The organism is Aminobacterium mobile DSM 12262, assembly GCF_000526395.1.
Taxonomy (GTDB): Bacteria; Synergistota; Synergistia; order Synergistales; family Aminobacteriaceae; genus Aminobacterium; species Aminobacterium mobile.
The window spans coordinates 1,037,696-1,268,381 of record NZ_JAFZ01000001.1 but is presented as its reverse complement, the minus strand read 5'-3'; the positions used below and the strand labels follow the sequence as shown (position 1 = coordinate 1,268,381).

Genomic DNA, 230,686 nt, shown 5'->3' with positions numbered 1-230,686 from the left:
CCTGAGCTTTAAGAGATTCTAAAGGCCAAGCCGGGTTTGTTTCCATTTTGAGGACTCCTCTCACATAGTCTTCCACATCGAGCACGTTGACTATGCTAAAAGAGTTGCCATTCCCCTCTATTTTGATATATCCACGATATCGGACTTTATTATAAGCGAGCGGATTGGAACTCGTTAAAATTAAGGGGAGTTTTAAAGAATGTTTCCCTATGGCTACGCGGTTATTTCCAGCCCATCTAATAGTAATTGCTTTATTAGCTCGATATTTTTTCCCGGAAGCTTCTTTCAAAATAATGGGAGAGCCTGAGGAAATAACTGCCTGCGAGAGGCCTATCCCTACTCCGATTCGAATAGGTTGTGAAGCAGCTTCCACTGGAGCCATCCAGTTTAAAGGCCATCCTATGAGGTTGAAAAGGAATAGCACAGTAAATACTATACGTTTTATCGGGGTCAAAAGCTTCATTACGGATAGGAACCTCCTCTTTTTTTGGGTTCTTCTAAATATTATATTATTTTATCCAGCGATTTATAATGTTAAGCACGAGCGTCAAGACAATGCTGATTATAAGCATTGTTGTTATGGGGGCAAAAATTGTTACATTTTTCTTAGTATATGTTATGTCGCCAGGCAAACGCCCTAGAGGAAGATTAAGTTTGCTAAAGAGCAAGAAAGCAATGCCAGCTATCACTAGAACTATACCGATAAAGATAAAAATTTTTCCGATGTCTTGCATTTAGTTCCCTTCCTCCTCGCCATAAAATTTCAACTGATTTATTTTATCGTCGGGAGGAGTTTCTCCAAGATAAAGGTATCCGTTGCGCGTGGCTTTCCTCCCTCGAGGAGTTCGTTCAATAAGCCCTTTTTGTATCAAATAAGGTTCATAAATATCTTCGATGGTTTGGCTCTCCTCATTTAGTGCAGCAGCCACGGTAGAGAGCCCTACTGGCCCTCCATCAAAAAGGTCCACAATGACTCTGAGGATCCGCCGGTCTCCGTCATCAAGACCAAGGGAATCGAGGCCGAGCATATTTAAGGCGGCAGCAGCCAACGCATTTGTTATGAAAGATGATTGTCGGACTTCAGCCACATCCCTTACGCGCTTTAGTAGCCTGATAGCAACCCGAGGTGTGCCTCTGGAACGCCGGGCGATCTCCAAAGCAGCTTCCGGCTCTATCGAGACACCCAAAACCTTCGCTCCCCGCTCCACTATATCGGCAATCTCGTTTTCGTTATAAAGAGTGAGTTGTTCGACAATACCAAAACGAGCTCGAAGAGGCGACGTAAGAAGTCCTAATCGAGTAGTAGCTCCCACCAGAGTAAACGGAGGAAGAGAAAGGCATATATTATTAGCAAGAGGTCCTTTCCCCACTATAATATGGAGGTTATAGTCCTCCATCCCTGGATATAATATCTCTTCCACGCTTGCAGGCAGACGATGGATTTCATCAATGAAAAGCACGTCATATGGCTCAAGATTAGAGAGTATAGCAGCCAAATCCCCAGCTTTTTCCAAAGCAGGACCGGTTGTAACTCGAAGTTGTCCTCCCATTTCGCGAGCAATAATACCTGCAAGTGTTGTTTTACCCAACCCGGGGGGACCGTAAAAGAGGATATGGTCCAGAGCTTCTTTCCGCTGTAGCGCAGCTTGTATGTAAATGGATAACTTTTCTTTGAGTTTTTGTTGGCCTACAAAGTCTTTCAAATTAGATGGACGAAGAGTCAATTCATCTGTGGTTTCATCTTGTTGCAGATCATAAAAACTCGTTCTTTCTTCTTCTGAAAATGGCACGCGATTCACCTCAGTTCCGCTTTAATTCACGAAGAGCTCCCTTAAGCAATATCTCTTCCGTAGCAGCGTCAAAATCTGCGCCCATTTGTCTTTTTAGACGATTCATTGCGCCATAGACTTCGTTTTGTGAGAATCCAAGGGAGCGAAGGGCTGCAGCCACTGTATTCCGAACCTCCACGACAGGTAGATCAATATCTTCAAAATCTGCTAGCATGTCTTCAGTAATATGACGTTTAAGTTCGAAACAAAGGCGTTCTGCTGTTTTCTTTCCCACTCCTGGTACCTGCAAAAAAGTGTCGAGATCTGATGTCGCAACAGCTCTTATTACTTGGCTGGGATTTAGAGAACGAAGGATAGCTAACCCCACACGTCCTCCTACCCCCTTTACAGTAATGAGCTTTAAGAATATATTTCGTTCCTGTTCACAGGAAAAGCCGAAGAGAGAAGCTCCATTATCTGTTATTTGCAGGTAGGTAGTGAGACGGACTACCTCTTTCTCCTCACATAACCGTAAGGCACTGCCAGAGCATAGAATATCGAAGCCCAACCCATTTACATCAAGAATGACGCCTTCTTCTCCAAGATGCAACACTTTCCCTTCTATACTTCTTAGCACAGTCGATCACCAACCCCAGTCCTTTGAGCATAAGAATGCAGCGCAAAACCTGTAATAGCAATTGCTAATGCGTCTGCTGTATCGTCAGGTTTTGGTTTTTCTTTGAGGTTCAATAATCGTTGAACCATCCTTTGTACCTGTTTTTTATCTGCAGATCCCGAACCGCATACTGCCATCTTAATCTGCGCTGGTTTGGGCTCATAGAGAGGTAATTGATATTGAGATGCCAACAACAAGACTATGCCTCGAGCTTGCCATACATTCCCAGCCGTGGTGGTATTTCTTCCAAAAAACAAGCTTTCGACTGACATAAAATCAGGGGAGCAGCAACGGATCCGCTCCCCAAGTTTGTCATATATCATTTCGAGCCTTTGCGAAACATCTGTTCGGGGCGGAGTTTCTATACACCCATATTCTACAGCAGTAAAGGAATGCCCTTCTTTAAGGATAAAGGCAAATCCTACTCGCCCTAGTCCTGGATCTACCCCCAGACAAACGGCAGGTGAACTCTTATTCTGCTTCAATTTGTGCCATAAGTTCATCCGGAATGTCGAAATTGGCATATACATTCTGGACGTCATCATGTTCTTCCAGATTATCCATGAGTCTCAGAATTTTTACAGCCTGTTCTTTTGCTTCTATAGCTATAGTACTATTGGGAATCATATCAGTTTCAGCTCGAGTAACTGCATACCCTGCTTTTTTTAGAGCTTCCTGAACATCGTTCACAGCGCTGGAGTCAGTGTAAATAATATACCCATCTTCTTGGGTTTCCATATCTTCCGCGCCAGCATCCAGGCAAGCCATTAATAGAGCTTCTTCGTCAAGATTTTCCCCTTTTACCTCTACTATCCCTTTTCTCTCGAACATCCAGGCTACACATCCTGATTCCCCAAGAGAACCACCGCCGCGGGATAAAATAGCTCTCATATCAGCAGCTGTTCTATTTCTATTGTCGGTAAGAGCTTCTATCATAAGAGCTATACCATTAGAGCCGTACCCCTCATATGTAATTTCTTCATAGTTAGCGCCCTCTATTTCTCCAGTACCGCGTTTTATAGCTCTATCTATGTTGTCGTTAGGAACGCTCGCAGCACGGGCTCTATCGATAGCCGTTTTCAGCTGAATATTCATAGAGGGATCTCCCCCTCCATTTTTAGCAGCGACGATAATGGCTCGTACTAACTTTTGGAACAAATTCCCTCTCTTAGCATCTTGAGCAGCTTTTCTGTGTTTTATATTAGCCCACTTTGAATGTCCAGACATGAACAATCACCTCTTAATAATTATAAAATATGTCTTTTTATTCCGAAATCAAACAGATTGGAGGCATGTTTCGCTTATGTTGAGATCTGCGAATTCGCTTTTCAATCTGTAGTTGAATGTCAGATCCCACTTTTCCTGTAGCTATATATTGATCTATATCGATGTAATTGAGACCCATTTCTTTCTCATCAGTTTGCCCTTTCCACAATCCTGCCGATGGAGGTTTCTGGATGATTTTTTCAGGGATGCCAATGTACGCTGCAGTATGGCGAACTTCTTCTTTGAGCAGATCGCCTATAGGGAGAAGGTCTGTGCCGGAGTCACCATGCTTAGTAAAATACCCAATAGTTAACTCGGCTTTGTTGCTTGCTCCACAGACAAGGTAGCCTTTAGATTGGGCAAGAGCGTATAGAGTTGTCATTCGCAACCGTGGCTTTATATTAGATAAGGCTAGAGGTTCTATGTTCTCCTCCACTTGACGTAATGCTCTTACCAATCTGTCATATGTCGGCGTTAGATCTACGACAGCTGAGGGTAATTTAAAGATGTCGATAAGTTCTTCCGCATCCTCTCTATCTTTGGGAATGCTGTGGCATGGCATGATAACAGCGAGCATCTGATTATAAAAAACTTTTTTCAAGAGAACGGCAACTACGGCTGAGTCAATACCACCACTTAGACCTACGATTCCTCCGTAGGCCCCAGCTTCTTGAACTCGTTCTGCCAACCACTTTTCGATGGTAGCGACAATTTTTTGTGGAGAACGAATATATGTCTCTGCCATATAAATACCTTCCCTTTCTTAAATTCTAGCATATCAGATAAACTCTGTTGTTTATATACTGATCCTGCTAACTAGCGGCTATTAATTGTAACACGAAAGGCCATTTTTTCAGTAATATTTTCTTCGCTGATGAAGATCAAAGAAACTGTTTGAAGAGAAGAAAATAATACTATGGAACACGTTTCCCCTTCGCTCGTATTCTCGATAAATAAAATATAATGGTGTTAATATAATAAGAGTCCATTTATAATTTGGTATGTGCAAATAGCGCTTATATGTGCTAAAGGAGGCTGTGTAGAGGTGGAAAAGTTAGTTCGCTTTGGAGTGGCTGTACCAGAATCCCTTTTAGAGGAATTCGACAAGTGGATTCAGCGATCTGGAATTCCTAACCGCTCTAATGCCTTACGTCAGCTGATTCGTCAATCTATTTCAAGAAATAGATGGGAGGAAGGGGAAGGAAAAGTTTCTGGAACACTGACTATTTTATATGATCACCATTCTTATGACACATCAGCAGAGCTGACCCAGCTACAACATGACTTTGGAGATATTATCGTGTGCTCTACTCACGTACATCTCGATCATTCTCACTGTCTAGAGGCCATAGTGTTACGAGGTCCCGCGAAAAAAATCCGTAGTTTTGTAACTGCTATTTCTTCTATCAAAGGCATTAATAGCGCTGATGCAGCTATTACTACAACAGTTTAAAGGGCGGCAACTGCCGCCCTTATCTTTAAACACCTCAACCTGATGAACAAGAAGTACATGAGCCTCCGCACCCTTTTTTCCCAAGAGATTCTCCCTCTAACAAAATGAGTACTTTCCCCCGGCATTGCGGGCACTTTATAGGCGACATACCTTTTGGTTGTTCAAAAATAGTTCCGCAGGATGCGCATCGAAAAATTCTTTTATTCTCTGCCATATCCATCCCTCCATGTCATAATCGGGAATATCATACCCCCACGAGGTGTATGAATCAAGAGAGATTAAAGATTACCGATGGTGGCTACCATAACAGCCTTGATAGTGTGAAGACGATTTTCAGCCTCATCAAAAACCTTAGAAGCCCTAGATTCAAAGACTTCTTCTGTCACTTCCTTGCCTTTATAGGCTGGAAGGCAATGAAGAAAGATAGTTTGCGGGTTTCCTGTCGCTTCCATAAGTTCTGTATTGATTTGGTAAGGACGCAGCAATGCTTCTCTTGCCTCTTGCTGGGCTTCCTCTCCCATAGAGGCCCACACATCTGTATAAAGAGCATGAGCTCCCTTAACAGCCTCTTTAGGATCCTGCTTTAAAGATATGGCCCCACCAGTTTTGCTTGCCAAAGCTAAACATTCTTGATAGAGGCGTTCTTCAGGGAAGAGAGAAGATGGGGCACAAATGGTGAAGTGAAGACCTAGTTTAGCCGATCCGATCATGAGAGAATTTGCCATATTGTTACGACCGTCTCCTATATAGACAAGTCGTATCCCCTCTAGATTTGTACCGAAATTCTCTTGAAGCGTCAGGAAATCTGCCAGTATTTGTGTAGGGTGATATGTATCTGTAAGGCCATTCCATACAGGAACACCCGCATATTGAGCTAACTCTTCTACCACTGATTGTTTATACCCTCGAAATTCGATTCCGTCGAACATCCTGCCCAGAACGCGTGCTGTATCTTTTACATCTTCTTTGCCGCCAAGATGGATGTCGTTTTTCCCGAGATATTCAGCATGTCCACCTTCATCAATACAGGCTACTGTAAAAGCACAGCGAGTTCGAGTAGAAGCCTTCTCGAAGAGTAATGCTATATTCTTTCCCGCAAGCAAATCTCCCCGTATCCCTGCCCTTTTCTTAGCTTTCAATTTTGAAGCTAAGTCCAGAAGATAATAGATCTCTTGTTCTGTAAAATCTTTCAGAGTTAAAAAATGTCTTCCCTTGAGACTGATAGGCATGAGTGTTTCCCCTCTCCTTTAAGCTTTTTTTCTTTTTTTATTTCTTCTATAAGAGCAACTAATTTAATAGGAAGGTCCTCTATTGTACATTCCCCTACTATTCGTCCTTGTGTAAAAAGGATCATCCCCCGAGGAGAGCCAGCTACTCCTATGTCTGCAGATTTAGCTTCTCGTGGTCCATTGACTTCGCACCCCATAACAGCTACGGTGATTCCGTTGGGTACCTGCGTGAGTAGCGGCTTAATTTTTTCAACTATAGAAGCTACATCAATTCGTTTCCGTCCGCATGTAGGGCATGAAATAAGGTGAACTCCTTTTTCTCTCAAGCCAAGGGAGCGGAGAATTTCGTAGCCAGCTTCTACTTCTAAAAGAGAATCTGCTGTAAGACTGACACGCAACGTATTTCCTATCCCTTGGGCAAGCAAAAGGGATAGACCAGCTGCACTTCGAACAAGTCCTCGTGCGCCAGGGCCTGCTTCAGTTATGCCAATATGAATAGGGAAGGTTGAATATTTCTGGACAAGGTACATGTTCGCTTGCACTGTTTCAGCTATATTAGTAGATTTAGCTGAAAGTATAATTTGCTCAAACCCGTAACGTTGTAAAATGGTGAGCTGTTCTTCTACTGCGAAAGCGAGGGCTTTCCCTCGATCTCCATTGGTTTTTTGTAATTGTCGAGTATTAATGGAACCGCTATTAGCTCCTATACGAATGACAGTTCCAGACTCTTGCGCTTTCCGTATAACTCCTTCCAGTTTATTGGGAGGCATATTCCCGGGATTAATACGAATGGAGGGGCAACCAGCTTCCATAGCTAAAATAGCTAGCTCTGGATCGAAATGGATATCGGCCATAATTGGAATATTGCTTTCTTTGTTTAGGCGACATAGAGAACGATATAAAGAGTTTTCTGGAAAAGCTACGCGAAGAAGCTCACAACCAGATTCCTGTAATAAATTACATTGGCGAAGGCACATATCATAATCTGACAAAGGAAATTTCAGCATACTTTCGACACGTATGGGGGCTTGTCCTCCTATAGTTAAACCGCCAATAGATACAATGTTCGTAGTCATACCAGCTATCTCCCCTTTTTATAGGCTAAATATGCGACTGATGTCTTTCCATGTAATGAAGAGGATCAGGGAAATAAGAAGCACGAAGCCTACAAAATGGATATAATTTTCAACTCGTTCCGGCAATCTTTTCCGTGTAGCAATTTCTCCTAATATAAATACAAGCCGTCCACCATCAAGAGCAGGGAAAGGGAACAGGTTAATAAGCCCAAGATTCAGATTGATGAGAGCCAAAAATGAGATAAACGTCCATATCCCTTGTTTCGCCGCTTCTCCAGCCATAGTTGCTATGCCAATAGGGCCTGTAACTTCGACATCTTGTGCGCGAAGAGCCCAGCGAATGATCCCTTGTATCATTTCGATACTCATAGATACAGTATAAGAAAAAGCATTCTTTAACGCGGTAAAAGCTCCGTATTGAACGAAAGGAGGTCGTACCCCGAGAAGAGCTGCACCATATGTGGAATTAAACGGAATGGAAATGGTTTTCTGAAAGCGAGTACCCTCTCGTTCGATTTCTAGCGTAACAGGTCCTGTAGAAGCTGCTTCTCGAATAGAACGAGCCATCTCTACCCAATTAGAAACAGATTCCCCATTGACAGATAAAATTAAATCTCCTGCTTGTAACCCCTCAGCCTGAGCAGGAAGATTTTCCATAATTGATCCTACAGCAGTAGAAGTCATATTTACTACGCCGTGGCCAGAAAGGAAGAAAGCAGTGAGTATTATGGCTAAAAAAACATTAACAAGAGGACCGTTAAAAAGGATAAGAAACCTCTGCCACGCTTTTTTATCATTGAACCCCTTGCCAGGGATTACATTTTCTTCCGGCTGTTCTTCTTCCATACCAGCTAGCCGGACAAATCCGCCGATGGGGAAAGCACGAACAGACCATAGTGTCCTTTCTATTTTGTGTTTCCAGAGGACTGGACCCATCCCAAAAGAAAATTCATGAACCTGAACACTACAGGCTTTAGCCGTAATATAGTGCCCAAATTCATGAGATATAACACATATTCCTATGACTACTATAAATGACAATATACTGATCATATGTACTATTCTCCTTATTTACCCCCTGTTATTTCTTGAACAGAGTGTTGCGCCCATTGGGAAATCTCAATACATTCATCTAGAGATGTTGGGGTTCCTCCATTATACAGCGCCATTGCCTTCTCTATCACTAAGGGAATTTGCGTAAAAGTAATTTTATTTTTTACAAAAGCTTCTATAGCTCCTTCATCAGCGCCTATAAGCAATGCGGGGTAGGGGCCAAGCCTTCGAGCGGCTTCTTTGGCTAGAGCTAAACATGGGAAGAGCTTTTCATTCGGGGGATAAAAATTGATAGCGAGTTCTTTTAAAGAAAGCTCCGGAACAAAAGACATGGCTCTCAGTCGCTCTGGGTAGCCGAGAGCGGAAGCGGCAGATAGGCGCATGTCAGGTGTAGAAGCAAGCATTTTCATAGATCCATCAATAAATTGGACGACGCCGTGAACAACAGAACCAGGAGAGATCACAGCATCTACTTGCTTGCTCTGTAATCGAAACAAAAACATAGCTTCTATTAATTCTATTCCTTTGTTCATAAGCGTGGCGCTGTCTATACTCAATTTATGCCCCATGCTCCATACAGGATGGGCTATAGCCATGGAAGGAGTAACAGATTCCAATTCTTTGTGCGTAAACGTTCGAAAAGGCCCACCAGAAGCCGTGAGGTAAATTTTTGAGACCTCGCGTTCCATCTCTCCTCTCAAACATTGCCAAATAGCATTATGTTCGCTATCTAAAGGGCGGAGTTGAGAATCTCTTTTTACGAGAGGCATTACCCACGGCCCTCCCACAACAATACTCTCTTTATTGGCGAGAGATACTTCTTTCCCTTCTTTGAGGGCACCCTGGAGGGCTTTAATAGCGGCTGTCCCTGAAGAAGCAAAAACTACGTGATCAACATGGGGATGAGTAGCCATGGTATATAGAGCTTCATCCCCTGAAAAAACAGGAATAGAACACCCCTTCCCCTTAAATAGGGATGCTGCATGAGGGTTAGTTAAAACAACAGCTTCCGGATGGAAATCTTGTGCGATATTTATCATTTTGTTCACAGCGCTATGAGCTGCTAAAAATACAACCTCAAAGGAGTCTGGAAATGCACGACAAACATCTAACACAGCACTTCCTACACTCCCTGTAGCGCCTATGACAGCAAGCTTTATACGTCTATTTTTCAAGAAAGGATCACTCCAAACAAGAAGAATGTCAATGTTCCATTAATTAAAATACTATCAAAACGGTCAAGAAACCCCCCATGTCCAGGGATGAGGTGTCCGCTGTCTTTTACCTCCGCTTCTCTCTTGATTAAGGATTCTACCAAGTCACCAAGCTGGCCTGCGATACCGCATATAGCGCCAATACCTAACAGCGGGATAGGGGGTAACGAACAATGGTATGCCACTGCCGCTGAAATGAGGATGCTTGCACCAGCTCCCCCTGCAAAACCTTCCCATGTTTTTTTAGGGCTAACAGCTTCGCAGAACTTATTGCGACCCCATCGCGTCCCTACGAGATATGCGGCTATGTCGCAACTCCATGTACAGAGGAACAGGGAGAAAAGGAGAGTTTGACCAATAGGATGAGCTCGTAAAAGCACCATATAACTCCACGGCAAAATAATATAAATGAGCCCAGATAAAGTTCCGCCTACGTTCCAAATAGCGTAACTAACCTGAGAAAATTGGCGACGTAATATTTCTATCATAAATAGTACAAAAGAAGTAAGGGTAAAAATAATTAAAATAGATGCAGGACGAAGGTATTCCGCTGAAGCCAAAAGGACCAAAATACCGGCGAGAAACCCTATTCCCTTGGATACTCTAAATTTCTTCGAAAGAAGTTGATAATATTCCCACAGAGAGATGAGGCTAATTATAGAGGCTAAAAGAAACCATGTTCGTCCACCGTAATAAATAGCAGACAGAATGAGGGCTCCTATAATAAAGCCGCTAAAAGCTCGCAGAGCAAGTTCTTGGGACTTAGCTTTGAATGCCACCATAACGTCGATCCCTCTTTTCAAATGAATCTATGGCGTCTTTTAAGGTTTTTTCTGTGAAATCAGGCCATAACACTGATGTGAAATATAGTTCACTGTAGGCTCCCTGCCAAAGCCAAAAGTTGCTAAGACGTTGTTCTCCGCTGGTTCGTATTATAAGATCTGGGTCGGGAACATCTGGGAGGTAGAGATACTTCCTGAAAGTTTCATCTGTAATGTCCGTGCCATCGCTTTCTCTGACGATATGTTGGATGGCATCTAGGATTTCCTGTCTGCCCCCGTAATTTAAACAGACAATCAGTTGTAAGCGTTCTCCATCCTTAGTAATATTTTCTGCTTGGTACATGATTTCACGAATATCATCAGGAACGCCTTGTATTCTTCCTGCAAAACGAAGACGTACCCCTTCTTCTCGAAGTTCATCGATTTTTTTACGGATATAAAATTTAAAAAGCGACATAAGCCCTTTCACTTCTGTTTGTGGCCGCTTCCAATTTTCTGTGGAAAAAGCGTAAAGTGATAAATAGGGAATATGATAAGAGGTTGTTGCTCGTACTATCCTCTCTACGGCTTTAACCCCAGCTCGATGCCCTAAAAGACGTGGAAGATGGCGACGTTGAGCCCATCTTCCATTCCCGTCCATAATAATGGCTATATGTTGAAGAGAAGAGAAGATCTCTTCTCTTGGAGAATCAGACATTCTCTATATGTCCTCCATTCCGTTTTTCTAATAATTCGTCGAGATGCTGTTTTACAACCCGAATATCTCTCCATGTAAGATCTTTGGGACTTCCTTTTCTTCTTGAATCATTTCTAAGAAGGTAACTAGGATGAAAAAGAGGCATGAGATCTATTCCACGCCATTGAAACCATTGCCCACGTAGAGAGGTAATGCCTTCAGAAGTTTTTAAAAACCATTTTGTGGGAGTATTCCCAAGACATACAATAATCGCAGGTTGAATAAGTGCGATTTGAGCTTCCAGATACTTGTTACAAACCATCATTTCTTCTATAGTTGGGACTCTATTCTCGGGAGGTCTGCACTTTACCACATTTGTAATGTAAACATCCTTTCGAGAAATATCAGCTGCTTTTAATATTTTAGTGAGAAGCTGTCCGGCTTTTCCTACGAAAGGGCGCCCCTGTTCATCTTCATCAAAGCCAGGTCCTTCCCCTACAAACATTAATAAACTTTTTACAGCCCCTTCTCCTGGAACCACATGTTTCCGAGTTTTACATAGAGCGCATTTTTCACACGTTGTAATATTTTCTAATAATTTACCCCAAGCTTTCTCTCTTGTTTTCTCTATAGATGTTAACGTAGGGGTATACCTTTTTTCTTCCATCATTTTATAAACACTCCATTGACGAGAATGTTGACTTTTTGAATATCCATACCGGTGAAATATCGGATAGCTCGTGCACTTTTCCACCGGATTTTATTTCCTATATCAAAAAAAGTATGTTCTCCCGTAGTAAGAGATACTATGATGACTATCTCTACGGCTTCATCTGCTGGACGCACTTTAATATCTAGTACTTTGTAGACTTGAACGGTTCGTTTCGTAAGATATTGTATTATATCTACTATGGCTTGGGGACTGATACTTAACTCTCCGTAAAAATTAAAAGGCGGACGAACGATGGTCCGTTCCCCTTCTTCACGATCAGTGGTTTTAAAAAGATCCCGTAAATGCCCTACGAGTTTTCCAGCAAAGTTACGGCGAATTTGAGCGCGAGATACGGGGATAACATGTTGTCCCTTGGTCCGTCTTTCTTTTCGAGCATTTTTTATATCTTCCGGAGAAGCCACATCACTGATGTGAATAAAATTCTCAGGACGAGGAAGCTGTAATCTGCGAACAATTTTGTCTGCCATGGCAGATGATGTAGCTATAATCATCACTTTACAAGGGGAGTGTTGGCGTAAGAAGCCCATAACCTCTTCCCGGTGATCTGGAAATTCAAAGAGAGCTCTGCGTATGGCTCTGACAAGATTTTTCTCAGATTTTGCGCTCTTTCCGGCCATAATACGACCTCGGGAGATAACAAGACCATCGTCAATAATGTAATCGACGTTATTTTCTTTAGCGACAAATTGTGCCCTCTGACTTTTACCAGTGCCAGCTGGCCCTACAAAAGCAATTATTTGGATTCCTTGCTCTTGGTTCTTTTTGTGTAGAGTTGAATCCATATCATCACCTTGCCTATGTCCATTTTACTGAAAAAAAGAAGAGAGGGGGTAACATAAATGTTTTGTACGTTAGCGTTCTTTCCCCCTCTCCTATTTTTTTTGTTGTTTATGCTTCTTCTTTTCGTACAGCCCCATTAACTTTTGTGCTCAAGGGCTCTGTAGGAATAACTTCAACTCGACCACCAAGTTGCTGAAGCTTTAGATCCATGTCTTCGTAACCGCGCCATACATGGCCAATATGGAACACCGATGTCTCGTCTTTAGCTGCTAAGCCAGCGAGTATAAGAGCGGCACCTGCCCGCAAATCAGTAGCATTGACGTCAGCCCCTATAAGTTGTTCTACTCCTGTTACAACAGCGGTATTCCCCTGCAACTCTATCTTTGCCCCCATTTTATTCAGTTCACTTACGTGGAGGAACCGCGATTGGAAAACGCCTTCCTGAATAACACTTGCCCCTTCAGCTAAAGCAAGGGTTGCCATAACCTGAGGTTGCAAGTCGGTTGGAAATCCTGGATAAGGCAATGTCTTCAGGGAGACAGCTTTCAGCCGTTTGACAGGATGAACTAAAACTCTATCTTGTTCCACTGTGAAGTTGGCCCCAGCTTCTTCCAGTTTAGCCAGAAGAGAGTCTATATGTTGGGGAATAATATTCGTTATCTCCACTTCCCCACCAGTAATAATAGCTGCGAGAATATAAGTGCATGCTTCTATGCGATCAGGAATGACAGTTATTTCTTCCCCGTGTAGTTCGTCAACTCCTTGAATTCTAATGACACCAGTCCCATCCTCTTCAATAATGGCTCCCATGGCTTTGAGTGTTTGTACCAGATTTGTAATTTCCGGTTCACGTGCTGTATTTTCAAGCACCGTCTCCCCTTGGGCAAATACGGCGGCCATGAGAAGATTTTCTGTGGCTCCTACTGAAGGAAAGTCGAGATAGATGCGACAACCTTTAAGACCGTTGGCAGTCGCGTGAACGGCACCATGAACAAGATCTATCGTAGCACCCATGCGGGAGAGCCCCTTAAGGTGCAGGTCGATGGGACGACTTCCGATGGAACAGCCGCCTGGCAGGGGCAATATGGCTCGTCCACAACGAGCTAATAATGGCCCAAGAACGAGGGAAGAGGCGCGCATTTTCCGAACTAGATTCGCAGGCGTTTCCCACGATAGCTCTTCAGGTATAGAGATAGACATTTCACCTTTTTCATAAAATATATCGGCGCCAAGATCCCGAAGAAGATCAGCCATGGTTATAACATCATGAAGGCGGGGGACCTTATGAATCCGAAGCGTGGCATCTTTTAATAGAAGAGAAGCAGCCATAACAGGCAAAGCGGCATTTTTAGCTCCTTGTGCTTCTATTTTTCCATGGAGCGGAATTCCGCCAGCAATTTTCATTTTATAGTCCATCATAATCACTCCTGATCTCAATGTAAGAGCTTTATAATATAGCTGAAAAACAGAGCTTTTTGAAAAGTTTATAAAGGATATTTTAAACTATATTTCCTCTTTTTTAAAAAAATTGTCAATGTATTTGAGAATTCTCTGAGAAGCTTTCCCATCTCCAAAAGGATTATTACTTTTCCCAACAAGCTTATCATAGTCTTCGCGACTCGATAAAAGACGAAGAGTTTCAGTTACTATTCGGTCTTTATTAGTTCCTACGAGAATTCCAGTACCTGAATGTATCGCTTCTGGTCTTTCCGAGAGGTTTCTCATGATGAGTACTGGCTTGCGTAAGAAAGAAGCTTCTTCTTGTACTCCCCCACTATCACTAAGGATAATATAGCTTCGATTCATGACCTGTACAAAATCAGGATACTCAAGAGGCTCTGTAAAAATAACTCGTTTATGCTGCCCGAGATGTTTTCGTATAACGTCCCGGACAGTCGGATTTTTGTGCAGGGGAATGAGCACATAGATTTCTGGTACAGAAGCCAATATTTCAGATAGAGCCTCACATATATTTACTAAAGGCTGCCCCCACGATTCCCTTCGATGGGCGGTGACCAGAATGAGAGGTGCTTCTTGCTGAAGGCCAGAAAGCTCTTCAGGAAGAGATCCCTTATGTTGTTCTACTGTTCGAGATAGGGAGTCTATCACCGTATTACCTGTAACAAAAATGCGATTCTCGTCTGCACCTTCCTGAAGCAAGTTTTGTTTTGCTCCTTGTGTCGGGGCAAACCAGAGAGTTGATAAGCGATCTGTGATAACTCGATTTGCTTCTTCAGGGAAAGGCTGGTCTAGATTCCAGCTCCGTAAACCGGCTTCTATGTGTCCTACAGGGATTTTTCGATAAAAAGCAGATAAAGTTGCTCCCAATGTTGTAGTGGTATCGCCATGTACAAGAACCATATCGGGATGTTCCTTATCAAAAACTTTTCCTGTTCCTGTCAGAACAAGAGATGTGATGTGATCGAGTGTTTGGCGATCTTTCATAATATGAAGATTTACATCTGCTTTTATATCGAAGAAAGAGAGGGCTTGGTCAAGCATGTCTGAATGCTGCCCTGTTGCTAATACCAAAGTATTGTATTCCTTATTGTTTCTTAATTCTAAAATAACAGGGGCCATTTTTATAGCTTCAGGCCGAGTTCCAACAACACAAACAATCTTTCGAGACATTTCGTCCCTCCTTCATTTCATTGAATGAATCGGGTGAAAAAGTAAAGACCCAGCTCAAGTAAAGCTCCATGAAGGAGCACTAAGATCCCTAATGTTTGCACAGGAGAAAAGCCCTTATCAATCAATCTATAATGGAGATGACCGCGATCAGGTAAGAAAGGAGAACATCGGTGACACAATCTGCGAATAATAGAAGCTACTGTATCTAATACAGGGACCCCGCCCCACAAGAGAAGGAATATTATGAGTTTCCAGATAGAGAATAATTGTGGCGTATTTCCTACATAATTTGTATAGATAGAGAAAGTTAATTGTGAAGCGAAAAGGTACCCCAGCAGCGTGCTACCGCCATCTCCTAAAAAAGTTCGGGCTCGCGGGAAATTCCAATGTAAAACTCCTAAAGCTGCGCTCCCTATCGGTAACCAGAAAGAAGGAGCGCTTAATCTGGAGGCCATTAAAGTTGCCACGATAAACATACTTAAACATAGTCCATTGAGACCATCAATTATATTATAAGCACTGGTGGTGCCGGCTATCCACAAAAGCATCAAAATGCGGTGAGTCCACGGAAGCTCTATTGGTATGAGCACCAAAAAAGCTGCGAATATGTGTAATACCAAACGTACAATGGGATTGAGAGGACGAATATCATCCCAATAACCACACAGGAAAACAATAGTTGCTCCTGTTGCACTTAATTTGAGGAAAAAAGATCCTGAGGCGCCTAGTAAAACCCATAAGAGATACCCCATCCATAAAACTATACCAGCTCCTCGGGGGACATTTCCTAAATGATGTTTTCTTCCTCCAGGAACATCAAGGATGCGATAGTGATGAGATAACTTGATGGAGAGGGGGATCATTCCTGCTCCCCACCCCATCATTAGTATGCATATAAATAATAAGCGCCACATGATATTTCCCAATTATTTGGTCCCAAAAAGCCGATCTCCGGCATCCCCAAGTCCGGGAACAATATAGCCCTGTTCGTTCAAGTGGCTGTCAAGGGCAGCTGCGTAAATATCTACGTCCGGATGGGTTTCATGTACCTTTTTTACGCCCTCTGGAGCGGCTATGAGACAGACCAGAGACACTTTCCGAGCCCCTTTCTCTTTGACGAGGCTAATAGCAGCAGTAGCGGATCCTCCTGTAGCGAGCATCGGGTCAAGAACAAATATGTCTCGCTCATTAATATCGCTAGGTAGCTTACAATAGTACTCTACAGGCTCAAGTGTTTCAGGATCTCGATAGAGTCCTATATGACCAACTTTAGCGTTGGGAATGATTTGAAGAATGCCGTCCACCATGCCCAATCCAGCCCGTAGTACTGGGACTATAGCCAATTTTTTCCCCTCTAAGGTGTATCCAGTAGTTTTCTGGATTGGAGTTTCTATCTCAATTTTTACAAGGGGAAGGTTTCGAGTGATTTCGTAAACCATAAGGCCGGCTATTTCTTGAACGAGTTCTCTAAATTCTTTGACAGAGGTATTTTTGTCCCTAATAATGCTTACCTTATGTTGAACGAGGGGATGATCAAAAATTACAATACGTCCTTCTCCATTATTTGTTAGATATGAAGGAGCGATCTTTTCTTCATAACTACGTATTTTTGCTATTCGGCGTTGGTGCCTGTCTCCTTCAAAGGTTCCCTTAAGCCACACATCAACTATTTCAGTTGCCTGTTGCTCTGAAATGAGACGACCTCCCATGGCCAATATATTGGCATTGTTGTGGCGTCGGCTAAGTTTGGCTAACTCTGTGGTATTGCATAGAGCAGCGTAAGCTCCTGGAACTTTGTTAGCCGCTATTGACATCCCTATCCCGCTTCCACAGATGAGAATACCTCGTTCTGCTTCGCCATTAGCTACAGCTTTCCCAACTGACAGAGCTACGTCAGGGTAATCACTGGAAATATCCGGAGTATCTGCCCCGTGGTCAGAAACTTCGTGTCCTTCTTCCTGCAGATGGCGTAAAATAACGGTTTTAACAGAATAACCTGCATGGTCAGATCCTATAGCTATTTTCATTCTTCCTTGACCTCCCGGAGAGCCAGTTTATTTAGATCCGCAATATAATAACACGTAAAAAGAAGTCTTTCCCGATATTGAAAAAGGAAAGACTTCTTTTACTTTTTATTTACGTACGCAACTCAGATAGGTTTGTCATTGTTACCCGAGCAGAGTCAGCATCACAGCGGCAGCGACAGCGGTTCCAATGACGCCAGCCACGTTGGGGCCCATGGCATGCATGAGGAGGAAGTTTCCCGGGTTCTCCTGCTGACAGATTCGCTGCACCACTCTGGCGGCCATGGGTACTGCCGATACTCCTGCCGCCCCGATCATAGGGTTGACTTTTCCTCCGCTCATGACCTTCATGACCTGGCCGAAAAGCACTCCTCCGGCCGTACTGAAGATGAAGGCGACGAGGCCAAGGATAATGATTTTAATGGTCCCTATGGTGAGAAACTGCTGGGCGCTCATAGTGGCTCCCACTGACAGGCCCAGGAAGATGGTGGTGGCATTGAGAATCTCGTTTTGAGCTGCCTGGCTCAGCCGCTCTGTCACGCCGCACTCACGGATCAGGTTCCCGAACATAAGGGTCCCGATCAGGGGCACGGAGGAAGGCAGTAGGAGTCCTGAAGCCACAGTGCAGACGATGGGGAACAACACTCGTTCCAGCTTCGATACGGGACGAAGCTGATCCATGCGGATCGCCCGGTCCGCCTTGGTGGTGAGGAGACGGATCACCGGCGGCTGGATGAGCGGCACGAGAGACATGTAGCTATAGGCCGCCACTGCCACCGCCCCCAGGATCTGCGGCGCCAATTTCACGGTGAGGTAAATGCTTGTAGGACCGTCCGCTCCGCCGATAATAGCGATGGAGGCCGCTTCTTTCACGTTGAAACCCAACAGCAACGCTCCGAAAAGGGCTATGAAGACGCCCAGCTGAGCTGCCGCTCCCAGCAGGAAGGTGATGGGGTTGGCCAGAAGGGGGGCGAAGTCGGTGAGGGCTCCGATTCCCATAAAGATAATGACAGGGTAGATCTCATGTTCTGTCCCGAAAAAAACATACCTCAAAAAGCCTCCGTCATCCATAATGCCAGACAGGGGAAGGTTCACGAGCAGACAGCCAAAACCGATGGGGACCAGAAGCAGCGGCTCGAAACCTTTCACTATGGCCAGGTAGAGCATGATGAAAGACACGCAGAGCATGACGATATTGCCCCACGTGAGGCCAAAGAACCCCGAGGCATGAATGATTGTTGTTACTGAGTCTAAATAGATTCCCATAATGGGTCCTCTCACCCCGGCTTAGCCGAGGATCACCAAGGTATCTCCCGTATTCACGCTGTCCCCTTCCCGTGCCCGGATCTCCTGAACAGTTCCTGCCGATGATGCAATGATCTCATTTTCCATCTTCATGGCTTCCAGGATGAGGAGCACGTCTCCAGCCTGGACTGACGCTCCTGTCGCTACGTTGACCTTGAGGATCTTCCCAGGCATGGGAGCTGCGACGATAGTCCCTCCCGCCGGTGCTGGTGCCGGGGCTGGAGTTGCCGCTACTGGCGCTGGGGCTGGAGCTACCACTACTGGCGTCGGTGCGGGTGCTGGCAATGGAGCTGGTGTTGGCGTTGCTACCGGCGCTGCTGCCGAAACCGCGGTCTCGCCAAGATCTTCCACTTCCACTACATAACTCGTTCCATCTACTGTTACTCTATAGGTTTTGCTCATTGGTCTTTTTCCCCTCCACATGGTGTAATGTCATGTCTTCCATTCAGGCCTGCCGGATGCTACCGCCCAGACCAGGTCTGATTGTTGAGGCTGTCCAGCCCTTCCATGATGGCGCTGGTCCTCCACAAGCTCGGTGATGGACGCCGTATCCCTCGCTCTGCCCTGATGGATGTAATGCGGCACGCCCCTTCTCCTGACGCTAGCAATGCCCCTGTAATGGCCGCTATGAGGTGGCCGCGAGGATGCTCCGATACTGGCGCCGGAGCTGATGTCGGCGCTGGCGACGCCGCCACCGGCTGTGTCGGCCCTGGCGGCGGCGTGGGTGCTTTCGGCGACTTCTTCGCTCCACCCATATATTTTATGGCGTAGATGATGGCGGTCAAACCGCCAAGAACCAGAAATACCGCCGAAAAGGCGATGAGAGCCAAGGTGATGGGACCTTTGATCCCTGTCTCAAAATATGTATGCAGATCCACGTCTCTCCATCCTCCCGTCTTAGTGAGGCATTACGCCGTGTTTCCGTCTCGGACGAAGTTCTCGCTTGTTCGCCGTCCCCTGAAGAGCCAGGTAGATTTCTCGCCGCGTCTCTTCCGGCAGAATCACTCGGTCTACATAGCCACGCTCCGCCGCTACGTAGGGGTTCGCAAAGGCCTCGCGGTATTCCTCAATCTTACGGTTCCGCTCCGCCATCTGGTCTTCAGACCCTTCTATCTCTTTGCGGAAGACTATGTTCGCTGCCCCTTCTGCTCCCATAACCGCTATCTCAGCCTGAGGCCATGCTAGAACCATGTCGGCTCCCAAGGCTTTCGAGCACATGCCCAGGTAGGCGCCCCCATAGGCCTTCCGGAGAACTACTGTGACCATGGGAACCGTAGCTTCACTGTAGGCATACAGCAGTTTCGCACCGTGGCGAATGATGCCTCCCCATTCCTGTTCCGTTCCGGGAAGGTAGCCGGGGACATCGACAAAGGTGACCATGGGAATGTTGAAGGCGTCGCAGTGGCGAATGAACCGGCTCGCCTTGTCTGACGCGTTTATGTCGAGACAGCCTGCCATGTTGGCTGCCTGGTTCGCTATGATCCCTATCACCTGACCGCCAATTCGACCGTATCCCACGACCATGTTCGGAGCCCAAAGCGGCTGGACTTCAAAAAAATCGCCATCGTCAACAACCTGTCCGATCACGTCGTGGACCCGATACCCTTTGTTCGGGTTCGTGGGAACTACGGTGCGAAGGTCTGGAACCAGGCGAAGAGGATCGTCTCCCGTCTCTTTCCACGGCGCTTCCTCCACGTTGTTGCTCGGAAGGTAGCTCAGCAGCTTCCGAACCTGGGCAAAGCATTCCTCTTCGCTCGACGCCGTGAAGTGGGCATTCCCGCTCTTGGCGTTGTGAGCCAGTGAGCCGCCAAGCTCTTCGCTCGTCACTTCCTCGCCTGTGACAGCCTTGATGACAGCTGGCCCTGTGATGTGCATGATGCCTGTCTTCTCTACCATGAAAATATAGTCGGTCAGAGCGGGGCTGTAAACGGCTCCTCCGGCTGTGGGACCCATGATCACAGAAAGCTGGGGTATGACTCCGCTAGAGATGGTGTTCCGGTAAAAAATCTTCCCGTAGCCGTTCAGGGCATCTACTGCTTCCTGAATTCGAGCGCCGCCGCTGTCGTTGATCCCTATGCATGGAGATCCACTCTTCAATGCCAGGTCCATGACCTTGCAGATCTTTTCAGCATGCATTTCGCCAAGACTGCCACCTAGAACGGTGAAGTCCTGGCTGAACACGTAAACACGGCGCCCCTCTATCTCCCCATACCCTGTCACCACGCCGTCACCCAGAGTCTGTTTCTCCTCAAGACCAAAACGATGGCAACGGTGTGTCACAAATTCGTCAAGCTCAACAAAGGTGCCCGGATCCAGAAGAGCCGAGAGACGCTCTCGCGCTATACCCTTCCCCTTCTCGCGCTGCTTCCCTATGGCTTTCGGACCGCCTCCTAGTGAGGCCTCCTTGCGCTTCGCTTCAAGTAATGAACACAATTCATCTATGCTGCGATTCGTCATCGCTCACTTGCCCCCTCCCTCAGTTTATTTTCCGATATTATGTTTTTTAATATAGAATGAGCGACTGTATAGGGGTCCATTTCTTTTTTAAATACAGCCTTTACGTGAACATCTGCGCCATGGTTTTCCCATGAATGTTCAATTTTTTTAGCTATTTCGCGGCTCATAATATCTTTTATTTCCTGGATTACTTTGTCCTTCATTCTCTTTTCCCCATGAGAACTTTGTTTCAGGAATTTTCTATGCTCTTCCATCCCTTCCACGAGCTCCGTAACCCCATCTCCTTTTTCTGCTACCGTAGTGTAGATAGGAGGGCGCCAATCCGGTGTCCCTATGAGGTCTAACATGAGCTTTATTTCAGTTACAACTTTTTCAACTCCGGGACGATCTGCTTTATTAACTACGAAAAGGTCAGCTATTTCCATAATCCCGGCTTTCATTATTTGGATGTCATCTCCCATTCCTGGAACGAGAACGAGACAAACTGTATCAGCTAGCTTAACAATATCTATCTCTGATTGTCCGACTCCAACTGTTTCTATAATAACTACATCTTTGCCACATGCATCTAATATTTCCACAGCTTCTCGAGTGCTTCGGCTAACTCCTCCCAAGGAACCTCGAGTTCCCATACTACGAATGAAGACTTCTGGATCGTTAGCATGTCTTTGCATTCGAATTCTGTCTGCAAGTATGGCGCCGCCACTAAAAGGACTGGATGGATCTACGGCTATGACACCCACAGTACGCCCTTTTTTCCTGAATTCAGCGACGATTTTGTCTACAAGAGTGCTTTTGCCGGCGCCAGGGCTTCCAGTGATGCCTATAATGAGAGCACGACCTGTATGAGGATAGAGATGTTTTATAATCTCTTCTCCCTCGGGCTCTTCATTTTCTACAAGAGAAATAATGCGAGCCAAAGCTCTAACGTCACCTCGTAAAGCTCTTTCAGCAAGGACGCTCACTGTTAAACAGTCTCTTTCGCACGTTTTTCCGCTACTGCTTTTTCTAACCATTCAGCGCATACAGTGGTAGGAGTTCCGGGGCCAAAAATAGCTCCAGCTCCCATTTCCAAGAGGGCGGGTATATCAGCGTCTGGAATAACCCCTCCTCCGAAAACAATAATATCTTCTGCATGACGCTCTTTAAGCAACCCAATAATTTTAGAGAAATAATAAGCATGAGCACCAGACAATATACTGATACCTATAGCGTCAGCATCTTCCTGTATTGCTGTATCCACTATTTGCTCAGGTGTCTGACGAAGACCAGTATAAATAACCTCCATACCTGCATCGCGGAGAGCTCGTGCTACTACTTTAGCTCCCCGATCATGTCCATCAAGACCGGGTTTGGCAATAACGACTCGAATTTTCTTTTCGGCCATAGCTCATTCCTCCAATTACAGAATAATATTCTCTGTATATTCACCGAATTCTTCTCGTAGTACTCCGCAAATCTCACCCTCTGTTCCGTAATTACGCACTGCTTCCAATATGAGAGGCATAAGATTTACAGATTCATCTCGAGCAGCTTTTCTTATATTTTCTAAGGTGTTTTTAACCTTTAAATTATCTCGTTTTTCTCGAAGTTCTTTTAATTTTTGAACTTGCCTTTCTCCTACAGACTCATCCACCTTTAGCAGATTCATATCTGCATGATCTTCTTTTATCTGGAACTTGTTGACCCCAACTACAATTGCGTCTCCGCTTTCCACAGCTCTTTGATAAGAATAAGCAGAATCTTGAATGTGTTTCTGTACATATCCTTTTTCTATGGCTATTAACATGCCGCCCATGTTATCAATTTGAGAAATATATTCTTCTGCTCTCTCTTGGATTTTATTGGTAAGAGACTCGATAACATAACTCCCAGCGAGTGGATCAATAGTATCGGCTACCCCTGATTCATATGCAATAATCTGCTGCGTTTTTAAAGCAATGCCGACACTTTTCTCTGAAGGAAGAGCAAGGGCTTCGTCCATACTATTAGTATGGAGAGACTGTGTTCCGCCTAAAACAGCAGCTAAAGCCTGCATAGTTACTCTGACAATATTGTTTTCTGGCTGTTGTGCGGTAAGAGTAGAACCTCCGGTTTGCGTATGGAATCGCAACATCTGAGCTTTACGGCCTGTTACGCCAAAACGCTCCTTCATAATCTTGCCCCACATCCTTCTCGCTGCTCGGAACTTAGCCACTTCTTCCAAAAAGTCATTATGAGCATTGAAGAAGAAAGAAAGGCGTTGGCCGAACACGTTGGGATCAAGGCCTTTCTTCTGTGCTGCTTCCACATAAGCTATCCCATCTGCTAATGTAAAGGCTACTTCCTGAGCAGCTGTGCTTCCAGCCTCTCGAATGTGATAGCCAGAAATAGAGATAGTGTTCCATTTAGGAACATTATTGCTGCAGAATTCAAATATGTCGGTAATGAGACGCATAGAAGGTTTAGGCGGGAAAATATAAGTGCCTCTGGCGATATATTCTTTAAGAATATCGTTCTGTATAGTTCCTGAGAGTTTGTCCATAGACACTCCCTGCTTTTCACCCACACAAATATACATGGCAAGCAAAACACTCGCAGGAGCGTTAATAGTCATTGAGGTGGAAACTTTATCGAGAGGAATCTTGTCAAAAAGAATCTCCATATCAGCAAGACTATCGATGGCTACTCCTACTTTTCCGCATTCCCCTTGGGCCATTGGGTGATCAGAGTCGTATCCAATCTGCGTGGGGAGATCAAAGGCTACAGAGAGCCCTGTTTGTCCCTGAGAAAGTAAGTAACGGTACCTTTCGTTCGATTCTTCTGCCGTTCCAAAACCTGCGTACTGACGCATCGTCCAAAGTCGCCCGCGATACATTGTCGGTTGTACGCCGCGTGTGTAGGGGTAACGGCCCGGATACCCGAGATCTCTGGCATAATTAAACCCTTCCAAGTCTGTGGGATCATAGACGCGATTGAGAGGAATATTTCCTCCCGTTCGGAATTCTTTCCGACGTTCAGGGCGTTTTTCCATAGTTTTAGCTACTTGGGCTTCATATGCTTGTTTCAATTCTAGAATTTCTGGGATATTTTCTTTTTTAGACATACATCCTCGCCTCCCATTATAAAAAGCTGCGTAAAATACCACTGTTTTTTAATAGGTTCCTACCATTTCTGGCCATAAAGGCAACCAATTTCGCATTTGTAATAGCCCTAAGTCTATATAAAGAGACAACATGGATTGTTCCGAATAGCCCGATACCCCTTTTACTGCAGGGAGGGACATTTCTATTGAGAGAATCTTGTTTTTTACTTGGGAAGCGGCTGCTAACTCTGGCGTGGGTGCTACAGTTCCACCAGTCAAAGCAGCGGCTCGCTCCATCCACATACAAGCACCGCCATCAGATACAGAAAAAGAGAGGGCTATGCCATTATGAATACAAAAAGAAACAAGCGACGCAAGTTCCTCTGGTTCTAAAATAGAAGCTTCAGAAAGAACAATGTGCCGAAGGGTTTCTTTTTGTTGCCCCCATATCTGTCGGATACGATCTATAAGGGGAACAGCTTTTTCTGCGGTAATTTCTATGAAAGCAATCTGGCTATATTGAATAGGGGGTAAAAGTGATACTGTAGGCTTCATGTTTTGTCCTCCCCAAACAGCAGATGCGACAAAAGGGTTCTGGTTGCTATACGCATAATACGGAGCAGAAAAAGCGCCTTTCAAGCGAAGATAATCGGAGCCGTCTTTGTTTCTTTGAAGAGTAGGTTCATATGCAAAGAAAAAACCTTGTGACAGAGTTGGGTCTGGAAGAGGCCATATTTCCCAAAGATATAGACCTCGAGTGTCCACTCCCCAAATAATGTCTCTATCCCGCAATAGAGACCAACAACCCGACATATCCACAGAGAGAATAGAGGTTTTACTTTCATTTTGAGAAAAACAATTTTTTACTTGCATAAGGCTTCCTTTATCCGAGACAATGAACAAAGATCCATCTATTCCCCACTCTATATCCCGTGGCTGCGAGATACAAATATTTTTAATCTCACGAGTAACTTTATTAAGAAGAAAGACAGTGTCATTATTGCGGTCAGCAATAGCTATCCATGGACCATAAGACGCAAGAGCCGAAGGTTCAAAAGGTTTTTTTGTTGACTCTGGAACCCATGTATTTTTAATCTGAAGGTCGGGATAGGAAACAAAAAGAAGATTACGGCCACTTATATTCGCCACAATAAATTCTGAATCTGATTGCCATACTATGTCTGATACAGTGCAAGAAAGAGCTCCCAGCTCTTCTACTTGAGGTGCAGTGGCATTATCTGACAAAGAGAGACGATACACTTCCCCCCTTCTTCCCATGACAAGGAGGATTCGCTCATTCATAAATACTGCTGACACAGGTTCTTTTACAGGTGAAGAAATGACAGAACCGGTTTCAGGTGAAAAAAGCCAAAGAATATCGCCTATTTGATCAGGAAGTGCCCATAATCCATTTGAAATTACCCCCTTACCTAAACCTTGTATATTAATAGGCTTAAAAAGAGATGTGTTTGCTGTCTGTTTTAGTTTTTTTTGTAAGATTTCCCACTGAAAAGAAGAGTCTATATTTTTGAAAAGACAAGTATTGATATAGTCTTTTTCCGTAGTTAAATCTCCAAGTAAACGTTGAGCTGAACTATCGTTGGGGCGCACTTCCATATAATATCTTAAGGTACGTTTAGCTTCATCCAACTGACCTATAGATTGTAAGTTAAGGGCCTTAAGCAGATAATAGTCAACCATATACGTATTTAAATCTAACGCCTGATTCAAGTAATCACAAGATCCCCAGTAATCGCGAGAGAGAAAAGCAGTATAAGCCTTAAGAAAATATTTTTCGGCCTCTTGACGTTGAGCTGGAGGCAATTCTAACGCATGTATTTGAGAAGAGAAACATATTAGTATAGTACTTACAAAAAAAATGGAAAGGAAGATAATTATAAATTTTTTCATAATGTCAATCCACTCCTGCAAAAGAATAAAGACCTAATATAATAGCACCAGCAATAAGGAATCCTAAAAGCATGCGGAGATAAAAAACCCATATTTTACCTCCAGGCAAATCTCCTTTTCTGATTTTTATTACTAATTTAGCAACAAAAAGGGCACCTAAAAACATTCCTATAGCAGTAAGAGCATTAGAATTTTGTACGGGCATATTTAATCCCTCTTTGTAAGATATTTTATCAAAATCAATGTAAGCATAACGCATATAAAACTATAAAACTACTCAAAAAGTATATGGTGAATTATATAACTATAAGATAATAATGATAAAAATAGAAAATACAGAAAGCCGGAATATATTCTTCCGGCTTGGAAAGGTTTTATTGGGAGGAAGCTTCTTTGACGTCGTTTTGACCGTCAAGATGTATTTGTTTTAACACAGAGATAGCTACTTCAAGAGCTCGTTTCCCATCCATAATTCCTACAAGCGGTTGTTTCCCTTCCCTTACACAGGTGACAAAATGCTGTAATTCTAATTTAAGAGGTTCGCTTTTGGGAAATACAGGATGTTCTATAACTTCTACAAGACTTCCATTTTCATGTCTTACGCAACGGTTGATAGATACATCTTGTGTTTCATAGTTGATAGCTAGATACCGTTCAGGTTCCATTATTTCAAGTTGCCGAAGCCTCCGCTCAGAGACTCGGCTTACGAGGATATGAGCCATAACTCCATTTTTAAAAGTTATTTGAGCTGAAGCTATATCCTCATGATCAGTTCGTATACATCGTCCCGTGGCTGAAAGGTTTTCTATCTCCGAATGAACCAAAGATAGGATGATATCAATGTCATGGATCATGAGATCCAGCACAACACCAACATCACTAATACGAGGAGAAAAGGGACCTAGACGTCGAGACTGAAGAAATAAAGGTTCCTTTACTACTTTCGATGTGTATTGCACTGCACTATTGAATCTTTCAATATGACCTACCTGTAAAACAAGATCTTCTTCAGCAGCTACCCGCAGAAGCTCTTCTGCCTCTTGTACAGTTGTCGTTACCGGCTTTTCTATTAAAACATGAATCCCATTCAAAAGGGCTTTTTTAGCAATTTCGAAATGAAGGCTTGTTGGTACAACTACACTGACTGCATCTGGCCGTGCCTTTCGAATAAATTCATCCATGTCGGTAAAAAAGGGAACGCCTAAATTTTCTCCTATCGCAGCTGCTCTGGCCTCGTTCTGGTCTACTACTCCTACTAATTGAGTTCCAAGCAACTCGGTATAAACTCTGGCGTGGTGCTGTCCCAGGTGCCCCACACCTATGACACCCACTCGTTGCAGATCCATTTGGGGATCACTCCTTGCGACTTTGTCGGTAATACTCTATGAGTCTTCCTCTTTATATATTCTCACAGTTATATATTTAAAAGTGGCATAATTATAGTGAGGCAAGAAAAAACATTCGAGAGTGCAGGTCCCCTCGCCTATAAGAATAACAAAAATTTTCGTCTTTATATGTGCAAATTGGTATAGAGTTAATGTTTTTTCCCTGAAGCCCCTCGACCTGAAGTTGCTCTCTTATGGCTCCAAGTAAGTTGAAATAAATTCGTTTCCCCTCTTTTCGATAAAAAAGGGAGGATAAATTTTTAATCCCTTGGCGGGACCATTCATCACCTTCGTCCCTCCAATATGTTTCCTTTCCTATGCCAGGACCGACCCAAGCGTAAACTCGGTTGAAATCTTGTTCTTTTATATGAGAGCGTACAACAGCCATGCCAGAACTCACTATGTTGCGCACAGTTCCTTTATATCCTGAGTGCAACATAAGTACCCATGGTGACGGTACAGGAGATGCTATAAGTACTGGCATACAATCAGCATAGCGTAAACTCCCTTCATAGTCTGTACCTGATAAAAAAATACCGTCAGCATGAGGTCGTTCAGGTAGTACGTTATTTTGAGATGGTAAAAGAATATCTACCCCATGTACTTGGTGAGGGGCTATGGTTTGTCCTGAACCCTTTCCTATAAAATCTATATTTGCCTCAATAAGCTGACGAGAAAGAAATGGATCTCCCTTTGCCCTTTCCATGAGGGGCCCCTTCATAAAAACATGGGCTCGGAAAAAAGGCTTTTCTTCCGGACAAAGATAGGTTAATACATGCTGTCTATCAATATATGAAAGATTATAGGCGCGTCTCATGATAAAAAGGGTAACAATGGTCTCTCTCCATAAGACGTGTTCTTACATAGCCTATAAGATAAAGACTCCCGCAACAGACAACTATATCGCTCGCTTCTCCAGCTTTTTTTATGGCTTCTATAGGATCAGAAATACTCTCTGGGGTAAAAGTCCATTCATAATGACTAGCTTCAGCGCAAAGAGATTCAGCTAGAGCAGATCGCTCCATCCCCGGGACCTCTGTGCATATTAATCGAGGTCTTAGATGACTCAATCTTTCGAGTGCCTTGTTATGCTCTTTATCTTTCATGGAACCATAAACAATGGTTAGTTTTTTTTCGGGTCTATAGATACCGAGAAAAGAAAGACTTTCTACAAGCCGGGCGATACCATCATCGTTATGTGCTCCGTCAAGCAATAAGGGAGGATCATACGGGACTAGCTCCATTCGACCTGCCCATTGTGTGTGAGTAAGTCCGTCGTAAAGTGCTTGTTCCGAAATTTGAGGGAAGACAGAGCGTAAAATAGAGAGACTTGCTATGGCCAAAGATGCATTTTGTATCTGATATAAGCCAATGAGAGGGGTATGGATATGAGGATAACATTTCCCTTCATTCTCTTTGTTTTTTAGAGAAAAGGTGGAGCCTTTTAAAGAAGATTCTTCCTGTTGCCACTCATAAGATTTAGAGACAACTACTCCCTTAGAATGTTTTTTATCTGCTTCTTTTTCAAAAAGAGATATGAGAGAGGAAGGTTCTCCTGTAAATATCGCCGGGGTTTGTTCACGTATAACGGCGAATTTCTCCATGGCTATGGCTTCTAACGTTGTCCCTAGAAAATCCATGTGATCCATGGAAATAGAGGTAATTGCTGTAAGGAGGACTTTCCCTAACGTATTGGTAGCATCTAATCGTCCTCCCATTCCCGCTTCTATAACAGCGATATCTACATGAGCCTCTGCGATGAGGACAAAGGCGACAGCAGTAAAGACTTCGAAGTACGTGGGAGGATCTTGTGATAAGACTTTGTCATTGCAAATAGTATTTATAACCTTTTCAGCGCCACTCTGCCATTCTTCCGATGTAAGCATACTCCCGTTTATTAAGAGGCGCTCTCCCATATGAATGAGATGTGGACTTGTGTACATGGCCGTTTTAAGCTCAGCATGGCGAAGGACCGACTCCATGTACGCGGAAGTAGACCCTTTCCCGTTAGTCCCTACCACGTGTATAGCGGGGAAACTATTTTCTGGATGGCCTAACAGAGCAAGCAAACGTGATATACGCTCCAAGCCCGGGTGAATACCCGGGCTTGCATAAAGAGCCAATTCTTTTTCTATATTTTCGTACTTATAATAGTTGTTCATTATCCTCAGGACCTTTTTAGACTGCTAATATTGTCACGTATTCTTTGATAGCGGTTCTGGTTATCAGCTAATCGGATGCGCTCTTTTTCCACTACTTCTTCTGGTGCTTTTGAGATAAAGTTTTCGTTTGCGAGTTTTTTATTCATTTTTTCTATATCTTTCGCGAGACCTTGAAGCTCTTGTTTAAGGCGCTCTATCTCAGCTTCGATATCAAGGAGCCCGCCTACTTCAAGGCTAATTTCTCCATTTGCGACAACAGAAGCCAAGCAACCGTGAGGTTTTTCATCGCTGTCTCCTATAATTTCAACAGCTTTTACTTTAGCGAGAAGTGAGATCATATCCATGTTTTTGTGAACAATATCTCTTAGTTTTTCGTCGTCTGTTTGTAAAATGACTCGATCTATCTTCTGTTGAGGGGCTACTCGAGCTTCGGCTCTCAAGTTACGAGTAATTCTAATGAACTCCTGTAATGTGCTCATTAGACCATCGTCTTCTGCTGAAAGCAACTCGGCAGAAGAGACAGGCCACGAAGTTCTCTCAATAGAGTCTTCGCTGAATCCAAAGATGTGCCATAATTCCTCTGTGAGGAAAGGTATAAAAGGATGCATCAACTGGAGCACTGTCCTGAAAACATATTCTACAACTGCCTGAGTGTCTTGTCTGCGTTTTGCCCCTCCATCGCCTTTCAATGCGGGTTTCGACATTTCCAGGTACCAATCGCAGAGATCCCTCCAAATGAAGTCATAGAGCAACCGAGCCGCTTCCCCGATAAAATATCCATCTAGAAGTTTTGTTACTTCGTTTATGACATACTGGGTTCGAGAGAGAATCCAGCGGTCATGAAGTCTCATGGACTCTTTTTGTGGGAGAGGTTTTATTGAACAGTCTTCTTCGAGATTCATCAGAGCGAAACGACTGGCGTTCCATAGTTTATTCATGAAAAGTCTGTACGTTTCTATTTTATTAGCACTGAGCAAAACATCTCTTCCTTGAACTGTAAGAGCTGCCAATGTCATGCGAAGAGAATCGGCCCCGTATTTCTCGATCATAGTAAGAGGATCGATAACGTTCCCTTTTGACTTGCTCATTTTTTGCCCGTCTTCGTCTCGAATCAACGCATGAATGTACACTTCTTTGAAGGGTTCCTCATCCATGAACTCAAGTCCCATCATGATCATTCGAGCGACCCAAAAGAAGATAATATCAAAAGCTGTAACGAGTAAAGATGTAGGGTAAAAATATTTCAGCTCCTTTGTTTCATCTGGCCAGCCAAGAGTAGAAAAAGGCCATAAAGCACTACTAAACCACGTATCAAGAACATCTTCATCTTGATGTATGTGAGAGCTTCCGCACTTTTCACATGTGGTGGGATCTTCTTCAGAAACTGTGATGTGCCCGCAGTCATCGCACGTCCAGGCAGGAATCCTATGTCCCCACCATAGTTGGCGAGAGATACACCAATCTCTAATATTCTCCATCCACTGATAATAAATTTTTTGCCACTGCTCAGGGATCCATGTTATTTTTCCTTCTTCTACCGCTTTTATTCCTGCGTCAGCAAGTGGTTTAGCTTTAACAAACCACTGTTCAGAAAGATACGGCTCAACCATGGTATGGCATCGATAACAATGCCCTACTGAATGTTGTATTTCTTCAATTTTTTCTATAAGATTTTGTTTTTTCAAGTCCTCTATCGTATGTTCCCGAGCTTCCATAACAGAGAGCCCCTTGTAAGATAGGGCGTTTTCGTTCATAAAGCCATCGGCATCTATCACCTGGATTTGCTCGAGGTTGTGACGTTGTCCCACAAGAAAGTCGTTCGGGTCATGAGCTGGGGTGATTTTTACGCAACCTGTCCCAAATTCAGGATCCACCATAATGTCTTCAATAATAGGAATCTCTCTATTTGTTAGAGGAACCCGAACTTTTTTCCCAATAAGATGTTTATACTGCTCAGCTCGAGGATGAACAGCTATTGCCACGTCGCCAAGAATGGTTTCTGGGCGGGTTGTTGCAACGATAAGAGCCCCTTCTCCATCTACAAAGGGGTACTTCACATAGTAGAGATGACCTGCTACGTCTTCATGTTCCACTTCTATGTCAGATAAAGCAGTATGGCAGCGGGGACACCAGTTAATAATATAGCGCCCCTTATAAATAAGCCCTTTCTTGTAGAGTCGTACAAAAACAGTACGAACAGCTTTGGAAAGACCTTCGTCGAGAGTAAATCGCTCTCTATCCCAATCACAGGAGTTGCCAAGTTTTTTCATCTGCTCAATAATGCGGTTACCATACTCTTCTTTCCATTCCCAGACTTTTTTTACAAACTCTTCCCGTCCCAGATCATGCCTAGAGATACCCTCTTTTGCCAGAGAGCGCTCTACCACATTTTGAGTTGCTATACCAGCATGATCTGTGCCTGGCAGCCAAAGAACGTTATATCCTGCCATCCGTTTGTATCGACAAATAATGTCTTGAAAAGTATTGTTGAAAGCATGGCCTATATGAAGAGAGCCTGTTACATTCGGAGGAGGTATCACTATAGAAAATGCTTCCTTTGATGGATCTACTTCAGCATGGAAAAGCCCTGTTTTCAGCCACCACGAATACCATTTATCCTCAATGGGTGTAGGATCGTAGTTTTTTTCTATTTCTCTAATACGTGTAGCCATTGAAAGTCCCCCTCCATAATCTATTTCTTAATTCTTCACTGGGAATTTACAGTATTTACTCTCCGTCAAGGTAATTTGTCAAGAATTGCCTAAGTTCGACAATTCCCGTTTTATCTTGGGCAGAAACAATAAATGGGACTTCTATAGATTTTAGTCCGTCTTTAATATAGGCATGAAGGAGCCCTTTACGGCGTCCTTTCGCTATTTTGTCGGCTTTTGTAAAAACAACAAGCACAGGGACATCTATTTGAGCTGTCCACTCTTGTAATTCTCTGTCTTTGGGCAGTAATCCGTGACGGAAGTCCACAAGATGAATAAGTAATCTAAGTGTTTGACGCCGAAGGATGTAGTCTTCTATAAGATGGGCCCATATGCCTCTCTCTTGGTGACTCCTTGCAGCAAAACCATAACCAGGAAGATCTACAAGTATAAAATCTTTTGCAGCCGTTATCTTATAAAAATTAACGCTACGAGTTTTACCTGGAGTAGCTCCTATATGAGCAAGCTTGCTGTCTGTTAAAGCGTTAAGCAACATAGATTTACCTACGTTGGAACGCCCGGCAAAGGCAATCTCTGAAAGAGATTCCCCTGGGAATTGGTCTTGTTTAAAAGCTGTTGCAAGAAGTTTGGCATTCCAACTATAAGACATAAAATATTAGTCCTCCATTGAAAACTTAAAAACGTCAGGAATGGTATCCACAAAATGGAATTCAAGCCCTTGTGTCATCCAATCTTCCATTTCTTCTACATCTATTTTATTGGCGCTGGGCAAAATGATCTTTTTTACTTTTTGTCTCTTTGCCGCAAGGACTTTTTCCCGTATCCCCCCTACAGGGAGGACTCTTCCCTGTAAAGTTATTTCTCCTGTCATAGCTACCCCGGGCAGTACTTTCCTGTTGCTTAATGCGGAAAGCATGGTTACTGCCATTGTAATCCCTGCTGAAGGACCATCTTTGGGAATAGCGCCTTCCGGTACGTGTAAGTGAATATCTATGTTTTTCCAGTTGATATGGTCGATTCCCAAAACTTCAGCGTGAGCTCTAAGATAGCCAAGAGCTGTTTGTGCTGATTCTTGCATTATATTACCCAAGTTACCTGTAAGTATAATGTCCCCTTTTCCTCGCATAGAAACGGCTTCTATAACAAGAACATCTCCCCCGCTTTCTGTCCAGGCTAACCCTACGACTGTGCCAGTTTGTTTAGTTCGAGGCAGATGAACATCGTAAAGATGAGGAGCTCCAAGATAATTCTTTAAGTCATTAACTCCTACCTTTACTTTTTCTTCTACTATTTTTTCTCTCATTCCTTCTTCAACTATATGACGAGAAACTTTCCTGCATATGGTAGCCAGGTTCCTCTTCAGATTACGCACGCCAGCTTCACGAGTATAATCTGTAATTACTTTTTCCAATGCTTTAGGCGTTAGTTGTAAATTCTCCGTCGATAAACCATGTTCTATCAAAAGTTGAGGCAGAAGATGTTTTTTAGCGATGTGGATTTTTTCTTCTGCAACGTAGCCAGGTAAACGAATCACTTCCATTCGATCAAGAAGTGGTGCTGGAATTGTATGGGTTACATTGGCAGTTGTAATAAAAATAACATCGCTTAAATCAAAGGCAGCCTCAATATAGTGATCGGTAAATTCTTGATTTTGTGAGGGATCAAGAACTTCCAGAAGAGCTGCAGCAGGATCCCCTCGAAAATCTTGGCCAATTTTATCAATTTCATCCATAAGCATAACAGGATTTTTGGTTCCTGCTTGGCGAATCTTTTGTATGATACGCCCTGGTCGAGCCCCTACATATGTACGCCTGTGTCCTCGTATCTCTGCTTCGTCCCTTACTCCCCCTAAAGAGAAGTTTACAAAACGTCGTCCTAGAGCCCTTGCTATAGATTGGGCGAGAGATGTTTTCCCCACTCCAGGAGGGCCTACGAAACAAAGGACTTGCCCTTTCGCCTGTTTTCCTGCTAAAAGACGTACGGCTAAAAACTCAAGAATGCGTTCTTTTACCTTTGAGAGTCCGTAGTGGTCCTCATCTAAAAATTTCATTGCTCTTTTCAGGTCAAGGTTTTCTTCGGTGTTCTTTTCCCACGGCAAAGCTAGAATCCAATCTAGATATGTGACTAATACACTTGCCTCTGAGGATATAGATGGCATTTTAGAGAGGCGATTTGCTTCTCCAAGTGCTTTTTTTCGAACATCTTCAGGCATAGGTGTCTCTTCTATTTTTTTTATGTATCCCTGGGAATCGGAGAAAGGGTCTTCATCCCCTAATTCCCCCTGTATAATCTTGAGCTGCTCTCGAAGATAGTACTCGCGATGACCTTGCTCCATTTTCTGCCGAACTTGTTCCTGTATAGATTGTTCCAATTCGAGCAGGTCAATTTCTTCCATAAGCGTCTTTATGAGTTGTTTCATATATCGTTCTGGCTCAGTTATTTCTAGAAGCGCTTGTTTCTCCTCTGTTTTTATTCGAAGATGAGATGCAACTATATCTGCAAGTTCGCAAGGGTTTTCTATGTTCATTACAGCAATTACAATTTCCTTGGGTATCTTGGTATGAAGAGAAACATACCGCTCGAACAGTTCATAAATGCTTCTTTTGAGAGCCTCATAATTTTCTGTTTGATTCTTTTCCCAAAGGACAGCTTCTACCTCTCCTTCAGTGCTTTCAGCACCTTTAATATATTCGCAAAGATGCCCTCTTTGTTGACCCTCTACAAGAACCTTGACACTCCCGTCCGGGATGCGGATCATTTGAAGAATACGGCAGGCAGTTCCTGACGTATATAAATCCTGAAAATCGGGATCTTCTATGCTTAAATCCTTTTGAGTTACGATAAAAAGAGGTTTTTCCTCTAGTTTCGCTTTTTCAACTGTTTTGAGAGAGCGTTCCCTACCAACATAAAGAGGCACTATGACGCCTGGAAATATTACTATGTCTCGTACAGGTAGAACATAATATCGTTCCGCCTTTTGTGAAACGATAGACATTGATTAGGCTACCTCCTCTTTCCCTTTTAGTTTGATAATAGGAGATATGCCTTTTTCCACGGCATCTTTCGTTATGATTATTTTTTCTACTTCTTCCGATCGGGAAGGAATTTCGTACATGAGATCAAGCATGATAGATTCCATAATCGATCGCAGCCCTCGAGCACCTGTATTTTTTTTACGCGCCAGAGTTGCTATCGCTTTAATAGCGTCATCTTCAAAAGCTAAATTCACGCCCTCTATTTCGAAAGTTTTTTGATACTGTCGTACCAATGCATTTTTCGGCTCTACAAGAATACGTGCCAATGCTTCCTCGTCTAATTCTTCCAACGGTACTATAACGGGGAGTCGGCCAATCAACTCTGGAATAAAACCGAAAGACATGAGGTCTTCTGGTTGAACTTGTTTCATAAGCTCATATTTACGTCGATCTTGAGCGCTAAGAACTTCTCCTCCGAACCCGATCATTTTTTTGTTAACTCTTCGCCCAATAATATCTTCTACCCCATCAAAAGCTCCTCCGCAAATAAAGAGGATATTAGTGGTATCGATTTGAATAAAGTCTTGATAGGGATGCTTGCGTCCACCTTTTGGCGGCACATTAGAAAGAGTTCCTTCAAGAATCTTAAGCAGGGCTTGCTGAACCCCTTCGCCAGAAACATCTCTGGTAATAGATGGCGATTCAGATTTACGAGTTATTTTATCAATTTCATCAATATAAATAATGCCTTTTTCTGCAGCAGCAACGTCATAATCAGCAGCTTGCAGGAGTCTGACGAGAATATTCTCTACATCCTCCCCCACATATCCAGCCTCGGTTAAAGTTGTGGCATCTGCCATAGCAAAAGGAACATTCAACTTTCTGGCAAGGCTCTGAGCTAAAAGAGTTTTGCCAGATCCTGTAGGGCCAAGAAGAAGGACATTGCTTTTTTGTAGTTCCACATCATTTTCATCTCGCGGAGCGCTAATTCGCTTGAAATGATTGTAAACAGCCACAGAAAGCGTTTTTTTTGCATCTTCTTGACCAATAACGTATTGATCTAAAAAAGTTTTTACCTCAACTGGTTTGGGTATTTCTTTTAGAGAAAGAGTAAATTCTGGACTCTCTTTTACAACTCCCTCATTTGTCTCTTCGTTGAGGATCAGGTTGCACAGATGGATGCACTCGTCACATATATAAACTCCAGGTCCAGCTATGAGTTTACGTACTTCCTCTTGTCCTTTTCCACAAAAGGAACATCGTAAAACATCTTTGTTGCCGTCTTTCCCTTTATTGTCAAAAGTAACCATTCTTCTAACCTCCTTAAAGCTGGGGGCATCAAACAGAAACAAGGGAGCACCGCATGAGGGCTCCCTTTCTAAAATCTATAGGCCGCTATTACGGGAAAGGCTTATACTCTGGACTGTATAACTTTATCGATGATCCCGTAGGCAACCGCTTCATCTGCTGACATAAAAAAGTCTCTTTCAGTATCGGCCTTAATTTTTCTTCGAGTTTGCCCCGTATGTTTAATCAGTATATCATTGAGACGCTCACGCAGCTTCAATATTTCTTTGGCATGTATTTCTATATCTGTTGCCTGCCCCTGCGTTCCGCCAAGAGGCTGATGTATCATGATTCTGGCATTGGGAAGAGCTATTCGCTTCCCTGCCTCTCCGCCAGTAAGAAGAACCGCTGCCATACTTGCAGCTTGACCGATACAAATGGTTGACACAGGGCACTTGATATATTGCATCGTATCATAAATTGCCAACCCTGCTGAGACCACGCCCCCGGGGCTATTTATATATAAATTAATGTCTTTATCTGGATCCTCACTTTCTAGAAACAATAGCTGTGCTACAACTGTATTGGCTATATTATCATCGACAGCATCACCTAAAAAAATGATTCTGTCTTTTAAGAGGCGACTATATATGTCATAAGCTCTTTCGCCTCGTCCGGTTTGTTCAATCACCATTGGTATGAGCATATCTTCACCACCTACTCTATTTATTCCAAACGCTCACCTCGGTGCGTGTTTTTTATGATTATTCAGCCTGTCCTTCCTCTTCAGTAGGAGAAAGCTTTTCCACATCCCTTACTATAACTCGGTTTAACAGCTCTTTTACTGTTTTCCTATATCGAATCCTGTTGCCCATCTCCATGATTCTATTTTGGTCTTTAAAAACAGCGCGGAGTAAATTATCCGTACTAAGCTTATATGCAGTTGCTAAGGGAGCCAGTTCTTCTTCAAAATCCGACTTCTCCACAGAAATATCAAAATCTCTTGCTAAAGCATCAAGAACAAGATATTGAAGAACAACTACTTCCGCCTGTTTTCGAATCTTCTCTTCATATTCTTCTGGGCTCATTCCAGATGCTTGTAATACATCACTCATACTTTTCTGAAATCGCTTCTGAGTTTCTTCTGCATCCTTCTTTTTCGTACCTTCCATCTGGCGACGGATGAGCGTTTCAGGTAACTCCACCTGAGCTGTTTCCGAAACTTTTGCTATAGCCATATTTTCTGCCATAGTATCGCTTTCCTGCATCATCCGATTCTCTAGATGTTTTCGAACTTCTCTGTGGAAAGCGGCCTCATCTGCCACAGGTTCCCCGAGCATCTTTTCAAAAAAAGCTTCGTTAAGTTCCGGCTCTTTTTTCTCTTTTATTTCTTTGATTGCCATGTCATAGCGAACTTCTTTTCCGGCTATGCTTTTGTCGGAATAGTCCTCTTCTACTTTTACAGTAGCAGAGACTTTTTCTCCCGTTTCGCAACCAATCAAAGCGTCTTTAATCTCTATTCGCAGTTCGTTTAATTCTAAGTCTACGTTAGCGTCAGCCTCTTCGTGGCTTTTTTCTACATTGCCTTCAGCATCAAGAACGCTCGTAACATATCCAATAGTCACTACGTCACTTTGCTGAGCAGGTCGCTGAACAGTTTCGAGCTCTGCATTTTGCTTTCGCATAGTCTCTATAGACTCTTCCACCATTGCATCGGTAACGTTTACTTTCAACTTCTCTATCTCTATCTCCTCAAGATTGGGCAATTCCACTTCAGGAGTAACTTCAAATTTTAAAGTAATGGAAACATTGCTGCCCTCTTCTATCTTATCGACGTTGAGTTCCGGCTCTGCAATAAGATCCAAATCGTAGTCTTGCACAATCTGGTCAATAGCTTCAGGAACCAAAGACTCCAAAGCTTCTGCATAAATTCCCTCTTTCCCCAATCTCATTTCAAGAATGTTACGAGGAACTCTTCCCCTTCGGAATCCAGGGACGTTCATTTTCTGGGAAAGTTCCCTAACAGCTTTATTGACGCTTTCCTGGAACTCCTTCGCGTCGAATTCTGCCTTTATGGTGACAAAATTTTTTTCTTGAGATAATAATTCGGACCTCATATTCTAGCAACCCCTTTCAACTTACGGACAGCATTCCGTAGTATAGCACACCAAGATCTATCTATAATACACAAAAGGACAGACCTATCGAAATAGAAGGTCTGCCTATAGAAACTGTTACGCATTGTACACGTTTATTTCCCTTATTGTAAAGGTTTATAAAAAAGAAAAAGGCAGCACTTTTTTGGCGCTGCCTTTTATTGACTTCAAGTTTGAGGAATAGATTTTACTAAAGCTTTACGACATTAGCGGCTTGTTCGCCTTTTGCTCCCTCTACTATGTCAAAAGACACCCGCTGGCCTTCATCAAGAGTCTTGAAACCGTCTCCCTGGATTGCACTGAAATGAACAAAGATATCTTTCCCATCGTCGGTGGTGATGAAGCCATAGCCTTTCGCCGCGTTAAACCACTTGACTGTTCCCTGAGTTGTCAAAATGTTGCCTCCTAGAATCTTTTACATGTATTACTGATGGCGCCTATCAGCAAAATTACAATAAAGTATTTATAAATAGCTGTCAAGTGACGATAAACACGGTTTTTAGGGTGAATTGATTTTTTTCAGAAACCTTTCTAGCAGATGCCGCGTTCCTTGTTTCCGGGAAGCTATGGGTGGGAAACTTAATAATATCAGACGTAACCTTGTCTTCAAGAAGAGAATACAATACATCTTGTCTCTCTAGCAATGGCCACCATAATATTGGCTCCGGTACCACATTGGGGGCAACTCCACACATTCTCCTTTCTATTTCGACCATGGGAAAGACTCCTTTCTGCTTTCTCTTATAAAGCGGTTATGAAGGCGAGAGGCTGCTTGTTTTGCCTTCTGGAAAATTTCTTCCTGGTCTAGCAGAAAGAACTTTCCATCTTTCCAAAGAATTTTACCGTCACAAACAGAAAGAAAAGCTTTCCCTTGTTCTGCGCCATAGATAAGATGTGCGATGATGTTGTTTTTGTTTATAGTTGTTACAGGCCGATAATCAAGCACTGCTACATCGGCTGGTTCCCCAATTGCGAAGACACCTTGAAATCCCCAATATCTTTCTCTGACCAATCGGGGCCATTTCCATATGAGAGCTTCTATTTTTTCGAAGGGCTCGGGACTATGAGTAGCGGTAATGACGTAATTTCGGTAAGAAGATAAAATGTCGTCTGATAAACCATCTGTCCCAATAAGAAATTTACTGATCTTCTGGCGATCCATATTCCCTACTCTATTATTAGCGTTAGATTCGGGAGTTGTAATAACCCATGGCGAGAAGTCTTTTAATATGGCATAGTCGTAATCTGAAAGATGAAGGCAATGGACAAGAAAAGAATCACAGGATAACAGACCCAGGGCTGCCAATCGATGGATGGGCCCTTCATAACCGAGATTTTGACAAAAGAGAAGATCGTCTTGGGACTCTCCACAATGTATATGAATAGGTAGATATGAAGGTTTTTCTTTTTTCACAAGATGTAACGTCTCTTCTGAAAGTGTGAAGTTAGCGTGGAGTCCGAGCATTCCCTGAAGTTTCGTATCTTTCTTATGCTCTCTCCAGAAGGAAAGATTTTCATCAAGCTGTTTCATTATAAAATCTCTACCTCCGCGTTCTGTCATTTCATAGCATAAAACACCTCGAATTCCACTTTCTCGAAAGGCCGCAGAGATAGTATTTAAACTCCCTTTTACATGTCCTAAGGAAGAGTGATGATCGAAAATAGAGGTTACTCCAGCTTGGATAGACCTCATAATTCCATATAGAGCAGAATAATAAATAGACTCTTCATCAAGAACAAAATCCAACGGCCACCAAAGATTTTGTAAAATCCCAGTAAATGTGGATGTTTCCCCTAAAGGTTGTAACCCTGTAGCCAGAGAGGAATAAAGGTGATGATGAAAGTTTGTGAATCCCGGAACAATAAGGCGTCCTGCTACATCTATAACTGGGGTGTCAGGCCATTTTTTTCGAAGAGGTTCATAAGACCCCATATCTATAATGACTCTGTTTTCGATGAGTAGGGCTCCGCATGTATAGAAAATATCACCGTCTGTAAGAGGACCATTAGCGACAATATAGCGATGAAATTTCATGTCTCTATCCCCTCTTTGGGCTCGCCTTTCTCCAAGAAATGGGCCGTCTCTTTAAGAAAATGAGTATCCACAGATGTCCTCCTTACAATCCCTTCACGATTTCTAAAAGGTTACGGCCAGTAATTTTTTCTATTTCTTCTTGAACCTCCATTGCTTTTTGTAAACGTTGTAAGGCTTTTTGGGAAGCTTCTCCACATCTCCCTCTGTCAAGGTGCTCTCTCATTCGTTTTTCGAGAGGCACTACAGAGAAGTTTTTTACAAGTTTGTCAGAAATGTATAGGATTTTAGCTTCCCATGAATTTGTCTCTCCCAAGAGGTCCGTATGGCTTCCTACTAGTTCTCCTATTTGACTAAATCCCCATTTAGACAAAAAAAGTCTACCAACATCTGCATGGCGAAAACTCTTTCGACAAATATCGTGAAGAAGGGCGGCTTTTAGCACTAATTGAAGATCACATGGAACAAAATGGGGAAGTTCTGATGCTATGCGTAGAGCGACTTTCTCTACAACAATGCAATGATCCCTAATTTTTTTAGGGGTTCCTGCTAAAGCGAAGAGCTCGGTACATTCTCCTTGGGAAGGAATATGTCGTGTTCCATAAAGCTCAGAGAAAGCTGAGAAGTCAGAGGAAGTATTTACATCATACAATATAAACTGATCAGGGACAAAACATTCTTGGGCAGCCTCTCCTTTTAAAAGATCAGCGAGGCTGTTTCCTCTATTCCGCTTAAGAATTTTAGAAATCATTCCAGAGGAAATTAACGAAGGATGCCCTCGCTTAGATTGAAAAACGGGGTAAAGAAGGAAGCTCGTGTCTTCCCAGAGAGTGAGCATATGGTGAAGTGTAGATGAACGCACTAAGGGAGTATCTGAAGAATGAAGAAAAAATGCTTTTACATCTGAAGGAATAGCTTTAATACCTTCTATGACAGAGGCAAATATGCCTCGATGACAGTTTTTATTAAAAAGGGACATACGCTTTAGAAACCGGTACCCGTTCTCAATCAGTTCTCCTTGGGGCCCAGTTACAACAAAAAGACGGAATATACCTGCATCTCGATAGGCTGTTACGATACAATGGATGAAGTTTTGCTTACTTAGCGAAAGCAAGGGGTTGCATGTCCCCATGCGACTTGAAGAACCATCAGCTAAAATAATTGCAGCAAAGTGGCCTTCCGTATCTGCCATGCCTTCCCTCCAGGGTGCAGATATTTGTTAGTATTATACGAAGCGTCAGAAAGGAGCGCAATAGAAAAATGGTGCGAGAGAGGGGACTCGAACCCCTACGGAGAAATCCACTGGATCCTAAGTCCAGCGCGTATACCAGTTCCGCCACTCTCGCACGAAAAGAAAGACATAAAAATGGTGGACCGTACAGGAATCGAACCTGTAACCCCCTGATTAAGAGTCAGGTGCTCTGCCAATTGAGCTAACGATCCTTATCATATTGCTAAGGAGGCTATAACGGGGGAATAATACCATTAAAAACATGAGATGTGAAGAGGGGGCAGGGAATAGTCTGCTCAGTAAAAGGCGCCTACATGAAGCTATAATAAACAAATATTAAAGGGAGGGGGAGGACTATTGCGTTTATCTCTCAAGTCTCTTGTTATGGTATTTCTAATGGCTATTATCATTTTCTCCATTCCATGGGTATGGGTTAATATCGAATCTATTGCTGTGAAAACTGCAGCTGGCGATATAGCCTTTTTTCACACGGCATTGAAGCTTTGTAAACTCTTATGGGCTTTGTTTAAGGAGTATATCCCCTATATTTTTACTCTTTACATTATTACAGCAGCAGGTGTTATTTTTTTGGAAGAACGAAACCCTGACCGAACAATAGCCTGGCTCTTAGCTTTAGGTCTTCTACCAGGTATAGGCTTTATTTTCTATTTTTTGTTTGGCCCTGATCCCAAGCGAAGAGCGGTTTTTAAAAAATATAAGAAAAAACGGTTCTACCAGTCCACCTTTTCAGAACAACTTCCAGAGAAAGAAATTTATACGAATGATATTGTCCCCAGCAAACTTGTTTGTCTACTAGAACAAACGGCTCACTCGAGGCTCTCTCATTGGAATTCTCTTGATATGCTCCTTAACGGAGAGAATGTCTTCCCCGCTATAGAAGAAGCCTTAGAGAGGGCGCAACGATATATTCATTTGGAATATTTTTCTATAGCTAAAGATGAGACTGGCCTTAAGCTTTTCGAGATACTTAAAAAGAAAGTTCGAGAAGGGGTTCCTGTACGGGTTATTTATGATAGCGTGGGCAGTTGGCGTTTAGGAAGAAAATTTATGGCAACGTTGCGGAATGAGGGAATCGATATTCAACCTTTCTTACCTGTTTCTTTCCCTATGATACGGCGAGATCTCAATTTTAGAAATCATAGGAAAATTGTTGTAGTAGATGGAGAGGTTGCATTTACGGGTGGTCTCAATGTTGGTGATATGTATTTGGGGCGTAATCGCCATATGGGGTTTTGGAGGGATACTCATGTGCGCATAAAAGGAGAAGCTGTGGCAGCCATCCATGAAATTTTCTTAAATGATTGGTTTTTTTGTACGGGACAGACATTGTCCGAAAAAGAAACATTCTGGGATAGCAAAGGTATACCCGATACCCCTCTCCCCATGCAGATAGCTGCAAGCGGTCCAGACTCGAACTGGCGAGCTATTCTACAAGGTTACTTCCATCTTTTCACTATGGCTCAGAAACGCATTTGGATAACAACTCCTTATCTTGTACCAGATGAAAGCTTGAAAATGGCTCTGACAACGTCAGCATTGAGTGGGGTGGATGTTCGTATTATAATCCCGTCTCGTGCCGATCATCGAATGGTTTTTTGGGCAACTCGATCTAATATTGACGATCTTTTAGCGGCAGGAGTCCGTATCTTTGCCTATCAAAACGGATTTATTCACTCTAAATTAGTCATGGCAGATGGGAAATGGCTTTCTGTAGGAACAACTAATCTCGATAATAGGAGTTTGGATATTAATTTTGAAGTTCAGGTTTTTGTTTACAACGAGAAGAAAACTAGAGAGTTTGAAAAACAATTTTTGCTGGATATGGATCAATGTTGGGAGTTTAACTTGCGTCACCGCATGGAACGACCAATTTGGGATCGCATTCGGGAATCCTTGGGAAGACTCTGGTCCGCTTTGTTATAAGTTTTGTTTATAAAAAAGGAGACAGGTATTATTGATAAAGATTAAACGTTCAGAGGGTGGGTTTATAGGGGCATATATTACTCTCTACGTGGTATTGTTCCTATTTTTTTATCATTATTTTCGTTTTAAAGGTATACCTCCTCTCTCATGGAACACTCTCTTTTGTATATGGAGCAGCGGTGCCTTGCTTATGATGGCTCCCATAATTCCTCCTCGGTGGCGCTTCTCTTCCCTTCGTTATATACATACAGCTTTGGCGTGGGTCGGAACTATAGGATTAGCCTTCGGGCTTTATTTCGTCCTCGCTTCTCTTGTCATAGACACAACTGCTTATATCTTTTCTTTATCATGGGAGCCGCCTTTACCCCGGTGGGATCTCTGGCTGGCTTTTTGTACGGCATTTTTTATTTGTCTCTATGGGTATAAAGAAAGCATGGCCGTTCGAGTAGTAAGTATTCAGATTCCCACAGAAAAGTTGCCTAAAGAATTCTCTCGTTTCCGTATTCTCCAAATCTCCGATTTACATCTGGGAATTCTTATTAATAAAAAGATGTTACGACAAATTATGAAGCAGATACAAGAAGAAAACCCTGATGTAATAGTTTCCACGGGGGATCTATTGGATGGCGAAATAGAAGATGTAGAGACTATATCTCAGATGATGCTCCACTATCATCCTCCATATGGGAAATTCGCTGTAACTGGGAATCATGAATTTTATGCCGGAATTGAGCACGCCCTATACTTTACCGGCAAAGCCGGTTTTCATGTGTTACGAGGAAAAATTGTGGAGGCAGGTCCAATATATATAGTGGGAGTAGACGACCCAGGTGGACGTTTCCTTAAAGGGCAGCCAGAAGTTGAAGAAGATCAGCTGTTAAAAAATATCTCTGATCGTCGCTTTACTCTGTTATTAAAACACCGCCCACTCCCCCATAGAGGCGCAGTAGGGATGTTTGACTTACAACTTTCCGGGCATGTTCATCGAGGGCAATTATTTCCATTCATGGCCTTTACTTGGTTTTTCTACCGTCATACAAAGGGTTTATTAGATTTAGGGAAAGGATCGTTGCTTTATGTAAGTCATGGAACAGGGACGTGGGGGCCCCCAGTTCGTGTTCTGGCATACCCCGAACTGACAGTTATCGATCTCGTTTCTAGATCGAGCAAAGAAGGTAAATAAAAATAAAGGCAGCCTCTATTTCAGAGACTGCCAGTTTATTTCTTTATGGTGGACCGTACAGGAATCGAACCTGTAACCCCCTGATTAAGAGTCAGGTGCTCTGCCTATTGAGCTAACGGTCCCTTTTCTTAAATGGCGCGCCCGGCAGGAGTCGAACCCGCGACCTACGGATCCGAAGTCCGTCGCTCTATCCAGCTGAGCTACGGGCGCGTGCAACTTTATTTTAAATGGGGTGAGCGAGGGGACTTGAACCCCCAACCACTGGAGCCACAGTCCAGCACTCTAACCAATTGAGCTACGCTCACCGTTTCAAGTGGCGCGCCCGGCAGGATTCGAACCCGCGACCCACGGCTTAGAAGGCCGTTGCTCTGTCCAACTGAGCTACAGGCGCTTTTATTACTAGGACTAAATGGAGCGGGAAACGGGATTCGAACCCGCGACCTACGGCTTGGAAGGCCATCGCTCTAGCCAGCTGAGCTATTCCCGCTCGTTGCAACGAAGTTGTCTTCGTTCAGCACGGGAAATACTACCATATGACCGGCATTCCTGCAACCTTTTTTTGAGCCTTTTTTTTAAAGAAATAAGGCGTAGGCCGTCGCTGTAGAATTCTCCAGACCCCATCTTACGTTGAGATGTTAGGCGAATCTACATCTGACATGAATAATAATGATTGAGGTAGAATTAAGATAATACGTTGCAGTTACAAGGCCGTCTAAATTCCCGCTCTAAACTCCTGCGATGAGAGAAAGTATTTTAGCCACAAAAAGACCTCCCCACGTGCCCACAACATATCCCATAAGAGCCATAAGGACTCCTATGGGAACTAAAGTTTCCTTGTATGCCGCTGCAATAATGGGAGCTGCTGCAACTGCTCCAATATTGGCTAAACTTGCTACAGCACACGTAAAAAGATCAAGCTTGATAATTTTAGCTATGATAGCCATAAGCAATGCATGGATTCCTAGAATAACAAAACCGGCTGCTAAGTAGTAAGGGGCATCAGTGAGTTCTTTAAAAGAAGCTCGGGAAGCAATGAGGCAAATAATAATGTAGAGCATGGTTAGAGACACAGGAGATGAACCAGGGATGCTGTTCATGGGCGTCATGGCACATAAGATGCCGAGGAAAGTTGCTACGATGATAGTAACCGTACTTACCGATAGGAAATCGCTCTTCCCAAAAACGTTAATAAGCATAGGCGATATAACTGAAGCAACATGACTTGATATGGCAGAAACAAAAAGGCCGGAACCTACTAATAGGGCTAAGTCTGCTGTTTCCATTTTCGTGCGAGTATTTTCTTTGATTTCAGAAAGCATTGTGCCAACAGAATCAATAAGGGAAGTATCAGTTTTCGTCCATTTGTTGAAATTTTTTGCATAGGGGACAGTAGCAAGGAGAAGAATAACCCAGATAGAATAGTTTACATTATCTACGAGAAGTGTATATCCCATAGCAGAGTCGCTGATGCCCAAGGCCCCCTGAATGGCCACCATATTGGCTGTCCCTCCTATCCAACTTCCAGCCAAAGCTCCCCATGTTTTCCACGATTCTGGAGGGAATCCATTTTTCATAAGGAGAAACATCACCACGAACCCGACCATAATGGTGATAGTTGCAGAGAAAAAACCGATGAGCATCCGAGGGCCCAGTTTGAGGATCTTCCTTATATCACATCGCAGCAACATAACGAAAATCATCGCAGGAATAAGATTGCCCCTTACTACTCGATAAGTAGCCTTAATGCTGTCATTATTTTCCCATAGCCCGACTGTAGCAAAAATCATACATGAAAGGTAAAGAATAACAGGAGGTGGCACATACTTGAAAAACGTGGAGTCCCTAAATTTCATTTCTAAAGCTGAGACAATTCCAGCAAAACAAACCAAGAACGCAAAATATGTGAAACCATTGGTGATCACTATAAACCCCTCCTTATAACGAAATATTGAGACTGCTTTTGGAGTTGAAACTTCAACAAAAAAATCCACCAGTTGCCGGCATCTACACGCCAGTAACCGCTGGATTTTATCCCCTGATATCCGTGAGCCAAACTCAAACGAACGTTAAGGACAAAGCAGCTCGATCTTTATTATGTTTTTCGTGGAGCAGTGACCTCTTTATACTTCTTTATTGCGTCTCGGTATGCTGCGATAATGGCTTTTTGAGAAGATCCAAAATATCGTGCCTGCACATCAGAAACAATAATCTCTTCATCTTGTACCAAACGACGTCCTAAAAAAATACCCTGGACAAAACTTTCCGTTACTTTAAGGGTCATAGAAACACCACAATCAAGAATCTCTTCTGTATCCTTCAACAAGATGAAAGAGATAAAAAACGCACCAAATTGTTGATTAATCGGATTTAAACTAGTCGTTTGAGAGTTCCCTACTATGAGAATAGAGTTCTCCGGATATTTTGTATTATTCGACATAATGAAATTTTACCATGCCCTAATCGTTTCTGTCTACTTTGCTAGGTTTCTAAAGACGGATCTCGAATCATTATGTTATAAATTCAACTGTCAATTGAACTGAATGCAAATCCCCTCTTCTTTGAGGTAAAATAAATAAAAAGTTTTTTGATTTTTTAAGCGAAGGGGGAATATTAATGGTAGTGTTGCTTGTAATTCTTGCCTTTATAGTCCTCATAGTTCTTGGGGCCATTTCTATTTATAATAGACTTGTTCGTCTGGACAATCTGAAAAATGAAGCTTGGAGCGGTATTGATGTGCAGCTTAAACGACGCTTTGATCTTATTCCCAATCTTGTGGAAACGGTAAAAGGATACGCTACTCATGAACAAGAAGTTTTTGAGCGGGTCACAGAAGCACGAGCGTCTATAACTAGAGCCTATACAGTTAGGGAAAGGGCGGAATCAGAAAATATGCTTTCTGGAGCGCTCAAATCTCTTTTTGCGGTGGCAGAAAATTACCCCACCTTGAAAGCAAATACAAATTTCCTTCAACTACAAGAACAACTTTCTTCTCTGGAGAATGATATCCAGATGTCTCGTAGATACTATAATGGTACAGCTCGAGACTACAATATTGCTATCTCTACATTTCCTGCAGTGCTCATAGCACGAAACTTTGGCTACGGGAAAGCTGATTACTTTGAAGCAGCAGAAGAGACACGAACAACACCCCAAGTATCATTTTGATATTCTCAGTATGAAGAGAGGGCTTTTTGTAAAAGGGCTTTATAAAGCTGTCCTTTCTTTCTTTTTGTTTGTCTTTCTGGCATTTCCAGTGAGAGCAGAAGAAAAGATTCTTTTGTTTTCTTCTGCTGCCGCAGTAAAATCTGATTCCTCTCTTGAAGTGAGAGAAAATATTACAGTAGCTGTGGAAGGCAAAAGTATTCGACGGGGGATATTTCGCGATTTCCCTACTATACATAAGGGAGCGTCAGGGCGAACTGTGCGCGTAGATTTTTGGGTGAAAGAGGCGTTACTTAATGGTAAAGAGGTTCCTTATAGAACTGAACCTCGTCCCAATGGAGTTCGCATCTATTTGGGCGATCCTGATAAGCTTGCACCTTTAGGGACGCAAACCTATTCTCTTTCTTATGTAACAACAGGTCAAATTGGTTTTTGGGGAGAGTACGATGAACTTTACTGGAATGTTACGGGCAACGATTGGGCATTTCCCATAGAAAAGGTAATTTTTTCTGTTACCCTTCCCGAAAAGGTCTCTTTTCTATCGGTAGATATTTATACTGGCTTCCTAGGCGAGAGAGGAAAAGATGCTAGGCTTCTTCCTGACGGATCAGTAGAAACAACAAGGCGTCTTTTGCCAAATGAAGGTCTCACGGTGGCTTACTCATGGGCTAAAGGCATAGTTTTTCCTCCAAAGCAGCCCCTTCGATATACTTTCTTTGATAAATTCGGCATCTGGTTTTTTTTAGTCACACCTCTCCTCCTCTTAACTTATTATGTGATAGTGTGGCGACGATGGGGGAAAGATCCCCTTCGGAAACCGGTAATCCCCCTCTTCTATCCTCCCGAGGAGTTAGGCCCAGGATTTTTAAGATATGTAAAGCAAATGGGAATGGATAATGTTTGTTTCACAGCCGAAATTCTTAATCTTGCTGTAAAAGGCTTTATTGTCATAGAGGAATTAACTTTAGAGGAAGCAATGGAACGTTTGAGACAAGTAGGAGAGAACGGTGTTCTCAAGGGAATCGTAGCTCTTTCTTCTAAATTGGCTGGAAAACGATATTCATTAAGACTTGTAAAGGAACGAGCTCTTTTTGAAAATTTTTCCTCAGAAGAAAAAATACTTCTCTCTAGCCTCTTTGGTAACGGGAGGAAGGAATTATTGCTTCGGCAAAGTAATTATAAAATTTTAGAAGAATCTCGCGAGAGGTTGGAGCAATATTACAGACAGTCTGCAAAGCCTCTTTTCTCAAAGAATACTCTCCTGTGGGTCGGAGGTTTTTTTATTCCCCTCTCTTCCTTTCTACTTCTCAGATGGGGTGGACAAATTCAACTTGCAGCTTTCTTAATGGGAGGGACAGGAGCACTTATGGTCATTGGTTCTGTTATTTTATCTGCTTGGAGAGGATTTCATAGAAAAAGGCGATTTATACCCCAAATTATTACTATAATCATGCTTTTATTGTTTTTTTCTAGCCTTGCGGGGAGTTTCTTGTTTACACTGAGTAGTGCAAAAAAATCTATGCTTTTACTTCCTCTAGCCATTGCGGCTATAGCTCTTGTTTTTCGAAAGTTAATAACAGTTCGGACAGAGAGAGGCAATGATATCCTTGGTGTAGCTGAGGGACTTACCATGTACATAAATACAGCAGAGCGGCACCGACTAGAAATGTTCAATCCTCCGGAGGAAACACCGGAAGTTTTTGAGCGCCTGCTTCCCTACGCTTTTGCCCTCGATGGAGCAAAAACATGGGCAAATCGATTTAATGAGTTACTTCGGAAAAAGGAATATCATCCCCCATGGTATGTGGGGAAAGACGCTTCTATTTTTTATACCGGAGAAGGAATATCTGATATCACATCATCTGTGGCTAATTCCATCGCCTCGTCTTCTGTAGTGCCGGGCTCTTCTAGCGGAAGGGGTGGCGGCGGTTTCGCCGGGGGCGGTGGTGGCGGGGGCGGTGGTGGTGGCTGGTAGGTCCCTCCCTTTTTTCTGGCAATAGCAGTTAAAGGGGCTCTAAAAAGTACAAACAATTGAATTGACAATACCTCTGAAGAAAGATATATTCCTCATTAAATACAGGAGGAAGTAAAACAATTGGGATTTATTGTTACTTTCTTCAAATCTAAAAGGGAGGGTCTTAATTGAAAAAGTTCATCGTTTTCTGCCTTGCCTTATTCTGTATGCTTACGGCTTCAATGGCTGCTGCTGATTCTCCGTCTCAGCTTCGTTTTATGGCGGGACCTCCGGGAGGCAACTGGTTTGCTCTAGGTGGTGCCCTAGCTGATCTCTGGTCCCATGACACAATCCCTACGACGAGTATCACAGGTGGTGCTGTTGCCAATATTATCAATGCTGATAAGGGCAAAGGCGATCTGGGTTTCTCTAATACGTCCATGGTTGCCGTAGCCCAGAAAGGCGCTGGTGCTCCTTTCGAAACTCCCGTTGACAATGCGACGATCTTAGCAAACCTATACACTCAATATACCTATTTTATTGCTCGCAAAGATTTTGTAGAAAAACATAACATAAAATCCTTGGATGATCTGGTAGCTCGGAAAATCCCAACTCGTTTTGCTACGTTGAAGACTGGTACAGGATCTGAGTTCATCGTCAATGGCATTTTTAAGTCTGGCTTTGGGCTTGACTACCGCGAAGCTCTTAAAGAATGGGGTGGCTCTGTAGAGTATGCTTCTTACTCTGGTGGAGCAGATCTCATTGCCGATAATCATCTAGATGTATTTGCCTTCTCAGTGGGCAAAATTGCTTCTATTGTTATGCAAATTGAGAGCCAGACCGATATCGTTATATTGGGAATGGAACAAGAAACTCTCGATAAGGTGGGATCAGTCTACGGTACTGTAACATTTACGGTAGATCCTGGTATCTATAAGTCAGTTACCGATACGCCTATTAAGGTGGTAGGAGACTACACCTGCATCGTGGTACGTAACGACTTGGATGAAAAAATTGTTTATGATCTCTGCAAAACAATGTATGAAAACCAAGAAACTCTATCTAAGGCTGTTGTAGATATGAAGGAGTTAAATCCTGCGACAGCAATTCCTGCAGCTCCTATTAAAAGTCATTCCGGAGCTATGAAATACTGGGCAGAGGTCGCTGCGAAATAAAATTAGGGGATGTTGCACATTCTTGACAACTAAAGGCGGGCTTCAAGCCCGCCTTTATCGTTCATGTTTTGTTGGAGAGGAGGTTGTTTTTTAATGAGAAAACTTGATGGCATTGTGGCAAAGGTTCTATATGTCTACATTCTAGCTATGGGATTTTTTCATCTCTACACAGCTGTTTTTGGATCTTTTGAGGCCTACCTCCAACGGGCAATTCACCTCACTTGGGTGTTGCCTATGGCTTTCGTGATCTATCCCTTCAAATCTTTAAAAAAAGGCCAGCTTCCTGAAATAAAAGTCCCTTGGTACGATTGGATATTAGCTGTAGCCTCAGCTATTCCGGGTTTGTATATTATAATGAACTATGAACAAATCATGATGCGCATGCAGGGTGTTGACGATCTCACTGCTGTCCAATTAGTCCTTGGTACGTTACTGATCATATTGTTATTGGAAGCAACGCGCCGTATTGTAGGGCTGCCTCTTGTGATTGTAGCAGTGATTTTTACAGTCTATACCTACGTATGTGACGCTAGTTTTCTCCCCACAGCACTTCGTGGTGTCCCCACAGAATTTGATAGGATTATTGAAGGGATGTTTCTCACAGATGAGGGGATTTTCTCGTCATCTTTGGGAGTATCAGCAACTTTCGTCATGATCTTCCTCATTTTTGGAGGGTTCCTTGAAAAGAGTGGCGTTGGCGAATATTTTATGGAGTTTGCACAAGCCTTTACGGGAACAGCAGCTGGAGGCCCTGCGAAAATAGCAGTGCTCAGTTCTGCCTTATTTGGGTCTATTTCTGGTTCTGCTGTGGCTAATGTCTATGCTACAGGTTCTTTTACAATTCCTTTGATGAAACGTATTGGCTATAAACCCCATTTTGCAGCGGCTGTGGAAGCTGTTGCCAGCTCTGGAGGACAGCTTATGCCCCCAATTATGGGCGCAGGGGCATTTGTTATGGCTGCCCTTTTAGGTGTTCCGTTCAACAAAATCATGGTTGCTGCTATCCTTCCCTCTTTATTCTATTATGGAGCAGTCCTCTTAATGGTTCACCTCGCTGCCGTGAGAGATGGGCTTAAGGGACTTCCTGCAAAAGAGCTCCCCTCTAAAAAAGCTGTACTCAAAAAGCTTTACATGATGTCACCAATTGTTCTCTTAGTTTATATGCTTTTAGCGGGATATACCCCAATGTATGGGGCTATTTCGGGTATTGTTTTGGCATGGGGCATGTCTCTTCTCGACCCCGCCAAACGCATGGGGCCTAAACAAGTTATAGAGGCTATTCACGATGGGGCCAAGAATATCCCTATTATTTGTACAGCATGTGCCTCTGCAGGGTTAGTAGTTGGTTCCGTGGCTTTATCGGGCATTGGTTTTAAGTTTGTAGGAGCTGTTATTGGAATTGCTCGTGGAAATTCTTTCCTAGCATTGATCCTTATCGCCTTGGTTTCTCTAATTCTTGGCATGGGGTTGCCTACTACTAGCGCATATATTCTTGGAGCAGCGTTAGGTGTACCGGCCCTTGTGAAAATGGGCTTTCTGCCCTTAGCAGCACATCTATTCGTATTCTATTACGCTATTGTATCCAACATAACTCCACCAGTGGCTCTTGCCGCTTATGCTGCTGCATCTATCGCAGATTCGTCACCTAATAAGACAGGTTTCACAGCCTGTAGATTAGGTATCCTGGCTTTCATTGTACCTTTTGCCTTTTGCTACGATCCAGGTCTTATTCTTCAGGGTTCTTTGATGGAGAACCTCATGTCTGTACTTAGTGGCGTAGGGACACTTACTGGAATAGGATTTGCTTTGACAGGTTATGCTCGTGGACCTCTACCTTTATGGCATAGAACCGCTTTTGCCGTTTCTGCTCTCGCAGCCCTTTATCGACAACCTTTAGTCTCTATAGTTAGTGTGATACTCACGTTAGTTTTATTTTTATTTTCTAGGCCTAAACCTATTGAAGTTTCGAATTAATATGTCCTGTAAGTAAATAAGGATGCAGGAGGATGGCGTAAAAAAAACACTTCCTGCATCCTTATTTTGTGTTAATAGTTTTTTATACTGGCAAAGCCATGACATCCAGCGGATTTATACGAAGCCCTACACTGTTCCCTTCAAAAAATATAGGGGTGTCTCTGGAATAAGGTTCAAAAGCATGAATGAGGCTACCCGGCTCTATTTCTATAGCATATTCCATTTTATCTCCAACAAAGCCCCTGCTCAGCACTTGTCCTTTTAGTATAGAGCTCTCAGGAGGGCCTAAACGAACGGACTCGGGCCGCACTACAAGAGCCACTTCTTCCCCTTCTTCAAAGCGTTTTCCTTTGTCGTTATGAATAGTTATTACATGCCCGTAAATAAAAACATCCATTTCTTTATCTCGAAAAAACTTGACCTGCCCCTTAAATATGTTGGCCTGTCCGATAAAGTCAGCAACAAAAAGGGTTGCAGGGTTTGCATAGAGTTCAAAAGGAGTGTCAACTTGTTCCACTTTCCCCTTATTGAGGACTACAATTCTATCAGCTATAGAGAGGGCTTCTTTTTGGTCGTGAGTAACGTAGATACACGTAATACCCAGTTTCTTTTGCAACTGACGAATTTCAGCACGCATATATATTCGTAGTTTCGCGTCGAGGTTGGATAGAGGTTCATCCATTAACAAAACTTTAGGATCAGTAACAAAAACTCGAGCCAATGCTACTCGTTGCTGTTCTCCACCTGAAAGTTGGTTAGGGAAACGATTCTCCACTTCTTCAAGTTCTACCATATGAAGGACTTGAGCTACAAGTTTTTTTCGCTCTTCTCGAGAAACGCCTCGAATTTTCAGCCCATAAGCCACATTATCGAAAATATTCATATGGGGGAAAAGAGCGTAATTTTGGAAAACGAACCCGATCTTTCGTTTGTTCACTGCCATTTCGGTGATATCTTCCCCATCGATCAAGATGCGTCCTTCAGTAGGTCTCTCAAAACCAGCTATCATTCGCAAGATCGTTGTTTTTCCACAACCAGAGGGGCCTAATAGTGTAACAAGTTCTCCAGATTTGACATAAAGATTAACGTTATCTACTGCTTTAAAAGCTTCTTTCCCTCTGTGAAAAATTTTTGATAAATTATGGAGAGAAATAGAGAGAGACATTTCTTACAGCCTCCTCAACTGACGGTAATAGTTTGGGTAGATGATATGAAACAAAACTGCGATAGCCCCTATAGCGAAAAAGACAATAAGTACTAGAACTACTGAAAAGGCTGCTGCCTGAGCGAAGAGAAGTTCAGTAATACATTCAAGAATACGGATGGTCAGCAAGCTCCAACGTACCGATACTAAAAATATTGTGGCACTGACGGCTGTCATAGAAACCACGAAAAGATAACGCATACCTGTAGTAACTGCAGGCATAATCAACGGCAGTGTTACCCTGAAAAAAGTTGTAAATCGAGAGGCTCCAAGGCTTAGAGAAGCTTCCTCTATAGAAGGATCTATTTGCTGCAACGATGCTATTGTAGCTCTTATCCCCGTAGCATCATAACGAGAAACACAGAGAGCAACAATAATAGACATGGTACCTGTGAGCACTATGGGGCCTGAGTTAAAGGCTACGGCGTAAGCAATACCTACAACTGTTCCTGGTAAGACGTAGTTTAGAAGGGACATAAACTCTAATGTTTTTCTCCAAGGAAGATCTTTACGATTTATCAAGTAGCCGGTAGTTACTCCTATGGCACTACCTATGAAGGTCGATATAATAGCTATAAGAACTGTATCTTTTACAGCTTCCCACCCTACAGTGAAAACATAGACATAGTTTTCTAGGGTAAAGCTGTTGTCTATTCCCCACACTTTCATTAAAGATCCTAAAAAGATAATGGAATAGAGGAATATTATAAATAACGTTATAGCTGAAATAATTGTCAATATAAGTGCCTCTGCAAAAAATCTCCCTCCCTTGACAACAGAAGGGGCTCCAGCTTTACCTGTAATTGTTACATAACTACGTTGCTCCACCCAGTAGTGTTGCAGCAAATATACTAAAAGAGCGGGGACCAACAGTATAAAAGAAATGGTGGCTCCACCCTGGATATCGTACATGCCCGTAATCTGCAAGTAGGCTTGAGTAGTTAGTACTGGAAAGGAATGACCTGCCATTACTAGCGGTGTGGAAAAATCTGCCAGAGAGCTTCCAAATAGGAGCAGGAAAGCATTAGCAAGCCCTGGTATGCTCAGTGGTAATGTTACAGTTCGGAAAGTTCCCCATGAAGTATTGCCCATGCTCATGGCAGCATCTTCTAAGTTAGGGTCAATGGCTTTGAGCACTGCGGTAAGGGTCAAAAATGCCACGGGGAAATATGTGAGAGTTTCAGCTATCCACGTTCCCCAAAAGCCGTATATATTAAAATCTGGCGCGTGAAGTAATTTCAATAACAAACCATTAGGCCCTAACACCATAGTGAGAGCAATGCTGCTCGTAAAGGGTGGTGAAACAAAAGGAAGCACAACAACAGCTCCCAAAAACCACTTGACAGGTTGGGGCAAGGGTATCCTCGTTACTGCGAAAGCAAAGAGAAATCCTATAAAGGTTCCTGTAGTGGACACAGCAGTAGCTAGTGCGAGGCTATTAAAAAAAGCTTTACGATTGTACCAGCTCATAAGTACCTTTATCAGGTTTATTAAGCTTACTCCGCCATCAGTGGTAAAGACTATATAGATCAACCGCACTAATGGGTAGAGTACGAAGAGCCCTAAAAACCCCCATAACCCTACCCAAAGTGGTACGAGTGCGGGATCAAGTCTTGTAGATTTATCGAAGGACCTCATTTATCCAGCGCTCAACGAGGCGATCGCGGTTATCTCCAGCCCACTTAATATCTAGGGGGAGCACATTAACCGTCGACATATCCAGCCCCGGATTAGAAATTTTCACATCGGGATTGCTGGGAATCAGATTGATTTGGCTTCCCTCATAAATTCTCTGCATCCGTTCTGTGGAGGCCCAATCCAGAAATTTTTTTGCAAGGTCTGGACTTTTAGCTCCCTTTACAAGAGCCATAGCCTCTATCCCAGCTACAACACCTTCCTTGGGATAGCTAATAGTCACATCGTAGCCTTTCTGTTGCATTTCAAGGGCATCTACAAGGAAGAAGATGCCACCTGCAGCCTGTCCTCTTGCTATAGGCAATGCACCACCGGCACCGCTTTTAGTATAGATTTGAACGTTGTCGTTGAGTTTCTTCTGGTATACGTAAGCTTTATCTTCGCCCATAGCTTCGATAATACTAAGAATACGATACATAGCAGTTCCAGATGTTCTGGCATCAGCCATCTGAAGCTGGCTCTTGTATTCTGGGCGGAGCAGATCTTGCCAAGATGTGGGGGCTCCCACATTGTGATCTTTTAAAAATCTGGTATTGAACATAAAACAGATAGGATCTATTGCAACACCAGTCCAATATCCATCAGTATCTTTAAATGCGTCTGGAATACGTTCGGCCCCTTGTGGCTTATAAGGCTCAAATAGCCCCTTAGGAATGCCATTGACGAAAGCTTCAGCCATATTCCCAAAAACAACATCGACTTGAGGATTTTTCCGCTCTGCTTCCAGCCTGGCTTGCACTTCTCCAGAAGAAAATCTCATCCAATTCACTTTAATGCCTGTATCTTTTGTAAAAGCACTGAATATTGCTTGAGCATATCGCTCAGACCATATGGTATACGCATTGAGTTCTGGTTGCGCTGCTGTAGCAATGCTCGATAAGAGAATAGTTCCTAAAATAGCGAGGGTAACTACTTTACCCATAACACCGTTTTTTTTCATGTTGCACACTCTCCTCTTTGTCCATTGTTTCTATATATTTAATATAGCGGTTAACCCTCTTACTCTCTATATCCAGATATAGGCTAAAAAACAAGGAATGTGGCTCTATCAAGGTATGCTATCAAAAAGGTTTTTTAAAAAGTTTGTCTCTCTTCTTCTGAAAGGTAATCAACTCCTGCTAGGGATTCTATATGGTGACGAAGTTCATGAATAATAGTATCCTCTATTTCCTTTACCCATTCTTCTAAAGAAGCACCCTCTAATGTGTCGACAAAAGATCCGTAATAAAGAAGGATGGTCTTCCCCATAAAGGGATCCTCCACATATTCCCCCATTATCAGACTTTCAGCCTCTTCTTTTTTCTCGTCAAGAACAATGATTCCTCCATTAAGCTGCTTAAAAAGCTCTCTTGGCAATCCTTCCACGATCTCATTTGCCGTTTCACGAAACTTATTAATATTCATGTCTGAATGCCTCCAGAAGGATAAGGATTTTTTAAAATTATATCCTATCCCCTCGTTAATCTTGACAATACCACTTTAAGAGAATAATGTTGTCAGTAATATTCTACAAATTAAACATTGCATGAAGGGCAGATATTACTTTTTCAGGGAAGGGGGCCTCTGCTCTGAAGAAGCTAACCAAAAGGGGGAGATGCAACCGTATGTTTAAAGAAATGAGACGTAAAGACCGGGAACTTTCTAATAAAGAGGCTCTGGCACTGCTTGAATTGGGAAACTATATGGTGCTTTCTACCCTTTCACAGGACGGATATAGTTATGGAGTTCCTCTCCATTATGTTTTCATAAACGACACCGTATATTTTCACTGCGCCATGGAAGGGCACAAACTTGAAAATGTCGTCTACAACGATAAAGTGTCAATTTGTGTGATCGGAAAAGTTGAAGTAGTGCCGGAAAAGTTCGCTACAAACTACGAGAGTGTCATAGCCTTCGGAAAGGCTAAAGAAATACTCGGCGAAGAAAAAAAATGGGCTTTGAACGCCCTCATCGCGAAATATTCACCGGAGCATATCTCTGAAGGGAGAGAATATATAAAACGAGCTTCCGACAAAACAAAAGTTCTAGGCATTACTCTTGAAAGGATTACCGGAAAGGCTAGAAAGGGCTAAAAGTTAATATCTTTAAAGGGCTTTAGTTTTTTAGTCGGATGTTGTAGGTTACGGGGGCTATCCCTTTTTGTGAAAGGTGTTTCAGCAGGCAATCACGACAAGCGCCGCTCCGCACTGTGGGGTATCTTTTGAAAAAAGCCTAACATTTTCGACGTATCCCTTAATTGTATAAGGGGCGGCTTGTTCAGCCCTTCGTAAGGCTATGAAACGCCGTATGGTAAATCCCCAAGTTTGAGGCGCAACCGACTTAATGTTAACCACGGTGGCAGATTTCATGCTACCATTCTCCTCTTCAATGCAAGGTTTTGACATGGAAAATCCGCTTGTTTTTGACCCCCTGCCAGGGGTTTTCCCGAGTCTTTTTGGGGAAAGTCAGGGAAAGGTTAAAAGACATGAAAAATGGGTACTGTCTATATTCAGTACCCATTATCTATTCTTGGTCGGGGCGAAAGGATTCGAACCTTCGACCCCCTGCTCCCAAAGCAGGTGCGCTAACCAGACTGCGCTACGCCCCGACATCCTATACCTATTATATGGTGGAGCTGGGGGGATTTGAACCCCCGGCCTCTTCCGTGCGAAGGAAGCGCGCTCCCCCTGCGCTACAGCCCCATATGGCCAACGGCGATTATTGTAATGATGGGGAGAGATATTGTCAAGGTGCTCTCTACCAAAAGAAGCCCCCTCTTGCTCATTATACCCTTATTCCTTAGAATGAACCTTCTAGAACGTAGAAAAGAAGGGGAAATCATGACGTACGGTCCAGAATTAGTTTATGCATGGTGTAGAGAACTTCTTAAAAAAACAATCAATCAACAAATTACCAAGGCAGAAGGAGCTGGAAATTGGGTTACATTGCGTTTCTCACAGCTTCCTACTCCTTTTTTCGTAACGTGGGACCCTCGGTACTATGGATGTGGGTGGATTACAAATGAAGATATAGGTATTTTAGGCCATTTTTCTACGGGAAAATCCCGTTTTGTTGAGGCTTTGAAGAGCCATCTCCTGCGTTGCGAACTTATAGATGTGAAACAACTTGATTTCGATCGAGTTCTGGTGCTTTCCTTTTCCAGAACTGTAGGAGCAGGATTCCATGTCCAGAAAAGATTAATTATAGAGTTTATGGAAAGAAATAGCAATATGATTCTTCTTGATGAAAATAACGTTATTATTGACTGCGCAAAACATATACATCCAGACGTTAACCGTTATAGAACTATCGCCCCTTCGTATTCTTACGTTTCTCCTCCTCCCCTTCAAGGGAGAACCATAACAGAACTTTCTGCTTCGACAATAACACCAGAGGTTGTTTCTGAGATAAAAGGCTTAGGAAAAAGACTTCGACAGTATATTAGTGAGCATTGGGCTATAAAATTACCCTCTGAATGGATGCAGATTCTCAATTCTATTTATGACGTGGCGCCAAGAGAAAGTCCCGTTATGCAATATTTAAATTCATACCTCACCATCTTTCCTTTCTTGCTGCCAGGAGCTACTCCCGTAGTAACACAAGAGGCTCTTCATGCGGGGAGGTTGTGTATGTTCTATCCTCTGCTAAAAGAGAAAAGCGAGAATCTTAAAAGGGGAACGTTGAAACTCTTAAAAAAAGAAACCCGTTCTTTAAAACGTCATTTACAAGGTGTGGAAAAGCAAAAACGAGAGGCGGGAAAAGCTGATTGGTATAAAAATTGTGGAGATTTGATTCTAGCCAATATCAGGGCTATTCCGTATAGAGCAAGTATGGTTCGCCTTTCCGGATGGTCTGAAGAGGGGGAAATTTCTTTGGAAATACCATTGGATCCTGATAAAAACCCCTCTGATAATGCTGCATGGTTTTTTAAAAAATATAAAAAAGCAAAAGGGAATCTTCTTGAAATAGAAAAGAACATTTTGAAGTTGAAAGATAAAATAGAGGACTTAGAAGAACAAATCGATGTTCTCTCAGACCTTGAAATTCCAACAGTCATTGATTCAGTATGTAGAGATATCCAAGGAGGGGTTCTCCCTACTCAGAAAAAGGCTAAAAAGGGGAAAAAGGAAGCTCCTAAACCCCCTCATTTAAGGATTGAATATGAAGATGCTCAGATACTGGTAGGGCTCAATGCGAAAGGGAATCGCCATGTTACCTTCAGAGAGGCTGGATCTGGAGATATTTGGCTACACGTGCATGAAATTCCAGGTTCTCATGTGATTATAAAAGGTTTTACCGGAACGAAAGAGGACCTTGAAGGATCCTTTCTTCTTCTTTTGGCAGCCTCACTAGCGGCTTATTTCAGTAAAGCTAGACATACATCAAAAGTACAAATAGATTATACAGAGAGAAAACATGTGCGACATATACCAGGGGGGGCTCCAGCACATGTTACCTATACTCATCCTTTTACTGTTATGGCAAATCCAATGGACTGGAAAGAGTTTTTTGAAGAAAAAGGCGTAATTCTTGAGGAAGAGTGACTCTAAAAAAAAGCTTTTCCCCCGAAGATGGATGGGCAAAGGCTAATTTCCATGCGTGAAGAAAAATGCGTTCTGCTTTACGTTTCAGGCTTTGTTTCGTTCCATATAAAGTGTCTCCCACTAAAGGACAGCCTATAGCTTTCAAGTGAACTCGAATTTGGTGAGTTCGTCCTGTGAGGAGGTGACATTGAATGAGACTTAGGCCTTTATGGGTCCACAGTACCTTATATTCCGTTATGGCAGGACGTCCGTTTGAGATAATAGCCATTTTTGTACGATTACGAACGCTACGCCCTATGGGCGCATTGATAAAACCAGAAATAGAAGAAGGCTTCCCTATAGCAAGGGCTAAATATACCTTCTTAACTTCTCTCGAATGGAATTGATGCTGAAGATTCAAAAGAGCTTTCTCATTTCTAGCAACTACAATAAGTCCTGAAGTGCCTTCATCGAGACGATGAACAATGCCTGGGCGAGTTGTGTCTCCAAATTTTCCTATATCAGGATACTTATATAAAAGCCCGTGTACTAAAGTTCCGTGCCAATTGCCTGGAGCTGGGTGGACTATCACACCTGAAGGTTTGTTGATAACTAAAATATCTTTATCTTCATAGATGGTATCAAAAGAGACAGGTTCTGGCTCCACTTCAAGTTTTTCAACGGGAGGCAAACAGACTGAGATCTCTATATCTCCAGAGAGCTTTAACGCGGGTTTTACTTTTCGTGGGGAATCTGTTATTCGAATGTTTCCGGAAGATATAAGCTTTTGTGCGTAATTTCGTGTGATTCCTAACTCTGAAGCAAGAAAAACATCCAAGCGCATCTCTAGTTTCGCTTCGCTGGGATTTAGAACTATAAGTTGTTCATGGTTGTTTTCTTCCAGAAAATCCTCATTCTCATAGTTTGTTTCTTGCATAAGAATCGCTCCTGTAAAAATACCAGAGGCGGAGCTCGTTCCGCCTCTGGTAGGTAACTCTATCATGTTTTGTACTTTTTTATTCCCCTACCACTTCAGTGCAACGAGGGCACAAACCATTTTCATTATGCTTTTCCGAGAATTTCCAGCACCTTGGGCACTTTTCTCCTAAAGCTTTGTCTACACCTATAACTAGACCTGTCTCCTCATCTTCCCATACTATGGCACAAGACGAAACAGTTTCAACCCATTTAAAGTCAGAAACGATGGCAAACATTGCCCAGTCCTCTGAAGAAAAGGCCGCATCAGTATATTCTTTTTTCTTCTGTACCTCTACTCTTGCTTCGAGAGCATGTCCAATAATACCAGACGTTCTTGTTGTTTCGAGAGCTCTACTAACGGCTCCTCTCACAACGAGAACCTGCTGCCACTTTTCTTCCAAAGAAGGATCTATTTGAGTAGAATTGATTTCCGGCCAATCTGAGAGAAAAACACTCTTCGGCAGAGTGCTATCAATTTTTCTCATCTCCTGCCAGATTTCTTCAGCAGTGAAACTGAGGATTGGGGCAAGCATGCGAGTCATGACATTAAGTATTTGCCACATGGCCGTCTGACAACCACGGCGAGAAACAGAATCAGTAGCATCTGCATAAAGCCGGTCTTTGCTTACGTCTAAAAAGAAAGAACTCAGCTCGTTTACGCAGAACTGATGGATCACAAAAGTGGGAATATGAAATTCGTAGTTCTCAAATCCCTGCGTGGAACGATCGATCACTCCGTTAAGAACAGAAAGCACCCACTTATCTATTTCCAGCAAGTCATTATAAGCCACGGTATCTTTTGCAGGATCAAAGTCTGTTAAGTTCCCAAGTAGATAACGAGCCGTATTCCGGATACGTCTGTAAGATTCTGTCAAATTATTGATGATTCCCTGAGAGATCCGAATATCGTTTCGATAGTCGGTAGAAGCGACCCATAGTCGTAGAATATCAGCTCCGTATTTATCGATAACTTCCTGAGGCCGGATGATATTCCCTATAGATTTCGACATTTTTTTGCCTTCCCCATCTACGATGAACCCATGGGTCAAAACACTCTTATAGGGGGCCTTATCGCGAATAGCAACAGACGTTAACAACGAGGTTTGGAACCAGCCACGATGCTGATCACTGCCCTCTAGGTAGAGATCAGCAGGCCATCGCAACTCGGGGCGAGTCTCAAGCACTGCAAAGTGACTGACTCCAGAGTCAAACCATACGTCCATAATATTTTTATCTTTAGAGAGGTTATGGCTTCCGCAATGAGGACAGACAGCGAGATCTCCTAACAGCTCTTGGGCAGAAAGTTCCCACCAAATATTCGTTCCTCCCGTTCTCACCTTGTCCTGAATTACACGAATAAGTTCCGGTTTCAGAATAAGCTCGCCACAATCATCACAATAAAACGCCGGGATAGGAACGCCCCAGACTCGCTGCCGGCTAATGCACCAGTCAGATCGGTCTCGTACCATGTTGTAAATTCTGTCTTTTCCCCAGTCGGGGATCCAATTCACGTTGTTTTGAATAATTTTAAGAGCTTCATCTCTAAAGTCCGCTACAGATATGAACCACTGTTCAGTGGATCGGAAGATAACAGGTTTCTTACATCTCCAACAATGCGGATAGGAGTGTACTATCTTCCCCTGTCCAAGTAGTCTCCCATTTTCAGTTAAGACACCGAGGACTTTTTTAGCTCCTTCATCTAGAGAGAGACCACCAACAAGAGGGGTATCTTTAAAGAAGTGTCCACTCTCATCTACTGGATTGTATATGTCTATACTGTACCGAACCCCAGTCTCATAGTCTTCCACTCCGTGGCCAGGTGCAGTATGTACGCATCCGGTACCTGTGTCGAGAAGAACATAATCAGCCAGCACAATGGGTGTTTTCCTTTCAACGTAAAAGGGGTGAACTGCTAATTCGTTCTCTAATTCTCTTCCTTTACACGTGTATAAAACACGACCAAACTCCAGACCTGTTTCTTTTGACACAGATTCAAGAAGCTCTTGGGCTAATAAGTATACTTTATCGCCACTTTCCACAAAAACATAGTCATATCCAGGACCGATAGCGACAGCCATGCTAGCAGGAAGGGTCCAAGGTGTTGTTGTCCACACTACTACATTAACATCTCGGCCCTGTAGCACCTCTATTTTCTTTCCAATCTCAGGCATAGAGTAGGCTATGAAGACAGAAGGAGATGTTTCATCCCAATATTCAATTTCAGCTGCTGCCAGAGCTGTCTGACAATCAATGCACCAATATACCGGCTTGTGTCCTTTATATACCAACCCTTTTTCTACGAGGTCTGCAAAAGCCCCTAGTTGCGCTGCCTCGTACCCCGGCTTCAAAGTGATATAAGGATTTTCCCAGTCGCCAAGAGCTCCTAGGCGGATAAAATCATTCCGCTGAATATCCAGAAACTCATGAGCATATTTTTCGCATTTTTTTCTCAATTCCAAAGGATCAACAGTATCCTTTGATAGGCCATGAGTTCTAAGAACGTGAAGCTCTATAGGAAGACCATGAGTATCCCATCCAGGAACATAGGGAGCAAAATATCCCTTCATCATCTTATATTTGGGAATAAAATCTTTTAATATTTTGTTAAAAGCCGTTCCTATATGTATATTCCCATTGGCATAAGGGGGTCCATCATGAAGAATGAAGGACTCTTTCCCTTCCTGTTTTTTTAACATCTCGTGGTAAACATCAATATCTTTCCAGAACCTCAAAAATTCGGGCTCGCGTTTCGCCAAATTGGCCCTCATAGGGAAAGATGTCTGAGGGAGTTTGAGAGTATCCTTGTAGTCTGTTGCCAAAATATATACCTCCTTTCAAATAGGAAAACGCCGTCTCCGTAAAGCAGAGACGGCAATTTTATAACTTGTAGATTCTAACACAACTTTGATTCTTATGAAATGCTATCCTGCCGGCTCAATCTCTTTTCCTGCCTTTTTTACCTGGATAAAGTGGGTAATTATCAAAATAACCAACCCTAACATGTCACTTTGCCATCCAGGTATCAACAACCCAAGAGCTCCTCCTAAAGCGATGATTCGCAACCACCAAGCCATTTTTGTTTTGTAGAATCCTATAGTACTCATACCAAGGAGGAATACACCCAGTATAGCTGTAATAATGGCTAAGGTAAATGGCCATGGTTTGAAGTCGACAAGAACAAGCATTGGATTATATACATAAATAAATGGGACAAGAAAACCTGCAAGCGCCAACTTAACAGCTGTAACTCCTGTGCGCATAGGGTCAGCCCCAGCTATTCCAGCTCCTGCATACGCTGCTAAGGCCACAGGGGGGCTCAAATCAGCTGCTATACCGAAATAAAGAACAAACATATAGGCTGCCATAGGTGGAACATTGAGCTGAAAAAGCGCTGGCGCCGCGATAGTGCTTGTGACAATAAAATTAGCTGTTGTTGGAAGACCTGCGCCAAGCAATATACAGGCTATCATGGTTAATACTAATGTAAATAAAAGGTTGCCGCCTGCAATAGTGACAATAGCACTCGCTATTCGTAACCCCAACCCCGTAAGAGTGGCCGTTCCTACTACGATACCTACTGTAGCACAAGCACAGGCCACCCCTAGCGCGCCTTTTGCTCCACTTTCCAACGCCATTTTTAGCTTAGGTAGCGTTAAGCGAGTTTCTTTGTTGAGAAAAGAAATTAGGACAGTTGCTATAATTCCATTGTAAGCTGCTTTTAAGGGAGTGTACCCAGCGAGGAGGAAATAGATGATCACGACGAGCGGGATAAGCAAATGTCCCTTGCTTCTCAATAATTTGAAAAGGTTAGGAAGTTTTTCTCGAGGTAATCCTCGTAACCCAAGTCTCGTTGCTTCAAAATGAACCTGCACCATAACTGCAAAATAGTACAGGAGCGCAGGAACGATAGCGGCTAGGGCAACTTCAATATAAGGTACACCCATAAATTGAGCCATAATAAAAGCGGCAGCTCCCATAACAGGAGGCATAATCTGCCCCCCTGTCGAGGCTACTGCTTCTACAGCCCCGGCAAAATAAGGTTTGTATCCCACACTCTTCATGAGAGGGATAGTGAACATGCCTGTAGTACATACATTGGCCACAGAAGATCCTGAAACAGATCCCATCAAGCCTGAGCTTAGCACTGCTACTTTGGCTGGTCCCCCTGTAGCTCCACCAGCCAGGGCCATCGCAAGATCAATAATAAAACGCCCCATTCCAGTTTGTTCCAATACGGATCCGAACAAAATAAACATAAACACAAAGGTAGCTGATACACCTAGAGGAATACCAAAAACTCCTTCTGTGCCTAAATACATATGGTTGATAATTCGAGTGATATTAAATCCTCGATGTTGAAAAATTTGAGGAAAAGATCTACCAAAGTAGCAATAAATGAGGAAGAAAATAGCAATACATGGCAATACCGGACTTGATACTCTTCGTGTCGCTTCGAGAAGAAGAGCTATGCCGATAAAGCCTACAGCAATATCCATACTTGTAGGAAGCCCTGCTCTATTCACCATTTCTTCGAATTCTATGACAAGATAAAGCGTAGCAAAGGCTGCGAGAACAGCGAAAATAAAATCATACCATGGGACACTGTTTTTACTGCTCTTTGCTGTTGCAGGATAAAGCAGAAAAACAAGTACGAGTACAAAGGCAAGATGCGTAGCTCCCTGCTTCATGGCTAAAAGCAAGCCAAAACCTGCAGTGTAGAGATGGAAAAGAGACATTCCAACGGCCAAAACGGTAACAAATACTGCTTGCCATCCAGAAAGATCACGATATCTTGCTTCTGTGTCAAATTGGCGCCGAAGTTCATCAAGGTCGATAGCAGAGACTGGTTCAGTTACAAGGTCTGGATTAATATTGTTGTTTTTTTCATCCAAAAATCTCCACCTCCAGTCTTTTTCGTTCCTCTAGGTTAGTCTATACATTCAGAGCAAAGAAAATTCTTTCCTAAAAAACAAAGGAGATTGTGTGATTTTCAAATAAAGGACTCTGTCTGGTACAATCTCAAACAGATTCACTTTTCCAGTGCTCTCTGAAGAAATCCAATTACGACCTAACTCTTTATTCCCTATACGAACTGCTAATTGTTCCCAACGATATGTACTTCCTCGTATTATCATCCAATCTTTTTCCATAAAAAAATGACTACGCAAAGGAGCTTCTGTTGGTAACCCTGCATTATGTGATCGGAACCGTTCTTCCCATAACCATAACTGTGGCCCTGAAACAACATAAATATCTTCCACAGGAGTTTGCTCTACTGAATGTACATAGCCCATGGAAAATCTTGTTCCGGATGATATTACTGCCGAAAATATCTCACGGTCTTTTGTGTATAGAGAAAGCCTGTAAACAGGGGCAAAAGTTATAAAAAGGATCGAAGAGACAAGAGTTAAAATTAGAATTTTTAGAATTCGGCAATTTTTCGTCAATTGCCCCCCCTTCCGATTTTTCAGTCTTTTCAACAGGCCACAAAAAGGATTATACTCGCATTACATATTGTTTGACAACTGAAATACGGAATCAAACGAAGAATAGGCCTAAAAGCCCGATGTCTGAAAGTTATATGGCGGACCTGAGGCGATTCGAACGCCTGACCTACGGCTTAGGAGGCCGTCGCTCTATCCACTGAGCTACAGGCCCGCTCGGGACGGCGATTATGTTATCACGAAACAAAAGGAAACACAACTAGAAACCTAGTCGCTATACGGCTTCACACTCTTTTATTATTCCCACTTCCCCTCCCTCTACGTCGGGATACCCGCCCCACTCAAACCTACCTAGACCGTCGCTCTAGGATCGCACTACACTTTTAAGCCTAAAAGAGCCACCCTGACATTTTCAAGGAAATCTCTTTTAATGGGAGGGATTCTGCATGTCCGGAAACGTGGCAAGGCTTTTTCACACCGAGGAAACATGGCAACAAACGGTAGAACGATATATTCTGACAAGGAAGGCTGACGGACTAGCCCCCCGAACCATTCGAGATTACCGATACCATCTGACACGGTTCTTTGCCGCCCATCCTGACGGACTGAACCCGGACAAGGCTAAACGTTGCGTTCTTGAGTATATGTCCATTGAACGTAGCCCGGGGTATCACAATATAGTGCTGAAGCACCTCAAATGTTTCTTCCGATGGATTGTCAATGAAGGAATTTTATACACCAGCCCCTGTGATGGGATAAGGAGTCGCAAGGCTCAACCTCGGATAGCCCAACATAGCCCCGACGTTGTGAAGGCTCTTCTCGCACTCCCCGACCAAAGCACATATACGGGCTTAAGAAATTACGCCCTGCTCCTGCTCTCGCTTGATACGGGGATACGCCCCCGGGAAGCTCTTTCCCTTCGTGTTGAAGATGTTTCCATTCCCGCCCGGGTCGTTGTCGTTCGTGCTGAAACAGCCAAGACAAGGGTACAGCGAACCTTGCCCATATCTGACCAGACAGCACAAGCCATCATGAAGCTTGTTTCCATACGCCCCAAGGAATGGAGAAACGCCCCTCTTTTCTGCTCACGGGACGGGCAACCCCTCCGTGTCAATTCGTGGTATCACACTGTCAAAGGGTATGGAGAAAAGATAGGGGCTGACATTACGCCTTACAGCTTGCGTCACCTGTTCGCCCTCTACTTCTTGAGGAACAACGGCAACACCTTTGCCCTACAGCGAATCATGGGGCATAGCGATCTTAGCACGACTAAAATATATGTTGCCCTTGCCCGATCAGACCTTAAAGAGCAACACGACCTCGCAAGCCCCGTTTCCAACCTTCTACCACGCCGCAAACGCCTAACTCGCTTATGAGCCCCCTAGCCACCGCCACGCTTAAAAGGCTTGCGCTAAACGACTGTTCATACCAAAGAAGAAAGTTAGGCATGCTGTGAGCCATTCTGGTGGGTCGGTTTTAGGGGAAAGGGATAAAAATTGAATGGAGGGTTTAAAAATGAACACGTACGAAATCTGCAACAGAAATTCTGCTCATTCCTTTGGGTTTTTCCAATCAGGTTCGGAAAAAGAGGCTCTCGAGCAACTCGCAAGGCAGGCAGGATATACTTCTTACGAAGAAGCCTGCGCCGTCGTTGGATCCGCCGACGAATTGATCGTTAGTCTCGTCGAGACCGCCCGCAATTTTGTTGAGAAATATTTCGACGGAGACTTGGAGCGTGGACTTTTTCTGCTCACCCAGTTCACAGAGAGTCAGGTCGATTATTCGCAATTTCCCGACGTGATTATTGGCGACACCGAGCCAGCGGATTTTCAAGAATTCTGTGACGCTTGTAAAGAATAGATTGGAGGGGGAAAAATGATCTGTACAAAAAGTAAAGTTGACGGCTTGGATGTTTTGAGTATTCAATATTCCGACGATTCTTTCGTAACCTTTTTTGAGGATGGAAAAGTAGAGCTTAATTTGCCATGTCGAAATTTATTTAACCCAAATTACGGAAAACCTTTTTTGGCGGAAAAGAAAATGATTTCTATTTGCGACGGAAAAAGAAAACTCACGCCACGTTGCCGGAATATGTTTTTTGAGTAGAAAGAAGAAGGGAGCCGGGATAGCCCCGGCTCTTTTTATTTCCTCACTTGAGCCGCCCGAAGAGCGGCTCCCAGATTGTCCCAAAATACATCGCTAACCCGCAGCGTATCGTATTTGTCTTCCTTTGGAGTCACAATAATGCCGTTATTCATAAGCATTGCAAAATCACGCCATGCCAACGAATGACCAAGATTCCCTTTCGGAGCGACGGGTTTCGCTTCGCCATCACGATAGAAAATTATAGTCGACCCGTCGCAATAAAAAAAGCTAAGCCCCAGCACTACGCCACCTCACTTTCGCCCATCCAAAAACAGCCCAATCTTTTTTGAATGGAGAAAAGATTTTTTAGCACGTCGGTCTTGTCCTTTTTTAGCGTCCGTGAAATTTCCCAAGGATCTTTTTTTTGCCGATAATGAAGGTCAACCAGCGCCCGCTCGTCATCGTTCAGACCGTCCAGAAACGCTTCCACTCGCTCGATGTTGCGAACCAGGGCTTGATAGCCCTCGTGTTCTTCCTTTATCTCCAGGAGCCGTTCTTGCGGCGTTATGTGATCGCCGCCTTGGACACGATCTGCCTTTAGAAGAGGCGAATTTAAAACTACGTCCTCAAGGTATCGGTCGATTCGCTTTTTTTCTGGTAGCCAATCGTGAAAATATGTTTTTATAAGAGCGTTGCCCAGACCTCGCAAACTTTGCGCCATTTCTCGGTTCATGTAAAAACTCCTTTCTGGTTTTTTCGGTTGAGTATATTTTTGAATGGAGAAAGAAAATCCCCATCGCCGCCCCCGAGAGTTATAATTTTTTTCCGCCAATCCGACCGCCTCGACGGATCCGATTTGAGATTGAGTTGATATATTTTTGCCGCTCTTCTTCAAAAGAAAATTCCTCTTTGAGTTCTCGGAAAATTTCGTCAATAATTTTTTTGCTATCTTTTTTCATGGCGACCGAAAAGCCTTTTCAGAATTTTTAAGAAATAGCCGTCAATTAAGTCAACAATTTCCATAGAAAGCCCCCTTTACCATGCTAAATATACCCATACCCCCTTTATGTCCAGTTTCGCAATCACTCACGCCGAAATCGCCTCGGGGTTCGTTATTACAAGCCCCCAGACTTTTTATAGCCCCCCGGGGTATGGGTAGGAGGGTTGATACCCTCCCGCCCTATGCCGCTTCTTCCTTGAGCTTTTGTTGGAGATCCCAGCTTCTTTCGAAAGCCTTTTGTCGTGCATTTTCCTCTGTGAGAAAAACCTTGAGCCGATTAAAAACTTCGTCGTATTTTTCCTTGACCGCAGGCTCGGAGGATTCGAGCCACGCCCGCCAATCGGTTGGCGGTGATTTTGGGATGGAGGGTTGGGAAAGTTTTTGTTCAGGCTTCCACGGTTCCAACTTTTTAGGTTGAGAATTTTCCATACGGTCATCTCCTTTTTTTTCTTGGATGGTCGAAAGAAATTTATCGAGACTGGTACATTTTCTACTTTTGAATCCGTCCGGGAAAATTTCCAGAAGATTACCGACGCTAGGTACAACCGGTGCAACCGGCGCAACCCGTGCAACCGTACCTTGTAAGCCCTTGCTATCACTAGGGTTGATAGGGTTGCATTCCCTAGAACCAAACGCAACCGGTGCAACCGGGTTGTTGGGTTGCATGGGTTGCGTTTCTTCAACGCAACCGTAACTATCGCTTGTCAACGGGAGAAAATATCTTCCTTGAGAAGAACAGTTTAAAATCCCGTCTTTTAGCATTCTTCTTAAAAGCGGCTTTATCGTTCCAATTTTTTTACCGCTCATTTCAGATATCATCGTTGGCGTTGCCGGTTCTCCGATTTCTTTTATAGCGGCAACTATTTCTTTTCTCGATTCGCTCAATAGAACTTCCCTTGCGTCGCCGGCAAACCTCCATCCCGGAGCCGTCCACTCAAGACCTATGTCGTCGTCTTCCTCGAGGTTTCGCCCAGTTCGTTTGAGAATTCCTTGCTGGGCTCCACGATCTCGATAAAGACTTAGTAACCCATCGACGGTCGCCGCCAAGCCCATTGAACCGCTCAAGCTTTCTAGCCAATCGCTTTCTTTCCCGCCACCTTTTTTGAGATGGTGAACTAATAAAATTGAAGTTGAGTAACGGTCAGCTAGCTTTTTTATCGGCGACACAAGCTCAACGTCTGACTCATAGGCATTCTTCTGCCTGTTCCCATTCGGCTTGGTTTTCCCCCACGTGTCGATGATTACCAGTCTTGCGTCGTTGTGGGTCGCTAGCCACTGGTCGAGCAAGAGTAACCCTTGAGCGTCAAGTTGAGGAAGCTCGTTTGTTAAAAATAGGTTGTTTGGAATTTTTCTGTGATCTTCAAGAAAATATGAAAGTCTTTTTTGTAGGCTATATGGTGAATCTTCCAAACTAATATAGAGAACGCTTCCTTTTTCCGTTCGATGGTCAAGGAACGGCTGACCCGTCGCCACGGCTAGCGCAAGCTGTAAGCAAAAGAAGGATTTTCCAACTTTTGGTGGCGACGCTAAAACGCTCAAGCCGGCGGGAATCATGTTTTGAACCGCCCATTCTGGAGCGGGAATTACCATCTTCATCAAGTCGCTTGCGCTGATTGCCGAAATAATTTTATCGGCTGGCTTTTCTCGGAGAAATTCAACCCAGCTTTTATTAATAGTTTCTTCTATTAAAAAGGTCGTTTCGCCGTCGAGTTGAAGATTGACAAGTTCGGCTCGGATCGTTTCCCGTGCTAATTCGAGACCGAAACCTTCGTCGAAAAGCTCCTTGCACTTTTTTTGAACGCTCTCTTGAATGGACGACGGGTTGGTTTCAATTTGTGTTTGAAGTTCGGTTTGTAGTGGTTCCTCGTCCCATTCCTCGCACCGCCCGACCAGCTCCAGAAGTTCTTCCTTGCCGTGTCCTTTTTTCAGCCAATCGAAAACATCCTCTTTTTGTTGAAGGTTGGGCAAGTTTAGAATTTTCACGTTGCACCCACGCTTTTGTAAGTCCTGAGCAACCTCAAGGGCATGCTTTCGCCCGGGCTCGTCATTATCTGGAATGATAATAACGCTTATTCCTTTCTGGAAATACTGACCGCAATCGTTCCATTTCCCAGCACCGCCACTATTTGTGGTAGCGACCAAACCCAGTGCTCGCAAGGCTTCAACGCACTTTTCGCCCTCGACGACGAAGATTGTTTGGTTGCCGGCTTGAGCCTTGAGAATTTCGGGAAGATGGAAAGGAACCCGCTTGACGCCTTTCATGGAGTTTCTTTTTTCTCCATTCGGGAGAATCGCTCTTTGGAAGATTTTCTTGCCGCTTGGGTCGTCAGTTCGGACGACCTCGTAAATTAGTTTTCCGCTTGCGTCGTGATATGGGTACACAGTTTCTTTTGATGGCGTTTTTCCTTTTCCATGCCATGGCGCCTGAACGCCGCACAGCTCACAAAGTTTTTTTATTGAGCCGGAATCGCCGGTTGAATGGCAATACCAACAGCCATCGGCAATATTGAGGCTGAACGAAGGGGTTTTATCGCCATTTTTGTGGTTGTGGCTTTGGATTGGACAGCTACAATAAATTTGATCGCCGTCGACTTTTACGTTCTTGGGATGGATTTCACGCTCGAACCAAGCTCGGATGTCATCGGCGCTCAAGCCGATTTCACGCAAACTTAACATTATGCCGCCGCCTTTCGAGCGAGATACCAAGGTTCGGGGTCGCCGCCATCCTCGCTTGTTTTGTGATCACTTTTTCCCATTCGACGTTTTTTGTAGCCATTTTTGCGAGTCGGAAAAGCTTCCTGCATGGTTACCAGGGCTGGCTTTTCCTCATCTTGGAGCTGGCTAAAGAAGAATTTTTCAACGTGGTATTCCGTTGTCTTCCTTTCAAAAAGTTTCCAGCGATCCAATCCTTTTTGAAAAGCCGCCAGCACTTCTTTTTTATTTGTAGCCTTTCTTCTGGCGCAAGACAAAAATAACGCCAGCCTGTGCCCATTGCCCGCAACCGGTCTTTTCGATTGGAGGCTTTCACGAATTCCTGTTTTTATGGCTACGTAATTTTCAATCATGCTCGTTTTTTGCTCCTTTCCAATCGTAATTTTTCCCTTTGAAGTTCTGCGAATTCCTGCCACAAAGAGGCTAAAAAGCCTCTTTGTAGCGCCGCCACTTCGAGCCGCTGATGAATGGACGCCAAGTCACTATTCATCAACAACCGCCGCCATTCCTTGGTCGTCCACGAGGCTTTCCGGCTCCACGTTGAAAAATGCCGCTAAAGCTTTTTTATATTTCGGGAAAACAGGCATTTTCCATTTGAGAAAGACAGCAGGACGGGATTTTTACATCGAAGCTTAGTTTGTATTGCGAAATCCCAGCCCTTTCACGCAAGGAGCGAAGTTTTGTTTTTTTCACGATTGTACCTCCTTCTTTTTTTTAAATATTTGTAAAACACTTTTTTTACAAAAAAATGGACGGGGAAAATATTCCCGTCCATGCACAAAAAAGCATGAGCCTGTTGCCTGCTCACGCTTGTGGATATTCTATTATTTTTTTATACAGTTATTGCGTAAAATGAGGATGGAGTTGCCGTTACTAATCAGTAATCCAATCACGGTCAAGCTCTCACAAGAGGTCGTCGCCATTCTTGGGCTCGCTCCTCAAGCTGTTTGAATGGAAGAAAAAATGTCCGTGGTTGCTTGCGTTTTTCTGCTCATCCACGCAAGAAAGCCGCTATCGGTCAAGGTTCGGAGTTATCTAAGATAGATTATATAACATTTCTTCTGACCCCTCAAATTGCAAAAAGCACCTATATAGCGTCATTTATCACGATATGAGCCTATCTGTAGTGTTTTTCTACTTTAATCTCTTTTTAGGGCTGTTTCTGAATGGGGTAAAAGATGTTCCTCCAACCCATTCAAAGATATTGTCCTAAACTCGACACAATCCTTACATTTTCTGCAAGGACATGCTATAATTATTAAAGAGGAAAAACGAACCTTAAAAATGTCAGAAGACCGACGCTCCAAAAAGGCATAAAAAAACGGGAACCCTTGGTATGACTGGATTCCCGATACATTCTATTTCCCTACGGCTTAGGAGGCCGTCGCTCTATCCACTGAGCTACAGGCCCGCTCGGGACGGCGATTATGTTATCACGAGGCTGGGAAGAGTGCAACTATCACTATGAGCGGCAGTATTTTGCAAAATGTAGGTATAGATCGTGCTCTTTTGCAAAATTTTTCTCAAAGAGCTTTACTGAAAGTTCCGTATCGGAAGCTAGTTGGGTTGATAAAGCTTGGCGATTAGGGAAACGTCGCTCACCCCGTAAATATTCTTCTACAAATACCAGAATTTTTTTATAATAAAGATCTCCATAAAAGCCTGCGATATGAACTTCTATGCGGAGGCTTTTTACGTCTGGAAATGTGGGATTTGAACCAATATTTAGGGCCCCTGGATAACATTTCCCATCCACGATAACCGTAGCAGCATAGACTCCGGAAGGAGGAATTATTTTGTGTGAGGGAACATTCATGTTCGCTGTGGGGAAACCGAGTTCTCGACCTCGGCGATGACCTGGAATAATCTCCTGATACATAAAAAACGGATATCCTAGAAGATATTTTGCCATCTGCATACGACCAGATAGCACTTCCCCCCTAACGACTGTACTACTTACTGCTAAGCCATCTATTTCAAGAGTAGGTACGGGAGAGAAAAAAAGTCTATTATTATGGCAATACTCTCTAAGAAGTGAAATATTGCCCTTTCTTCCTGCACCAAAACGGAAATTTTCGCCTACAACAATGCCTGTTAAGTGGACTTTGCTTTCAAGAAAATCAAGAAACTCAAAAGGGGATAAGGAAGCAAAACGCTCATCAAATGGAACCCACAGAATGTGAGGAATATCGAGTGCCGATACTATGATTTTTTTCTCTTCTTCTGAAAACAGCAAGAAAAGCCGTCTGGGATTAAAAATAAACTGAGGATGAGGAGAGAATGTAACTACGCCCCATTGGTCATTTTGTTCTCTTGACAGACGCGCCGCTTCTTTAAGAAGTAATTGATGCCCTTTATGAAAACCGTCAAAAGCTCCTATTACTTGGATCATCAAATTATCCCTCTAAAAAATATTTGTCCGAGGACGAAAGAAAGTGTTAGTTTCAATTAATTCTAAAGTTCCTAGGGAAAAAAGTTTTTTCCCTAGGACACATATAGCAATGTTCGTTGGGACAGGACCTCTCGAGATAGGAAGCATCTCCTTAATTCTTATTTTTAACCCATTTTTTATATTTTCTTCTTGTATCGTATTTGCTTCATAAATAGTGAAGTGTGCAGCAAAGTCTTGAAGAGATAAGGTCTTGTTCAAGACTTCCTCCCAATTATATTGTTCTGCTTCCTGGTAAGAAAGAGCGCTTTCTAACTTCATGGTTCCTGTAGAAAGTCGTATCAGCTCCGTAACTGTGGCTCCACATCCCAGTTTTTCTCCGAGATCTCGCACGATACTCCGAATATACGTACCTTTATGACACCGAACAAACAGAGAGATTTCCCCTTCTTTCGATATATTCGATATACGCCGAATAAAGGAGACGGTAACTGGACGAGGGGCTAGGATTGGCGAGCACCCACCACGTTTGAGATCAGAAGCTCTTTTCCCTTGAATTTTAATGGCAGAAACTGTGGGAGGCAGTTGCATTCGCATTCCTTGAAAAGCAGGTAATATGGCATCTATTTTTTCGGAAGTTATGTGAGAGAAAAAGGATTGACTCACTATTTCTCCTGAATAATCAAGAGTTGATGTAGATACCCCCAATTTTAAGGTCACTTTATACTCTTTAGGCAGCATCATGACATAATCGGAGAGACGAGTGGCATTTCCCAACAAAATAACGAGAAGGCCAGAAGCCGTAGAGTCTAGAGTTCCACCATGTCCGACCTTTACCCTTTTAGGGAACTTAGTTCGAAGGAGGTGAACGCAAGAAGCACTTCGGATTCCCGTAGGTTTATTCAATAGCAAAATCGAACTAACCATCCATATCCTCCGTAATAACACGGATGATATGTTTTTTGGCCTCTTCCAGCGAAAGGGAAAGTTGACAACCAGCGGCTTGTTTATGCCCTCCTCCGCCAAAGCGATGAGCTATTTTTTGCGCAGAAATTTCTCCACGGGAACGAAGGCTTATTCGAATTCGATCTTTTTCTTCCACAAGAAGTACTGCAAAAACCACGTCTTTTACCTTAAGTAGCTCGTTGACCAAGCCTTCAGTATCGGCTGGGTCGGAGTTGAGGCATGAAAAATCTTCAAGAGTTATCCAAGAAAGGCAGGCTTTTCTTACATTTCCAAATAAACACGTTCTTTCGAAAACTCTTCCCCATAAATGAAGGCTTTGCAGAGGTTGATTATAAAATATCTTTTGACTCATTTCTGCGGGGGGAACACCTCTCCTGATAAGATCTGCCGCTGCCTCATGAGTACGGGGAGACGTGGATGAAAAAGAAAAATTTCCACTATCTGTAACGATAGCGGTATAAAGCCCTAGAGCTGATTGGAAACTATATCCTGTCGAAGAGATTAAGAAAAGGCTCCATAAAATTTCTCCAAGGGAAGAAGATGTTTCATCTACGTAATAGTAGTCACCAAATAAAGTATTATCACCGTGGTGATCTATATTTATGAAAGTACACATATTTTGCAGTTCCTGGATATTAGATACAGATCGTTCTATGTTGCTCGTGTCTAAAAATATGATGGAAGTTTTTCCTTCCACTGGCGGCAAATGATTATCAAAAACCTGGTATTCGTCCCCAAAAGGGAGAAACGCATACGTATCAGGCAGAGGATCAGGACCTCCCCAAATAACACGTTTCCCCCTCTCTTTTCCATGAACTACAAGAGCCGACGCTGAACCGAGAGCATCGCCGTCTGGCTTTTGGTGGGTTAGTATCACCCAAGAGGATGATGCATTTAAAATGGAATATAAATCCCCAAGGCTTATATTACTCCTCACGTTTATTCACTCCGTTAGTGTCAGAAGAAGGATTAGTCTCTTCTTTTAAACTGTCCAAAAGAGCATCAATCCGCCGTCCATAATCTACAGAAGGATCAATAGTGAAGCGAATTTCAGGAATTTTCCGAAGACGTAACTTCTTCCCCAACATGCTGCGCAAGGGACCTGCTATACTCTCTAGAGCCTTAAATACTACCTTACGCTGTTTCGGCTCAAGAGTAATAAAATAAACTACTGCAAATTCGAGATCTTTAGAACATTCGACCTCGGTTATGATAGCTTCTTTAGCTGTTTCATTTTTAATTTTATACTCCAGAAGCATGCTTATCTCTCGCTGGAGTTGTTTGTTAATTCTCTGCATTCGGTAATTCGTCATACTTATCGACCTCTTGCCAATAATGAACAATTACGAAAGTCGACATATCCTCTTCTTTTTGTAGAAAATTCCAAATTGCATCTATGCGTTCTTCACACATAGTATATGTAGTTCCTACAAGAGAAAAGGCTAAAAAAGCTTGATCCCATCGACCTTCAGGACCTATATCGACAACGGATACATTCCATCGTCGGCGAATCCTATCTATTAACGACCGAACTACTTGCCGCCGTTCTTTTATGCTTCGACACCCAGGTATGTCTATTTCTACCTGGAACACCCCTACATAGGGGTATAACTCATTCTGTTTCATATCAAAGTAAAAGGATTGTGCCATCCCTAATCGAGATGGCGTCGCTCCTCTATAAGTTCAAAGGCTTCTATTACATCTCCTTCTCTAAAATCTTGGAAGCCAGCAAAATTAATGCCACACTCATACCCTGCGTTTACTTCTCGAGCTTCATCTTTAAATCGCTTCAGATTTGATAAACTGCCTGTCCATACAACAACTCCATCTCGGATCACTCTAGCCCGCGCACTCCGCTTAATGGTGCCTTCCGTTACATAACAACCAGCAATCTTACCAGCTTTAGGAACCTTGAAAACCTGACGGATTTCTGCCTGTCCTAAGGGTTCTTCTCGAATAGTGGGAGTTAACATACCTTCAAGAGCGACTTTTACGTCATCGATAACGTCATAGATAACGTCATAGAGTCGAATCTGTATACCTTCAACTTCCGCTATCTTTTGAGCATTTTTGTCTGGCCGAACATTAAAGCCGATAATAACAGCATTAGAGGCGGAGGCTAACATAATATCAGATTCTGCAATGCGACCTACTCCACGATGGATTATATTAATACCTACTTCAGATGTTCCCATTTTTTCAAGAGCGGCACATAAAGCTTCACATGTGCCTTGAACATCGCATTTTACCAAGAGATTCAGCTGAGGAATTTCTCCCTCTTTCATTTGAGAGTAGAGCTCCTCCAGAGTCATTCTCTTGGAAGTTACGGTTTCAGCCTCTCGTTTGATTTGTTCCCATTTTGCAGTTTTGTCTCTAGCTTCTCGCTCATTTTCTACCAAAATGAAACGTTCACCAGGTTGAGGCACGGACGTTAGGCCTAGAACTTCCACAGGTGTGCTGGGACCAGCTTTTGACACCTGACGCCCTCTGGAATCAAGCATGGCTCTGATCTTTCCCCATGTAGAATCAAGGAGAATAATGTCTCCACGGTGTAAGGTCCCTTGCTGGACGATAACAGTAGCCACAGGCCCCTTTCCTTTATCAAGTTTTGCTTCAATAACAATTCCTTCTGGGGTAACAGTCGGATCAGCCTTTAATTCTTCCATTTCTGCGACGAGGAGGACCATCTCCAAAAGTTGGGGAATTCCTTGCCCTGTTTTTGCAGATACATCTACCATTATGGTATCGCCACCCCACTCTTCGGGAACAAGGCCAATATCTGATAGTTGTTGTCTGACCCTGTCGGGACGAGCAGCAGGTTTGTCTATCTTATTTACAGCTACAACAATAGGTACTCCGGCTGCTTTCGCATGGTTAATAGCTTCCCGAGTTTGAGGCATGAGCCCGTCATCCGCTGCAACTACAAGAATAGCGACATCAGTAGCCTGTGCTCCTCTTGCCCTCATTGCAGTGAAAGCCTCGTGTCCTGGTGTGTCGAGGAAAATTATCTTTTTCCCTTCATGATCAACAGTGGAAGCTCCTATGTGCTGGGTAATTCCACCTGCTTCTCTGGCAGATATATTAGTTTTTCTAATATAATCCAAAAGTGTTGTTTTCCCATGATCAACATGTCCCATTACTGTTACGATCGGAGATCTTGGTTCCATGTGGTCTCCATGAAATACGGGCCTTCCCGCAGAAAGAGTTTTTCCCTCTTCCTTTGGTGCAGATCCCTCTTCTTCAAACTGAAACTCTATGTTATAGGCTTCGCCTAGCGCGAGAAGAATAGCTTCATCAATGCTAGTCCCTGCTGGAGCCATAATTTCAGCATCAACAAGAGTTTTAACTGTTTCTGCCACAGGGACATCAATAAGTCTGGCTACTTCTTTCACCGTGGCAGTCTTACGAACACGTACGCATTGTTTTTCCTTCACCATTGTTTCCTCTTTCTGCATTTGAGGTGTATGTTTGCCCTCCTCGCTTTTAACAGTTTCTTCAATGAGCTGGGCTACTTCCGTATCGATAGAACTCATATGAGTTTTAACTTCAACACCAAGATCTTCCAACATGCTCAATAAATCTTTATTACTTTTTCCTAACATCTTGGCTAGTTCATAAACTCTTATTTTACTCAAATATATTTCCCCCTTCCGCTAGCATGGCTTGTATTTTCACAGCAAAGCCACTGCGTGACGGCAAAGCCACAATTTGTGTATTTGTGGTTCCGATAGCTTTCGATAATTCCTCTCCCGTGAGGGGGATTGTTTCTATTTTGCATTGTTTCCGCTCTTCATATCCAAGAAATTTACGTCTAGTGCTTTCAGAAGCATCCTCAGAGAGAAGAACAACTAACCCCTCGTTTTTTATAAAAGCTTTTTTTATCTGGTCCTGCCCAACAAGAAGTTGCCCCGAACGACGTGCCAAGCCTAAATAGGTAAATAAAAGATCCTTACTCAATTAAGGAATCGCCCCCCTTCTCCTTTTGTTCAAGAAGGGATAGTAGCTCTATATACACTCTCTCATCCACGTTGCATTTAAATACTTTCGAAAGAGCTTTCCTTTTTTTGGTCTCCTCAATACACTCTCTGTTCAGGCAAACATATGCGCCTCGCCCAGACATCTTACCTGTAGGATCTATAGCTATTGAGCCGTCAGGCGTACGAACAACCCGTATAAGATCCTTTTTAGGACTTTCTCTGTGACAACCGACGCATGTTCGTGGCCGCTTCCGCTTTATATGCACCACTAATAAGGCACCTCTTAATCTATAATGTCCTGAAAAATGTCTTGAAGCGTTGGCATCCGATCTGGCTCCAAGGCTTTAATGTCTATCTTCCACCCTGTTAGCCTTGCTGCTAGTCGAACATTCTGACCAGCCTTACCTATAGCAAGAGATAACTGATCAGGGCGAGCATAGACAGTCACAGCCTTGTCCTGCTCCAAAACAGGCTCTATTTTGACTATTTTGGCTGGAGATAAAGCATTACGAATAAAAGTTAAAGGATCACTGCTCCATATAATAACATCAATTTTTTCATTCGAAAGTTCCTGGCTAATAGACTTGATTCTAGCCCCGCCATTCCCTACGCAAGCGCCTACTGGATCCACATTACTATCCAAGGTCTGAACAGCTACCTTTGCTCTTGTCCCAGCTTCTCGTACAATCCCTTTTATTTCAATAATTCCTTCCTGAATTTCAGGAACCTCAAGTTCCATCAGCTTCCGAAGTAATCCCGGGTGAGTCCTGGATACAACTATTCGAGGTCCTCGGGTAGTTTGACGCACATCAAGAAGGTAAAATTTTAATCGTTCTCCAGGGACATAAGCTTCACTAATAATTCGTTCTTCCCTAGGTAATATAGCCTCTGTTCGATCATTAAGCCGCACTAAAACTTGATCGTTTTCAGCTTTAAAAATAACCCCATTCACCAAGTCTCCCACTCGACCAGAAAATTCTTCAAAAATTATTTGTCGCTCTGCATCTTTCAGTTTCTGTATAATAACTTGACGTGCTGTTTGCGCTGCTATACGTCCAAAATCTTCAGGGTTTACTTCAATTCGAATGTACTCGTTGATCAATACATCCGTGTAGCCCATTTTCTGCACATCATCAAGACTAATCTCTATATCTGGCTGTTTTACATCCTCTACAACAAGTTTCACTTCACAAATAGAAACATTCCCACTCTCTAAATCTATATGCACTTCTACGTTTTGGTTTCCACCCTGATATTTTTTATATGCGGAGATTAGTGCCGCTTCTAGACTCGATGCGATCACTTCCGGTGTCAGGCCACGCTCTGCTGTGAGCTGTTTCAGTGCACGGATGAAATCACGTCCAAGCTGCATATTTCTCATCCTCCTCCAAAATTTCCACAATAATAAGTTTAATCGCCCTCGTAAACTAAGTTGCTCTTCTGTATAGAGGCCCACGGGATATCGACTTCTTGTGTGGTCTCTTCCAGGCTTAGGCGAATAGAGCCAGTATCTTTGTTGACCCCGAGTATTTCTCCTTTAAATCTTTTACGTCCCTCCACTGGCGCTTGGCACCGAACTTTAGCCTTGCGTCCAATAAATTTCTCGAAATCCTCTATAGAGAAAAGAGGACGATCAAGACCAGGGGATCCTACTTCTAAAAAATATCGCTGAGGAATGGATTCGTCATGAGCATCAAGATATCGACTCACACTCTTCGAAACAATCTCGCAATCTTTCACAGTAATGCCACCAAGCGTATCTATATAAACCCTGATATAAAAGTTATGCGCTTCTCTAGCAAAAATAACTCCCACACATTCATAACCATTTTTTTCCACTATATCGCAAATGGAAGTCCTGATATTTTCTTTATCAAAGGTTGCTGTCATTATAAGACCTCCTCTACGTGGGATGATGATATACACAAAAAACAAAGAGTGGGGAAACCCACTCTTTGGGAAATAACCAGATCCTCTCACCTATCACTCATACAGAATGAGTATAACATGTTCTTGCATTTTCTTACAACTATCATAAATAGCTATCAACAATAAAAGAACTCCACCAATCTATAAGAGATGTTTCAAACTCTCGGGAAGTATTAAATCCTATTGTCGTTTTATCTGCAAGAACTTCTTCAATCAAGACTGGAAGTTCCAGAATTCCTCGCCAATATTTTGACTCTGTTCCTACATCTCGAGTAAATATCCTGGAAACTTTCATGAATTACACCTTCTATTCAATCCAATAGTTAGGAGCCTCCTTAGTTACTACTACGTCATGGGGGTGATTTTCTTTAACAGATGCTGGTGTGATCTTTACAAAACGGGACTTGGAGTGAAGCTCTTCTATATTTGAAGCTCCAACATAGCCCATTCCTGCCCGCAATCCCCCTAAAAGTTGGTATACTACCGCAGATAAAGGCCCTTTATGCGGAGCCAGCCCTTCTATCCCTTCAGGAACAAGTTTATCACTACTTGCTGATTCTTGGAAATAGCGGTCTTTGCTGCATCCTTCCCGCATGGCGCCAAGAGACCCCATTCCTCTATAACTCTTAAAGGAGCGCCCTCGATAGATTACTACTTCTCCAGGACTTTCTTCCGTTCCGGCAAAAAGAGAGCCGATCATCACACTATCAGCTCCACCTGCAATAGCTTTTACAATATCTCCCGAGTATCGAATTCCCCCATCAGCGATGACTTTCCTTCCGCGAGCGTGTACCACCTTAGCGACGTTAAAAACAGCGGACAGCTGAGGAACGCCAATCCCAGCTATAATTCTTGTTGTACAGATAGATCCTGGCCCTACCCCTACTTTAACAGCATCCACTCCTGCATCAATGAGGGCCTCCGCAGCATCAGAAGTAGCAATATTCCCCCCAATTAAAGGAATGTCAGGATACTGTTTTCGTATTTCCTTCACGGTTTGAAGAACTTTTACTGAGTGTCCGTGTGCCGTATCCACAACTATAATGTCAACCCCGCTTTTTACCAACATTGCAACTCTATCGTACACATCAGTCCCTACGCCTACTGCAGCTCCTACTCGTAAACGACCATGAGAGTCCTTGCATGCATTAGGGAAGTCTCTGACTTTTTGTATATCTTTAATAGTAATAAGACCTTTTAACTTCCCTTCTTTATCAACGAGAGGCAATTTTTCTATTTTATGTTTCATTAAAATATTTTTCGCTTCATCTAAAGTAGTTCCTTCTGAAGCAGTTACAAGCCGTTCATGTGTCATAATGGCAGAAATATCCTGTTCAAAATCAGTAACAAAGCGAAGATCCCGGTTAGTAATAATCCCAACTAGTTTCTGTTCATGGTTCACAATAGGAACCCCTGATATATGATAGTGCTCCATCAGATCCACAGCCTGCTGCACCTTATCCTCAGGATGAAGAAAGAAAGGGTCCACTATAACGCCAGCTTCAGAGCGCTTCACTTTATCGACTTCTTTAACTTGTCTTGCTATAGGCATATTTCGATGAACGATTCCTACTCCTCCTTCTCGAGCTAAGGCGATAGCAAGCCGTCCATCTGTAACAGTATCCATGGCGGCACTGCATATAGGAGAGTTCATCTCTATGTCAGGGGTTAAATAAGTACTTACGTCTACTTGAGAGGGGAGCACCTCACTATACCCTGGCACTAACAGAACATCGTCAAAAGTGAACCCCTCATAAGGAACAAATTTACTCTCGATCGTCATTTATGTGACCTCCTCATTCCACTTCTCTACCTTCTAGCCAACCGCAGAAGGGTCTCCGTTTTTCCCAAAGCTGCCATTTCTAATGGTAGTGCCGGACCTTGCTCTTCTCCGGTGAGTAAGAGCCGCAACGGATGATAAAATTCTCTGCCTTTTAACCCTTTTTCTTTTTGGTACGTCCGAAGTGTTTTGTTAATGATTTCAGACTCCCAAGTATCATTAATATTTTCAAGTACACGAACCACTTCAGGTATCCATTCTGGAATTGGAACAGACAATGCTGAAGGGCTAAAAAACCATTTGAGAGATTTTAAAACGTCTGAAGGTGTAAGGCAAGCCCCCGAAATGTCTTCAAGCAATAAAAAAAGAGGTTTTCTATCTTTTTCTCGAAAAAAAGTCTCTTTATCCGGTGCTAAGTGGCAAAGTTCGTCAAAAAGCCAGCTTGTCCCTCTATGAGCCATGGCCTTCTTTTGCCAAAATTCAAGATGAGCCTCATCGTGGACGGGAGAAGATGTTGCAATCCTGCTAAGAGAAAATTCCTCTATTAATTCATCCTTGGAAAGTAGATTCAATGGATTTTCAGGCGTCCAACTTAATGTAGATAAATAAGCTCGTAGAGATTCAGGCAAAAAGCCTCTTTCTCTATACTCCCGAACAGATTGTGCGCCTGTTCGTTTGCTCAGTTTTTGGCGATCCATCCCGACAATCATAGGCACATGACCATAGCGAGGCGAGGGTAAATCCAATGCTTCCTGTATAAGAGTTTGAAGCACGGAATTTATGAGATGTTCATCACCGCGAATAACATGTGATATTTCCATAAGGGCATCATCAAGGGCTGCCGAAAGAAGGTATGTAGGCCAACCATCAGAGCGTTGTACTATAAAATCTCCTATTTCTTCATAGTTGTACTCGATCTTCCCATGAACAAGATCGTCTAATATAAATACTCCTTTTTCGGGTACTGCAAAGCGCCAGCAAGGTTTCTCCCCACTTAGAATTTTTTCCTGAATTTCCTTTTCAGAAAGGCAACGGCATCGCCCCGAATAGCGAGGAGGAAGCCCCTGTTCTAGTTGAAAATGCCTGTCTTCTCTAAGCTGTTTCGGAGAACAAAAACACGGGTAAATAGCTTCTTTATCTTTTAGAATTTGAAGATAACGGGAGTAAATATCCATACGATGGCTTTGAGTGTAGGGACCATATGAGCCACCCTTTGCGGGGTTTTCATCAGTATCAAGTTCCAGCCATTCCATATCTTCATAAAGCATGCGGGCATAAGATTCTTGAGAGCGTTCTTGATCTGTATCTTCTATTCGCAGAACAAACTGCCCACTATGTTTTTTGGCAAAAAGCCAGTTGAAAAGAGCAGTGCGAGCTCCTCCTATATGAAGGAAGCCTGTAGGTGATGGGGCAAAACGAGTTCGTATCATAAAATTCACCTTCTCCATCGAGAGAGTGTCGCTACAGCGGTGCACTTCATGCACTCAGCTCTTCCTACAGCACCTATGCGCTCTCCCGATTTAACTTTTATGTTGATTTTCTCAGATTCCATTTCAAAAGCAAAAAGACGTTTGCCTAAATTCTCTTCCATTTGTTTCGTGAAAGAACCAAGCCGAGGAAGTTGGGCTTGTAATGTAACATCAACCCAAAGGATGTCCCATCTACCTTCCTTCAAAAGGGAGGCTACACGAGAAAGAAGGTCAAGGGAAGAAATATTTTTATATTGAGGATCAGACGCTGGAAAAAGTTTTCCTATATCAGGAAGGCCAGCGGCCCCTAATAGAGCATCCATAACAGCGTGAGCAAGTACATCTGCGTCAGAATGCCCATCCAAGCCTAAAGGAGATTCTATTTCTACTCCTCCAAGAATCAATGGTCTGGAAGGCACAAGAGGATGGATGTCAAATCCATTTCCAACCCGATATTCCCTATTATTACTCGCTATTTGATGAGCTAGTATAAAATCTTCCTGATAAGTAATTTTCATATTGCGTCTTGCTCCTGGTATCGTAACAATTTTTTTCCCTAAAGCGATCCAAGCTTCCGCTTCATCTTTAAAAAGTAAATCTTTATCTGTGTCGAGAGCCTCTAGTAATTGCAAACGGGGGAAACATTGTGGGGTTTGTGTAGTATAAAGATGCTCTCTAGAAGTTGAAGAAACACGCTCTTCCCCTTCAACAATTTCTATCTTTTTCAGTGCATCGGATATTGGGACTACCGGAATAACGCCCAAATTGGGATTCACATGATCCATTATAGTTATGCAAAGTTCTTTATCTACAAAAGGTCTGGCTCCGTCATGAATTAAGACATAATCAGAGGATGCCATTGCTACTCCGTTTCGAACCGATTGAGAACGAGTTGTGCCTCCTGCTACAACAAGAAAAGACGTTTTCTCTGATAACGTTGATAACGTTTTTTTTATGCTGGTTATACTATCAGAAGGGACAACTAAAATGATCTCCTGAATTTTCCCCAGAGCGAGGAGTTCTTCAGCTACGTGGAAACTCCATTGCCAAAGAGGGGTACCACCAAGAAGCCTAAATTGTTTAGGAGAGCCTCCTATGCGCTCTCCTAAACCGGCTGCCGCTATTATAAAAGAGAAAGTCTTCACGGCCTGACCTCTCTACGGATACGACCGAAAACCATTCGTCCCGCAGATGTCTGAAGCATGGAGGTCACTACCACTTCTACTCGTTTCCCTATGTAATTCTCCCCATCTTCTACCACCAGCATCGTGCCGTCATCTAAATATCCAACACCCTGATGAGGCTCTTTCCCTTCCCGGATTACATCTACGATGATAGACTCTCCGGGAAGAAGCATTGGTTTCATCGCATTCGCTAAATCATTGACATTCAAAACAGTAATTCCCTGGATTTGCGCTATTTTGTTAAGGTTATAATCTGTGGTAAGAATTTCTCCTCCAATTTGCTGCGCTAATGCCACAAGGCCGCTGTCAACTGTCTCTACTTTCAGTTGTTTAAGGGTAACTTCCATAATTTCTACATCAAGAGAGGAGAGCTTTTGAAGCTCATTCACTACATCAAGGCCTCTTCGTCCACGCGTTCGGCGAGCTGGATCCGTAGAATCTGCTACTGCCTGAAGCTCTAATAAGACGAAGCGGGGAAGAACTAATACACCTTCCATAAATCCGGTCCGGGCAATGTCGAGAATTCGACCATCGATAATGACGCTCGTGTCAAGAATTTTACGGGGTGGGCAAAGATCCTCCTCTCCTTCAATATCTTCGTGAATGACGCGTCCTTTTTTAGTTTTTCGGGTAGCTAGACGCTCCTTAAGAGCTCCTAAATTAAAAACACCACGAATGTCTTGCTGACGCTTCCAAAAAATTCGCGCGCCTAGGTAACCCAGAACTATATTGAGTACAATTGCAATGTAGTTCCCAACAGGGAGATCGGAAAAAGGAACTGCGATAAGATTTGCAATAAGAAGACCGACAATCAGTCCTAAAGTAGCAGAGGATATATCCTGCCAACTAAGAGTTTTTAGATGATATTCAAATAAGGCCCCAATAAAGCCAAGTCCTTTGAGAAGCAATGGCGTAATTGCCCAACCTATAAGAGCAAAAATCCCCATACAAGCGAAAGTATAAAAAACCTGTTTTGCTAACCATGCAGGGAGCCATACTCGCACTGATTCTGAGACAGGTGCCGGAATATAGGGAACAAAAAGAGACGCTAATTGGTACCCTGCAATTCCAAAAAATATCATCATCAAAATTCGACATACCCGTCGCAACACATTGCCAAAACCATCAGCCATACCCCTCACCTCCTATTTTCTCATATTCTTTTTGACTTCAATTCGGGATTCAAAGGCTGCATGCAATGTAATTCTGTCGGCAAATTCTATACTTCCCCCCACAGGGAGTCCATAGGCTAGACGACTGATTTTCACCTGTAGATCATCTAATTCTGACAATAACGAATAAAACGTCAGGTCTCCTTCCACTCGAGGATTGGTAGCAATAATAACCTCTTTGGCTTCTGTTTCAAGAATACGGTGCCGAAGATGCTCTACCTCGGTAGAAGATAAATCCTCCCCATCGAGAGGAGAAACTCTGCCTCTTAATATGTAATACAACCCATTATATATTCCTGCTTGCTCCATGCTTAAAAGATCTTCTGGCGACTCTACAACACACAACAGGCGTCTATCTCGTAGAGGATCGGCACATATGGAACAAGGATCAACATCTGTAATATTACCGCAAAGAGGGCACTCATGAAGACGCTCCTTTAATCCTTTGAGTAAAGAGGCAAGTTCTTTTGAATATGCATCTGGCTGCTGTATGATAAAAAAGGCCATCCTGCGGGCACTTTTTTCGCCCACGCCGGGGAATCGTTTTAAAAGAGATATTAGCTGTTGTAGAGGTTCCGGAAGAGACACGTTACATTAACCCCAATGCTCCAAGAGCTCCGGAAACCTGCCCCATTTTTGCGTTGGCAATATCCCTGCTGTTTTTAAGAGCTTCTGAGACTGCAGCAAGAACCATATCTTCCAGCATTTCAACATCGTTAGGATTCACAACTTCTTTCTCTATCTTTATAGATAAAATATCTCCTTGACCATTGGCAACGACTTTAACCATACCTCCCCCAGCATTTCCTTCCACTCTCTCTTGTGCCAAATCTTCCTGAATCCTCATCATTTGGGCTTGCATTTTCTGGGCCTGTTTCATAATTTTGTCCATTTTCATAACATCCTACTCTCCTTTATAAAATAATTAATGATGATATGCCATTCCTTCGTGTATTGCTATAGCTCGATAAAGTTGTTCTGAAAGAAAGAGAAGACATAACTCATGAGGAAAAGTCATTTCCGATAGAGAAATTAATTCTCCACTCTCTTTTTTTATCTTGTCTGAAAGACCATATGCTCCTCCAATAACAAAAACCAGCCTCCCATGTACCTCTTCAATATGGCGATAAAGCCATTGAGAGAACTCCCGGCTGGTAAAATGTTGCCCTCTTTCGTCTAAAAGAACGAGAAAATCCCGTTCTTTTACTTTCTTCAGCAAAGCCTCGGATTCCCGTTCTACAACCTTCTCCGGACTGGAAGCCCTTCTTCCTTCAGGAACGTAGTCTATTTCTATAGGAAGATAAGGCTGACAACGCTTCAAATATTCGGAGACCATGTTTCTAAGAGCACGGTCCCGAGGTTGCCCTATAGTTATTATAACAATTTTCATCACTCTTACTCCGGGAAATAAGAAAAACCTTGCAACTTTTTCTTTTTGGAAAGTTTTTTAACCGCATATCGTTCTTGACGTTCCCGCTCAGATAGGATATCACGAATTCGACTCTCTTCCTTATGAAGAGTAGGAATTAAAATATATTGTAGAGTATTAATTTTAAGCATTGTTTTAGAAAGCTCCTTTTCGAGAGCGGATAGTTTAGCTTTCAAGTTGATAAAAAGCCATACTTTCTCCTCTATTTTTTTCATTTCGTTGAGTAAATCATCTACATATAACGATGCCATCGCCGGGTCATAGGCAAGCCCTGAGAGAGAAAATACTTGTTCTTTTAACGGTTTGAACTGGGAATAACGGCATCCCATAAGGGTATGTCGTTCCACATCTACTTGAGTATGTTCTCTTTCTGGCTTTATGAATTGTAAGACCGATTGCCCTTCATACATTCGAATAAGAGCATATATAAAAGAGATATGGCGCATCTGTTCTCTAAAGAAAGATTCCAACTTCTTGAAATTTCGTCGATCCTCTTCTAACGTCCTTAAAAGAGCATCTCGTTTTTTTTCGAGAAGCTCTTTTCCATATTGAACTGTGGCCATTTGACGACGGACATCAATAAGTTGTTCCCTGGTCGGTGGTTTAAGGTTCTCGTTCATTGTGAATGAGTCCCAAGTTTCTCTGTAATATAATGCTCCGGTAAACGGTAGAGCTCTCTCGCAGGAAGTTCTGCTAAACATTGCCAAGCTATTTCTACTGTTTCATGAAGGGAGCGATATATATTACCTTGGTTGACAAATTTTTTTTCGAATTTTTCCCCGAACTTAAGGAAAAGATGTTCGGTTTCTGTAAGTCCATCATCACCCACAATTAATCGCAATCTCGCAAGTTCCTGAGCACGAGCATAAGATGCATAGAGTTGGTCAGCCAAAGCTCTATGATAATCAAAAGTTCTCTTTTTTCCAATCCCTTTATTCATGAGACGACTTAAGCTAGGCAAAACATTAATGGGTGGAAAGGCTCCGCGATCGTGAATGCTTCGGTCTAAAACAATTTGTCCCTCTGTTATGTAACCAGAAAGATCCACTACAGGGTGAGTCATGTCATCATCAGGCATAGTAATAATAGGTATCTGAGTAACGCTTCCAGAGCAATCTTTCACGCAGCCTGCACGCTCATAAATCTCCGCTAAATCTGAATACATATAGCCTGGATACCCTCGTCGCCCTGGAACTTCTTCTCGAGCGGCACTGATTTCTCGTAATGCTTCGCAGTAATAGAGCATATCAGTCATAACGACCAAAACGTCGTAACCTTTTTCAAAAGCAAAATATTCTGCAGTAGTAAGAGCCATACGTGGAGTTAAGAGTCGCTCTACAGCAGAATCGCTGGCAAGATTTAAAAAAAACACTCCGTTATTGATAGCTCCTGTACGTTGGAATGTATCGATAAAATAGCGAGCCTCCCTGCGGGTAATTCCCATAGCTGCAAATACGACAAGAAACTCCGCTTCTCTTCCAGGAACTCGAGCTTGCTGTACTATCTGGGCAGCTATCTCATTAGCTGGAAGTCCTGAACCTGAGAAAACTGGCAGTTTTTGCCCCCGCACCAGAGTATTCATAAGATCAATAGTAGATATGCCAGTCTCAACGTATGCATTAGGGCTCATCCTCTGCACAGGATTGATGGGCATTCCTGTTATAGGCAAATCCTTATCAATAAAAGATAAGCGGCCACCGTCAAGAGGCTGCCCACGACCGCTAAGAATTTGGCCTATAAGAGCATCTCCCACTGGCATCCTTACCACATCTCTCTCAAACCACACAGTCGTGTTTTTTATGTTGAGGCCAATCGTTCCATCAAAAACTTGAATAACACAGAGATCTCCCTGTATCTGAAGGATCTGGCCTGTCCGTATCCCTGTAGGTGTTTCTATGCGCACAAGCTCTCCATATCCTGCTTTTCTAATGCCAGACACAAAGAGAAGAGGTCCTGATATGCCTGATACAGATCGATAACCTTCTAAGAAAAGTTTCATTCGGGAACCACCACCAGATCGTTGAGCTTCTCTGAAAAACGGAGAAGCCATGTTGTCCCTCGTTCCTCTAATTCCTCTTCTGCAGCCTCTCGCAGACGTAAGAGCTCTACGCGCAAGGGATAGTTAGCTATTTGATCGTACAAGAGCCCTTCCTCTATTTGTTGTTGAACAAGCGTATCAAGACGTCGTAATATATGAAGCAATGCAAACTGTTTTTTCATGGAACAGCTTGCGTCTGCTTCACTAAAAGCATTTTGTTGCAAGTAAATAACTTTTATAGTATCAGCATGAGTTAAAAGCCATTTATCTTTTTCAGAAAGACCGTCTCTTCCCACAAGTTGAACGAGGTCCATAAGTACTTTCTCTCGGTCTAGCATCTCTTTTAGATAATTTTTAAGTTCTTTCCATTGAGGGCCGAATTTTTTCTCGAAGATAGGAGCTAAACTTTCTTCATATAAAGTGTAGCTTTGACGCCAGTTTATAGCTGGGAAATGCCGCTGCTGAGCCAGACGCTTATCTAACCCCCAAAATGCGCCAGAAAGACGCAGGCTGGCTTGTGTAACAGGTTCGGAAAAATCCCCTCCCGGGGGAGAAACAGCATTAATAACTGTTACAGATCCTTCTCGTTCAGGCACACCTAACACGACTGTTCTTCCTGCTCTTTCATAGTATTGAGCCAATCGGGTTCCTAGATAGGCTGGATATCCTTCCTCGCCTGGCATTTCTTCCAGACGCCCTCCAATTTCTCTAAGAGCTTCCGCCCATCTTGAAGTGGAATCTGCCATAATAGCGACGTTGTATCCCATATCTCTAAAATACTCGGCTAAAGTCATTCCTAAATATATGCTAGCCTCTCGGGCCGCAACAGGCATGTTAGAAGTGTTAGCAATCAAAACCATCCGCTCCATAAGAGGAGCAGCATGGAATGGATCATTAAGTTCTGGAAATTCTTCAAGAACTTCAGTCATTTCGTTTCCTCGCTCACCGCAACCGATATAAATAATAATATCGGCATTACACCATTTTGCTAAAGACTGTTGAGTTACCGTCTTCCCAGTACCAAACCCTCCCGGCAAAACTGCCGCTCCACCAAGAGCGATAGGGAACAGGGTATCGAGGATACGTTGCCCCGTGAGGAGCGGAGCATCGAAAGGAAGACGATTTCCTACTGGACGGGAACGTCTTACTTCCCATCGTTGTTTCATACAAAGCTCTTCTCCACTTTCTAGGCAACACAGGGGGGTTCCTACGGAATAGTCTCCTTCTGGAGCCACCCATACTGCAACAGCTGTTGAAATCTCTGGAGGAACCATAATATAGTGCCTCAAATAAGAACCTTCTATTACATAGCCTAGAATTGTTCCAGAGCTTATGGAAGTTTCTGGTTGCAGGAGAGGTGTAAAATGCCATATTTTGTTTCTATCTATAGAGTTAAGATGTATACCCCGTTTGAGATAAATACCCTCCTCACCTAAAACTCTTAGAGGGCGACCAATTCCATCAAGGACGCTACCCAAAATTCCAGGGCCTAAATCTACTGCTAAAAGCTCCCCCGAAAATTCTATAGGCTCTCCGTTAGTAACTCCTGATGTATCTTCGTATACCTGTATATCTACAGAGTTCCCTTCTATTCGAATCACTTCTCCTAGAAGCTTGTTATCTCCAACGTAAGCAACCTCAAACATTTTTACAGGAGAAAGAGTAAAGCCACGCACAACTGGCCCGGATATTCCCGTTATTTTCCCTGAAGACACTGCTATGGCCTCCTCTCTCAGTCCCTTCCCAGAAGTAATGAAGGGAAAGGGATCCACACTGGTCTTTGCATCTTCTCAAACCGTTTACGATAGGTATCGGGAAGTTCATTAAACCATTGTTCTTCCACGATAATAAAAGCAATTGATTCTTCCAGTAACTCACGATATGTACCAGCAATATCCGAAGGATTCTCACACACAATCCCTTCAAAGCCTTCCAGACTCCATAGATCTACAAACAATTGTTTTCCTAAAACTACAGCTCGTTTTTCTTGAGATGCCATAATCTATTGCCCTCCAGCTAAAAGCTTACAGGAATAAGCTTGGATAAAAGATTTTCTTTCTGCAAATCTATGGAAAGCCCTACTGCCAAGAGATTTAAATTATGCCACTCGATAAAATATTTACCCATAAAACCTAAGCTCACTTCAATCCCAAGAGGATCCCCTCTAAATAAGTTCGCTTGCCACTTCATAAATTCTACAAATAAACTTCTCTGATAATCATGAGGAGATTGTTTCCCTTCCATTTCTAACGTCTTCTGCCAAGGGGTCAAATATACAAGTTCTTTAAGGGAGCTGTTTTTTGATAAGCGCTCTCGAGAAAGCCATTTACCATTCGGTATGTACATACCTACGGCTTCATTCTTTTGAATATACTCGTTTTGCCATCGAAGCCAGATTCCTAAATTCCACATATCTATAGATCGCCCTAAGTATTCTGATAGCATCCGGCTGTTTTTTGAATGAAACGAGGCAATAGTTTGCCAGCCAAAATCCAGCATATGTTGCAATAGGAATCGTTCGGCCTTAACAATGTCTCTGGAATGATCCATCTCGGAAATAGCTCGGGCTAAAATAAGGGCGAAAGGGTGACCATTAGCTCGACACTTCCCAATAATATCTGAGGATGTTATCTGGTTCCCCCATAGTTCCCCATAAAACTCTTCCGGCAAAGCCCCATAATTATGCCACTGGGGTTCTCCCCCCCCACGGTTCCCACTAAAGGAAGCTCTCAGGATCAATCTTCCATTTAGCAGGTCTGAGCGAGCCAATGCTATTTCTAATAGTTTCTGAGCCTCACCTTCCGCCTTTTCTCTAAGGAAACGCATTTGTCGACTAACATGATGGGCTATAGCAGCTTCTATACGACGAAGAATCCCTTTATGGGACATTACTAACTGGAAACGAAAGCTCTCGGAATAAGGGCTTTCGAGGAGGTATTGTTCAAAGGTTTCTAAATTCCCCTCTGCTATTCTCTGATAATCTCCATCTGTAAGGAAATTAGAAATACGAGCCCGAATACGAGCATTAAGATATCCGTAATTCTCGCATGAACTCCGTATCTTGAAGAATTGTTCGAGCTTCCCTAGAAATCTTTCTAATAATGGCTGGCTCAAGTCTTTGCCACCTCGTTTTAAAGGTATTATCTATAATAAAGATATTATCTTCCGAAGTTACAATACATCCTCCCCACAGCTCTTCAGATAGATTCTCTTTTACGCTTAATATCTCTTCTCTATCTGGAACAAAAGAACTATCTCCTGGGAGGACCTTTACACGACAAGGCCCCGTACATAAATTCATAGCTTCTAATACCAAACGTGCCATAATATCTTCGTAACGAGATGAAGTTTGACGCAATCTCTTGAGGTGAGACTGAGCTTCTATCTCTATTTCTTTTACAAAATAATCATATTCGTCTAAAAATCTTTTACGAAATTGGCTATGTGCCAACGTTACATTGTGACGGAACAAAGCATCAGCCCTGTTTTCTTGATCAGCCCGCATAGTAACTATACGTTTCTCAACAGCCATCCTTTGGGTTGCAATTGCTTCCGCTACCTCCCATTCTGTTTTTTTCCTAAGGTCGTTTAAATTAAGCTCATGCTCCCTCCTCAGAGATTCTATGAACTGTAAAAGATCCTGAGAGTTTGTGCGTTCAGACACGTTCAATCACCTAGGCAAATTGAAGAATTAGCATAATGGCAACAACAAAACCAAGGATGACCATAGTTTCAGGAATTGCTTCAAGAATAATCATGACTCCGGCTGTTTCTGGCTTTTCTGCAACAGTTCCAGCCCCAGCGCTTCCAATTTTTGCTTGAGCCAACGCTGTAGCAAAAGCTGGGATACCTACCGCTAAAGCCGCCGCCAATGCAATTATCCCCTTCTCCATCTAAATTCCCTCCCCCGAGAAAATGGTTTATAGTCTTTACCACCACCAGAATAGAATTTACCCATAAATTCTACATAGTGGAGACGCGCTGAGTGGATACTAGCTCCTCCAATGGCTAGTACAAAATTAAGTAAATGAACACTTAGAGCAAGAAATATCCCTAAAAGAGACAGCCCAAAAACATCAATAAACTTTGAAGCCACAAGAGCTAAGATAGCTGAAGAAAGACCTATAGCCGCAATTCGAACGTAGCTTAAGATGTTCCCTATAGCCCCCATTGACTCTACTAGCCCACCAATACCTCCTCCAGCTATGAGAAGGATTAACCCTATTATGAGGCTCGACAGGGCAATGGTGAATACCTCTTGAGGCAACCATCCTTTAAGAGTTACGAGAGCCCCTATGAGTGCGAACAAAACACATAAATTACCTGTTTTCTCCATCCACACATGGCGTCTTTTCGTTTTTATTCCTTCATAAAGACCTATAAAAAGCCCTAAGATTATGTGAGCTGCTCCCATTACGATAGTTAGAATCATAACTGGCATAACTGCATGGGAACGCTCTACCCAAAGAGGTTCCATTCCAAAAAGACGATGTCCAACATCACCAAAAAGCTCTCCGTAAGCAACTCCCCAGGCAATGCTCCATATAGCCATGAATATTACAATGACGCCTAAATCATTACATATTCTATTTTGAGATCTTTTGCGAAGGGAAAAACCAAGTAGAAAAACAAGGAGCCCGTATCCGACATCTCCTATCATGCACCCTCCAAATAGGGGAAAGAATAAAGCTATAGCAGATGTAGGATCAGTTGTTTTATAACGAGGTGGTTGTAGTAGCTTTAAAAAAAGCTCGAACGGACGAGATAGAGTGGAATTGGAAAGAGAAATCGGGACGTCATTCCATTCTGCAGCAGAGGGATAACGCCATTGAATGAAAATATCAGAACCATAATTTTTCTTAAGGGAAGATAATACTTTTTCAAGTTCATCTGCAGGGACCCATCCTTCTATCAAAAAAGCATCTCCTAAAGAATGGGCCATTTTCCCTAAGAAAATTTCCTCTAACTTTTCATCAGCCAATATATAGATAGCTGCAAGTTTGGGCCCCCATATTTGAGCTGTATTTTTTAAATCACTTTCAAGCTCTTTCCGCTTTTGGGGCAGTAAATCAAGGCCTTCCTCAATGGCATCACTAGTCTCAAGGATATTTCCCCTTTCATATTCGCTCGGAGCCTTCCAAAGAGCACCATTACAAGATTCCATAATTCGAGATGCCATCTCAGAAAATTGTTCGTTCACAGCAACAGCGACTAGCATTTCTCCGTCAGGTTGAATATAAGGATGATAACGCATATATTCTCCCGTTTTTATTGGAGCTATACGAGATATTTCATTTCGAATCAGCGTAAGTGCTTCTGCCATGTCTGTTTTGTTCATCCACCATAAGGAGACATAATAACCTTCAGAAATATCTTTCCTTAAGAAAGAGTGGAAATGAAGCAATATTTCATGAGCATTTTTTAACTTTACGTAAAGATCTTGTAAATCTTTACGTTCGTTCAACGAACACCCTAACCTATTGGAAAATTGATCAAGGCTATGACTAATTTCACTCACTATATCATCGAAGGGCAAATTTAAACTGTAGCGAGCATGAGAAATATCGCTTTCTTTAAGAGTTGCCCAACCTGTCCATTCCAATGCCTCTAGAACGCCAAGCAACTTCCCGCGAAGAAGCTTTAGCCTATCGAGTTGTGGGGATGTTATGTCTAGAGATTTTGGGGGATCTAAATGCAATATGCCTAAATCATGGAGGGTTGCAATAATATCAGATTTACGCCTTGTTACCCCCCATATGGCGAGTCTTAACATATCTCGAATCAATTAAATAAGCATCTCCTTTCCCCCTACCCTCCTCCAGCCTTTGCTTATGGCACTATTTCTTCCACTATTTCTTCCACTATTCGGGCAACGCGACCAGATGTCTTTAACGTCTTCATAACTTCATTTAATTGGCTATGCAACTGTTTTTCGCGCTCAGAGACCCTCATCTTTATAGCAAGCTCTTTTTCATACCATTCCTGTTCAACCTTTTCAATGGAATTTTTCTCCATCAAATTTAAACGGTTGAAAGCCTCTCCTTTTTCTTTTAACAACCTTTTTTTTTCATTTTCAAGCTCTTCTTCTAATTTTTGACGGTAGGTTTCTATGGTTTTTTCTACGAAATCAAGAGGCGTGTTGTTTTCGAGGGGATTATTCGCTTTCGTCACTTTCATGCTCCTCCATAACAAACTCACAGAAAGCATCTCTGTTAATAATTCCAATAAGCTTGTTGTTTTCAACGACAGGGAGCCTTTTTATTTTTTTCCGCAGCATTAAGTCAGCAACAGTCATGAGGCTTGCCGACGAATCTACGAAGACAGGAGATTTTGTCATAAAATCTTTAACTGTTTTTTTGCCGAGGTTTTTAAAACGGTCTACAAGGCGAATTTCTCCGTTGTCAAGAAAGGAACTTTGGGCTAAAACTTCCAAATAGGTGGGAACTGCTGCTTTTAAAATATCTGTTTCTGAAATATAGCCTATAAGTTCCCAGTCTTCTCGCACCACTGGGATACCTGATATATTATGGCTATATAAAATACGAACTACATCTAGGATAGAGTCTTCCTCCATTACTGCTGCGAGGTCCTTATGCATTAATTCACGCGCAAAGGTGTTCACTCAAATATTACCTCCTGATAATACCAATTTTAGTGAGCAAAACGCGCCAGACAAAAGTAAAAAGCTCCAGATCTCTTTTCCACCGCCATGGCTCTTGAATAAGACGATACAACCATTCTAAGCCCATTTTTTGTATAAGCATAGGGGCGCGAGATAGAGATCCGGAAATTACGTCAAAGGAACCTCCTATACCGATAGCAACAACGTTACCAAGAGATTTCATATTCTTATATATCCATTTTTCCTGTCGAGGAATACCTAACCCTACAAACAATAACTGGGTTCCAGACTCACAAATAGACTTTATGACCTTTTCTTCTTCCTTCTCAGTAAAATAGCCGTGCTGAACACCTGCTATAACCAATCCGGGATATTGTTCTTTTAAATTCTCTGCCGCTTTCTGTGCTACCCCAGGTTTGCTGCCCAGAAAATAGACCGGCCACCCCTCTACACTGGCGGTACGACATAGCTGACAGAGGAAATCTATGCCAGTAATACGTTCTTGAACAGGTTTACCTAAGAAACGTAAAGCCCATATAAGCCCTGTTCCATCCGCTAAAGTGAGTGCCGATTGGGCCACAATTTTCCTATACTCCTCATCTTTTAATGCTGTTTGAACGGCAAGGGAATTAACGGTGGAAATAAGGACTCCCCCCTCTTTTTGACTGAGAAGAGAATACACTTTAGTAATAGCATAGTTCATAGAAACATTATCTATAGTCACTCCCCAAAGGTCAGGCTTCTCTCCTTTCACAGACCTGTTTTTCATAAGGCGAGCAAAAACAGGGACGAGGGTTACACCAGCAAAAATAATAATGCCGCTCACAAAGAAAACTAAGGCTTTTCCTTCAGAGAGTTGGAACATGGCTATAATTGCACCTGTTAAAGCACAAATCGAAGTAATAAACTTCACAGCACTAGGATGATCAAGCCCTCTCCCTATAAGGCTACGATAAATAACCATCGCCCCTTTGGGATTTGCAGAGAGTAAAGAGCTGGCAAAATGCAACGATGTTTCCATAAGAGGGATAGCAAATAATCCTAACGGCAAAACCATTAATGTACTGAATGTAATTCCCTTGCTAACGCCGAGCAGAGACGTACCAGCCACAAGAACTCCCCAAAAAGCGGAAAGGGATTCGCCAAGACGACGATACATATGTCCGTGCCGGCTCCAAAAAACGCCAAGCAATAAAAGCCCCGTCATACTGGTAAACAAGGCATCGGGTAGATATTGTCCTGAAAGAGCCGTTGCTATTAACAATATAGAAAAAGAAACAGCTAGCAAATGTCCTGCCATCCCTGGAATATTATCGAGCTCTTGGATGAGAATGGGAAAAACAGCAAGCCATAGGCCCGTTAAAAATACAGCGATAAAATCTGATAAATAGAAGTATTCTCCATGAGGTAGTCCTAAAAAGGAGATTCTTGGGCCAACAGCAGCAAATAAAACACCTAAACCAAGGAAAAGGAAACGTATTTTTTTTTGGGGATAAACGTGTTGATACATTCCTATCACAGCAGCAACAACGGAAGCCCCAATAATAAGGGTCACTTCCGGATCGCCCGACCAAATTCCGCTTACCATCCATGCCCCGATGAGAAGAATATCTCGAAGATAATTGTATTGACTGTTATCGAGAGAACGCCTGCATAGTCTCTGGAAAAGAAAACATGTAATGACGAGAATGCCAATAAAGGCAAAAAGATTCATATCGGGGATTAGCGAATTAAAGCTGACTATGACAAGCCCCACCTTTCAACTAAAGTTTAAAAAAATCAAGCAAAAACACTCACTGTGATATTTTATCAATTTTACAAGGCTTTTGCACTCTTTACCATAGGAAAAGGATAAAGATCGCTATTTTTATAGCGATCTTTATCAAAATAGTATAATTTTCAAAAAGGCCTAAGCTAAAGGCAAAGAAATCTCTCGAACTCCTCCCATATAGGGAACAAGAACTTCTGGAATTTCCACAGATCCATCTTCTCTTTGATAATTTTCCAAAACAGCAATAAGAGTACGCCCTATGGCAATTCCGGAGCCGTTCAACGTATGTACGTAACGTGGTTTCCCTCCATCTGTGGGTTTATATCTCGTACCCATTCTACGTGCCTGGAAATCTTCACAGTTACTACAAGAGCTAATTTCTCGATATTTATCCTGGAAAGGAAGCCAAACTTCTATGTCATAGGTTTTACTTGCTCCGAACCCCATGTCTCCTGTACATAAGCATATAACCCTATAAGGGATCTCTAATTTTTGAAGAACTTCTTCGGCGTTATTTGTTAATTTCTCAAGCTCGTTATAACTATTTTCCGGTTTGCAAAGTTTTACCATTTCAACTTTGTCAAACTGATGCTGTCGCATCATACCTCGTACGTCGCGTCCATAGCTTCCTGCTTCTTTACGGAAACAAGGGGTATAAGCCGTGTAATAGAGAGGAAGCTGCTCCTCTGGAATAATTTCCCCTGCATGAAGATTTGTCAAGGGCACTTCAGCAGTAGGGATAAGCCATAAATCTTCATTTTCACATTTATAAAGATCTTCAGCAAATTTAGGAAGCTGTCCTGTCCCGAGCATGGTCTGAGAGTTGACCATAAAGGGCGGCTGAATTTCTCTGTAGCCATGATGCATAGTATGAAGATCTAACATAAAATTGATAAGGGCTCTTTCCAACCTGGCTCCTAACCCCCGTAGTACAGTGAAACGACTTTGGGACAAACTTACTCCTCTTCCAAAATCGAGTATCCCTAATTTTTCGCCTATATCCCAATGAGCTTGGGGATCAAAATCAAATTTTTTTGGAGTTCCCCATTTGCGAATTTCAACATTATCATTTTCATCCTTACCTACAGGGACAGAATCATGTGGCCTGTTAGGAACTTGAAGCAAAAGGGCCTGAAGCTCTTCGTCCAGTTTCCCTACAGCAGCATCTATATCTTTAACCCGTTGGCCCAGCTCCCGAAGTTCTTCCATAAGATCAGTGGCATCTTTGCCTGTGGCTTTAGCTTCTGCAACTTTCCGAGAACCTTCATTTCTTTGGGCTTTTAAGTTTTCTGTTTCAGCCAAAAGTTTTCTTTTTTCTTCATCAAGAGCTACTATACGATCCACATCAAAATCGTTATACCGATTTTTCAGGAACGTCTTCACTTCATCTAAATTGTTTCGAATCCATTTTATTTCAAGCATTATCTGTCTGCTCCTTTCCTGCGCGAAGACCTTTCAAAAGGTTTGCCATTTCAATAGCAGCCAATGCTGCTTCTGCTCCTTTATTACCGGCTTTACTTCCAGCACGAAGCAAAGCCTGCTCTAATGTGTCGCACGTCAAGACGCCGAAAGAGACGGGCACTCTCTGCTCCATTGCTACATACGCAAGTCCTTTTGACATTTCTGCAGATACATAATCAAAGTGAGGCGTATCGCCACGAATAACAGCCCCCAGAGCTATAATTCCGTCATAACGGCCAGAAAGAGCCGCTTCTTTCGCTAAAAGAGGAAGCTCCCAAGCCCCAGGAACCCATATAATATCTATATTTTGATAAGAAACATCATGACGAGAAAGAGTGTCTTTGGCACCTTCGATAAGTTTTGATGAAATGAGTTCATTGAAACGCGAAGCTATAAGACAAAAACGCAAGCCACTACCAATAAGTTTCCCTTCTGATACTTTCATGGAGATGTTCCCCCTTTCTATATCTAACGAAGTATATCTTTAAGATGGAGCATATGACCGAGCTTTTTTTCTTTGGTGCTGAGATATCTTTCGTTGTACTTATTCGGTTCGATGATAAGTGGCACCCGCTCAGTAATTTTCAGTCCATACCCTTCCAATCCTACAACCTTTTTGGGGTTATTCGTCATTAGGCGAATAGAGCTCAACCCCAAGTCCATTAAAATTTGAGCTCCTACACCGTAATCTCTCAGATCAGGAGCGTAACCAAGAGCAACATTCGCCTCCACTGTATCAAGGCCTTTCTCTTGCAGCTGATAGGCTTTGAGCTTATTTACAATGCCTATTCCTCGCCCCTCCTGGCGCATATAAAGGACGACCCCTCGCCCTTCTTCTTCTATTTGAGCCATAGCAGCGTGCAGCTGTGGCCCGCAATCGCAACGAAGAGAACCAAAAACATCTCCGGTTAAACATTCTGAGTGAACTCGAACCAAGACATTTTCCTGACCAGATACTTCACCCTTTACCAAGGCGATGTGGACTCGATCTTGATCCTCATCAAGAATGTTATGGTAGGCACAGGCCGTAAAAGATCCGTAAGCAGTGGGAAGTTTTACTTCTGCTACTCGTTCCACTAGCTTTTCTCGACGACTTCGGTATCGGATGAGCTCTTCTATAGAAATAATGGGAATTTCATGCCTTTGGGAAAAAATCACCAGATCATCCAAGCGAGCCATAGTCCCGTCAGGATTCATTATTTCGCAGATAACTCCCGCTGGAAAAAGTCCTGCCAATTGAGCCAAATCCACCGCCGCTTCTGTATGTCCAGCTCTTTTCAAAACCCCGCCCTTGCGAGCTGCAAGAGGGAACATATGCCCTGGCTTAAGAAAATCTCCAGCACATGAACGGGGATCAGCTAATAAACGAGCGGTTAAAGCTCTCTCATGAGCCGAAATACCTGTAGTCGTCCCTTCCTGGGCATCTACACTAATTAAAAAAGCTGTACCATGACGATCGGAACTATTCGGTGCCATGGGGTTTAGCTGTAGTTCATGAGCCCTCTCTTGTGTAATGGGAACACAAACTAATCCCCTTGCTTCCTGAGCCATAAAATTGATGGCTTCATGGGTTGCTTTTTCGGCGGCAATCACTAAGTCTCCTTCATTCTCGCGATTGTCGTCATCTACTACTATTACCATTTTCCCATCACGTATATTCTCTATCGCTTCTTCTATAGAACTAAAAAGTCGTTCCTGCTCGCTATTCATCCATTCTCGGTCCTTTCTATCTGAAATCACTGCATCCATCCCATCTCACGAAGGCGATCTATCGTAAGACCGTTGGGAGAATCTGATATTTTTTTCTCTCTTCCAAAACTCATAAATTTTAAAACATATTTTCCTAAAATATCAGTTTCTATATTGACAATCTCCCCTATTCTGGCTTGTCCAAGAGTGCAATCTTTCATCGTTGTTGGAATTAAGCCTACCGAGAACCAGTTGCGAGAAACTTCAATAATAGTCAAACTGACACCATCAAGGGCAACAGACCCTTTTTCAACAATCGTCTCTGTAATACTCTCCTCTGTCTCTATGCAAAGCTGCCGAGTAAGCCCTTCATTTTTTATTTCAGCGATCTTCCCTATCCCGTCGATATGTCCACTGACAATATGCCCATCAAGCCTGTTCCCAACCTGAAGAGCCCTTTCTAAATTAAGAAGAGCACCTGGACGTAAATACTTAAATTTCGTTCTTTTTTGTGTTTCTGGCATCAAATCTGCTGTAAAAGAAGAAGTATCATAGGCCACCACACTTACGCATGCTCCTGAAACGGCTACAGACTGTCCTAAGTAAAGGGATGAAGCTATTGATGGGGCTTCTATCGTTATCTTATACACTTCGTTAAAAGGTGTCATAGATACGAGCTTCCCTATGTTTTCTATAAGGCCGGTGAACATGCCAGGACCCCCTCCACCCACAAATCTCCACTTACATTCGTTACTGACCTCAGTTTTACATGAATAAGCTCTTGAAGAGAAGGAATTATAAATTTTTCGAAAGCAGAAATACCTTGTCCCATGAAAGAAGGGGCTATAAAAAGAGATATTTCATCTGCTAGGGCTTCCGCTAAGAGAGAGGAAGTTAACGTAGCTCCACCCTCGACAAGAACCATATTAACCCCAAGATCGGTTAAGGCACACATGACTTTTTGTAAATCTACCTTGCCAGCTTTCTCCGGAAGGAAAAGAACATTCTTCCCTCTTCTTCCCATCTCTTTGGCTTTCTTCGATTCTTTTGACGAGAAACCTGCAATAATAACGGTTCCTTCTCCGTTGAGGATTTGCGCATCTAAGGGGGTTCGCAAATGGGTATCTAAAATAATACGAAGCGGCGATTTTCCAGATGTATACCGAACAGTAAGGGACGGGTTATCATGAAGCACCGTTCCTACCCCTATCATAATAGCATCGTGCTCTCCTCGTAGGAGGTGTGCCATAGTTCGTGCAGATTCACCTGTAATCCACTGACTCTCTCCGTTCTGCATAGCTACGCGCCCATCAAGCGTCGAAGCTGTTTTTAAAGTGACCCACGGCCGCCCATCGCGGACTCTTCGAATGAAGCCTCTATTAAGCCACTTACACTCTTCTTCTAGTATCCCCCATTCCACAGGTACGCCGGTATCTTGTAAAATTCTAATGCCACGCCCATTTACTACGTCATGAGGGTCTTTCATTCCTATTACAACTCTCTTTAAACCAGCTTTTACTAATTGAGGAGCACATGGAGGCGTTTTCCCCAAATGAGAACAGGGCTCAAGGGTTACATATGCAGTGGCCCCTTGAGCAGAAGAACCGGCTTTACGGAGGGCCTCTACTTCTGCGTGATGAGAACCATAACATTGGTGATACCCTTCTGCTACAATATGCCCTTCTTTAACCAAAACACAGCCAACCCTGGGGTTGGGGCTCACATGCCCAGTACCACGCCAGGCCAAGCTGATAGCTCTTTGCATGAAGTACTCGTCTTCACGCCTCTGTTTCAGGCTCATGCTCTTCACCTCTAAAAAAAGAAACTATTTTTTTTGCCAACACAGGACCAATCCCTTTTACAGTAGTAAGCTCTTCGGGGGATAATGTCGCTATTTTTTTCATGCTGCCAAAATGAGAAAGGAGCAACGCCGCTGTATGCTTACCTACACCAGGAATATCTTCTAACCTAGAGCGGGTCAACCTCACTCCCCGTCCTCGGCGATGACTTTTTATAGCGAAACGGTGAGATTCATCTCGTACCCTCTGCAAAAGCTGTAAAACAGGATCTGCCCAATCCAGCCGAATTGGCAATTCTTTCTCGCTATGGTATATCAGCTCTTCTCTTTTTGCCAGAGAAATAACAGGAATAGTTACAAGGGCAAGATCAGACAGAGCCTTCTTCGCAAATTCCAGCTGTACTGGCCCACCATCTATAAGAATAAGTTGTGGTAAGGGCTCATTGTTTTCTAGCACCTTCTGGTATCGACGATGAACGGTTTCTTCCATGGAACGGAAATCGTCTATGCCTTCCACCGTGCGGATTTTAAAACGGCGGTATAAAGAAGGATTGGCTACACCCTGTTCAAAAACCACAACAACGCCATATGTTTCCCGTCCAGACATATGGGAAATATCAAAACCATCAATTCTCCAGGGTAACGTATCCATTTTCAGTATCTCTTGTAGCTGGTTTAGCGTATCCCATGTTTCTGCATTCAGATCTTCCTGAAGACTTGTAGGAACTCTCTGTCTCGATAAGCGCCAGATAGCACGAATAGTATCTCGATACCGTGCGGCCTTTTCGAAATCCAGATCAGATGCCGATAATTCCATCCTTTTCCGCATTCGTTCTACAAGTTCAGAAGAACGTCCTTGAAGTAATAAAACGATATCGTCCACTCTTTCTCTATATTCCGTTTCACCGCATAACCCCGCACATGGAGCCAAGCATCGACCTAAAGCATAGTTAAGACAAGGACGCCGTCTTTTATCAGGTCGTACTTCGGCTTTACAAGAACGCAAAGGGAAATATCTCTCTATGAGACGCAACAACACTCTTACGTCTTTCGCGCTGATATAGGGGCCTAAATAAATAGAGCCATCATCCTCTTTGTTTCGTGTAATGACGAGGCGAGGAAATCGTTCATTAGTAATTTTTATATAAGGATATCGTTCGTTCATCTTCAAATCTATGTTAAAGAAGGGCTTATACTTCTTTATAAGTCTCGATTCTACAATTAAAGCTTCAGCTTCTGTTTCTGTGCGAATAGTTGAAATGTCTGCTATAGTTTCAACAAGCTTACGAAGCCGCGGAGAAGCAAAACCCTGATGTCTAAAATATGAAGAAACCCGTTTCCGAAGAGATTTAGCCTTTCCTACATAGATGACATTCCCTTCTTCATCGCGCATAATATACACGCCAGGCCGAAGAGGAAGATTTTTTACTATGTTTTTTATTTTTGGGTTTACCATTAAAGAATCATCGTTGTGCATTCTTTTTTATCACCCTATATCCTTACTTGACGTTCATGGAATATAACACCATATTATAATGTATTCTAGCAATTGGAGGTGGATAGAGTGAGTCTTGTTCTATACAATGATCTAACACGAAAAAAAGAGCCCTTTGTTCCTCTCAAGGAAGGGGAAGTTGGCTTTTACAGCTGTGGACCGACAGTCTATGATTATTTCCATATTGGTAACGCTCGCCCTTTCATAGTTTTTGATGTTTTTAGACGGTATTTGGAAAAATTAGGGTACTCCGTAGTTTTCGTACAGAATTTTACCGATATTGACGACAAGATGATAAAAAGAGCTAATGAAGAAGGTATCTCTGTTGCAGAGCTCGCTAATCGCTTTATCGATGAATATTTTGAAGATGCGGATGCTCTCGGTGTCCATCGCGCCACCATTCATCCCCGAGCTACAGAACATATGGAAGACATTGTAAAAACGGTAAAAACCTTAGTAGATAAAGGACATGCCTATGTAGTCGATGGAGATGTATTTTTTAGTGTAGAAAGTTTCCCTGAGTATGGAAAGCTTTCCAAACAAAGTATTGAAGAGCTACAATCAGGAGCAAGAATCGATATTAACGAACAGAAACACCACCCTCTCGATTTCGTCCTTTGGAAAAAGCAGAAGCCCGGGGAACCAGCATGGGAAAGTCCGTGGGGATTGGGACGCCCTGGATGGCATATCGAATGCAGCGCTATGTCTACGAGATATTTAGGGGACAGTTTTGACATCCACTCAGGTGGAAGTGATCTTATCTTCCCTCACCATGAAAACGAGATCGCTCAAGCAGAAGCAGCGACGGGACAACAATTCGTGAAATACTGGCTTCACAACGGTTATCTGCTTATCGATAAAGAAAAAATGTCTAAGTCCTTAGGGAACTTTCTTACAGTAAGAAAAGCTCGAGAGAAATATTCCCCTTTAGCTATCAGATACTTCATGTTAAGTGCTCACTACCGTTCCCCTATTAACTTTTCCGAAGAGGGACTTAACCAGGCAACTGGTGCAGTAGAGCGGCTAAGAAACTGCTGGTCCGACCTACAGTACGCTAAAGAGACTAGAGCACAAGAAGAAAAAGAAGGTACGCGGGCTTTCGTTGAGGAAATTCGCCAAGCTGACTCTAAATTCCACGAAGAAATGAACGATGATTTCAATACAGCAGGTGCGCTTGGCTCCGTTTTTGAGGTCGTACGCCTCGCCAATACATACTTGAAAGAAAATAATACCCTAGACCCCGAGGCTTGCAGTGCTATAGAAACATTTTTTAAAAAAGTTGACTCTATCATGGGTATTATCAATCTAGAATCTGAGGGCTCAAGCGGGGACATAGATATAGCAGAAATAGAACGTCTTATTCAGGAAAGAGCCAATGCCCGGAAAGCAAAAGACTTTGCTAAATCCGATGCTATTCGAGATAAATTAGCTCTTAAAGGTATTATTCTAGAGGACACTCCAGAAGGAACGAAGTGGAAAAAAGAACTTTAATAAGTGGTATAAAAAAGCGCAGGGGAGGGATTTAATCTTTCCCCTCGCGCTTTAATACTTTCCTTTCAAGGAAGATAACCAACGGAATGCCGAGGAACCCGCATGCTATTATTTCTCCCAATCCTACATACAGGGCCGTGTACGTAAAAGGCATTTTTGCGAGAACAGATAAATATCCCCCTACGATAAGGCTATTGAACACCACAGGAGGGACTGCTGCCATGTAGGGATTGGGCATACGACTGGTAACAACAGCAGCGGCAAGAGTCGCAATGCTTCCAAAAACAACATCTATTAAACCGAACCCCCCGACAAAATTAGAAATGAGGCAACCTATAAAAAGCCCCGGAATTGCCTCTACCCAAAGATATGGTAAAAGAGTAAGGGCCTCAGATACCCTGACTTGTATAGGGCCATAAGAGATGGGAGCCAGAAGGATCGTCAATGTTGCATAAATTGCTGCTATTAAACTCGAAATAACTATAGTTTTAACGTTAAAAAACTGCTTCACTTTTCTATTCATCATTGTTTCCTCCAACAAAAGTTACCCAGGAATCGTTAAAGTATATATCCCCTCATTAAATACCTATACTATTGCCTTGGCTATTTTCATCACTGTTCCTAAAACAACATCTACACCTTTCTTGAGTTGCTCATAATCCGTCCACTCCTCTGGACAATGGCTACGTCCATCTTTGCTTGGAACAAAAATAAGACCTACTTCTGTAAGATCCGCCATAATCATGGCATCATGGCCAGCACCACTTACCATAGAACGATAACGTATTCCCCGCTTTTTCGCTTCTTCTATAAAATAGGTCTGGATTTCTCGCGAAAGACGCACGGGAGGAATAAGAAGTTTCTGCTCTATTTGAATGGTAAATCCCTCACTTTTCTCTATTCTATTAAGAGTATCTTTCATTCGAGAAACCACATTCTCTATGTTTTTCTGCTCCGTAGAGCGTATATCTACAGTGAAAAGCACTTTGCCCGGTACAATATTAGATCCACCTGGATAAACAACCAGTTTCCCGACAGTTCCCACCGTTCCCTCCCCTTTTTCAGAAGCTGCATGGTGAACGTCACGTGCCACTTCCAAAGCTGCCAAAAGAGCGTCTTTTCTCATATGCATGGGTGTGGTCCCCGCATGATCGGCACGACCTGTAATTTCTATGTCATACCGTGTAATACCAACAATAGTATTTACTATACCTACCTCCATAGATTCAGTTTCTAATACGGGTCCCTGCTCTATGTGAAGTTCAATAAATGCTTTTAAATCTTCAGGTTGCCTTATCGCTTCTTTAAAACGAGAAGGAGTTAAACCAAACTCTTGCAATGCTTCTTGAAGGGGAACCCCTTCCTCATCATAAAAGCCATCCAGCTCTTCTTGAGACACTTGACCAGCCATAGCTCGACTTCCATAAAGTCCAGCGCCAAAGCGAGATCCTTCCTCTTCTATCATGGCTACAAATTCTATAGGGTATTGAGTTTGGATATTGTGCTCATGTAAAATCCGCGCTATTTCCAATCCTGTCACAACGCCTGCCAGGCCATCAAACATGCCGCCATTACGAACTGAATCGAAATGAGACCCTACCATAACTATTGGGCCTTGGCCTATTAAACCCTCTCTTCTACCAAAAAGATTTCCTGCGGCATCGGTATATACATGCAAACCTGCTTCTTTCATTTTAGAGCAGATAAAATCTCTTGCTTTTCGATCTTCATCCGTAAAAGAGAAACGAGTAATTCCGTTGCCAGGTGTAGCTGTAAACGTCGATATGGTCTCCAAATCTTGCTGTATTCTACGGACATTAGCTTCAAACATAATCTACTCCCCAATTCTTATAATTATTTTCAAGAAATTATGCCATACTAAAGGTCGTTTTATAAGAGTACGAAAATTGAGCACGAAGTAACTTTTGCATAAGGAACAATTAAAAGTATTATACCCCCTCACCACACCTAGACTTTTTTGCTTTTCCCATTTACAATTATCAATTGTTCTGTGGAGGCGAATGGTTCCTGGTGGGGCCCCCGGACTTCAAATCCGGCCGAGAGGCGGCGTTGGCTGTCTTTGGTGAGTTCGATTCTCACACGCCTCCGCCATTTTTTTATGGAGCCTTGATATTACAGACTTTTCAGAAGCCGATTACTGGAATTTGTACCCTTAAAGCCTTATAAACACTTTGCTACACACATTGCTACACACACTTACCACAGTGTAGTTAAGTTGTGATTAAAAAGGTGAAGAAAGGAGGGTAAAAATTCATATGGTAGTCGGCTTTTCTTTATCATCACTCCCGCTCTATGACAAGCGAAAACGGGCTATGGACTGGACACAGTATAAACTGTGGACACTAAAAGTTTGTCTTTGGCTTTTATATGCAACATTATCGATATGTTATTCATTTTACTGTTGCTATTAACCCTATGGTGTCAAAATATTGGTTATTTTCAGCTTTCATCATTTCTATATCTCTTTTCGCGTGTGGATTGTCACATTCTAACCAATCTTCCCATGCTTTTTCATGGCAAGACAAAGATAGGCTCTGCTCTATTTTCACCTTCTCAGACTCTTCCCATAAAGAATGCCACCAACTTCTTGAATAAAAATTCATGTCTTCTTGCCAATAAGGTCTCAATACTTCAGGAACATCATTAAAAAAATCCTTTTGCAATCCAGGAACGGCAATTGCTATAATGCCACCTTTTTTAGTTAAGGGGACTATATATTCGTCTAAGAAGCTTCTTTTAGCACCAAAATAGTGATATGCATCTATACTAATAATCGCATCAAAAAAACCTTTAGCATAGGGCAATTCGTGAGCATCTGCATGAATTGGAATAGTTTTATGGTCAAGTTGAACAAGCTTGAACCGTTCATAATTTTCTGTCGCATCAATCCATAGGTCTGTAGCAAATACTTCAACATCATATACCCCTGCTAGAAAAATTGATGTTAGTCCTCTGCCGCAACCCAAATCTAAGACACGCATCCCCGAATGTAATTCTACTGAAGTTAAAAGCTCATCAAGAATTCTGATACAATTAGGTCCCATCATGTTTTGAAGTAAGAATTCCCGAGTAAATAAATCTTCTCTTTTGGTTTTCATTTTTTACATTCCTCTCTTATTTGTAGGGTTGTTTCCTCCTTTTTTCAAAACAGAACAGAAAGGCTCGACTGACTCTTTCACCTCGTCTGACTGATACCTTCTAAATCTAGCGAACACCATATATTAAATTCAACGAGCATAAAATATCTTGCATCGACCATTCTTGAGCAAATAATATTTTTTGAATGTATTGTAATGTAATAATATATTAAAATACACTTCTTATCTAAAACAGGATTAATCTATTTATAAACCTACCTTGACAATGCATTTATCATCATTCCATAACGTTTTTCGAATAGAAAAAGTAGAATCAGGTTTTATACTCCTAATCATAGCCTCTATTGGGGAGAGGCAAAAGAGTTGACACGGACTATTTGTTCCCATCTTTTTACACATAGAACACAACGTACAACTCATATTCACTGCAAAAAAACCATCTGCAACATCTTCACAATTCCAACTGGCACAACCAAACAAACTTTGTACATTTACAAATGCTCGTTTAGGATCCTGGACACCAAATTTTCCAGCTAACATCGCTCCATTTTCCATTTGTTCATTGCGCTTCTGTTCCGTTATTTTCTCTAATATCCCCTCGTTACTATATCGTAAGGTTGAATCAGCAAGAGCAGCAACATAACACAACTGTAACATCTTTAATTTTTCTTCTAGATTCATAATAGAGCCTCCATATTTGTTTTTTATTTTTTACAAATGATCTTATTGTAGCAATATAAAATTTAGTCAATTAAAGGAAGGGGAATTAATGTGAATAATAACCAGTCAGAAGTAAATGTAAAACTAACAAATCAAAAAGTTCAATTTAATGGCGTATCAAAAACTAATCCTGACCATCCGATTATTTTTGATTACCTGCCCCCTTTAGGTGATGGACGAGGTTATAAAGGTCTCGAATTATTACTAATGGGTTTTGCAGGATGCGTAAGTACAACGATTGTGTATTTATTGAGGAAAATGGGGAGAAATGTCTCGGGATTCAGGATGAATGCAATAGGCATAAATAGAACTCAACCTTTATCGCTCCAAAGGATCGATTTTGAAGCTATTTTAGAATCTAGTGACGCTAGTGAATTAGATCTTCAAAATACAATATTGCAAGCAGAAAAAATATCTCCTGTATGGATAACATTAAAAAAAGTATTGAGATTAGTACAAAATCCAGAGTTATAAAGGTATAAAGTTATGCTAAAACTAAATCGTTTTTTCTAACAGCTAGCAGCCTTGGTACAAAAAATACATACGAAGTACGCTACTCATCCACTAAGTGTTGCAAATTTAGTAGATGCAACATTTCTAAAAGGTCTTTCACATGCTGTTGCCATTTTCCCCCTTCACTCTTCTATGGTATTCTTATAATGTTAAGTTAAGTCTAGTTGAGAGAGGGAGTATATCCCTCTCTCTTATCGTTTTTTTATGGAGGTTATTCTATATGGATGTAGAAAAAATACAAAAACGCTTGCGATTTTTCACCGCAGAACGAGATTGGGAGCAATTCCACTCCCCTAAAAATTTGGTGATGGCTCTAGCTGGTGAAACAGGCGAATTGGTAGAACTGTTCCAGTGGCTCTCAGAAGAAGAATCTTACGAAATAGCCAAAAAAGAAGATAAGATATTCGTTGAGGAAGAAGTTGCTGATATAGCCATTTATCTCCTCCGTATTTGTGACAAGCTTTCTATTGACTTAGAGAAGGCTGTAAACAATAAAATAGAAAAAAATGGGATAAAATACCCCGTCGCTCTTTCAAAAGGTAAAGCCACGAAATACAACCGACTTTAAGAAGCGATACAGTTAAAGGGATATATTTTTGCTCCCCTTTTCTCCCAAAATTTTTTTAATTCGGTCTCGCTGATCTCCTTGAACTACTATGAGGTCATTTTCTACTGTGCTACCACATCCAAGGCTTCTGCGCAAACAACGGGCCAAAACTTTTTTTTCTTCAAGAGTCCCTGAACGGGTTTCTACAATCGTAACCGTCTTCCCAGAACGTCCTTTTTTCTCAATTCTAAGAACTATTTTCCCCTTTAAAATCTCCCCGAGAGAAACATCCTGACGAGAGAGAAAATTTTCCTCAACTTCGTCATTGTGCTTCTTTTCTTCTAAAGACAACTCCGATTCACCTAAAAGAGAACGGAAAGGATTATTATATAAAGGTTCGTTATCTAGCTTGTATTCATTATTTTTTTTCCTCGCCATATGTTTCGCCTCTTTAAATATCTTTTAAGTAGTCTAGGGTCGACCGTATAATTTCTCCATTCTTTAAAGTTACAATCTGCCCCTCAAACGGTTTTCCCTTTCTCGCAAATACAAAGGGGGCTATTTGTAAATAGTGAAGGTTTGTATCTTTAAGAGAGAAACTCGCATCTATATCGTACCATTCCACTCTCCCCTCTTCTCCACTCCGAAGTTCTCCCGAAAAAGAATGGCAAGTAAAATAGAATGTTAACGTTTCATGCCCCTCGCCCTCTTGATAGTTATGAACAACTCCTGCCAGTTCTAAAGCACATGGGACAAATCCGGTCTCTTCTCGTACCTCTCGGATACACGCTTGAGATATACTTTCACCTCGTTCTTTCTTTCCGCCTGGCACTGTTAAAGTTCCTTTGTAGGGATCTTGCTCTCGATGGATAAGCAACAGCCTATTCCCTTCGATAATGAAACAAAACACTACTATAGAATTATAGGCATAGTCGCACATGTTCATACAAAAGCCTCCCTGCCCTCTATTCTAAAAAATATTTTTGATTCCGAGAAATAATTGATTCTTGATCCAATAAAAAGAGAGGTGCTGGATCTACTAATTGCCCTTGAAGGGATAGAGAAAAGTGAAGATGAGGCCCAGTTATTCGCCCTGTTTGCCCACTCTCGCCTATGACGTCCCCTTTTTTAACGAAATCTCCATTTTTTACATACGGCCTGGATAGATGTCCGTATATAGAAATAACACCAGAACCAGAGTCTATAAAAACAGTACGTCCGCTAAAATAATGATCAGCCACTAACACTACTTCACCACCAAGAGCAGCTTTTATTTTAGTTCCTTGTGCTGCTCTAAAATCCACGCCAGCATGAGGACTTGAAGGCCTCCCGTTAAGAACTCTTCTCTTACCATATACGCTGGTAACTGCGCCATCTACTGGTTTGAAGAGAGGTAACTCCCAGTGAGATTCCTTGTTAATGTGAAGGAGCACTTTACGGGTCTCTGCTCGCTCTTTCGCTATTCTCTGCAATGCTGCTTTTGGAGGCGTTACCATATGGTTAGGGAGAGTAAGATGTTCTTCTGGATAGGTTTTCGCCTTTATTATCAAGGGGAACTCCAAGTGTTTCTGCTCCCCTTCTGCCACTACTTTTACAATCAAAGTAGCTTTCCCAGGGTAAGCCGTTCTTACATTTGTTCCTAAAAGGAAATCCTTCCTCTGTTCTGATAAAGAAGGCAAGAGTTCGAAGGGGATAATTTGGTCGCACCACACAACTTCTCCTGAAACAGAGCCTTCCAGAGCTGTAATAGAGAGAAGGAAAGGGACTCCAATTTCTACATCAAGTGGGCACGAAACGGTTATTTCTCGCCCTTGGGCAATGGAAACCGATCCAAATAACAAACAAAAAGATAGAGCTAACACTTTAACGATAGATATGTATAAAGAATGAAAGAAGTTGGATTTCATGCGTTAACAATCTCCATTATAAGTTTTTGTGGCACAGGTTTCTTTTGAGATATAGAAACTACCTGTTGAAAAAAAGGTAAAGCCTGCTCTAGTTTCCCTTCCTCAGAGTAATATATTTTAAGTAAAGAAGTTCCTTTTTTTGCAAAATCTCCTATTTTTCCACATATTTCTATAGCTATAGATAGATCTATAATATCTTCCTTTGTCGCCCTTCCGCCACCAAGACGTTTAATTCCTTCCCCCACCTGCCGAGCATCTATAGAGTTGAGGTACCCATCGCGATCTGCAGCAATAACATACTCGAATGGGGCTCGTTTCAAGAAAAGCTCAGGGGTATCACATACCGCTGCTTCTCCACCTTGAGCCTGAATAAGTTCTTTGAACTTCTGCAAGGCTGCTCCATTTTTCAATACTTTTTTACATTGACAAAGCCCCTCTGCAAAAGTTTCTGCTCCTCCCCCCAAATAAAGCATAGCTCCGGCGAGATGCAAACAAAGGGTTTCAGTATCAGCGGGGCCGCATCCGCGTAAGGTTTCTATGGCTTCCAATACCTCCATACTATTCCCTACCCATCGCCCTAAAGGTTGATCCATTGCCGTGATCAATGCCATACTTTCCCGACGAAGAGATTTTGAGAGAGAGACAAGCATTTGCGCTAAAGCTCTGGCCTCTTCAAGATCTGTCATAAAAGCTCCCTTACCACACTTTACATCAAAAACAAACCGAGAGGCTCCTCCCGCTAATTTCTTACTCACGATGCTGCTGGCAATAAGAGGAAGAGACGGCACAGTGGCCGTTACATCTCGAAGAGCGTAAAAAAGCCCCTCTGCTGGTGCAAGTTCTAGAGAGTGACCTGAAATAGCGCATCCAATATGGTGTATTTGTTCTATAAAGTTTTCGAGAGAGAGATGCACATTCATGCCAGGTATAGCTTCCAGCTTATCTACTGTCCCACCTGTAAAGCTTAATCCTCGTCCTGAAAGCTTAGCCACTGAAACGCCAGCAGCGGCAACAAGTGGAACTACTACAAGGGTGGTCTTATCCCCCACGCCACCTGTACTATGTTTATCTACAATTTTAATATCAGAAGGGAACTCTACTTTATGACCAGAAGAAGCCAAAACCTCAGTAAAGGACCTCAGCTCGCTTTGGGAGAGTCCTTGATGAAACACTGCCATAAGCCAAGCACTTACTTGATAGTCTGGAATACTTCCCTGATAAAATTTTTCTACAAAAGTCTTAAGTTCTTCTGGAGAATGAGCTCTGCCATCTCTTTTATCTTCAAGAAATCGCAAAATATCAAACATTTCCCACTCCGATTTTAGCAAGAAGGCCACGAAGAAGAGTGGTCAACGCACCTGTAGCTTTACCCATTTCTCTAATAACTTCCTCTTCCGATAGTTTTTGCGCTGTAATACCTGCCGCATAATTAGCTATACAAGACAGCGCGAAAACTTTCATTCCCATAGCATGAGCAACTATGGTTTCAGGTACAGTAGACATCCCTACAGCATCTGCCCCAAGAGTTCTACACATGCGCACTTCTGCTGGGGTTTCATAGGATGGGCCTGAAAAAGCAATGTAAACGCCGCGTCTTACAGTTATACCCTCTTCTCTCGCCACTGCCTCTCCTATATCCAACAGGTCTCTATCATAAACATAAGACATATCTGGGAACCGCTCTTCTTTCTCTGAGAAAACTGGACCTACGAGTGGGTTAACTCCCATAAAATTAATATGATCATAGAGCATGACTAAATCGCCAGGGACATATCCAAGGTTGATCCCTCCAGAAGCGTTGCTGGCGATAAAATAAGGGATCCCCCACTCACCTAAAACACGTACAGGGAAAACAATGTCTTGCATAGAGTAACCTTCATAAAAATGCACCCGCCCCTGCATAACAGCAACATAGACGTTGCCGAGGAAGCCACACACAAGGCGACCTGCATGACCAGGAGCAGTGGAAATAGGCCAACCAGGAATTTCTTTATACGGTATGATGACTGGGTGCTGGATAGAGTCAGCAAGTCCTCCCAATCCAGAACCAAGAACAAGTGCTGCCTGAGGCTGTGTTGTCACTCTTTTTTTGATGCATGTTAAGGCTTCAAGAACTTTTCTCTTATAATCCATTTCAGCACCTCCTAAAAATTAAGCTCTTGGATGAGCCTTATCATATATGTCTCTGAGTTCCAGGTCAAAATGAACATATTTTTCTGTTGTAGCAATAGAGGCATGCCCCAATATCTCCTGCAAGGTTCTCAAATCCATTCCTCTTCGTAGCAAATGGGTAGCAAAGGAATGCCTGAGGATATGGGGATAAAGACGACTGGAAGGAATACCTGCAGTTTTCCCTCTCTTTTTAATTATCCGCCATATATCCACTCGTTGAAGAGGTTTCCCGTTTACAGAGAGAAAAAGCTCTGGCACAAAGATAGATTTATGGAATGCATCTACATATAGTTGCACTCTTCGGCTCACTTCTCCCAGAAAAGGGATCACTCTTTCTTTGTTCCCTTTGCCCAAGACACGAAGAGTTTTACTAGAAAAATCTAAGTCTTTTATTTGCAAAGAGCACAGTTCGCTCGCCCTCAATCCACATCCATACGCAGTCTCCAAAAGTGCTCTGTCTCGTACTTCAAGAAATGTATCTCCTGCACAAGCATGAAGAATTCTTTCCACTTCTCCTTCGCTCAAGATGCGAGGCAAATTTTTCCCCTTAAAGGGAAGAGCGGGAAGTTCAATCTCTTCATCAATTAATTCTTCCATTTCCAAATATTTGAACCACGAACGAAGAGCTGCTATAGATCGCTGTTGTGTGGAACGTTTTTTACCCTCTAAAGCTAGTTTCTTTTGATACCCTTCTAATGCGCTGGGAGTGGGTGGGAAGGGGGAAAGTCTTTTTTCTTCGCAGAAACTCACCCATGCAGTAATATCACGCTGATAAGCTAAGATTGTATTTTCGCTACAACCTCTTTCGAGGAACAAATAATCGAGAAAATCATTTAGTAATTGGACATAATTATTATTCATTGATATCACTCATATAAATATAAACAAGTAGGGGCTGGATCTACCAGCCCCTACATTCTTAGGCCTCTATATTTCTCTCCGGCTATGTTTATAAAGAAGCCATGAGAGCCCGGCAAATGTTTTACAGTCCTTAATCTTTCCGCTACCTAAAAGTTCTGGCACGTCATTGAGAGGAACAGATTCGACTTCAATGCACTCGTCTTCATCTCCATCAAGAATAGATGGAACTAGTTTCCTAGCTACAAAAACAACGATCACTTCATCGCTAAAACCTGGAGATGTATAGAACTTGCCAACTTCTACAAGGTCATTAGGACGATATCCCACCTCTTCCTGCAATTCTCGTTCCGCAGTGTCTCGAAAGGTTTCACCTTCTTCAACAATACCTGCAGGAATTTCAAGGATATCCTCTCCAAGAGGATGACGATATTGCCGTACGAGAAGCACTTCATTCTTTTCCGTGAGAGGAATGATAGCTACTGCAGGCTCATGCTCCACTACCTCTCGGATTGTTTTCCGACCAGATTGAAGTTGAACATTGTCTATACGAAGGTCTATAATTTTCCCACGATAGATAAGATTTCGTGATAGAACTTTTTCGATAGCACCCATTTACTTTCCAAGGACCTTTCTGACTATTTCCCTTCCCTTTTCAAAGGCTTCGAGATTCATGGGAAGGAACTTAGGTTTTCTCTTCCCCAGTTTTTCTTTAATCGTCTCTATGCATACAAGAGGGTTAACTATAGAAGTAGCCTCTACGAGGGCACCTAGCGCTACAATATTCGCTACTTTATCGCTCCCGAGTTCTATTGCTACTGAATTTGCAGGAACTGGAATGACAGTGATATCTTTTCGAGGAGCAGCGTATGTAACAAGATCGCTATTATAAAGAAGGACACCGCCTTTTCTAACAAATTTTTCAAATTTTGTTAGAGAAGGCTGGTTCATAATAACGACAGCATCAGCTTCTGCTACCACAGGGGAGGCTATTTCCTCGCTGCTCAGCACCACGCCACAGTTAGCTGTCCCACCCCTCATTTCAGGCCCGTAGGAAGGGATCCATGTCACATGCATTCCTTCTTCTATCCCAGTATACGCAACAAGCTGGCCGAGAACCATAACCCCCTGCCCTCCAAAACCAGCGGCTATAAGACTTTTATCGATCTTTGTCATTCATCCCGCCCCCTACTCGTAATCTTTAAATAAACCGAGAGGATAGTATGGCATCATACTGTTAATAGTCCACTCAAAAGCTTCCACTGGGCGCATCCCCCAGTTTGTGGGGCAAGAAGAGAGAATTTCTACAAAAGAGAAGCCCTTGCCATCTAATTGGTACTGGAAGGCCTTTTTTATAGCCTGTTTAGCTTTAATAATGTATTTAGGCTGAGCTACTGTGACACGCTCTATATAGCCAGGTGCCGCCAATGCGTTTAGCAGCTCACAGACTCTAATGGGATATCCGTTTACCTTGGGATCTCTCCCCAATGGACACGTTGTAGCTTTCTGTCCAATAAGAGTTGTAGGTGCCATTTGTCCACCGGTCATGCCGTAGATGGCGTTATTTATGAATATCACTGTGATATTCTCAGACCGATTTGCAGCATGTACTATTTCAGCTGTACCGATAGAGGCTAAATCCCCATCTCCCTGATAGGTAAAAACTGTTTTATCGGGACGCACTCGTTTCAATCCTGTAGCGACTGCTGGTGCACGACCGTGGGCTGCCTCACAAAAATCAGTATCAAAGTAATCGTACATCATGGCAGCACAGCCTACTGGCGCTACTCCAATAACATCCTGCTGAATACCAAGTTCATCTATAACCTCACATATAAGACGGTGAGCTATTCCATGTCCGCAGCCAGGGCAATAGTGAGTATGAACCTCAGGCATCCATGTTTTGGGGCGTTCATACACTTTAACTTCTTTCATTACATATCCCTCCCTACTCCAGACCGAGTAATTTCCTGCACTGAGTCTCAATTTCCTTAACAGAGGGCGACATGCCACCTGTTCGACCATAGAAAGACACAGGTATTTTACTCTCTGTTGCGACTTTGACATCATCTATCATCTGACCGCAGTTCATTTCTGTTACCAAAATGTGCTTGACAGATCCAGGCAGTTTTTTAAACTCTGCGTAGGGATATGGCCAAAGGGTAATAGGACGAATCAGTCCTACTTTATGCCCCTCTTGACGAAGATTATTAATAACAGAGCGAGAAATACGGGCAGTAGTTCCATAGGCAGCTATAACAAGTTCGGCGTCTTCTGTTAGGTAAGATTCACAACGAACTTCTCGTTCTTTGATGAGTGCATATTTTTTCTGAAGATTGATGTTGTGATCTTCCAGAGCCTCAGGAGAGAGATATAAACTCTTCAGGGCACTTTTTTGCCCTTTTCGCTCCTCCATATATCCGAGAGCCCATGTAGTATTGTCAGGAATATCCTTATCTGTATAAGGCTTTATTTCCACAGCTTCCATCATCTGCCCCATGAAGCCGTCGGCAAGCATCATAACAGGATTCCTGTATCTCTGTGATAGCTCAAAAGCTAATTGGGTCAAGTTTACTGCTTCCTGCAACGTGCTGGGAGCTAGAACGATCAAATTATAGTCTCCATTACCCCCGCCCTTTGTGGCCTGAAGATAGTCTGCTTGAGAAGGAAGGATTCCGCCCAAGCCAGGCCCACCACGCATAACATTCACTATAACAGCCGGAATCTCACAACCAGCCATATATGTTAGCCCTTCAGACATAAGGGAGATACCAGGGCTAGAAGAGGTCGTCATCACTTTATGTCCCGTAGCACCGCCACCCATGATCATGTAAATAGCTGCTACTTCGCTCTCTGCCTGAACAAAAGTCCCGCCAACTTCCGGAAGATGAGCAGACATATATTCGGGAATCTCATTTTGCGGCGTGATGGGATATCCAAAGAAGAACTTACAGCCAGCCTGAATAGCGGCTTCCGCTATGGCTTCAGTTCCTTTCATTAGCACTCGTCCCATAAGTTTTCCACCTCCAGAAAAACGTTAGCCTTCAACGATCTTATAAACTTCGATCGCGGCATCAGGGCATGTAGTTGCACACATAGCGCATCCAATGCACCCTTCTTTGAACTGCTCCACCGGTCTGTGCCCTTTACTATTGATCTTCTCCGATATTCGGAGAACTTTGACGGGACAGGCAGCTACGCAAAGCCCACAGCTTTTGCAATACTCTTCAAGAACCTGAATTCGTCCCTTTGCCATTACGAGACACACCCCTTCCACTTTTTAATACGTTTGGTTTTCTACGAATGGGATTTATCCTCATTTAACTTTCTACTTGACCACATATAGCCATCCTCCCACGGGAGAAGCATATATCTGGAAAGAGGCCATATGGGAACAGAGATAGAAAGATCATCCAACTTTTTCTCCACTGCCGAAGCAAGGGTAGAATCCACACCTGCGTATAGAACGGGAAGTTCCAAAGCTTGACCAGCCTCAATTACCGTTTGAATACCCTCTACAGCATCTGCTACTGTCGTTTCCTTCATAAGGTGAGAATTACAAATGAGGGCATTAACTTCAAGGCCACAAATATTTTCCATTTTTTCCATCATTTTCTTTATGCGAAAAATTGTAGAGGTCTGAGGACGAAAAGAATTTACTACAAGAATTAAACGATAGCCTACTTTTTTTATGATAGGCTCGAATTGTTTTAGAGCTAAAGCACCTTCAGCATCTCCGCCTATATCCATAAGCAAACGGCTTGTTTCATCATGAAGGGCCCAATCAACTTTAGGAGTGACAAGAGACATATCTAACCATTTTCCCTGATCAGGGATAGTAATTACAGAAAGGCCTTTACTTTCGAGAGTTTCAGACACTTGGCGGATACAAAAATACGGATTAATGATGTCAATGTCGGCAATCGTGACTTTATCTCCAGCAGCCTGAAGTCCCACCGCTAAATTAAGTACCCACTCTGTTTTTCCAGAACCAAGGGCTCCTGTCACAGCTACCGCTTTTGGCCAATCGTAGCGCTCAACAAGACGTGCTAGAACCTCTTCGTGACTAGCCATCTAAATAGTCCCCTTTCTTGAGATGGATACCCCTACTCCACTCTGCTCCTGACTGGACACGTCGCCCTTCCGGTTGGACTTCAAGAAGAAGAACAGAACCCTCGTTCACCCCTATCTCTGGGAACTCATCATGGAAGCCAACCACTTCCCCAGGGGAACCAGAGAAAGTATCGCCTAAAGCTGTCTTCCATATTTTGAGCCGCCGCCCTTTAACAAGCACATATGCACCAGGCTGGGGATTTAAGGCTCGGACTAGGTTATGAAAATGTGCTGCTTTTTGATTCCAATCAAGATAAGTCTCTCTTTTCTCTATTTTCGGTGCATAGGAGGCTAATTTAGAATTTTGTTCTCTTACCTCACTATTCCCATCGATACATGATTTTACAACTACTTTCAGTAAATTGCCACCTTCTTTGGCTAAAATCTGGAAAAGCTCCCCAGATGTTATATGAGAATCGATAGGAATACGTTTTTGTCCCAAGATTGGACCGGCGTCCATTTCCTCGACAAGTCTAAAGACCGAAACCCCTGTTTCTTGACATCCATCCATAATTGCACGTTGAACTGGAGCGGCACCTCTATATTGAGGCAACAAGGAAGGATGAATATTTAAACAACCCCAACGAGGAACACTAAGGAAAGGATCAAGAACTTTCTGCCCAAAATCAACTACCACAATTATATCTGGCATAGATGTGAGCAAAGCTTCCTTTAAGCCGTTATCTTGCGATAATTTTCCTGTTCTACAGACTGGAAATCCTAGTTCCTTGGCTACCTCTTCCACAAGAGATGGTCTTTCTTTCATTCCTCGTCCTCCCCGTGTTGGCTCACTTGTAATAATCTTATCGAAAGCCATACCATAGTCTGTAGTTAAATGACGAAGACAAAGAGCTGCGAAAGAACCGGCCCCAATAAACCAAGAGATCATCGTTGCCTTTCATCCCTTTCCAGTTGTCGCATTCTTTTACGAATAATATTTTTTTTAAGAGGGGAAAAGTGATCAATGAGAAGCTTTCCTTCTAGATGATCCATCTCATGAAGAAAAGCTCTCGCTAAAAATCCGTCCGCTTCTAACGTGCGCTTAATGCCCTTCTCGTCATGGGCTTCGACCACAACATTGCGTGGGCGCACCACATTTCCATATATGCCAGGGAAGCTGAGACATCCTTCTTCTCCTGCTTGTTCGCCCTCACTAGAAATAAGAACAGGGTTAATCAAAACATAGAGCGTACCCTCGTAAAAAACAACAGCTATTTTTTTGGGAAGCCCCACCTGTGGACCGGCTAGGCCGACCCCATCCTCTTCTAACATAATAGTTTTCATTTCGTTTATAAGTTCTACTAAATCTGGCCCATACTCTTCTACAGGTTCAGTCTCACGCCGAAGAATTGGGTCAGGGTATTTTCTAATTTGCAGCGTTCCCATAAATTTCGCCCCTCTTATTTATGTTTATGCATTCTTATGAAAAGGGGCTGCATGAAGAGCAGCCCCTGAACTTCTTATTTGTTGAGAATATCTTTAAGTACATCCCCTATCGTAATGGAGGGTTCTTCTTCATGGAAGGTTTGCTGTTTGTGTTTGTGCTCTTCTTCTTTCTGAGATTGTTTCTTCTTCCTTTCCTCTTCTCGCTGCTTGCGGATCTCTTCTTCGTAAAGAGCGCTGATGCTTAATCTCATTCGTCGCTCTGCGGGGTTAATTTCAATGACCCTAGCGAGAATTTCTTCTCCCTCAGATAAAACATCTTCAGGCTTGTCTACTCGTTTTGTGCTGAGTTGGGAGATATGAATAAGTCCCTCTACTCCCTCTTCAACCTCAACAAAAGCCCCGAAATCTGCAAGCCGTACAACTTTAACAGTAAGATCCTGTCCTTTAGAATAGCGGTCTTCTATTCCAGCCCAAGGGTCATGGAGCTGCTTGTATCCAAGGCTCATGCGTTTCTTCTCAGCATCAACCTCTAGGACTATAACTTCTACTTCCTGCCCTTTTTTCAGAACTTCTCTCGGATGCTTAATGCGAGCCCAACTCAGATCGCCAATATGAATGAGACCCTCTATGCCAGGCTCTACTTCTACGAAAACGCCGAAGTTCGTAACATTGGTTACAAGACCTTTAGCCCTATCTCCTGACTTCCAGTTCTCCTCAACAAGAGTCCAAGGGTCTGGCTGAGTTTGTTTGATACTGAGAGAAATGCGATTGTTTTCTTTATCTATGCCAATGACTTTGGCCTTCACTGTGTCTCCTTTTTTAGCTACTTCTTTGGGCTTTATATTCCGCTTCCAAGAAAGCTCACTAATATGTACGAGACCGTCGATAGGGCCAAGATTGACAAATACGCCGAAAGAAGTAATACTACTTACTTTCCCTTCCAGGATGTCCCCTTCTGCTACTGAAGCATAGAACTTCTCTCTTTCTTCTTCTACTTCTTTTTCCACAAGAAGACGTCTGGAAAGGACGAGTCTCCGTTTACGGCGATCTTTTTCCAGCAATTTCACATCAAAAACTTCACCAACAAAACGGCCGGGATTTACGCCTCGACCTTCTTCAGCAAGGTGAGAGATAGGAATAAAGCCCTCAAGGTTAAAGCAATTTACCATAAGGCCACCTTTAACCTTGCGGAGCCCTCTCACTGTAATGAGTTCATGGGAGGAAAGGTAGTTCTCCAATTCTGCCCATCTGCTGTCGAACTCACAGCGCCATCTACTTACTAGAAGCTGTGCATCTTCGCCGTGGCGAACGTTAATGACCTGCACCTGTACTTCATCATTTACAGAAGGCTCATCTTCTTCTTCCACCAAAATTTTATGTGACCATTCTCTTCTGGGAAGAAAACCTTCACATTTATATCCTACATCCACAAGCCACCCATCATCCGTGGCTCCCACAATAGTTCCGGTTACGACCTTACCTTTGTGGATTTCCTCAACTTCATAATTTTTAAGCATGGTCTCCATGCTCTCAAGATTTTCAGTTCCTTCAAACTCATTATTAATCATTTCTTCTACCATAACCTTCCATCCCCCTTGACTCCTACGTGATCGCCATAGTTTGTTTCAGTTGATGAATTAGCCAATCCGGAGTACTGGCTCCAGCAGCTATTCCTATTCGGGCCTTTCCCGATAACCACCCCCTATCCAACTCTTGGGCGTGCTCTATCCAGACGACGTCAACCCCCGTAGATTTGGCAATATCGTAAAGTTTACCAGTATTGGCACTATTTCTTCCACCAATTACAATAATACCTTCCACTACTTTTGCTAGTTCCCGTGTTGCATTCTGTCGAGCCCGCGTGGCATTACAAATCGTATTATATATTCGCATGTCTTTTGTATGAAGTGTTAGCTCTGCCACTATAGAGGAAAAATCTTTTTCATCTTGTGTCGTTTGTGATATTACCCCTAATTTAGAAATTTTACCAATATCTTTTGCCTGGTTTATATTTCGAACAACAATCGCATGCCCTCCTACCGTTCCTAGCAAGGCCTTTACTTCCGGATGACTCGCATCTCCGACAATACAGACCAAATAGCCACTTTCTGCCAAATGTTTGGCGCGTTCCTGGGCTTTTTTTACAAAAGGGCATGTTCCGTCAATAACGCATGTACTCCGCTGTTTTAGAACCGAAAAAAGGGTAGGAGATATACCGTGAGCTCTAACGAAAACTTGAGACGAGGGTGGAACTAACTCAGGAGAATCAACAACGACAAGCCCCTTTCGGACTAAACGGTCTACTTCTTGGGGATTATGTATGGGCATACCAATACAGTATACTAAGCCTCTTTTTGTTAGAATGTCTTCCAATGCTTCTATAGCCCTTCGTACACCAAAACAAAACCCCGTCGGGTTTGCTATAATAACACGACTCAGATTTCGTTGCCCCTTTCAAGATGCCTTAAGCAAGCATCATAAACCTCGCTTGATAGAGATTCTATGTTTCTATCTGAGATATCATACCACAGAGTTGGGGAAAACTTCTTGAACCATGTCATCTGCCTTCTGGAAAATTTTTTAGTGGCGCTAATGTCTCCCTCTATTGCCTCTTCCTTCGTAATGGAACCTCTAAGATATTCAACAATTTCTTTATAACCAAAACCTTGCATAGATGGGAAACGTTCATCAAAACCATGAGCAAGCAGCCATTCTACCTCTTCGACAAATCCAGTAGAAAATTGTTCACGAACACGTTTTTCTATTGTCTGAAACAATAAAGGCCTAGGCCTATTCAATCCGATATAGAGGGGGCAAAATTGAGCGCCTCGTTCCTTCCCCTGAGAGTACCACCATGTAGCAGTTTTTCCTGTAAGAGTATAAATTTCAAGAGCTCTGCTTACCCTACGCACATCATTTTCATGAAGCTGTGACGCTCTGACCGGGTCTACATCGGCTAACTTAGCATGGAGAGCGCTATTGCCTTGCTGCTGCGCAAACATCTCAAGCTCATCAGTCACGTCTCTATCACGAGGAAGATCCTGCGTTAACACTCCCTCGAAAAGTGCCTGATAATAGAAAGGGGTCCCCCCTACAAATAAAGGCACGTGCCCTCTTGTTGCGATACGTTTTATGCAAGACATGCTTCTTTCAACAAAATCAGCTGCCGAAAAAATTTCGTCAGGATCTACCACATTTAAAAGATGATGTAAGATGTGACGTTGAATTTCAGGAGATACCTTGTCAGTTCCAACATCCATATAACGATAAACTTGCCTTGAGTCTACAGAGATAATTTCAGCATTAAGCCTCTCCGCCAAATAGAGACTCAGTTGAGTTTTTCCTACTGCAGTAGGGCCTATAATAGCAATAAGCTGATGGGGGATATTCATTATTTTTCCCTCCCAAAATATTGTTCGATCTGTAGTTCTTCTAGCGTTAAAGTAGTAGGGCGACCATGAGGACACACAGCTGGATTTGAACATAAATGAAGAGATGCCCAAAGATGAAGTGCTTCTTGGGGCGAGCATCGGGTTGTAATTTTAACTGCTTTTTTACAGGCTGCCGTAGCCCATTTCCTCCAAAGAACGTCATCAATCGATCGAGATCCTGTCTCTTGCCACATCAATATAGCTGTTCTCAAAAGAAATAAAGGGCCGCTTCCTCCTTCTATTTGGAGATCGGGAGCTGATGAAAGTAAAAGCTGTCCATTCTCCGTCTCAAAAGAAAAACCTGCTTCTCTCAATTTATCTAAATACTCTGTTGCATCTGTAGCAAGAGAGGGAGGGATAGGGAGAGAAGGTGCCAATTTTTGAGAAACAACTCCATGCTCTGCTATCTGGCGTACTATTTCCTCATATTTCACTCGTTCATGAGCTGCATGGGGGTCCATAAGAGTTAAAGCCCCGTTATGCTCAAAAAGAAGATATCCTGATGCCATTTGAGATATAAATCGAACCTGCGATCTGGAAGAAAAATCGTCAAGAAATTTTCTTTCCGTTTCCACATCGTCACTACTTAAAGAAGAAATAGAGGAATCGCTTCCTGTTTTTATTTTTAGAATGTCACCTGGAGAAGAAACTCGTGTAAAAAAATTATCAGGCGCTAACATACAGGGAGTGTAAGAGTGCGGCAAAGGAACGTCTCTTTTATTGTCTTCCCCTAGCATGGCTGGATGATCAGGGAACACAAAAAGTTTTGTAGCTCTGCTTTGCAAATCCTGACCAGCGGCCTTTACCACTTCAAAAATCTCGGAAGGATACCGGAACCGTATCTCTGCTTTGGCAGGGTGAATATTCACATCCACTAAATCGGCTGGCAGAGAAAAAAAGAGCATCCAGTTCCCTGATAAGTCCTTGCAAGCTACTGAAGCTGCTCCTTTGATAAGGGGGTCAGAAACACTTCTTCCGTTGACAAAGGTAGTAATGGAATTACGCTGCCGACCTGGAGTTGGTTGCCACCAACACTCCAGAGAAACAGAACCACATTGCACTACAGTAGACCGTATCTCGGGAGCTAGCCCCCAAAGAGATTGTAAAACTTTAATACGCTCGCCATTTCCCAGAGATTCAAATGTTTTATTTCCTTTATGGTAAAGTGAAAAGGAAACGCTAGGATACGCGACAGCATAATCTCGCACCACCGTGGAGATTCTCTTAAGTTCCGCCAAACTGCTCCGCAGAAACTTCTTACGGGCAGGAAAGTTAAAGAAAAGGTTCTCGACTTGAACCCGCGTTCCTTCTTTCCATGGGAGCTGATCCAAGCATGTAATAGTACCCCCTTCTGCCTGAAGAAGCCCACCAATTTCAGCGCCCCTTACCTTGCTCCGAATATCTATACAACTGACGGAAGCAATACTTGCCAAAGCTTCACCTCTGTATCCTAAGGTACCTATATGAGAGAGATCCTCAAGGGAGGAGATTTTACTTGTCGCATATCGAGTAAGGAGCAAAGGCATGTCTTCCCAGGTAATTCCTACCCCATCGTCTTCTACTACGATAGATGTTTTTCCACCTTCCATAAGAGTTATAAGAATGCGGGAGGCCTCAGCATCCAAAGAGTTTTCTATAGCTTCTTTTACAACAGATACTGGGCGCTCTACAACCTCTCCCGCAGCTATTTTGAGAGCTATCTCTTTTGAGAGTTTACAAATCCCCATTTTTTCGAAGCTCCTCTCGACAGCGATCTGTAATCTTATATAAGAGCTCTAAAGCTCTGAAAGGCGTCGTTTTATCTGGATTAATCGTAGCTAGTTCTTCAATTATAGCCTGACTGGTTACAGGAAAAAGGCTTATCTGATGACTCGGTTCATTCACCAGAGGAAGAGGTTTCATCTCTTCCGTCTTTTCAAAAGTTTCGAGGAGATGGAAAGCCCTCTTTAAAACTGTAGAAGGGATACCTGCCAAGCGAGCCACTTCTATCCCATAGGAACGATCAGCTGGTCCCTCAACTATTTTATGGAGGAAAGTAATCCCTTCCCCTCCTTCATGAACTGCCATACTATAGTTTTTCAACCCAGATAGTTTTTTCTCCAAATCCACTAACTCATGATAATGTGTAGCAAAAAAAACTTTTGGGCGTGCATTACAATCATTGTGAAGATATTCAAGAACAGCCCATGCAATACTCATTCCATCGTAAGTAGATGTGCCTCGCCCAACCTCATCAAGCACCACTAAGCTTCTATCTGTTACGTTATGGAGAATATTAGCTGTCTCGATCATTTCCACCATAAAAGTACTGTTTCCGCGAGCCAACTCATCTCGAGCTCCGATCCGAGTAAAAACTCGGTCTACAACTCCCACTTTTGCAGAGGATGCAGGAATAAAAGATCCCATTTGAGCCATAATAACAAGAAGAGCTGCCATACGAAGATATGTGGATTTCCCCGCCATGTTAGGCCCTGTAATAAGAGCGATCCGAATGCCCTCTCCATCAAGGTCTACATCATTAGGCACGAAAGGCTGATCCAAAAAAGTAGCTTCTATAACGGGGTGACGCCCTCCTGCTATATGTATCTCAAGACTTTCGTCAAGATCTGGACGAATATAATTTCGCTCCCAAGCAACCTGAGCCAACGATGCTAAAACGTCGAGTTGCGCTATCATGGCGGCGGCATCTTGTATTTCCATGATATGAGTTAAAGTCTTTTTCACGAGTTCCTTATAAAGGACACCCTCTATATCTACTATTTTCTGCTCGGAAACCACCATTTTTTCCTCAAATTCTTTGAGTTCTGTAGTTATAAAACGCTCAGCAGAAACAAGAGTTTGTTTGCGTATATAGTTTTCAGGGACTTTGTCTGCGTTACTTCGAGTTACTTCCAGATAATAACCAAAAACCTTGTTGCTTCCTACTTTTAGTTTCGGAATGCCTGTCTTTTCTCTTTCTCTCTCCACATATTTTCCTAACCATTCATCAGCATGATCTTTCACGTCCCGCCAAGAATCAAGCTCCTCATTATATCCGTAACGAATGACGCCACCGCTTTGAAGGCTTCGTGGCAACTCGTCGTTAAGAGAGGAGGACAAAAGAGTCCTGAGTGTTAATAACTGTTCATTCTTTTCAACATATGACGAAAGAGATCCGCTCATACACAGCTCAAGTATTTCTGGTAAAAGCTGAAGTGTGTCTCGGATAGCTCCAAGATCTCGAGGCCCTCCCGTTCCAAGACTTAATCGAGAGGACGCTCGCTCTATATCTCGGCACAAACTTAGTGTCTTCTGAAGATTAATACGCAATGTGGCATTTTGTAAAAGTTCCTCTACCCCTTCTTGCCGCTTATGAATCTCTGTGACATCAAGTAATGGGCGAAGAATCCACTGCCTCAACAAACGGCGCCCCATAGGGTTTTTACATTTGTTGAGCACCGAGTATAACGTAGGGCCATCACTGTCCACCAACTCCAAGTTACGTTGAGATGTGGTGTCAAGATAAAGATATGCTTGCTCTCTTAAAGGGAAAAGACGCGTAATATGATGAATAGCTCCGAATTGGGTCTCTTCCAAGTAACGCAACACAGCAGCAGCGCAACCACATTCTGAAGAGCCATCATCAACCCCAAAGGCACTCAGAGAAGGAACATTCAACATTTGACATAACCATCGAGTAGAACTTTCTGGTACGAAATGTTCACGAGAACGCTTCAGTAAAAAGAATTCCTGAAGCTCTGGTGGGAGGGCATCCTTCTGTGTCGTATCTTCTATAAGCACTTCTCCTGGATTAAAGGCGGTAAGGACAGAAAGAGCCTCTTCTGTAGCGAGGGTCCCCATTTCAAGACGCCCTGTATCTACTAAAAGCATGGCCAGAGCCACTCTGTCATCATTTATGATGGAAAGAGCTGCGAGTCGTCCTTCCTCTCCCGCATCTTCTGGAACATATGTTCCGGGAGTAACGATGCGAATCACTTCGCGCTCGACAAGGGTTTTCCCATCTGGCTCGCTCATCTGTTCGCAAATGGCCACCTTATATCCAGCTTTAATAAGCCGTCCCAAATAATTATGCACTGCATGGTAGGGAACTCCTGCCATAGGAATGCTCTTTTCAGGGTCTCGACTGGTCAATGTAATATCCAGAACCTCTGAGGCTATATGAGCATCATCAAAAAACATCTCATAAAAATCTCCCATTCGGAAAAAAAGGAGGCAATCTGGATATTTTCCTTTCCATTTCACATATTGGGAAAGCATCGGTGTCATTTTTACGTTAGGAGGAAGTTTCAAATATTACACACCTCTCCTGTAATCAAGATAATTCTGAAGAATAAGTACCGCTGCCAGTTGATCTACTTTTTCCCGTCTTTTACTGCGGGAGACATCTCCTTCCAACAAGGCCTGCTGAGCTAGTGTGGTTGTGAAACGCTCATCCCAAAGCTGAATTGAAATATTAGCATATCTATCAGCAATTTCTTTGGCTATGCATTGAATCTTTTCTGCCTCTGGGCCGCAACGTCCATTGGTACGCAATGGCAAACCTATTAAAATAACAGTTGGGTTAAAGTGAGCTACGTGTCGATCGAGATCTTCCAGCCATTCTTTTTTTGCTGGAATATAACCGATCCCCTGAGCAAACATTCCCAGGGGATCGGATACAGCAACACCTATCCTTTTGGTTCCAATATCAAGAGCCAAAATGCGCTCCATTATCAAGCTTCCAACTGTTTCTTCACTAGAGATTTAACAGCATCAATAGCTTCGGCAATTTTTTCCGGGTTTTTCCCTCCTGCTTGAGCCATAGAGGGTTTTCCACCGCCACCGCCACCAAGAATTCCAGCAGCTTCTCGTACAATCTTCCCAGAGTGTATGCCTCCAGCCACAGCTTCATTATCAGCCATAGCTATAAGCTGTATACTGCCCTCTCCTGTTTTTGTAAAGAGAACAATAACAACTTTCTTCGTTTTAGCTTTAATACGATCCCCTAACTCCCGTAGCATATCTATGGGAACATTCTTAAAACTCCCTGTAGAAAGAGTGGTCCCGTCAGGATATTTCTCGGAACGAACAGATGTATCCATAGTTGCAGCCAAATTGTTCAATTGAAGTTCTTCTATCTTCCGTGTAAGGTTTCGAATGTCATTTTGCATCCCATCTATCCGCTCCACCAATAAGGAAGAATCTGTAAGGGCCAACATATTTGAAAGGCTATCCAAGACTTTAAAATTCTGTTGATATTTCTTCAGCGCTTCCATCCCTGTTATGGCTGTAATGCGTCGAGTCCCAGCTCCAATTCCTTCCTCTCGAACAATTTTGAACAACCCAATATCACCAGTAGCATCTACATGGAGGCCACCACACAGTTCCATCGAAAAATCTGGGATACGTACAACCCGTACAACATCTCCATATTTCTCATCAAAAAGAGCCTTCGCACCCATAGTTCTCGCTTCTTCCAAACTACTTTCCAGAAACTCAAGGGGGATATTATCGAGAATTCGCTTATTTACAATTTCTTCTACCTCATCTATTTGTTCCCTTGACAACTGTTCGAAATGAGTAAAGTCGAAACGCAAAAAATGTTCGTTGACTAAGGAGCCTGCCTGACGAACATGATTTCCTAATACCCTTGAGAGAGCCTCGTGTAGGAGATGGGTGGCCGTGTGATTCCTGCGAATTGCATCTCTGCGCTCTTTATTGACTGACGCTTTAACTATAGCTCCTTTTGATAAAGCCCCTTCAAGAACAGACACAGAGTGAACGATGAGATTAGCGGTTTGGACAGTCGTATCAAGAACATGAGCTTTCATTCCAGGAGCAATCAAAAAACCCTGATCTCCTATTTGTCCTCCTCGTTCTGCATAAAAGGGAGTGGCTTTCAAAACAACTTCGCCACGTTCTCCAGCAGAAAGAGTATGTATCTGTTGCCCGTCTTTAATTAAGGCCTGAACCTCTGTCTCCTGTTCAGATAGAGTGTATCCTTCAAAAGCTGTAAGCCCTATATCCGCTGCTATGAGAGAATAAACATCTCCCTTCATTTCACTGCTTATTTGCTTGCTAGAGGCACGTGCACGTTCTCTCTGCTTCTCCATCTCTTCCTGGAAACCCTTCTCATCAATATCAACATCGTTCTCTGCACAGATTTCCTTTGTCAATTCGAGAGGGAAACCATACGTATCATACAGTTCAAAGGCCACCGCACCAGAAAGCTCGTGCCCTCTTTGGCCTTTCAAAGAAGAAATTTCCTGATCTATCAACTCAGTACCTTGCTGTAAAGTTTTCCCGAAACGTTTTTCTTCCATAGCTACAATTTGTTCAATCATTGGACGGTTGTCCACAAGTTCTCTATACGGATCCGCCATGAGCTGAAGGACATCTGGCAGGAAATCAAGTAAAAAGGGACGATCCAAGCCGAGAAGTTTCCCGTAACGAGCTGCTCTGCGTATCAAGCGGCGCAAAACATATCCACGCCCCTCGTTAGAGGGCAATATTCCATCAGCGATCATAAATGCAACGGAACGTACATGATCCGCTATGACTCTCACTGCAAGATCATCAGAACGAGAAGCCCCATATGTAACGCCGGTCATGGAACAGGCATGATCAATTAAAGGTTTAAATAAATCTGTTTCAAAGTCAGTTCTCACTCTTTGAACGACAGACGTGAGTCGCTCTAAGCCCATCCCTGTGTCTATGTTTTTCTTAGGTAGTGGTTTGAGGCTTCCGTCTTCCTGAAGATCAAACTGGGTGAAGACAAGATTCCATATCTCCAAATATCTATCGCAGCTGCATCCCACAGCACAAGTAGGTTTTCCGCAAGAGAAGTCCGGCCCCTGATCGTAAATAATCTCAGAACAAGGACCACACGGCCCAACATTGCCCATAAACCAGAAATTTTCATCTTTATCGAAGCGATAGATTCTCTCGTTTGGAAGTCCGACCTCATTCCTCCAGACAGAGTAAGCTTCCTCATCATCTTTGTAGATGGTAGCGTAAAGACGCTCAGGTTCAAGGCCTATAACATCAGTGAGGAATTCCCACGCCCACGTAATCGCTTCCCTCTTAAAATAATCTCCCCAACTAAAATTCCCCAACATTTCAAAGAACGTATGATGTCGTGCTGTACGTCCTACATTTTCTATATCATTTGTTCGAACACACTTCTGAGAAGTTACTGCTCGCGTAAAATCTGGCTGCTCAATCCCTAAATAGTAAGGCTTAAATGGGACCATACCAGCTATTGTAAAAAGCAATGTAGGATCATTCGGTATTAATGAAAAGCTAGGGCAATGTTTGCTCCCTTTCGATATCCAGAAGTCAACAAATAGAGAGCGTATTTCTTTCCCTGTTCTCCAGTGCATTTATTCTCCCCTTCTTTCACATTACTTACGAATCAAATTTTTACGGGCCTCTGCAGCCTGAGATAATATTTCTTCCCTGTCAACTGAGGGGAATTCTCCATTAAAATATATCCATCGCCCCTTCACCATGGTCGCCTCCACATCGGCTGAAGATCCCGCATAGACAATATATACGGGAAGATTCTCCTCGTCAAAGCCAAGGTAGTGAGGGGTATCGAGATCAATTAAAACAAGATCCGCATCCCAGCCTTCCCGAATCAATCCTGTTTTTCCAAACCCAAGGCTCTGAGCACCCCAAAGGGTTGCCATGTTTAAAAGTTCCTTGGCTTTGACGATGGTAGGATCTTTATGTACTCCTTTATGGATCAAAGCGGCATGGCGCATTTCTTCCCAAATATCAAGCCTATTGTTGCTGGCAGCCCCATCTGTCCCTAAAGAAACATGAAGCCCTGCATTGAGCATTTGGGGAAGAGGCATAATTCCGCTACCAAGCTTTAAATTGCTATTTGGATTATGACTGATAGTCACATTTGTGCCAATAAGAGACGAAATGTCTTCTACTGGGAACCACACGCCGTGAGCAAGTATCGTTCCAGGGGTTTCAAGCAAACCAACTTTCTCTAAATAATCAACAGGATGACAATGAAGCTCGTCTTCAAGATATGATAACTCCCACTCCGTTTCCAGGAAGTGTGTATGAACTCGAACGTTCCGTTCTATTGCCAAAGATGCAATAGTCTTCATGGCGGCCATAGGAACAGTGTAAGGAGAATGAGGGCCAAGTTGAACCGTTATAAGTCCGTTTTTCCCATGCCATTCATCGATAAGGATTAGATTCTCCTCAATTCGTTTCGGGTCATCACCAATAAGCCCTCTGGAAAGACCGCATTTCATCCCCATCATCTCTGCCGCCTGAGCTACTTGATCCATTTCAAAATACATATCGGCAAAACAAGTAACCCCACACGAGGCCATCTCCAAAAGGGCAATAGCTGTCCCCCAATAGATTCGCTCTGGAGTCAATTTGGCTTCAATAGGCCAAATCTGCTCTTTAAGCCATGTCATCAAAGGCGTTTCTTCCCCTAACCCTCGAAGAAGAGTCATTGCAGCATGAGTATGCCCATTCACAAAACCTGGGAGTAGTGCTTTTTTGCCATCACAATCTATAAGAGAAAAGTGTTCCTCTGCTATTCTTCCCGCTCCTTCTATTCGAGAGATATAGCCTTTTTCTACGAGTACATCACAGAGATAGGCATGAGACATTTGTCCGTCATAGGCGTAAACATTTTTAAAGAGACAGGCCATGTATTATTCCTCCCAGCTCTTCATATATTTTTCCTGTTCAGGAGTAAGGCTCTCCAACGAAATATTCATTGACGCAAGTTTAACTTCCATAACGCGACGATCAAGAGCCAGAGGTATTCCATAAACACCTGGCTTCATACTATTCGTAGCCAGGTACAGAGCAGCTTCCAACTGCAATGCGAAACTCAAATCCATAATTTCAATAGGATGACCGTCAGCACAGGCTAAATTTACAAGCCGTCCCTCGCCAAGAAGATGAACGTTCCGACCATCGTGGAAAGTAAAAGTCTCGATATTATCTCGTGTCGACTCTACAGAACAAGCTAGAGATAATAGATCTTCCTTACAGATTTCCACATCGAAGTGCCCGGCATTTGCTAAAATCACGCCACTCTTCATGAGCTCAAAATGTTCACGTCGAATCACACGAGTATTTCCTGTCAAAGTTAAGAAAATATCCCCCAAAGGAGCTGCCTGCTTCATATCCATTACTTGATGCCCATCCATGAGAGCTTCAAAGGCTCTGTGAGGATCTGTCTCCACAACAATCACAGTGGCTCCCATGCTGCGAGCTCGCATGGCCACACCTCGACCACACCATCCATACCCCGCAACTACCACTTTTTTCCCAGCAATAAGCATGTTCGTAGTTCGCATAAGGCCATCGAGCACCGATTGTCCAGTGCCGTAGCGATTATCGAAAAGGAATTTGCTATATGCGTCATTTACAGCAAGAAAAGGGATCTTTAAAAGGCCTTCCCTTTCCATGGCTTTAAGTCTTTTGACCCCTGTGGTAGTTTCCTCTGCTCCTCCTCGAACGCTTGATACAAGATGAGAAAATTCCGCGTGAAGGATAGCAGTTAGATCCGCACCATCATCGATAAGAATTTGAGGGCGAGACGTAAGAACATCTCTTAAATTTTCTGTATATTCTTTCTCCGTCATTCCATGATGGCTAAAAACATGGATCCCTTCAGAAACTAAGGCGGCACAAATATCGTCTTGAGTGGAAAGAGGATTACTTCCAGCAGTCCATACTTCAGCTCCAAGTTTTTTAAGGGTAAGGAGCAAACATGCCGTTTTGGCTTCAAGATGTAAGCACGCAGCAAGAGTCATCCCCTGAAAAGGCTGAGTAGAAGAAAATTCCTCCGATAAAGCATTGAGAACCGGCATAAAATGCCACGCCCACCGGATTTTTTTATAGCCACTTGGAGCCAATGATATGTTCGCAATGCGATCCTTCATAAGAATACTCCTCCTTGGATAAGAACTGATTGTTATAGCTTCGCCAAATTTTCAATAAAAGGCGGGAATACCACGCCTTTTTCAGTGATAATAGCGCAAATGAGCTGCGAAGGGGTTATATCGAAAGCGGGATTCCAAACAGGAAAAGAATCTGGAATAAGGGGACTCCCCAAAGAAGTTCGAACTTCAGTACCATCCCTCTCCTCTATACAAATATGAGAGCCAGCCTTCGCAGAGTAATCAATGGTTGTTGTAGGAGCTGCAACATAAAAAGGGATTTGATGGTAATGGGCTAAAATAGCAAGACTATAGGTACCTATTTTGTTCGCTGTGTCTCCATTGGCAGCAATCCGGTCGGCCCCCACAATAACAGAAGTAATGGCGTTTTTTTGCATTAATGCCCCCGCCATATTATCGCAAATTACAGTAACATCGAAACCATCTTGAAGGAGCTCCCACGCTGTTAGCCTGGCTCCCTGAAAAACTGGCCGAGTTTCGTCTACAAAAACCTTGATCTCTTTCCCATGTTCCCGAGCAGCTCGCAGAACTCCAAGTGCAGTGCCATATCCAGCAGTTGCTAAAGCCCCAGCGTTACAATGGGTTAAAACTATAGATTTTTGAGGGAATAAGGTTTGCCCCAATTCGCCCATCTGTCGATTCGCCTTTAAATCCTCTTCTAAAATTTTATGGGCTTCTTCTAGAAGTCCTGTAAACAAAACCTTGCTACCTAACGTTGCCGCTCGTTTTTTCATTCTATGAAGTGCCCCAAAAAGGTTAACAGCCGTAGGCCTGGTGGAAGCAAGTCTTTTCAACGCCAAATCTACGCTTTTTTTCTCCCCATGTAGGGCAGACAGGGCCACTCCATATGCAGCTGTAACTCCTATAGCCGGCGCTCCACGAACAGCTAAAGTCTCTATGGCTTCGGCGACATCTAGATACGAACTACAAAAGAGAAAAGACACCTTCCATGGAAGCTGTCTTTGATCTAGAATTTTGAGCCTGTTTTTCTCTGCATCCCAAGAAACTGGTGAAGGCAACGCCATCTACCTCTCCTCCTATGAACTTTGCACTTCTTCGATTCGAACCAGTGCTCGCCCATCAATAAAAGAAAGAGCCAACTTGTCCTCAGGGTGTAAAAGTTTCACCGAACTGACCACTGTGCCATCTTCTCTCGTACAGCTAATAAAACCGCGCGAAAGGATAGAGAGAGGTGAAAGGGCATTAAGAGCCCCTATCGCTGCTATTAAGGCTTTCTTGTTTTCCTGAAAACGGGCGGAAACGAGTCGAAGCATGTCTTTCCGAATATCAAAGAGCTCTTTTTCATTCTTTCGAACTAATGTGTGCATAATTCCCGTGAGCGCATCTTGAGAAAGATTCAGGTTTCTTTGTGAATTTCTAACATCGTTTCTCACGGCACCAAGCAACGAAGAAGAAAGATATTCTACTCTACGGAGAAGGTCTATTTTATCAGGAAAAAGTCGCTCTGCAGCTGCAGATGGCGTAGAAGCAGCTACATCAGCGGCAAGATCCGACAATGTCATATCGATCTCATGCCCCACTCCTGTTACAACAGGGAAGGGACAGCTTCGAATGGCCCGCACAACCCTCTCGTCATCAAAAGGATTAAGATCCTCTCGACTCCCTCCACCGCGTACAAGCATCACTGCATCTATGGAATTAAGAGTGCGGACTCGGCTGAAAGCCGTACAAATGTCTACAGGAGCATCGTATCCTTGAACAAGGCAGGGTAAAATTATAATGTCACACTGAGGGAAACGATTATGTGATACTTTTAATACATCTCGGATAGCAGCCCCTGTAGCTGAAGTTATAACCGCTACTTTCTTTGGAATGTCAGGCAGTTTCCTCTTCAGCCGCAGGTCAAAGAGACCTTCCTTTTCTAAGCGTAAACGAAGCTCTTCTTTAGCTCGAGCAGCAGCTCCTACCCCAAGAGGTGTTAAACGACGCACATAAAGTTGATATGTTCCACGGGGCGGATACAAACCGATACGACCTTCAGCTAAGACTTCATCCCCTTTTTTAGGCCATGACGGGACACGAGCAGCATCAGATTTGAATAAAACACATGAAAGACGCCCTTCATCCCCAGTGAGAGTGAAGTATACATGGCCACTCGTATGTCTTGTAATCTCAGCTATTTCACCTACTACTACAAGATTTTGAAGAACTGCATCAGCATAAAAAAGGGCCTGTATGCGAGAAGTAAGTTCGTCAACTGTGAGAGTGGGGAGAGTCATCCCCGACATGATTTTCATCCTTTTCTGCTAGAGAAAGTGCTCGAACGATTCTTCCTAAGACTCCGTTTACAAATCGTCCAGATTCTTCTGTTCCAAAAGCTTTCGCCAATTCTACAGCTTCGGAGATAGCCACGGGGATAGGTATCATCTGCTTTATAATGCCCTCGAAAATGGCTAGACGAAGAGCAGCCCTATCAACAGCCACCATACGTTCAGGCCGCCAACCTACCACATGTTCTCTGATAAGAGTGTCGATTTCAAAACGAGAATCCCAGACTCCTTTTACTAAAACAGTTGCATAAGATACTACATCCGGTTCCTCATCGTCCCCGGGATAAAAATCAAGAATCTGATCTACTGAGTCACAATTACGAATATCAAGAGCATATAAAACCTGCAGAGCGATCTCTCGCGATCTGCGCCTTTTTTGGGGAAGGATGTTTCTACTCAACATTTACCTCCTGATGATCTCTCGAATATATTGTATAAAACCACGTATCGCTTTTTGACCATTATTAGAAAGGGCATATTGAGCCACTAAATAAGTAAGGATACCAACTGCGGCCGTCCAGAGGATGCCTCGAATACGCAAATGGACAAGAGCCGTTACTCCTGCGGCGCAAGCAGCCCAAAACCAAGGTTTCTGAAGTTGAACGGGAAGCTCTTTTCGAACAGCCTCTTTCTTTTCTTCTGTCCATGAAATATGGACACCTAACCCCATAGCAGAGAGAGCGTCTGAAAGCTTATCTTCCAGCATTTTAACTTCAAGAACATTATGGGGATGAGGCATGGATAATACAATATAAAGAGAACTTTCGCTTCTGGAAAGAGCCACTTCTTTGCACGTATAAGAAGGCAAAAGCATTGCATTAATAAAAGCAGAAACCCCCTCCTTGGAAAAATTGATACTTCCAAGAGTTGTATTTTTCCAGTAAAGATACACGTCTCACCACCCCCAGGATACGACAGGCCGGCTTTTTAGCCGGCCTGTCGTACATATATGCTATCAAGCTTATTTCAAATCAGCTTCTTCGCCAGGCTCGGTTTTAACCTCATGACCTTCGACAGTATGTTCAAGATCAGGAGATATTTGCCCGGGCTGATTTTGTTGAGAGGTACGGTCGTCAAAAAAAACTCCCTGCACATTAATATTAACAGCTTTCACAAAATATCCCGTATATTGCTCAAGATTGTTTTTAATAGACTCCTGTACATCCCACGCTACATCTGGAATGCGAAGACCATATTTCACTAAAACAAAAACATCCACAGTAATTGTTGGTGGCGTAACGTTTTCTTCTACCGACACCTTGACCCCATCCATGGATTTTCGCCCTACTAAACCAAGTTTTGAAACAAGGCCGGGGCTTGCCGGTTGCACACCTGGGATGATAGTTAAAGTCTTTTTTGCAAGTTCAGTAATAACCTCTTCCGAGATGTGAACATTCCCCTGAACAGTTCGTTCCTCTACCATTCCTTGTTCTTCCATTGGAATTTCTTCCTGTTCAGTATTCCTCTCCTGAGATTCAAAATCCAGGTCTTCACGAATGTTATCCATCCCGTAACCCCCTATCCGGTTTTATTCTTCTGCCGGTAAAGCAAAAGACTCCCCACAGTTTGGACACTGAAGGGGCTCGTCTTCTTCATACATTTCTGGTTGGTAGTAAAAAACATGGCCGCATTTAGGGCAAGACACCGATTCATACGTTTCATCGAAATCGCTTTCTTCCTCTTCCTCGCTACCTTCAAAGTCTTCCCCTACAAGCTCCGCAAAAGAGCGCTCTAGTTTATCAAGATCTTCATCGAGCAGGGCCCAATCATCAGCAAGCTCTTCATATAAATCCTGCTGCTCTTCAATAAGATCTCCATGCTCTTCTATTTCCTCAGCTAGAGCATCTAAAGCCTCCGTCACAGCTTGAAAAGCTTTCACTGTTGTCTCATCTTTCATATTGAGACCAGCCAACAACCCTTTCAGAAATGCTATTTTCTCTTTAGCACTCATGGCCCGCCCTCCCCTATTTTCTATTTTTTAGCCCGCTCAAGATATTCGCCACTGCGGGTATCGACAACAACTGTATCTCCTACTTCCACAAAAATAGGAACTGTAACAGTGATGCCTGTCTCAAGAGTTGCCGGTTTGCCTCCTCCAGAAACAGTGTCACCTTTAAATCCAGGGGGAGTATCTATGACTTTCAGCTCTACGCTCTTAGGCAACTCCACACCCATAATTCGTCCTTCAAACATCTCAAGCTGCGCCTCAAGATTGTCAGTGAGGTAATTGGCCACATCTCCAAGTACATCTTTAGGGATATAAAGCTGATCATAAGAAGCCATATCCATAAAAACGTAATTGTCCCCTTCTTGATATAGGAACTGAGCTGGCTTTTCGTCATAGATAATTCTTTCAAATTTTTCTCCGGAACGGAAAGTAGTGTCAACGATGGAGCCTGTCTCGACATTCTTAAGCTTGGTTCGGACCACAGCCCCTCCACGCCCCATCTTATGGTGCTGATACTCTACTACTTCCCAAATGCCATCTTGCCACCTTACTTTTATTCCAGAATAAAAATCACTTGTATCAATTACCTGACTCATTCATTTCGTACCTCCTAAAAGTTCAGAGCTTGTTAACGGATCAGAGTAAGGATACCGCATATTAGTCTAGGATGCAAAGAGCAGTCAAAGTTCGTTTTCCGTTACCCTGTATATTTTTCATAGATGTATCCTTTCCGAGGTGCAATAACAACCTTATCGGATAAATTTTCTATTGGTTTCTTGATAACGTCAGTACATACTTTTCGAATGAATAAAGAAGGGACACGTTCTAAATCAAGAACCTTTCCTTCCTTTGAAGATGCCCCTTCCTCTTCAGAAATATACACTCGAGGTTGTAAAATATTCCGGAAACGGGTTTCAATAACCACAGCTTTTCTATGATCAGAGAGCTCTACTACACTTCCTGGCGGATAAAGTCCTAGCGTAGATAAGAGAACCTGCACTATAAAAGGATCAAAACGAACTCCAGCATTCGTTATCACGAAAGAGAGCCGCTGTGAGCTGGTAGTAATATTTTGTTGGGATAGGGAATCAAAAGAGTTAGCTACAGCAACAATCCTTCCCATTAAAGGAATTTCTTCCTCTTTTAGTCCGCAAGAGCCCCTTCCATCCCACCTCTCATGGTGATAACGTACTCCTTCTAAAATATCCTCGTCCTCAACTCCTCCCTCTCTTATCAGGGCTTCTCCAAGGACTGTATGTTTTTCTTGTTCTTCTGAGGGAAGCGCTAATAAAGTTTTTCCAATATCATGCAATAAGCCAGCAATAATAGCCTTCTTGATAGTGTCCTTCCAGTGAGGAAATAGTTGCTTCACTATAAAACCGCTCAATAAAGCTACATTAATAGAGTGTATAAAATATTTTTTCTCTTCTTTATCATCGCTTTGGAAAAGGGAGAGAGGAATGGAAGAAGCCTGACAAACTTCATCTTGTAATAGATTCCCTGCATATAAGAAAGAGCGGATGCCTTCGCGACGAACCCGCTTATTCTGTATGTTTTTACAAAAAACTTCAAATTGATAGGATATAACTTCTGCAAATCGTGGACTGATGACTAGCAATGGAGGATCTAATTCGGGAAATATATGAGAAAAAGACTCAAAAGCAACGCCCTCCAATAAATGTTGAGGACGAATCCACACCCATTCTATATGATGCCGTTTAAGATCTCTGATAATATCTGAATGCTTGACAAAAAGAGATTGCACGTCAGTTCCCTGTGGGATAAGAATTGCCTTATCCCGGCTCATTACATCTTCGACAATTATTCCTCTCCACTTCTCTAAATCTTTAATAGATACCTTAATAGTCTCCTCCACTGTCTCCCTCCGCAGTATATTTATTCGATTCTTTGTAATGTAATATGGATCTATATTACACTAAAACAAAAAAAACATGTACTCTCTTTTATGCTTTGTATTAACGGATAGGGAAACATACTATTTCTCCCCCCCAAACAAATTTATAGCTGTTTTGCCACAACTTTCTTTTATTCCAGTTGACAGCTTTTACAGTGAATGATAGACTGCATTTATTAATTTTCATTCTTTAATTAGCTGAAGTCCCGAAGGGGAAAGGAGATTTTTATGTTTCGTATTGAGGACATGGTTCGTCTGGATAAAAATGAAAACCCATTTTTGTTGCCCTCTTCTATCAAAGAAAATGTTCTTTCCGCGCTTCGTGAAGTGGAGTGGAATCGCTATCCAGATTCTGGATATAAAGATATAAAGGATGCACTAAGTTCATTACTTCATTTCCCGAACAAATTCTTTGTTTTAGGGAACGGTGGAGATGAAGTTTTATGCCTTCTTTTCACCGCATATGTACAGCCAGGTGCTACAGTCCTTACTTTCTCACCGTCTTTTTCCGAATATGCCCATCTTTGTAAGGTTTTTCATGCTCGGCATATAACAATTCCTATAGATATGGCTGATGGGTTGTGTTCTTTTAATGAAAACCTTTTCTTTGACACTATGCAAAGAGAAAAACCGAGCCTCGTTCTTATTGATTCGCCTAATAATCCTACAGGGAAGCAAATGCCTCTCCAATTTATACAAAAAGTAGTTTACGAGAACAGTGCTATAACGGTCATAGACGAAGCATACGGAGAATTCGCTCCTTCTACCTATCTCGAAACATTGAGAGAACAAGATTTCCCCAAAAGGATGGTGGCACTTAAGACACTTTCAAAAGCATGGGGACTTGCTGGAATCCGCTTTGGCTATGGAGTTTGTCACCCTGATGTCACTCATAAGCTTAACAGTATTAAGAGCCCTTTTAATATTAATGTCTTAACAGCTGAAACTGTTAAGATACTCTTAAGAGAACCTCATCTACTTATAGAGAAAACGCGGCAAATCTGCAATCTCAGAGATAGTTTTATAAAAAAATGCCAGCTTATTCCTCGCATACAAGCATATCCAAGTAACAGCAATTTTGTTTTTATTCATGTACCGGAAGAAGAACGCCAAATAAAGAAAACCTTTAAGGAAGCTGGCATCGCAGTAAAATTCTTTTGTATTTCAGGCAAGAGCGGGTCTTGGATTCGTGTTTCTGTTGGTGTAGAGACAGATCTTAACAGAGTGCTGCACTGCCTTTCCCAAATAGTTTTAACGAGGAGGTAATAGTAATGGCCGAGAAGTGGAAGGATCAACTGACCGATCAATTGTGCAAAGCTTTCTTATCCTTGAACACTGAAGAGGAAGTATATAGCTTCTTGGAGGATGTTGCCACTATTGGAGAAATCCGAGCTTTAGCACAACGCCTTGAAGTAGCGAGATTGCTGGATGAAAGCTATACATATCCTCAAATAGCGCAACGAACTGGGGCAAGCACAGCTACTATTAGCAGAGTAAAGAAATTCTTAGAGTATGGTGCTGATGGGTATCGACTTGTGCTTAACAATCTCAAAGGGCAAGAAGAACAAGACGAAGCTTAATAAAATATTTTCAAATAAATGGCTGCCATATAAATAATATGACAGCCATTTCTTATAAACGCTAAAAAATACTTGAAGAAAAAACCTACTTGTTATCCTTTAGCTTGCCTGCAAACACACAAAGATCCGCTACGGAACACTGGGAACAACGAGGGGTACGAGCCAAACAAACATTCCTACCATGAGTAATAATATTCACATGCCCCCCTAAATAACGATTCTCTGGAACAACTTGCTCCATAACAGCCCCTATTTCCTCAGGCTTGCAACGTTCTTTAACCCATCCCACTCTTTTCGAAAACCGCGAAATATGGGTATCTACAGGAAAAGATGGGAACCCTAAGTCAAAAAGCAGGACACATGCTGTGGTTTTGGCCCCCACTCCTGGTAGATGCAGAAGAAAAAATTTCGCTTCTTCCGAGCTCTTTTCTCGCAAGCTCTTCAAAGAATACGCCCCGAAGGCCTTATAAATTTGTTCTAATATCTCAAGAATACGCTTCGATTTAACATCAGAAAGACCTGCGACCCGAATAGCTTCTCGAATATCTTCAGAAGAAGCTGTTGCTACGGACTCCCACGAGGGAAACAACTTCCTGAGGTTCACATATCCCCTATCGCGATTCTTATCATTTGTGTTCTGCGAAAGGACTGTCAAAATTAAACCATCCAAAGGCTCCTCGTGCCGCAAATGTGGAGGGTTCTCTTCCATGTGCCAACATTTTTCCAATCGATCAAGAACCGCTAAAACATGGCCAGGGTTAGGAAGTTCTGTACATGATGATTTCAGCAACGCACATTCACCAGCCTATTCTTCTGTCTTCTCTGATTCCTTTTCTCCATCAATTCCAAATTCCTTTTTAAGTCGTGCAGCTTCTTTCATCCAAGAAACAAGTTGTTTTTTAACGAGGCCATGAATAGAATCTTCAGGATATACCCCTTGCTCATCAGGAGCTCCCGCTGGTTTTCCCGTAAGGATCTCTATTCCCTGATCTATAGTGTCCACTGCCCAGATATGGAATTTCCCCTCCGAAACAGCATCAAGGACTTCCTGACTTAACATTAGATGAATTACGTTGCGTTTAGGTATCATAACGCCTTGTCTCCCAGAAAGCCCCTTCGAATTACAATATCGGAAAAATCCTTCTATCTTCTCGTTAGCGCCGCCAATAGGTTGTACATTTCCAAACTGATCCACAGATCCCGTTACAGCAATTTCCTGCCGGAGAGGAACATTAGCAAGAGCCGAAAGCAAACAGTAGAGTTCGGTAGAAGAGGCGCTATCTCCTTCGATTTCACTATATGTTTGCTCAAAAGCAATACGGGCCGAAAGTGAAAGAGGCATATTCTGAGCATATTTCCTTCCAAGATAACTAGTAAGGATAAGGAGCCCTTTATTATGTATAGGGCCTGTAAGTTTAACCTCGCGCTCTATGTTCACTACCCCTTCTTGCCCCATATATACATTAGCTGTAATTCTTGAAGGATGACCAAAGGCGTAATCTCTCAAATCAATAACAGAAAGACCATTAATCTGCCCCACAGCAGCTCCTTCTGTTTGTATATGAATAACTCCCTCTTCAAAGGCTCTTTGTATCCGTTCCTGAATTAAATTGCTTCTAAATCTCTTTTCTTCTATGGCTTTGTGAACATGTTTAGCTTCTACAAGCTTTGCATTCTCAGCAACAGCCCACGCCGTAGATTCCACTATTATTTCGATAATTTTATTAAATTCCGTGGTAATACGATCTTGGTGATCAGCTAAACGACTGGCCCATTCAATAACTTCAGCCACAGCGTCAACAGTAAAGGGAATTTTCCCCTCTCTTCTTACAAAACCGCAGATGAATTGAGCCATTTGCTGCTCTGTTTCCAAATTTCGCGGCATGTCGCTATCAAAATCTGCTTTTATTTTAAACATCTTTAAGAACTCAGGATCATAATACTGAAGCAGTGCATATAAGTACGGAGTACCAACCATTACAACCTTCATTTTGATGGGGATCGGCTGAGGGCGCAAAGAAGAAACTGGTATAGCTCCATATTGTTCTCCCAAGTTTTCTATATTGGCTTCTCCCGTTCGGAGGGCACGTTTTAAAGCTTCCCATGACATAAAATTCAAGAGAACTTTTTCTGCGTCAAGGATCAAATACCCTCCATTTGCTTTTTGGAAAGCGCCAGGAACAATTTTATGGAAGTCTGTGTAAAGATACCCCTGTCTGCTTTCGTATTCTACTTTCCCTGTAAGATTGTAATATGTAGGATTTGTCTCCCAAATAACAGGCGCCCCATTCTCGGGGTCATTGGCCACAAAAACATTAATGGTATATCGACTAAAGTCTATCTCCGCAGATTCATCTTTTGCTGCAGCCACAAAAATATTAAAATTACTGATAATGTCTTCCGTTAAGTTGTCTATCCATTTACATAATATCTCTGTTGTACCATACTTATCTTTAATATCTTGCAGATATGGAGTAATTGCTGAGCGGCAAATTTCAGCCTCCAATTTGTTAATTTCCTCTTTTAACGCTTTCTCTAGATCTCGAATTTTTCTCAATGTATCAAGAGTTTTTTGAGAAATTTCCTCCGATTTGACCTGGAGCTCTTTCTGCTTTTCCTCTGGAAGAGATTCAAACTCGTCCTGTTGTAGCTCCCGCCGTGAAGTTTCTCCAGATTCACTGACTTCTTCAGTGAGAGGAATATTGACAAATCCTTGAGGCGTCCTTTTTAAAGCAAAACCTTTTTCTCCCGCCCAGGCCCGTACCTCTTCCATTAAAGAGTTAACCTGTTCCTGAAACTTTTTTACCAGTTGAGCCTTGGCATCTTCATACTGACTCTTTTCAAAGGCTTTGCTTATGGCAATTTTCAGCTCCTCAAGGAGATCTTCGAAAGCTGCTCCCATCTCTTTACCTTTTCCAGCAGAGAGATTGATAGCCAGGGGACGACTCGGATCATCAAAGTTATAAACATAAATCCAGTCGTCAGGCGCCTTTCTTTCAAGGGCCGTTTCACGAAGCCGCTCCAGAGAATAGGTTGTACGTCCACTTCCTGGATTCCCTAGGACAAAAATATTGTATCCTTTACTCTCTACAGCAAGTCCAAAAGAAAAGGCTTTTACAGCTCGCTCTTGCCCAATAAATTTTTCAAGGCATGGAAGTTCTTCAGTCGTTTGAAAGTTAAGAGCATTTATATCTGCTCGTTTTCTGAGCTTCTCTAAAGGTAATTTACATTCTTCCGTTATGTTAGGCACGGGAACACCTCCTCAGATGAAATTATAATGCCTCCTCCACAGACAACATCCCTATTGTACAAAACTAACGATTGCCCCGGTGCTACCATAGGACTTTCAGATACAACCTGAACGCGAAGAGAATCCTCTCCTATCGATACTACTTTTACGGGGAAAGGAGTGGTTCTATACCGATGCTGGGCCATATATATCTCTCCTAGCTTTAACAAAGGAGAAATGACCGGGTGAACACACTGAATAAAGCCAGGATGGTGTTCTCTGGTATTGCTGACATACAAAATATTATGCGCCAGGTTTTTCCCCACAACAAACCATGGCCCCCCAGAAAGCCCCAAACCTTTCCTTTGCCCTATAGTATAGCGCCAAAGTCCCTGATGTTTCCCTAGAACGTGTCCATCTCCATCAACTATAGACCCAGGAAGAGAAGTTTCCTCCCGTATATACTTTCGCAAGAAGAGCATCAATCCCTGGGGGGCGAAGCAAACATCTTGGCTTTCCTCTTTTTTTACAACCCACAGTGGAAGCTTTGATGAAGCTATTTCTCTCACTTCAGCTTTCGTCATATTTCCTAAAGGGAAACGAATACTACGAAGCCATTCCATGGGAAGACGATATAACATGTAGCTTTGATCTTTTTTTATATCCCTTCCTCTAGCTAAAACAAAATCGTCATTATTAGAGAGGATACGAGCATAGTGGCCTGTAGCTACAAGAGGTATATTTTTTTCTTCTGCAACTTTGAAGAGAAGCCTGAACTTGACGGCAGGATTACATAGAATACAGGGGTTTGGCGTCAACCCTCTGGCATATTCAGAAACCACCAAAGATAGCACTCGCTGGGTAAAAATATCTCGCCCGTCAAGAGTAATAAAAGGGATATGGAGTTTTTGAGCAAGCTCGCAAGCTTGCTGCTGAGCTAAGCTATTTTCGGGGCCTGAGAGATGGAGGTAAAGCCCATATACATCATACCCGTCTCTTTTAAGCAGGAGGGCTGTCGCCGCACTATCAACTCCTCCACTCATGCCCACTAAAATTTTTTTCTCCACGAATAAAACCACCTAAAGACCAAACAATATTTTTCTCAACTGAGCAAGTCCTGTAGGAAGCAAGGCGGATCCTACTACAACTCCCCATTCTAGCGCTCCAAGAGGAACTATATCCAAAACATTCTGGAATACAGGAATATACGTAATGACAACTTGCAATAAGACAGAAACCCCTATACCCAACAAAAGCCACGGGTTCTCCCAGAACCGCTCTGGATGACTTAAAAGACTATTTTTACGCACGTTTAACACAAAGAAAAGCTGAGCTAACACAAGTGTATGAAAACTCAATTCCGTAGCTCGCAAGAAATCTCCCTTATGATACCAGAGAGACCAATAATATGCGGCAAAAACTCCACTCGTGATAGCTGCTCCATAGAAAAATATAAGCAGTTTATGGGACCTCGTAACAATATTTTCGTCTCTCCTTTTAGGACTACAAAGCATTACATCAGGTTCTGCCGGGTCAAGAGACAACGCGAGTGCAGGCAATACGTCTGTAACCAAATTGATCCACAGAATTTGCAAAGGGATAAGGATCGTAGGCAACTTGAGAAGTATCCCTAAAAAAACAGTGAGGATTTCGCTCAGATTACAACATAAAAGGAATAATACTGCTTTACGAATATTATCAAAAATTCGCCGGCCTTCCCGCACAGCTTCAACGATAGTACTGAAACGATCATCTTGAAGAATAATGTCTGAAGCTTCTTTACTAACCTCAGTACCCTGTATACCCATAGCTATCCCTACATCGGCCTGTTTTAAAGCTACGGCATCATTAACTCCGTCACCAGTCATAGCTACGACTTCCCCAGCTTTTTGAAGGCCTTTTACAATTCTCATTTTATGCTCTGGAGCCACTCTGGCTACTACAGATAGTTTTTTCGCTCGTGCAACTACATCTTCCTCTGACAAAGATTCAAGTTCTGAACCCATCATAGATAGAGAATAAGGTTCTTTGTATATACCAACCTCCTTGGCAATTGCCTCAGCTGTCACTAAGTGATCGCCAGTAACCATAATCACATGTATTCCTGCTTTATGACAAAGAGTTACAGACTCGTTAACCTCAGGTCTCGGGGGATCGTCTATGCCAGCCACTCCTAAAAACATAAGGCTTTCAAGGGAATCACCCCAAGCTAAAGCTATAGTTCGCATGCCTCTTTGAGCCAAGACTTGTACGTTCTTATGCCACGCTATCTTGGTTTCCTCTAAAAAAGGGGCCGGCCCCTGCGACGTGAGTATAAATGGGCAATCATGGAAAACCCTTTCTGGGGCCCCTTTCATTGCCACGCCTTCATTGTGCCATGTAACCATTCGCATCGTTTGTGAGTCGAAAGGCTCTTCTGCAATACGAGGAAATTTGTTTCGCAAAGATAGTTTGTTTTCCCCAGCATAACGAAGAAGCGCTACTTCCATAGGATCCCCCACCGATTTCGTGTCGTTTATAGTTGCATCATTACAGAGAACAGCAACACGAATAAAAAGTTCTTCCGCCTCAGATTGAGATAAATGAACTGTACGAACAGTCATATCGTTCATTGTCAGAGTTCCTGTTTTATCAGTACAAATAACAGTTGTAGACCCCAACGTTTCAACAGAGGCCAAATTACGCACTAGGGCATTTATTTTTGCCATCCTGTGAACTCCAAGAGCCAACGTCATAGTAGCCACAAAAGGTAGCCCTTCTGGAACAGCAGCTACAGCGAGGGCTATGCCTGTACTAAGCATCATTAAAAGACCGCGTCCTTGAAAAATTCCTGCCCCAATAACAATTCCCGCAATAGCTATTGTTGCCCATATAAGGAACTGGCTAAATTTAGCTAAACGTTCTTCCAGAGGCGTTTCCTGAGAAGAGACCTGTTGAAGCATTCGACCTATTCGTCCAATCTCCGTCTCCATTCCCGTAGCAAAAACTATAGCCCTTGCTGTCCCCTTAACCATATTCGTACCTGCATAAACACAATTAACGCGGTCAGGCAATAGTGTCTCAAGGGGGAGAGACTCTATGATTTTCTCTACTGGCAAAGATTCTCCTGTTAAAGAAGCCTCATTTACCATGCAATTTGCTTCTTTGAAAAGACGCCCATCAGCTGGAATCACATCTCCAGCTTCCAGTACCATAATATCCCCTGGGACCACATCCGCAGAAGAGATTAGGGATATGTTCCCATTCCGTAAGACTCGACAATGGGGAGAGGTCATGGATTTCAACGCCTGTAGAGCCTTTTCTGCTCGAAATTCTGTAAAAAATCCAATAAGGCTGTTCATAAAAATAACAACCAAAATAGCGATACTATCGAGAAGTTCTCCCATCATAAAACTTATAAGAGCGGCTACAAAGAGAAGGTAAACCATGGGGGAAGCAAACTGTCTGAGAAAAAAACGCCACCAAGGAAGAAATTCCTCTTGAGAAAGAACGTTGCCCCCATATTCCTTCCTTGCAGCCTCTACTGCTTCATCACCGAGCCCCTGTTCAATATCCACGCCCATACGTTCCAAGAAATCTTCGGCAGCTAAAGCGTAAGGAGCGGAGGTTTTCCCGTTAGACAGTTTCTCTTGGCTTTTCAATTAATACTCGACCCCCTTACGGCCATAGATCCCTTTCTGGAAAGGGTGACGGATCTCTTTCATCTCCGTAACGAGATCAGCATAGTCTATAAGTATTTGAGGCGGATTTCGTCCCGTAAGAACAACTTCTACATGAGAGGTGCGTTTCTTCAAAAGAGCAAGAAGTCTCTCCGCTTTCAAGAGCCCATAATCAAGAGCAACATTGATCTCATCCAATATTACTATATTGAACTGCCCTCCCATAATCCATTTTTCCGCAATCTCCAAACCTCGCTGGGCTTCAAGAAAATCCACCTGGAGAGGAGCGGTCTTGTCAACAAAATCAGGACGACCAGTCTGGATAATTTTAATTTCAGGGATACGTGATAAACTTACAAGTTCCCCGTAGTGCGGCCATCCTTTCATAAATTGAACAATCCCTACTGTAAAGCCCCATCCTGCTGCTCGTAGAGCGAGACCAAGAGCCGCAGTAGTTTTTCCTTTCCCATCTCCCATATAAATCTGAACTAAACCTAGCTCTTCGGAGTGTTCTCTCGTCATATAGGGATTCCTCATTTCTTCTTTATTTTTATTCTTGAGTCTCTGCCCATCTTGATTTAAAATGCCCAGAGAATGGAGGTTTGTCAATGCTCAAGATCACAACTTTTTTAGTGACAGGCATTGTACAAGGGGTAGGTTTTAGGCCTTTCTGCGCCCGATTAGCTCAAGAAATGGCTTTAGGGGGAAGTGTTAAAAACACTTCCGATGGTGTGCTTATCACCTTGCGAGGAACTTCAGAAACCATCGAAAGCTATCTTCAGCGCTTACAAGACGAAAAACCCGGCCCTTCGTATATAGCGTCTATAGAATTCCTCTCAGATAAGACATGTTCAGAAGAGGATAATGGGAATTTTACTATAGAAAAAAGCCTTCGCCTTGAACATCAGCGGGTCCTCATCCCACCAGATATAGCAACTTGCGATGACTGTTTGCGGGAAATGAACGACCCATCAAACCGACGATATCATTACCCTTTCATTAATTGCACGAATTGCGGCCCTCGATATACTATTATTCAAGATCTTCCATATGATCGCCCACTCACGACAATGAGCAGTTTTACTATGTGCGAAGAGTGTCAGAGAGAATATGACACCCCACTTAACCGACGTTATCATGCCCAACCTAATGCGTGTTCTCTGTGTGGCCCCTCATTATGGCTTACAAATAATAAAGGGAATATAATAGCTAGAGGTAAAGAAGCGCTTTCTCTCTGTTGTAAAAGACTTCAACAAGGGGATACTGCCGCCATTAAGGGACTTGGAGGGTTTCATCTCGCTTGTGATCCTTTTCAACACGAAGCCGTTAAAAAACTGAGAGAATCGAAACATCGAAAGGATAAGCCGTTCGCCCTCATGGTTCCTGATCTCAAACAAGCGCAACAACTTGTGTATATCACGAATACCGCAGCTAAAATTCTCTCATCGACCAAGAGACCTGTTGTCATTTGTCCTATGAGACAAGACACAATGCTCTCTCCACTCGTAGCGCCAGGACAAAATTCTTTAGGTATTATGCTTCCTTACACGCCACTTCATCACCTGCTGTTACAAAATTTTGACGCTCTCGTTATGACTAGTGCTAATATGAGCGATGCGCCCATTATCTCTAACAACAAAGATGCATTGATTTCTCTTGCGCCTCTTGCTCAAGTTTTTTTAATGCATAATAGAGACATACATATGGCTATAGATGACTCTGTTATAGCCGCTCAGGGACGAGAGTATGTGGTTATACGAAGAGCAAGAGGATTTGTTCCCCTTCCCTTAGCATCTCCTCGGAAAGGCCCGGTAATTCTTGCTGCTGGAGCTGAAATGAAATCCACTTTTACACTCACACAAGATCGAACTATCTTCCCTGGCCAATATCTTGGCGACTTAAAACAGATAGGGACCATAGAGTATTACAGAAAGGCTCTCCGTCATTTCTTGAAGTTATACAACCTTCATCCTGAATACCTTGTTTATGATCGTCATCCTCAATATATTTCTCGGTCTGTAGCACAGGAAATCTCTGGAATAAGCTCTTCTCGCTCTATGGCTGTACAACACCATCATGCCCATATGGCAGCCTGTCTTCTTGAGAACCGTTTTAATGGTACAGCCATAGGTGCTATTTTTGATGGGACTGGATATGGTGCCGACGGAACAATTTGGGGCGGAGAATTTCTTGTAGGAAATACTCGTGATTTCCAGCGTCAAGGTTCTTTTCTTCCATGCCCTCTTCCCGGAGGAGAACGAGCCGTTTTAGAGCCCTGGCGTTACGCTTTTGCCATGCTTCTCTCTGTATACGGAGAAGAAGCTTGCCATATAGCACAAAATCTCTGGCCTTGGGCTGCCCGTTATTTAGACTCCCTTAAGGCTATTATGAAACACTCTCCCATCACCACTTCATGTGGCCGTTTCTTTGATGGCGTTTCCGCTTTATTAGGGATATGCCCTATCATTTCCTACGATGGACAAGCCGCTATGGAGTTAGAAGGATGTGCAAAAGGATCCGCTCTCGCCCCCTTCTCCATAATGGAAAAAGGACACCAGTTCTTTCTCGATTGGCGCCCCACTATACAGTGGCTTGTGGAAAGGAGCGCTTCCTTCTCTGTTGAAGAGAAAGCTGCTGCAATCCACGGAGGATTGGCTGCGGCTACAGCTGAAATATGCCGCTCCATTGCTGACAACAATGGGGTTAAATATGTAGCTCTATCCGGAGGGGTATGGCAAAACAGGCGCCTTCTCGTGCTCACCCTCTCTCAATTACGCCGAAGAGGGTTACTGCCCCTTACTCATCACCTTTTATCTCCTAATGATGAAAGCGTTTCAGTTGGACAAGCTGCGATAGGGCTAGAATATTGGGGTGAGGGCCCTTCTCAGTAGAGAAAGGCCCTTCTATAAAACATAAAATATTAATTTATCTATCGACACTCTCGGGAGCGTAGTCGATACCGCTGATTTTACATAGTTTCTTGGGGTGATGGATGGCTTCTACGTAACGAACAGTGCCGCTCTTCGAACGCATAACCATGGAAAATGTTCGTATCCGCCGCCCTTCGTACCGAACACCCTTAAGGAAGTCTCCGTCTGTTACGCCAGTAGCAGCAAAGAAAACATTATCTCCCGTAACAAGATCCTCAAGAGTTAACACCTGGTTGAGATCAAGCCCTCTGGCCCGGCTCTCTTCCGCTTCTGCCTCATTTCTAGGCCAAAGCTTGCACTGCATATTCCCACCTAAACATTTAATAGCACACGCCGTAATTACCGCTTCGGGGGAACCTCCAATACCTACGAGGAGATCGGCACCCCCCTGCTCTTTACATGTCAAAAGAGCACCAGCTACATCTCCGTCAGGGATTAATTTAATCCGAGCCCCTACTTCTCGTATCTGCTCTTTAACTTCGTCATGGCGAGGGCGATCAAGCACTACAACTGTAATATCTCCTGCGGATTTCGACTTTTTTGCAGCAACCCTCTTGATATTTTCTCCGATAGGAGCGTCTATATCAATAACATCTGCCGCATCAGGGCCAGTTGCCAATTTGTTCATATAAAAAATATTTTTAGGATTAAACATCGTTCCCTTTTCCGATAAAGCCACAACACTTATAGCCCCTGGTAAGCCCAAAGCGGTAAGCCGAGTTCCATCAATAGGATCTACAGCGATGTCCACCTCAGGAGATACTCCTGTTCCTAAGCGCTCCCCATTAAATAACATGGGAGCTTCGTCTTTCTCCCCTTCGCCAATCACTACAACGCCGTTCATCGCAATGGTATTGAGCATATATCGCATAGCCGTTACCGCTGCACCATCGGCGGCATTTTTATCTCCTCTCCCCATCCAGCGACCAGCTGCCATAGCTGCAGCTTCTGTTCCACGGACAAGCTCGAGAGCCAAGTTACGTTCCGGCACTGACATTATGGCCCCTCCTATTCAGAAAATCTTAAAAATATTTCATCTATTGCCTTAAAATAGTAATCAATATCAAACAGCTTGTCGAGTTCATCTCTGGAAAGATAGCGATTCACCCGTGAGTCCGACCAAAGGAGGTCGGCAAAAGATCCTTCTCCGTGCCAACATTTCATAGCGTTCTCTTGCACCACTGCATATGCATCTTCTCTGCTAAGCTTGAACTTTTCTACGAGTTCAAGCAAAACTCTCTGACTAAAGACAAGACCTTGAGTCAGATACAGATTTTTTTCCATATTCTCCGGACTGATATCCATGCCTTCTACTATTTGAGACATTTTCTTCAGCATATACGTCACGAGATGGAACGCATCAGGCCAAATAATTCGTTCCACAGAAGAATGGCTTATATCTCGCTCATGCCAAAGTGCCACATTCTCCATAGCTGTAGAAGCATATCCTCTTAAAAGACGAGCCATCCCTGTTAGACGTTCACAAAGAATGGGGTTTCTTTTATGAGGCATAGCCGAGGATCCCTTTTGTTTCTTCCCAAAAGGCTCCATGGCTTCAAGGACCTCCGTTTTTTGAAGGTGTCGAATCTCCACTGCCATTCTCTCTATGCCGGCTCCGAGAAGTGCCAGAACATTCATGATATGAGCATGACGATCACGCTGCAAGATTTGAGTGGAGACCGCAGCTGGATGAAGACCAAGGAGTTCACACACCCGTTTTTCTATTTTAGTAGGGCAATGAGCGTATGTTCCCACCGCTCCAGATATTTTCCCATAATTAATTTGTTCTCGCGCCTGAAGAATTCGCTCTCGATCTCGAATAAGCTCGTAATACCAGTTGAGAAGTTTGAGCCCGAAGGTCATGGGTTCTGCGTGAATACCATGAGTGCGTCCAACACAGGGGGTATACTTATATTCTTTCGCTTTTTCCCATATAAGACCAGCAAGCTTATTGACCTTTTCCAAAACTACGTCGAGAGATTTTCGTAACATAAGGGAAGAAGCTGTATCGAGCACATCACTGCTTGTTAAGCCAAGATGGATATATCGCCCATTGGCCCCCACCTTTTCAGCTACAGCAGACACAAAAGCAATGACATCATGATGTACCTGGCTCTCTATTTCGTAGATCCTCTCTATATCAAAATCAGCTTTCTCTTCAATATCTTTCAAAGCCTCTTCTGGAATAAGCCCCTCTTCTGTCCAAGCCTTGCACACTGCCAGCTCGACTTGAAGCCACGTCTGATACTTGTTGTGGTCGCTCCACATACGTTTCATTTCTTCTGTTTCGTATCTTTCTATCATTCCTCATGCCTCCTCATAGCCATATCTCTATGCCAATCCTCCCGCACTGCCGATAGGAAGGGATTATACCTGCTACTAGCAAAATCGGGGAAAGTGTAATCAAACGCAACCCATTGCTTGAAACGATAGCGCATTGTTACTTCCGCGAAAATACCTTCTGTCAGGTATATCCGATGGGCATGATCTTTAGTTGAAGCCAGAACTAATCGAGCCCCATTAATATATCCTGGATCAATATTTACGGCTCGTATGTCTCTTTCTTCTCGAGCGAGGCTACTCCGCTGTTCTACGAGGCCACTCTCCTTTTTCCAACGAACCAATTCATCCCCATTACGAAGACCTGGGAAGGAAATAAAGCGCCGATACAAGACAGGTGCAATATCATGATAATAGTCTGTTTTATCGAAGGGGAAGGCATCGCTAATTCGCTCAGGCTCTCCCCAAATAGGGGATAACGCCTGCAAAACCCACTGCCACCACCATTCATCTGGATAAAGAACTCCTGTAATCAATTTCACAGGATATATCATTCTGAAGACTCCTTTTCCTTTCTGAGACATAAGTGCCCTACTACCTTACCATCCCATATACACGTCATATATTCATCGGCGCCAAGAAGATCAAGGGGAGACGGCTCTTTTATTTCTTCATCGACGCGAAGAATTCGATACCCTGCTCTACGTTTCTTCTGAGCCCACGCCTGACCAACTGCGGCCCACCAAATCATATTTTCAGCAGTATCCAAATCGCAAGTGACATCATCAAGCATAAAAACATGGGGAGCTATTTCTATGGGGCATATGACCATTCTCCCCTCTGCGTTATCTATAGCCAACATGGGTTCCTCAGACTGCAACGCAGATTCTACTTCATCATAAGAAAAAGTGTACCCCTTTAAATGAGAACAAGCTTTTTCATTGAGAATCACTTTCTTTTTCTGAATGGCTAATAAAGGGATAGGAACACTCCACCATTCAGGAAGATCCCCTGTTTGGGAAGTAACCATTAGTTTAAGCTCCCCTACAGTAGAGATAGACGCTCCTCCCTCTGCTGATAAAAACAACACTGTTTCTTTATTGGGCAATGTATAAAAAGGAGTGTGAGATGGATCCTCTTCTTTTTCAAAGCTACGAAATAAGCTGGAAACGTGACTATCCTTTCCCGTCTTATGTAAAAATGCAACGAGATCCTCTTGCAGAAAATATTTATAGCGATTTTTCTTATGCAGCACTATTCTTGTAAGAGAGAAGCAAAAGAGTGCCCTCAAAACGATGGAAAGAGGAGACGAAAAAGAGAGACTATTAAGAAGCTGCTCTTCCTCAGTTTTCATCACTATTTCTCTCCAGCAAAGCAGATACAAAAAGCTTAGGCTCAAAACGACGTAGATCATCAACTCCTTCGCCCAGTCCCACGTACCGAATTGGAAGGCCTAAGTGATGGGCTATAGCTAGAATAATGCCTCCCTTTGCCGTGTTATCATATTTAGATAAGATGACGCCAGTTAAGTGAAGGGCTTCATGGAAAGCCTGTGCTTGTGCAAAGCCATTCTGTCCCATAACTGCGTCCAAGACGAGAAGAATCTCTATATTTTCTTGATCCACTTCCCGGGCTAAAACTCGTATAACTTTAGATAGTTCCTCCATAAGATTATGCTTCGAATGAAGACGACCAGCTGTATCCACTATCAGGAGATCTGACGAGGATGCCCGAGCTGCCAGTAACGCATCATACGCTACTGCAGCAGAATCACTCCCTTGTTGTTGGGCTATAACTCGACTTCCTGTTCGCTCTCCCCAAATTTTCAGCTGTTCTATAGCGCCTGCTCTAAAGGTATCTGCTGCTCCCAACACTACCTTTTTCTCTTGGCGCCGAAATTGTTCTGCTAATTTAGCAGCTGTCGTGGTCTTGCCACTTCCGTTTACGCCAACAAGCACTACTACTTTAGGCTTTACATCAAGAACAATTTCCTTCCCCATGCCTTCTATTTTTTCAAGATGGCTTGTAAGCATATCTATAAAATAATCTATTAATTGATCCGATGTCTTGAGCCCTTCTTTTTTTACTACTTTTTGAAGAGACTCTATGAGCTCTTCCGTCAAATCTAAACCTACATCCCCGGAAATGAGAAGTTCTTCCATTTGCTCCCAAAACTCATCATCGATAGAGGTTCCAGAAAAGAGAGAAATGAGCCCCCCACTCCAACGATTTTTTACTCCTTTAAGCCCATTCTTAAGTTTATCCCAAAGAAACATGATATCCCCCCTATCCTAAGCTATTCACCGTTGGGCCCTTCTTTTTCGCTAGAAGAGCTCTCGTTTTTGGAGTTTTTTCCCCTTCGAAAAGGACGCCGTCCTTTCTTCCGCACAGGCCTATTTCGTTTAGCTACGCTATTTTCAGTGCTCTGTTCCTCCGATCTTGTTCCTTCACGATCTGGAGTCGCTAACTTATTATTTTGGGGTTTCTTTTTACGTCGCCGCCGACGTTTTATTCCTCCTGATTTAGAAACAGCTCCCGTTCCCTTCCTATTGTCGCCTTTCTTTTCTTCCGATTCACGATAAGGCGGGCATGGAACATCTTCCAAATTTTCTAAGACAGAATGATCATTTTCTCCTTCAACTTTCAATATCCCAATTGACGAGACATCCGTTATGACTGTTGCCACAACATCGTTCTCAGAGAAAACAAGGGACTCGCCAGATTCGTCCTCTCCCAAGACAGGAAGGGCCGGTATACCGCTCTCACCAATGGTACTATCCCATACTTCCCCTCTCATTACCGTCTCTTTAAAAGCTTCAAAATTTCGGGCTAGAACTAGTATTTCCGTCCCCTCAGGAGTCTTAGCCCGAAAAGCCTCATGCTGCAAATCAACGCCAAGAATAACGTAGTTACCAGTAGGGGTCTTAATTTTCGAGCCTGGGTTTGGAAGGTCTTTCCAAATAGAACCATACGTCTCATGCTCATAGGCCATACAGCACATAAGACGCCCACAAATCCCTGATATTTTTGTAGGGTTCAGAGCTAAATTCTGTTCCTTTACCATTTTGATACAAATAGGATCAAATTTATGGAGCCAGTATCCACAGCAACATTCTTTACCACAGGGACCAAGCCCTCTTACTGTTTTGGCTTCGTCACGTACTCCTATCTGACGCAATTCGATTCTTGTTTTGAATTCACGGGCAAGATCTCGAACATAGGCCCTGAAATCTACTCGCTGCTCAGACGTAAAATAAAAGAAAAGTTTCTTTCGATCAAGAAGGTACTCGACATCTACAAGCTTCATAGGAAGATCGTGTTGCGAAAGAATCTCTCTGGCTTTTATAAGCACGAGCTCTTCCTCAACCCTCTGGTTCCGATCTATTTCTAAATCTTCAACTGTAACCATACGGACAAAAGTTATATTCTGAAGCATAGGCTCTCCGCCCTTAGGCTGGCCCTCTGAAGTATCTTCCGTACACGTGTTCCTATAACGATCTTCTTGTTCCAATGAGAGCGGCCCTCCAACAACGGCCAACTCAAGCCCTCGCATGGTTTCGGCAACTATACGGGATCCTCTTTCGGGAGAAGGGGTCTCAATCTCTACAAGTCCTAAATATCTAGGCTTACCGAAAATCGTCAAATATATGCTCAAACGCAAAACCCTCCTTGAGTACTAATACTATATAATCCAAAAGCATGGACTGAGAAAGACGCCCTGTCTGGCTTAAAAGACGAAGACGTTCAATAGGTTCTATAAGATGAAAATGCCCCTCTGCCAAAGCCCAAGAACCCCACCGACCAAGTTGCATTTCTAACTCTTCTACCGAAATTTTCCCGCTATTTCGAACCCAGGCAAACCAAGACTCTTCAGAGTTTGGCATGACTTCTTGTTCAGGCACTGATTCATGTATAGTTGAAAGGTTCCAGCACCGGCTTTTGAGTGTGGGTAGCAGCCCTTCTCCTTCATGTATAAAAAGAATGACAGCATAACTCGGAGGCTCCTCTACCACTTTTAACAAGCTGTTAGCTGCACCTAACGGAAGGGTATCAGCAGCAAAAACAACAGCTAAACGACGGGGGGAAGCCACGGGACGAAGGGTAAGCTCCTCTGTCAATTGCCGACAAGCCTCAATGCGAGGCGCTTTATCCGTTGTCCCAGCCAAAAGAAGGTCTGGATGGACGCCTTCATGCCAAGCTAAACATGCATCACATACTCCACAGTTACATCTCTTCTCACATAAAATCAAATGGGCAAGTTCGGTCGCCACCGTAAAATGATACTGTTGGGGTACACGTAAAGCCAAACTTTGAGGGAATCGGTTTGCCTCAAGAGCCCTTGATAGTTCTGCCCACATAATACTTGATATTATAAAAAAAGGGAGATGAGACATCCTTTAATCTCCTCCACTAATCGTAAAGCTCTCATACGATTTCCCTCTCTGCTTAAAACCGCAGAGAGCTCCTGTAAATCTGTTTCTGTTTTTTCCATCAAAACAAAAATATTTTTATCATATCGTCTCCAGCGAAGATCTTTCTTCAATCGTAGTCGACCAGTAGCCCGGCGAAGCAGTTCTTTAACAACAGTTCTGTAGGTGCTTAATAGCCTTTCCGCAGGGAAACGAGATAGCTGTTCCCCCAGCTTCTCTAAACGATCAAAAAGTTCCTGAATTTCTGCGTCTTCTAAAGATTCGTCAAAGCAAGGGAAAACTTCATCTACCCGCCGTTCCACCTTATAGTGGCCTGTCAAAGATTTATCTATCCCTGTATCTAATTTCCTATCAGAACTCCTTCGTACTTTCACTGGTTCAGAAACACCTCCAGAGAGTTCCAAATCTGATTGGCAACATTTTCTAACGATTGCGTTCCATCAATGCGAACAATTCTTTTAGGATAGCGAAGAGCCAATTCTTCGTACCCACGGCATACACGCTCTAAAAAACTTTTTGTCCCTGACTCTATGCGATCAAGAGAACTTCTAGAAGACTCTATCCTAGCAAAAGCCATTTCCAGAGGAACATCCATCCATAACGTTAGGTCTGGCTCAGGAAATTCACACCAAGAAAAAAGAGTTTCTACTTTTTCTTCCGGAATACCTCTTCCCCAAATTTGATAAGCTCGCGTTGAATCTGAGTAACGCTCACATACGACTATATCTCCCCGTGAAAGAGCCGGTACTATTTCCTGCCTCACATGCTCGCAGCGGTCAATTACGAAAAGAAATAATTCGCTCAAGGGGTGATAAAGATCCTCTTCGAGTAAAAGAGAACGAATAAGCCCTCCTTGTGCCCATCCGCCAGGCTCTCGGGTCCAAAAAACATTTTTCCCCGTAGACGCTGCTATTTTCTCGTTCAAAATGGCGGCTTGAGTGCTTTTGCCACACCCATCGATGCCTTCCAGGGTAATAAACATTTCTAACCTTCTTCCTTTTCTACAGCCACTTCTTGTCCATCAGAAGGTTGAACCTGTATTATTTTCCTTAAAAGCCCTTCCACCACAGAATCAGTCTTAAAAATACGCATTGTTCCTTCATTAAGGCGCCTCTCCTTAACCTGGCTCAAAAGCTCCGTGTCTTCCTTGGTGGGTATCATATCCTCAGGACTATCAGGAATTTTTGCATAGTTTAGTTCTACTATAACCTCATTATTTGTTTCCAAAGAGCTCATTTCTTTCAACATTTGATCAAAATTATCTATAGTTTTCCAGCCCTGTACAATAGCATCCTCTTCAAGAGCCATTATATTTCCCCCTCGAACAACTATTTCTACGGGCCCAGAAGCATCTTGGGGTACTGTAAGCTCTAATTTCTTCTTCGACTGCTTACCTCGGTACGGCCTGAGGGTAACTTCTACAGGTACTTTCTGGCCGGGAACAAAGATTTCTCCATCTATTTTCAATCCCTCTATAAAAATAAGCTTCGGTTGGCGGGTAATTTCCACAGATAAATGGATTCCCATCGGAGAAATTTCCATAAAGGGATTCATGGCTATGTTTTTCATTAAATCTCTCACTTCTTGCAAGGCTTCATCAGCTACGTCAGTTTCGGAGAAATACATATTACTTCTCGTCCAGCCCTTATAAATTTCTTTCCCTTCTACCTGGAGAGAAATTCGGGCCGTCCCCTCCCCTACTCGCCCCCATAACCTGTCAATAAGTCCTGTGAAAAGGGTACTGGCAAGATCCATGCCAAGGAAAGGATCTTGTACGACATGGAAGCGTTTCATATCTCTTTCATTTCTATCTATATCTTTAAAGCGTAGGGATGCTTCAATGGACGGAGCAAAATATCCTAAGCGCCCCCCTATGGCCTCGGCACGATCTTGGGTTACTGTTCCGACAATATGAGAAAAACTCCCCACTTTAAAGGGAGACTCTAAGCTGGGTACTACATTATGGACTTTCACCTTCACAGCAGGGAACGCCACAGCCCCTCTCCCCAGAAAAGGGTGCCCAAAAGCAAGAAATCGACCATCCTTATCAACAGATGTGATGGTGCCAATGGAACCTATGGTAACATCGCCCCACGCTAACAAAACTCCTATGGCCTCTCCAGGCGCAAAGGTCCCTTTATAATCCACCAATTGCTCATTCCCGTTGAGGCCACCTGTCAAAAACACTTTTTCCCCCAGACGTTCCCCTACCCGATTCGCTATCCTCTGGCTTACTCCTCCTACCTGGAGAGGAAGAGCTCGTTTTTCACTACCTGAAGATAAATTCGTATTTTCTGCGTTTCCTTCTGTAGTTTCTTCCGTATTTTCATTTTCAACACTATTCTCTTCCGCAGTTTCCTCGTTGTTTTCTGCTTCCTCCTCTTCAACCCCTTTTTCTGCATCTTTTCCATCTTCCTTCAAAGATAGAGGCTGAGGAAAAGAGGGGGGGTCCTCCGGCCACGCCCAGATAGACTCCATATCTTTAATAGGAGTCACATATCCTATGTTGTGCTCACTAAAATTAAACCCGTAACCAATAGCTCCTATCAATTTTCCATTAATATAAACCGGACTTCCACTCATACCTGCGGCTATGCCACCTGTCTTCTCTATGACGTTACCGCTGACCCGAACCATAATAAGGTGGCGAGGCCGACTTTCCATTTGGGGGACAATGCTAACAATCTCCACGGGAAAAGAAACTACTTCTTCCCCACGTACAACCGTCAACGCTGTACCCTTCATACCCGGACGAAGTTCTTGTAAAGGAAGAATGGGAATTTTTGGAGAAAAAGGAGCCGAAGCGGCTATCCCCGCAGTTGCATAAAAAACAATTAAAAAGGTTAGGATAGGAACGTATAAAATGTGCCAACTATATTTTCTCTCCATCGGAACCATCCTCCTCTTACTTATTTGCGGCTTTGTTTCTTCCAGCGTAGATAGGCCATAATGAAGTCTTCCAACTCCCCATCTAAAACTGCCTGGACATTTCCAGTCTCGCAGCCAGTTCTATGATCTTTAACTAATGTATATGGATGGAGCACATATGACCGAATTTGGCTTCCCCAGCTAATTTCCTTCTTTTCTCCTCCTATGGTTTCTAATTCATTGTGGCGTTCTTCAAGAGCCCGCTGATAAAGCCTGCTTTTTAAAATTTGCATGGCTACTGCTCGATTCATATGTTGAGAACGCTCATTTTGACAGCTGACCACAATTCCAGATGGGAAGTGAGTTATTCGCACTGCAGAATCGGTCATATTCACATATTGCCCACCAGCCCCGCTAGATCTGAATGTATCGATACGAATATCCTCAGGGCGAATCTCTATATCCACATCCTCTGGAAGCTCCGGAACCACATCTACTGAAGCAAAACTTGTATGTCGTCTCCCCGCCGAATCAAAAGGAGATATACGGACTAAACGATGTACCCCTTTTTCTGATTTTAAATACCCATAGGCATAGTTCCCTTCCACAAGCAGTGTAACGCTATTAATTCCAGCCTCCGCATCTTTCAACAAATCCAAGATTTTTATGTGGAAGTCCTTTTGTTCTATCCATCGAACATACATTCTATAAAGCATGTCGGCCCAATCCTGAGAATCAAGCCCTCCTGAACCAGCATGAATCGAAAGAATGGCATTACCATGGTCATAATCTTCGTTAAGAAGCTCCAAAAGTTGCATCCTTTCTATTTCTTTCTTCAAAGCCACCGACCGACTATCAAATTCACTCTGGAGTTCCTTGTCATCTCCCTCTCGTAACATCTCTTCCAATGTTTCTAAATCCTGAAACTCAGAGACGACCTGACTCCATGAGCCTAGTTTGTCTCGTATCCAAGACAATTGCTGGGTTATGCCTCGTGCCTCTCCACTCCCCCAAAAAGAAGGAGCAACTGTCTTTTTTTCAAGCTCTTGCAAACGAGATTCCAAAAAAACGAGGTCAAAGGCTTTCCTGCAGTTCTTCTTTAAGGGAACGCAGTTCCTCCAATACTGTAGAGTTCGGGATATTAACCATAAATAATGAGCCTCCTCATCAATATACAACCTTCAGTTTCTTATTCAAGTGTTTCATTATATCATCCAGAGCCCTTCTCTCATCGACCTAATAAGGGAAAACACAAATAATTCCGCTGTAAATTATTTGTGGTATCTCATAGCTTCATCGAATAATTTCGATTGAAATTTGTTATAATTTCTTTCGAAGGAAAGGAGGATTGACCATGCGATTAACTGAACTATCAAGAACAAGTGGGTGAGCTGCTAAAATAGGTCCGGCGGACCTGGAAAAAATACTACGAAATCTTCCTCCAGTTCATGATGAAAGGATCATTTCTACTTGGGCTTCTGGTGAAGATGCTGCTCTCTGGATTATAGATGAAAAACGACTCGGTATTCTCACTTTGGATTTTATCACGCCAATCGTAGATAATCCGAGAAAGTGGGGAGAAATAGCTGCATGTAACTCTATCAGTGATGTTTTTGCTATGGGAGGACATCCAATAGTAGCTTTGAACATAGTAGGATTCCCTGTAAAAAAACTCGATATAGAAATATTAAGGGAAATCTTAGAAGGTGGGTATTCTAAAGTAAGAGAAGCCGGTGCTTTTCTAGTGGGAGGACACAGCGTAGAAGACGAAGAACCTAAATATGGGCTCGCTGTATATGGAGAAGTGGCACGAGAGCACCCATGGCAAGTTGTAGGAGCTCAGCTTGGAGATCTTCTTATTCTTACAAAACCTGTTGGGACAGGAATTATAGCTACTGGCATTAAAGCTGACATGATTGAAGATCCTCAAGGCCCGTCAGAGGCCATTCGATGGATGTCAACCCTTAACAATGTTCCTATGATTCTTTCAGAAGACCAAAAAATAGCTATCCATGCCTGTACCGACGTCACAGGCTTTGGTCTGATCGGACATGCATTGGATATGCTTTCCCTGAAGAATCTTAATTTAGTTCTTGGACTTCACAATGTTCCTTTACTTCCAGGTGTAATAGAGCTGGCAGAGAGCGGGTTGATTCCAGCAGGAACATACAATAACCGCATTCAATACGAAGATATGGTTCATGGAATGCAGGCTTTCCCCGATGAGGAAGTAGATATCCTCTATGACGCTCAGACATCTGGTGGGTTTTTGTTGGCTGTGAGCCCTGACAAGGCAGAAGGGATAATACAATCTTTAAAAAATGCTGGTTTTGAAAGAAGTATATGTATAGGTAGATTCAAACCGGGAGAAGGTATGATTGAAATCGTTGATAATATTTAGTACAATAAAGTTATCCAAAGATCCCCTCACATATGCGAGGGGATCTTTTGAAGGGGCAACTCATGACAAATTCTCAAACATCTCATAATTATATTCTGTTAACACTTTCTCTTTCTCTCTTTTGCGCCATGCTTGGCGTAGGCGTCATTAGTCCTATTTTACCTATATATGCTTCCAAACTTGGCGCCAGTGGTATTGTTCTTGGCTTTGTTTTTGGAACCTTTTCTTTTGCCCGAACCGGAGGGATGCTCATCTCTGGTGAGTTAGCTGAGCGCTTTGATCGAAAACTCCTTCTTGGTGCAGGCCTATTGGTCTACTCTTTAGCATCTCTCGCTTACGTAAGAGCCGACAATACAGTAGCATTAGTAGCCATAAGGTTCTTTCACGGCTTAGGTTCCGCTTTTGTTATACCAATAGCTATGGCTATTGGCGCCGACATTGCTGAAGAGGGAAATGAAGGTCGTCTTTTTGGGACTTTGCAAGGAGCTCATTTTTTAGGAGTAGGCTTTGGTCCTCTCATCAGCGGCATACTCACCGATCGATGGGGATGGCAACTCCCTTTTTACTTCATGACAGTCCTAACAAGTCTTGCTCTGTTTATGGTTATACGGAAACTTCCTCACCGGATACCTACTCGAGCCCAAGCTACTGGTCAAACGATGTTCCCTGCTATAAAAGGAATGCTACGAAATTGGGCACTCCGAATTTGTTTTTACTATCAATTCTGTTTTGCCATGTGCCGGGGAACCATCCTTATGCTTATTCCTCTTCTAGCTCAAGGATACTCTCTATCTTTTTCCCAAATTGGGATAATACTTTCTCTTAACTCCATAGCAACTGGAGCTCTGCAGCGGTTTTTCGGCCCTCTTTCCGATACCATAGAACGACATCGTCTGATTGTATTTGGTGGCATTTTATCTGGAGTTGTTTTCCTGGTTATACCCTATTTCCGCAGCTTTTTAGGGCTTACAGTAGCCAGTATCATTTTCGGGGTCGGACACGCTCTTTCCTCTCCTTCTTTAGCTGCCATCACAGCAGAAAACAGCGCTGAATTCGGAAGTGGGAGAACTATGAGTATTTTTAATATTTTCTTTAGTCTGGGAATGATGACTGGCCCAATTCTTGACGGATTTGTAGTAGAGTCTGGGCTAAAAGTTAGTCCCTTTCATATTTTAAGTTTTATGATCTTTTCTGCTACAATTCCATTCCTCTTTTTCCCTAAAAAGACAGCTAGCGGTAAAGAATCTGCTGTTAACTAGAAATCCTGTGAGATAAAAGGAACAGACAGTCGAGACGGTGTAAAGAATCCGCTGTTAAGAGCTAATTAGATGTAGCGGAAGAAGCTGCTATATTCCATATAGACAGATATTGGTCATATAAAGAAATAATAAGATCTTCCTCTATAGTAGGTCGCTTAAGGAGAATAATTTGAGAAGATTTGATCTTTAGCAACGTATCTTGCATACATCGAGGTGTTTGTGCATCGTAAACTACTGGTATACCTTGTTTTATAATTTCCTCTACTTTTTGTTTGAAGCTATCCAAAGACTCTCCATTTTTCCAAAGAGTTACATTCTCCCCCGAAGGACGCAATATTTCACATCGGGCTGCCCGTAAAAGCTCCCCATATGAAGCTGAGAGGTCGTAGACTTTTTTACCTTGCAGTAATTGTCTCCCTAGAAGGACTGTGCTCTCTAAACGCCCCTGAAACTCCGCTAGTCGCCGTTGGTAGAAAAAATAATGCTCTGTGTCGAGGCTGGAAAAAACATTCAAAATTCGTTGAGCAATAAAGGGAAGCACTGAGGGATCGGCAAAATAGCTATCTAACTTCTCTCTAGGGAAAGGAAGATTTCGATAAAGAACATACAGATTCTTCCTTTTTTCAGATATTCCATATTTTTGAGCGTCTGAATAATCTAATACCAGTAAGGGGAGATCTTCTGACATTTTTTTTGGCGCCACTCTTTTTTCCAATCCATCTTCAGACCACACTACCATAGGATGGACTGTTACATATACGCCCCCCATAAAATTGGACATAACAGACAACCATGGAGATGATACGCACAAGTCCATAGCTAAAGCTCTGCAAGGGACGAGGAACAATAGGAGCAAAAAGGCAAAAAACAACCTCACTTTTCTCGTGGGGGAGAATTTTTCATTCACTTTGTTTTTCGCAAATAACCACATCATCTACGCCGTCAAGCTCTTCCACTCTTACTTCCACAATTTCATCAGAGGAAGTTGGAACCTTTTTACCACAAAAATCCGGGTGTATTGGCAGCTCACGATGTCCTCGATCTATTAATACTGCAAGTTGCACAGAGGAAGGACGCCCAAGATCCATAAGAGCATCCAAAGCCGCCCGCACAGTCCGTCCCGTATAGATCACATCGTCTACTAAAATAAGATTCATGCCACTGACATCGAAAGGAATGGAAGTGCTATGGACCATAGGTTGCTCGTGAAGCAACGTTAAATCATCTCTATACAAGGTTATATCAAGTTCTCCTGTGGGAATTTTTACTTTTTCTTGCTGGAGTAACACATCCTGAAGTCGCTTAGCTAAATACACTCCGCGCCTTTGTATTCCGAGTAATGCTATCCCTTCTGTTCCCCTGTTCCACTCTATGATCTCATTGCCAATCCTCTTTAACACTCTTTTTATATCATCTTTGGTCATTATAATTGCTTTTTGCATAAGATCCATGGCCAATCTCCTTTTCCTCCCCCCCCTCTATACCCTCTCTTTTGAGGAGGGATATTTTGCCCAACCCCTGGGCAGCTGCTTGAATCTCCGCTAGTTTTCGCGAGTGCCCCGTTCCACATCCAAAGATAACTCCATCTATTTTTAAATGTACGATGAACTTAGGTAAATGCGAAGGCCCTTCAGAGGAGGCCACTACATAGTCAGGATGTCCCATTCCTCTTTTTTGAGTTTCAACTTGCAGAAGAGATTTAGGATCCTGATTTTCTTCATAAGGATTAACAGTAGACTGGAAAAAAAGATATCTGCGTATTACTTTTTGTGCTACCTGAAATCCACCATCATAAAAAACAGCACCAAACACTGCCTCAACTGCATCAGCAATAATAGAAGAGTTAATGCCTTGATGTTCTATTCCTTTCCCCACCCGAATAAGTCGGGGTAATTCCATACTTTTTCCCCATATAAAAAGAGCTTTTTTTCGAACAAGATTTGAGCGAAATTGAGTTAACTTCCCCTCGTCAAGATCAGGATACTCACCATAGAGTTCTGCTGAAACCACAAGCTCTAACACAGCGTCTCCTAAAAATTCAAGACGCTCATTATAATAAGGGAGGCCCTCTTCATAAGCATAAGAAGCATGGGTGAGGGCCTCTTCTAAAAGTTCTCTTCTTAAAAAAGAGTATCCTAATTTTTCCTGAAAAGAGAGAAGACTCTGATTCCACCATTGTTCTTTTTCAGGACTATTCTTCACAGGACCTCTTACCTCTCGTACTTCTGGACAGCAACAACAGCATTGTGCCCACCAAAACCAAAACTGTTGACGAGCACTCGAGAAACTGGTTTATGCACCGCTTGAGGCCCTACCACATGAATATCACATTCCGGATCTGGCGTTTCATAGTTAACAGTAGGATGGACAACGTTCTCTACAATAGATTGAATTGCAGCTATCGTCTCAAGAGCTCCAGCGGCACCGAGACAGTGTCCAATCATAGATTTTGTAGAGTTAACCAAAATCTTGGGTGTATATTCTCCAAAGACAGTACGAATCGCCATAGATTCCATTTTATCGTTTAGACCGGTAGAGGTTCCATGAGCGTTAATATATTCCACATCTTCTGGAAGCCATTTTGCCTGACTTATTGCTTGGCGCATCGCTCGTACGGCCCCTTCGCCTTTTGGATCTGGCGCTGTAATGTGGCTAGCGTCACATGTAGATCCATATCCCACAACTTCGCCATATATATGGGCTCCACGACGAAGAGCATGGTCCAGTTCTTCCAGCACGAGAACGCCCGCACCCTCGCCCATTACGAAGCCATCTCGGTCCAGATCGAAAGGACGAGATGCTCGCTGAGGCTCATCATTGCGGGTCGAAAGAGCTTTCATAGCAGCAAAGCCAGCTATGCTGATAGAACGAAGAGCAGCTTCCGTGCCCCCAGCTAAAATAACATCTGCGTCATCTCGCTGTATGGCGTAATAAGCTTCTCCTATACTATTGGTTCCTGTAGCACATGCTGTGACAACGCATAGATTGGGCCCCTTTGCGCCGTACCGAATAGCTACGTAAGCCGTAGACATATTGCTGATCATCATAGGAATGAAAAAGGGGCTTACTCGCCTTGGGCCCTTTTCAATAAGGGTCTGAAAATTATTAAAAGTCGTCTCTATGCCGCCTTGTCCAGTTCCAATATAAACACCAAATTTATTAGAATCCAGGCTTTTTACATCCAGATGGGCATCCTCAAGAGCCATATCTGAAGCAGCTACAGCAAAATGGATCACCCGATCGGAGCGTTTTACCTCTTTATTGTCAAGCCAATGAGTTGGGTCAAAGTCTCTGACCTCAGCTCCGAAAGTTACAGGAAGGTCAGAGGCATCAAAGGTCGTTAAAGGACCGACGCCATTTCGTCCTTCTTCAAGAGCTTTCCAGAAATCTACTCTTCCATTCGCGATTGGGCTCACTACTCCAAGCCCTGTAATAACTACCCTTCTCAAATCACGTCACTCCTCACCGTTCAGGGATAGGGCACCGCGATGTTGCAATAGGCCGGGGGATCTATATTCCTCCGGCCCAGAAATGCCTTTATTCCAAATTACTCTTCTACTCCAAGCTTTTCGAGGGTATACTTCATAGCTTCCCCTACGGAAGTGAGCTTCTCAGCATCCTCGTCAGGTATTTCAATATCAAATTCTTCTTCAATACCCATAATGAGCTCAACGATGTCAAGAGAATCAGCACCAAGATCCTCCACGAAGGAAGCCTCGAGAACAATCTGGCCATCTTCAACATCAAGTCTGTCCATAATAATTTCTTTTAAGCGAGCAACAACTTCTTCTTTCTTCATTCTCCTTCACCCCCTTCCACTACTCTTCTTAACACATGGTCATTCCGCCATCTACGGCAATAACTTGACCAGTTACATATGCAGAATCATCTGAAGCTAGAAAAGCCGCAACTCTGGCCACATCATCAGGAGTCCCTGCCCGACCAAGAGGAATCTGAGCCAGCATAGACTGTTTAATCTCATCTTTCAAGACCGAAGTCATATCAGATTCAATAAATCCAGGAGCAATGGCATTTGCAGTGATCCCTCTAGCGCCATACTCTCTGGCAACAGCTTTCGTGAAACCTACAATACCCGCTTTAGAAGCACAGTAATTAGACTGTCCTGGATTGCCAATGAGCCCCACCACTGATGAGATGTTAATAATCCTTCCCCATCGTGCTTTTACCATCTTCTTAATAGCTTGCTTTGTACAATAAAAAACTGATGTCAGGTTAGCAGCTATAACGTCTTGCCATTCTTCATCTTTCATTCTCATGAGGAGGTTGTCTCGAGTAATACCTGCATTATTAACCAAAATGTCTACCGCCCCGAGATTCCCCTCTATCTGCACAAACATCTCTGCTACCTGCTCCGGATTCGTTACATCACATTGTACAGCGAAAGCATCTACTCCCAAATGTTGCATCATATCGCACACATCCATAGCACTTGTGCCGCTCTTGTTATAGCTAATAGCCACATGATATCCGCGGGCAGCAAGTTCCAGCGCAATATGTTTGCCTATTCCTCTCCCCCCACCAGTGACGAGAGCAACTCGACCCATACCCATCACTCTACCACCTCCTTAAAAAGAGAAGTGATGGTCTTTATATCTTCTTCTGTAGCTACAGAATAGGTTTTAGACCCTTTTTGGCAGCGCTTGATAAGACCGGCTAGAACCGTTCCCGGTCCGAGTTCGAAATAAGTATCAACTCCTTGAGATGCCATATATTCAACAGATTTTGCCCATAAAACAGGCATATATGTCTGATGGAACAATGCATTCTGCACTTCCCGCACAGTGGAAACAGGTTGTGCGGAAACATTAGCCACAACAGGCCACTGGGGGGCTTCCCATTGGCAGCCGTTAAAAGCCTCTTTCAATTTATTTGCCACTGGCCTCATCATTTTGCTGTGGAAAGGAGCACTCACTTTCAACATCACTGCCTTACGAGCACCTCTTTCCTTCGCTTCCTCAACCGCTTTTTCCACAAAGGCCGTTGCTCCAGAAATAACAACCTGCCCTGGGGAATTATAATTTGCAGCCTGGCATTCTCCATGAGGAGCGATAGTTTTACACAGATCTTCTACTATATCTGACTCTAAACCAAGCAAGGCAGCCATCGCTCCTTCTCCCTCCGGAACCGCCTCTTGCATAAGAGAACCTCGGAGATGGACAAGACGAACTCCATCCTCTAAAGATAGAGCTCCTGCCACAACAAGAGCTGTATACTCTCCCAAACTATGGCCCGCTATATAGGCTGGAGAAAAGTGCAACCCAAATTCTTGAGAAAGAATCTCATAGACTGCCACACTTACTGTCAAAATAGCTGGCTGAGTATAAGCTGTCAGTGTCAACTTCTCTTCAGGTCCGTTAAATATCAACTGGCTTAAATGAAATCCCAAAGAACTATCAGCCCTTTGAAAGATTTCTCTTGCTATTGGGAACATATCGAAAAGGGATTTCCCCATACCAACTTCCTGCGCTCCCTGACCTGGGAAAACCAATGCATATTTCAATATACGGTCACCTCGACTCTCTAGCTCTCAAAACGGGGTAATCGAGTAATAACATCAGCTGCCTCTGCGAACATATTCTGCAAAATTTCGGCAGCTGGCCTCACATCATGAATAAGGGCTGAACTTTGGCCAGCCATCAGAGATCCCCACTCTATATCTCCATCTACCACTGCGGCGCGAAGTCGCCCTGTTCCCAGCTTTTCTATATCTTCAACCGAAGCTCCGCTTGTTTCTAGTTCTTCAAACCGAGCTGTCAATTTATTGCGCAAGCAACGAACTGGATGTCCCGTGCTACGTCCGGTAACCACATTGCTACGATCTCTTGCATTGATAATTGCTTGTTTGTAGTTTTGATGGACCGTACACTCAGTGCAACACACCATACGAGTCCCTATCTGAATTCCTTCTGCTCCAAGACAAAAAGCCGCACCTATCCCTCTCCCGTCTGCAATTCCACCAGCCGCAATAACGGGAAGTTGCACAGCATCCACAATTTGTGGGACAAGCACCATAGTCGTTAAATCACCAATATGGCCACCTGCCTCTGTCCCTTCTGCCACTACAGCATCTGCACCTTGCTTTTCTACCCTTTTAGCCTGAGCTACTGAAGCAATAACCGGTATAATTACAGTTCCCATGGGTTTAAGCTTTTCTATTACCTTACCTGGACTTCCAGCCCCTGTAGTGACTATAGGAACCTTATGTTTAGCTGCTAATTCTACTGCGTCATCAGCCGTAGGAGACATCAGCATAATATTAAGGCCGAAAGGCTTATCAGTTAACGTCTTTATTCTCTGGAGCTCTTGATCTAGTATCTCAGGAGGCATATTGGCTGCCCCTATAAGTCCCAAGCCACCAGCATTACTCACCGCTGCGGCAAGGGTAGAATTTGCAACCCATGCCATTCCCCCCTGAATAAGAGGATATTTGGTGCCGAGAAGTTGAGTTACTCTGTTATTCCAAACCAAAATATGTTCACCTCACATCTCGTACAAAATCGCTCCGTAAGTCATGCCTGCCCCGAAGCTCGATAAAACTAATTTTTGGCCTTTTACCAAATTTACACTATCAAAAAGCTCCGCCAATGCTAAAAATATAGATGCTGCTGATGTATTTCCATAACGATCAAGGTTAACGAAAGCTTTATCCATGTCCACATCCAGACGTCGCAAAACGCCCTCTACAATTCGGAGGTTCGCTTGATGGAAAAGCCACCAATCAATTTGATCGGACTGATAACCAGCAGTCTGTACCATTTTCTTCAAAAAAGAAGGGAGCAGTCTGTTCACGAACTTAAAGACGTCATTCCCCTTCATATGAACATAATGAAGCCCTTCACGGAGAGTCTCTTCTGAGGCAGGATGTTCTATCAGACCTCCTGGAAGAGTTATAAGATCCGACCTCGCACCATCAGAACGGAGTTCTGCTGATATAAAATGCCCCTGCCCCGATAAAGAAGGGCCTAAGACAAGAGCTCCTGCTCCATCCCCAAAAAGAACACAGGTATTGCGATCCTGCCAGTTTATAATACGGGATAACACCTCTGCTCCTACCACAAGGACTTTGTTCCAAAGTCCACATGCTATCCCGGAAACCGCCACCGTTATGGCATAAATACATCCGGTACATCCCGACTGCACGTCAAAAGCGCCGGCCCGAGATGCTTTAAGTTTTCCCTGCAATTTAGGAGCTACTCCAGGGAAAAGAGTATCAGGAGTATTGGTAGCTACAATAACCATATCTAGTTCTGATGGAAGGACGCCACTGTCCTTTAACGCCACCAGGGAGGCATTATATGCCAGATCGCTTGTTAGTTCATCGTCTCTTGCTATACGACGCTCCCGAATGCCAGTTCTTTCTCGTATCCACTCGTCACTCGTTTCCACCATTTTCGACAGATCGTCGTTAGTCATAATACGCTCTGGGACATACATGCCTGTCCCCAAAATTGAAACCTCACGTCCACTAAACAGGCCCATTTGTTATACCTCCCTGTTAAGCTCGTTAGATATCAGATCAACGCCTTTCTGAAGCACAAAGTTACGTGCAACTCGTATAGCACTGGCCACAGCCGGAGCTTTTGATCGTCCATGGGCTTTCACTACAACTCCATTTACGCCTAGAAGGGGTGTCCCTCCATGCTTTTCATAATCAAAACGACTCCAGAGATCTTTTAACATCGGAACCATAAAAAGAAGTCCTATTTTAGGCAACATCCTCCGATCGATCTCATCTTTAGCGATGGAATACACTGCCTGGATAACACCTTCAGCAAATTTCAAGACAACATTTCCAGAAAACCCATCGCAAACAACTACATCAGCCTTACTAAAGGGAATTTCGTCTCCTTCTATATAGCCGGTAAAATTCAAAGCGCTCGCTCTTAATATTTCTCTTGCGCTCGCTATAACCTCATCGCCCTTTATATCTTCTGATCCGTTAGAGAGAAGCGCCACTTCTGGAGAAGTAACACCCAGAATACATTTTGAATAAATATCTCCCATGAGAGCAAATTGAAAAAGATTTACTGGTTTTGCCCGCACTGTGGCGCCTACATCAAGCAAAAAGGTATATTTATTTAGAGTGGGAAGAGCAACACCCAAAGCAGGCCTATCAATTCCAGAAATACGTCCTACTACAAGAACACCGCCAGCCACTATGGCTCCTGTATTTCCTGCAGAAACACAGCCATCCACTTCGCCACTTCTCGTCATTTCCATGGCAAGACGCAAACTAGAATGCCTCTTCTTGCGAATACTTTGACTAGGGTGATCATCCATAGCAATATACTCTTCAGTATGAACAATAGATACTCTTTTCCGTACCGAATTTTCAGCGTTAGTAACGTAGGGTTCAATTTGGCGTTGATTCCCCACCAGAATAATCTCAAGATCCTCAAATTCTTTACAGGCTAACAAAGCACCTTTACAAAGCTCACGAGGAGCGTTGTCGCCCCCCATTGCATCGAGAGCTAGCAACATTATAAAAAGTCCTCCCCTCTAATCTTGTGGCTCGAGGGAGTCGATGGCAACAGCAATAAAACGGCCGACAAAAATTTCCTGATCGCCAACCCGAGTTCTTACGCTCACTATATATTTATTGTCTTTATGAACACCGACTTTTGCCCGAGCAATTAACACATCGCCCACTTTGGCATGCCTCTTATACTCGCCTCTCATAGAGTCGATTATAACCATGTCTGCTTCCACTACAGCTATAGCTATAGAGCTGGCTTGAGAGTAGACATAGTGGTCGCAAACATAATCCGTGTGACGGAACGCCATTTCTTTTTTCGTCTGAAGAACAGATAGAGCCCATTTATTAGGTTCGAGCTCGAGGAGATCGCCTACAACCTCACTCTGTTTTAAAGAACGGAGCTTACTTGTTGCCCGCTGCGCCATATGCTTGGTCCTCTCTCGCAACTCTGGAACGCCAAGCAATGCCCGGTCAAGGCGAATAGTGCTGACACTAGCCTTTAAGGCTTGTGCCAGTTCTTTGTCTGTATAAAGCGGATTTTGTTCAAGGAGTTTCAATAGTTTTTCCTGCCTGAGTTTCTTTTTTTTTGAACGGATAACAAACTCCCTCCAGTTTTAAGACCAGGTATCAACATCTGATCTGATGACTGGGTCAGTATAATATTTTTCTTCCTGCCGGTCAAGAAGATTTTCGCCTATAGAGGGCAGAAAAGGACAAAGCGAAAGCTCGCAGTTAGCGTGCATATACCTCACCATGAGCAACTATCAAGGACAGAAAAAGAATAAAGCGGAAGGCTTACACTATAAATGCCTTCCGCCATCATTTTTGCTTTTATATTCGTTACTGTAGCAAACTTATGCTTCTTCCGTTACTTCTTCAGATGTAGAGACAACCTTGCGGCCACGATAATATCCGCACTCGGGGCAAGCACGATAGTTCATAATCATCTCCCCACAATGAGGACATGTGGTAAGCCCTGGAGCAGTAGCAGAACCAAGCCAAACAGCCTTCCGTTTATGTGTACGCGCATGTGATACTTTTCTTTTAGGTGTTGCCATGTCAGTTCCCTCCTTTACTTTAAACTTCAGAATCTTCGTCTTTAAACTTCAGCAAGTCCGCGAGACGTGGATCGATATTGTTTTGGCGACAACCGCAATCGCCCTTGTTCAGAGAAGCTCCGCAAATAGGACAAAGTCCTCGACAGTCCTCTTTGCACAAAGGATTAGTGGGGAGACTTAAAATCAAGCTTTCCCACACTTGTTGCATAATATCCAATTGCTTCTCCAGCATATCAACCCTTACAAGATGCTCGTCATCTTTTCCAGCAGCAGTTTCTTTATCTCGCAAAGAGTAAAGATACATGAAATGTGTCTTCAATGCAATATCTGTCATCTCAAGACATCGAATACAGGGAACTGAAATAGTCGAATCTAAATATATATCCACCATCAACGACTCATCAGCCCAACGAGACTCGGCGTGTACATGAAGGGGCGTTTTAAAAGAATAAAGCTCCCCCACATAAGAGATTGTATCTCGAATAGCCACGTCCCAATCCATTTCTGTGGTACCGAGATGCACATCCTGCTCTGGAATTTGCATTCGCAGCGACCAGTCAGATGGCAGATCACTAATAGGCACAGCAAACCCTCCTCATACAGCCCCTAAAATACTCCTTATTTAAGTGTTTCTACGATGCTTTGAGTATCTCGGGCGATAACCAACTCTTCGTTCGTAGGAATAATAAGCACTTTGACCCGAGAGTCATCGGTGCTGATAAGAGTTTCTTTCCCTCGAACATTATTCTTTTCCGGGTCAATAGAAATACCCAAAAAGTCCAAGCCACTACAAACCTTTTCTCGGGCTGCTGCGCTATTTTCACCAATTCCAGCAGTAAATACAAGTACATCTATACCGCCCATAGCTGCTGCATAGGCACCAACATATTTCTTAATGCCATAGTAAAGCATGGACTCTGCAAGCTCTGCCCTCTTATTTCCCTTAGAAGCTTCTTCTTCAATATCACGAAGATCACTGCTCACTCCAGAGATGCCAAGAAGGCCGCTTTCCTTGTTGAGAATATGGCTCATTGCCTTAGGATCAATATTTTCCTGTTCGGCAAGGAACGTCAAGAGAAGAGGATCAACGTCTCCAGCTCGTGTTCCCATTATAACTCCAGGAAGAGGGCTAAAGCCCATACTTGTATCGATAGATTTACCTTTATCTACTGCCGCAATAGAGCTCCCGTTACCTAAATGACAGGTAACTATTTTAAGATCTTCCACTTTCTTCCCAAGGAACTCAGCAGCTCTGCGAGAAACGTAATAGTGGCTCGTACCGTGGAAACCATATCTGCGAACTCTATATTTTTCATAGTAATGATAGGGGACACCATACATATAGGCATAGCCAGGCATCGTCTGATGGAAGGCCGTATCAAATACCCCCACCTGAGGCGTGTTGGGGAGTACTTCCTGCATCGCTTCAATTCCCATAAGGTTAGCCGGGTTGTGAAGAGGCGCAAGAGGCACGCATTCCTGCAACGCATCAACAACAGCCTTATCGATCAAGACAGAACTTGCAAATTTTTCACCACCATGTACCACTCTATGGCCTACGGCTCCAAGCTCGTCAAGGCTCTTGAGCACACCATGTTTCTCATCGAGAAGGGCATCGAGAACTAACTTTATACCAACCTTGTGGTTGGGAATATCTACGTTCTGAACGATGGGATCCATGCCAACTTTCGTATGTTTAATACGAGATCCCTCTATCCCTATACGCTCTACAAGCCCCTTAGCCAGTACGTCCTCTGTCTCCATATCAAAAAGTTGGTACTTCAACGAAGAACTGCCGCAGTTAATAACTAAGACTTTCATTATTTCTAGATTCCTCCCTCTTCTTGACCTGATAGTATTCTACAAGGTATCTTAAATGGATCATAATCAAAGAAAGCGTGATGACGTATGAATCCCAAAATTGTGGGAATCATCGCTGAATATAATCCGTTCCATAATGGACACTTCTACCATTTAAAAGAAGCCGTGAAGCGAACAGAAGCTTCAGGGGTTGTCGTTGTTCTCTCCTCTCATTTCACACAACGAGGAGAACCGGCTTTCATCGATAAGTGGCAAAGAGCTGCTTCTGCTCTTGAAGCCGGAGCTGATGTCGTTATAGAACTTCCAGTTTTCTTTTCGTGCCATAATGCCGGCATTTTTGCAGCAGGAGCTGTAGACATTCTCGCTGCTTGCAAGTGCGTAACTCACCTTGCTTTTGGTATGGAAAACAGCAACTGCCATATCTCCACAATCCTTGACATTCTAATTCACGAACCCGAACCTTTCAAGAGAGAACTCCGCAACCTCATGGATGAAGGATATTCTTATGTCCAGGCTAGAGCTATGGCTCTGGATAGCATTGTAGCCGGAGGCGGACAATTCATTTCTCTACCTAATAATTCTCTAGCTCTGGCCTATCTCCGCCGCATTAAAACCCAAAAATACCCTTTATATCCTCTCGCCATAGAACGGGTGGGGTATGGTTATCATGATCCCCATTCAGGAACATGGGCCAGCGCAACAGCTATCAGAAAAGCTTACTGGAGCGGTAACTACAAACAGGGAGAGAAAGGAATTCCAGAATTCTCCAGAAAGATCATTAATACGTCTCTTAAAAGCGGCCGGTGTCTTCTTTCTTTCGAAAACCTATGGCGTTTTCTTCAAGTATCCCTTATTAGATCTACCCCTAAGGAAATAGCGAAATACGCAGAGATGCGGGAAGGGCTGGAAAATCTCTTCTACAAACTGGCCTTCACTAGTTCCTCTTGGGATGATTTTTTCTCAAGGGCAACATCTCGACGTTACACAAGAAGTACTCTGCAACGCTTAGCCATTCATTTCCTTCTTGGACTGACTCATTGGGAAAATCGAGCTTTTCAACGTTTGGGGCCACAATATATCAGAATATTAGGATTCTCAGATCGTGGACAGGATATACTACGAGAAATAAAGAAACACGGCTCCATCCCTCTTATAACGAGGGGACATATGCCTTCATCCAAAGGGCCAGCAGCCCAACTCCTCCAGATAGAAAATAAAGCTTCGATTTTATGGGAAAACCTAGTTCCCAACTCTATAGTTAACCACGAAATCAAAGCCACCCCTTTACGCTTTTAGGGTATCCTTTTTACCTCTGACTTTGGATGGGACGAGGAAACCGCTCTCGAAGCCTCCTGTAAACTCCAGGTGGAACCATCTCCTGTACTGGCCCCCCAAAATTGAAAATCTCTTTCACGGCACTGCTTGAAAGATAAGAATATTTAGCGTCAGTAACAATAAAGAGCGTTTCTATATCCGGGGCTAGCTGACGATTCATTAAAGCAAGTTGGAATTCATACTCAAAATCAGAAAGGGCACGAAGTCCCCGAATAATAATGCGGCTCCGCTCCTGACGCAAAAAATCAACAAGCAGCCCATTAAAAGAGCTTATCTTCACGTTGGGGAGATGACTCAAAGCTTCACGAGCCATTGCTTGGCGCTCTTCCACCGTAAAAGCAGACTGTTTCTGAGGATTCAACAAAACACTGACTACCAACTCATCAAAAAGGGCTGCCGCTCTCTCTGCGATATAAATATGCCCGTTAGTAATTGGATCAAAAGACCCTGGGTATACAGCCCTAATAGGGCGCCTCATCGGGAGTCCTCCTTCCTCTCCTTTTTTAAAAATGTCAGGACAGTATCTCCGTACGTACGACGGTCATCAAGCACAAATAAATGTAATGGCACTTCAACACACTCTCTTACTGAGTGCTCTATAATTAACACTCCATCGTCCTTCAATAATCTTTCGTATTCGGTCATAAGTTCGATAATTTTAGAGGGCCACCCCTCCTCATAAGGTGGATCCGCAAAAACAATATCAAAAGAAAACTCTCTTCTCGCTAACCACCCAAGCGCTCGACGGATGTCCATAGAAAGAACAATAAAATCTGTATCCTCTCCTCGAAACATTTGTCTAATAGCAGTTGCTCTTTTTCTCAGCAATTCTACTTCTACAACAGGTCTGGCACCTTTTTCATAAGCATAAAGCCCTACGCGGCCAGATCCAGCAAATAAGTCAAGAAAAGCCTTTCCATTAAGGGAGTCAAGGATATTAAACAACGCTTGGAGCACCTTTGAAGATGTGGGCCGTACATCTTTCATTATCCCCTTCCTCCATATAGAGCAAAAGGCTTAATGTCGAGTACCGGCGTTCCATCTATAGCATCAAGGCCAGAGACGTGAAGACAACACCCCTCTTTGCGCTTTAAAACACATCGACTGACACCAAGGAAATTAGGCCGTCGAGGCGAACACGTGGCAAAAACCCCTTTTAAGGGACGCGCCAGATCTCCTTTGGGATGAACGTGGAAGTGGAAAGACGAAGATCTATGAAAACGAAAAACTATTATGATCTCCTGTCCCTCCCTAAGGTCATCTAATCCCAGCTCATAAAAAGGTTTAATCTCGATCTTAGCCTCTACATCTTTCAAAAGATCAGGGTGAACCGGGTCTTTCACTGGCGAATGAACAACCCCTATAGGGTAAAAAGTACACCCCTTCACTGTCTCAACCCCTCACGACGCAATCGTTCGGCAAGGTAAAATATAGATTTCTTGACTGCTGGCGTACGATACACCAAGCAGCTTCCATCAAGCTTAATAAGAGTTTCTTTCTCTTCTTTCACTATTTTCAAAAAGAATTTTTGCTCAAAATTTCCGTCCGTAGCAATTGTTTCGAGTAAAATAACTCCTTCGGGAGAAAAATAGGAATTTCGATATGTCCAATGACACTCGTTTTCACTCTCGCTCTCTCCTTTTATTGTTTGAAAAAAAGAGCGACTCCAATCTATAACATCAACTTTAGTATGCATCCTCTCACCTTCTTTTACCAGGCGCTCCATTAAAAATGTTTCTTTCTTGCGAATCTGTATCCTATAAATATCTTTCCCCTGCGCCAACCATTTTCGTTCGTATTTTGTAGTAACAGGCCGGACAGGATTTTTAACATAAGAATAAAGAACCAATGCTGGGTGAACAGATAAAACATCCCGTACTTCCAAAGCATACCACTCTTCATCGGTAACAAGCTCAAAAATTCCATTAGGAGCCAAGACTCCTGCAAGCACATCAGAAAAGCCCGGAGCAGTAACCCTTCGCTTAGAGTGGCGAGACTTCGGCCACGGGCAAGGGAAATTCATATATATTTTATGGATAGATCCATTCTCAAAACATTCCCTCATAAGAAATCGGGCATCTCCACACATAAGATATACATTCTCAAGTCCTAACTGTCGTACACGCTTTGCCGCTTTCAAAACGCATGTTTGGGAAACCTCAATACCAAAAAACGTATCGTCCGGATATGTCCGAGCCATATGGACAGGAAATTCTCCATTCCCAAAACCTATTTCAACAACATTTTGCCCTTTCCCAAAAGAGGAAAGATCAAAAGGGATGCTCATTATTTCTGGACGCAATATAACGCTCTCCAAAGGCAAGGAAATCACTAAAACGCCTCCTCCTCTTACATCTCTCTTCGCCGTGAAAAATAAAGCAGATAGATTATAACAGCCTTTCATAATCCCTTGGGAATTAGTTATTATAACAATGATAAACCACGAATAGAATGTTAATATAATAACATTGACAGCTCCTTTCGTTGTGATAATATGACCCCAAAGAAGGGAGCCTTTATCTCTCTATTTAGAAAAAATTGATTAGAGTAAAAAATGCAAAAACAATGCACTTGTGTGAAAAATGTCCATCTCTTGTCAAAATTTTTCCTTTATCAATACCTATTTCTTTTTTAGCACTTAATTATTATTATATTTCAATAGAAGGGCTTATACTTATTGGTTGGACCAGTAGTGAAAAAGCTCATGATTGAAAATACTTAGAGGGGGTACATGAATGGCTAAGCAGTGGAAAACAATGGATGGAAACACAGCAGCTGCACACGTTTCCTATGCGTTCACAGAAGTTGCTGCAATTTATCCGATCACGCCTTCTTCACCTATGGCAGAGGTTATCGATGAATGGGCAGCTCATGGAAGGAAAAACATCTTCGGACAAACTGTCGATGTAGTTGAGCTCCAGTCAGAAGCCGGAGCATCGGGAGCAGTTCACGGCTCTCTTTCTGCAGGCTCTTTTACTACAACCTTTACTGCATCTCAGGGGCTTTTATTAATGCTCCCCAATATGTACAAAATAGCAGGAGAGCTGTTGCCCGGTGTTTTTGATGTATCTGCACGAGCTGTTGCCGGACATGCCTTGTCCATTTTCGGAGACCACAGTGACGTAACAGCTTGCAGAGCAACTGGATTTGCTTTCCTTGCTTCTGGAAGTGTTCAGGAAGTAATGGACCTTAGCGGAGTGGCTCACCTTGCAGCTATTAAATCAAGCATCCCGTTTGTTAACTTCTTCGACGGATTCAGAACTTCTCATGAAATCCAGAAAATAGAGGTTATGGAGTATGAAGATCTCGCTAAATTAGTAGATTGGGATGCTGTAAAACGATTTAAAGCCCGCGGCTTAAACCCCGAGCGGCCTTATCAGAAAGGTACGGCACAAAACCCTGATATTTATTTCCAGGCAAAAGAAGCAGCGAACAAATTTTACACTGATCTTCCTGACATGGTGGAAGAATATATGCAGGAAATCACAAAAGTCACTGGTCGAAAGTACCATCCCTTCAACTATTATGGAGCTCCCGATGCTGATCGCGTCATAGTCATTATGGGTTCGGCCTGTCAGGCGGCAGAAGAGGTTGTAGACTATCTCAATGCCAAGGGAGAGAAGGTAGGCGTCATTGAAGTTCACCTTTATCGTCCTTTCTCCGCTAAATACTTCTTTAAGGCCCTGCCCGCTTCTGTAAAGAAAATAGCTGTTCTTGACCGTACTAAAGAACAAGGTGCTCTTGGTGAGCCTCTCTATGAAGATGTAAGAACACTCTTCTACGATAGAGACCATCAACCGATTATTGTCGGTGGCCGATATGGTCTTGGTTCTAAAGATACCACTCCTTCCCAGATTAAAGCTGTATTCGATAATCTTAAGAATGAGGAACCTAAAAATCATTTCACTATTGGCATAGTAGACGATGTAACTCACACTTCTCTTGAGGTAAAAGAGAACATTAGTACAGCTCCAGAAGGAACCATTCGTTGCAAGTTCTGGGGGCTTGGATCTGATGGTACTGTTGGCGCTAATAAAAACTCCATTAAGATCATTGGAGACAACACAGATATGTACGCTCAGGGATATTTTGCCTATGACTCGAAAAAGTCTGGTGGAGTCACCATCTCCCACCTACGATTCGGGAAAAAACCCATCCGCTCTACATATCTCATAGATGAAGCTGACTTTATTGCTTGCCATAAGCAGGAGTACGTACATCTCTATGACATCTTGGCGGGTTTGAAAAAAGGAGGCACCTTCCTTCTGAACACCCAGTGGACTACTATAGATGAGCTGGAGAAAAATTTACCTGGAAATGTAAAGAGATTCCTTGCTCAGAATGATATTAAGTTCTACATTATCAATGGAGTTGATCTTGGCGTAGAAATAGGGTTGGGTAACAGAATCAATATGATTATGCAGTCCGCATTCTTTACGCTCGCTAATGTCATTCCTATTGATGACGCAGTAAAATATATGAAGGATGCTATCAAGAAAACCTACGGTCTAAAGGGAGAAAAAATTGTCCAGATGAACAATAAAGCCGTAGATGCGGGTAAGGACTCTCTTATAAAAATCGATATCCCTGCAAGCTGGAAAGATGCGGAAGATGAGTGTTGCTGCTGTGGCGAAGAGAGACCCGACTTCATTAAAAATGTCTGCGATGTCATTAACAAACAGGAAGGAGATAAACTTCCTGTAAGTGCATTCGTTGGCAGAGAAGACGGCAGCTTCCCCTCCGGCACAGCTGCTTATGAAAAACGAGGAGTGGCCATCAACGTTCCTGAATGGCTGAAAGATAAATGTATTCAGTGCAACCAGTGCTCCATGGTTTGTCCTCATGCTGCCATTCGTCCCGTGCTTCTTGACGAAGCAGAAGCAACAAAAGCTCCCAAGACTTTCGTCACAGTAGACGCTAAAGGGAAAGAGTTTGCCGGGCTGAAGTTCCGTATGCAGGTCAACTCCCTTGACTGTTTAGGATGCGGGAACTGTGCAGATATCTGCCCTGTAAGCGCTCTTGAGATGAAACCTATCGCTTCTCAGACTGAAGCAGAGGTCCCTAATTGGGATTTTGCCATAACAGTATCTGACAAATCCCATCTCACAAACAAAAACACGGTGAAAGGCAGCCAGTTTGCTCAGCCTCTTCTTGAGTTCTCTGGTGCTTGTGCTGGCTGTGGAGAAACACCTTACGCAAAATTAATAACCCAGCTTTACGGAGACAGAATGCTCATTTCTAATGCTACAGGCTGTTCTTCCATTTGGGGAGGCTCTGCTCCAAGCATGCCATACACCACCAATGCGAAAGGCCAGGGGCCAGCTTGGGCTAACTCGCTTTTCGAAGATAATGCTGAGCATGGTTTTGGAATGTATCTCTCTGTGAAAAATACAGTAAAGCAGCTGACAGCGGTTGTACGAGAGCTTCTCGCTCTGGATATTCCTACTAATATAAAGGCTATTTTTGAAGAGTGGCTAATTTCCAAAGACGACGGAGAGAAATCTAAAGTGGCTGCTGGGAAAATATATTCCATCCTCAATAAGGATCTTGGCAGCAAAGAAGCAAATGAGCTTCTCGCCAAAGTAGCTGAAAAGAAAGACTATCTTGTGAAAAAGTCTGTCTGGATCTTCGGCGGAGACGGTTGGGCATATGATATTGGTTTCGGTGGCCTTGACCATGTGTTGGCTTCTGGAGAAGACGTGAATGTCTTTGTGTTCGATACAGAAGTTTACTCCAATACTGGTGGGCAGTCATCTAAGTCCACACCTACAGCTGCTGTAGCGAAGTTTGCTGCATCCGGCAAGAGAGTTAAGAAGAAGGATCTTGGCCGTATTGCCATGACCTATGGTTACGTTTATGTAGCCCAGGTAGCAATGGGTGCTGATAAGAACCAGCTTATGAAAGCTGTAACTGAAGCTGAAGCTTATAAAGGACCTTCTCTGATCATTGCCTATGCTCCATGTATCAACCACGGAATTAAAGTAGGAATGGGCAAATCTCAGGCTCAGGAGAAGAAAGCTGTAGAAGCTGGTTACTGGCATCTCTATCGCTATAATCCTCTTCTTGCTGAGGAGGGTAAGAACCCCTTTATCCTCGACTCTAAAGAACCTAAGGCCGATTTCAAAGAGTTCTTGATGAGCGAGGTCAGATACTCTTCTTTGATGAAATCCTTCCCCGACATTGCCGACCAGCTCTTTGACAAAGCAGCCAAAGAAGCAAGAGAGAGGTATGAAACCTACAAGCAGTTAGCTGAAATGGGTAAGGAAACAATAAAAACTGAAGCGTAAATAGCTTCACGTAAATGAAACGTGAGAGGCAGTCTTCTTAAGAGACTGCCTCTTTTTTATCCTCCAGAACACGTGGACAATTTCTAATAGAAAGACCTTCTCAACTCTTGACCACGAGAGGAAGATTAGGTACAATACCCAAGTCATCGGGACGTAGCGCAGCCTGGCTAGCGCACCTGCATGGGGTGCAGGTGGTCGGAGGTTCGAATCCTCTCGTCCCGACCATGAATATACAAGGGGCGCTAAATCTAGTAGGCGTCCCTTTTTTGTGTCTTTTAACCATTCTCTAGTTTTTTCTCTCCAAGGGCTAAAAAGCCCCCAGCAGGGGGTCAAAAACAAGCGGATTTTCAATGTCAAAGCCTTACATTCAAGGGGGTTGATGACATGGGATATGCCACTGTGGGTAACATTAAGTCATTTCCGCCTAAAACTTGGCGGAATGCATACAATGTCCGTTTAAAGATCTTACGCTTTTTTTTCATACTGTGTCTCATAAGGCGGGGGAAAGTCCCATTTCGCTGAAGCTCAACATTACGCCATATCCCCAAGGGTAACGCGATCATTTGTATCTCCGTCTTTGCTTGTTTGCGCTTACTTTTGATCGCTTGCCTTCCCATCCACCCCCAAACAAGACACAAATCTTACATTTTCTGCAAGAAGGTGCTATGATCGTTTGAACAATATTGACAATTATGTTATTTGCTCGATAGTAATACACCTCGTTGTTGGGTGGTCAACGTTGGGAGAAAAAACAAGGTGCGTTTACTATAGACTTCCTATCACAAAAAAGCGCTCAATGCGAAAACTCGGATTACGTGCACACCTGATCGTAGCGCCCCCGAATTAATGGACAGTATAAAGAGACGATATACTGGAGATCAGAGAGGTGCCGCAGAAGATGGGCAAATATTACACACCGGATTTCAAACTTGAAGCAGTAAAACGTGTGAAAGGGAGGAAACATTAATGAGAACCCGTAAAGCGTTGCCTGTTCTTATGAGTCTTCCGTGTGTTATATTAATTTTTATCATCTTCATCCTGCCGTGTTCTGGCAATGTCGCTAATTACCCGAACACAGTTTCGGCCGCAAGAGAAATAATATGGGAAACTATTATCTCTGGAGGGGGAAACTCCGCATCGGTAGCAGTGATGGACAGGGGCAATATAGTGTATTCGGAGGGATTTGGACCGGCAGACCGCTCACTTAACCGTCTCGTGGACAAAGACACTCGGTTCAATATAGGCTCAACGAGCAAAATGTTCGCTGCCGTGGCAATTCTGCTGCTGGCAGATGAGGGTAAATTAAGCCTCGAAGACCCTGTGGTAAAGCATATACCTGAATTCGTAATGAAAGATCCCCGATACCGGGACATTACAGTGCGGATGCTTTTCAATCATTCTTCAGGCCTGCCTGGCTCCACATTTGTTTTTGGGTACAAGGCTGACAAGGATCACCGGACCCTATTGCTTGAAACACTGAAGAATGCGGATCTCAAGCACACCCCAGGTGAAATGAGTATTTACTGCAATGACGGTTTCACCCTGGCCGAGATGATCGTTGAGCGGGTTTCAGGGAAGTCATTCGCCTCGTTTGTCACCGAAAGAATATTTACTCCCCTTGAGATGTGGAACTCGAGTGAAAGTGTCGGCGTTACTGGAGGAAAGATTGCCGAATTCTACGATGAAGAGGGGAATAAATATCCCCCCGAGGTAGTAACGGTGCTGGGCGCAGGCGGACTCTCCTCCACTCCGGAGGACCTCTGCCGGTTTGGGGACAGTTTTGCCCCCGGCGGAAAGAACATTCTTTCAGATTCCTCGCTAAAGGATGTTTTGAAGGGACAGCCTACCCCCTTTTCTTCTTTACTGAAGGGGGATGCCCTTTTGGACGCCTTTGGGTGGGATTATGCACTCCTTCCGGCCTATCGGGAGAATGGGTACCAGGTTCTGGGTAAAAGCGGCGGGACCTTGTTCTATTCAACCAATCTCCAGATTCTTCCACAGGAACGGATGGCGGTTGCAGTGATTTACTCCGGACAAGCTAGCGCCGCGGAAGCTACGTTCCGTATTATGGAGGCGCTCATGAAAGACAGGGGGCTCCTCGAACCGAAACCGGTTTTTCCCGTCAAACCTCAAAAGCCAGAGCCTATTCCCGATGAGTTTTTGAAACTCGAAGGATTCTATGTAAACACACAACAAGCTGTTCGCATGGTCTTTGACAATGAGAGTCATACGCTGAACGTCTACTCCCTCGCTTCTCCTTCGGAAGACGAAGAGTCGAAAGAGAATAAACAAAAGCCGATTCTTTCACTGGTTCACAACGGAGGCTTATTTCATGATTTTGCAACTGGTTACCGATATTACTTTCTAACGAAAGAGAAGACAGTTTATCTTGTCGCGGAAAAAATCCCGCGGTACGGGGCAGATATTCCCATGTTCCAGAAGATCGATCCAGTAGAAAAAACAAAAAGTCTGTCAGTGGAAATGGACGGCAGGTTTTGGCTGATACGCAACGCTTCTCAGTATGTGCAACTTCCTGATGTTTTGCTGGTAAAATCCGAAGTATACGGCGATCTTCCCGGGTATGTGAAATTCTTTGGAGTGAACAGGGCGGAAACCCCCGACTTTGGGGCAATTGCCGCAACAGGCTTCCGCGATCAGTGCAATATCCAGCTCTATAAGAAAGACGAAGCTATCCGTTTGAAGGCAATCCAGTTCGTTTATTCAAGCGAGGATATCGCAGGAACGCTAGTACCGGGGGAAAATACCATAATGATCGGATCTGAAGGCGAAAACGAATGGAGGAAGGTCGAACAGGGAGGTATTATGTCCATCGAAAAGCCTGCAAATGGCAGAGTGATCGTTTTTCCCGGACGGCAGGTGGAGAAAGTTTACGACAGCATTATAGACAGCAGCGAGCTCTTCGTACCTGGGGGAAGCCTAGTGTTCCTGGCAGGAGAACCAGGAGATCTGTTTTCGATAATAGTGCGGTAAAATTTTCCGTTTTTTCCCGTTACCAATAAAAACGGCGATAATAAATTCGACAGGCAAAGTATACTTCTGAGGACCCTTTTTCAGGAGGATGCAGATGGCGTCTACTATATTTCCTACTTCTTTGTTCTAAGAATGTTTGCGCTCTCTATAATTTATGGCATAATACGAAATCGGTTGATGAATAAGGAAAATAGATGCGGAGGAAAAATGAAAGACCAAACGTTTAAACATAAATCAAGCTTAGGACAAAATTTCCTACAAGACAAAAACATTCTGGCTCAGATTGTCAAGTGGGCCTCTATTGAGGAGACAGATATTATATTGGAGGTTGGAGCTGGACAAGGCGTCTTAACCCAACAATTAGCGTTGTCCCCTTGTGCGTTTGTTTTTGCTCTGGAAATAGATAAAACACTTCATGAATATCTCGACCCACTTGAAGAACAATATAAACCTCGCCTTTCCATATTTTGGGCGGACGCCATAACATTCGATTACGAAAAAAATCTGCCGGCTATTCCTAATAAGGTTGTCGCAAATATCCCCTATCACATTACTACTCCACTTATATGGCGTCTTCTTGAGGCTTTTTCAGGCAAGGGGTTACAGTCTATGCTTTTTATGGTTCAAAAAGAAGCTGCTTTACGTTTAATTGCTCCTCCTAAAACTAAAGATAGATATCCGCTAGGTATTACCTTAGAATTGATGGGGGTACAAAAAATATTGCGAAAAGTACCGCCTCAGGTATTTTTCCCTCAACCTAATGTGGAATCTGCCGTTATAAATATAAAAGTTGAGAAAAATTTTGATTTACCCAGGCAAGAAAGTTGGAGAAATCTTCTCCGCGCCTCTTTTGCACAAAGAAGAAAGACATTGATAAATTCAGCAGCTCGAAATGGCATTGATAAAGAAAGTCTCATAGAAAGTTTCTCCACTCTTCATTTCCCACCTACTTTAAGAGCTGAGGATTTAACAGGAGAAGAATGGCTTGCTCTTTGGAAATCTCTTTATAAAAAAATAACATAAATAAATGGAGCCCTTTCTCTGTAGAAAGGGCTCCATTTTTACGAAAAAAATTTAAAAATTCCTACTCCACTTTTTCTTTAAGAGCCTTACCCGGTCTAAAAACAGGAACCTTCTTTGCAGGAATCTTAATAATCTTTTTGGGGTCCTGAGGGTTTCGTCCCTCTCTGGCAGCTCTCTCTCGCACTTCAAAGGTTCCAAAACCAACAAGTTGAACTTTATCGCCCTTGGCAAGAGAATTCTCAATAGCCTCCAATACTGCCCCCACGGCGGCACCAGCTTCCCGCTTATTCAAACCTGTTGCTTTGGCAACCGCATTAACAAGATCTGTCTTTGTCACCCTAAACTACCTCCTTTTCTTTTGATTTAATATAAAGTCTTGTTACAGACACGCTTTGCGACGATTTATTATTACCAGTAACATGGCATATGGTCAAGTCCGAATTTCATTTTATTGCCTTATACGCCAAAAAAGTCGCAGTGGGGATCCATCAAAAGTAGACATTTCTCTTATTTTGTTTTCTATATGTCTCTTAAAAGATAGAGGAACTATTTCTGGATCATTTACAAAGAAAACAAATGTTGGAGGTTCTATTTCTATTTGGGTGCAATAATAAATTTTAAGGGCCCGTCCACGCTTATTGGTAGGAAGCGATTGAAAGGCCAAAACATCTCTCATAAGGCGATTCAATTCTGTAGTACCTATGCGACGCTTACGATTCCCGTGGACAGTAACAACAGCTTCTAAAAGTTTGTGAAGACCACGTTTAGTCAATGCTGAAACAAAAAGAATAGGTGCATATGTTAAAAATGGCATCTCTTCATATATTTTTTTCTTCATTTCATCCCCAAGTTTAGGTGACACTTTAAGGGTATCCCACTTATTAACTACAAGAATAATTCCCTTCCCCTTTTCTATCACCTGGGCTGCCATTTTTTTATCTTGATCAGTAGCCGGTTCGGAAGCATCCATAATAAGCAAAGCTACATCACTACGATCTACCGCCTGAAGAGTTCTTACAAAAGAATAATATTCAAGATCGCTATCAAAACGGCTCTTTTTACGAAGCCCTGCCGTATCTATAAGACGAAAGTCTCCCTTCTCTGTCTCTATAACAGTATCTGTGGCATCTCGAGTCGTTCCCGGGATATCACTGACCAGAACACGTTCGCCTCCAGCTAGAGCGTTAATAATACTCGATTTCCCTACATTGGGCCTCCCAACAATAGAAACGCGAATTTCGTCAGGGTTCACTATTTCTTTTTCTTCCGCTGGTAAAAAAGAGGCAACCATATCGAGAAGATCATCTATATACCGTTTATGAAGAGCGCTGATCCCTATTACATGTTCAAAGCCAAAGGTATAGGCATCATAAACACGATCTTCATGCACTCCATCATCGAGCTTATTAGCCACTACAACAACAGGTTTGCCAGACTGACGAAGAATCTGCGCCACATCTTCATCCATCCACGTTGGCCCTTCCATCCCATCAATAACAAAAAGTATAACCTGGCTTTCCTGGATGGCTAAAGTCACCTGTTTACGAATTCCATCCACTAGTGGATGGTCATCACGAATAAGGAGACCACCCGTATCAACTATATAAAAATTTTTTCCTTTCCACTCTACTTCTCCATAAATTCGATCCCGAGTCACCCCGGGCATATCGTCAACAATAGCTTCTCGACGTCCAAGAATTCTATTGAAAAGCGATGATTTCCCTACATTAGGGCGACCCACAATAGCAACAATGGGCATAGTCTCGCTCCTCCTTTAAAAATATCCTAGTCAATCCAAAGAGCCACGCTAGGAAAGCCCTCTTTAGATCGAGAAATATGAAACCAAGGTTTCAGTATGTCCATCAACGCGTTAGGGTGACGGACAAAAACCCAGAGAGAAGGATCTTTATCCCCTGGGTCCATAACTTGTACTTCGTGGTTTTGCATGTATTCTAACAATGGCTTTTTCATAGCCAAAGAAGTTGTTATCTCAGCCATCATGCTATAAGGGGGGAAATCAAAATCCTTTCTTTCTTTCAATTCCCTGTGCCAAAACATATCCCATCCCCTCATAAGCCCTCGCTGCCAACCTTTACCAGGTCGGCGCGACTGAACAATAACCTTACGATCATCGGCTCCTATGCCCCTCCAACAAGATTCCCATATAAGCCGAAAAGCATCAAAACGGGACCGGTACGTTACTTTTCGTGATTCGCTATCTGCATCAATCCAGCCTATTAAACCTACCATTACTTCATCACTTAAAGAAAGAGCAAGCCTTGAACCGACAACGATACCACCTTTTTTTAATTTTAAAAGCGTTTCGCGAAGAGCCTTTTTGCTTACATTCTTATCTGAATGCCATTCTAACACGGGGATATGGGCGCCAACTAGGGCTTTAGCAATAGGCGTTATGGTCTCAAGCCCAGGACGCCGACCTATAAGCAGCAGGCTTCCACAACGAGGACATCGCTCGGGCACTGCCGCAGAATACCCACACAAGGGACACACAAGACGAGAGGCTTTCTCTTCAGCACGAAGAAGGACTCCACAGTGATGACATGTCAGTGTTCCTCCGCACTCCTCACAGGAAATTTCCCCTGCATATCCTTTGCGGTCAAGGATCCAAAGGGCCGTATGTCCCTCTGAAACACAGTTTAACGTTCCCTTCACCAAAGATTCACTTAGAGGTATCGAATGAGAAATACCCGGAATTTCCGCTTGCCCGGAACATTTCATATCAACAAAAGTAAGTCTGGATTTTGGCGAGTAGCTATTCCTCCCCAGCTTTTTGTAAAGATACACTTTAGATGAGGGCAAACGACCTCCAAGAAATATAGAGCATTGAGCGATACGAGCTCTCTGCATAGCCACAGCACGACTATGAAGATGAGGGTAAGCTTGCATGCGATAAACAGGGCTGCTCTCTTCATCCACTAGAATAGTATTTAACTGGGGTAAGGGAGCAAAAACAGCGCCAGGACCCCCAACCACTGTATTAACTTCACCGCTACGAACCAACTGCCATGCTTCCCACTGTTTTTTCCCTCCACTAGAGGGCCAAAAAACGACGTTCGAGAATCCCTCAGCCTCCATACGAGCACAAAAAAGCTCGGCTACTCTTCCTTCAGGGAAAAGGAGAAGGGCTGGACCGGGGTTTTCCTTGAGGTGAGATATATATTTTTTATAACGCCCCTCATCTTCCGGAAAATAACAATACTCTTCTGCATAACGTTTTACAGGTCTTATGCCCCCCCCATTCGCGAGAATCTTACTGTCTATACAATCACCTTTAAGGAGAAAAGATGGAGACATTACTTTAAGAGCAGTTCCTCTCCCACAAAAAAAATAAGCCCCAATCCACTCACTTAGAAGCCAAAGATCTTGGGGGAAAGGAGAAACCGAATCTATCACTGAATGGAGAGGACGAATACGATACGTCTTAGAAGAATTCTTTTGTTCCGAAGCAACGCCTAACGAAAAACCGATACGTTTTGAGGGTCCCATGGGAACAGAAACACGGACTCCTTCTGGAAGCACATTCTCACTGCTATAAGTAAGGCTGTTCCACCATGGACCAGGAACTGATACCTCCACTAAGGTCAATGGCTCAGTCTCCCCTGCCGAAGATCCGCCACTATGTTCCAGATATGCCATGCCACTTCTTCTTTCGAGCCTTCAAAATCCGTAATGTCGCCCTCTCTAGTAATGATTTTTACTCGATTGGTATCCGCGGCAAAACCGGCATCTGTAGCGGTAATATCATTAGCTATGATGAGGTCCAAATTCTTTCTTTCCATTTTTCCTCTGGCATGTTCTACTAAATGACCACTCTCTGCCGCAAAGCCCACAAGAATCTGATGTGGCCCTTTACGCTTCCCCACCTCTGCAGCAATATCGGGATTTTGAACTAACTCCAAACTGAGAGTATCCTTCCCCTCCCTTTTTATCTTTTCTTCAGAGGTATGAGCTGTTCTGTAATCGCTTACAGCAGCTGCTTTAACGATTACATCCATATTCTCCATCTCTTCTATTACAGCATTACGCATTTCAAGAGCAGTCGTCACTGATCGAAAAGATATTCCGTGAGGGTGTGGAAGGGAAACAGGACCAGAAACAAGTTGTACATGTGCTCCTCTATACCAAGCTGTCCGAGCAAGAGCAAACCCCATTTTCCCACTGCTCGGATTACTGATGAAGCGAACAGGATCCAAAAACTCCCATGTCGGACCAGCTGTGATGAGAGTAGAAACTCCATCGTAATCACGGAGGGGAGAAAGGGCACGCCATGCTTCTTCAACTATAACCGATGTGTCAGGCAGCCGCCCCTGCCCCTCATAACCACAGGCTAACGTTCCTGATTCCGGATCTATAACTTTGTAGCCTAATTCTGCCGCTCGTTTTACATTATTTTTCGTAGCCGGATGTTCTAACATGTGCACATTCATGGCGGGAAAAAGAAGAATTGGAGCTTTTGAGGCCAAAACGAGAGCATCAAGAAGCATTTCACCCTTACCCTCTATAAGACGTGCCAAGGTTTCGGCTGTACAGGGGGCGACAATAACGACTTCAGCCCAATCAGCAAGATGGATATGGGGGATCTTCCAACCATTTTCATCTGAAAGGAAATCCCTTTGTCTCCATACTCGTCTTCCTGCCAAGGTTGAAAGCACCATAGGGCTTACAAAAGCTTCTGCGCTTTCTGTCAAAACAACTTCTACCTCACAGCCAGCTTTTACTAAGGCTCGAAGAATCTCTGGCGCTTTATATGCAGCTATACCTCCTGTAACTCCTAATACTATCCGTCGCTTATCCTTCCATTTGAGCATTGGAACCACCTGAAAGAAACCCCTCAGAGCGCGATTCAGGGAGATGAATTTTGATGTTAGCTTTTTCAAAATCTCGAATTGCATGAGAAAGATACTGCTCAGAGTTTTCTTCAAGTACACGGCTCTTCTGTTCGCTTACTCGGCGAGCCCAATTTGCTACAAGGACTGTTAAGAGGTACTTGTTACTTACTCCAACTTTTTTCTCTAAGTCATCTATGTCATAAAATTTCATAGAGGAACCTCCTTTTAACGATTAATTCTGTAATTTAAAATTATTTCTCGAATTTCCATAACTGCCCGCTCTACTTCATCATTTACAACTACATAATCGTACTTCTCAGACATCTTCATCTCTTCTACTGCGTTATGCAACCGTAATTCTACTGCCGAATCCTCTTCCGTCCCTCTCTTTTTAAGTCGACGCTCCAGTTCCGCTATAGATGGGGGCATAATAAAGATAAGGACACACTCAGGACATGCGGACCGAACCTGAAGAGCTCCCTGCACATCTATTTCAAGGACGACATCTCTTCCTTGGGACAGCTCTTTATCCACATCTGATTTCAGAGTTCCATAACGATGATCATGGACATGAGCCCATTCAAGAAAAAGACCTTGATCCACTAGACTTTTGAAATATCCCTCGCTTATGAACCGATAATCCGCCCCATCCACCTCACCTGGCCGAGGATCTCGTGTTGTGCATGAAATGGAAAAAATAAGGTCCGGCATTGATTCAAACAACCTCTTGCGGACTGTCCCCTTTCCTGCTCCACTTGGCCCTGACAGGACGAAGAGCCTTCCTCGCTTATTCTGTTGCCTCATCGTCTGGCTCTTCTTCAAAACGGTTAACGATCGTCTCCGGCTGTATAGCGGAGAGGACCACGTGGTTGCTATCCGTTACGAGAATAGCCCGAGTTTTTCGGCCTTGAGTAGCATCTATAAGGCGCCCTTCATCTTTGGCCTCTTCTTTTAGACGTTTTATAGGAGCTGAACTCGGATGAATAATCGCAACGATCCTTTCAGCGACAATCATGTTTCCGAACCCAATATGAACTAATCGATAGGACATGGCCATCACTCCACATTCTGTACTTGCTCTCGAATCCTTTCAAGAGCTGTTTTTGCTTCTACTACTAGCCAACGAATATCCGAATCCGTTACTTTAGAGCCTATAGTGTTAATTTCTCTATTCATCTCCTGGATAAGAAAATCCATCTTCCGTCCCTCAGATTCTGAAGATTTCAGTATAGATTGAAATTTTTTTATATGGCTCTCTGCTCGAGTAAGCTCTTCAGATATATCCCACTTATCCGCCATAAGAGCAATTTCTTGAGCTATGCGACCTTCATCCAAATCTGGGCCGTTTTCTTCTAAGATTTTTTTGATACGCTCTCGAGTTTCTACCATAGCCTCATCTCGCGCATTTATCCATCTGTTTTGAATATTATTTAGAAATCCATGAAAGGAAGAAAGGTGCGTATTTATATCCTCTTCCAGATGCGCTCCTTCTTTTTCACGCATAACTTGCAGTGATGACACAGCCTTCCTCACTATGTCTTCAAGGGCTTGCTCTACTTCTTTCTCCATATCTTGTCTGTTCGATGGAGAATCTGTAACTCCAGGAAGATGAAGCAAAGAAACAATGTTTATTGGATCAGATATGTGGAGATCTTCTTGAATCTTTTGAATTTGATAATAATAATTTTTCAAGATATCAGAATTTACGGTCACGGCCAACAGATCAGAGGGCCATGTGACATCTACAGACAAACGAACTTTCCCACGTCTGAGGGAACTTCTTACTTGATCGTTAATAGAAGGCTCACAAAAAGATAATTCTCGGGGAAGACGAATAGAAACATCCAAGTACCGATGATTAATTGAGGATATCTCTACAGAGAGCGTCCCCCACTTAAAACTTTCACTTTCTCTACTGAACCCTGTCATGCTTAAGAGCACGATGAATCCCCCTTCATTTTCTGCCTTTTTAGTTCGTATCAAACAACAAACGCTCTACCTCTTCAAGCAAAAGAGGAAGCCCCTCCCCTTTCAAAGCACTAATAGGAACCACTGGGGTGGAGCTTCGTGCCTGGATCTGAGCCAGAAGATATGGAATTATATCTGTATCCATCTTGTCTACTTTATTAAGCACTATAAGTCGAGGGATATCTCCCGACTGTATCTCAGCAAGAGTGGCCTCAACTACATCAAGAGTTTCCATTATATCTGGAGCGCTTCCATCAAGAACAAGAAGAATCAACGCCGAGGCAGATATTTCCTCAAGAGTTGTCCTGAACGCTGCCACTAAGTCTGGAGGGAGCTCTCGAATAAAACCAACTGTATCTGAAAAAAGTATTTGATGGCCTTGAGGGAGCCACACTTTGCGAACATACGTGTCCAGTGTAGAAAAAAGCTGATCCGCTACAAAAAGGTCCCGACTCGAACTTAGCTGCCGCAAAAGGGTAGATTTACCACTATTTGTGTACCCAGCCAGCGCTACAGTAGGGAACCCAGCCTTTTGCCTCCGATCCCGTTGGAACGTTCGTCTTTTACGCACACGTTCCAATCTCTCATTAATACCTCGAACACGCCTTTCGAGCTTCCGTCGATGCCGTTCAAACTCTGTTTCTCCAGGCCCTCGAGTTCCAATCCCCCCGCCCAGTCGGGACATTTGACGGCCCAACCCCTTCAAATGTGGAATTTCATATTCACAAAGAGCAAGTTCCACCTGTAAACGAGCTTCTGTAGTACGAGCTCTTTTCTCAAAAATTTTCATGATAACAAAAGGCCGGTCCCAAACATCCAGCCCTAGAATTTTCTGAACATTAAAACGTTGTCCTGGAGTCAGCCGCTCATTACACACAAAGAGATCGGCCTGTACTTCTTTGCAAAATAAAGCCGCAGCCTCAATCTTCCCCTTCCCCAGCATATAAGCTGGATCCGGTTTCTCTTTTTTTTGAACAATCTCTCCTACAACAATTACCCCAAGGTTCTTAAGAAGCATAGCAAGTTCATCAAGTAAAGTTCGATAATCAAAAGGGGCTCCAGGAGAATCGAGAGCTGCCACAACAGCTCGCTTGTAACTTTGATTCTTCTGAGTATCAATTAGTTTCTTCAAGTTTTTTCAGCGCCTCTTCAACATCCTCTAATAACTTGAGTCGGCCCTCTTTGGAAGAGAGTCCTATTGTCCTCTCCGCTGGAACTATAGCTGGCCCAAACGTTACTTTAATTCGAGTAGGTCGAACGAAACGGGCGCCAGGAGGCATGGATTGAAAACTCCCCTGGATATATGCTGGTATGATAGGAGCACCGCTCTTCATAGCTATCAAGGCGACACCACCCTCTAAGGGTTGAAGCCCCCCATCTCGGGAACGAGCCCCCTCTGGGAAAAGAAGAACATTTTCCCCTTGTTCTAAGAGCTCTAAAAAAGCCTTTAATGCCGCACCGGCACTTTGACTATTCTGTTTTACAACTGGAATGGCTCCTAATATCCGAATAAGTAGGCTTAAACCTGGGATTGTAAAAAGCTCGGATTTAGCCAAATACCTCAGCCGCCTCGGGAAAACAGCCCCGATAATCACAGGGTCTAGATTACTGCAATGGTTCGCCGCCACTATTACTGGCGAAGTAGATATAAGAGATTTTTTCCAGATAACAGTAAGTCTATTATATATTTTTAACACTAAGAAGCAAAACAGTTTTGCCAGCTTGTAGAATAAATGGTTCATAAAGCCACCTGTTGAGTATGTTCTTTCACGATATGAATGATTTTAGCAACAACATCTTCAATAGTCATATAAGACGTATCGATAACCACAGCGTCTGGAGCTTTGCGAAGGGGAGCCGTTGCACGATTCGTATCAAATTCATCACGACATCGAATCTGGCGAAGAACTTCTTCGAAGGTAACTGTCTCTCCTCGTTCGACAAGTTGCTGATAGCGTCGCTCTGCCCGAACTACGTCACTTGCCGTTAAAAATATCTTTACAGCAGCATCGGGAAAAACAACTGTTCCCATATCCCTGCCATCAGCTACGAGTCCTGTCTCTTCGGCTTGTTCTCGTTGCGTGGCAAGTAAACAGTCCCTCACTGCGGGAAGTGCCGCATACCCCGATACTATGCTATCTACCCATGGTGACCGAATATGTTCTGTCACGTCGGCACCATTAATATAGACACAGCCATCTCCTAAAGAAACCTTAATTTTAGAAAGCACGATGGCTAATTCTGCACCTTCCGTTGGCTCAAACCCCATAGTATTCAAGTAAAAAGCAAGAGCCCTGTAAATAGCGCCCGTATCAAGATAATCCAGCCCAAGATCCTCCGCTACCCGTCTGGCTACAGTGCTTTTGCCAGCCCCCGCTGGCCCATCAATGGCAACAACCAGATTTTTCATTCTCATCGATTACAAATCTCCCATCTCTTCCAGCTCTTGCGTTGCAACCGTCACAAAATCAACTATCTCTGAAAGTAATGCTTCGTAATCAGAAATACCAAGCCGATCAAAAACATCCGGATAGAGAGGATACTGAAGGCCTTCTGCTCCAATACCAACCCCTAACATAAGGCATAAAGAATTGGCAAGATGTACAGTATCTATAAGGGGTTGATGTTGCTTGACTTCATCAGGAAGGCGATCCGGCGTATGATGGCAGGCTGCAACGTACTGATATTGTTCAGGCAATCCCCACTTCTCTACCAAGAGCGAACCTACAAGAGCGTGGTCAAAACCTAACACCTGAATTTCAGCGTCAAGAAACGATATTTTTTCTTCGTCTATAAGTTTCATGATAAGGCTATATCCAAAGCGAACGTAATCGTTTAAAACCACCTTTCCTATATCATGAAGTAAACCGCCGACATACGCTTCTTCTGGTGTGGTTTTTCCTGCCCTTTGGGCCAAATATCGAGACGCATAAGCTACAGTAAGGGAGTGCCGCCACAATTCCCCCCGATTAAGAGCATAACCGTTAAGACTTTTATCCATAAAAGAGTATACTGAAGCAGCAAGTACAATATTACTTATATTTTTATACCCTAGAAGAGAAATAGCTTCCGCAACACTGCTTATCCTTCGAGACATACCGTAAGCTGCTGAGTTCGCTAAACGCAAAGTACGCACTACAAGCCCTTCATCACGAGCCAGACTTGTCGCTACATCTTTGGCGTTGCTTTCAGGGTCATTCAATAATCTGAGGGTCTCTATAACAAACTGAGGGAATGATTTTATTTCTTTAACACGATTGACTATTCGCGATTTGATCAATTCCCTGGACCGATCGTCCATATAGGTCATAATTCCACCCTCCGTATCTATGTGAAAGAGCTTAAACAAAACCACCTTGTTGTATCTTTTTTAATAATACATCTTGCGACAGCTTAACTATGTGCCCTGTTTTAAGGTTTCTTAGTTCCATTCTACCAATTCTTCGACGAATAAGCACCCTTACCCTGAATCCGAGTTTTTCGGCCATTAATCGGATCTCTCGTTTCAATCCTTCCCCGATCTGGATAAAAAGCCACATCCCCAACGGTTCTCGTTTTAAAACTTTCACGAGAAGCGGGCGAACAAAACCACCCTCAATGGTGACCCCTTTTCTCCAAGATACAAGATCTCTTTCAGAAACCTTCTTATTCAAAAAAATCTCATAACTTTTAGGTATATTCGACGAAGGGTGCATTAGGAAATGAGCAAAATCCCCATCATTTGACAATACTAAAAGCCCTTCACTCTCTTTGTCGAGACGCCCTACAGGAAAGATCCTCACCTCTTCATATTCTTTCGGCAACAATTCTATAACAGTTCTATCGAAGGGGTCTTCTACCGCACAAACAACCCCTCGTGGCTTATTCATAACAATATATACTTTTTTCTCTGGCACAACTTGAGTACCATCTACACAAACAACGTCATTCTCATTGACGATTATGGAAAACTCACAAACAATTTCACCATTAATAGACACTCGCCCTGAACGAATAAGATTCTCGGCCTTGCGGCGAGATGTCAGCCCACACGCTGCAAGATAACGATTTAACCGCATTATTATTCATTCCCCTTCATCCTTTTGCGGGGCAAATTCTTCCACTTCTTCTAGCGTAGGAAGTTCTGATATAGCCGATAGGCCAAAATGCTCTAGAAAAGCGTCTGTCGTCCTGTACAAGAGAGGAGAGCCCGTTCCTTTTCGTCTCCCGGCAATACGAATAACCCCACAAGAAAGAAGAGTTTCTAGTACTCTTTCACAGCGCACTCCCCGAATCTCTTCTATCTCCGCTCGCGTTACAGGCTGATTGTAAGCGACAATCGCCAAACACTCCACTGCTGCACGGCTCAAACGAACCTTCTGATGAGAAACTATCTCTCGAAAATCAGAAACTATACCGGCCAGATCTGGAGCTGTACATATCTCCCAGCCTTCCGCCACTCTGCACAGAACGAGGCCATGACCATCAGAATAATGAAATGAAAGCTCCTGTAACGCGCCCTCTACTTCTCCTCGTTCTCTACGTGTAAAGCAAGCCAGTTCTTCAGAAGAGACAGGGGTCGTCGCTACAAATAAAAGAGCTTCAATTTGTTTGGCAAGAGATGACAACATCTCCAAACAGCTCCTTTTGAAACAGGTCGATTTTCCCTGTCCTAGACATTTCCAGAAGAGCCAACAACGTTACTACCACCACTGACACGGAAGAAGTTTTTTCCAAAACCACTGAAAGAGAGAGGCTCGCATGATCCCTCAAATACGTAGAAAGTTCCTCTATTTTTTTATCTATCTGTACCTCTTCCGGCACAGCCGAAGGGATCCCCTGCCAACCTTCAACGATTCTTCCCCGTAAAGCAGCCTGCAATGACTCCTCTTTTTGATGAGAAGCGAGCATTTCCCACCACAAACGACACAAGCTATAGAGATCACCTACATCATATACTGGAGCTTCTTCAAGCAACATTCTCCTAAAAAAACGATCCCTATACTCTTTTCTTTCCATAAGCCAAAAAGATACTCGTCTGTAAGGGCGATATCGAGATAGCTGTTGCAAAAGCTCTTCCTCTGATAGAGGCTCTTCTTCCGATTCACTGCACGACAAAGAGTCATCCTGCTCCTGTTCCGGAAGGAGAGCCAAAACTTTCTCTAACACAAGCCCTGCAGCAAGGGAAAGAAACTCCGCAATAACGTACAAAGAAGTCTTTTGTGAGCGAGCCAAGTAACTACCATAGATCCGCACTAAATCTGAAACTCGAATCTGGGTCGCTTGAAATTGACGGCTCTCCACCAAGTAGCATAACAAATCTAAGGGCCCTGAAAACCCCTCTACTTCTACCTGGAGAGGAAAGGTTCCTTTCCCTACCATATACGTTCTCTACTTTCTCGGAACAAACCCGATAGCTTCTACTATTTCATCAATAGTCTGCTGAGCAATTACCTTAGCCTTTTCAGCACCAGATAAAACAATATCTCGAAGGTTTTCTGCATGAGATTCATAGTAACGTCGACGCTCATGGATAGGAGCCATAATTTCCTTAATATGCGCCATAAGCATTTTCTTGCATTGTATGCAACCAATCCCTGCAGTTTTACATCCTTTTATAATCTCCTGACGCTGTTCCATATCGTTGTTAAACACTTTATGAATATCCCAAACGGGGCATTTTTCAGGATCGCCTGGGTCCGTACGTCTCTGTCGTGCGGGATCGGTTATCATGGTACGAATTTTCTCCCACATTTCCTCTGCAGTATCTGAAATATTAATGGCATTCCCATAAGACTTGCTCATCTTACGACCATCAACTCCAGGAACCTTTGGGGTTGGGGTCAGAAGTGTTTGTGGCTCTGGGAAAATGTTGCCATAGAAATTATTGAAACGCCGTGCCATTTCTCGGCTAAGCTCAAGATGGGCATTTTGATCTTCACCTACTGGAACCATTTCTGCTTTATAAAGCAGAATATCGGCTGCCATAAGCACTGGATAGCCTAAGAAGGCATACGTGCTTAAATCTTTATTCTGTATATTTAAAATTTGCTCTTTATAGGTCGGATTTCTCTGAAGCCATCCGAGAGGTGCCACCATGGACAGGGCTAGATGAAGCTCTGCATGCTGAGGGACATGAGATTGTACAAAAATAATGCTTTTCTCTGGATCAAGGCCCGCCGCAAGCCAGTCTAGAAGGGCTTCCTTACTGTTATCCCTTATTTTGCTACTATCTGCATAATCTGACATAAGAGCATGCCAATCTACAATGCTATAAAGACATTCATATTCATTCTGTAGCCGAACCCAATTAGTAAGAGCCCCGGCTAAATGTCCCAAATGAAGCTTTCCTGTAGGGCGCATGCCACTAAAAACTCTTTTAGCCATGTTTTCTCCACCTCATTTATTTATAAAAAATCTCTTTTACTATTCGCTTACAATCCTTAACGGCCCTTTATCCTCCAATTCAAAAACAACTATTTCAGGAGTCCTCAATAATGCTGCAAGGGAGGCCAAAGAGAAACGTTCCATTTCTCCATGATCAACTATACACAAAGATAGACCTGCTGAACAAGCATCCAATATCTGATGATATTTCATATCAGCTGTAATAAAGACCTGAGCTCCCTTGTCCATCGCCTCTTTCCAAAGATCTCCACCAGATCCTCCACAGAGAGCACCATGACACAAAGGTTTATTCTCATCTCCATATCCAACTACCCAAGAGAGATTCCACAAAGAACGAAGACTTGCCATGAGATCCCTCAAACATAGGGGGTGGATCAATTCTCCTACTGCACCAAGACCCCACGTTTTTTCTTCAGGAACTAAGGGAAGGAAACCATCTTTAAAAAGAACTCTGCCTAATTGTACATTAACTCCCTCCGGCGCTTTGTCCCAGTTTGTATGAAGACTTATAATAGCCAGATGATTTTCAAGGGCCCAAAGAATTGCTTGGCAGAGAGGTTCCTTAAGGTCTATTTTCTGAAGGGGAGAAAAGATCAGGGGATGGTGGACTACTAAAAGGTCACATCCTTTTTGGACCCCCTCCTCTACCGCTGACAGAGAGGGATCTAAGGCTACGCCTATTTTTGTTACAGACCATTGAGTGTCTCCTGCCATGAGACCTACATTGTCCCAAGACTCCGCTTTCTCTAAAGGAGCAAACGACTCGATCCTCAGAAGCACTTCCTCAACATTCATAATAGACCCCCAGCTGCATATAAAAAAATGCCGCCTCCTGCTGGGAAACGGCATTTATCTTCAATGGTGGGCCTACCTGGACTCGAACCAGGAACCTTCCGGTTATGAGCCGGTGGCTCTAGCCACTTGAGCTATAGGCCCAAAAAAGAACGCTGCCAATTATACGCCTCTTTCCCCCTTTATGACAAGCCCCTAATTCTTTATTTATAACATTATTGAGAAAAGGTGGGGGGAAATCTGTATCTAATAATCTATTCCTCTACAGAAATACAGCCGACTGGACAGCTGTCTGCCGCATCACGCACACACTCGGCACCTTCCGGCTTCATCACTTTCGCTACCCCGGCATCTTCGTCGAGAGAAAACACCTCGGGACAAATCTGAGCACATACGCCACAACCGATGCACTCATTTCGGTCTAAAGTCACATGCATGAAGACCGGTCACCTCCTCCTGAAACAGGATTTTATCTCAGGTAAGGGAGGGAGTCAAACTCTCTGCGAAAAATCACTCCCAAATACACACTTCAGGAGAAGACTTCCCCATCCCCTTAAGCCTCAATAAGGCTGTATAATTCGACACTGCCTTCTCTTCCGGTTCTGCCGCTGCAAGAAAAACACCAATGCCACAAACTTCAGCACCAAACTCTTTTGCTACGAGCAGCATTCCTGCGGCAGTACTGCCTCCCCTCATAAAATCGTCCACAACAAGAACCTGGCTTCCGCGTTTTAGTTGTTTGGTACCCATGTACATAGGCCGAACCTCTCCAGTTTTAGTGGGGAAATGCACAGCCACAGCAGATCCATCGCTAGGTCGATTGCGGAAACGACAAACGGCCAATGGAACACCTAAAGAATATGCGGTAAAGAGCCCAAGAGGGATACCTTTCACTTCTGACGTCATGACAATATCTGGTTTCGCATTCTGAAAAAGAGTAGCCATAGCAAGCCCTAAACGAGAAGCATAGTATGGATTGAAAATAATATCGCTATAGTAGATGAGACCGCCAGGTAAAATCCGATCCTCGTGAGAAAGTAAGGCTACTATTTCTTCAAAAAACTGCTTCTTCATCTCATCTGACATGGCTGGGACAAAAGAAGCTCCTCCAGTCCGCCCCCGGTCAACTTGAATTCCACCAAGCCCCTCCTGAGTTAAAGCTGCGTCAATCATAACTACGTCATCACTGATAACAGTTTTTGAAACCCCAAAATCTCCAGAGAGAGCTGTGAGTGAAATTTGCCGTGATGGTGCTACCAAAAAACGGGATACTGTCCGAATAAGACGTTCCGTTCTCTGTCCTTTCAACGATCATCACTCCATAATAGAATTTGTTCAACCCAATTAAAATTTTCAAATCGGGAAAGCCGTACTTGCAATTTTACTGGATCAAAAAGAGCGAAAACACTACTTCCACTCCCTGAAAAGCCATAAGCTAACGCTTTCTGTTCCTCGCTAAACCTAAAAAAATCTTCATACTCAGGGTGCCGTTTTAATAGCCATGGAGAGAAATCATTGGGCAGGAACCCCACTCTCTTCTTTTGTGCAAGTTTCTCATATATGCCGTGAATTTCATCCAGACACTCTGAGGTATTAAGAGGGAATCCCCCCTGTTTTTCATAAAAGGAATCTAGCCCTGCATATGCTTCCGCCGTAGCCACTCTCCATTTAGGTATGGCTGTAACAACCAGAAAAGAAGGCAACGCCGGCCAAAGTGTACATTGATCTCCTATCCCCTGAACAAGAGCAAGAGAAGAAGCGCTTAGAAGGAACGGAACATCTGCTCCTATCTGAGAGGCCAAACCTGTAGATATTTTTATACCATAATACTTCTCGACCCAAGAAAGAAATGCCGCCGCATTCCCACTTCCTCCCCCTAAGCCAGTTCCTGGAGGAAGGTTTTTTTTCACTTCAATTTTGAAAGGGGATAGACACATTTTTTCTCTTCGCAAGACACGAAGAGCCTTTTCTAAAATATTTTCCCCTTCTATCTGCATATTTCGAGTCGTTACAATATCCTTAACATTATCTTCTTCCAGAGTTGAAATTGTCAATAACTCAGCCGATGGAAGACGTAAAAACAGAGAGACCAACGAATGATACCCACTCGGCAGAACCCCTGTTATTCGAAGGGTCAGATTTATTTTCGCGTCTGATTGCACGGAATATGTTACCAAAGCCCTACCCTCCTCTATGTATATTGCCTCGACATACATACGAAATGCCCTGGCGTTTCGTACGCCAGGGCATTCAAAGCTGCATTACAAGGCTATTTATTATGGTTTCCGGACAATGGCACGAGCTCTACTTCTTTTGTCAAAAGCTCTGCATAACTAAAGGAGACTTTGCTATCCTGCGACTCCACATATAAAGTAAAGAGATTCGGATAAGTCTCAAGGACAATCCCTTGTTTTTCCTCTACTTTGCGACGTCCTTTGGATGTCCGGTATTTCACACGTAGACCCTTGTACAATGCTACTTTCTCCCGAATTGAGGCAAGGTTTCCAGCCATCCAGGGTCACCCCTAATATTAAGTTTTATGAATTATAACACAAAATCGCATAAAACACAAACTATGAGGCTAGAACCTTGCTAAATTGTTACCTTATCATTGACTTTTTTTCTCTAAGCGCTGCAAGAGTAGAATTCTTTTCTCTCCAACTCGGCGAGTAAAGCCCTTAGCATCCATATATTCCAAAAGAGGAAGTATATACTTACGACTGCTCCCCGTAATGTCACGTACCGTGCCTATCGTCATGTTATCTTTTATTTCCTTAAGGATATGAAGAAGCTTGTTCTCTACCCGCTGTGACAGTACATATTTCCCTCCCACAAGAGATGCCTCTCCTCGCTCCCGTATATCCTTGAGAAAACGAGAAAAATCTTTCTCCTTCATACCTAGCCCTTCCTGAACTTCTTCTATCATTGGGAGCTGAAACTCTTTTTCGTCACAAAAGGCATTGAAACGATCCAGATCCTTAAAAAAAGCAGAATCATCTTGAGGTGCGAAATCTGGAAGCCTTACTACATTCTTGTTTGCTATCACTAACACGCCATCAGCTTGCAAGTGATCAAGAAAGGTACGAGCCAATCTGCGCTCTACAGTTTTCAAAGGCCCGGTCAACAAGTCATCTATAATGGCTCCTTCCTGATGAGGACGCTCTTTATGGAAGGAGTGCAAGAATGATACTGTCCTCTCTAATAGATCACTGTACTCGCTCCACGAGACATAATAATCGGCCCCAGCTGAAAGAATAACTATTTTTTTTCTTTTTTCCAAACTTTGGGCCAGTTTATCCAAATCTTCCGGTAATTCCTGAAGGGCAAGCACTCCATCACTTTTTTTAAGGATTCCGTGTGAATGAACTTGAATTTCCAATCTTTTCTCAGAATCCTCAGCTTCCAAGAAATGGTTAAGGCCATCCATATAATCTTCCTTGGCGCCTTTCCCTTTCGGCTTGTGCCCATAGGGAGACAGTATTTTGCCTCCACCAATAGTGACAAGGGGACTGTAAAACCTGATAACAAATCGTTGATCTATGGAAGCTACAATATCTTCTTCCATTACGAGCTGCGCTACCGTTTTTTCTCCAGGCAAAAGTTTTGTCTTGTCAAAAAGAGATACCCTGGCAAGCACATCTGCTGTACCTACATGAAGCCTTACCCGCTGCCAATGGGAGAGAGGTTCCGGCGATGACGATAAAAGAGAAAGCTCCACATCACAACATCGAGTGGGGCGGAATATTTCTTTGGCGCAAACAATATCCCCTCTGCTCAACTCTTCAAGAGATACACCCGACAGGCTAATGGCCACTCGTTGTCCGGCCCAGGCCACATCTACGGAGCTCCCATGAACCTGCACACTTCGAACTCGAACGTCTCGGTTCAATGGCAAAATAGACACATCCATCCCCGGAGAAATCTGACCTCGGTAGGCCGTTCCCGTTACAACGGTTCCAAAACCAGAGATAGGGAAAGATCTGTCGATAGGCATAAAGAAAGGGCCTTGGCGAGTTCTGACTTTCACTCTATCCACAAGAGCACTCAACTCTTCCATAAGCTTAGGGATATTCTTTCCCGTCACGGAAGAAACTGGTACTATAGCCTTTCCTTCCAAGAACGTCCCTCGTACAAAGTCTGCCACATCCTCTATAGCAAGATCTAATAGCTCTTCATCTACTAAATCCGCTTTAGAGATGGCAATAAGACCATCTGAGACACCAAGCAAGTTAAGAATGGCAAGATGCTCTCTCGTCTGCGGCATAACGCCTTCATCTGCAGCAACAACAAGCATAACAGCATCTACACCAGAAGCTCCTGCCACCATCTGTCGAATAAATTTTTCATGACCTGGTACATCCACCAAACTTACAATACGCCCATCTGAAAGTTTAAGGGGAGCAAAACCCAGCTCAATTGTAATACCTCGTTTTTTCTCATCATTGAGCCGATCACAATCCACCCCTGTAAGAGCTTTAACAAGGGTAGTTTTTCCATGGTCAATGTGTCCTGCCGTGCCCAAAACTAAAGAAATTTCGCGGTTATTCACAAATTCCCACCTCCCCAATAGAAGAGAGAGATTCCACGATCCGACTCTCATCGCCCTCCATTAATGTACGGCAATGAAGTATCAAACAATCCTCTGACGCTCCTGCCACCACTGGCATGGCTGCATTACGCAAAAGGGCTTGGAGGCTTCCAGCACTACCTAATGCAGGGATCTGCAACGCCACCCCATAGCCTTTTATGATTGTGGTTGGGAAAGCTCCGCCACCTACTGCATCTTGGGTTTCCACCACCGTCGCAATTATATGCGGGAATCTTCTTTTCAGCATGCCCCTAAGACGCCGAGCTCTCTTTTTTAAAGTTTCCAACTCCAACGTAAGCATCTTTAATGTGGGAACCTCTTGCCACCGATCCTGAAGGTACATTCTGAGAATAACTTCAAAGGCTGCCAATGTCATTTTATCTACGCGCAATGCTCGTAGAAGGGGGTACGTTCGCAATGTATCCACAAGCTCTTTTTTCCCTACAATAGCTCCGATTTGAGGGCCACCTAACATCTTATCGCCGGAAAAAGTTACAAGGTCTACTCCCGCCTTAATACAATCTCGAACAGTAGGCTCTCCCACCAACCCCCAAGGAGAGAGATCCACAAGAACACCACTCCCCAAATCTTCCATGAAAATGAGGCCATTTTCTTTTGCAAAACAGCTCAATTCTTCTCTATCGACTATGGCGGTAAAACCCTCTATCTTAAAATTGGATGGGTGAACTTTCAGAACCATGGCGGTATTATCAGAAAGGCCTCGATGGTAGTCACGAAGGTGCGTCCTATTTGTCGCTCCTACCTCTACAAGACGGGCTCCTGAGAAAGCCATAATATCCGGTATTCTGAAAGAGCCCCCTATTTCTACCAACTCCCCCCGAGAGACAATCACTTCTTTTTCCCGAGCCAGCGCAGCAAGACATAAAAGAACGGCACCTGCGTTATTGTTAACGACAATGGCAGCCTCAGCCCCTGTTACTTGGCAAAGCAGCCACTCTACGTGAGCATTCCGCTGTCCTCGTTTCCCCTCTAGCAAGTTAAACTCAAGTGTATTGTACCGAGCTGCAACGTGACTTACAGCCTCTACCGCTTCCTGGGGAAGACAGGAACGGCCCAGATTAGTATGAACAACCACCCCAGTAGCATTCACTACAGCTTGCAGGCCTGGCGTGGTTCGTCTCTGTAAAATGGCCTCAGCTTTCGTGTTCACTCCTTCTAGAGAAGCGTCTACTGGCACGTCTTCTAACACTGCTTTTCGGACTTCTGAAAGAATCTGTGAGAAAACACCTTTTACCATTTCCCTGCCAAGCTGTCTTTCGTATAAGAAAACCCAGGGTTGGTTTAACAACCCGTCCATAGCGGGAAGTTTTTTTAAGATTTCATTTTTCTTTGCGTCCATATGCACTCCCTGCCTTCCTGTGCCTCATCCCTTCCCATAGCACCTTCCTATGAAAATGTGCCCGGCGTCACCGTCTCAATCAAATCCAACATTTCGAGCTCCTCACAACACCTTTCTATGAAGAAGTGCTGGAAAAAGAGAGAGGGATGAGATACATTTATAATTGTTATTCCCAAACAAGGGTATTATAAATTACGAGTCTTTATCATTGTACTCGCAAGACAGGCAGATATACAGACCTGTTATATTTCTTAAAATAGAGATCGGAGGATATGATAATGAAAACTGAAATTGACGCTCGGGGGAAAGCATGCCCACAGCCGGTTATAATGACCAAAGCCGCAGTTGAAAAAGGAGAAAAAGAACTTTCCGTCTTAGTAGACAATGACGTAGCGGCTTCCAATGTTCAACGGTTCTTGACCAAAGAAGGCTTTTCCGTATCCCCTCATAGGGAGGGGGACACTATTGTCATTGAAGCTCTTGCGGGAGAAAACACTCATGCTCGACCCCAAGAGAAATCTGCCCCTTCTTACCCTTCAAAAGGGAACAAAGAAGAAGTGGCTATATTTATTACAAGAAACATTCTCGGAGGTCACGACAAAGAATTGGGAGAAGTCCTCATTAAAGGGTTCCTCGGCACTTTGGCTCAAATGGACTGCCCTCCCCGTTTTATAGCCTTTATGAACGAGGGTGTACTCCTCGCATTGAAAGGGACATCTACGTGCGACCATCTTCTAGAAATGACGGAGAAGGGGACAACTATTCTCGTGTGTGGAACATGCACAAATCACTTTGGAGTAACCGAGCAAGTTGGAGTGGGAACTATTTCTAACATGTTTGAAATTACTGATACATTGCTCAAGGCAACAAAAGTTATTTCGATATAAAATCGACGAGGTTCCGGAACGGAAGAGAACTAAAGACGGCATTCATTAAAAATGATGCCACTTCTTCCGTTCCCTTCTCTGGCTTTATTTCATCTAAAAGGTCTTCAGGAACTGGAACATAAATTGCCCCAATGTTATCGTCAAGTTCATCGCGACACGCCATAGCAACCCCTTCGTCGAACAAAACAATCCATCTAGGGAATGTGATCCCCAAAATAGTCCATTCCATATCAGGGATATCAGACGATATTCCCAGACTCATAGCGCTATCCTGGACTTTTTTCTCTTTCTCCAACCATACCCCCAATTTGTCCACTTCCTGCCCTACAAACATAACAAAGGTTTCGTTATTCTGCCCTGCAGCATAAATACGAACCATCGTATGAAGAGGGAAAAACAGCGTAGCTTCCTCCCTCGCCATATAGCTAAGGGCACCTTGAAGGTTCTCGCTTACCCGAACTCCATAACTTTGAGGGTACAGGGATTCTTGAAAATAAAAACGAGGAATGCGCAAAAGGATATGTTCAAAAAAATTTTCATCGCCAGAATAGGTTTTTAAAAGCCAATACATTCCCTCACTTCCTCACTCTTTATATGATGAGAGACCATATAGAGTTAGCAACTCGCATTCCCTTTTGGGAGAGTGCCAATGTTTCGCCGCTGAAAGCAAGACATTCTGGTGGCACATTTTCCAAATTATTTAAAATATCCTGGAGTAACACCTCTCCATATTCCTCGCAAAAAGACGGTAGATGGATTCCATAACGGGTTCGCAATGCCAAAACAGCTGCCTCTCTTCCCCGCTTCTCCCTCCTCAAGCGTTCTTCTCCTGCTAAGGGAGAGATGCCAGATGATATGCGTTTCAAATATTCCTCTAGCGTTCTCACGTTCCAAAAACGAGTCCCTCGAAAATATCCCCATGCAGAAGGCCCAAGAGGCAATACATCTCGCTCGAACCAATAGGCTTGGTTATGACGACACTCTTTCCCCTTTCTAGCGAAACTCGCTATCTCATACTGAAGAAGCCCCTTCTGTTCAAGATACCACTGAGCCCATCGATAGTGAACATACCCATTCTGAACACCTGTTGGAGGAGTCCGCCCCCAGAGGGATCCTTCCTCAATGGACAACTGATAAATAGAGAGATGAGGTATCTCCAAATGGACAAGGCAAGAAAGAGACTCATGCCACTTTCTCAACGTCTGATTTGCTAGTCCAAACATCAGATCGGCGCTTACATCAAAACCTTTTTCTTGTAAAAGGTCTAAGGCGCGCAAAGCCTGCAAGGCCGAATGGGGTCTCCCCAGCCAACGTAGCTCATCGTCATGGAGACTCTGGACACCAAGACTTACCCGTTTCACTCCCCACTCTCTCCATATGTAGCAATGTTCTCCCGTTAAAGAATCTGGGTTCCCTTCCACGGAAATTTCCACATCTGGGGAGAAAACGATATGTTTCTTCAATATCTCAATAAGACGCTCCCACTGCTTCGAAGATAAAAGCGTAGGGGTTCCACCACCAATATAAAGTGTCGATACGTTCAGGGGGCCCCCCAGCTTCTCTTGCCACCCTCGTAACTCTACGTCAAGAGCACTTATAAAATCTTCTTTCTCTCCTTCGTTGCCCCATATACTATAAAATGCGCAATAAGGGCACTTCCGTACACAGAAAGGCACGTGCACATACACAGATAAAGATGTTATTGTTCATCCTCCTCATCCACTTTAAGGAAGGCTAGAAATGCCTCTTGAGGAATGGATACTCTTCCTATCTGCTTCATCTTCTTTTTTCCTTCCTTCTGCTTCTCAAGTAATTTCCTCTTTCGGGAAATATCTCCTCCGTAGCACTTGGCCAACACGTCTTTACGAAGGGCTTTTACGTTTTGACGAACAATGACTCTCCTGCCTATGGACGCCTGGATGGGGATCTCAAAAAGTTGACGTGGAATGAGCTCCTTAAGCTTTCGAACCACTGCCTGCCCTCGATGATAGGCTGCATCCTTATGACATATAAAAGAGAAGGCATCTGCCGCTTCGTTGTTGATCAACACATCTACCCTCACCAAGTCAGCTGCTTTAAAACCACGATATTCATAATCCAGCGAGGCGAACCCACGAGTCTGAGATTTGAGCTTGTCATGAAAATCAAGAATAAATTCAGCCAGAGGCAGATCGTACACTAACCGTACCCGCTCTGGAGAGAGATAGTCCATAGAGATAAAGGTACCTCGCTTATCTTGGCAGAGCTGCATAACTTTCCCAACATATTCTGAAGGAAGAAAGCTCGTTAAGCGAATGATAGGCTCTCTCACCTCTTCTATCTCAGAAACATCCGGGAAATCCGAGGGACGATGGGCTTCTATTGGCTCTCCTTTTTGGGGCGTAATCTCATAGACAACGTTGGGAGCTGTAGCGACGAGTTCCACTCCAAATTCTCTGCGCAGCCGTTCCTTGGCTACATCCATATGCAAAAGGCCCAGGAATCCGCACCGAAACCCGAACCCCAATGCGACAGAGGTTTCTGGATCGAAGGTAATTGAAGAATCGTTGAGGGTTAATTTTTCCAGCGCATCTCGAAGCTGAGGATAATCGTCTCGCTCTACCGGATAGAAACCGCAAAAAACAACAGGTTTAACTTTTTTATACCCTGGGAGAGCCATTGCACATGGATTATTCCCATCTGTAATTGTATCTCCTACATGGGCTTCTGCTACTGTTTTTATATTAGCAACTACGTAACCTACCTCTCCAGCAGAAAGACTCTCTACAGGCTCAAGAAGTGGTTTGAATACCCCAACTTCCTCTATTTGATACATAGACCCCGTAGCCATAAACTTCACCATCTGCCCGGCTTCCAGCGTACCGTTCATCACTCGAACGTAACAAATGACCCCACGATAGTTATCGTAAACAGAGTCGAAAATCAGGGCTTGAAGAACCCCATCTACATCCCCAGTGGGAGCTGGAACTAATGCTACTATCCGTTCAAGAATATCCTGAATGCCAATTCCTTCTTTCGCACTGGCCAGGATAGCATCTTCAGCATCAATGCCCACTACCTCTTCTATTTCGCCTTTCACTGTTTCTGGATGAGCCGATGGAAGATCTATCTTGTTTATTACAGGAATGATCTCGAGATTATGATCTACAGCCATGTAGGCATTAGCCACCGTCTGTGCTTCCACACCTTGAGAGGCATCTACAACCAAAAGAGCTCCCTCACAGGAAGCAATTGAACGAGAAACTTCATATGTAAAGTCTACATGTCCGGGAGTATCAATGAGATTTAAAACATACTCCTGGCCATCTAACGCGCGATAGTTCATACGTACCGGGACCAGTTTTATAGTAATGCCGCGTTCTCGCTCCAGATCAAGGGAGTCGAGAAGCTGCGACCGCATTTTACGCCCTTCGACTGTTCCCGTATATTCAAGGAGCCTATCGGCCAATGTAGACTTACCATGATCGATGTGGGCGATAATACAAAAGTTTCGAATTTTTGAAAGATCCATATTAGGAAAATTCCCTCCGCTTCTTCTTTTTCGAAGACTCAAGATTCTCTATAAAAAAACTCAATCCAACGGGCCATCTATTGAAAAAAGATCACTTACAGCTCAGGATAATTGATCTCAGGCATGTCACACCTCGAAAAAACATCCCTCATCAATATAGATTTATCCAGTAACCAATCCACCCAATGGACCCAACCTAAGAAGTACGTCAGCTATAACTACAGCTTCATACTGAGAAATTATACCTGAAAAGGCGAAACACACATATTCATATCGTTTTGACGAAAATACAACTACTGCGGGTTGAAAACCCGAACCAAGGCGAACAATACTCCTTGTCAATAAGGTGGCACATACATAGAGGCAAAACTTTGCTATCCCCATACGAACGCCAGCCCTACCCTCAAAAATGAGCGCAGTGGATAGCATATATTCCTCCATCTCTTTTAACATAGTATCATTCCCTTCTTCATTCCGGGGGAAATTTTATATTGACATTTAAACAAACTATCACGATAATGTAAGCATAACAATTTTGCCGGAGGTGCTTTCTATGGAAAAAAGAGAGCTATTATATGAAGGTAAAGCAAAAAAAATGTTTACCACATCCGATTCTGACACGCTTATAATCGAGTATAAGAATGATCTCACAGCTTTTAACGCTCAAAAAAGGGGCTCTATTGAAGGGAAAGGGTCTCTCAATAATTCCATCAGTGCCGCTCTCTTTGAATATATGAATAAAAATGGCATTCCCAACCATTTTATAAAAAAAATAGACGATGTGCATCAGCTCGTAAAAAAAGTACGAATCCTTCCCGTGGAAGTTGTCGTCCGAAATATAACAACTGGAACACTCTGTAAAAGACTCGGTGTACCTGAAAATGTAAAGCTCCCCCGTCCTCTAGTGGAGTTTTATTATAAAAGCGATCAGCTTGGCGACCCCCTCATCACAGAAGATCATGCTGAACTTTTTGGATGGGCCTCTAAGGAACAAATTACATTCATGAAAGAGACCAGCATCAAAGTAAACGCTCTCATGAGCGCTTATTTTGATGCCATAGGCATTATTCTTGTAGATTTTAAGCTTGAGTTTGGAGTGGATTCCAATGGCATTTTGTTCCTCGCTGATGAAATGTCTCCAGATACCTGCCGATTCTGGGACAAAACAACCATGCAGAAACTAGACAAAGATAGATTCCGCAAAGATCTTGGCGATGTTCTTGGGGCATATCAGGAAATATGGCGACGAATTTCTGAAAAGGAGGGGCACTAATGATATTTCATGTAAAAATTCTAATTTATCTAAAAGATGGAGTGTTGGACAGTCAGGGTAAAGCCGTAGCTGGCTCCCTGGCTTCTATGGGGTATAAAAATCTGAGGGATGTTCGCATAGGACGTTATATTCAACTTTCCATCAATGCTCAGAGTGTAGAAGAGGCCCGAAAGCAAGCAGAATCCATGTGCGACGATCTTTTAGTCAACTCACTCATTGAAGATTTTTCAATTACAGTGGAGGAATAGTCGTGAAAGCAAGTGTGGTTATTTTCCCTGGAAGCAACTGTGATCATGACGTCATTTATGCCTTGGAGCACGTGATTAAAGCCCATGTTCAAAAAGTGTGGCATAGAGAAAAAAATCTTCCGGAAAAAACGGATCTCGTTGTATTACCTGGTGGTTTTTCTTACGGAGACTATTTACGAACTGGTGCTATGGCAGCTCGTTCCCCTATTATGGGGTCAATAAAAGAATTTGCAGAAGATGGAGGGCTCGTACTCGGAATTTGTAACGGGTTCCAAATTCTGACAGAAGCGGGGCTTCTCCCCGGGACCTTACTCGCAAATAAAAACTTGAGATTTATTTGCAAACCATGTTATCTCAAAGTAGAACGTACAGATCTCCCCTTTACCAACCTTTATAAGCAAGCACAGGTGGTCCAATTTCCCATAGCTCATCATGAAGGCCTTTATTATCTTCCCAGCAAAGAGTTAGAAGAGCTTGAAAAAAATAATCAAGTTGTTTTTCGTTACGTTTCTCCTGAGGGGAAATGCGGGGAAGAATACAATCCGAACGGCTCTCTTCATGACATTGCGGGTATTACAAACTTAAAAGGAAATGTTCTTGGTTTAATGCCCCACCCGGAACGGGCCAGCGAAGAAATACTTGGTGGTACAGATGGAATTCTTACATGGCAATCTATCGAAGCCTGGATTGCAAAGGAAGGTGTCTGATATGGATTATCGCGCAGCTGGTCTTAGACGAGAAGAATACGAAGAACTCAAGAAGGTTCTTGGCCGTGAGCCCAATGAAACAGAATTGAGAATTATGGGGGTCATGTGGTCAGAACATTGCAGCTATAAATCTACAAAACATCTGCTTCGCAATTTCCCTATAAAAGGAGAGTTTGTAGTACTAGGACCTGGCGAGAATGCCGGGGTCGTAAATATTGGCGAGGGATGGGGCGTTGCATTTAAAGCAGAAAGTCATAATCACCCATCTGCCGTTGCTCCCTACCAAGGAGCAGCTACTGGCGTCGGCGGAATTATTCGCGATATTCTGGCTCTTGGAGCAAGACCGGTAGCTTCTATGGACGGGCTCTTCTTTGGTGCTCCCGACAATCCCAGAACGCGGACTTTAGCCAATGGAATTGTGGAAGGGATCGGGGGGTATGGAAATGCAGTAGGAGTTCCAACTGTAGGCGGGAAGACCCTTTATGATTCCTGTTACACTGACAACCCCCTCGTCAATGCATTTAACCTCGGACTTGTACGCCTAGACAGCCTCGTAAGCTCTCAAACAGCCAAACCTGGTCTTCGGGTTCTCATCCTCGGCTCTAAAACGGGACGAGATGGTATAGCGGGCGCAGCTTTCGCCTCTGCAGAACTATCTGACGATACGAAATCTAGTCGTCCATCCATCCAAATAGGTGACCCTTTCGCCGAGAAGCTGCTGATCGAAGCTTGTCTTGAGCTTCGAGACAAAGGACTTATTGTAAGCATGCAGGATATGGGAGCTGCTGGCATCACGTCTTCATCAAGCGAAATCGCTGCAAAAAGCGGTGTCGGAATGATTCTACACTTTGATAAAGTTCTCCTTCGAGAAGAAGGTATGACTCCGTGGGAAATAGCCCTTTCAGAGTCTCAGGAACGGATGCTCCTCATCGTTGAACCTAAGGATAAGGAAGAAGTAGAAGTTATTGCTAAGAAGTGGGAACTCGACTGCACTGATATTGGAGAAACGGTACTGGGAGATCAATATACGATTATGTGGGGCTCAGAGATCGTTGCAGAAATGCCAGCCTCTCTTATAGGAGAGCGTTGCCCTTCAATATCCTGGCCTTCCCGACGCCCTGAAAATCTGGAGAATAGATGGGAGTTCCATATAGAAGAGCTTCCCCTGCCGAATAACTTCAATACAGCCATCCTTGATCTTTTAGGCACTCCATCTTTAGGGGATAAAAAATGGATCTATCAACAATATGATCAGATGGTTCAAACCAACACAGTCCAAGGGCCAGGAGCCCCAGTGAGCGTAATACGAGTAAAAGGGACGGAACGTCTTGTAGCCATGGCTATGGATTCAGATCCGTGGAAATGCTATCTCGACCCCTATCGCGGGGGTGCTGAGAGTGTGGCCAAAACAATCCGAGCCTTGACAGTGGCAGGAGCCTTGCCTCTAGGACTTACAGATTGCCTCAATTTCCCGTCCCCCGAAGTACCTGAACAGTACTGGGAGCTCGAACAAGTTATAAAAGGGATGGCAGACTGCTGTCGGGAGTTGGAATGTCCTGTAGTGTCTGGAAATGTAAGCCTTTACAATGAGAGTTCTTCTCAGCGGATTTATCCGACGCCAGTAATAGGGACAGTAGGAGTCATAGATTCTTATTCCTCATATCTTCCAAGCGGACAATGGCAGGAAGGGGACATACTCTTCCTTGTAGGTGCAATGAACCCTCCTCTTTCAGGGAGCCAATATGTACTTCAAACCACTGGTAAAGTATCTGGACGTCCTCTTCCATTTGTACCAGAAGCTGAAAAAGATTTTTGCGACAGAGCTTTACAAACAGCTAGAGAGGGACTTGCGCGAAGTGGACGAGCCATTGCCGGTGGAGGTCTGGCTATAGCCTTGGCCAAAGAGGCGATTGAATCAGGGATAGGAGCAACCATTGCCTGTTCATACCCAACACGAGGCGATGTGTTTTTGTTTGGGGAAGGATCACCACGAGCTATTTATGCCGTGCCCTCATCAAAAGTAGACCAGTTCCTTTCCACGTGGAAAGGATTCCCTCTAATGGAACTAGGGGCTGTGGGAGGGAAAGACTTGACATGCAAAAATCTTTTCCATATCTCTGTTTCTGCTCTTCGCCAAAGGTGGGAGGGGAAATAAATGTGCGGTGTCTTTGGGGCTTTTTCTCATAATGGGCACTCCGTTCTAGAAGACGTCTATCTCGGCCTCTATGCCTTGCAACATCGGGGGCAGGAATCGGCTGGCATTACATGGATCAACAGTGATAATACCATGCATTCCCAACGTGGGAACGGTCTCGTACACCTTGCGCTCGATCAAAGCGAATTGGCAAAGATCAATACGAACTGCGCTATTGGCCACGTTCGTTACTCTACTGCAGGAGGCTCGGACATTAATAATGCCCAGCCTCTTACTGCCAGTAATTCGAAGGGATCTGTGGCAGTAGCCCATAATGGGAATATCACCAATGCTGAAGCCCTAAAACAGTATCTTGAGAATAGAGGGGCTATTTTCCATTCTCAAACTGACACAGAGGTCTTGCTGCATCTTATGGCCCATCAACCTCATAAACCCTTTATCGACGCTCTCATAGATTCGTTGCGACGACTGAGAGGGGCTTATTCTCTCGCCATCATCCTTAACGGCACACTCGTAGCGGCAAGAGACCCTTGGGGGTTCCGACCTCTCGTTCTCGGTCAGCGAGAGGATATTACGTACATCTCGTCAGAGACCTGCGCCCTTGATCTGGTGGGAGCTCAAGTTATTCGAGAAGTTTCTCCCGGTGAAGTAGTGGTTATAGACAAAGAAGGACTTCACTCTATAAAAATACCAGTCCAGGTAAAACGACACTATCAGTGTTCTTTTGAGTATGTTTATTTTGCCAGGCCTGATAGCGTTTTAGCAGGGAAATCTGTTTATGCTGTACGAAAAGCTCTGGGGCACTGTCTTGCCCATCGCGCACCGTGTCCAGGTGCTCATATGGTTACGGGAATGCCAGACAGCGGAACTATAGCCTCTATGGGCTTTGCGGAAGGCAGCGGCCTCCCCTACGAAAAAGCCATTGTCAGAAATCGTTATGTAGGACGAACATTCATTGATCCTACCCAACGAGTTCGCGAATTAGGGGTCAGGATAAAACTAAATCCCATTACGGAACTTACTAAGGACCGAAAAATAGTCGTTATCGACGATTCTATTGTTCGAGGTACTACCAGTCAGAGAATTATAGCGATGATCAGATCTTGTGGCGCCCAAGAGATTCACGTGCGAATATCGTCGCCTCCTGTATGCTTCCCTTGTTACTACGGAATCGATACACCAAGCCGAGTCGAGCTGGCTGCGGCTCGAATGGATATAAAGGAATTGCAAAAGAAAATCGGAGCCGATTCATTGCAATATATTACTGAAGAAGATCTTATAACCGCCATTGGGCTTCCTAAGAGCGAACTATGTACCGCCTGCTTTACTGGGGAATATATGGAAGGAGAAGAGCCGGATGATTTGGAGTTATAAAGAAGCTGGAGTAGATATTAATAGCGGGAATGCATGGGTAAAGACAATTGGACGCATTGTCAATTCCCAACCTCGAGACCCTAACGTTGTGGGGGGAATTGGGGGATTCAGCGGACTCTACCGCATTACAGAAGACCTCCTCTTAGCTGGATGCTGTGACGGGGTGGGGACGAAGCTTGAAGTAGCCAAGGCTGCTTCCGACTACAAGGGACTTGGACAAGACCTCGTAGCCATGAACGTAAACGACCTCATTACATGCGGCGCTCGCCCTCTATTTTTCCTCGACTATATTGCCTGTGGCTATCTTGATCAACACGTACTGGAACCTATTGTTCAGGGTGTGGCCGAAGCATGCACAGAAAGCGGCTGTGCACTCCTTGGAGGAGAAACAGCAGAAATGCCAGGCGTCTATCCAAAAACAGGCTTCGATGTAGCTGGCTTTGCCGTGGGCATGGTCTCTTCTCGATCAGTTATAAATGGAAGTCATATTACCAAAGGAGATATACTTGTGGGGCTACCGAGCTCCGGAGTTCACAGCAACGGTTTTTCCCTTGTACGAAAAGCGTTGCTAGAGGGGCCAAAAGCTCTGCCTCTCCACGAAGTCCTTCCAGAACTCGAAGAATCTTTGGCAAAAAACCTACTACGCCCAACTCGCCTCTATCCTCGTATTGTCATGAAAGCACTCGAAAACCATGAGATACGGGGAATGGCTCACATTACAGGCGGTGGGTTAGAAGAGAATATCCAGAGGGCTCTTCCTTCAGGACTGACTTTACGCCTAGATTTTTCTGCATGGGAAAGGCCGGCTATTTTTAACCTTATAGCCAATGCCGGCGTAGAAGAGAAAGAAATGCGGCATGTATTCAACCTCGGCATCGGTTTTTGTTTTATTGTTTCACCTCAAGATAAAGATTCTCTTGTCACCTTTCTCAAAAAAGAAGGGGAATCTCCCATTGTATTTGGAGAGGTAGTCTCGGCATGACGGCATCAGTTGCCATTTTAATTTCCGGCAAAGGGACAAATATGAAAGCCCTGTTAGACCGGAAGGAGTCAGGAGACCTCTCCTGTGAAATCCCCTTCATTGCCAGCGATACATCAAAAGCGGAAGGGCTGCTCCTGGCACAAGCCATGGGAATAAAGACAGAAATTCTTCCTTACAAAGAGAAGGGGAAGGAAGAAGCTGAAAGGGTGCTTGACGAAATGTGTCGTTCTCATCATGTCCAATGGATTGTTCTGGCAGGTTTTATGAGAATTCTCTCTCCATGGTTTGTAAACAGATGGGAAGGAAAGATACTTAATATCCACCCTGCTCTTCTCCCCTCTTTCCCTGGGAACAGAGCTATTTTGGATGCATGGGAATACGGCGTTAAAGTAACAGGGATAACAATTCATCTTGTAGATCGAGGCATGGATTCCGGCATTATTCTTGCCCAGAAAGCCATAGTCATCAAAGAGGAGGACACGCTAGACAGCCTCACAACGAAGATTCATGAGACTGAACATGATCTTTATTGGAAGACCCTCAAAAAGGCAATAGAAGGTCAATATTCTTTTGACGGGAGGAGAGCCATTAATGACAGCTACTAAAAGAGCCCTCATTTCGGTTTTTGATAAAAAGGGCATTGTGGATTTTGCAAAAAATCTTATAGAGCGGGGATGGCAAATAGTATCAAGTTCTGGTACAGCCACAAAGCTCCGGGAAGCAGGAGTTGAGGTTCTGGAGGTTTCAGACCTCACTGGTTTCCCCCATATTCTTGGAGGGCGAGTTAAGACTCTACATCCCCTCATTTCCGGAGGCATTCTTGCACGCCGCCAGCTTCAAGAAGACATAAAAGATGTTGAACAATACAACATCCCCCTTATTTCCATGGTCGTTTGCAACCTGTATCCCTTCGAAGAAGTCGCTAAAAAAAGGGCCCATATAGATGAACTTTTAGAGAACATAGACATAGGCGGAGTAACTCTTATTCGAGCCGGGGCTAAAAATTATCCTCACGTTATTATACTCACAGACCCGGAAGACTACTCTCGTGTGCTGGAAGAACTGGACGCTGAAAGTGACGTAACTCTTCCTACCCGGCAAAATCTGGCATTGAAGGCTTTTGCTCACACTGCTGCCTATGATGGTGCTATTTTCGATGGTCTCTCCCAAGAACTGGGAGCTACCACAGAATTTCGCAAAGAACTATCCATACCCTTAAAAGAAGTACAGACCTTACGTTACGGGGAAAATCCCCATCAAGAAGCGGCTCTTTATCTTCCCCGCCTGGAAGAGCTGCCATGGGAACAGCTTGCAGGAAAGCCTCTCTCGTATAACAACATTCTCGATCTTGATTGTGCCATGAGAGGAGCCGCCCTTCTCCAGGACGCTCCTGGAGCCTTAGTTATCAAACACACCACCCCCTGTGGCATGGCTTACGGGAAAACATCGAAAGAAGCCTACGAAAAAGCCTTCCGCTGCGACCCTCTTTCGGCATTTGGCGGTGTTGTAGGATTTTCACGCCCTCTTGATATGAATACGGCGCGCTCTATCGCTCAACACTTTACGGAAGTAATTCTTACTCCAGATATTTCTCAAGAGGCCCTCGCTTTCTTAAAACAAGAGAAACCTTCTCTTCGCATCTTGAAATGGCAAGGAGGCCGTGTGTTCCCCTGGCAAGTAACCAGCACTTGGAGTGGATTCCTTGTACAAAAAGACATGCTTCCACCTATTCCGAATCCTGATAAAGGCACATGGATTGGACCGAAACGCGAAGACCTTTGGGATGATCTCCTTCTCGCCTGGAAAGTAGCATATCTGTCAAAAAGCAACGCAGTGGCTATAGTAAAAGACGGCGAAGCCGTAGGAATAGGCATGGGATTCTGTAGTCGCGTTTTTGCAGTAGACTTCGCGACCCATCAGGCCCAAGAGAGAGCTAAAGAAGCTGTAATGGCCAGTGACGCATTCTTTCCCTTCCCTGACGGAGTAGAATCTGCAGCAAAGGCTGGAATAACGGCCATTATACAGCCTGGCGGATCTGTTCGAGACGATGAGGTTTTCGCGAAAGCCCAAGAACTTGGAATCTCCATGTTCATTAGTGGCTGGCGAACATTTCGTCATTAAAGGAGGGAATAGCCCATGAAAGTCCTTGTTATAGGCGGAGGTGGGCGAGAACATGCTCTGGTATGGGCCCTCTCAAAATCTAAACTCGTAGAGGAAATTCATGTGGCTCCAGGCAACGCTGGTATGCGAGGAGTTGCATTTCTTCACTCTGTCCATAGTGAGGGAACAGAAGAAATTCTCGATCTCGCTACACAAATAGACCCTGACCTTATCATTATTGGTCCAGAGGCCCCCCTTGTAAAAGGAGCCGCCGATTCTCTGCGAAACAATGGATTTACAGTGTTTGGCCCCGGGAAAACCGGAGCAGCCCTGGAGGGAAGCAAGGCTTTTGCTAAACAGTTTATGAGCCGATGGAACATTCCCACCGCTCCTTTTCACTTGTGTACAACTTTGGAAGAAGGGATGGAGGCCCTGAAAAAGCGTCACGCACCGTACGTTATAAAAGCCGACGGCCTCGCTGCAGGAAAAGGAGCTTTTGTAGTCGACAATTTAGAAGACGCTCAAAGCATAATTTCAGATCTCCTCGTAAAAAAGACATTAGGTGCTGCTGGAGAAAAGATAATAGTGGAAGACTATATGCCTGGCCTTGAGCTCACTGTCCTTTGTGTCAGTGATGGGAAAGAGTATCGCATCTTGCCTCCAAGCCAGGATCATAAAAGGGTCTATGATAATGACAAGGGGCCCAATACTGGAGGAATGGGGGCATATTGTCCTGTTCCCTGGGCTGGATCCTCCCTAATGGAACGAATTGAGAAGGAGGTTATTTCTCCAACATTTGAAGGACTCAAGAAGGAAGGGATACCATATTGTGGCGTCCTTTATTTTGGGCTCATGATCGACTCTCACTATAAGCCCCGCGTCGTAGAATATAATGTGCGTTTCGGAGACCCTGAAGCCCAGGTTATTCTCCCGGTCCTTAACGTAGACTTCGCTCAATTAGCTATGTCTGCCAGTACAGGCGCACTTTCTACTCTTCCCCCTATAGTAGCAAATGGATGGGCCGTAGACGTAGTTATATCGTCTGAAGGATACCCTGGCCCTTACAAAAAAGGGCTTCCCATCTCAGGGCTTCATGAAGCAGCCGCGTTAAGGAATGTCCTTCTTTTCCATAGCGGTACATCTTTAAATCAAGGAGGAGAAACAGTTACGAATGGCGGAAGAGTTTTGAATATAGTAGGACTTGGCCTTTCATTAGAGGATGCTTTGGCACGATCTTATGAGGGAGTAAAATATATCCACTTTGAAGGTGCACACTATCGGCGGGATATTGCCGCAAAAGCCCGAATATAAGGAGGAAGAGAAAAGCTTATGGACACAAACAAACAGACACCAGTTGTAGGTCTGGTCTTAGGTTCTAAATCAGACTTGCCTGCCGCGCATAAAGCAGCAGAGATATTAGAACAATTTCACGTTCCCTTTGAAATAACCATAGCTTCAGCTCATAGAACCCCTGAAGATGCGGCGCTATATGGGCAAAACGCCGAAAAACGAGGATTGTGCGTTATTATAGCCTTGGCAGGCCTATCTGCAGCCCTCCCGGGAGTCTTGGCTGCTCACACATTACTTCCCGTTATCGGCGTTCCTATTTCTGCGGGATCCTTAGGCGGCTTGGATGCCCTTCTTTCTATTGCACAAATGCCTCCTGGCGTTCCTGTAGCTGCCGGAGGCATAGACAGCGCAAAAAACGCAGCTCTTCTCGCATTGAGAATTCTTGCCATCAATAATAAAGAGCTTCGTGAAAATCTGGCTCAATACACTGCCTCAGAAGCCGAAAAAGTACGCAATGCTCGACAAACAATAGTCGACCTGCCAGTAGCCCCTTCAGAAGCTTTCCAAGAACAATAATGCAAACAATATAGGACAGTTTCGAGAAAATATCTTTACGTTCCGGAGCTGTCCTGTCTTTTATTGCATCTATACAAAAGCACAGGCATCTCAAATCTTAAAATTTACTCTTTTTGGTAACCCACCATGGAGCCATATTTGTATCTTGATGTCCAAGGCCAAATATCTCCCACAACGCTGAAAAAGCACCATGAATTCGATTGGCAAAGGCAAAAATAGGAACCAGAGGAAGCCAAAATACCAGTAACAGGTCCTGCCTCGGCCTTTCTGAGAGTAGGAGGACAAAAACGAGGAAGAGAATCACCATTGCCGCGAGGTAAAACAAATACACTAAAGCCATAGTTCCAGCTACAACGCCCAAGGGATAAGCTATAAAGAGATACGCAGTATAAATGACAACGACCACGGGCATCACCACTTGAAACAAGAGTCCTGTCCAGAGCAAGGCTATAAAATTTTTCCACCCCACTAATCGTGGTGAAAAGGTTCGCCAATGCTTTCGGAAGTACATAAACGACAGATCTCCATCCCAACGAAGCCTCTGTTTGAAAAAGTCCCTAAATGTATCTGGGACATGGGTAAAACCCATGGCTTCAGGATCAAAAACAATGCGAAAACAATGATATCGACCCAAATAATTCTTCACTCGCAGTGTAATATCCAGATCCTCAGCAGTTCCGGCATCCCACCCGCCAATCAGCTCTAAAACGGAACGGCGAAAAACTCCAAAAGCCCCCGAGATATTGTTGACCAGCCCAAAAGCGCTAAGTCCTGTTTTGGCAGCCTGAATAGAGAAAAAATATTCTATCGCTTGAAGTCTGGTAACTAAGCTGGCCCTCACATTTCGTACCCGAAGACACCCAGCTACACATCCGACCGTGGGATTCTCAAAATGTCTGGTGGCACGTTCTACCATGTCATTGTCGAAAGATGTGTCGCCATCCAAAGCCATGATTATTTCACCATCAGCAAAGTTCATTCCCGTATTGAGAGCCGACACTCTGCCACCTCTTTGCCACTTTGGTACCACCTTTAAAACTCGGTTGGGAAGCCGATCCACTTCGCCTTTCATAGACAAAGCCGCACTGTAAGTCTCTTTATTAGCCGCAGCACCGTCTATAATAGGCACAATCTGGATCCGACCAGGATATAACTGTCTGGACAGAGAACGAATAGTCTGTTGCACCGCCTCTCCCTCACTGTAACACGTTATTAGACAGGAGACAGAAGGATAGTAACTGCTTCTCCAAGGAACTTCGTTCATCCGAAGTAAACCGTAACGAAGTACTCCCATCAAAATTAGCAGATAGACAGGCATTTCCAGAAAAAGGACAAAAGGAATGAATCTGAGAATTATTTCCCACGTCTCAGAGACCAAAGGAGCTTCTAAAACCAGAGCAATAATTTGGAAAAACGGCTCAGGTATTAGCATCAGGACTCAAGTTCCCCTAAAATTCTGGCAAGTAAAGATGAAGCGCTCTCCCCCTCTCTCATATTCTGAGATGAAGAGAATGCTACCAGTTGGAATTGGGGCTTAGGTGACGTTTCTGCTAAATTGACTAACTCTAATATCCGGCCACCCACTACAGATGCCCCTGCTTCATCTGTCATAGGCAAAAGAAGCAATAATATACCAGTAGCTGTCCTGGTCGTAACATCAGTATTTCGAATAAGCTGCCTAAGCCGCTCCGCTAATGCGTCCACAATTTGAGAAGCTCTATGACGGCCTAGTTTTTCGGAAACCTGAATTAAATTTACAAACCGAACACCTATCACAGAGAAAGTTTGATCCGGGTAGCGACGGTTCAACAAAATCATCCAATCTAAAAGTTGGTTAAAATACGCGGGAATAACGTAGTTCAGCCGATCTAGAAGAGCATATACATCATCAATGGACCCAACCCTAGCTGCAGCTCGCCCTTTCTCTGATATTCGGTAACCATGAATTGTATTTACGAGAAGTTCCTCTGGATCTGACCTCGTTTGGCAACTGAGGCAATCCACAACAACATGGGCCTCTATGAATTTATGTCCGCAATCGTTGCACAAAAAACTCTCTAAAGGATGATCGTAATCCGAACCTAAATGACGAAGGTGAGTACCACAGAAAGGACAACGATAACCATTCTCCTGGAGAAAATCATCTACCGGCCCCACCCTGCCACAAGTAAAACAGTGAATAAACTCTTTGGGAACAATATCGATACTCCCACAATTGGGGCAAACGTCGATATAATTGAGATGAGTACATTGGCACTTGGGGCACGAGCGTATGCGGTCAATCAAAGGTCCTTGTGACAACAAACCTCTATCCCTCAAATTTCGAAGCCATTGCCTCGTCTCGCTCTCACCACCCAAGAACTCTGCAATGGGATACCTATATGCGTCGCAGGTAAAAGGCTGTAGCAAGGGATTCAGTCCCTCTTGTCGAAGAGCCAAATAGGCCAAAAGACGAAAATCTCTGCTCAGCTCCAAGCTTCCCCGGTCCACTTCATTCAATTTCCCCCACATATCTGCCGTCTTTTCCCAAGCTTGATCTAAAGACTTTATAGCCCCATCGGTAAAGAGCGCAGAATCGGAATCCAGAGATGGAGAGCAAAACACAGGCAAATAACAGGTTTCTGGGATCTTTCTGATCTCCTTGACCGCCATTAAAACAGTCTCTTTAGAAAAGTCCCCATCTAGAATAACTCCATGAACAGATCGTATTTTAGCAACCAGATCTTCCAGCGTATCTACATCTATAACCCCATCTTGAGGCGCAAAAGAAATATTGCCGCAGTTGACAAACCGAAGAAGCCGGATCTCTTCCATAGATATGACACCTTCCTCACTGGTAAAAGCAACTACCACGGCCATCTCCCTCCCCAATGAACAGTTACAGGAAGCCCCTCCACCAAAAAGGCCTCCGGAATGGGAGAACGTGTACTGAGGGTAACCCGTACTGTCTGACGAATCTCTGTCAGAGGTTTTGAAAGAGACAATGGCGCAGGCTCGGCTAGAGTAGGTCTCCCCACAGGGAAAGCCTCCACCATCGTTCCTTCAGGGAAACGTATTCGGACTTTCTTACCCTTCTCTACGAATCCGAGATCTTTAGGGTTCAGGAAGGTAACTATAGATGCAGTTTGAGGGTCAGCCACTACCGCTAAAGGAGCCCCCTGAGCCAAGGCTTGGTTCACAACAGCAAAAACAGCCAAGACAACTCCTGACACGGGAGACGCTAAAGCTACCCCACCCATAATATCTGCCATAGCAGCAAGTTCTCCATCAATTTGCGCCAATCTAACCTGTTGAGATTTATACTCTCCAGAGGGAGCCAATGCTAAATTCAGATCTATTTTTGCCTTAATCACATCAGATTCAGCTCGAAGTACCCTCTTCTGAGCCTCGTTGAGGTCAGCCTTTGTAGCTGCTCCAGCATTAACAAGTTCCTGAATCTTAGATCGATAAGCTTTTTCTTCTTTCAAAACTCTCTCCGCTAAAACCAAAGCATCCCTGAAGGGTTCAGTAGAAATGTGACGGCTCGCATAATCCATCAAGACTTTTCTTTCTGCTGTCAGAGGGGCTCTTTTCATCTCCAGCGTAGGATCCGCTACTTTAGCCATCACGTCTCCCAATGCTATATGCTGGCCTTCTCGAAGATGAACCTCCATTAAAACTCCAGATGTTGGGCTGTTAATCGGGGTTTTCTCCATAAAGATCACCCCAGGAGATGTAGCCCAAAACACCCCTACACTTACCTTGGCTATAAAAAACAGCAAGGGGCTAGAGACCAGCAACACAACAAAATACCATCGCCACCGCGGAAAAGTTCTTCTAGCTGGAGCATAAGGAATTCGTACCCCTTTTTCCTGAAAGGGATCTCGACTCTTCCCAGAAGTAAACCGCACTTTCATCGGACCATCTCCTCATAATCTTTCCAAGCCTGAACAACCACACCCCGGTAGTTCTCTTCTTGGAACACTCCGTTGTAATAGGCAATTCGACTCCATAGAATATCCCGTCCTAAGGTGGCATAGCTTTCGCGGGGAGATAAAATAGACTCCACACTTTGTGCTAAAAGTAATGGAAGATCCGGGTATTTTTTAAGAAGGGCTCCAAATCGATCTGTCACCATATCCACGTTGGTGGAATAAAACATCACTGCTACGTCCTCCATAGACAACGCCACTAACCCTCGCCCCATAATTTCTCCTAACTCCCCCTCCAAATAACGAGGATGGACAGAAAGAGATAGAGGAAGATCTGTATTATCTCGAACAACCTTCAACGTTTGGAGCAATTCCAGAGCAAGCTCAGACCTCTTAGACGCAGCACCAGGAAGAGAATCTGGCTCTAAATCTACGTGAACCCCCTTAAAAGGGAAGGGGGCAAAGAAACGGATTAGTTGAACAAGCTCCATTCGATGCTCTGGCAAAATCCAGGTAGGATCGCCAAGCAAAAGATCAACTTGAATTCCCATGTACGTTGCCTGTTCTAAAAAGGCCATGAGAGATAACCGGGAATTATTCGTGCTAAAAGAGCGGATCTCCTGTCCATCAAAAGAGAGCAATATTCGACAGAATCCCGCTTGTTGAAGTTTTTTCAGTTCTCTATGCCTCGTCTCGCTCTTGAGGAAGGGAGCCGCATTCCACACATAAACTGAAGTATTCTTCCTTGATGGTGTCAGAATTGTAGATGTCTGAACATCTTGCTCTGGAGAGGAAATCATTGCGACTGGCGACTTCGGCAAACTCGCAAGAGGCTTATCAAGGCCTAGCATAGATAAAGGACATCCTCTCTGGACCTCTCCTTCAGGGAAAAAACGAACCAGCTCAGAAGCAGCCTGAAGAACCAGTATTTGGGCATCCACTAATTCCAGAGCAGCACGGAGATGGGCATAGCGACTCTCTTCAAGTTTCTCAAAAGCATCTCCACCAATACGATCATAGCGGAGGTGATGCACTCTTACGGCCTCTGTGGAAGCTTGCACTTTTGCTATTCCGGCCTGAACAGATCGAGAACCGTACTCCAGCAAAGATAAGGCGTCTTCCAACTCCCCTTCAAGGCGAAGGCGTTCCTTCAGCTCTTCGGCTCTATGTCGCTCTAAATCTGCTTGAGCAGCTAATCTAGCCTCATCCTTTTTTGCCCTTAAAGAAGCGAAGGGTTCTTCTACTGTAAGTCGGATGGAAACTCCTGCCCCGGAAGTCCCAGGGAAATCTCGACCAGCGGTAGCACCAAATTCTACAGTTCCATCCCGATCAATTTTTTTTGTGATCTCGAGAATGCGACCATAAATATCCAAAACTCTATTGTTGTATCTCACATTAGTGAGATGGGCCACTCCTAAAGGGCGCCTCTTCTTATAATCCCACCCCGGGAGAGTTGGGAATGGAACTTCTTCGGTCACCTGCCAAGACTGCCCTGTAGCCAATCGAATAACCTGAAGGGCCTGTGTTTCCATCCGAGAGGAAGCGGCCACGTCTCGAAG

The 230,686-nt window shown here is 43.5% G+C and carries 227 protein-coding genes, 13 tRNA genes and 1 pseudogene (2 of these 241 cut by a window edge); 37 read left to right on the top strand and 204 right to left on the bottom strand.

The window, feature by feature from the left end:
- The 7 genes in view from K360_RS0106240 to nadE are tightly spaced (at most 46 nt apart) and all read right to left on the bottom strand, a layout consistent with a single transcriptional unit that may run on beyond the window.
- Positions 1–463 carry the beginning of a SpoIID/LytB domain-containing protein gene (locus K360_RS0106240; protein ID WP_024822313.1) on the bottom strand. 980 nt of this gene lie to the left of the window's left edge, so only the first 463 of its 1,443 coding nucleotides appear in the window; its start codon is at positions 461–463; its stop codon lies off the left edge, out of view.
- Positions 464–509: 46 nt separating this feature from the next.
- Positions 510–734 carry a DUF2905 domain-containing protein gene (locus K360_RS0106235; RefSeq protein WP_024822312.1) on the bottom strand — a complete coding sequence of 75 codons (225 nt, stop codon included), beginning with the start codon at positions 732–734 and terminating at the stop codon, positions 510–512.
- Positions 735–1,790: a Holliday junction branch migration DNA helicase RuvB gene (gene ruvB / locus K360_RS0106230; RefSeq protein WP_024822311.1), complete on the bottom strand. Its 1,056-nt coding sequence runs from the start codon at positions 1,788–1,790 to the stop codon at positions 735–737.
- A 10-nt stretch (positions 1,791–1,800) separates the two neighbouring features.
- A complete protein-coding gene (gene ruvA / locus K360_RS0106225; protein WP_034326307.1) occupies positions 1,801–2,406 on the bottom strand; it encodes a Holliday junction branch migration protein RuvA in 606 nt (201 codons plus the stop codon).
- The gene (ruvC, locus tag K360_RS0106220; protein ID WP_024822309.1) at positions 2,400–2,930 is read right to left on the bottom strand and encodes a crossover junction endodeoxyribonuclease RuvC; all 531 of its coding nucleotides are present in this window, start codon (positions 2,928–2,930) and stop codon (positions 2,400–2,402) included. Before ruvC ends, ruvA begins: the two co-directional genes overlap by 7 nt.
- On the bottom strand, positions 2,917–3,672 hold the full coding sequence (locus tag K360_RS0106215) for a YebC/PmpR family DNA-binding transcriptional regulator (protein WP_024822308.1): 756 nt from the start codon (positions 3,670–3,672) through the stop codon (positions 2,917–2,919). Before K360_RS0106215 ends, ruvC begins: the two co-directional genes overlap by 14 nt.
- A gap of 37 nt (positions 3,673–3,709) precedes the next feature.
- The gene (gene nadE / locus K360_RS0106210) at positions 3,710–4,456 is read right to left on the bottom strand and encodes an NAD(+) synthase (protein WP_024822307.1); all 747 of its coding nucleotides are present in this window, start codon (positions 4,454–4,456) and stop codon (positions 3,710–3,712) included.
- A 300-nt stretch (positions 4,457–4,756) separates the two neighbouring features.
- Here nadE and nikR point away from each other — a divergent pair, with 300 nt between their 5' ends.
- A complete protein-coding gene (gene nikR, locus K360_RS0106205) occupies positions 4,757–5,164 on the top strand; it encodes a nickel-responsive transcriptional regulator NikR (RefSeq protein WP_024822306.1) in 408 nt (135 codons plus the stop codon).
- A gap of 278 nt (positions 5,165–5,442) precedes the next feature.
- Here the strand turns inward: nikR and argF are convergent, their stop codons facing one another.
- From argF to K360_RS0106015, 36 genes are all read right to left on the bottom strand, one after another.
- A complete protein-coding gene (gene argF / locus K360_RS0106195; RefSeq protein WP_024822304.1) occupies positions 5,443–6,393 on the bottom strand; it encodes an ornithine carbamoyltransferase in 951 nt (316 codons plus the stop codon).
- Positions 6,360–7,469 carry a (E)-4-hydroxy-3-methylbut-2-enyl-diphosphate synthase gene (ispG, locus tag K360_RS0106190; protein WP_024822303.1) on the bottom strand — a complete coding sequence of 370 codons (1,110 nt, stop codon included), beginning with the start codon at positions 7,467–7,469 and terminating at the stop codon, positions 6,360–6,362. Before ispG ends, argF begins: the two co-directional genes overlap by 34 nt.
- Positions 7,470–7,487: 18 nt before the next feature.
- Positions 7,488–8,522, bottom strand: coding sequence for an RIP metalloprotease RseP (gene rseP / locus K360_RS0106185; RefSeq protein WP_024822302.1), 1,035 nt, complete (start codon positions 8,520–8,522; stop codon positions 7,488–7,490).
- A 14-nt stretch (positions 8,523–8,536) separates the two neighbouring features.
- Complete coding sequence (dxr, locus tag K360_RS0106180) at positions 8,537–9,697, bottom strand: 1-deoxy-D-xylulose-5-phosphate reductoisomerase (protein WP_051461112.1); 1,161 nt, start codon at positions 9,695–9,697, stop codon at positions 8,537–8,539.
- Positions 9,694–10,518, bottom strand: a complete 825-nt coding sequence (locus K360_RS0106175) for a phosphatidate cytidylyltransferase (RefSeq protein WP_024822300.1) — start codon at positions 10,516–10,518, stop codon at positions 9,694–9,696. Before K360_RS0106175 ends, dxr begins: the two co-directional genes overlap by 4 nt.
- Positions 10,499–11,215 (bottom strand): polyprenyl diphosphate synthase, encoded by a 717-nt coding sequence (uppS, locus tag K360_RS0106170; protein WP_024822299.1) that lies wholly within the window; start codon positions 11,213–11,215, stop codon positions 10,499–10,501. Before uppS ends, K360_RS0106175 begins: the two co-directional genes overlap by 20 nt.
- On the bottom strand, positions 11,208–11,864 hold the full coding sequence (locus K360_RS0106165) for a uracil-DNA glycosylase (RefSeq protein WP_084043890.1): 657 nt from the start codon (positions 11,862–11,864) through the stop codon (positions 11,208–11,210). The genes uppS and K360_RS0106165 overlap by 8 nt, the downstream gene beginning before the upstream one ends.
- Positions 11,861–12,709, bottom strand: a complete 849-nt coding sequence (locus tag K360_RS0106160) for a P-loop NTPase family protein (RefSeq protein WP_024822297.1) — start codon at positions 12,707–12,709, stop codon at positions 11,861–11,863. The genes K360_RS0106165 and K360_RS0106160 overlap by 4 nt, the downstream gene beginning before the upstream one ends.
- A 106-nt stretch (positions 12,710–12,815) precedes the next feature.
- Positions 12,816–14,123 carry a UDP-N-acetylglucosamine 1-carboxyvinyltransferase gene (gene murA, locus K360_RS0106155; RefSeq protein WP_024822296.1) on the bottom strand — a complete coding sequence of 436 codons (1,308 nt, stop codon included), beginning with the start codon at positions 14,121–14,123 and terminating at the stop codon, positions 12,816–12,818.
- 87 nt (positions 14,124–14,210) lie between these two features.
- A complete protein-coding gene (wecB, locus tag K360_RS0106150; protein WP_024822295.1) occupies positions 14,211–15,338 on the bottom strand; it encodes a non-hydrolyzing UDP-N-acetylglucosamine 2-epimerase in 1,128 nt (375 codons plus the stop codon).
- 17 nt (positions 15,339–15,355) lie between these two features.
- On the bottom strand, positions 15,356–16,252 hold the full coding sequence (locus K360_RS0106145) for a glycosyltransferase family 4 protein (protein WP_024822294.1): 897 nt from the start codon (positions 16,250–16,252) through the stop codon (positions 15,356–15,358).
- A 12-nt stretch (positions 16,253–16,264) separates the two neighbouring features.
- Complete coding sequence (gene upp, locus K360_RS0106140) at positions 16,265–17,365, bottom strand: uracil phosphoribosyltransferase (RefSeq protein ID WP_024822293.1); 1,101 nt, start codon at positions 17,363–17,365, stop codon at positions 16,265–16,267.
- Positions 17,366–17,506: 141 nt separating this feature from the next.
- Positions 17,507–18,628, bottom strand: coding sequence for a sodium ion-translocating decarboxylase subunit beta (locus K360_RS0106135; protein WP_024822292.1), 1,122 nt, complete (start codon positions 18,626–18,628; stop codon positions 17,507–17,509).
- Between the two features lie 21 nt (positions 18,629–18,649).
- Positions 18,650–19,069 carry a biotin/lipoyl-containing protein gene (locus K360_RS0106130; protein ID WP_024822291.1) on the bottom strand — a complete coding sequence of 140 codons (420 nt, stop codon included), beginning with the start codon at positions 19,067–19,069 and terminating at the stop codon, positions 18,650–18,652.
- A gap of 59 nt (positions 19,070–19,128) precedes the next feature.
- Entirely contained in the window at positions 19,129–19,545 is a 417-nt protein-coding gene (locus K360_RS11020; RefSeq protein WP_024822290.1) for an OadG family protein, read from the bottom strand.
- Between the two features lie 19 nt (positions 19,546–19,564).
- Complete coding sequence (locus K360_RS0106120) at positions 19,565–21,124, bottom strand: acyl-CoA carboxylase subunit beta (RefSeq protein WP_024822289.1); 1,560 nt, start codon at positions 21,122–21,124, stop codon at positions 19,565–19,567.
- The gene (gene meaB, locus K360_RS0106115) at positions 21,121–22,089 is read right to left on the bottom strand and encodes a methylmalonyl Co-A mutase-associated GTPase MeaB (RefSeq protein ID WP_024822288.1); all 969 of its coding nucleotides are present in this window, start codon (positions 22,087–22,089) and stop codon (positions 21,121–21,123) included. The genes K360_RS0106120 and meaB overlap by 4 nt, the downstream gene beginning before the upstream one ends.
- Before the next feature lie 2 nt (positions 22,090–22,091).
- Positions 22,092–22,511, bottom strand: coding sequence for a cobalamin B12-binding domain-containing protein (locus K360_RS0106110; protein ID WP_024822287.1), 420 nt, complete (start codon positions 22,509–22,511; stop codon positions 22,092–22,094).
- 15 nt (positions 22,512–22,526) lie between these two features.
- Positions 22,527–24,209, bottom strand: a complete 1,683-nt coding sequence (locus K360_RS0106105; RefSeq protein WP_024822286.1) for an acyl-CoA mutase large subunit family protein — start codon at positions 24,207–24,209, stop codon at positions 22,527–22,529.
- Between the two features lie 48 nt (positions 24,210–24,257).
- Positions 24,258–26,099, bottom strand: coding sequence for a tetratricopeptide repeat protein (locus K360_RS0106100; protein ID WP_024822285.1), 1,842 nt, complete (start codon positions 26,097–26,099; stop codon positions 24,258–24,260).
- 4 nt (positions 26,100–26,103) lie between these two features.
- Positions 26,104–26,304, bottom strand: coding sequence for a hypothetical protein (locus K360_RS0106095; protein WP_024822284.1), 201 nt, complete (start codon positions 26,302–26,304; stop codon positions 26,104–26,106).
- Positions 26,305–26,473: 169 nt separating this feature from the next.
- Entirely contained in the window at positions 26,474–27,445 is a 972-nt protein-coding gene (locus K360_RS0106090) for a Gfo/Idh/MocA family protein (RefSeq protein WP_024822283.1), read from the bottom strand.
- A gap of 91 nt (positions 27,446–27,536) precedes the next feature.
- Entirely contained in the window at positions 27,537–28,190 is a 654-nt protein-coding gene (locus K360_RS0106085) for a purine nucleoside phosphorylase YfiH/LACC1 family protein (protein WP_169728664.1), read from the bottom strand.
- A 94-nt stretch (positions 28,191–28,284) separates the two neighbouring features.
- A complete protein-coding gene (locus K360_RS0106080) occupies positions 28,285–29,646 on the bottom strand; it encodes a bifunctional folylpolyglutamate synthase/dihydrofolate synthase (RefSeq protein ID WP_051461110.1) in 1,362 nt (453 codons plus the stop codon).
- Positions 29,647–29,651: 5 nt separating this feature from the next.
- Positions 29,652–32,318 (bottom strand): valine--tRNA ligase, encoded by a 2,667-nt coding sequence (locus K360_RS0106075; protein WP_024822280.1) that lies wholly within the window; start codon positions 32,316–32,318, stop codon positions 29,652–29,654.
- A 55-nt stretch (positions 32,319–32,373) separates the two neighbouring features.
- The gene (gene yihA, locus K360_RS0106070; protein WP_024822279.1) at positions 32,374–32,967 is read right to left on the bottom strand and encodes a ribosome biogenesis GTP-binding protein YihA/YsxC; all 594 of its coding nucleotides are present in this window, start codon (positions 32,965–32,967) and stop codon (positions 32,374–32,376) included.
- Between the two features lie 6 nt (positions 32,968–32,973).
- On the bottom strand, positions 32,974–35,313 hold the full coding sequence (gene lon, locus K360_RS0106065; protein ID WP_024822278.1) for an endopeptidase La: 2,340 nt from the start codon (positions 35,311–35,313) through the stop codon (positions 32,974–32,976).
- A gap of 3 nt (positions 35,314–35,316) precedes the next feature.
- Positions 35,317–36,603 (bottom strand): ATP-dependent Clp protease ATP-binding subunit ClpX, encoded by a 1,287-nt coding sequence (gene clpX, locus K360_RS0106060; RefSeq protein ID WP_024822277.1) that lies wholly within the window; start codon positions 36,601–36,603, stop codon positions 35,317–35,319.
- A 101-nt stretch (positions 36,604–36,704) separates the two neighbouring features.
- Positions 36,705–37,286 carry an ATP-dependent Clp endopeptidase proteolytic subunit ClpP gene (gene clpP, locus K360_RS0106055; protein ID WP_024822276.1) on the bottom strand — a complete coding sequence of 194 codons (582 nt, stop codon included), beginning with the start codon at positions 37,284–37,286 and terminating at the stop codon, positions 36,705–36,707.
- A gap of 58 nt (positions 37,287–37,344) precedes the next feature.
- Positions 37,345–38,697, bottom strand: a complete 1,353-nt coding sequence (gene tig, locus K360_RS0106050) for a trigger factor (RefSeq protein WP_024822275.1) — start codon at positions 38,695–38,697, stop codon at positions 37,345–37,347.
- Positions 38,698–38,926: 229 nt separating this feature from the next.
- Positions 38,927–39,130, bottom strand: coding sequence for a cold-shock protein (locus K360_RS0106040; RefSeq protein WP_024822274.1), 204 nt, complete (start codon positions 39,128–39,130; stop codon positions 38,927–38,929).
- A gap of 82 nt (positions 39,131–39,212) precedes the next feature.
- Positions 39,213–39,452, bottom strand: coding sequence for a hypothetical protein (locus K360_RS0106035; protein WP_024822273.1), 240 nt, complete (start codon positions 39,450–39,452; stop codon positions 39,213–39,215).
- Positions 39,440–40,771, bottom strand: a complete 1,332-nt coding sequence (locus K360_RS0106030; RefSeq protein ID WP_024822272.1) for an amidohydrolase family protein — start codon at positions 40,769–40,771, stop codon at positions 39,440–39,442. Before K360_RS0106030 ends, K360_RS0106035 begins: the two co-directional genes overlap by 13 nt.
- Before the next feature lie 82 nt (positions 40,772–40,853).
- The gene (locus tag K360_RS0106025) at positions 40,854–41,960 is read right to left on the bottom strand and encodes an NTP transferase domain-containing protein (RefSeq protein ID WP_024822271.1); all 1,107 of its coding nucleotides are present in this window, start codon (positions 41,958–41,960) and stop codon (positions 40,854–40,856) included.
- A 69-nt stretch (positions 41,961–42,029) separates the two neighbouring features.
- Positions 42,030–42,114 (bottom strand) — tRNA-Leu (locus K360_RS0106020).
- 21 nt (positions 42,115–42,135) lie between these two features.
- Positions 42,136–42,211: transfer RNA gene (locus K360_RS0106015), tRNA-Lys, on the bottom strand.
- 145 nt (positions 42,212–42,356) lie between these two features.
- Between K360_RS0106015 and cls the strand changes: the two genes are divergently transcribed.
- Positions 42,357–43,943 (top strand): cardiolipin synthase, encoded by a 1,587-nt coding sequence (gene cls / locus K360_RS0106010; RefSeq protein ID WP_024822270.1) that lies wholly within the window; start codon positions 42,357–42,359, stop codon positions 43,941–43,943.
- A gap of 190 nt (positions 43,944–44,133) precedes the next feature.
- Positions 44,134–45,126, top strand: coding sequence for a metallophosphoesterase (locus K360_RS0106005; protein WP_156923356.1), 993 nt, complete (start codon positions 44,134–44,136; stop codon positions 45,124–45,126).
- Between the two features lie 46 nt (positions 45,127–45,172).
- Here K360_RS0106005 and K360_RS0106000 read toward each other — a convergent pair.
- The 7 genes from K360_RS0106000 to K360_RS0105970 form a co-directional block, all read right to left on the bottom strand.
- A tRNA-Lys gene (locus tag K360_RS0106000) sits at positions 45,173–45,248 on the bottom strand.
- A gap of 11 nt (positions 45,249–45,259) precedes the next feature.
- A tRNA-Arg gene (locus tag K360_RS0105995) sits at positions 45,260–45,336 on the bottom strand.
- Between the two features lie 18 nt (positions 45,337–45,354).
- A tRNA-His gene (locus K360_RS0105990) sits at positions 45,355–45,431 on the bottom strand.
- 9 nt (positions 45,432–45,440) lie between these two features.
- Positions 45,441–45,517 (bottom strand) — tRNA-Arg (locus K360_RS0105985).
- Between the two features lie 19 nt (positions 45,518–45,536).
- Positions 45,537–45,613 (bottom strand) — tRNA-Gly (locus tag K360_RS0105980).
- 238 nt (positions 45,614–45,851) lie between these two features.
- Positions 45,852–47,048 carry a DUF819 family protein gene (locus K360_RS0105975; RefSeq protein WP_024822268.1) on the bottom strand — a complete coding sequence of 399 codons (1,197 nt, stop codon included), beginning with the start codon at positions 47,046–47,048 and terminating at the stop codon, positions 45,852–45,854.
- A 170-nt stretch (positions 47,049–47,218) separates the two neighbouring features.
- Positions 47,219–47,563, bottom strand: a complete 345-nt coding sequence (locus K360_RS0105970) for a DUF3870 domain-containing protein (protein ID WP_024822267.1) — start codon at positions 47,561–47,563, stop codon at positions 47,219–47,221.
- A gap of 176 nt (positions 47,564–47,739) precedes the next feature.
- On the opposite strand from K360_RS0105970, the gene K360_RS0105965 reads away from it, so the two are divergent.
- From K360_RS0105965 to K360_RS0105950, 4 genes are all read left to right on the top strand, one after another.
- Positions 47,740–48,291 carry a LemA family protein gene (locus K360_RS0105965; RefSeq protein WP_024822266.1) on the top strand — a complete coding sequence of 184 codons (552 nt, stop codon included), beginning with the start codon at positions 47,740–47,742 and terminating at the stop codon, positions 48,289–48,291.
- A complete protein-coding gene (locus tag K360_RS0105960; RefSeq protein WP_024822265.1) occupies positions 48,245–50,263 on the top strand; it encodes a DUF2207 domain-containing protein in 2,019 nt (672 codons plus the stop codon). Before K360_RS0105965 ends, K360_RS0105960 begins: the two co-directional genes overlap by 47 nt.
- Positions 50,264–50,430: 167 nt before the next feature.
- Entirely contained in the window at positions 50,431–51,417 is a 987-nt protein-coding gene (locus K360_RS0105955) for a TAXI family TRAP transporter solute-binding subunit (protein WP_024822264.1), read from the top strand.
- A gap of 93 nt (positions 51,418–51,510) precedes the next feature.
- Positions 51,511–53,391, top strand: a complete 1,881-nt coding sequence (locus K360_RS0105950; RefSeq protein WP_024822263.1) for a TRAP transporter permease — start codon at positions 51,511–51,513, stop codon at positions 53,389–53,391.
- Positions 53,392–53,473: 82 nt separating this feature from the next.
- On the opposite strand, the gene K360_RS0105945 is transcribed toward K360_RS0105950, so the two are convergent.
- The 4 genes from K360_RS0105945 to K360_RS0105930 all read right to left on the bottom strand — a co-directional run bounded on the left by K360_RS0105945 (position 53,474) and on the right by K360_RS0105930 (position 57,694).
- A complete protein-coding gene (locus K360_RS0105945; RefSeq protein ID WP_024822262.1) occupies positions 53,474–54,556 on the bottom strand; it encodes an ABC transporter ATP-binding protein in 1,083 nt (360 codons plus the stop codon).
- Between the two features lie 3 nt (positions 54,557–54,559).
- Entirely contained in the window at positions 54,560–56,233 is a 1,674-nt protein-coding gene (locus K360_RS0105940) for an ABC transporter permease (protein ID WP_024822261.1), read from the bottom strand.
- On the bottom strand, positions 56,217–57,230 hold the full coding sequence (locus tag K360_RS0105935) for an ABC transporter substrate-binding protein (protein WP_024822260.1): 1,014 nt from the start codon (positions 57,228–57,230) through the stop codon (positions 56,217–56,219). Before K360_RS0105935 ends, K360_RS0105940 begins: the two co-directional genes overlap by 17 nt.
- A 134-nt stretch (positions 57,231–57,364) precedes the next feature.
- A complete protein-coding gene (locus tag K360_RS0105930; RefSeq protein ID WP_024822259.1) occupies positions 57,365–57,694 on the bottom strand; it encodes a metallopeptidase family protein in 330 nt (109 codons plus the stop codon).
- A gap of 200 nt (positions 57,695–57,894) precedes the next feature.
- On the opposite strand from K360_RS0105930, the gene K360_RS0105925 reads away from it, so the two are divergent.
- A complete protein-coding gene (locus tag K360_RS0105925) occupies positions 57,895–58,362 on the top strand; it encodes a pyridoxamine 5'-phosphate oxidase family protein (protein ID WP_024822258.1) in 468 nt (155 codons plus the stop codon).
- Positions 58,363–58,799: 437 nt separating this feature from the next.
- Here K360_RS0105925 and K360_RS0105915 read toward each other — a convergent pair.
- Both K360_RS0105915 and K360_RS0105910 read right to left on the bottom strand, forming a co-directional pair.
- Positions 58,800–58,877: transfer RNA gene (locus K360_RS0105915), tRNA-Pro, on the bottom strand.
- Between the two features lie 19 nt (positions 58,878–58,896).
- A tRNA-Ala gene (locus K360_RS0105910) sits at positions 58,897–58,971 on the bottom strand.
- A 138-nt stretch (positions 58,972–59,109) separates the two neighbouring features.
- On the opposite strand from K360_RS0105910, the gene K360_RS11215 reads away from it, so the two are divergent.
- Positions 59,110–60,813 carry an NFACT family protein gene (locus K360_RS11215; RefSeq protein WP_169728663.1) on the top strand — a complete coding sequence of 568 codons (1,704 nt, stop codon included), beginning with the start codon at positions 59,110–59,112 and terminating at the stop codon, positions 60,811–60,813.
- On the opposite strand, the gene K360_RS0105900 is transcribed toward K360_RS11215, so the two are convergent.
- The 5 genes from K360_RS0105900 to K360_RS0105880 all read right to left on the bottom strand — a co-directional run bounded on the left by K360_RS0105900 (position 60,746) and on the right by K360_RS0105880 (position 67,428).
- Complete coding sequence (locus tag K360_RS0105900) at positions 60,746–61,729, bottom strand: RluA family pseudouridine synthase (protein ID WP_024822255.1); 984 nt, start codon at positions 61,727–61,729, stop codon at positions 60,746–60,748. The genes K360_RS11215 and K360_RS0105900 overlap by 68 nt on opposite strands.
- Before the next feature lie 79 nt (positions 61,730–61,808).
- A complete protein-coding gene (gene ileS, locus K360_RS0105895) occupies positions 61,809–64,589 on the bottom strand; it encodes an isoleucine--tRNA ligase (RefSeq protein ID WP_024822254.1) in 2,781 nt (926 codons plus the stop codon).
- Positions 64,590–64,691: 102 nt separating this feature from the next.
- On the bottom strand, positions 64,692–66,662 hold the full coding sequence (locus K360_RS0105890) for a TRAP transporter permease (RefSeq protein WP_024822253.1): 1,971 nt from the start codon (positions 66,660–66,662) through the stop codon (positions 64,692–64,694).
- Between the two features lie 48 nt (positions 66,663–66,710).
- Positions 66,711–67,217 (bottom strand): DUF1850 domain-containing protein, encoded by a 507-nt coding sequence (locus K360_RS0105885; RefSeq protein WP_024822252.1) that lies wholly within the window; start codon positions 67,215–67,217, stop codon positions 66,711–66,713.
- Positions 67,218–67,352: 135 nt separating this feature from the next.
- Positions 67,353–67,428, bottom strand: a tRNA-Arg gene (locus K360_RS0105880).
- 232 nt (positions 67,429–67,660) lie between these two features.
- Here K360_RS0105880 and K360_RS0105875 point away from each other — a divergent pair.
- The 3 genes from K360_RS0105875 (at position 67,661) to K360_RS0105865 (ending at position 69,320) form a co-directional block, all read left to right on the top strand.
- Positions 67,661–68,590 (top strand): tyrosine-type recombinase/integrase, encoded by a 930-nt coding sequence (locus K360_RS0105875; RefSeq protein WP_024822251.1) that lies wholly within the window; start codon positions 67,661–67,663, stop codon positions 68,588–68,590.
- 139 nt (positions 68,591–68,729) lie between these two features.
- Positions 68,730–69,074 carry a hypothetical protein gene (locus tag K360_RS0105870; RefSeq protein WP_024822250.1) on the top strand — a complete coding sequence of 115 codons (345 nt, stop codon included), beginning with the start codon at positions 68,730–68,732 and terminating at the stop codon, positions 69,072–69,074.
- Between the two features lie 15 nt (positions 69,075–69,089).
- Positions 69,090–69,320 carry a hypothetical protein gene (locus K360_RS0105865; RefSeq protein WP_024822249.1) on the top strand — a complete coding sequence of 77 codons (231 nt, stop codon included), beginning with the start codon at positions 69,090–69,092 and terminating at the stop codon, positions 69,318–69,320.
- Positions 69,321–69,355: 35 nt separating this feature from the next.
- Here K360_RS0105865 and K360_RS0105860 read toward each other — a convergent pair whose 3' ends face one another.
- From K360_RS0105860 to K360_RS0105655, 42 genes and pseudogenes are all read right to left on the bottom strand, one after another.
- Positions 69,356–69,601, bottom strand: a complete 246-nt coding sequence (locus K360_RS0105860) for a hypothetical protein (protein ID WP_024822248.1) — start codon at positions 69,599–69,601, stop codon at positions 69,356–69,358.
- On the bottom strand, positions 69,601–70,032 hold the full coding sequence (locus K360_RS0105855; protein ID WP_024822247.1) for a hypothetical protein: 432 nt from the start codon (positions 70,030–70,032) through the stop codon (positions 69,601–69,603). The genes K360_RS0105860 and K360_RS0105855 overlap by 1 nt, the downstream gene beginning before the upstream one ends.
- A gap of 79 nt (positions 70,033–70,111) precedes the next feature.
- Entirely contained in the window at positions 70,112–70,258 is a 147-nt protein-coding gene (locus tag K360_RS11360; protein ID WP_156923355.1) for a hypothetical protein, read from the bottom strand.
- 1,145 nt (positions 70,259–71,403) lie between these two features.
- Positions 71,404–72,561 (bottom strand): annotated as a pseudogene (locus tag K360_RS11525) (AAA family ATPase); the annotation flags it as partial.
- A 413-nt stretch (positions 72,562–72,974) separates the two neighbouring features.
- Positions 72,975–73,364, bottom strand: a complete 390-nt coding sequence (locus tag K360_RS0105840) for a hypothetical protein (RefSeq protein WP_156923354.1) — start codon at positions 73,362–73,364, stop codon at positions 72,975–72,977.
- On the bottom strand, positions 73,361–73,501 hold the full coding sequence (locus K360_RS11355; protein WP_156923353.1) for a hypothetical protein: 141 nt from the start codon (positions 73,499–73,501) through the stop codon (positions 73,361–73,363). The genes K360_RS0105840 and K360_RS11355 overlap by 4 nt, the downstream gene beginning before the upstream one ends.
- 74 nt (positions 73,502–73,575) lie before the next feature.
- Positions 73,576–73,704, bottom strand: a complete 129-nt coding sequence (locus K360_RS11490) for a hypothetical protein (protein ID WP_274532064.1) — start codon at positions 73,702–73,704, stop codon at positions 73,576–73,578.
- Between the two features lie 769 nt (positions 73,705–74,473).
- Positions 74,474–75,403 carry a riboflavin biosynthesis protein RibF gene (gene ribF, locus K360_RS0105825; protein ID WP_024822244.1) on the bottom strand — a complete coding sequence of 310 codons (930 nt, stop codon included), beginning with the start codon at positions 75,401–75,403 and terminating at the stop codon, positions 74,474–74,476.
- A 12-nt stretch (positions 75,404–75,415) separates the two neighbouring features.
- Positions 75,416–76,327, bottom strand: a complete 912-nt coding sequence (gene truB / locus K360_RS0105820; RefSeq protein ID WP_024822243.1) for a tRNA pseudouridine(55) synthase TruB — start codon at positions 76,325–76,327, stop codon at positions 75,416–75,418.
- Positions 76,320–77,303 (bottom strand): DHH family phosphoesterase, encoded by a 984-nt coding sequence (locus K360_RS0105815; protein WP_024822242.1) that lies wholly within the window; start codon positions 77,301–77,303, stop codon positions 76,320–76,322. Before K360_RS0105815 ends, truB begins: the two co-directional genes overlap by 8 nt.
- Complete coding sequence (rbfA, locus tag K360_RS0105810) at positions 77,293–77,679, bottom strand: 30S ribosome-binding factor RbfA (protein WP_024822241.1); 387 nt, start codon at positions 77,677–77,679, stop codon at positions 77,293–77,295. Before rbfA ends, K360_RS0105815 begins: the two co-directional genes overlap by 11 nt.
- On the bottom strand, positions 77,651–78,016 hold the full coding sequence (locus tag K360_RS11015) for a DUF503 domain-containing protein (protein WP_024822240.1): 366 nt from the start codon (positions 78,014–78,016) through the stop codon (positions 77,651–77,653). Before K360_RS11015 ends, rbfA begins: the two co-directional genes overlap by 29 nt.
- 2 nt (positions 78,017–78,018) lie before the next feature.
- Positions 78,019–80,001 carry a translation initiation factor IF-2 gene (gene infB, locus K360_RS0105800; protein ID WP_024822239.1) on the bottom strand — a complete coding sequence of 661 codons (1,983 nt, stop codon included), beginning with the start codon at positions 79,999–80,001 and terminating at the stop codon, positions 78,019–78,021.
- Positions 79,994–80,323 (bottom strand): L7Ae/L30e/S12e/Gadd45 family ribosomal protein, encoded by a 330-nt coding sequence (locus tag K360_RS10630; protein ID WP_024822238.1) that lies wholly within the window; start codon positions 80,321–80,323, stop codon positions 79,994–79,996. The genes infB and K360_RS10630 overlap by 8 nt, the downstream gene beginning before the upstream one ends.
- A complete protein-coding gene (gene rnpM, locus K360_RS0105790) occupies positions 80,316–80,612 on the bottom strand; it encodes an RNase P modulator RnpM (protein WP_051461108.1) in 297 nt (98 codons plus the stop codon). The genes K360_RS10630 and rnpM overlap by 8 nt, the downstream gene beginning before the upstream one ends.
- Positions 80,613–80,626: 14 nt before the next feature.
- A complete protein-coding gene (gene nusA / locus K360_RS0105785; RefSeq protein ID WP_024822236.1) occupies positions 80,627–81,715 on the bottom strand; it encodes a transcription termination factor NusA in 1,089 nt (362 codons plus the stop codon).
- Between the two features lie 38 nt (positions 81,716–81,753).
- The gene (locus K360_RS0105780) at positions 81,754–82,233 is read right to left on the bottom strand and encodes a ribosome maturation factor RimP (protein ID WP_024822235.1); all 480 of its coding nucleotides are present in this window, start codon (positions 82,231–82,233) and stop codon (positions 81,754–81,756) included.
- Positions 82,234–82,375: 142 nt separating this feature from the next.
- On the bottom strand, positions 82,376–82,567 hold the full coding sequence (locus tag K360_RS0105775) for a hypothetical protein (protein ID WP_024822234.1): 192 nt from the start codon (positions 82,565–82,567) through the stop codon (positions 82,376–82,378).
- Positions 82,568–82,579: 12 nt separating this feature from the next.
- Positions 82,580–84,055, bottom strand: a complete 1,476-nt coding sequence (guaB, locus tag K360_RS0105770) for an IMP dehydrogenase (protein ID WP_024822233.1) — start codon at positions 84,053–84,055, stop codon at positions 82,580–82,582.
- Positions 84,056–84,081: 26 nt separating this feature from the next.
- A complete protein-coding gene (gene gltX, locus K360_RS0105765; RefSeq protein WP_024822232.1) occupies positions 84,082–85,482 on the bottom strand; it encodes a glutamate--tRNA ligase in 1,401 nt (466 codons plus the stop codon).
- 5 nt (positions 85,483–85,487) lie between these two features.
- Complete coding sequence (gene ispF, locus K360_RS0105760) at positions 85,488–86,666, bottom strand: 2-C-methyl-D-erythritol 2,4-cyclodiphosphate synthase (RefSeq protein WP_024822231.1); 1,179 nt, start codon at positions 86,664–86,666, stop codon at positions 85,488–85,490.
- A complete protein-coding gene (locus K360_RS0105755) occupies positions 86,663–87,838 on the bottom strand; it encodes a PIN/TRAM domain-containing protein (protein WP_024822230.1) in 1,176 nt (391 codons plus the stop codon). The genes ispF and K360_RS0105755 overlap by 4 nt, the downstream gene beginning before the upstream one ends.
- A 12-nt stretch (positions 87,839–87,850) precedes the next feature.
- Positions 87,851–88,465, bottom strand: a complete 615-nt coding sequence (recR, locus tag K360_RS0105750; protein ID WP_024822229.1) for a recombination mediator RecR — start codon at positions 88,463–88,465, stop codon at positions 87,851–87,853.
- A 1-nt stretch (position 88,466) separates the two neighbouring features.
- A complete protein-coding gene (locus K360_RS0105745; protein WP_024822228.1) occupies positions 88,467–88,775 on the bottom strand; it encodes a YbaB/EbfC family nucleoid-associated protein in 309 nt (102 codons plus the stop codon).
- A gap of 27 nt (positions 88,776–88,802) precedes the next feature.
- Complete coding sequence (locus K360_RS0105740; protein WP_024822227.1) at positions 88,803–89,267, bottom strand: 23S rRNA (pseudouridine(1915)-N(3))-methyltransferase RlmH; 465 nt, start codon at positions 89,265–89,267, stop codon at positions 88,803–88,805.
- Between the two features lie 5 nt (positions 89,268–89,272).
- On the bottom strand, positions 89,273–89,926 hold the full coding sequence (locus tag K360_RS0105735) for a V-type ATP synthase subunit D (RefSeq protein WP_024822226.1): 654 nt from the start codon (positions 89,924–89,926) through the stop codon (positions 89,273–89,275).
- The gene (locus tag K360_RS0105730; RefSeq protein ID WP_338025001.1) at positions 89,923–91,356 is read right to left on the bottom strand and encodes a V-type ATP synthase subunit B; all 1,434 of its coding nucleotides are present in this window, start codon (positions 91,354–91,356) and stop codon (positions 89,923–89,925) included. The genes K360_RS0105735 and K360_RS0105730 overlap by 4 nt, the downstream gene beginning before the upstream one ends.
- Positions 91,302–93,059, bottom strand: a complete 1,758-nt coding sequence (locus tag K360_RS0105725; RefSeq protein WP_024822224.1) for a V-type ATP synthase subunit A — start codon at positions 93,057–93,059, stop codon at positions 91,302–91,304. Before K360_RS0105725 ends, K360_RS0105730 begins: the two co-directional genes overlap by 55 nt.
- A gap of 17 nt (positions 93,060–93,076) precedes the next feature.
- Complete coding sequence (locus K360_RS0105720) at positions 93,077–93,343, bottom strand: V-type ATP synthase subunit F (protein ID WP_024822223.1); 267 nt, start codon at positions 93,341–93,343, stop codon at positions 93,077–93,079.
- A 17-nt stretch (positions 93,344–93,360) separates the two neighbouring features.
- Complete coding sequence (locus K360_RS0105715) at positions 93,361–94,458, bottom strand: V-type ATPase subunit (RefSeq protein WP_024822222.1); 1,098 nt, start codon at positions 94,456–94,458, stop codon at positions 93,361–93,363.
- A complete protein-coding gene (locus K360_RS0105710; RefSeq protein WP_024822221.1) occupies positions 94,370–95,008 on the bottom strand; it encodes a V-type ATP synthase subunit E in 639 nt (212 codons plus the stop codon). Before K360_RS0105710 ends, K360_RS0105715 begins: the two co-directional genes overlap by 89 nt.
- 10 nt (positions 95,009–95,018) lie before the next feature.
- Positions 95,019–95,237 (bottom strand): ATPase, encoded by a 219-nt coding sequence (locus K360_RS0105705; RefSeq protein WP_024822220.1) that lies wholly within the window; start codon positions 95,235–95,237, stop codon positions 95,019–95,021.
- Positions 95,222–97,129: a V-type ATP synthase subunit I gene (locus tag K360_RS0105700; protein ID WP_024822219.1), complete on the bottom strand. Its 1,908-nt coding sequence runs from the start codon at positions 97,127–97,129 to the stop codon at positions 95,222–95,224. The genes K360_RS0105705 and K360_RS0105700 overlap by 16 nt, the downstream gene beginning before the upstream one ends.
- Positions 97,130–97,173: 44 nt before the next feature.
- A complete protein-coding gene (locus tag K360_RS0105695; RefSeq protein ID WP_024822218.1) occupies positions 97,174–97,515 on the bottom strand; it encodes a hypothetical protein in 342 nt (113 codons plus the stop codon).
- The gene (locus K360_RS0105690) at positions 97,499–97,966 is read right to left on the bottom strand and encodes a CBS domain-containing protein (RefSeq protein WP_024822217.1); all 468 of its coding nucleotides are present in this window, start codon (positions 97,964–97,966) and stop codon (positions 97,499–97,501) included. Before K360_RS0105690 ends, K360_RS0105695 begins: the two co-directional genes overlap by 17 nt.
- A 7-nt stretch (positions 97,967–97,973) precedes the next feature.
- A complete protein-coding gene (locus tag K360_RS0105685) occupies positions 97,974–99,722 on the bottom strand; it encodes a WecB/TagA/CpsF family glycosyltransferase (RefSeq protein WP_024822216.1) in 1,749 nt (582 codons plus the stop codon).
- A gap of 153 nt (positions 99,723–99,875) precedes the next feature.
- The gene (gene serS / locus K360_RS0105680; protein WP_024822215.1) at positions 99,876–101,159 is read right to left on the bottom strand and encodes a serine--tRNA ligase; all 1,284 of its coding nucleotides are present in this window, start codon (positions 101,157–101,159) and stop codon (positions 99,876–99,878) included.
- A complete protein-coding gene (gene ribH / locus K360_RS0105675) occupies positions 101,152–101,643 on the bottom strand; it encodes a 6,7-dimethyl-8-ribityllumazine synthase (RefSeq protein WP_024822214.1) in 492 nt (163 codons plus the stop codon). Before ribH ends, serS begins: the two co-directional genes overlap by 8 nt.
- Before the next feature lie 23 nt (positions 101,644–101,666).
- Positions 101,667–102,908, bottom strand: a complete 1,242-nt coding sequence (locus K360_RS0105670; RefSeq protein ID WP_024822213.1) for a bifunctional 3,4-dihydroxy-2-butanone-4-phosphate synthase/GTP cyclohydrolase II — start codon at positions 102,906–102,908, stop codon at positions 101,667–101,669.
- Between the two features lie 26 nt (positions 102,909–102,934).
- Positions 102,935–103,597 (bottom strand): riboflavin synthase, encoded by a 663-nt coding sequence (locus K360_RS0105665; protein ID WP_024822212.1) that lies wholly within the window; start codon positions 103,595–103,597, stop codon positions 102,935–102,937.
- Positions 103,579–104,688 (bottom strand): bifunctional diaminohydroxyphosphoribosylaminopyrimidine deaminase/5-amino-6-(5-phosphoribosylamino)uracil reductase RibD, encoded by a 1,110-nt coding sequence (ribD, locus tag K360_RS0105660; RefSeq protein WP_024822211.1) that lies wholly within the window; start codon positions 104,686–104,688, stop codon positions 103,579–103,581. Before ribD ends, K360_RS0105665 begins: the two co-directional genes overlap by 19 nt.
- Entirely contained in the window at positions 104,666–106,162 is a 1,497-nt protein-coding gene (locus K360_RS0105655) for an excinuclease ABC subunit UvrC (RefSeq protein ID WP_245587084.1), read from the bottom strand. Before K360_RS0105655 ends, ribD begins: the two co-directional genes overlap by 23 nt.
- Positions 106,163–106,249: 87 nt before the next feature.
- On the opposite strand from K360_RS0105655, the gene cysS reads away from it, so the two are divergent.
- A complete protein-coding gene (gene cysS / locus K360_RS0105650; protein ID WP_024822209.1) occupies positions 106,250–107,671 on the top strand; it encodes a cysteine--tRNA ligase in 1,422 nt (473 codons plus the stop codon).
- A gap of 31 nt (positions 107,672–107,702) precedes the next feature.
- On the opposite strand, the gene K360_RS0105645 is transcribed toward cysS, so the two are convergent.
- Together K360_RS0105645 and K360_RS0105640 are read right to left on the bottom strand one after the other, a co-directional pair.
- Positions 107,703–108,197: a QueT transporter family protein gene (locus tag K360_RS0105645; protein WP_333595859.1), complete on the bottom strand. Its 495-nt coding sequence runs from the start codon at positions 108,195–108,197 to the stop codon at positions 107,703–107,705.
- Between the two features lie 60 nt (positions 108,198–108,257).
- Positions 108,258–109,502, bottom strand: coding sequence for a Zn-dependent hydrolase (locus K360_RS0105640; protein WP_024822207.1), 1,245 nt, complete (start codon positions 109,500–109,502; stop codon positions 108,258–108,260).
- Between the two features lie 182 nt (positions 109,503–109,684).
- Here K360_RS0105640 and K360_RS0105635 point away from each other — a divergent pair.
- Positions 109,685–109,783, top strand: a tRNA-Sec gene (locus K360_RS0105635).
- Between the two features lie 299 nt (positions 109,784–110,082).
- On the opposite strand, the gene K360_RS0105630 is transcribed toward K360_RS0105635, so the two are convergent.
- Together K360_RS0105630 and K360_RS0105625 are read right to left on the bottom strand one after the other, a co-directional pair.
- On the bottom strand, positions 110,083–110,790 hold the full coding sequence (locus tag K360_RS0105630; protein WP_024822206.1) for an SAM-dependent methyltransferase: 708 nt from the start codon (positions 110,788–110,790) through the stop codon (positions 110,083–110,085).
- A 246-nt stretch (positions 110,791–111,036) separates the two neighbouring features.
- Positions 111,037–111,471, bottom strand: coding sequence for a hypothetical protein (locus K360_RS0105625; RefSeq protein WP_024822205.1), 435 nt, complete (start codon positions 111,469–111,471; stop codon positions 111,037–111,039).
- 90 nt (positions 111,472–111,561) lie between these two features.
- Here K360_RS0105625 and K360_RS10625 point away from each other — a divergent pair, with 90 nt between their 5' ends.
- Both K360_RS10625 and K360_RS0105615 read left to right on the top strand, forming a co-directional pair.
- The gene (locus tag K360_RS10625; protein WP_034326295.1) at positions 111,562–111,984 is read left to right on the top strand and encodes an OsmC family protein; all 423 of its coding nucleotides are present in this window, start codon (positions 111,562–111,564) and stop codon (positions 111,982–111,984) included.
- 259 nt (positions 111,985–112,243) lie between these two features.
- Entirely contained in the window at positions 112,244–112,591 is a 348-nt protein-coding gene (locus tag K360_RS0105615; protein ID WP_024822204.1) for a nucleotide pyrophosphohydrolase, read from the top strand.
- Positions 112,592–112,603: 12 nt separating this feature from the next.
- Here the strand turns inward: K360_RS0105615 and K360_RS11010 are convergent, their stop codons facing one another.
- From K360_RS11010 to K360_RS0105460, 31 genes are all read right to left on the bottom strand, one after another.
- Complete coding sequence (locus tag K360_RS11010) at positions 112,604–113,008, bottom strand: translation initiation factor (RefSeq protein WP_024822203.1); 405 nt, start codon at positions 113,006–113,008, stop codon at positions 112,604–112,606.
- Positions 113,009–113,021: 13 nt separating this feature from the next.
- Positions 113,022–113,516, bottom strand: coding sequence for an NUDIX hydrolase (locus K360_RS10615; protein WP_024822202.1), 495 nt, complete (start codon positions 113,514–113,516; stop codon positions 113,022–113,024).
- Positions 113,517–113,535: 19 nt separating this feature from the next.
- Positions 113,536–114,477: a M23 family metallopeptidase gene (locus K360_RS0105600; RefSeq protein ID WP_024822201.1), complete on the bottom strand. Its 942-nt coding sequence runs from the start codon at positions 114,475–114,477 to the stop codon at positions 113,536–113,538.
- A complete protein-coding gene (locus K360_RS0105595) occupies positions 114,474–115,784 on the bottom strand; it encodes a thymidine phosphorylase (RefSeq protein WP_024822200.1) in 1,311 nt (436 codons plus the stop codon). The genes K360_RS0105600 and K360_RS0105595 overlap by 4 nt, the downstream gene beginning before the upstream one ends.
- Positions 115,777–116,610, bottom strand: a complete 834-nt coding sequence (locus K360_RS0105590) for a purine-nucleoside phosphorylase (RefSeq protein WP_024822199.1) — start codon at positions 116,608–116,610, stop codon at positions 115,777–115,779. Before K360_RS0105590 ends, K360_RS0105595 begins: the two co-directional genes overlap by 8 nt.
- 18 nt (positions 116,611–116,628) lie before the next feature.
- A complete protein-coding gene (locus K360_RS0105585) occupies positions 116,629–117,510 on the bottom strand; it encodes a tyrosine-type recombinase/integrase (protein ID WP_024822198.1) in 882 nt (293 codons plus the stop codon).
- 66 nt (positions 117,511–117,576) lie between these two features.
- On the bottom strand, positions 117,577–118,122 hold the full coding sequence (locus K360_RS0105580) for an NUDIX hydrolase (RefSeq protein WP_024822197.1): 546 nt from the start codon (positions 118,120–118,122) through the stop codon (positions 117,577–117,579).
- On the bottom strand, positions 118,123–118,683 hold the full coding sequence (locus K360_RS0105575; RefSeq protein WP_024822196.1) for a 2-oxoacid:acceptor oxidoreductase family protein: 561 nt from the start codon (positions 118,681–118,683) through the stop codon (positions 118,123–118,125).
- 12 nt (positions 118,684–118,695) lie between these two features.
- Positions 118,696–119,442, bottom strand: a complete 747-nt coding sequence (locus K360_RS0105570; protein ID WP_024822195.1) for a thiamine pyrophosphate-dependent enzyme — start codon at positions 119,440–119,442, stop codon at positions 118,696–118,698.
- A gap of 13 nt (positions 119,443–119,455) precedes the next feature.
- On the bottom strand, positions 119,456–120,520 hold the full coding sequence (gene vorB, locus K360_RS0105565; RefSeq protein WP_024822194.1) for a 3-methyl-2-oxobutanoate dehydrogenase subunit VorB: 1,065 nt from the start codon (positions 120,518–120,520) through the stop codon (positions 119,456–119,458).
- A 24-nt stretch (positions 120,521–120,544) separates the two neighbouring features.
- Complete coding sequence (locus K360_RS0105560) at positions 120,545–120,763, bottom strand: 4Fe-4S dicluster domain-containing protein (RefSeq protein WP_024822193.1); 219 nt, start codon at positions 120,761–120,763, stop codon at positions 120,545–120,547.
- Positions 120,764–120,804: 41 nt separating this feature from the next.
- Complete coding sequence (locus K360_RS0105555) at positions 120,805–121,581, bottom strand: DEAD/DEAH box helicase family protein (protein WP_024822192.1); 777 nt, start codon at positions 121,579–121,581, stop codon at positions 120,805–120,807.
- The gene (gene fmt / locus K360_RS0105550) at positions 121,574–122,509 is read right to left on the bottom strand and encodes a methionyl-tRNA formyltransferase (protein WP_024822191.1); all 936 of its coding nucleotides are present in this window, start codon (positions 122,507–122,509) and stop codon (positions 121,574–121,576) included. The genes K360_RS0105555 and fmt overlap by 8 nt, the downstream gene beginning before the upstream one ends.
- Entirely contained in the window at positions 122,506–123,006 is a 501-nt protein-coding gene (gene def / locus K360_RS0105545) for a peptide deformylase (protein ID WP_024822190.1), read from the bottom strand. Before def ends, fmt begins: the two co-directional genes overlap by 4 nt.
- Positions 123,007–123,080: 74 nt before the next feature.
- Positions 123,081–124,586: a 30S ribosomal protein S1 gene (locus K360_RS0105540; RefSeq protein WP_024822189.1), complete on the bottom strand. Its 1,506-nt coding sequence runs from the start codon at positions 124,584–124,586 to the stop codon at positions 123,081–123,083.
- Positions 124,587–124,608: 22 nt separating this feature from the next.
- A complete protein-coding gene (gene ispH / locus K360_RS0105535) occupies positions 124,609–125,430 on the bottom strand; it encodes a 4-hydroxy-3-methylbut-2-enyl diphosphate reductase (protein ID WP_338025002.1) in 822 nt (273 codons plus the stop codon).
- 11 nt (positions 125,431–125,441) lie between these two features.
- Entirely contained in the window at positions 125,442–126,398 is a 957-nt protein-coding gene (miaA, locus tag K360_RS0105530; RefSeq protein WP_024822187.1) for a tRNA (adenosine(37)-N6)-dimethylallyltransferase MiaA, read from the bottom strand.
- Positions 126,398–128,164: a DNA mismatch repair endonuclease MutL gene (gene mutL / locus K360_RS0105525; protein ID WP_024822186.1), complete on the bottom strand. Its 1,767-nt coding sequence runs from the start codon at positions 128,162–128,164 to the stop codon at positions 126,398–126,400. Before mutL ends, miaA begins: the two co-directional genes overlap by 1 nt.
- A complete protein-coding gene (gene mutS, locus K360_RS0105520) occupies positions 128,151–130,727 on the bottom strand; it encodes a DNA mismatch repair protein MutS (protein WP_024822185.1) in 2,577 nt (858 codons plus the stop codon). Before mutS ends, mutL begins: the two co-directional genes overlap by 14 nt.
- Positions 130,728–130,730: 3 nt before the next feature.
- Positions 130,731–131,147 carry a Holliday junction resolvase RuvX gene (gene ruvX / locus K360_RS0105515; protein WP_024822184.1) on the bottom strand — a complete coding sequence of 139 codons (417 nt, stop codon included), beginning with the start codon at positions 131,145–131,147 and terminating at the stop codon, positions 130,731–130,733.
- Positions 131,148–131,149: 2 nt separating this feature from the next.
- A complete protein-coding gene (gene alaS, locus K360_RS0105510; RefSeq protein ID WP_024822183.1) occupies positions 131,150–133,798 on the bottom strand; it encodes an alanine--tRNA ligase in 2,649 nt (882 codons plus the stop codon).
- 21 nt (positions 133,799–133,819) lie between these two features.
- Positions 133,820–135,103, bottom strand: a complete 1,284-nt coding sequence (locus K360_RS0105505; RefSeq protein ID WP_024822182.1) for an amidohydrolase — start codon at positions 135,101–135,103, stop codon at positions 133,820–133,822.
- Between the two features lie 3 nt (positions 135,104–135,106).
- Positions 135,107–136,348: an adenosylhomocysteinase gene (locus tag K360_RS0105500; RefSeq protein ID WP_024822181.1), complete on the bottom strand. Its 1,242-nt coding sequence runs from the start codon at positions 136,346–136,348 to the stop codon at positions 135,107–135,109.
- Between the two features lie 32 nt (positions 136,349–136,380).
- Positions 136,381–137,391 carry an S-methyl-5-thioribose-1-phosphate isomerase gene (gene mtnA, locus K360_RS0105495; RefSeq protein ID WP_034326292.1) on the bottom strand — a complete coding sequence of 337 codons (1,011 nt, stop codon included), beginning with the start codon at positions 137,389–137,391 and terminating at the stop codon, positions 136,381–136,383.
- Positions 137,392–137,403: 12 nt separating this feature from the next.
- Positions 137,404–138,615 (bottom strand): exodeoxyribonuclease VII large subunit, encoded by a 1,212-nt coding sequence (gene xseA / locus K360_RS0105490; protein ID WP_051461107.1) that lies wholly within the window; start codon positions 138,613–138,615, stop codon positions 137,404–137,406.
- Complete coding sequence (gene nusB / locus K360_RS0105485; RefSeq protein WP_034326290.1) at positions 138,581–139,060, bottom strand: transcription antitermination factor NusB; 480 nt, start codon at positions 139,058–139,060, stop codon at positions 138,581–138,583. Before nusB ends, xseA begins: the two co-directional genes overlap by 35 nt.
- Entirely contained in the window at positions 139,061–139,549 is a 489-nt protein-coding gene (locus tag K360_RS0105480; RefSeq protein WP_024822177.1) for a hypothetical protein, read from the bottom strand.
- Positions 139,550–139,618: 69 nt separating this feature from the next.
- Positions 139,619–140,164, bottom strand: a complete 546-nt coding sequence (locus K360_RS10610) for an Asp23/Gls24 family envelope stress response protein (protein WP_024822176.1) — start codon at positions 140,162–140,164, stop codon at positions 139,619–139,621.
- A 21-nt stretch (positions 140,165–140,185) separates the two neighbouring features.
- Positions 140,186–140,608 (bottom strand): CD1247 N-terminal domain-containing protein, encoded by a 423-nt coding sequence (locus K360_RS0105470; protein WP_024822175.1) that lies wholly within the window; start codon positions 140,606–140,608, stop codon positions 140,186–140,188.
- A gap of 20 nt (positions 140,609–140,628) precedes the next feature.
- Positions 140,629–141,201: an elongation factor P gene (gene efp, locus K360_RS0105465; RefSeq protein ID WP_024822174.1), complete on the bottom strand. Its 573-nt coding sequence runs from the start codon at positions 141,199–141,201 to the stop codon at positions 140,629–140,631.
- A 101-nt stretch (positions 141,202–141,302) separates the two neighbouring features.
- Positions 141,303–142,481, bottom strand: a complete 1,179-nt coding sequence (locus tag K360_RS0105460; protein ID WP_024822173.1) for an HD-GYP domain-containing protein — start codon at positions 142,479–142,481, stop codon at positions 141,303–141,305.
- A 267-nt stretch (positions 142,482–142,748) separates the two neighbouring features.
- On the opposite strand from K360_RS0105460, the gene K360_RS0105455 reads away from it, so the two are divergent.
- Together K360_RS0105455 and K360_RS0105450 are read left to right on the top strand one after the other, a co-directional pair.
- Positions 142,749–143,786, top strand: a complete 1,038-nt coding sequence (locus K360_RS0105455) for a pyridoxal phosphate-dependent aminotransferase (protein WP_024822172.1) — start codon at positions 142,749–142,751, stop codon at positions 143,784–143,786.
- Positions 143,787–143,791: 5 nt separating this feature from the next.
- A complete protein-coding gene (locus K360_RS0105450) occupies positions 143,792–144,100 on the top strand; it encodes a YerC/YecD family TrpR-related protein (protein ID WP_024822171.1) in 309 nt (102 codons plus the stop codon).
- Between the two features lie 85 nt (positions 144,101–144,185).
- On the opposite strand, the gene K360_RS0105445 is transcribed toward K360_RS0105450, so the two are convergent.
- The 5 genes from K360_RS0105445 to K360_RS0105425 are packed head-to-tail and all read right to left on the bottom strand — an operon-like array spanning position 144,186 to position 151,597.
- Positions 144,186–144,890 carry an endonuclease III domain-containing protein gene (locus K360_RS0105445; protein WP_024822170.1) on the bottom strand — a complete coding sequence of 235 codons (705 nt, stop codon included), beginning with the start codon at positions 144,888–144,890 and terminating at the stop codon, positions 144,186–144,188.
- 15 nt (positions 144,891–144,905) lie between these two features.
- A complete protein-coding gene (locus K360_RS0105440) occupies positions 144,906–147,350 on the bottom strand; it encodes a Lon protease family protein (RefSeq protein ID WP_024822169.1) in 2,445 nt (814 codons plus the stop codon).
- Positions 147,338–148,396 (bottom strand): tRNA 2-thiouridine(34) synthase MnmA, encoded by a 1,059-nt coding sequence (mnmA, locus tag K360_RS0105435; protein ID WP_024822168.1) that lies wholly within the window; start codon positions 148,394–148,396, stop codon positions 147,338–147,340. The genes K360_RS0105440 and mnmA overlap by 13 nt, the downstream gene beginning before the upstream one ends.
- A gap of 12 nt (positions 148,397–148,408) precedes the next feature.
- A complete protein-coding gene (locus tag K360_RS0105430; protein ID WP_024822167.1) occupies positions 148,409–150,970 on the bottom strand; it encodes a cation-translocating P-type ATPase in 2,562 nt (853 codons plus the stop codon).
- Positions 150,971–151,597 (bottom strand): cob(I)yrinic acid a,c-diamide adenosyltransferase, encoded by a 627-nt coding sequence (locus K360_RS0105425; protein ID WP_274532063.1) that lies wholly within the window; start codon positions 151,595–151,597, stop codon positions 150,971–150,973.
- Here K360_RS0105425 and hypF point away from each other — a divergent pair.
- Positions 151,597–153,879: a carbamoyltransferase HypF gene (gene hypF, locus K360_RS0105420; RefSeq protein ID WP_024822165.1), complete on the top strand. Its 2,283-nt coding sequence runs from the start codon at positions 151,597–151,599 to the stop codon at positions 153,877–153,879. The genes K360_RS0105425 and hypF overlap by 1 nt on opposite strands.
- 34 nt (positions 153,880–153,913) lie before the next feature.
- On the opposite strand, the gene glpX is transcribed toward hypF, so the two are convergent.
- The 11 genes from glpX to prfB form a co-directional block, all read right to left on the bottom strand.
- Complete coding sequence (gene glpX, locus K360_RS0105415; protein ID WP_024822164.1) at positions 153,914–154,915, bottom strand: class II fructose-bisphosphatase; 1,002 nt, start codon at positions 154,913–154,915, stop codon at positions 153,914–153,916.
- An 11-nt stretch (positions 154,916–154,926) separates the two neighbouring features.
- On the bottom strand, positions 154,927–156,222 hold the full coding sequence (gene purB, locus K360_RS0105410; protein ID WP_024822163.1) for an adenylosuccinate lyase: 1,296 nt from the start codon (positions 156,220–156,222) through the stop codon (positions 154,927–154,929).
- Positions 156,219–156,752 carry a DUF4416 family protein gene (locus K360_RS0105405; protein ID WP_024822162.1) on the bottom strand — a complete coding sequence of 178 codons (534 nt, stop codon included), beginning with the start codon at positions 156,750–156,752 and terminating at the stop codon, positions 156,219–156,221. The genes purB and K360_RS0105405 overlap by 4 nt, the downstream gene beginning before the upstream one ends.
- Positions 156,749–157,552, bottom strand: a complete 804-nt coding sequence (locus tag K360_RS0105400) for a hypothetical protein (RefSeq protein ID WP_024822161.1) — start codon at positions 157,550–157,552, stop codon at positions 156,749–156,751. Before K360_RS0105400 ends, K360_RS0105405 begins: the two co-directional genes overlap by 4 nt.
- The gene (gene ftsY, locus K360_RS0105395; protein WP_024822160.1) at positions 157,542–158,474 is read right to left on the bottom strand and encodes a signal recognition particle-docking protein FtsY; all 933 of its coding nucleotides are present in this window, start codon (positions 158,472–158,474) and stop codon (positions 157,542–157,544) included. The genes K360_RS0105400 and ftsY overlap by 11 nt, the downstream gene beginning before the upstream one ends.
- A gap of 20 nt (positions 158,475–158,494) precedes the next feature.
- Complete coding sequence (locus K360_RS10600; RefSeq protein WP_024822159.1) at positions 158,495–159,853, bottom strand: PSP1 domain-containing protein; 1,359 nt, start codon at positions 159,851–159,853, stop codon at positions 158,495–158,497.
- Positions 159,825–160,592, bottom strand: coding sequence for a hypothetical protein (locus K360_RS11005; protein WP_024822158.1), 768 nt, complete (start codon positions 160,590–160,592; stop codon positions 159,825–159,827). Before K360_RS11005 ends, K360_RS10600 begins: the two co-directional genes overlap by 29 nt.
- Positions 160,568–161,002, bottom strand: a complete 435-nt coding sequence (locus K360_RS10590; protein ID WP_024822157.1) for a DUF327 family protein — start codon at positions 161,000–161,002, stop codon at positions 160,568–160,570. The genes K360_RS11005 and K360_RS10590 overlap by 25 nt, the downstream gene beginning before the upstream one ends.
- Positions 160,999–161,610, bottom strand: a complete 612-nt coding sequence (gene tmk / locus K360_RS0105375; RefSeq protein WP_024822156.1) for a dTMP kinase — start codon at positions 161,608–161,610, stop codon at positions 160,999–161,001. Before tmk ends, K360_RS10590 begins: the two co-directional genes overlap by 4 nt.
- A 2-nt stretch (positions 161,611–161,612) precedes the next feature.
- Positions 161,613–163,517 (bottom strand): SpoIVB peptidase S55 domain-containing protein, encoded by a 1,905-nt coding sequence (locus tag K360_RS0105370; RefSeq protein WP_024822155.1) that lies wholly within the window; start codon positions 163,515–163,517, stop codon positions 161,613–161,615.
- Positions 163,518–163,537: 20 nt separating this feature from the next.
- Positions 163,538–164,645, bottom strand: a protein-coding gene (prfB, locus tag K360_RS0105365) for a peptide chain release factor 2 (RefSeq protein WP_211235519.1) whose coding sequence is annotated in 2 segments (ribosomal slippage) — positions 163,538–164,572 and positions 164,574–164,645 — 1,107 coding nt in all. Because the reading frame shifts where the segments join, the coding sequence is not laid out codon by codon here.
- Positions 164,646–164,850: 205 nt separating this feature from the next.
- Here prfB and selD point away from each other — a divergent pair.
- Both selD and K360_RS0105355 read left to right on the top strand, forming a co-directional pair.
- Entirely contained in the window at positions 164,851–165,897 is a 1,047-nt protein-coding gene (selD, locus tag K360_RS10585; RefSeq protein WP_084043884.1) for a selenide, water dikinase SelD, read from the top strand.
- A 62-nt stretch (positions 165,898–165,959) separates the two neighbouring features.
- Complete coding sequence (locus tag K360_RS0105355) at positions 165,960–167,156, top strand: MFS transporter (protein WP_024822153.1); 1,197 nt, start codon at positions 165,960–165,962, stop codon at positions 167,154–167,156.
- A gap of 61 nt (positions 167,157–167,217) precedes the next feature.
- On the opposite strand, the gene K360_RS0105350 is transcribed toward K360_RS0105355, so the two are convergent.
- The 14 genes from K360_RS0105350 to K360_RS0105285 all read right to left on the bottom strand — a co-directional run bounded on the left by K360_RS0105350 (position 167,218) and on the right by K360_RS0105285 (position 178,532).
- Complete coding sequence (locus tag K360_RS0105350) at positions 167,218–167,973, bottom strand: hypothetical protein (protein WP_156923350.1); 756 nt, start codon at positions 167,971–167,973, stop codon at positions 167,218–167,220.
- Between the two features lie 82 nt (positions 167,974–168,055).
- Positions 168,056–168,607: a bifunctional pyr operon transcriptional regulator/uracil phosphoribosyltransferase PyrR gene (gene pyrR / locus K360_RS10580; RefSeq protein ID WP_034326657.1), complete on the bottom strand. Its 552-nt coding sequence runs from the start codon at positions 168,605–168,607 to the stop codon at positions 168,056–168,058.
- Positions 168,567–169,358, bottom strand: coding sequence for a ribonuclease III (gene rnc, locus K360_RS11210; RefSeq protein WP_024822151.1), 792 nt, complete (start codon positions 169,356–169,358; stop codon positions 168,567–168,569). The genes pyrR and rnc overlap by 41 nt, the downstream gene beginning before the upstream one ends.
- Positions 169,359–169,366: 8 nt before the next feature.
- Positions 169,367–170,605: a beta-ketoacyl-ACP synthase II gene (gene fabF, locus K360_RS0105335; protein ID WP_024822150.1), complete on the bottom strand. Its 1,239-nt coding sequence runs from the start codon at positions 170,603–170,605 to the stop codon at positions 169,367–169,369.
- Between the two features lie 98 nt (positions 170,606–170,703).
- Positions 170,704–170,955 carry an acyl carrier protein gene (gene acpP, locus K360_RS0105330; protein WP_024822149.1) on the bottom strand — a complete coding sequence of 84 codons (252 nt, stop codon included), beginning with the start codon at positions 170,953–170,955 and terminating at the stop codon, positions 170,704–170,706.
- 28 nt (positions 170,956–170,983) lie between these two features.
- On the bottom strand, positions 170,984–171,721 hold the full coding sequence (gene fabG / locus K360_RS0105325; RefSeq protein ID WP_211235526.1) for a 3-oxoacyl-[acyl-carrier-protein] reductase: 738 nt from the start codon (positions 171,719–171,721) through the stop codon (positions 170,984–170,986).
- A 5-nt stretch (positions 171,722–171,726) separates the two neighbouring features.
- Positions 171,727–172,677, bottom strand: coding sequence for an ACP S-malonyltransferase (gene fabD / locus K360_RS0105320; RefSeq protein ID WP_024822147.1), 951 nt, complete (start codon positions 172,675–172,677; stop codon positions 171,727–171,729).
- Between the two features lie 20 nt (positions 172,678–172,697).
- Positions 172,698–173,645, bottom strand: a complete 948-nt coding sequence (gene fabK / locus K360_RS0105315; protein ID WP_024822146.1) for an enoyl-[acyl-carrier-protein] reductase FabK — start codon at positions 173,643–173,645, stop codon at positions 172,698–172,700.
- A 12-nt stretch (positions 173,646–173,657) separates the two neighbouring features.
- Positions 173,658–174,656: a beta-ketoacyl-ACP synthase III gene (locus tag K360_RS0105310; protein ID WP_024822145.1), complete on the bottom strand. Its 999-nt coding sequence runs from the start codon at positions 174,654–174,656 to the stop codon at positions 173,658–173,660.
- Between the two features lie 3 nt (positions 174,657–174,659).
- Positions 174,660–175,658: a phosphate acyltransferase PlsX gene (gene plsX / locus K360_RS0105305; protein ID WP_024822144.1), complete on the bottom strand. Its 999-nt coding sequence runs from the start codon at positions 175,656–175,658 to the stop codon at positions 174,660–174,662.
- Between the two features lie 18 nt (positions 175,659–175,676).
- On the bottom strand, positions 175,677–176,210 hold the full coding sequence (fapR, locus tag K360_RS0105300; RefSeq protein WP_245587083.1) for a transcription factor FapR: 534 nt from the start codon (positions 176,208–176,210) through the stop codon (positions 175,677–175,679).
- A gap of 297 nt (positions 176,211–176,507) precedes the next feature.
- Positions 176,508–176,711, bottom strand: a complete 204-nt coding sequence (gene rpmF, locus K360_RS0105295) for a 50S ribosomal protein L32 (protein WP_024822142.1) — start codon at positions 176,709–176,711, stop codon at positions 176,508–176,510.
- 19 nt (positions 176,712–176,730) lie between these two features.
- On the bottom strand, positions 176,731–177,294 hold the full coding sequence (locus K360_RS11000; protein WP_024822141.1) for a YceD family protein: 564 nt from the start codon (positions 177,292–177,294) through the stop codon (positions 176,731–176,733).
- A gap of 35 nt (positions 177,295–177,329) precedes the next feature.
- Positions 177,330–178,532: an acetate/propionate family kinase gene (locus tag K360_RS0105285; RefSeq protein WP_024822140.1), complete on the bottom strand. Its 1,203-nt coding sequence runs from the start codon at positions 178,530–178,532 to the stop codon at positions 177,330–177,332.
- A gap of 87 nt (positions 178,533–178,619) precedes the next feature.
- On the opposite strand from K360_RS0105285, the gene K360_RS0105280 reads away from it, so the two are divergent.
- On the top strand, positions 178,620–179,828 hold the full coding sequence (locus tag K360_RS0105280) for a tRNA(Met) cytidine acetate ligase (protein WP_024822139.1): 1,209 nt from the start codon (positions 178,620–178,622) through the stop codon (positions 179,826–179,828).
- 10 nt (positions 179,829–179,838) lie between these two features.
- Here the strand turns inward: K360_RS0105280 and coaD are convergent, their stop codons facing one another.
- From coaD to trmB, 4 genes are read right to left on the bottom strand one after another with little or no spacing between them, the layout of a single operon-like run.
- On the bottom strand, positions 179,839–180,345 hold the full coding sequence (coaD, locus tag K360_RS0105275) for a pantetheine-phosphate adenylyltransferase (RefSeq protein ID WP_024822138.1): 507 nt from the start codon (positions 180,343–180,345) through the stop codon (positions 179,839–179,841).
- On the bottom strand, positions 180,342–180,854 hold the full coding sequence (locus K360_RS0105270) for an RsmD family RNA methyltransferase (RefSeq protein ID WP_024822137.1): 513 nt from the start codon (positions 180,852–180,854) through the stop codon (positions 180,342–180,344). Before K360_RS0105270 ends, coaD begins: the two co-directional genes overlap by 4 nt.
- Positions 180,854–181,255, bottom strand: coding sequence for a tRNA (N6-threonylcarbamoyladenosine(37)-N6)-methyltransferase TrmO (gene tsaA, locus K360_RS0105265; protein ID WP_024822136.1), 402 nt, complete (start codon positions 181,253–181,255; stop codon positions 180,854–180,856). Before tsaA ends, K360_RS0105270 begins: the two co-directional genes overlap by 1 nt.
- Positions 181,252–182,199 (bottom strand): tRNA (guanosine(46)-N7)-methyltransferase TrmB, encoded by a 948-nt coding sequence (gene trmB, locus K360_RS0105260; protein ID WP_051461106.1) that lies wholly within the window; start codon positions 182,197–182,199, stop codon positions 181,252–181,254. The genes tsaA and trmB overlap by 4 nt, the downstream gene beginning before the upstream one ends.
- Positions 182,200–182,602: 403 nt before the next feature.
- On the opposite strand from trmB, the gene nifJ reads away from it, so the two are divergent.
- The 4 genes from nifJ (at position 182,603) to rsmA (ending at position 190,168) form a co-directional block, all read left to right on the top strand.
- On the top strand, positions 182,603–186,154 hold the full coding sequence (gene nifJ / locus K360_RS0105250) for a pyruvate:ferredoxin (flavodoxin) oxidoreductase (RefSeq protein ID WP_024822134.1): 3,552 nt from the start codon (positions 182,603–182,605) through the stop codon (positions 186,152–186,154).
- 147 nt (positions 186,155–186,301) lie between these two features.
- A tRNA-Pro gene (locus K360_RS0105245) sits at positions 186,302–186,379 on the top strand.
- Between the two features lie 741 nt (positions 186,380–187,120).
- Positions 187,121–189,145, top strand: coding sequence for a serine hydrolase domain-containing protein (locus K360_RS0105235; RefSeq protein WP_024822132.1), 2,025 nt, complete (start codon positions 187,121–187,123; stop codon positions 189,143–189,145).
- 207 nt (positions 189,146–189,352) lie between these two features.
- Positions 189,353–190,168 (top strand): 16S rRNA (adenine(1518)-N(6)/adenine(1519)-N(6))-dimethyltransferase RsmA, encoded by an 816-nt coding sequence (gene rsmA / locus K360_RS0105230; protein ID WP_024822131.1) that lies wholly within the window; start codon positions 189,353–189,355, stop codon positions 190,166–190,168.
- A 61-nt stretch (positions 190,169–190,229) separates the two neighbouring features.
- Here the strand turns inward: rsmA and K360_RS0105225 are convergent, their stop codons facing one another.
- The 24 genes from K360_RS0105225 to selA form a co-directional block, all read right to left on the bottom strand.
- Positions 190,230–190,505: an HU family DNA-binding protein gene (locus K360_RS0105225; protein WP_024822130.1), complete on the bottom strand. Its 276-nt coding sequence runs from the start codon at positions 190,503–190,505 to the stop codon at positions 190,230–190,232.
- 111 nt (positions 190,506–190,616) lie between these two features.
- The gene (gene der, locus K360_RS0105220) at positions 190,617–191,927 is read right to left on the bottom strand and encodes a ribosome biogenesis GTPase Der (RefSeq protein ID WP_024822129.1); all 1,311 of its coding nucleotides are present in this window, start codon (positions 191,925–191,927) and stop codon (positions 190,617–190,619) included.
- Positions 191,928–191,953: 26 nt separating this feature from the next.
- Positions 191,954–193,825, bottom strand: coding sequence for a primosomal protein N' family DNA-binding protein (locus K360_RS0105215; protein WP_156923349.1), 1,872 nt, complete (start codon positions 193,823–193,825; stop codon positions 191,954–191,956).
- Positions 193,771–194,997, bottom strand: a complete 1,227-nt coding sequence (coaBC, locus tag K360_RS0105210; protein WP_024822127.1) for a bifunctional phosphopantothenoylcysteine decarboxylase/phosphopantothenate--cysteine ligase CoaBC — start codon at positions 194,995–194,997, stop codon at positions 193,771–193,773. The genes K360_RS0105215 and coaBC overlap by 55 nt, the downstream gene beginning before the upstream one ends.
- Positions 194,978–195,229: a DNA-directed RNA polymerase subunit omega gene (locus tag K360_RS0105205; RefSeq protein ID WP_024822126.1), complete on the bottom strand. Its 252-nt coding sequence runs from the start codon at positions 195,227–195,229 to the stop codon at positions 194,978–194,980. The genes coaBC and K360_RS0105205 overlap by 20 nt, the downstream gene beginning before the upstream one ends.
- Before the next feature lie 14 nt (positions 195,230–195,243).
- Positions 195,244–195,822 (bottom strand): guanylate kinase, encoded by a 579-nt coding sequence (gene gmk, locus K360_RS0105200; protein WP_024822125.1) that lies wholly within the window; start codon positions 195,820–195,822, stop codon positions 195,244–195,246.
- Positions 195,806–196,069 (bottom strand): DUF370 domain-containing protein, encoded by a 264-nt coding sequence (locus K360_RS0105195; protein WP_024822124.1) that lies wholly within the window; start codon positions 196,067–196,069, stop codon positions 195,806–195,808. The genes gmk and K360_RS0105195 overlap by 17 nt, the downstream gene beginning before the upstream one ends.
- Positions 196,070–196,074: 5 nt before the next feature.
- Positions 196,075–196,959, bottom strand: a complete 885-nt coding sequence (locus K360_RS0105190; RefSeq protein ID WP_024822123.1) for a YicC/YloC family endoribonuclease — start codon at positions 196,957–196,959, stop codon at positions 196,075–196,077.
- 28 nt (positions 196,960–196,987) lie between these two features.
- The gene (gene hflX / locus K360_RS0105185; protein WP_024822122.1) at positions 196,988–198,118 is read right to left on the bottom strand and encodes a GTPase HflX; all 1,131 of its coding nucleotides are present in this window, start codon (positions 198,116–198,118) and stop codon (positions 196,988–196,990) included.
- Positions 198,102–198,728, bottom strand: coding sequence for a lysophospholipid acyltransferase family protein (locus K360_RS0105180; RefSeq protein WP_024822121.1), 627 nt, complete (start codon positions 198,726–198,728; stop codon positions 198,102–198,104). Before K360_RS0105180 ends, hflX begins: the two co-directional genes overlap by 17 nt.
- Entirely contained in the window at positions 198,725–199,402 is a 678-nt protein-coding gene (gene cmk, locus K360_RS0105175; protein ID WP_024822120.1) for a (d)CMP kinase, read from the bottom strand. Before cmk ends, K360_RS0105180 begins: the two co-directional genes overlap by 4 nt.
- A 3-nt stretch (positions 199,403–199,405) precedes the next feature.
- Positions 199,406–200,296 (bottom strand): HDOD domain-containing protein, encoded by an 891-nt coding sequence (locus K360_RS0105170; RefSeq protein ID WP_024822119.1) that lies wholly within the window; start codon positions 200,294–200,296, stop codon positions 199,406–199,408.
- A 31-nt stretch (positions 200,297–200,327) separates the two neighbouring features.
- Entirely contained in the window at positions 200,328–201,044 is a 717-nt protein-coding gene (locus K360_RS0105165) for a pseudouridine synthase (RefSeq protein WP_024822118.1), read from the bottom strand.
- 6 nt (positions 201,045–201,050) lie between these two features.
- Positions 201,051–201,596 (bottom strand): SMC-Scp complex subunit ScpB, encoded by a 546-nt coding sequence (gene scpB / locus K360_RS0105160; protein ID WP_024822117.1) that lies wholly within the window; start codon positions 201,594–201,596, stop codon positions 201,051–201,053.
- Positions 201,568–202,347 (bottom strand): segregation and condensation protein A, encoded by a 780-nt coding sequence (locus K360_RS10995; RefSeq protein WP_024822116.1) that lies wholly within the window; start codon positions 202,345–202,347, stop codon positions 201,568–201,570. Before K360_RS10995 ends, scpB begins: the two co-directional genes overlap by 29 nt.
- A 9-nt stretch (positions 202,348–202,356) precedes the next feature.
- Positions 202,357–203,352: a tryptophan--tRNA ligase gene (gene trpS, locus K360_RS0105150; protein WP_024822115.1), complete on the bottom strand. Its 996-nt coding sequence runs from the start codon at positions 203,350–203,352 to the stop codon at positions 202,357–202,359.
- Positions 203,353–203,391: 39 nt separating this feature from the next.
- Positions 203,392–204,168 carry a Nif3-like dinuclear metal center hexameric protein gene (locus K360_RS0105145; RefSeq protein ID WP_024822114.1) on the bottom strand — a complete coding sequence of 259 codons (777 nt, stop codon included), beginning with the start codon at positions 204,166–204,168 and terminating at the stop codon, positions 203,392–203,394.
- Between the two features lie 64 nt (positions 204,169–204,232).
- Positions 204,233–204,309: transfer RNA gene (locus K360_RS0105140), tRNA-Ile, on the bottom strand.
- A gap of 110 nt (positions 204,310–204,419) precedes the next feature.
- Positions 204,420–204,602 (bottom strand): ferredoxin, encoded by a 183-nt coding sequence (locus tag K360_RS0105135; protein ID WP_024822113.1) that lies wholly within the window; start codon positions 204,600–204,602, stop codon positions 204,420–204,422.
- 73 nt (positions 204,603–204,675) lie between these two features.
- A complete protein-coding gene (locus K360_RS0105130) occupies positions 204,676–205,473 on the bottom strand; it encodes a phosphoribosyltransferase family protein (RefSeq protein WP_024822112.1) in 798 nt (265 codons plus the stop codon).
- Entirely contained in the window at positions 205,470–206,342 is an 873-nt protein-coding gene (locus tag K360_RS0105125) for a 4-(cytidine 5'-diphospho)-2-C-methyl-D-erythritol kinase (protein WP_051461103.1), read from the bottom strand. Before K360_RS0105125 ends, K360_RS0105130 begins: the two co-directional genes overlap by 4 nt.
- 92 nt (positions 206,343–206,434) lie before the next feature.
- Complete coding sequence (locus K360_RS0105120) at positions 206,435–206,677, bottom strand: Veg family protein (RefSeq protein WP_024822110.1); 243 nt, start codon at positions 206,675–206,677, stop codon at positions 206,435–206,437.
- A gap of 96 nt (positions 206,678–206,773) precedes the next feature.
- Entirely contained in the window at positions 206,774–208,714 is a 1,941-nt protein-coding gene (gene selB, locus K360_RS0105115; RefSeq protein ID WP_024822109.1) for a selenocysteine-specific translation elongation factor, read from the bottom strand.
- Positions 208,707–210,113, bottom strand: coding sequence for an L-seryl-tRNA(Sec) selenium transferase (gene selA / locus K360_RS0105110; protein WP_024822108.1), 1,407 nt, complete (start codon positions 210,111–210,113; stop codon positions 208,707–208,709). The genes selB and selA overlap by 8 nt, the downstream gene beginning before the upstream one ends.
- A gap of 278 nt (positions 210,114–210,391) precedes the next feature.
- On the opposite strand from selA, the gene yedF reads away from it, so the two are divergent.
- The gene (gene yedF / locus K360_RS0105105; protein WP_024822107.1) at positions 210,392–211,000 is read left to right on the top strand and encodes a sulfurtransferase-like selenium metabolism protein YedF; all 609 of its coding nucleotides are present in this window, start codon (positions 210,392–210,394) and stop codon (positions 210,998–211,000) included.
- Here yedF and K360_RS0105100 read toward each other — a convergent pair.
- The 4 genes from K360_RS0105100 to K360_RS0105085 form a co-directional block, all read right to left on the bottom strand.
- Entirely contained in the window at positions 210,987–211,571 is a 585-nt protein-coding gene (locus K360_RS0105100; RefSeq protein WP_024822106.1) for a hypothetical protein, read from the bottom strand. The two genes, yedF and K360_RS0105100, sit on opposite strands and share 14 nt — an antisense overlap.
- Before the next feature lie 19 nt (positions 211,572–211,590).
- Complete coding sequence (gene hemW, locus K360_RS0105095) at positions 211,591–212,682, bottom strand: radical SAM family heme chaperone HemW (RefSeq protein ID WP_274532066.1); 1,092 nt, start codon at positions 212,680–212,682, stop codon at positions 211,591–211,593.
- Between the two features lie 17 nt (positions 212,683–212,699).
- Entirely contained in the window at positions 212,700–214,511 is a 1,812-nt protein-coding gene (lepA, locus tag K360_RS0105090; RefSeq protein ID WP_024822104.1) for a translation elongation factor 4, read from the bottom strand.
- A gap of 162 nt (positions 214,512–214,673) precedes the next feature.
- The gene (locus K360_RS0105085; RefSeq protein WP_024822103.1) at positions 214,674–214,964 is read right to left on the bottom strand and encodes a hypothetical protein; all 291 of its coding nucleotides are present in this window, start codon (positions 214,962–214,964) and stop codon (positions 214,674–214,676) included.
- A 100-nt stretch (positions 214,965–215,064) separates the two neighbouring features.
- On the opposite strand from K360_RS0105085, the gene purC reads away from it, so the two are divergent.
- From purC to purE, 10 genes are read left to right on the top strand one after another with little or no spacing between them, the layout of a single operon-like run.
- Positions 215,065–215,784 (top strand): phosphoribosylaminoimidazolesuccinocarboxamide synthase, encoded by a 720-nt coding sequence (gene purC, locus K360_RS0105080; RefSeq protein ID WP_024822102.1) that lies wholly within the window; start codon positions 215,065–215,067, stop codon positions 215,782–215,784.
- Entirely contained in the window at positions 215,784–216,032 is a 249-nt protein-coding gene (purS, locus tag K360_RS0105075) for a phosphoribosylformylglycinamidine synthase subunit PurS (RefSeq protein WP_024822101.1), read from the top strand. The genes purC and purS overlap by 1 nt, the downstream gene beginning before the upstream one ends.
- A gap of 2 nt (positions 216,033–216,034) precedes the next feature.
- On the top strand, positions 216,035–216,739 hold the full coding sequence (purQ, locus tag K360_RS0105070) for a phosphoribosylformylglycinamidine synthase subunit PurQ (protein ID WP_024822100.1): 705 nt from the start codon (positions 216,035–216,037) through the stop codon (positions 216,737–216,739).
- Position 216,740: 1 nt separating this feature from the next.
- Complete coding sequence (gene purL, locus K360_RS0105065; protein ID WP_024822099.1) at positions 216,741–218,894, top strand: phosphoribosylformylglycinamidine synthase subunit PurL; 2,154 nt, start codon at positions 216,741–216,743, stop codon at positions 218,892–218,894.
- Positions 218,895–220,268, top strand: a complete 1,374-nt coding sequence (purF, locus tag K360_RS0105060; protein ID WP_024822098.1) for an amidophosphoribosyltransferase — start codon at positions 218,895–218,897, stop codon at positions 220,266–220,268. It abuts the gene before it with no gap.
- Positions 220,252–221,250 carry a phosphoribosylformylglycinamidine cyclo-ligase gene (gene purM, locus K360_RS0105055; RefSeq protein ID WP_024822097.1) on the top strand — a complete coding sequence of 333 codons (999 nt, stop codon included), beginning with the start codon at positions 220,252–220,254 and terminating at the stop codon, positions 221,248–221,250. Before purF ends, purM begins: the two co-directional genes overlap by 17 nt.
- A complete protein-coding gene (gene purN, locus K360_RS0105050; RefSeq protein WP_024822096.1) occupies positions 221,247–221,855 on the top strand; it encodes a phosphoribosylglycinamide formyltransferase in 609 nt (202 codons plus the stop codon). The genes purM and purN overlap by 4 nt, the downstream gene beginning before the upstream one ends.
- Complete coding sequence (gene purH / locus K360_RS0105045) at positions 221,842–223,371, top strand: bifunctional phosphoribosylaminoimidazolecarboxamide formyltransferase/IMP cyclohydrolase (RefSeq protein WP_024822095.1); 1,530 nt, start codon at positions 221,842–221,844, stop codon at positions 223,369–223,371. Before purN ends, purH begins: the two co-directional genes overlap by 14 nt.
- Before the next feature lie 15 nt (positions 223,372–223,386).
- Entirely contained in the window at positions 223,387–224,661 is a 1,275-nt protein-coding gene (gene purD / locus K360_RS0105040) for a phosphoribosylamine--glycine ligase (protein ID WP_024822094.1), read from the top strand.
- Positions 224,662–224,679: 18 nt separating this feature from the next.
- Positions 224,680–225,216 (top strand): 5-(carboxyamino)imidazole ribonucleotide mutase, encoded by a 537-nt coding sequence (gene purE, locus K360_RS0105035; RefSeq protein ID WP_024822093.1) that lies wholly within the window; start codon positions 224,680–224,682, stop codon positions 225,214–225,216.
- A 97-nt stretch (positions 225,217–225,313) separates the two neighbouring features.
- Here purE and K360_RS0105030 read toward each other — a convergent pair whose 3' ends face one another.
- The 4 genes in view from K360_RS0105030 to K360_RS0105015 are tightly spaced (each overlapping or abutting the next) and all read right to left on the bottom strand, a layout consistent with a single transcriptional unit that may run on beyond the window.
- Complete coding sequence (locus K360_RS0105030) at positions 225,314–226,648, bottom strand: glycosyltransferase family 2 protein (protein ID WP_024822092.1); 1,335 nt, start codon at positions 226,646–226,648, stop codon at positions 225,314–225,316.
- The gene (locus tag K360_RS10565) at positions 226,648–228,069 is read right to left on the bottom strand and encodes a TackOD1 domain-containing metal-binding protein (RefSeq protein ID WP_024822091.1); all 1,422 of its coding nucleotides are present in this window, start codon (positions 228,067–228,069) and stop codon (positions 226,648–226,650) included. Before K360_RS10565 ends, K360_RS0105030 begins: the two co-directional genes overlap by 1 nt.
- The gene (locus tag K360_RS0105020) at positions 228,063–229,112 is read right to left on the bottom strand and encodes an HlyD family secretion protein (RefSeq protein ID WP_024822090.1); all 1,050 of its coding nucleotides are present in this window, start codon (positions 229,110–229,112) and stop codon (positions 228,063–228,065) included. The genes K360_RS10565 and K360_RS0105020 overlap by 7 nt, the downstream gene beginning before the upstream one ends.
- Positions 229,109–230,686, bottom strand: the 3' portion of a protein-coding gene (locus K360_RS0105015; protein WP_024822089.1) for a TolC family protein. The gene runs 591 nt beyond the window's last position; only the last 1,578 of its 2,169 coding nucleotides appear in the window; its start codon lies off the right edge, out of view; its stop codon occupies positions 229,109–229,111. Before K360_RS0105015 ends, K360_RS0105020 begins: the two co-directional genes overlap by 4 nt.

What these genes read in the sequence shown, in the direction of transcription:
- K360_RS0106235 (WP_024822312.1), bottom strand. Translation starts at nt 734, where the DNA reads ATGCAAGACATCGGAAAAATTTTTATCTTTATCGGTATAGTTCTAGTG.
- K360_RS0106215 (WP_024822308.1), bottom strand. Translation starts at nt 3,672, where the DNA reads ATGTCTGGACATTCAAAGTGGGCTAATATAAAACACAGAAAAGCTGCT.
- nadE (WP_024822307.1), bottom strand. Translation starts at nt 4,456, where the DNA reads ATGGCAGAGACATATATTCGTTCTCCACAAAAAATTGTCGCTACCATC.
- argF (WP_024822304.1), bottom strand. Translation starts at nt 6,393, where the DNA reads ATGCCTATCAGTCTCAAGGGAAGACATTTTTTAACTCTGAAAGATTTT.
- ispG (WP_024822303.1), bottom strand. Translation starts at nt 7,469, where the DNA reads ATGACTACGAACATTGTATCTATTGGCGGTTTAACTATAGGAGGACAA.
- rseP (WP_024822302.1), bottom strand. Translation starts at nt 8,522, where the DNA reads ATGATCAGTATATTGTCATTTATAGTAGTCATAGGAATATGTGTTATA.
- K360_RS0106175 (WP_024822300.1), bottom strand. Translation starts at nt 10,518, where the DNA reads ATGGTGGCATTCAAAGCTAAGTCCCAAGAACTTGCTCTGCGAGCTTTT.
- uppS (WP_024822299.1), bottom strand. Translation starts at nt 11,215, where the DNA reads ATGTCTGATTCTCCAAGAGAAGAGATCTTCTCTTCTCTTCAACATATA.
- K360_RS0106165 (WP_084043890.1), bottom strand. Translation starts at nt 11,864, where the DNA reads ATGATGGAAGAAAAAAGGTATACCCCTACGTTAACATCTATAGAGAAA.
- K360_RS0106160 (WP_024822297.1), bottom strand. Translation starts at nt 12,709, where the DNA reads ATGGATTCAACTCTACACAAAAAGAACCAAGAGCAAGGAATCCAAATA.
- murA (WP_024822296.1), bottom strand. Translation starts at nt 14,123, where the DNA reads ATGGACTATAAAATGAAAATTGCTGGCGGAATTCCGCTCCATGGAAAA.
- wecB (WP_024822295.1), bottom strand. Translation starts at nt 15,338, where the DNA reads ATGTCTCGAAAGATTGTTTGTGTTGTTGGAACTCGGCCTGAAGCTATA.
- K360_RS0106145 (WP_024822294.1), bottom strand. Translation starts at nt 16,252, where the DNA reads ATGTGGCGCTTATTATTTATATGCATACTAATGATGGGGTGGGGAGCA.
- upp (WP_024822293.1), bottom strand. Translation starts at nt 17,365, where the DNA reads ATGAAAATAGCTATAGGATCTGACCATGCAGGTTATTCTGTTAAAACC.
- K360_RS0106135 (WP_024822292.1), bottom strand. Translation starts at nt 18,628, where the DNA reads ATGGGAATCTATTTAGACTCAGTAACAACAATCATTCATGCCTCGGGG.
- K360_RS0106130 (WP_024822291.1), bottom strand. Translation starts at nt 19,069, where the DNA reads ATGAGCAAAACCTATAGAGTAACAGTAGATGGAACGAGTTATGTAGTG.
- K360_RS0106120 (WP_024822289.1), bottom strand. Translation starts at nt 21,124, where the DNA reads ATGACGAATCGCAGCATAGATGAATTGTGTTCATTACTTGAAGCGAAG.
- K360_RS0106110 (WP_024822287.1), bottom strand. Translation starts at nt 22,511, where the DNA reads ATGGCCGAAAAGAAAATTCGAGTCGTTATTGCCAAACCCGGTCTTGAT.
- K360_RS0106105 (WP_024822286.1), bottom strand. Translation starts at nt 24,209, where the DNA reads ATGTCTAAAAAAGAAAATATCCCAGAAATTCTAGAATTGAAACAAGCA.
- K360_RS0106100 (WP_024822285.1), bottom strand. Translation starts at nt 26,099, where the DNA reads ATGAAAAAATTTATAATTATCTTCCTTTCCATTTTTTTTGTAAGTACT.
- K360_RS0106095 (WP_024822284.1), bottom strand. Translation starts at nt 26,304, where the DNA reads ATGCCCGTACAAAATTCTAATGCTCTTACTGCTATAGGAATGTTTTTA.
- K360_RS0106090 (WP_024822283.1), bottom strand. Translation starts at nt 27,445, where the DNA reads ATGGATCTGCAACGAGTGGGTGTCATAGGTGTGGGGCACCTGGGACAG.
- K360_RS0106085 (WP_169728664.1), bottom strand. Translation starts at nt 28,190, where the DNA reads ATGGAAAGGGCAAAGGGAGATCCATTTCTTTCTCGTCAGCTTATTGAG.
- K360_RS0106080 (WP_051461110.1), bottom strand. Translation starts at nt 29,646, where the DNA reads ATGAACAACTATTATAAGTACGAAAATATAGAAAAAGAATTGGCTCTT.
- K360_RS0106075 (WP_024822280.1), bottom strand. Translation starts at nt 32,318, where the DNA reads ATGGCTACACGTATTAGAGAAATAGAAAAAAACTACGATCCTACACCC.
- yihA (WP_024822279.1), bottom strand. Translation starts at nt 32,967, where the DNA reads ATGTCTTATAGTTGGAATGCCAAACTTCTTGCAACAGCTTTTAAACAA.
- lon (WP_024822278.1), bottom strand. Translation starts at nt 35,313, where the DNA reads ATGTCTATCGTTTCACAAAAGGCGGAACGATATTATGTTCTACCTGTA.
- clpX (WP_024822277.1), bottom strand. Translation starts at nt 36,603, where the DNA reads ATGGTTACTTTTGACAATAAAGGGAAAGACGGCAACAAAGATGTTTTA.
- clpP (WP_024822276.1), bottom strand. Translation starts at nt 37,286, where the DNA reads ATGCTCATACCAATGGTGATTGAACAAACCGGACGAGGCGAAAGAGCT.
- tig (WP_024822275.1), bottom strand. Translation starts at nt 38,697, where the DNA reads ATGAGGTCCGAATTATTATCTCAAGAAAAAAATTTTGTCACCATAAAG.
- K360_RS0106035 (WP_024822273.1), bottom strand. Translation starts at nt 39,452, where the DNA reads ATGGTCGAAATAGAAAGGAGAATGTGTGGAGTTGCCCCCAATGTGGTA.
- K360_RS0106030 (WP_024822272.1), bottom strand. Translation starts at nt 40,771, where the DNA reads ATGAAATTTCATCGCTATATTGTCGCTAATGGTCCTCTTACAGACGGT.
- K360_RS0106025 (WP_024822271.1), bottom strand. Translation starts at nt 41,960, where the DNA reads ATGGCAGATACGGAAGGCCACTTTGCTGCAATTATTTTAGCTGATGGT.
- K360_RS0106005 (WP_156923356.1), top strand. Translation starts at nt 44,134, where the DNA reads ATGATGGCTCCCATAATTCCTCCTCGGTGGCGCTTCTCTTCCCTTCGT.
- K360_RS0105970 (WP_024822267.1), bottom strand. Translation starts at nt 47,563, where the DNA reads ATGTCGAATAATACAAAATATCCGGAGAACTCTATTCTCATAGTAGGG.
- K360_RS0105965 (WP_024822266.1), top strand. Translation starts at nt 47,740, where the DNA reads ATGGTAGTGTTGCTTGTAATTCTTGCCTTTATAGTCCTCATAGTTCTT.
- K360_RS0105950 (WP_024822263.1), top strand. Translation starts at nt 51,511, where the DNA reads ATGAGAAAACTTGATGGCATTGTGGCAAAGGTTCTATATGTCTACATT.
- K360_RS0105945 (WP_024822262.1), bottom strand. Translation starts at nt 54,556, where the DNA reads ATGTCTCTCTCTATTTCTCTCCATAATTTATCAAAAATTTTTCACAGA.
- K360_RS0105940 (WP_024822261.1), bottom strand. Translation starts at nt 56,233, where the DNA reads ATGAGGTCCTTCGATAAATCTACAAGACTTGATCCCGCACTCGTACCA.
- K360_RS0105935 (WP_024822260.1), bottom strand. Translation starts at nt 57,230, where the DNA reads ATGAAAAAAAACGGTGTTATGGGTAAAGTAGTTACCCTCGCTATTTTA.
- K360_RS0105930 (WP_024822259.1), bottom strand. Translation starts at nt 57,694, where the DNA reads ATGAATATTAATAAGTTTCGTGAAACGGCAAATGAGATCGTGGAAGGA.
- K360_RS0105925 (WP_024822258.1), top strand. Translation starts at nt 57,895, where the DNA reads ATGTTTAAAGAAATGAGACGTAAAGACCGGGAACTTTCTAATAAAGAG.
- K360_RS11215 (WP_169728663.1), top strand. Translation starts at nt 59,110, where the DNA reads ATGACGTACGGTCCAGAATTAGTTTATGCATGGTGTAGAGAACTTCTT.
- K360_RS0105900 (WP_024822255.1), bottom strand. Translation starts at nt 61,729, where the DNA reads ATGCAAGAAACAAACTATGAGAATGAGGATTTTCTGGAAGAAAACAAC.
- K360_RS0105875 (WP_024822251.1), top strand. Translation starts at nt 67,661, where the DNA reads ATGTCCGGAAACGTGGCAAGGCTTTTTCACACCGAGGAAACATGGCAA.
- K360_RS0105870 (WP_024822250.1), top strand. Translation starts at nt 68,730, where the DNA reads ATGAACACGTACGAAATCTGCAACAGAAATTCTGCTCATTCCTTTGGG.
- K360_RS0105865 (WP_024822249.1), top strand. Translation starts at nt 69,090, where the DNA reads ATGATCTGTACAAAAAGTAAAGTTGACGGCTTGGATGTTTTGAGTATT.
- K360_RS0105855 (WP_024822247.1), bottom strand. Translation starts at nt 70,032, where the DNA reads ATGAACCGAGAAATGGCGCAAAGTTTGCGAGGTCTGGGCAACGCTCTT.
- K360_RS11360 (WP_156923355.1), bottom strand. Translation starts at nt 70,258, where the DNA reads ATGAAAAAAGATAGCAAAAAAATTATTGACGAAATTTTCCGAGAACTC.
- K360_RS0105840 (WP_156923354.1), bottom strand. Translation starts at nt 73,364, where the DNA reads ATGATTGAAAATTACGTAGCCATAAAAACAGGAATTCGTGAAAGCCTC.
- K360_RS11355 (WP_156923353.1), bottom strand. Translation starts at nt 73,501, where the DNA reads ATGAATAGTGACTTGGCGTCCATTCATCAGCGGCTCGAAGTGGCGGCG.
- ribF (WP_024822244.1), bottom strand. Translation starts at nt 75,403, where the DNA reads ATGATCCAAGTAATAGGAGCTTTTGACGGTTTTCATAAAGGGCATCAA.
- truB (WP_024822243.1), bottom strand. Translation starts at nt 76,327, where the DNA reads ATGGTTAGTTCGATTTTGCTATTGAATAAACCTACGGGAATCCGAAGT.
- rbfA (WP_024822241.1), bottom strand. Translation starts at nt 77,679, where the DNA reads ATGACGAATTACCGAATGCAGAGAATTAACAAACAACTCCAGCGAGAG.
- K360_RS11015 (WP_024822240.1), bottom strand. Translation starts at nt 78,016, where the DNA reads ATGGCACAATCCTTTTACTTTGATATGAAACAGAATGAGTTATACCCC.
- nusA (WP_024822236.1), bottom strand. Translation starts at nt 81,715, where the DNA reads ATGCAGCTTGGACGTGATTTCATCCGTGCACTGAAACAGCTCACAGCA.
- K360_RS0105780 (WP_024822235.1), bottom strand. Translation starts at nt 82,233, where the DNA reads ATGACAGCAACCTTTGATAAAGAAAATATCAGGACTTCCATTTGCGAT.
- K360_RS0105775 (WP_024822234.1), bottom strand. Translation starts at nt 82,567, where the DNA reads ATGAAAGTTTCCAGGATATTTACTCGAGATGTAGGAACAGAGTCAAAA.
- guaB (WP_024822233.1), bottom strand. Translation starts at nt 84,055, where the DNA reads ATGACGATCGAGAGTAAATTTGTTCCTTATGAGGGGTTCACTTTTGAC.
- gltX (WP_024822232.1), bottom strand. Translation starts at nt 85,482, where the DNA reads ATGATACGAACTCGTTTTGCCCCATCACCTACAGGCTTCCTTCATATA.
- K360_RS0105755 (WP_024822230.1), bottom strand. Translation starts at nt 87,838, where the DNA reads ATGGCTGATGGTTTTGGCAATGTGTTGCGACGGGTATGTCGAATTTTG.
- K360_RS0105745 (WP_024822228.1), bottom strand. Translation starts at nt 88,775, where the DNA reads ATGAAAATGGACAAAATTATGAAACAGGCCCAGAAAATGCAAGCCCAA.
- K360_RS0105740 (WP_024822227.1), bottom strand. Translation starts at nt 89,267, where the DNA reads ATGAAAATTGTTATAATAACTATAGGGCAACCTCGGGACCGTGCTCTT.
- K360_RS0105735 (WP_024822226.1), bottom strand. Translation starts at nt 89,926, where the DNA reads ATGAACGAGAACCTTAAACCACCGACCAGGGAACAACTTATTGATGTC.
- K360_RS0105730 (WP_338025001.1), bottom strand. Translation starts at nt 91,356, where the DNA reads ATGGCTTCTCCGTTTTTCAGAGAAGCTCAACGATCTGGTGGTGGTTCC.
- K360_RS0105720 (WP_024822223.1), bottom strand. Translation starts at nt 93,343, where the DNA reads ATGGCATCTCAAGAAAAACGAGCTGTAGTTTTAGGAAAACAATTGTTT.
- K360_RS0105705 (WP_024822220.1), bottom strand. Translation starts at nt 95,237, where the DNA reads ATGGAGAAGGGGATAATTGCATTGGCGGCGGCTTTAGCGGTAGGTATC.
- serS (WP_024822215.1), bottom strand. Translation starts at nt 101,159, where the DNA reads ATGCTTGAAATAAAATGGATTCGAAACAATTTAGATGAAGTGAAGACG.
- ribH (WP_024822214.1), bottom strand. Translation starts at nt 101,643, where the DNA reads ATGAAAGTATCAGAAGGGAAACTTATTGGTAGTGGCTTGCGTTTTTGT.
- K360_RS0105670 (WP_024822213.1), bottom strand. Translation starts at nt 102,908, where the DNA reads ATGAATAGCGAGCAGGAACGACTTTTTAGTTCTATAGAAGAAGCGATA.
- K360_RS0105665 (WP_024822212.1), bottom strand. Translation starts at nt 103,597, where the DNA reads ATGTTCACCGGCCTTATAGAAAACATAGGGAAGCTCGTATCTATGACA.
- ribD (WP_024822211.1), bottom strand. Translation starts at nt 104,688, where the DNA reads ATGAGCCTGAAACAGAGGCGTGAAGACGAGTACTTCATGCAAAGAGCT.
- K360_RS0105655 (WP_245587084.1), bottom strand. Translation starts at nt 106,162, where the DNA reads ATGCACAACGATGATTCTTTAATGGTAAACCCAAAAATAAAAAACATA.
- K360_RS0105645 (WP_333595859.1), bottom strand. Translation starts at nt 108,197, where the DNA reads ATGATGAATAGAAAAGTGAAGCAGTTTTTTAACGTTAAAACTATAGTT.
- K360_RS0105640 (WP_024822207.1), bottom strand. Translation starts at nt 109,502, where the DNA reads ATGTTTGAAGCTAATGTCCGTAGAATACAGCAAGATTTGGAGACCATA.
- K360_RS0105630 (WP_024822206.1), bottom strand. Translation starts at nt 110,790, where the DNA reads ATGAAAACCAAAAGAGAAGATTTATTTACTCGGGAATTCTTACTTCAA.
- K360_RS0105625 (WP_024822205.1), bottom strand. Translation starts at nt 111,471, where the DNA reads ATGAATCTAGAAGAAAAATTAAAGATGTTACAGTTGTGTTATGTTGCT.
- K360_RS0105615 (WP_024822204.1), top strand. Translation starts at nt 112,244, where the DNA reads ATGGATGTAGAAAAAATACAAAAACGCTTGCGATTTTTCACCGCAGAA.
- K360_RS11010 (WP_024822203.1), bottom strand. Translation starts at nt 113,008, where the DNA reads ATGGCGAGGAAAAAAAATAATGAATACAAGCTAGATAACGAACCTTTA.
- K360_RS10615 (WP_024822202.1), bottom strand. Translation starts at nt 113,516, where the DNA reads ATGAACATGTGCGACTATGCCTATAATTCTATAGTAGTGTTTTGTTTC.
- K360_RS0105600 (WP_024822201.1), bottom strand. Translation starts at nt 114,477, where the DNA reads ATGAAATCCAACTTCTTTCATTCTTTATACATATCTATCGTTAAAGTG.
- K360_RS0105595 (WP_024822200.1), bottom strand. Translation starts at nt 115,784, where the DNA reads ATGTTTGATATTTTGCGATTTCTTGAAGATAAAAGAGATGGCAGAGCT.
- K360_RS0105590 (WP_024822199.1), bottom strand. Translation starts at nt 116,610, where the DNA reads ATGGATTATAAGAGAAAAGTTCTTGAAGCCTTAACATGCATCAAAAAA.
- K360_RS0105585 (WP_024822198.1), bottom strand. Translation starts at nt 117,510, where the DNA reads ATGAATAATAATTATGTCCAATTACTAAATGATTTTCTCGATTATTTG.
- K360_RS0105580 (WP_024822197.1), bottom strand. Translation starts at nt 118,122, where the DNA reads ATGGGTGCTATCGAAAAAGTTCTATCACGAAATCTTATCTATCGTGGG.
- K360_RS0105575 (WP_024822196.1), bottom strand. Translation starts at nt 118,683, where the DNA reads ATGACAAAGATCGATAAAAGTCTTATAGCCGCTGGTTTTGGAGGGCAG.
- K360_RS0105570 (WP_024822195.1), bottom strand. Translation starts at nt 119,442, where the DNA reads ATGAAAGAAGTTAAAGTGTATGAACGCCCCAAAACATGGATGCCTGAG.
- vorB (WP_024822194.1), bottom strand. Translation starts at nt 120,520, where the DNA reads ATGGGACGAGTGCTAATGAAAGGAACTGAAGCCATAGCGGAAGCCGCT.
- K360_RS0105560 (WP_024822193.1), bottom strand. Translation starts at nt 120,763, where the DNA reads ATGGCAAAGGGACGAATTCAGGTTCTTGAAGAGTATTGCAAAAGCTGT.
- K360_RS0105555 (WP_024822192.1), bottom strand. Translation starts at nt 121,581, where the DNA reads ATGGCTAGTCACGAAGAGGTTCTAGCACGTCTTGTTGAGCGCTACGAT.
- fmt (WP_024822191.1), bottom strand. Translation starts at nt 122,509, where the DNA reads ATGATCTCTTGGTTTATTGGGGCCGGTTCTTTCGCAGCTCTTTGTCTT.
- def (WP_024822190.1), bottom strand. Translation starts at nt 123,006, where the DNA reads ATGGGAACGCTGCAAATTAGAAAATACCCTGACCCAATTCTTCGGCGT.
- K360_RS0105540 (WP_024822189.1), bottom strand. Translation starts at nt 124,586, where the DNA reads ATGGTAGAAGAAATGATTAATAATGAGTTTGAAGGAACTGAAAATCTT.
- miaA (WP_024822187.1), bottom strand. Translation starts at nt 126,398, where the DNA reads ATGAATATCCCCCATCAGCTTATTGCTATTATAGGCCCTACTGCAGTA.
- mutL (WP_024822186.1), bottom strand. Translation starts at nt 128,164, where the DNA reads ATGGGGATTTGTAAACTCTCAAAAGAGATAGCTCTCAAAATAGCTGCG.
- ruvX (WP_024822184.1), bottom strand. Translation starts at nt 131,147, where the DNA reads ATGGAGCGCATTTTGGCTCTTGATATTGGAACCAAAAGGATAGGTGTT.
- alaS (WP_024822183.1), bottom strand. Translation starts at nt 133,798, where the DNA reads ATGCACTGGAGAACAGGGAAAGAAATACGCTCTCTATTTGTTGACTTC.
- K360_RS0105505 (WP_024822182.1), bottom strand. Translation starts at nt 135,103, where the DNA reads ATGGCCTGTCTCTTTAAAAATGTTTACGCCTATGACGGACAAATGTCT.
- K360_RS0105500 (WP_024822181.1), bottom strand. Translation starts at nt 136,348, where the DNA reads ATGAAGGATCGCATTGCGAACATATCATTGGCTCCAAGTGGCTATAAA.
- mtnA (WP_034326292.1), bottom strand. Translation starts at nt 137,391, where the DNA reads ATGGCGTTGCCTTCACCAGTTTCTTGGGATGCAGAGAAAAACAGGCTC.
- xseA (WP_051461107.1), bottom strand. Translation starts at nt 138,615, where the DNA reads ATGTCGGGGATGACTCTCCCCACTCTCACAGTTGACGAACTTACTTCT.
- nusB (WP_034326290.1), bottom strand. Translation starts at nt 139,060, where the DNA reads ATGTTGAGTAGAAACATCCTTCCCCAAAAAAGGCGCAGATCGCGAGAG.
- K360_RS10610 (WP_024822176.1), bottom strand. Translation starts at nt 140,164, where the DNA reads ATGGATAACATTCGTGAAGACCTGGATTTTGAATCTCAGGAGAGGAAT.
- K360_RS0105470 (WP_024822175.1), bottom strand. Translation starts at nt 140,608, where the DNA reads ATGAGTGCTAAAGAGAAAATAGCATTTCTGAAAGGGTTGTTGGCTGGT.
- efp (WP_024822174.1), bottom strand. Translation starts at nt 141,201, where the DNA reads ATGAGTCAGGTAATTGATACAAGTGATTTTTATTCTGGAATAAAAGTA.
- K360_RS0105455 (WP_024822172.1), top strand. Translation starts at nt 142,749, where the DNA reads ATGTTTCGTATTGAGGACATGGTTCGTCTGGATAAAAATGAAAACCCA.
- K360_RS0105450 (WP_024822171.1), top strand. Translation starts at nt 143,792, where the DNA reads ATGGCCGAGAAGTGGAAGGATCAACTGACCGATCAATTGTGCAAAGCT.
- hypF (WP_024822165.1), top strand. Translation starts at nt 151,597, where the DNA reads ATGCTCAAGATCACAACTTTTTTAGTGACAGGCATTGTACAAGGGGTA.
- glpX (WP_024822164.1), bottom strand. Translation starts at nt 154,915, where the DNA reads ATGTCAGTGCCGGAACGTAACTTGGCTCTCGAGCTTGTCCGTGGAACA.
- purB (WP_024822163.1), bottom strand. Translation starts at nt 156,222, where the DNA reads ATGATAGAAAGATACGAAACAGAAGAAATGAAACGTATGTGGAGCGAC.
- K360_RS0105405 (WP_024822162.1), bottom strand. Translation starts at nt 156,752, where the DNA reads ATGATATATCCTGTGAAATTGATTACAGGAGTTCTTTATCCAGATGAA.
- K360_RS0105400 (WP_024822161.1), bottom strand. Translation starts at nt 157,552, where the DNA reads ATGAAAACTGAGGAAGAGCAGCTTCTTAATAGTCTCTCTTTTTCGTCT.
- ftsY (WP_024822160.1), bottom strand. Translation starts at nt 158,474, where the DNA reads ATGTTTCTTTGGGATAAACTTAAGAATGGGCTTAAAGGAGTAAAAAAT.
- K360_RS11005 (WP_024822158.1), bottom strand. Translation starts at nt 160,592, where the DNA reads ATGTCTCATCTCCCTTTTTTTATAATATCAAGTATTATGTGGGCAGAA.
- tmk (WP_024822156.1), bottom strand. Translation starts at nt 161,610, where the DNA reads ATGTTTATTACCCTGGAAGGCATCGATGGGTGTGGCAAAAGCACTCAA.
- K360_RS0105370 (WP_024822155.1), bottom strand. Translation starts at nt 163,517, where the DNA reads ATGGAGAGAAAATATAGTTGGCACATTTTATACGTTCCTATCCTAACC.
- K360_RS0105355 (WP_024822153.1), top strand. Translation starts at nt 165,960, where the DNA reads ATGACAAATTCTCAAACATCTCATAATTATATTCTGTTAACACTTTCT.
- K360_RS0105350 (WP_156923350.1), bottom strand. Translation starts at nt 167,973, where the DNA reads ATGGACTTGTGCGTATCATCTCCATGGTTGTCTGTTATGTCCAATTTT.
- pyrR (WP_034326657.1), bottom strand. Translation starts at nt 168,607, where the DNA reads ATGGATCTTATGCAAAAAGCAATTATAATGACCAAAGATGATATAAAA.
- acpP (WP_024822149.1), bottom strand. Translation starts at nt 170,955, where the DNA reads ATGAAGAAAGAAGAAGTTGTTGCTCGCTTAAAAGAAATTATTATGGAC.
- fabG (WP_211235526.1), bottom strand. Translation starts at nt 171,721, where the DNA reads ATGGGTCGAGTTGCTCTCGTCACTGGTGGGGGGAGAGGAATAGGCAAA.
- K360_RS0105310 (WP_024822145.1), bottom strand. Translation starts at nt 174,656, where the DNA reads ATGGGCCTGTTTAGTGGACGTGAGGTTTCAATTTTGGGGACAGGCATG.
- plsX (WP_024822144.1), bottom strand. Translation starts at nt 175,658, where the DNA reads ATGTTGCTAGCTCTCGATGCAATGGGGGGCGACAACGCTCCTCGTGAG.
- rpmF (WP_024822142.1), bottom strand. Translation starts at nt 176,711, where the DNA reads ATGGCAACACCTAAAAGAAAAGTATCACATGCGCGTACACATAAACGG.
- K360_RS0105285 (WP_024822140.1), bottom strand. Translation starts at nt 178,532, where the DNA reads ATGAAAGTCTTAGTTATTAACTGCGGCAGTTCTTCGTTGAAGTACCAA.
- K360_RS0105280 (WP_024822139.1), top strand. Translation starts at nt 178,620, where the DNA reads ATGAATCCCAAAATTGTGGGAATCATCGCTGAATATAATCCGTTCCAT.
- coaD (WP_024822138.1), bottom strand. Translation starts at nt 180,345, where the DNA reads ATGAGGCGCCCTATTAGGGCTGTATACCCAGGGTCTTTTGATCCAATT.
- K360_RS0105270 (WP_024822137.1), bottom strand. Translation starts at nt 180,854, where the DNA reads ATGAAAGATGTACGGCCCACATCTTCAAAGGTGCTCCAAGCGTTGTTT.
- nifJ (WP_024822134.1), top strand. Translation starts at nt 182,603, where the DNA reads ATGGCTAAGCAGTGGAAAACAATGGATGGAAACACAGCAGCTGCACAC.
- K360_RS0105235 (WP_024822132.1), top strand. Translation starts at nt 187,121, where the DNA reads ATGAGAACCCGTAAAGCGTTGCCTGTTCTTATGAGTCTTCCGTGTGTT.
- rsmA (WP_024822131.1), top strand. Translation starts at nt 189,353, where the DNA reads ATGAAAGACCAAACGTTTAAACATAAATCAAGCTTAGGACAAAATTTC.
- der (WP_024822129.1), bottom strand. Translation starts at nt 191,927, where the DNA reads ATGCCCATTGTTGCTATTGTGGGTCGCCCTAATGTAGGGAAATCATCG.
- K360_RS0105215 (WP_156923349.1), bottom strand. Translation starts at nt 193,825, where the DNA reads ATGGCATATCTGGAACATAGTGGCGGATCTTCGGCAGGGGAGACTGAG.
- coaBC (WP_024822127.1), bottom strand. Translation starts at nt 194,997, where the DNA reads ATGCTCAAATGGAAGGATAAGCGACGGATAGTATTAGGAGTTACAGGA.
- K360_RS0105205 (WP_024822126.1), bottom strand. Translation starts at nt 195,229, where the DNA reads ATGAAATTTTATGACATAGATGACTTAGAGAAAAAAGTTGGAGTAAGT.
- gmk (WP_024822125.1), bottom strand. Translation starts at nt 195,822, where the DNA reads ATGAGGCAACAGAATAAGCGAGGAAGGCTCTTCGTCCTGTCAGGGCCA.
- K360_RS0105195 (WP_024822124.1), bottom strand. Translation starts at nt 196,069, where the DNA reads ATGTCCTATCGATTAGTTCATATTGGGTTCGGAAACATGATTGTCGCT.
- K360_RS0105180 (WP_024822121.1), bottom strand. Translation starts at nt 198,728, where the DNA reads ATGAACCATTTATTCTACAAGCTGGCAAAACTGTTTTGCTTCTTAGTG.
- cmk (WP_024822120.1), bottom strand. Translation starts at nt 199,402, where the DNA reads ATGAGAATGAAAAATCTGGTTGTTGCCATTGATGGGCCAGCGGGGGCT.
- K360_RS0105170 (WP_024822119.1), bottom strand. Translation starts at nt 200,296, where the DNA reads ATGACCTATATGGACGATCGGTCCAGGGAATTGATCAAATCGCGAATA.
- K360_RS0105165 (WP_024822118.1), bottom strand. Translation starts at nt 201,044, where the DNA reads ATGCGGTTAAATCGTTATCTTGCAGCGTGTGGGCTGACATCTCGCCGC.
- scpB (WP_024822117.1), bottom strand. Translation starts at nt 201,596, where the DNA reads ATGTTGTCATCTCTTGCCAAACAAATTGAAGCTCTTTTATTTGTAGCG.
- K360_RS10995 (WP_024822116.1), bottom strand. Translation starts at nt 202,347, where the DNA reads ATGGTAGGGAAAGGAACCTTTCCTCTCCAGGTAGAAGTAGAGGGGTTT.
- trpS (WP_024822115.1), bottom strand. Translation starts at nt 203,352, where the DNA reads ATGGCTAAAAGAGTTTTTAGTGGCATGCGCCCTACAGGAAAGCTTCAT.
- K360_RS0105145 (WP_024822114.1), bottom strand. Translation starts at nt 204,168, where the DNA reads ATGAATGTTGAGGAAGTGCTTCTGAGGATCGAGTCGTTTGCTCCTTTA.
- K360_RS0105135 (WP_024822113.1), bottom strand. Translation starts at nt 204,602, where the DNA reads ATGCATGTGACTTTAGACCGAAATGAGTGCATCGGTTGTGGCGTATGT.
- K360_RS0105120 (WP_024822110.1), bottom strand. Translation starts at nt 206,677, where the DNA reads ATGGCTGGAAACCTTGCCTCAATTCGGGAGAAAGTAGCATTGTACAAG.
- selA (WP_024822108.1), bottom strand. Translation starts at nt 210,113, where the DNA reads ATGGACGCAAAGAAAAATGAAATCTTAAAAAAACTTCCCGCTATGGAC.
- yedF (WP_024822107.1), top strand. Translation starts at nt 210,392, where the DNA reads ATGAAAACTGAAATTGACGCTCGGGGGAAAGCATGCCCACAGCCGGTT.
- K360_RS0105100 (WP_024822106.1), bottom strand. Translation starts at nt 211,571, where the DNA reads ATGTATTGGCTTTTAAAAACCTATTCTGGCGATGAAAATTTTTTTGAA.
- lepA (WP_024822104.1), bottom strand. Translation starts at nt 214,511, where the DNA reads ATGGATCTTTCAAAAATTCGAAACTTTTGTATTATCGCCCACATCGAT.
- K360_RS0105085 (WP_024822103.1), bottom strand. Translation starts at nt 214,964, where the DNA reads ATGTTAAAAGAGATGGAGGAATATATGCTATCCACTGCGCTCATTTTT.
- purC (WP_024822102.1), top strand. Translation starts at nt 215,065, where the DNA reads ATGGAAAAAAGAGAGCTATTATATGAAGGTAAAGCAAAAAAAATGTTT.
- purS (WP_024822101.1), top strand. Translation starts at nt 215,784, where the DNA reads ATGATATTTCATGTAAAAATTCTAATTTATCTAAAAGATGGAGTGTTG.
- purL (WP_024822099.1), top strand. Translation starts at nt 216,741, where the DNA reads ATGGATTATCGCGCAGCTGGTCTTAGACGAGAAGAATACGAAGAACTC.
- purF (WP_024822098.1), top strand. Translation starts at nt 218,895, where the DNA reads ATGTGCGGTGTCTTTGGGGCTTTTTCTCATAATGGGCACTCCGTTCTA.
- purM (WP_024822097.1), top strand. Translation starts at nt 220,252, where the DNA reads ATGATTTGGAGTTATAAAGAAGCTGGAGTAGATATTAATAGCGGGAAT.
- purN (WP_024822096.1), top strand. Translation starts at nt 221,247, where the DNA reads ATGACGGCATCAGTTGCCATTTTAATTTCCGGCAAAGGGACAAATATG.
- purH (WP_024822095.1), top strand. Translation starts at nt 221,842, where the DNA reads ATGACAGCTACTAAAAGAGCCCTCATTTCGGTTTTTGATAAAAAGGGC.
- purD (WP_024822094.1), top strand. Translation starts at nt 223,387, where the DNA reads ATGAAAGTCCTTGTTATAGGCGGAGGTGGGCGAGAACATGCTCTGGTA.
- purE (WP_024822093.1), top strand. Translation starts at nt 224,680, where the DNA reads ATGGACACAAACAAACAGACACCAGTTGTAGGTCTGGTCTTAGGTTCT.
- K360_RS0105030 (WP_024822092.1), bottom strand. Translation starts at nt 226,648, where the DNA reads ATGCTAATACCTGAGCCGTTTTTCCAAATTATTGCTCTGGTTTTAGAA.
- K360_RS0105020 (WP_024822090.1), bottom strand. Translation starts at nt 229,112, where the DNA reads ATGAAAGTGCGGTTTACTTCTGGGAAGAGTCGAGATCCCTTTCAGGAA.